Origin of the sequence: Amycolatopsis sp. NBC_01480, assembly GCF_036227205.1 — a bacterium.
GTDB lineage: Bacteria > Actinomycetota > Actinomycetes > Mycobacteriales > Pseudonocardiaceae > Amycolatopsis.
Map to the genome: position 1 here is coordinate 9037692 of NZ_CP109442.1, position 225001 is coordinate 9262692.

Genomic DNA, 225001 nt, shown 5'->3' on the forward strand with positions numbered 1-225001 from the left:
CCAGCCGTAGGTATTCAGGAACCCCTTGCGCTGAACGGGTTTTCGCTGCTCGAGTGGCTTGCGCGCCGCGCGCAGCGGTTCGCCGGCGTCGATCGATGGCACGTACTTCCCCAGTTTCTCCGGTGACGGATGTCCCCCATCATGGACGGTCCGGGCCCCCGGAAGGTTGAGACCACGGGACTTCCCCGCTCGCCGGACCACCGCGCGCGCCGCGGAGCAGGACTTTCGTCGGTTCCCCAGCCCCCGCGCGAGTGATCATGATGGGCCGGTGCCCCCGTCCCACCCCGCATCGTTCGCGGTCACGCTGGACGCCGCGATCGAGGAGTCCGGGCTCTCGCTCGACCGGCTCCGGCACCACCTCGCCACGCGCGGGGTGACGCTGTCGCGCTCGGCCCTGTCCTACTGGCGCCGCGGGCGCTCGCAGCCGGAACGGTCCACTTCGCTGGAAGCCGTGACGCACCTGGAAGCCGTGCTCAGCCTGTCCCCCGGCACGCTGACCTCGCAGCTCGGCCCGCGGGCGCCGCGCGGGCGGTGGCTCGGCCGGCCCGCGGACCGCGTCGAGCGCCGCCGGCTCTGGCCCGAGCTGCGCCCGTTCTCGGCCGAGCTGAAGCCGCCGCCGGACGGCCAGCTCGCGTTCTGGTCGATCCACGACCGCGTGCTCGTCGACGAGGAAGGCAGCGAGCGCGCGCTGCAGGTGCACCTGGTCGCCGAGGCCACGATGGACGGCGTCGACCGGCTGATGACCTACCACCAGTCCGATCACCCGCTGCCCGGCGAGCCGCGGTACCAGGGCGTGCGGTTCGCGCGGACCGGCCGGGTGCGCGTCGACCGCGCCACCGGCATGACCGTCGGCGAGCTGCACCTCGACCGCGTGCTCGCGGCGGGTGAGGTGACGGCCGTGGAGTACGAGATCGTGTTCCCGCCCGGAGAGCGGATCGACCACTACCACCGGCGGTTCACCCGGCCGGTGCCCGAGTACGTGTGCCAGGTCCAGTTCGGGCTGAACGTGCCGCGGCGCGTGCGCGCCTACGAGCAGCGCGGGCTGTCCGGCCCCCGGCACCCCGGCGCGCCGCTGCGGATCGGCAGCACGCACGCGGTCACGTTCGCCGCCCGCGACGTGCGCCCCGGCCTCTGCGGGCCCCGGTGGGAGTGGTGACGCAATTCTGTGGACAGCGCGCGCCGACCTGCGGATTCGGCCTGCGTCAGTGCTTCTGTCCACTTCCTCCTGGTACGCGGCGTGCGCCCGCGGTTACGTTCCGCGGCACTTCGCCAGTCCCCGTCGCAGAAAGGCACCCGCCATGCGCCGTCTCACCCGGGCCCTGACCACCGTCGCCGCCGCTGCCGTGCTCGTCGCCACCGGCACCGCGACCGCCACCGCCGCGCCGGCCAGACCACTGTCGATGGCGGCCCAGTTCGGCACCCTCGCGCCGTCGGCCTCGCAGGACACCATCGGCGACACCTACCCGTCGAAGTGCGCGACATCCCGCAGGACTCGGTCGTCGACGACTGGAACATGTACAACCGCGAGTGCGTCTCGTGGGCGGCGTTCAACATCGCCGAGCACGGCCAGAGCGCCTCGAACTACGGCGACGCCAAGTACTGGGACGACAACGCGAGCCAGAACGGCTACCGCGTCGACAACTCGCCCACCCCCGGCTCGATCGCGCAGACCGACAACGGCACCTACGGCCACGTGGCCATTGTGGACAGTGTGCACGGCGGCACCGCGACCGTCGAGGACTACAACTGGGCCGGCGACGGGCACTACCTCCGCCACGACGTGAACGTCGGCGACTTCCGCTATATCCACTTCTACAACTGACGCCGGCCACCGACCGGGGCCCGGCGCGGGGTCCCGGTCGGCCCAGCCGGGGTGGTCAGCACAGCCGGGGTGGTACGTTCCGCATTCGCCGTGCCGGTCCACTCCGGACCGGCGCCCTGGCTGACGGTGAGGAGCGAAGCCCGTGTCCAGCTGCTGCCCGCCCAGCCGCTCCGGCACTCCCCCGGCCCGCGCCGTACCGGCCGCACCCGCCGCCTGCTCCTCCGCCCCGGACGGCATGATCCTGTTGCCCGGCACCACCTTCCGCATGGGCACCGACGACCCGGACGGTTTCCCCGAAGACCACGAAGGCCCCGTCCGCGAGGTCACCGTCGCCCCGTTCGCGATCGACCCCTTCGCCGTGACGAACGAGCGGTTCGCCGCGTTCGCCGACGCCACCGGCTACCGCACGGAGGCCGAGGAGTTCGGCTGGACGTACGTGTTCGCGAAGTTCCTGCCCGGCCCGTTGCGCAAGAATTCGCCACGCCCGTCGGCGGCGCCGTGGTGGTGCGGGGTGTCCGGCGCGAGCTGGCGCTTCCCCGAAGGCCCCGGCAGCTCCGTGGCGGACCGCGCCGATCACCCCGTGGTCCACGTGTCCTGGAACGACGCGACCGCCTACTGCGCCTGGGCCGGCCTCCGCCTGCCGACCGAGGCCGAATGGGAGTACGCGGCCCGCGGCGGCCTGGACCAGGCGCGCTACCCGTGGGGCGACGAGCTGACCCCGGACGGGCAGCACCGGTGCAACATCTGGCAGGGCCGCTTCCCCTCGCACGACACCGCCGAGGACGGCTACTCCGGCACCGCGCCCGCCAATGCCTTCCAGCCCAACGGTTTCGGCCTGTACAACGTCTCCGGCAACGTCTGGGAATGGTGCGCCGACTGGTTCGACGGGGCGAAGGCGAACCGATCGATGCGCGGCGGCTCGTACCTGTGCCACGCGTCGTACTGCAACCGCTACCGGGTCGCCGCCCGCACCTCCAACAGCCCGGACAGTTCCAGCGGGAACACGGGATTCCGGTGCGTCGCGGACATCACCGACGCGGACCGCTGAGGGCCGCGACGACGCCGCCAAATCCGCGGTTCGGCCCCACTGCCGTGAGAATCCTGTCGCGAACTGAGCCTGCGCGACTACCGTCGAGCCCATGATCGAACCCTTCACCGCGCGGGCCGATCCCGCCGTGCTCGACGACCTCCGCACCCGGCTGCGCCTGACCCGCTGGCCGGACGCCCCGGCGGACGCCGGCTGGTCGCTCGGCGCCGACGTCGGCTACCTCCGCGAACTCGTGGCCTACTGGGCCGACGGCTTCGACTGGCCCGCGCAGGAGGCCGCGCTCGCACGGCTGCCGCGGTTCCGCACCACGCTCGGCGGCCTCGGGATCCACTTCGTCCACGCCCGCGCGGCCGTCCCGGGCGCGCTGCCGCTGGTGCTCAGCCACGGCTGGCCCGACTCGTTCTGGCGCTACAGCAAGGTGATCCCGCTGCTGACCGACCCCGAGGACCCCGCCGACGCGTTCGACGTGATCGTCCCCGACATGCCCGGTTACGGCTTCTCCGAGCCGCCCGCGGGCGCGCCGCTGGACTCGATCGCGGTCGCCGGGCTCTGGGCGCAGCTGATGACCGAGCTGGGTTACCCGCGGTTCGCCGCGGCGGGCGGTGACATCGGCAGCAGCGTCAGCCGGTTCCTCGCCCTCGACCATCCCGACCGGGTCGTGGCGGTGCACCGGATGGACGCCGGACTGCCCGTCTTCACCGGAGATCCGGCCGACCTCACGCCAGAGGAACGCGACTGGCTCGCCGGCACCGCCGCCTGGGGCCGGGACGAAGGCGCGTACGCCGCCATGCACCGCACCAAACCCCAGACTGCCGCGACCGGCCTGAACGACTCCCCCGCCGGGCTCGCCGCGTGGATCGTGGAGAAGCTCCGGGCGTGGAGCGACTGCGACGGTGACGTCGAGCGCAGCTTCACCCGGGACGAGATCCTCACGAACGTCACGCTCTACTGGCTGACCGGCACCATCGGCTCGTCCATGCGCATGTACCACGCGAACGGCGCGATCCCGCCCGAGCAGCACGCCCGCCGCGTCGAGGTCCCGTCCGGCTTTTCGCGGTTCCCCGGCGACATCGCCTTCCCGCCGCGCACCTGGCTGGACCGCATCGCGAACGTCCAGCGGGTCACCGACCACCCCCGCGGCGGGCACTTCGCGCCGTTCGAGGAGCCCGAGGCCTACGCCGCGGAGCTGCGTGAATTCTTCCGGCCGTATCGGAAGTTCTAGACGTCGGCGAGGTGGCGGCCGGGCTGGTCTTCGAGCGCCGCCTCGCGGCCGCGCGGCCGGAAGTGCTGGGTGGCCACCACGATCCAGCCGATCAGCACGACGCTGCCGGTGGAGAGCACGCGGTACAGCAGGACGCTCGCCAGCGCCGAACCCGCTCCGCCCGAGACCGTCAGCGAAAGGGCCATCGCGGCCTCGACCGCGCCGAGCCCGGACGGCACCGGGAGCAGGCTGCCCGCGGCCATGCCGGCGGTGTAGGTGAGCAGGAGCACCGGCAGCCCGACGTGCATGCCGACGGCCGCGCAGCACGCCGCGAGGCAGGCCAGGTCGAGCACCCAGTTGACGATCGCCAGCAGCAGAGCGCCGATCCAGTGGTAACCCGCGGGCCGGATGATGTAGAGGTCCTCGACGATCGCGTCGAGCCGGGCGTGCGCGGCCCCGGCCGGACGGCGCCGGATCCGGTAGTACCAGGCCAGCACCCGGTGTCCCAGCCACACCAGCGGCTGCGGCTTCCGGACCAGCCGCACCACCAGCGCGAACACCGCGACGGACGCCAGCACCTTCACCGCGAGGCCGGGCGCCGAGCCCAGTGCCCCGCCGCTCAACACGACGCCGACCAGCCCGACCGCGCCCAGGGTGAGCGCCGAAAGCAGCCCCGTGATGGTCAGCGACCAGGTGATCGCCGAGGACGAGGCGCCCTGTTTGCGCAGGGACCGGAAGGCGTAGGTGGTGGAGAAGACCGCGCCGGCCGGGAGCGTCGCGTGGACCGCGCCGGCGCCGTAACTGATGGCGACGTTGCGCAGCACGGACACCCGCGAGCCCGCCGCGGCCAGCGTCAGCGCGCGCATCACCGCGAACGCGACCATCGAGCCCACCGTGGCGGCCAGCCCGATCAGCAGCCACTGCGGCGAGGCCTCGGCCACTCCCCGCAACGCCTCGGTGAACGTCTGCCCCTCGACGACCGCATACGTCACCACCGCGCCGACGAAGATCGCCGCGATCACGCTCCGTCGGGTGACCGCCACGCGGTTCAGCGGCTTCTTCCCCGCTCCGGCAGGCAGCTCGGTCATGGCGGTCCTCCTCTCGGACGTCCGGGTCGTCGCCTCATTGGCCTCTCCCACCTCAACGCTAGCGCGTCCCCCTGACCCACCGCCGGAGGTCCGGCATCAACGAGGTCACGACGCGCGGCCGGGTGCCCGAACTTCCCCCGATCGTGGCTCTCCGTCATCGGCCGGAGGCGCTCTGCCAGGCCATTTCCGACGGTTCGGGCTGTCGTTGCTGGCCGTTGGCGGGCCGGGCTTGCGACGGTGATCGGCCGCGCGGCTAGGTCATCTGGCGGTGGGCTGGGCTCGCGGGCATGCCTGGCCACCAGGCAAGATCGCTCGGCGCCGGGCTCGACCCACGAGCATCACGGGCCACCTGGCAGGACCGCCCGGCGCCGGGCTGGACCCACGACCGCCCCGGTCACCCGCGCAAGGGTCGCCCGGTGGCGGACCGGACTCACGACCCGTACCCGCCAAGGTCACCAAGCGCGTTCGCCCGGCAAGGTCACCTGGCGGCCCGCAACACGGCCGCCGCCGCAGCGAAGCCGCCAGGAAGGTCGTCGGCGAGCGTGGCCAAAGCGTCGTCCAGTGAGCGCAAACCGGCGCGCTCCAACAGCGTCTTCTCGTTCGTCACCCATTCCCCGCGAGCGGCGAGCACAGCGTGCGCCGTCTGCAGCGCGGCGACCCCGAGTGAAGCGGCCGCCTCCGTCAGCCGGCCACGCGCGGCATAGCCGGTTTCCGCATAGTCCAGCGTCCGGTCAGCCGCGGCGCGCCAGAATTCCGGCGCCGTCCGGCGCAGCGCCGCCGGGTAGTCCGGGCGGGGCAGGCGGCCGCGCAGTACTCGGTTGATCGCCAGCTCTCCGACCACCAGGTAGCTCGGGATCCCGGCCAGGTGGAAGGCGAGCGGCTCCCAGTGGAACCGGCCCGCGCGGGCGTCGGCCAGCTCGTGCTCCACCGACGCCAGTTCGCGGTAGTGGACGTCGACTGCGCGGCCGTCGATCGTCAGCCACGCGCCGCCGTTGAAGACGCCGCCGCCCCAGGCGCCGATTTCCGAGACCTCGCCCGGGAAATCGAGGGCGCGCAGGTCGGCCGGGTCGAACCCGCCCCGGTAGTAGACCGACACGTCCCAGTCGCTGTCCGGGCGGTGCGTGCCCTGGGCCCGCGAGCCGCCCAGGGCCACCGCCTCGACGCCCGGCAGCGCGCCCAGCAGGCCCCCGAGGTGGTCGGCAAAGTTTTCCACGGTGTTGTCCGGCATCGCCCGAAGATGCCACGGGCCCGCGCGAAGATCGCTACGATTTTCCCGCCTTCCCACCACCCGATCCGGGGGTCCCCATGCTCCGCTCTCCTGCGCTGACTGCGCTGGCCATGCTGACCGGCACAGTCCTGCTCACCACCGGCGCGGCACCCGCGTCGGCCGCCCAGCCGTTCACCTCGACCGTGTTCAAGGCGACCCACAACAGCTACTCGGGCAACGTCGACGGGGCCAAGGGCGCCATCTCCTACCAGCTCGACCACGGCGTCCGCTTCATCGAGTTCGACGTGCACGACAACGGCTACGCCACCAGCCACGACTACGGCATCGGCCACGGCAGCCCCGGCGACCTGGTGGACCACGCGGGCAACCCGGCGTCGAACAACCTGCGCGACTGGCTGGCCGTGGTGAACACCTGGTCCGCCGCGCACCCGGCGGCCGCGCCGATCGTCGTGATGCTGGACCTCAAGGACGACCTCACGGACAACCCGTCGTACGCCGCCGGGAACCTGACCGCGGTGAACCAGGAAATCCAGTCCGCGTTCGGCAGCCGGCTGCTGGCGGCAAAGGACTATCCGGCCGGCGCGAGCACGGATTCGTTGCGCGGCAAGGTACTCACGCTGCTCTCGGGCGACAGCGGCACGCGCGCGGAGTACCGCCGCGACGTCGGCTACCACCCCGCGATCGCGCTGAACGGGCACGGCCAGGTCGTCGAGCTGCACGACAACGGCGCGGGCGCGCTCTGGTACTGGACCGGGACCTACGAGGCCGACGGCCGGGTCACCTGGAACCGTCACGGCCGTTACGACAGCGGCCAGACCCCGGCCGTCGCGCTGGACGACGCCGGCCGGATCGTCGAGGTGCACCAGTCGCAGACCGCCGCCACGCTCTGGTACCACACCGGGCAGCTCGGCGCGGACGGCGAGATCACCTGGTCGCCGAGCCACCAGTACGACAACGGCGTGCTCCCGTCGGTCGCCTTCACCGGCACCGGCGTCCGCGAGATCCACCGCAGCCAGTCCGGCTCGCAGAACTGGCAGTGGACCGGCGCGCTGTCCGGCGGCACCGTGGCCTGGACCGGAAACGCCAAGACCTCCGACGCCCGCTACGACACCACCACCGCCGTCTCCGGCGCCGCCCGCGTCTCCGTGACCACCGGCGCCGACGGCCCCACGCCCGCGCAGACCCTGCGCTACTCCACCGACCGCGTCACCGGCGGCCGCGTCCAGTACCCGCAGATCGCCTTCGACGAGTACCAGAAGGGCGACCCGGCCGAACTCCAGCCGGACGCGCTGTTCTACGGAGCCCCCGCGACGGAGTCGGCGTTCATCACCGCGGCCCGCCAGTCCGGCCACCTGGTCCGCGGCTGGGACTTCGACTCGGCGGACCTCGCCACCACCCCGCCCGCCAACTACGCGGCGACCAACCACCCGTGGGACGCCTGGTACCAGACGCTGACCAGCGGCGCCGCCGAATAACCGGACCGACCACAAAGGACAGACGAGGGCCGTCCTCGCGCACCACCGGGGACGGCCCTCGTTCTGTTCGCCCACCGCCACCCGGCCGAGGCCCCGCAGTCCCGGCCGGTCCCGGCGCCGGGCACCACGACCACGAATGCACCGCCGGGACCCGCGAGCCCCCGTGCCGTCATCCCGGCGCGCACCTTGGTGAAACACAGCTCGCCGGCGCCCTGGACCTATCAGCCCGCACCCACCGGCACCCCGGCCACCAGTCCCCCGGCCACCAGCGCCCCGGCCAGCACCCCGCCGGCGATCCCGAGCACCGTGGTGATCATCTGGAGCGACCCCGGCGACCCGGACGACGGATCCCACGACGACGGTAGCGGCAGTCATCACCACGGCCGGTGACCCAGGGCACGCGTAGCGAGGCACTCACGAGTCAGCGAGGCGTCCGCAATCCGGCGATGAGCACGCCGACGAGACGGCGCGCGTCGTAGCGGGAGTCGGACTCGGCGCCGATGCAGAGGTTGCCGACGCCGCGCATGACTTCCAGCGCGTGCAGGTCCGAGCGGATCTCACCGGCCGCGGCCGCGGCGTCGAGCAACTCGCCGCACACCGGCACCAGGCGGTCGAGGAAGTACGCGTGCAGCGTCTCGAAGCCGGCGTTGTCGGAGCGCAGCACGGCGGCCAGACCGTGTTTGGTGACCAGGAAGTCGACGAACTGGTCGATCCACCGGGCCAGCGCGGCGTGCGCGGTTTCGCTGCTCGCGAGCAAAGCCGGGCCGGCCTCGGCGAGCGCTTCGACCTGGTGCCGGTAGACCGCGATGATCAGGTCCGCCCGGGTCGGGAAGTGGCGGTAGATCGTACCCATTCCGACGCCCGCCTTGGCCGCGATGTCCCGGACCGGCGCCTCCACGCCCGACGCCACGAACACCGCGGCGGCCGCGTCGAGCAGGGTCTCCTCGTTGCGCCGCGCGTCCGACCGCTTGGACCGGGCCGCCGGCTCCCCGCCTGCACTCACCACGTGACTCCTTCCCCACCGGTTTCGCACGACCGGGAGTTGCGAAACGGAACAACGCTCCGTATGGTTAGCGGAGCAAGGTTCCGCTTGCTCATCATGCCAGAGCCGCGGACCGCCTGCCAAACCCGTCACGGAGGACCACGCTCATGCAGTACCGCACTTTGGGCCGCACCGGTGTGCAGGTCAGCACCCTCGCGCTCGGCGCGATGAACTTCGGCGCCATCGGCCGCACCACCCAGCAGGAGGCCACCGCCCTCGTCGACGGCGCCCTCGAAGCCGGGATCAACCTGATCGACACCGCCGACTGGTACAGCCAGGGCGAGTCGGAGGAGATGGTCGGCCGGGCCATCGCCGGGCGCCGCGACGACCTCGTGCTGGCCACGAAGGCGAACAACCCGATGGGCGACGACCGGAACCGGCAGGGCAGCTCGCGCCGCTGGCTGGTCGCCGAGCTGGAGCACAGCCTGCGCCGGCTCGGGGTCGACCACGTCGACCTGTACCAGATCCACCGGTGGGACCCCAGGACCAGCGACGAGGAGACGCTCTCCGCCCTGACCGACCTGCAGCGCGCCGGGAAGATCCGCTACTTCGGCTCGTCGACCTTCCCCGCGTACCGCCTCGTGCAGGCGCAGTGGGCCGCCCGCGAGCACCACCTGAGCCGGTACGTCACCGAGCAGCCCGGTTACTCCATCCTGCAGCGCGGGATCGAGACGCACGTGCTGCCGGTGACCGAGGAGTACGGGCTCGGCGTGCTGGTGTGGAGCCCGCTGGCCTCGGGCTGGCTGTCCGGCGCCGTCCGCGCGGGACGGGAGGTCACCACCCACCGCTCGGCGATCCTGCCGGACCGCTTCGACCCCGCCGTCCCGTCGAACCGGGCCAAGCTGGACGCGGTCGAGCTGCTGGCCAAGATCGCCGAGGACGCCGGCCTGACCCTGATCCAGCTCGCGCTCGGGTTCGTCACCGCGCATCCCGGTGTGACCAGCGCGATCATCGGCCCGCGCACCCTGGGCCACCTGGACTCCCAGCTCGCCGCCGCCGACACCGTGCTGCCGGCCGACGTGCTCGACGCGATCGACTCCGTGGTCGCCCCGGGCGTCGACCTGGCCGCGCACGAGAAGTTCGACACCCCGCCCGCGCTGCTCGACCCGGCCTTGCGCCGCCGCTGAGCCGTGCCGGGAAGAAAGGACCGCAAACCCATGTCCCACCCCAGTTTCGGCTTCATGACCGCCCCTCAGCAGGTCGAGTACGCCGACGTGCTGCGCGTCTGGCGCGAAGCGGACGGAATCCCCGAAATCGAGCACGCCTGGCTGTTCGACCACCTCATGCCGATCGGCGGCGACCCGGACGGGCCGATCTTCGAAGGCTGGACGCTGCTCTCGGCGCTGGCCGCTTCGACCGAACGGCTGCGCCTGGGCCTGATGGTCACCAGCAACCGGTTCCGCCCGCCCGCGATGCTGGCCAAGATCGCCACGACCGTCGACATCGTCTCCGGCGGGCGGCTCGAGTTCGGCATCGGCGCCGGCTCTCGGCCCAGCCTGGCCGTGGCCCGGCGCGAGTACGACGCGCACGGCCTCCCGTACCACGACGCCACCGACGCCGTGGAAAGCCTCGCCGAGGCCTGCACCGTGATCCGCCGGCTGTGGACCGAGGACAAGCCGTTCGACTTCGACGGCACCCACCACCGGCTCACCGGGGCGTTCGCCAACCCGAAGCCGGTCCAGCGGCCCGGCCCGCCGATCGTCATCGGCGGACGCGCGCTCGCGACGTTGCGCGTGGTCGCCGAGCACGCCGACCGCTGGAACATCCCGGGCGGCGACATCCAGGACGCGATCAGCCGCAGCGCCCGGCTGGACCGTTACTGCGAGGACATCGGCCGCGACCCGGCGGAGATCACCCGCTCGATCTTCCTGCCGGTCTCCTACGACCAGCCCGAAACCACCCGCGCGGCGATCCGCGAGGCGACCGGCGCCGGCTTCTCGCACGTCGTGCTCGGCCTGTCCTCGCCCTACCCGGACGGCGTCGCCCGGTGGCTCGCCGACGAGGTGATCAGCAAGTCCCGGTAAGGTCTTCGCCCAGCGTGCCATTGTGGACAATGCGGACACCGGACGACCCGAGCGCCCCGGAACGCGGACGGGCCGGGCTCCCTCACCCCGACGGAGGAAACCCGGCCCTGTCCCCGCAGGCACAGCACCGGCCATCGTCCCTGGCCGTCACCGGCCATGGCCGATGCTGCACCGGCGTTCCCGCCGCCCGTGCGGCGTTCCCAAGCGCAGCACGAAAAACAGGAAGTCCGTTGTGGTCCGCGGATCAGCTCCACACCGCGGCGCCGCCGACGACCGCCAAGGGCCGCCGGGGTTCCCGCTCCTGAGCGGGTTCCGCCACGCGGGCCCAGGATCTGGCCGGTGCGGCGGCGCGCTGTTCACCGGCACCGTGCTGGTCAACGGCACAGCGCTGTTCGAACCGCTCCATCAGAACGGCGCCGACCATCAGGAACACCGGGGTGCCCAACGCTAACCACATGGCTTCGGGGTACCCAGTGATCCCGGGAATGAATCACCCCGATCCCGAAGTCACGTGATTTCCTTGACCCGCACGGAAAACCGCACCTCATCCGGCGAATGTCCCGTTACCGGGCCATGATCACCAGGTGAACGGGAACCGGAAATCGAACTTCGGCATCTGGTTCTTCGGCGCGCTCGGCGGGATCCTCTGGGGTTACGACACCGGCGTGATCTCCGGCGCGCTGCTCTACATCGGCCGCGACATCCCGCTCAGCCCGATCGCGCAAGGCCTGGTCGTGTCCGGGCTGCTCGCCGGGTCGATGGCGGGCGCGGGACTGGCCGGGCGGCTGGCCGACTCGCTGGGCCGGCGCCGGATGATCCTCGCCTCCGGCGCGGTGTTCACCGTCGGCACGCTGGGCGCCGCGCTGGCCGGCGGAGCGCCGCTGCTGGTGGCGTTCCGGTTCGTGATGGGCATCGGCGTCGGCATCGCGTCGGTGGTGGTGCCGATGTACCTGTCCGAGCTGGCGCCGAAGGAGGTCCGCGGCAAGCTCACCTCGCTGATGCAGCTGCTGGTCACGATCGGCATCCTGGTCGCCTACCTCGCCGATTACGCGCTGTCCGGCGCGGGCGCGTGGCGGTGGATGATCGGGCTGGGCGTGGTGCCGGCCGTGCTGCTGATGGCCGGGATCTACACCCAGCCGGAGAGCCCGCGCTGGCTGGCCGTCGCCCAGCACGACGAGGCCGGGGCCAAGCAGGTGCTCACCGGGCTGCGCGGCAGCGAGGCCGCCGCCGAGGCGGAGCTGGCCGACATCCGCGAGGGCGCCCGCGCCGCGGCCGAGAACGAGGAGCCGTTACGGCTGCGCATGCTCACCAGCGGCCGGCTGCGGAAGGTGTTCACCGTCGGCCTGCTGCTGGTGTTCTTCCAGAACTTCGTCGGGATCAACACGATCATCTACTACGCCCCGACGCTGCTGACCAACGTCGGCTTCGGCTCCTCCGGCGCGATCCTGGCGAACGTCGGCATCGGCGCGGTCAACATGCTGATGACGCTGCCCGCGATGCGCCTGATCGACCGCGCCGGGCGGCGGCCGCTGCTGCTGGTCGGTGCGCTGGGCATGTGCGGCGCGATGATCCTGCTGGCCGCGGCCAACCTCTCCGGGATGGCCAAGGGCCCGTTGCTGCTCGGCCTGACGCTGGCGGGCATCGTGGTCTACGTCGCGTCGTTCTCCGTGTCCTGGGGCCCGGTCCAGTGGGTCGCGCTGCCGGAGCTGTTCCCGCTGCGGGTCCGCGCGGCGGCGGTGGGCCTGTGCGTGGTGCTCAACTGGCTGTTCAACCTGGCCGTCGCGCTGGTCTTCCCGCCGCTGCTGGCGCGGTTCGGCGCGGGGCTGAACTTCCTGTTCTTCGCCGTGATGACCGGGCTGGCGTTCGTGTTCGTGAAGAAGCTGATGCCGGAGACCAAGGGCCGCAGCCTGGAGGACCTCGAGCGCGAGCTGGCCGAGCCGGGCCGGACGTAAGCTGGCCGGGTGCGCACACGACCGACGTTGACCTGGGCCGGGACCGGGGAGCCGCTCCCGCGCACCGGCACCCTCGACGAGGTGGCCGCGGTGCTGGGCGGCGGCCGGGTCGTGGCGCTCACCGGCGCCGGGATCTCCACCGAGTCAGGCATCCCGGACTACCGCGGCGAATCCGGCAGCCTGCGCCGGCACACCCCGATGACCTACGGCGAGTTCGTCGCCGGCGAGGACGGCCGCCGCCGCTACTGGGCGCGCAGCCACCTGGGCTGGCGGACCATCGCGCGGGCGGCGCCGAACGCCGGCCACCACGCGGTCGCCGCCCTGCGCGCGGCCGGGCACTTGTCCGGAGTGATCACGCAGAACGTCGACGGGCTGCACCGCGCGGCCGGCACCCCGGGCGTGGTCGAGCTGCACGGCAACCTCGACCGCGTGATCTGCCTGGGCTGCCGCCGCTCCAGCGCCCGCGAGGAGCTGGACGACCGGCTGCGCGAGGCCAACCCCGGCTTCGGCGCCACCGTCACCCGGATCAACCCGGACGGCGACGCCGAACTCGCCGAGGACGCCGTCCGCTCGTTCCGCCTGGTCCCGTGCACGGCCTGCGCGGGCGTGCTGAAACCGGACGTGGTCTTCTTCGGCGAGAACGTGCCGCGCGCCCGCGTCGAGCGCTGCTACCGGCTGGTCGACGAGGCCGCCGCGCTGCTGGTCCTCGGCTCTTCCCTGACCGTGATGTCCGGCCTGCGCTTCGTCCGCCACGCCGCGAAAACCGGCAAGCCCGTCCTGATCGTCAACCGCGGCGAAACCCGCGGTGACAGCTACGCGGACGTGCTCGTGGACCAGCCGCTGGGGCTTGCGTTGACCGGGCTGCTCACCCGGCTTGCGGTGCCTGCGGCCGAGTCACACTAGGAGCGCAGCCCATGGGCATCGGCCCAGGCCGTGAGTGAAGCGGCAAGTGCGGCGGGTTGATCCTCCGGAGTGTGGTGCCCGGCGAGAACCGGATGGTGCGCCACCTCCAGCGCCGCGTAAGTCTCCGCGCACCACGCGTGCAGGCGCGGCCCCAGCATCGTGCCCGGGCCCGGCTCGAAGGTGACCAGGAGTTTCGGCACCTCCGGGCTGGCCGCCAGCCAGGCGACGTAGCGGTCCACCCGGGCGACGACGTCCGCGGGCTCGCCGCCCAGGGGCATCGAACGGGCCCAGTTCAGCAGGGGCCGGCGGGTTTCGGGCGTCGGGTACGGGCGGAGGTAGGTCTCGAAATCGGCGGCGGACAAGGTGGTCATCGTCGAGGCCGGCAGGCCGTCCCGGAGGAAGCTGTTGTCGTCCAGCACCATTTGCTCACCGACGCCCGGGGTCTTGAGCGCACGGAACAGCTCCTGGCCGCCGGCCGGGAACTCCTGCCACGCCATGGTTTTCACGATGGTCTCGGTGAACGCGAGCCCGCGGACGCGGCCGGGGTGGCGGGCGGCGAAGTCGAACGCGAGCGCGCCGCCCCAGTCGTGGCCGACGAGCACGACCTGGTCGAGGCCGAGTGCGTCGAACCAGGCGTCGAGGTAGCGGGCGTGGTCGTCGAAGGTGTAGGCGAGCGGCGGTTTTCCCGACTCGCCCATCCCGATCAGGTCCGGCGCGAGCAGCCGGCCGGGCTCGCCGACCTCGGGCAGCACGTGCCGCCAGAGGTACGACGAGGTCGGGTTCCCGTGCAGGAACACCATCGGCGCGCCGGCGCCGGTCTCATGGTGGAACATCGTCGAATCGAGTACGCGGGTCGTCGGCATGGCGCGCCCCCTACGCGAAGGCCGCGGCGGAACGCGCGGCCCACTCGGCGAATGGCCGAGCCGGGCGGCCCAGGATCCGCTCGACGTCCGGGCTGACCCGTTGCTCCGCGGGCAGCGGATCACCGAGCAACGCGAGCGTCGCGTCGGCGATCGGGGCGGGGACCTGCGCCAGCATCTCGGCACGCGCGTCGGCCGGGCTCTGCTCGACGAAGCGCACGGCCGCGCCCAGCGCGTCGCCGATCGCGTGCGCGCGCTCCCGCGGCGTGAGCGGCGCCGGGCCGGTCAGCTCGTAGACGCGGCCCGTGTGCCCGTCGCCGAGCAGCACCTTCGCCGCCACTTCGGCCACGTCCGCCGGGTCGACGAACGGGAGGGCGACGTCCCCGAAGGGCGCGGCGGCCGTCCCATTCGAGCGGATACTTCCCTGCCACGCCAAGGAGTTCGTCGCGAATCCGCCCGGGCGCAGCACGGTCCAGGCCAGACCGGAGCCCCGCACGGCGCGCTCGAACCCGCCGAAGTAGGCGTACGCGTCGGGTCTGGTGCCGGCGCCCTGCGAAGACAGCAGCACGATCCTTCGCACTCCCCCGGCCTTCGCGACGTCGACCAGCGCGTCGGCTGGGCCCTGCGGGAAGAGGAACAGCGCGTCCGCGCCGTCCAGGACCGGCCGGAGGCTCTCCGGCTCGGCCAGGTCCGCGCTCCGATGTGCGACGCCCGACGGCCACTCGGCCGGCTTGCTCCGCGACACCGCCGTCACCTGTGCGCCCGCCGCCGCCAGCGCCGCCACGAGCGGACGGCCGACGTTGCCGGTCGCCCCTGTCACCACGATCATCTTGTCACTCTCTTCCGTCGGTTCCCCAGTGGCCACGACGTTAGGAACCGCGCGCCCGGACGGTAAGGACGCACTTCGAAGTAAGCTCACGACATGGAGGAATGGACGCAGTTCAAGGGGCGCTCCGAAGCCGGCGGTTATGAGGTGTTTCACACCGACTGCCCGGCGCGCACGGTGCTCGACCACGTCACCAGCCGCTGGGGCGTGTGGGTGCTGATCGCCCTGCGGGACAAGGAACTGCGGTTCTTCGAGCTGCGCCGCGCGATCGACGGGGTCAGCGAGAAGATGCTGTCGCAGACGCTGCGCACCCTGGTCCGCGACGGGCTGGTGTGGCGCGAGGTCGAGGCCACCACCCCGCCGCAGGTGAGCTACGGGCTGACCCCGCTCGGACAGGGCACCGGCGAGTCGTTGTCGACGCTCTTCTACTGGCTCCGCGACAACGCCACCGACATCCTCGCCACCCAGGCCAAGTTCGACGACGGCGGCCGCAAGCAGAGCGTGTGAGACTGCTCAGCGCAGGGACGGGTGCAGCTCCGGCGGGCCGCCCAGTTCGTAACGCAGGGAGAGCGGGGCGCCACCGTCCACATCGGTCACACCGAGGCGCGCGCCCAGTTCCGCGCCGATGAGCGCGCGGCCGGAATAGTGCATGAAGTCGTCCGCGTACAGGGCCGCGATGACCCGACCGGTGAACTGCGGCGACTCGCGGCGGGCGGTGGGGCGCTGTTCGGGCGGCAGGGACGCGATGTACTCGCGCGCGCGTTCGGTGTCGAGACCGCCCATCCAGATGGAGACGGCGGCGACGTTGTGCGGCCGCAGCTCCTTCGCCATGTCCGCGGCCATCTTGTCGGCGCCCGCTTTCTGCGCGCCGTACGCGGGATTCTGGTAGTAAGCGACCGCGCCGTAGTGGCCGGTGTTGACGATCAGCCCGCGGCCGTTGGCGATCAGCAGCGGCGCGGCGTGGTAGCTCGCGACGTAGTGCGAACGCAGGCCGACGGTGATCAGGCCCGCCGTCGACAGCGGCTTCTCCCAGAACCCGCCCGGCCGCGGCGCGCCGGCGAAGTTCGCGGCGTTGTTGACCAGGATGTCCAGCCGGCCCTGCTCTTCGGCGACGCGCGCGAACAGCGCGGCCACCGCGTTGTCGTCCCCGTGGTCCACCGCGACCGGGACGCCCTTCCCGCCGGCCTCGGTGACGAGCGCCGCAGTCTCGGCGATCGTCCCGACGTGCGGCGAGTCGCCGGCCGACTGGCTGCGTCCGGTGACATACACGGTCGCGCCCGTCTCCCCCAGCACGATCGCGATCCCTTTGCCCGCTCCACGGCTGGCCCCGGTGACAACGGCGATGTCCGGCATGGTCCCTCCACTGTTAGACGATCCTCGAACACTGCCCAGTGTACGATGATTGTCGAACACCGTGCAGGGAGGGAGCCGCCCATGGCCCGGACGCTGGTCCACACGGATCCGGCCGACGTCACGCTGCAGCAGGCGCTCGAGGCCCTTTCGGATCCGGTGCGGCGCTCGATCCTGCGCGAGGTGTCGGGCGAGCCGGACTTCACGCGCGCCTGCGGCACGTTCGACCTGCCGGTGTCCAAAGCCACGGCCAGCCACCACTTCACCGTGCTGCGCGCGGCCGGCCTGCTCGAACAGCTCGACCGCGGCCCCCGCCGTTACAACCGCCTCCGCCGCGCCGAGTTCGACGCGCGTTTCCCCGGCCTGCTCGACCTGGTGCTGGCCGAGGACTGAGCCGATCAGTTTCGGAGAAGCGCCCGGACCCGCTTGCGGCTAGCGTCGGTGCCCATGACGGTTTCCATCAGCCACGTGCACGTCCTGGTCGACGACCCGGACGCCGCGCTCGCCTTCTACCGCGACACCCTCGGGCTCACCGTGCGCAACGAGGTGTCCCAGGGCGGGTTCCGCTGGATCACGCTCGCGACGGCCGGCCAGCCCGAGATCCAGATCGTGCTGTCCCAGCCGCACGCCGGCCGCTCCAAGGAGGACGGCGACGCGCTCGCCGCTCTGCTCGCGAAGGGCGAGCTGCGGCCACTCCAGTTCAGCAGCGACAACCTCGACGAGACCTTCGAAAAGGTCGCGGGCATGCCCGGCGCCGACGTGGTGCAGGAGCCCGTCAGCCAGCCGTGGGGCGCTCGCGACGCCGCCGTGCGCGACCCTGCGGGCAACATGGTCCGCATCGAGCAGAGTTAGCCCGGTCCGCGGGTGCCGGTCCGCTCCGTGCGGGGGATCCGGTAGCGGATCAGCCGGGAGCTGTTGCCCACCACCGCGACCGACGACGCGTTGTGCAGGATGGCCGCGACCACCGGGGACAGCGCGCCGGCGGCCGAGACCAGCAGGCCGGCGGTGTTGACCGCGATGGACAACCCGTAGTTCTGCCGGATCAGGGTGATGCCGCGGCGGCCGAGGTCGCGCAGGTCGAGGAGTGCGCGCAGGTCGTCGGCGGCGAGGGCGACGTCCGCGGTCTCGACGGCGACGTCGGTGCCGCCGACGCCCATCGCGATGCCGATGTCGGCCAGCGCGAGCGCGGGCGCGTCGTTGGTGCCGTCGCCGACCACCGCGACCACGTGCCCCTCGGCCTGCAGCTGCCGCACGACGTCCTGCTTGTCCTCCGGCATCACCTGCGCCCGGAACTCGCTGATGCCCAGCTCCGCGGCGACCGCGGCCGCCGTCTCCGGGTGGTCGCCGGTGAGCAGGACGACCCGCCGGACGCCGTCGGCCCGCAGCGCGGCCAGCACCTCCCGCGCCTCGGGCCGGACGGTGTCCCGCAAGGAAACCAGCCCGGTCAGCCGACCGTCGACCGCGAGCAGCAGGGGTGTCTCGGCGGCCTGGCGGAGCCGGCCGACCCAGCGGATCGCCGCCTCGGGCAGCTCGACGCCCTCGCCGCGCAGCAGGCCCGCGCTCCCGATCAGCAGCACCCGGCCGTCACTCGCGACGCGCATTCCCTGCCCCAGCAGGACTTCGCACTGCTCGTGCGGCGGGATCCGGATCCGGCGCTCCTCGGTCGAGCGGATCACGGCCTGCGCCAGCGGGTGCCGGGAGTGGATCTCGGAGCTGGCCGCGTGGGCGAGCACGTCCTCGGGCGTCCAGGCCTCGTCGAAGGAGATCACGTTGGTGACGACCGGGCGGCCGAGGGTCAGCGTGCCGGTTTTGTCGAACACGACCGCGTCGACGCGCCCGGCGGCCTCGAGGTGCGCGCCGCCCTTGACCAGGATGCCGCGGCGGGCGCCGTTGCCGATCGCGGCGCTGATCGCGGTCGGCGTGGCCAGCCCGACCGCGCACGGGCAGGCGACCAGCAGCATCGTCATGGCGCGCCGGACGTCGCGGGTCACCAGCAAAGTCAGTGCGGACAAGGCGAACGACGCCGGGACGAAGCGGCGGGAGAAGGTGTCGGCGACTGTCTGGATCGGCGCCCGGTCCTCCTGCGCCTGCTCGACCCGGCGGATGATCCGGCCGATCGCGGTGTCGGCGCCGACTGCCGTCGCGCGCACCACGAGGCCGCCGCGCAGCAGCACCGACCCGGCGTGCAGCGCGGCGCCCGCGGTGACCGTGACCGGCAGCTGCTCGCCGGTGACCGCGGCCTGGTCCACGATCCCGTCCCCGTCGACCACCACCCCGTCGACGGGCAGCACGACGTGCTCGTGCAGGACGACCTCGTCGCCCAGCACCAGGTCCGCGATGTCCACTTGGGACTCGACGGAATCGGCGTGACGCACCCAGATCCGCGTGCGCGTGCCGGTCAGCAGCTCGGACACCGCGCGGCGGCTGCGGCGGAGGGTGAGGTCCTGCAGGTACTCGCCGATGTTCAGCAGCCACAAGACGGTCAGCGCGACGACGTTCTCGCGCAGCACCAGGCTGGCCACGGTCGCGGCGGACACCAGCGCGTCGGTGCCCGCGCCGCGGCCGCCCGCGAGGGAGCGCAAAGCGCCGCGCAGGAAGGGATACCCGGTGAAGACCGTGACGCCGGTGGCTGCCGCGCGCCCCGCCGCGCCGAGCATCGGCGGCCGGCGCAACCCGTAGCGCCGCAGGCCCAGCAGAGTGAGCGCGACGCCGCCGGCAACCAAACGCACCAGGTCGGCGTTACGCACGTCCGCCGACCGCGGCGTGCGCGCCGGCGTGGATGACGGATCCACCGCCAGCCCGCACCGCACCGCCGCGACGAGCAGGGCCCGGTCACACCGCTCGCCGTCGTACCAGACGACCACACTGCCGGTCCGCGGATAGGCATGCACCTGCCGCACCCCGCCGACGTGGTCGACGGCATCCTCGACCGCGACCGCCCTGGCCACCGAACCCTGCAATGCCGGCGCGCGGAAGCGGACCCGGCCGGCAGCGTCGGAAAGGACGCGCAGGTCGTGGTCGGGTGGCTCGCCTGCTGCGGCGGAGTCCACTTGCGACAGTGCTGGGTCGGCCGCTGATCGGACTGCTACGCCGGTCATTGGCCCGGCCGCGCTTGGCGACTCCCCAGTCTCCGCCCCAGCAGTTGCCGGGGCTGCCGCTCCGGCCGCTTCCTCAGCCACCGCCCCGGCCACCGGTCGCACTGCCACTCGGGCCGCATCCCCGCCCGTGCTCCCCGCCGTTGCTGTCGTCACCGCGGTGTCCCCGGCGAAGGTCCCGGCAACTCCCCCGGCCCCAACCCCAGCGCCCGTCACGACTGCCCCACTGCGCCGGTTCCGGCAGTACAGCCAACGGCGGGCATCACGGCGGGCATCTCAGTGCTCGTGCTCGTGGCCGGTCGAGGCACCAGGGACCGGGGCCCGTTCGCCGGCGCGGCCGCGGGCCTCGCTGACGATGTCGGCCGTGGCGAGGCGGACTTTTTCCGCTCCGGTTTCCGCGGCGCGGGCGCCCTTGAGGCCCCACGCGGTGACCGAGACGGTGGCCGACCGGAAAGCACCCGACCGGGCGATCCGCTTGACGCCGTCGTACGCGGCGGCACCGGCGAGGCCGGTCACCACCAGCCCGGCTGCCCTGCCCGCGATGCCACGCTTCATGACCAGACCTCCACAGCTCAGTGCCCACACCTCGGTCCGCGCCGGCCCGGGGCCGGGCGGCGCCACGCGGCGTTTCCGTCGAGCCGCGCAGCGTAGCCGCCGGGGCGGCGGCTGTCCGTGCGTGACACGACCACTTTCGTGGAGCTTACCTGATAACGATTGTCACTTGCCGGAAGGTGCGGCCAGACCGTCGAGCCACTTCAGCAACAGCTGGGTTTCCTGCTCCCCCAACGAAGTCGGCTCGGTGCGCAGCACCGCGGCCAGTTGCAACGCGGCACCGGGCAGCGGCGCATCGGCCCGCTTCGCCGCGTTCTTGCCAACCGGGACCAGCAGGCTGTCGTGGATCGCGTCGCGCACGCGGGTCGAAAGATCGGGGTCGGTGTATGTGCCCGGCTGGCTGACCAGACTGAGCGCGACGCCGATGTTCGCCGACATGATCCGCTGGGCCGCGATGTCCGGGTCGAGCCGCAGGCGCCCCGCCGCGGCGCAGCGCACCAGGACCTCGCGCAACAGCCGCAGCGCCTCCTGCGCCGCGCTCGGCACGTCGACGAAACTCGGCGAATACATCAGCCGGTAGACCGCGGGGTGCGCCTTCGCGAAGGCGACGTGCGTGTCCCAGCCCGCCTTCAGGTCGGCCACCGGATCCGCCGACGGCGCGGCCGCCCGCTTGGTGGCCAGGTACCGGTCGAAACCATGGTCGACGACCGCGCTGAGCAGGCCGTTCTTGTCCCCGAACAGCCGGTAGAGCATCGGCGCGCCGACCCCGACCACCTCGCAGACCGCGCGCGTGGAGATGTCACGGTCCGGCGAGGCGTCGAGCAGCTTCTCCGCCGCCTCGAGCATCTGCAATCGCACGTCCATGGCCGCCACCCTAGCGCAGATACCGGCAACTCGTAGCAATGTTACGCAGGTCATAGCGTTGCTACGGGAACCCACTAGCGTGGCTACGTCCGAGCGCGTAACTTCGCTATCAGCAGAGCGAAACACCGATACGGATGGAGACAGGCCATGAGCAGCACCGAGAACGCCCGCGTCGCGATCGTCACCGGGGGGTCCGGCGGGATCGGCCGCGCGGTCGCGCAGCGGCTGGCCGCCGACGGGATGAGCGTGGTTGTCCACTACGCCGGCAACCCGGCCCGCGCCGCGGAGGTCGTCGAGGCCATCACCGCCGCGGGCGGCACGGCGAGCGCCGCGCAGGCGGACGTCGCCGACGAGACGCAGGTCGCGGCCCTGTTCGACACGGCGGAGCAGCGTTACGGCGGCGTCGACGTGGTCGTGCACACGGCCGGGGTCATGCTGCTGGCGCCGCTGGCCGAGCTGGACCTGGACGACTTCGACCGCATGCACCGCACCAACGTGCGCGGCACGTTCGTGGTCGACCAGCAGGCCGCGCGCCGCCTGCGCAGTGGCGGCGCGCTGATCAACTTCTCGTCCTCGGTGGTGAAGATCGGCCTGGTCGGCTACACCGGCTACGCCGCCACCAAGGGCGCGGTCGACGCGCTCACCCTGATCCTGGCCCGCGAGCTGCGCGGCCGCGACATCACCGTGAACGCCGTGGCGCCCGGCCCGACCGCCACCCCGCTGTTCCTCGACGGCAAGGACGAGGCGACCGTCGACCAACTGGCGAAAATGGCGCCGCTGGAGCGCCTCGGCGTGCCCGAGGACGTCGCGGAGACCGTCGCGTTCCTCGCCGGCCCGGCGCGCTGGGTCAACGGCCAGGTGCTCTACACCAACGGCGGCGTCATCTGATTTCCCGGTAGAACCCTTTCAGGCAAGGAGAAAAGTCATGTCGAAGACCATTGTGATCACCGGGGCGTCGAGCGGGTTCGGCGCCATGACCGCCCGCGCGCTGGCCGACGCCGGCCACACCGTCTACGCCGGGATGCGGGCCACCACCGGCCGGAACGCGCCGGCCGTCACCGAGCTGGCGGACTACGCCCGCGAGCACTCGGTTTCCCTGCACGCCTTGGAGATGGACGTCTCCGATCAGTCCTCTGTGGACGCGGCGATCGGACAGGTGCTGACCGAGGCGGGCCGGCTGGACGTGGTCGTGCACAACGCCGGGCACATGGTGCTCGGCCCCGCCGAGGCGTTCACCGTCGAGCAGTTCGCGCAGGTATACGACACCAACGTGCTGTCCACCCAGCGGGTCAACCGCGCCGCGCTCCCCCACCTGCGGGGCCAGCGGGACGGACTCGTGGTGTGGGTCGGCTCGAGCAGCAGCCGCGGCGGCGTGCCGCCGTACCTCGCGCCGTACTTCGCCGCGAAGGCCGCCGAAGACGCGCTCGCCGTGAGCTACGCGGCCGAGCTGGCGCGGTTCGGCGTGGACACCAGCATCATCGTCCCGGGCGCGTTCACCACCGGCACCAACCACTACGCGCACGCCGGCCACGCCGCCGACACCGAGGTGGAGCAAGCCTACGAGGAGCTGTACGCCGGCATCATGGAGGAGATCCCCGCGCGTCAGGCCGAGCTCTCGCCGCCCGACGCGGACCCGGCCGAGGTGGCCCGCGAGATCGTGCGCGTGGTCGGCCTGCCCAAGGGCCGCCGCCCGTTCCGCGTGCACGTCGACCCGATGCACGACGGCGCGGAGCCGGTGTTCGACCTCGGCGACCGGATCCGCGCGGACTTCTTCCGCCGGCTCGGCTTCGAGGACCTGCTGGCCCCGGCCGGAGCCGAATGACCGCAGACCACAGTGGACGCCCGCTGCGTCCACTGTGGTCTGGTGCTCACCAGATGACGGGCACGCTCGCCACCCCGCCGGTCAGCCGGTTCGACCGGACGTCCAGCTCCTCGGCGGGCACGGCCAGGCGCAGGCCGGGGAACCGGCGGAACAGGGTGCCGAACACGACCCGCAACTCGGTGCGGGCCAGGCTGGCGCCGATGCAGAAGTGCCCGCCGTAGCCGAACGCCACGTGGGAGTTGGGCTTGCGCTCCGCGTCGAACTCATCCGGGTGGTCGAACACCGAGTCGTCCCGGTTCGCCGACGCGGTGGAGATCATCACCGCGTCGCCGGTCCGGATGGTGACGCCACCGATCTCGACGTCGTCGTGGGCGTAGCGGAGCAGGCCGAGCCCGCCCGGCGCGGACATCCGCAGGATCTCCTCGACGGTGCTGTGCACGCGGCCTTCGGGGTCGGCGATCAGCGCCTCGCGCCGGCTCAGGTCCGTGAGCAGGAACAGCACGCCGAGGTCGATGCGGTTCGACGTCGTCTCGTGCCCGGCGAAGAGCAGGCCCGCGGCGAGGCGCGCGAGGTCGTCGTCGGTGAACGACGGGTCGTCGGCCTGCGCGGCGACCAGGTCGGAGACGACGTCCTCGCCCGGCTCGGCCCGCTTCACGTCGGCCAATTCGCCCATGTACGCGGCGAACTCGTCCATCGCCAGCTGCGCGTCGCCGCCGCTGTCGAGCACGCCGACGCGGTCGGACAGGTCGCGGAACTTGTCCCGGTCCTCGTACGGCACGCCCAGCAGCTCGCAGATCACCAGCACCGGCAACGGGAACGACAGGAACTCGTGCAGGTTCACCGGCTCACCCGGCGCCGCGTCGTGCGCCGCCGACAGCTCGTCGAGACAGCGGTCGGCCAGCTCCTGGATGTGGTCGCCGAGGCGGCGCATCCGGTTCGCGGAGAAGGCCGGCACGAGCAGCTTGCGCAGCCGCGAATGGGACGCCTGCTCGGTTTCGTAGTCGCCCTGGGGACCGGCCAGCACCGCGGCGTCCGAGATCATCGAGGCCTGCGCCGGCGCCGGGTGCGAGCGGCCGAAACGTGGGTCGGCGAAGATCAGGCGGGCCTGTTCGAAGGCGGTCACCAGCCAGGCCGGGTCGCCGGCCGGCGTGGTCACCCGCACCAGCGGGCCCTCGCGGCGCAGCACCCGGTACAGCGGCGCGATCTCCAGCACGTTCGGCCGCTCGAACGGCAGCTGTGGCGCGCGCTCCGTGGTCGTCATCGAAGTTCCTCCTCGGATAAGGGTTTCCGGGCCCGCGCACGCAGCGTCGCGAGCCAGTCCTGTTCGTCGGCCAGGCGGCGGCCGACCTCGTCGAGCACCAGCCGGCTCCACGGGTCCGGCTGCGCCGCGGCCAGCTTGGCCATCCGGTCCGCCTGCGCGGTCACCGCGCTCACCCGCGCGTCGAGCACCGCGACCCGCTCGTCCGGCGCCAGCCAGCGGAAGCTGGCCACCCGCGCCAGGAACTCGGCGGCATCGCCGGCCAGCTCGGGGGGCAGGTCCGCGAGCATGTCGTGCAGCAGCTCCCGCCCGACGTCGGTGATCGTGTAGATGTGCCGGGGCGGCTTGCCCTCCTGCGGCTCGGCGGCCCGGGTGACCGCGCCGGCCTCGGCGAACCGGCGCAACGCCGGGTAGAGCGAGTTGTTGGACAGCGCCCGCCCGCTCGACTCCTCGACCTGCTTGCGCAGCTCGTAGCCGTGCATGGGCTGCCTGGCCAGCTTGGCGAGCAGCAAGACCTCGATCCACACGTAGGTCACCGTAACCTAGGTTTTGGTGACTGGGCAACGCGCTGCGGGTGGACCCCGGGTGGAGATTTCCCCTCGGCACACGAACGGGCGGGACGGCGAACCGTCCCGCCCGCTGGTGCGCACCGGTCAGCGGCCGCTCCAGTGGAAGGTCACGGTCGCGCCCGCGGGCACGGTCGCGTCGAACGACCGGTCGCCCGAGACCACGGTGAACGTCTGCGCCGTCTTCGCCGTGTTCAGCGCGACCAGCGCGGTGGAACGGTCGGGGTTCGTGAACGCGACGGCCTGGATCGGCGTGCTGGTCCCGCTCGTGTAGACGACCGAGGCGGCGATGTGCACCGCGCCCGGCGGCACGAACTTGGAGAAGTGCTCGATGTCCCGGTACTGGTCGTTGTAGGTGACCGCCCGGGTCTGCGAGTTCACCGTGACGGTGCCGTTGCAGGTGCCGCAGCCGCCCAGGTGCGGGCCGTGGTTCTCGTCCAGCGCGATGTTCCAGTCGATCGAGCTGCGGCCCCAGTTCTGCATCACGCCGATGATGGTGGACGAGTCGCCGCCCTCGCACTCGGTCATGAAGACGTCTTTGCCCGGGTACGAGGCCTTCAGCGGTGTCTGGGCGTCCGGCGAGCCGTAGTAACAGTGGTACGCCGTGCCCGCCATCCACTTCGCGGCGTTCGTGGCCAGCAGGTCGTACGGGTATTCCGGCTGCGGGTCCTCCCCCGCGCGCTGGTGCGAGGCGATGTCACCGGGGTGCTCGGTCCAGTTGTGGTCGAAGCCGAGGATCTTCGTGTCGAGGCCGGCCGCGCGGATGGCCGGGCCGAGCGCCTCGATCACCTTCGCCTCCTGCTGCCACGGCAGGTCGGTGCCCGGGTAGTTCTTGCGCTCCAGCGCCTGCGGCTCGTTCTGCACGGTCAGGTAGTCCACGTGCACGCCGGCTTTTTGGTACGCCTGAAGGAACTTCACCAGGTACGCGGCGTAGGCGCGGTAGATCTGCGGCGAGTCGATCAGCTTGCCGTCGATCATCGAACCGCCGGTCTTCATCCAGCCCGGCATGCTCCACGGGCTCGCGACGATCTGCAGCTTGGGGTTCAGCTTCTCCGCCTGGCGCACCAGCGGCAGGATCTGGGCCTCGTCGTGGGCGATGGAGAAGTGCCGCAGCGAGTAGTCGGTCTGGCCCGCGGGCACGTCGTCGAAGCTGTAGTCCTGGCCCACGGCGAAGTCCGACGCGCCGATCGGCTGGCGCAGGAAGCTGATGCCGGCCCCGGCCCGGGGGTCGAACAGGTTCTTCATCACCTCGTCGCGGGCCGCCGGCGCGAGGCCGTACAGCACGTGGGCGGCGGAATCGGTGATGGCCGCGCCGAAGCCGGACACGGACTGGAACTTGACGCCCGGGTCCAGCCGGACCGTCGTCGCCCCCGACGCCGCCGGGCTCTGCCAGCTCAGCTGGGCGTCGGTAGGCGTGGTGACGCCGGGCTGGGTGAGCCACTCGTGCACGGTCTGCGGACCGGCCGTCGCCGGACCGGTCGCCATCGTGACGGCGGCCGCCGCGGCCGTCACGGTATACAGCACTCTTCTCAAGCGCGGCATGGTCTTCCTTCGCTGCTGTCGGGAATGGGGAAACTCCTCCCGGGGTCACGCTGGCGGCCGCGACCGGGGCTGATCCCGACACAAACAGACGGCCTCGGCGGTGACAAGGTCTTTTTGTTGCGCGCCAAGCGGTTCGTGGCGTTCGGGGGCTTTGTCCGCGAATCCGGTCCCCGCTCACCGGGATTCGGCTCCACGGGCTGTTGTCCCTTTAGGACATTCCGGCAGCGGGGGCCAATTCAGCGTCCCCACGCGGCTGCGGTTACCTTCGCTCGCACCCACCACGAGGAGGAAACCGATGAGCGTTGTGCGCCACGGCGTGTACCTGCCGCCGTTCGGGCCGTTCGGGGAGCCGTCGGTGCTCGTCGACCTGGCGGTGCGGGCGGAGGCGGCCGGGTGGGACGGGGTGTTCCTGTGGGACCACGTCGTCACGGACGCGATGCCGATCGCCGATACCTGGACCACGCTCGCCGCGATCGCGCAGGCGACCACAGCCCTGCGGCTCGGCCCGATGGTCACGCCGCTGGCCCGGCGACGGCCGTGGACGGTCGCGCGGCAGGCGGCCACCGTCGACCGCCTCTCGGGCGGGCGGCTGATCCTCGGCACCGGCCTCGGGTCCGACGAGTCCGGCGACTTCAGCCGGTTCGGCGAACCCGGCGGACTCGCCGAACGCTCGTCACGATTCGACGAAGGCCTCGAAGTCGTGCGCGCCATGCTGTCCGGCGACGCGGTGCGCCATCAGGGCGAGCACTACCAGGTGACGCTGGAACCTGCTGCGCCACAACCGATCCCGCTCTGGACGGCCGCCTCCACCAGCCACCCGCACGTGCTCGACCGCGCCGCCGCGAGCGACGGCTTCTTCCCCAACCCCGGCCCGCACCCGCCCTCGCCGGAGGATCTGGCCCGCCTCGTCACCCGGGTCCGTCCGGCCGGGCGCCCGTTCGACGTCGCCGTGGCCGGCAACGCGAGCCCGGCCTGGGACGAGCCCACCGGACTCGATCTGGGCGCGCTGGCCGAGGCGGGCATGACCTGGTGGATGGAGTCCCTCATCCACTTCGACCCGCTGGAACTGTCCCTGCAAGTCGTCGACGCCGGACCGCCGCGCGCCTGAGGAACACTCGCCTGCGACCCGGGCGGAACCGCGTCCGTCAGCAGGGATGTCCGTTCCGCCCCAGGGTTTCCTCGGCGGTCACCCCCGGCCGGGTCCACTGCGGCACCGGACGCCCGGTCTCACCCCAGGTCGCATTGCCATCCGCATCCGAACGCCAATACCAGCACGCGTGCTGGCCTTCAGGCCAGCCCTCGGGGTTGTCCTCCCAAGCCTCACCGCGGCCGTGCGGCGTCATGTCGAGCAGGCCGAAGGAGCCGTTGAAACGCTCGGTGCCCCGGCCCGTCGTGGAGTAGGTCAGGAACACGCGGTCGCCGTCGCGCAGGAAGCAGCTGAGGTGACCCATGCGTTCGCCGATCGGGGCCGGCACGCCGCGCACCGAGTACCAGGGCTGGGTGTAGCCCATGAACTCGACGAAGTCGGCGACCTCGTCCCACCGGCCCTCGGTCACGATCGCGAGCGAGACGCCGCGGGCGTTGAGGTACACGGCGTCCTTCAGGTGCCAGGCCGCGTTCGTGCAGCCTTCGCACTGACCCTGGTGCGGCGCGCCGTCGTACCACATGTGCTGGTACGTAACGAGTTCCTCGCGGCCCTGGAACAAGCTCACGAACGGGACCGGGCCGTGGGGTCCGACGACCTCGGCCGTCGCGTCGACCTCCACCATCGGCAGCCGGCGGCGGGCCGCGGCGAGTGCGTCGCCCTCGCGGGTGTGGGCCTTTTCGCGGACCAGCAGCTCGTCGCGGGCGGCCTGCCAGGTGGCCAGGTCGGCCAGGGGCGGGCGGCCGGGCAGGGTGGTGGTCGGGTCCTCCGGCATGGTGTCCTCCAGTGGTCTCCGCCGGGCCGCGCCCGGCGCCGTCCTGCGACCCTAGAACAGCCGCGCGCCGCCGCCGGGAAACTCGGCGAGCCGGTGCCCCGCCCGGCCCAACCAGCGCGCCTTCGGCGGGCGACGGGCCTAGTGTCCTTCCATGAGTGATTCGACGGATCTGCCCCGGTTCCCCCAGGAATCCTCCCCCGGACCGACCGGACCGACCGGACCGACCGGGCCCGCCGGACCCGCCGGCGCGGCACCGACCCGGCCCGGCACCGTGAACGGCGCCTTCTGGGCCTTCCTCGCCGCGACGGTGATCAGCATCGTCAGCGGCCTGCTGGTGCTCGGCCAGCGTGACGCCCTGGCCGACGCCGTGCGCCGGTCCAACACGAAGCTCACCGCCCAGCAGATCGACCAGGCCGCCACCGTGGCGCTGGTGGCGGCGGTCGTGATCGCGGTGCTGATCGCCTTGCTGTACCTGTTTTTCGCGGTCAAGCTGCGGGCCGGGCGCAACTGGGCGCGGATCGTGCTCACCGTGCTGACCGCGCTCCAGGTGATCTCGCTGCTGGCCGGCAGCGGCGGCAGCTGGATCGGCTACCTCAGCTGCCTGGCCGCCGTGATCGGCGTGGTGCTGTCGTTCCTGCCCGAGTCGAGCGCCTACTTCGCGGCGGCGAAACCGGTGCGGCGATAACCTGGCTGGCTGGCCGGACCACCGCGCATGCACTAACCTGAATCCTGGTTGAGCCACCAGCCGCCGTTGTTTTCTTCCGCATGCCTGCAGTACCGGCGCCGTTCGCCCGGGCCTTCGAGTCCCGGCCGGTGACCGCCCGGCGTGTGGCCGACGAGAGGCAGGCCGCCATGAGCGACGTACGCCATACCGACAGCAGGAGCAGACCGATTCCCGACGCCGTCGGGGAACTCCGGCTGCACGTCCGCCGCCCCGCCCCGGGCACCGCCGTGATCGAGGTGGCCGGCGAGCTGGACCTCAACACGGCCCCGCGCCTGGCCGAGGTCGTGGAGCCACGGATCCGCAGCATGGTCGGGGTAGTGATCATCGACCTCGGCCGGACCACGTTCCTGGCGGTCAGCGGCCTGCGGACGCTGCACCGCCTGCACACGCTGGCCCGCGAGCACGATGTCGACTTCTACCTCGACCCCGCCGAATCGCGCCTGGTGCGCCGGGTGCTGGAGCTGCTGCCGCTGGGCTGCGAACGCCCCGGCATCACCGAAAGCCTCGACGGGACGCGCCTTCCGGCGCCCCGGGGCATCCCGACCTGACCGGCAGTCGCCGTCTGTCCACTTCGGACGGACGGCGGCGCGGGGCGCACGGGTCCGGGTATGAGGATGGCCCTCGGCCGGAGCCAGGTCGAGGGCCATCGTTTCTGGACCGGTGCGTGACGGCCGCCTCATCAGAGACCGCCGTTACGCCCAGCCACCTTGGTCAACACGCCGGGTGGTGAGCGGTATTCCCGGCTCAGCCCGTGCCGGGGTCGCGGAAGTCGTCGGGGCTGACCTCGTCGAGCAGGTCGCGGAACTGGCGGATCTGGTCCTCGCTGGTCTCCGGGGGGCCGTCGAGGGGATCGCCCGGCAAGCCGCCGAGCACGTCCGCCGCCTCGTCCGCGTTGGCCACGGTGACGTCGACCGCGGCCTCCTCCAGCACCGCCTCGGCCACCTCGATCGGGGCGTTCGCGCGCAGGCCGACGGCGATCGCGTCGCTCGGGCGCGCCGAGACCCGCACGCCGTCGTCCAGCACCAGGTCGGCGTGGAAGATGCTGTCGCGCAGCTCGGTCACCTCGATCTGCACGACGCGCTGTCCCAGCGCCGCGATCACCTCGAGGATCAGCTCGACCGTGCCCGGCCGGGGCGAAGCGGTCCGTTCCTGCGCCGCGGCCAGCTCCTGGGCCTCGGGCGCGCCGATCGTGATGGCCAGCCAGCGGCGCAGGCCGGCCTCCTCCCGCAGCAGCACGACCGGCGCCACCTCCTGCGCGACGACGGCCAAGCCCTGCACCCGCACCTGCACCATGTGGTTCACCCGCTTCCGATGAGGTCTCCCGGGGTGGACTACCCAGTGGCCACCGCTCGTATCCCCCAGCTTATTCACTCACCGGGACGCCCCGCCCGGCTCGGCCGCTCGGTGCCGCCCGAAGGAAAGCGCGGGCCGAAGTGTCAGGCCCCCGGCGAGTGGGTAAACGGGTCGCATGGACAACGAGGGAGCAGGCAGTGCCCGAGGCGGGCTGCCCGCGGTGGATCGGCTGCTCGACGAGCTGATCGAGCTGCGGGTGCCCGCCGACGCCGCCCAGATACCCCTGGTGCGAATGCTCGTCCAGGCGGTGGTCGTGCGCGCGGACTACGGCCTGGACGCGATCGCGGACGCGAAGATGGCGGTCGACGAGGCCTGCGCGCAGCTGGTGGAGCTGGCCGACCTCGGCGCGACGATGACCTGCCGGTTCCGCGTGGCGCCCGAGGGCATCCACCTCACCGTGGAGACGCAGTCGCGGCACAGCCGGCCGCCGAGCGACCGCTCCTTCGGCTGGCACGTGCTGACCACCCTGGCGCACTCGGTGCGGGCGCGCAGCGTCCCGGTCCCCGGCGAGGACCTGAACACCCTTTCCATCGACCTCGACCTGGGCGCGGGGACGGCGAACGGGTGACCGGGAACCAGCCGGCCACCCGGCGCCGGGACGAGTACGCCCACACCGCGCCGCTGTTCGAGCAGCTGGCGGAGCTGGCCGGGGACGACCCCCGCAGGACCGCGCTGCGGGAGCGGCTCGTGACCGAGTTCCTGCCCGTGGCCGAGCACATCGCCACCCGGTTCACCGGGCGCGGCGAGCCGCGCGAGGACCTGGTGCAGGTCGGCCGGATCGGGCTGATCCACGCGATCGACCGGTTCACGCCCGACCGCGGCCCGGACTTCCTGTCCTTCGCCGTGCCGACGATCATGGGCGAGATCCGCCGGCACTTCCGCGACACCGGCTGGTCGGTGCGCGTGCCGCGCCGGCTCAAGGAGCTGCACCTGGCGCTCAGCCACGGCTCCGGCGAGCTCTCGCAGACCCTCGGCCGCGCGCCGACGCCGACCGAGCTGGCCCAGCACCTGAACCTCGACCTCGCGGAAGTCCACGAAGGACTGATCGCGGGCAACGCGTACCAGACCCTCTCGGTCGACAAGCCGGTGCACGACGACGCCGAGCCCCTGTCGCTGGCCGACACTCTCGGCGAGGTGGACCCGGAGCTGGCGCAGATCGAGAATCACGAGGCGCTGCAACCACTTCTGCGCGAGCTGCCGAAGCGCGAGCGCGCCATCCTGGTGATGCGGTTCTTCGGCGGGCTGACCCAGACGCAGATCGCCGACCGCGTCGGCATCTCGCAGATGCACGTGTCCCGGCTGCTGTCGCAGACCCTCGAGCAGCTGCGCGGCAAGCTGACCGGAGAGCCGTGAGCCGCCGCACCAGCGAAGTGAACGACAACCCCAGTGGCACGGACGCGGTCCGCGCCACCCCGGTCCCGGTCTTCGCGGGGCTGCTCGCGCTGCTGGTCGCGGTCCGGCTGGTGACGCGGTGGAGGCGTTCGCACGCCCACCGGCAGCGACCCTCCGGCGGGTGAAAAGCCCGTTCCCCCGGTGGGGGCGAGATCGTTGTCGGCAGCCGCGCTGATCTGCGAGGATGCGATTCCGTCCACGACTTCAGGAGCGACCGGTGGCCACTAGACTGAACCCGTACATCAGCTTCCGCGACCAAGCCCGCCCCGCCCTCGAGTTCTACCGCGACGCGCTCGGCGGCGAACTCACGCTGACCACGTTCGGCGAGTCCGGGATGCCCGACTCCCCTGATGCCAAACTGATCATGCACGGCCAGCTCGAGACCCCCGCCGGCTTCACGCTGATGGTGGCCGACACGCCGGCGGGCATGGATTACAACCCCGGCATGAACATCTCGGTCAGCCTCAGCGGCGACAGCGGTGACGAGCTGCGCGGCTACTGGGACAAGATCTCCGAGGGCGGCACGGTGACCGTGGCGCTGGAGAAGCAGATGTGGGGCGACGAGTTCGGCATGTGCGTCGACCGGTTCGGCATCTCCTGGATGGTCAACATCGGGCAGCCGCAGGCCTGAGCGCCGCCCCGGGGACGGTTTTCCGGCCGCGGTCCCCGGGTATCCGTGCGGGGAAAGCAGGCCGAACCGTCAGGAGGAACGATGCGGGTCGTGATCGTCGGCGGCGGATTCGCCGGCTACCACGCGGCGAAGGCGCTGCTGAAGACCGCCGGCGGCCAGGGCGTCGAGGTCGTGGTCGTGAACCCGACCGACTACTTCCTCTACCTGCCGCTGCTGCCGGAGGTCTCGTCCGGGATCCTCGACCCGCGGGCGATCACCGTGTCGATCCCGGACACCCTGCCCGGGGTGCGGCTCGCGCTCGGCAAGGCGACCGCGGTCGACCTCGACGGGCACACCGTCAGCTACACCGATCCCGAGGACCGCGAGCACCGGCTGTCCTACGATCGGCTGATCCTCGCCGCCGGCAGCGTGAACAAGCTGCTGCCGATCCCCGGGGTCGCCGAGTACGCGCACGGGTTCCGAGGGGTACCCGAGGCGCTGTACTTGCGCGACCACGTCACGCGCCAGATCGAGCTGGCGGCGGCCGCCGAGGACCCGGCGGAGCGGGACGCGCGGTGCACGTTCGTGGTCGTCGGCGCGGGGTACACCGGCACGGAGGTCGCCGCGCAGGGCCCGGACTTCACCGCCGCGCTCGCCGCCCGGCGCCCCGGGCTGGAGGGACAGCGCATCCGCTGGCTGCTGCTGGACATCGCGGACAAGGTGCTGCCCGAGCTGAACCCGAAGCTCGGCCGGACCGCCGACCAGGTGCTGCGGGCCCGCGGTGTCGAAGTCCTCATGGGCACCTCCGTCGGCCACGCCGGGCCGGACGGCGTCCAGCTCACGAACGGCGAAACGGTGGCCACGCGCACGCTGGTGTGGTGCGTCGGGGTGCGGCCGGATCCGTTCGTCTCCCAGCTCGGCCTGGACACGGCGAAGGGCCGGATCGTCGTCACCGCTCAGCTGAACGTGCCGGGCCGCGAGGACGTGTTCGCCTGCGGCGACGCCGCCGCGGTGCCGGACCTGACGCAGCCCGGCACGTACACGGCGATGACCGCCCAGCACGCCGAACGGCAGGGCCGGCTGGCCGGGCGCAACGTCGCCGCTTCGCTCGGGCACGGCCGCGCGCGCACGTACCGCCACCACGACCTCGGCTTCGTCGTCGACCTCGGCGCGGGCCGGGCCGCGGCGAACCCGCTGCACATCCCGCTTTCCGGCCGGGTCGCGAAGATCGTCACCCGCGGGTACCACCTGTTCGCCATGCCGGGCAACCGGCTGCGCACCGCCACCGGCTGGGCACTGGCCACGGTGAGCCGCCGCCCGACCGTCCAATTGGGACTCGTGCGCGGAGCGGCCGTACCGCTGGACACGGACTCCCCGGAGCTGCCTAGCCTCGGTCGCTGATCACCTGGGCCGCACCGAAACCGTTGCCGGGCAAGGAAACCCGACTCAGTGTGTTACTTCGATCTCGGCGCCGACCGGCAAGCCGTCGAAGAACACCGCCGAATCGGTGTCGGTCAGGTGGATGCAGCCGTGTGAGGGCCGGTCCAGCGGGCCGGCGTGGAAGGCGATGCCGCCGGCGGCGAAGAACACCGAGTTGGGCATCGGGTCGCCGTACTCGCTGCTGGTGTGGACCTTGTCCTTCCACGCGACGCGGAAGGTGCCGGCCGGCGTCGGCTGGGTGGCGTCGCCCGGCTCCATCGGCACCGGGCCGTACACGACCGCGCCGTCCTTCAGCAGCCACGCCAGCCGCAGCGACAGGCTCGCGCAAGCCCCCGTTTTCACCGAACACGGCGGCGACGGCGGTGGCGGCAGGGTGGTCGAACTGGGAGTCACGCTCGGCGCCGCGGGCCGGCTCGACGCCTGGACCGGTGGCGGCTCGGTCGCCGCCTGGGCCGAGCAACCCGTCACGGCCACGGCCGTCAGCAGCCCCGCCGCGTAGCTCCTCACCCGCATCGAAACCCGCCTCCTCGTCCTGTCCCACGGTGATCGACGAGCCAGGACTCCGGAAGGTTGAGTCCGTGACCACGAACACTCCCGCGGAAGATGTTGACACATCAGCAACCGTGCTATTTTCGGTGTCAGGACCTGGGAGGCAGACATGGAACTCGGCATCTACAGCTTCGGCGACCGCCCGCCGGACCCGCTGACCGGCGAGCAGGTGCCGGTCGCGCAGCGGCTGGCGGAGACCGTCGAGCGGATCAAGCTCGCGGACGAGCTCGGCCTCGGCTTCTACGGCCTCGGCGAGCACCACCTGGAGAATTACGCCATCTCGAACCCGGCCACGGTGCTGGCCGCGGCGGCGAGCGTCACCGAGCACATCACGCTGTCGAGCGCCGTCACGGTGCTCTCGACCGAGGACCCGGTGCGCGTCTACCAGCAGTTCACCACGCTCGACCAGCTGAGCAAGGGCCGCGCCGAGCTGCTGGCCGGCCGCGGCTCGTTCACCGAGTCGTTCCCCCTGTTCGGCGCCGACCTCGGCGATTACGACGCGCTGTACGAGGAGAAGCTGGCGCTGCTCCTGCGCATCGACCGCGAGGACCCGATCACCTGGTCCGGCCGGTTCCGGCCGCCGCTGGAGAACGCGCACGTCTACCCCCGGCCGTACGGCCGCCGCCTGCGCATCTCAGTCGGCACCGGCGGCAACCCGGAGTCCTCGATCCGCGCCGGCCTGCTGGGCCTGCCGGTGGTGTACGCGATCATCGGCGGCCAGCCCGAGCGCTTCGCCCCGCTCGTGGACCTCTACCGCCGCGCGGGCGAGGCCGGCGAGCACGCCCCCGAAGACCTCAACGTGACCATGAGCGCCATCGGCCTGATCGCCGAGAACTCCCAGGACGCCAAGGAAAGCTTCTACCCGTACTGGCTGGAAACGATGAAGTACGGCGCCCAGGCCCGAGGCTGGGCGATCCCGTCGAGGGCCGAGTACGACTCGTACACCCACAACGCGCAATCGCTGTTCACCGGCAGCCCCGCGGAAATCGCGGAACGGCTCATCACCGTCGGCAAACTGACCGGCGCCGACCGGTACGCCATGCAGATGGACTGGTCCGGCGTCCCGCACGCGAAGATCATGAAGGCCATCGAGCTGCTGGGCACCGAGGTGCTTCCGGCGGTGCGCAAGGAGTTTCCGGCACAGCCCTGAAAGACTCGTGAGTGTTCATGCCGGTTCTAACCGTCGTGAACGCTCACGAGCTTTTCACCGGCAGACCCGGCCAGCAGCGCCGCCCGTTCCACGGCCACCCGCACCACCTCACCCGGCGCGCAGCAGACGTTCACCAGTCCCGCAGCCCGTGCCGAATCCGCCCCGAAGATCCGCTCCCCCACCGAAACCGCCCGCCAAGCCGCGCCCGCGTGCCGACGCAGGACTGCTTCGACGTCCGGAGTCAGCGCCGCCGCTCCGGCCAGGCCGAGCTGTCCTTCCGACGACATCACCCGGGCATCGGCGGCCGCGGCCAGCGCGTAGCCCGCACCCAGCGCGTCCCCGCCGATGGCTGCCACCACCGGCATCGGATGGCGGGACACCGCGAGCACGGCGCGCTCCAGCAGCTCCGGGTCGCCGCCGGCCCAGCCGCGGGAGAACACGTCCTCCCAGCCGGTCAGCACCACCGCGTACGCGTCACCCACATACCGCAGCGCGGCGGCCACCCGGTCCAAAGTGGACGGATCGAGCGCGCCGCACCGGTTCTCGTGCATCCGGATCACGGCCACCCCGTGAGCGTGCTCCAGGTCGATCATGCCCCGCCCCTCCGGACACCCGTCACGGGATTCACGACGGGATGTCGATGCCGTAATCGCGGATCTTGCGGTAGATCGTCGCCCGGGACATGCCGAGCGCGTGCGCGGCGCGGGACTTGTTGCCGTCGGTGTCGAGCAGCGCGCGCACGATCGCGTCCCGTTCCAGCGACTCCAGCGGGTTCAGCACGCGCTTGACCACGGTCCGGCACTCCGGCGGCAGGTCCTCCGGCTCGACCACGCCGGCGCGGCGCGTGTGCACCACGGTCCGCAGCACCCGGCGCAGCTGGGCGACGTTGCCCGGCCATTCGTTGCGCAGCAGCAGTTGCAGCGCGCCCGGCGAGCAGTGCAGCAGCGGGCCCTTGCCCAGCTGCGCCAGCAGGAACGGCACCAGCGCGCGCACGTCCTCGATGTGGTGCCGCAGCGGCGGCACCAAAACCGACGTCGGGAAGTGACGCATCAGGTCGGCGTCCAAGCCGTCCTGGCGGCCCTCCGAAACCGTGGCGACACCCCACACCCGCGCGTCGAGCCGGGCCTCGTCGAGCACCTCGGCCAGCGCCCGCTGTTGCTTGGCGGGCAACGCGTCCAGGTGCCGGAAGACGACCGAGCCGAGCCCCTTCCCGAGCGCCTCGCGCACCCGCGTCTCCCACTCGCCGCCGCCGGCCAGCTCGACGACCTCGCACGGCGCGCCGGCCGTCGCGGCCGAGTGCGCGGCCCGGGACAGCGCGAGCTTGCCGCTGCCGGCCTCGCCTTCGACGACGGTCCACTTCCGGTCCCGCGCGAAGCGGCCGATCGAGTGACAAGCACGCGCCCACAACGCACCGGTCCCGACGATCCCGGGCAGCACCGGCAGCCGGGCGTCGGCGCGCGCGGCGACCACCTCCGGCTCCTGCAGCAGCCGGGCCCGCACCACGCCGCCGGCCGGGCCGACGTCGCTGGAGACCGGGGTGTACGAGAGCCGCGCGCGGGCGCCGCTGGGCAGGTCCATCGACAGCGACCGGTCGGACTGCGTGTCGAGCGCTTCCACCGCCCGCGCGAGCAGCGCGGCCTGGTCCTCGGGCACGAGCAGCTGGCGCGCGTGGTCGTTCAGCATCACCAGGTCGTTGTTGACCGCGAGCACGATGCCCTGCCCGCGCCGGCAGGCCCGCAGGTACGCCGAGAACAGGCTCAGCTCGCGGAGGCCGACCTGGTTCGTCATCTCCGTCTCGATGTCGTGCGCGGTCGCCTTCGCCAGCGCCAGCAGCAACGGCCCGGCGTCCTTGCGCCAGCAGGTCAGGTCGAGCAGGCCCAGCACCTGCCCGGAGATCGGGTGCCGGATCGGCACGCCGGCGCAGGCGAGCGTGTCCAGGTTCTCCGCGTAGTGCTCGTGGCCGAACACCGCGGTCGCCTGCCGCCCTTCGAGTGCCGTGCCGATCCCGTTCGTACCAACGAACTCCTCGGCGTAGCTGAAACCGCGGGCCAGCTGCACCCCATCGAGGTACCGCTCGAGCGCCCGGTCCTCGGTCCGGCGGTCGAGCACCAGCGCCTGGTCGTCGGTCAGCACGACGCTGACCGCGAGGTCGCTGAGCTTGTCCTGCAGCCCGTCCAGCACCGCGCCCGCGCTCTGCAGCAGCGGCGTCTCCAGATCAGGGTCCTCGACGAAGGGCGTGACCACGTGGTCCGCGGCCACCTGGTGGGTCCGCGAACGCGACCACGAAGCCAGGATCGTCTTGCGGACCGATCCGGAATCGAATTCCTCGGTGCACAGGAACTGTTCCCTGGCCGTCGCCAGCCGGTCCGGCGACGCGAGGGAGCCGGTGGACTCGGTCAATGCCTCACCTCCCGGCGCTGGGGCGTCGCGGCGCCCCGGCCGGCGCACGACGTCGTGTCCTGGCCACCATAACCGCGGTGCCGGAAGCCGCCTGTCTCAAATTGAGACCGCCATCACATGCTACTCGCGATGTAGTCCTCTCATCCGGACGGCGACGTGCGAGCTGCATCCGGTGCCCGGCGGCGCACACCGCTGTCACGGGGACCGGATCACCACCGCGAGCGGCGCGAACCAAGCCGAGCCAGGAACTGCCGACGACCGATCCCAACGGAGGTACGGCGTGAGTCGACAAAGTCTGAGCAAGGCCCACAAGAAGATCACGGAACTGTCGTGGGAACCGACCTTCGCGACCCCCGCGAAGCGCTTCGGCACCGACTACAAGTTCGACAAGGCACCCAAGAAGGACCCGCTGAAGCAGATCCTCCGCTCGTACTTCCCGATGGAGGAGGAAAAGGACAACCGCGTGTTCGGCGCCATGGACGGCGCCATCCGCGGCAACATGTTCCGCCAGGTCCAGGAGCGGTGGATGGAATGGCAGAAGCTGTTCCTGTCGATCATCCCGTTCCCGGAGATCTCCGCGGCCCGCGCGATGCCGATGGCCATCGACGCGGTGCCCAACCCCGAGGTGCACAACGGCCTCGCGGTGCAGATGATCGACGAGGTCCGGCACTCGACGATCCAGATGAACCTCAAGCGCCTCTACATGAACCACTACATCGACCCGGCCGGGTTCGACATCACGGAGAAGGCGTTCTCCAACAACTACGCGGGCACGATCGGGCGGCAATTCGGCGAGGGGTTCATCACCGGTGACGCGATCACCGCGGCCAACATCTACCTGACGGTGGTCGCCGAAACCGCGTTCACCAACACGCTGTTCGTCGCGATGCCCTCGGAGGCGGCCGCCAACGGCGACTACCTGCTGCCGACGGTGTTCCACTCGGTGCAGTCCGACGAGTCGCGCCACATCAGCAACGGCTACTCCATCCTGCTGATGGCGCTGGCCGACGAGGACAACCGGCAGCTGCTGGAGCGGGACCTGCGCTACGCCTGGTGGAACAACCACTGCGTGGTGGACGCCGCGATCGGCACCTTCATCGAGTACGGCACGAAGGACCGCCGCAAGGACCGCGACAGCTACGCGGAGATGTGGCGCCGGTGGATCTACGACGACTACTACCGCAGCTACCTGATCCCGCTGGAGAAGTACGGCCTGAAGATCCCGCACGACCTGGTCGAGCAGGCCTGGGACCGGATCATCAACGGGTTCTACGTGCACCGCGTGGCCCAGTTCTTCGCCACCGGCTGGCCGGTGAACTACTGGCGCATCGACCCGATGACCGACACCGACTTCGAGTGGTTCGAGTCGAAGTACCCGGGCTGGTACAACCAGTTCGGCAAGTGGTGGGAGGCCTACAGCCGGCTGCGCTACCCGGGCAAGAACAAGCCGATCGCCTTCGAGGACGTCGGCTACGAGTACCCGCACCGCTGCTGGACCTGCATGGTGCCCGCGCTGATCCGCGAGGACATGGTGGTGGAGAAGGTCGACGGCCAGTGGCGCACCTACTGCTCGGAGACCTGTGCCTGGACCGACACCACCGCGTTCCGCGGCGAGTACGAGGGCCGCGAGACGCCGAACATGGGCCGGCTCACGGGCAAGCGCGAGTGGGAGACGCTGTACGACGGGATGGACCTCGCCGACATCATCTCCGACCTGGGCTACGTCCGCGACGACGGGAAGACCCTGATCCCGCAGCCGCACCTGAACCTCGACGACGCGAAGAAGCTCTGGACGCTCGACGACGTCCGCGGCATTCCCTTCGGCAGCCCCAACATCGCGCTGAACAAGATGTCGGACGCCGAGCGCGAGGCGCATGTCGCCGCCTACCGGGCGAACCCGAACGTCACGGTGGCCTGAGAAAGAAGACCGCTCCCCCGACCGGTTCCCGCCGGGGTGCCCGGGTTCGAATCCCGGGCGCCCCGGTGGTTGCCCCCATCCCAGGAAGGCCGTCCATGGGCGAGAAGCACAAGATCCGGTTCGAACCCGTCGGCATCGACATCGAGGCCGACGAGGACGAGACGATCCTCAACGCGGCCTTCCGGCAGGGCGTCATGCTCATGCACGGCTGCAAGGAGGGGCAGTGCTCGGCGTGCAAGTCCTTCCTGCTCGAAGGCGACCTGCAGATGGACCGGTACTCCACGTTCGCGCTGGCCGACTACGAGAGCGAGGAAGGCTACGTGCTGCTCTGCCGCGGGCACGCGTACTCCGACCTCGAAATCGAGCTGGTCAACTACGACGAGGACATGATCCGGTCCGGCCTGCCGGTCGTCACGGCGGGGACCACGGTGGAGTCGATCACCGGCCTCACGCACGACATCTCGCTCGTGCGGCTGAAGCTCGACCCCGAAGCCGGCCTGCGCTTCCACCCGGGGCAGTACGTCGACATCTCCATCCCCGGCACCGAGGAGCACCGGTCGTTCTCGATGGCCAACACCTCGGTCGTGGACGGGGTGCTCGAGTTCATCATCAAGCGCTACCCCGGCGGGAAGTTCTCCGGGCTGCTCGAGGGAACACTGTCCGCGGGCGACCCGCTTTCGGTGACCGGGCCGTACGGCACGTTCACCCTGCGGGTCAGCTCGGACCGGCGGCTGGTGTTCGTCGGCGGCGGGGCGGGCATGTCGCCCATCCTTTCGCTGCTGCAGCAGATGGCGGACAGCGGTAACGAGCGGGAGGCCGTGTACTACTACGGCGCCCGCACCGAGCGGGACCTGTTCCACCTCGAGCAGATGGCGGAACTCGCGCGGCAGCTGCCCAGCTTCACCTTCGTGCCCTGCCTTTCCGAGAGCGCGCCCGAGGGCTGGCCGGGCGAGGGCGAGGGCGAAACCGGGCTCGTCACCGAAGTGCTGGAACGCCGGGAGGCGAACCTCGCGGACTGCGACGTCTACCTGTGCGGCCCGCCGCCCATGGTCGACGCGGCGCTGCCCCTGCTGGAAAGCATGGGCGTGCCGGGCGAGCAGGTCTTCTACGACAAGTTCACGATCACCGCCGCCGCGGACGACTGACAGCAGGCGACGGCACCACCCGAAAGCAGGCCGACACACACAGAGAGGTGTGCTCATGGTCAGTACGGAAAAGGCCCCGCAGAGCTTCCCGAAGCCGGAATTCACCGGCGCCGAAGCCGGGCTGCTGGACTTCCCGAGCTCGACGAGCCGCAGCTACAACTACTTCAAGCCGCGCAAGCTCCGCGCGACGATGTACGAGGACGTCACGATGGACGTCCAGCCCGACCCGGAACGCCACCTCTCGCAGGGCTGGATCTACGGCTTCGCGGACGGCCCCGGCGGCTACCCCAAGGAGTGGACGGCGCTCAAGTCGTCCGACTGGCACCAGTTCCTCGACCCCAACGAGGAGTGGGAGCAGACGATCTACCGGAACAACTCGAACGTGGTCCGGCAGATCCAGCTCAACCTCGAGAACGCCAAGAACGCCGGCGCTTACCACAACTGGACGCCGACCTGGGCGCGCTTCATCGAGCGGCACCTCGGCGCGTGGATGCACGCCGAGCACGGCCTCGGCATGCACGTGTTCTGCTCGGAGCAGCGGTCCGCGCCGACGAACATGATCAACAACGCCATCGCCGTGAACACCGCGCACAAGCTGCGCTTCGCCCAGGACCTGGCGCTCTACAACCTGGACCTGAGCGAGTCCGACATCCCGTTCGACGGCGCGGTGCACCGGGCGGTCTGGCAGGAGGACCCGGCGTGGCAGGGCGTGCGCGAGACCGTCGAGCGGCTCACCGCGATCGGTGACTGGGCCGAATCGCTGTTCGCCGCCAACGTGGTGTTCGAGCAGCTGGTGGGCGTGCTGTTCCGCAGCCACCTGGTGATGCAGGTGGCCGCGCGCAACGGCGACTACGTGACCCCGACGCTGGTCGGCGCGGGCGAGCACGACTACGAGCGGGACCGCAGCTACACCCGCGTCCTGTTCGCCATGCTCACCAACGACGCGGCCCACTCCGCGCACAACAAGGAGGTGCTCACCTCCTGGCTGGAGAAGTGGGTGCCGGTGGCCACCGCCGCGGCCAAGACGCTGCAGCCGATCTGGTCGCAGCCGCACGAGAAGGTCGTCACCTTCGCCGACTCCTGGGACGCGTCGGTGACCGGCCTGCGCACGCTGCTGGACGAGCTGGCCCTCGACGAGCCGAAAGGACTGCTTTCATGACCGCGAGCAGGCAGTACACCGTTGACCGCACGGCTTCGAACATGTGTGGCGTGACGCTGATGAACAACCAGAATGGCTACGTGGTGGCCGATGTGATGCGCCACAAGGAAGGCGTCACGGTCGCGGAGTACCCGTCGATGATCCGCGTCGACGGGAAGAACAAGGTCGTCTTCAACTGGGACGAGATCTCCGACGCGATCGGCTTCGACTTCGGCCAGCCCGACTTCGAGGAGATCATGTCGACCCACTACGGGCGCATGGTCCACCTCGACGACGAGACGGTCCTGTTCGCCAATCCGGAGGACGCCGCCGAGTACATCGATTTCGATCTCGAACCGGTCGAGTAGCCCGCGCCCGACACCGGTTCCTTCGAGGGGGCCGGGGCGACGCGACTCGCCCCGGCCCCCCGCATCACCCCGAGAAAGGGATCCCCATGTATCGCAAGGACGGCGAAAGCTACTTCATCGTCGACAGCCACGTGCACTTCTGGGACGGCAGCCCGGCCAACCAGGCCAACCGGTACGGCAAGGGCTTCATCGAGTGCTTCTACGACTACCACCGCAACCTCAGCCCGTCGGAGTGGGTGTGGACGCTGGAGAAGTTCGGCAAGTACTCCGAGGAGACGCTGCTGAACGACCTGTTCACCGAGGGCTACGTGGACAAGGCCATCTTCCAGCCGACCTACCTGAGCGACTTCTACGTCAACGGCTTCAACACCACCGAGCAGGACGGCGCGGTCTCGGAGAACAACCCCGGCAAGTTCATCGTCAACGGTGCCTTCGACCCGCGTGACGGCGAGGCCGGCCTGGACAAGCTCGAGGCGCTCTCGGAGCGCTGGAACCTCAAGGGCGTCAAGCTCTACACGGCCGAGTGGAAGGGCGACTCCAAGGGCTGGAAGCTGTCCGACCCGTGGGCCTACCGCTACCTGGAGAAGTGCGAGCAGCTGGGGATCCGCAACGTCCACGTCCACAAGGGACCGACGATCTACCCGCTCAACCGCGACGCCTTCGACGTGGCCGACGTGGACGACGCGGCCAGCGCGTTCCCGGAGCTGAACTTCATCATCGAGCACGTCGGCCTGCCGCGGCTGGAGGACTTCTGCTGGATCGCCACGCAGGAGCCGAACGTCTACGGCGGCCTGGCCGTCGCGATGCCGTTCATCCACACCCGCCCGCGCTACTTCGCCCAGATCATCGGCGAGCTGCTGTACTGGCTGGACGAGAACCGGATCACCTTCGCCAGCGACTACGCGATCTGGCAGCCGAAGTGGCTGGTAGAGTCCTTTGTGGACTTCCAGATCCCGGAGGACATGCAGAGCGAGTACGGCACGCTCACCCCGGAGATCAAGAAGAAGATCCTCGGCCTGAACGCCGCCAAGCTGTACGACATCGAGGTGCCCGCGGAAGTCACCGCCGGGCTGGCGGGCGCCCCCGCGGACTCCGGTGAGGCGGTCGGCTCGGCTCCCAAGGTGCCGGCATGACCGCAGCGACGAGCGAGACACTGACCGCGCGGGTCTGGCGGGCGCTGGCCACCGTGGTGGACCCGGAGCTCGACGAGCCCATCACCGGCCTCGGCTTCGTCTCGGACGTCCAGGTGCGGCTGCACGACGACGGTGGCCACGCCGTCGCCGTGCGGCTGCGGCTGCCGACCTACTTACCGAAAAGGCCGGAAGCAAGCCGATCGGGAGCAGCGACCAGCCCGGAGAACTGCTTTCTTCCGGCCGGTTCGGTATCTACCAGCACAGTGTGCGCGCCCAACTTCGCCTACCTGATGGTGGCGGACGCGCACGACGCGGTGCTGGCGCTGCCCAGCGTCGGCACGGTGGAAGTCGTGCTGGAGGACCATTTCGCGGCCGAGTCCGGTTTCGGCGGCGCGTTCCCCGGGCAGGGCGGCGGCGAGCCGGCCGAGCTGCGCCTGACCTTCCGCCGCAAGGCGCACCTGGCCTGCCTGGAGCGCGCGGTGCGCCGGCTGGTCGGCGAGGGCTGGCAGATCGACGCGCTGTCCGCGGGCCGGCTGGGCGACGTCCCGGAGTCCCCGGAGCGCGAGAGCCTGCTGCGGCGCCGGGCCGAGCTGGGCCTGTCCACCGACCCCGGCTCGCCGCTGCTGGTTGAGGACGATGGCGAGGCGGTCGCGCCCGAGCGGGTGGCCGGCCGGCTGCGGTTCGCCAAGGCGGTGCGGGTCAGCATCGAGGGGAATTCGGGGCTGTGCCGCGGTTTGCTGCACACGCGTTACCCGGAGACCCGCACCGCGCGTGAGGAGGTGTCTTCGTGAAGGCGGTCCAGCTGCGCGGTTACGACCGCACGCCGGAGCTCACCGAGGTCCCGGACCCGCACGCGACCGGGCCGCTCGACGTCGTGGTGAAGATCGGCGGCGCCGGGGTGTGCCGTACCGACCTGCACATCATCGAGGGCCAGTGGGCGGAGAAGTCCGGCGTCACGCTGCCGTACACGCTCGGCCACGAGAACGCGGGCTGGGTGGCGGAGGTCGGCGAGGCGGTGACCTCGGTGGCCGTCGGCGACCCGGTGATCCTGCACCCGCTCGCCACCTGCGGGCTGTGCAAGGCCTGCCGGGCGGGCGACGACGTCCACTGTGTCCAGTCGCTGTTCCCCGGCATCGACAGTGACGGCGGGTACGCGGAATACTTGCGCACCAACGCGCGTGCCGTGGTCAAGCTGGATTCCTCGCTGGCTCCGGCGGACGTGGCGGCGCTCGCCGACGCGGGCCTCACGGCGTACCACGCGGCGCGCAAGGCGGCCGCGCAGCTGCGGCCCGGCGAGCGCGTGGTGTCGATCGGCGCGGGCGGGCTCGGGCACATCGGCATCCAGGTGCTCAAGGCGATCTCGCCGGCCGAGCTGATCGTGGTCGACCGGTCACCGGAGGCCCTGAAGCTCGCGGGAGAGCTGGGCGCGGACCACCTGGTGGTGGCCGACGGCTCGGAAGCCCAGGCGGTGCTGGAGCTCACCGGCGGCGAGGGCGCGGAGGCCGTCGTCGACTTCGTGGGCGAGGGCGGCGCGATCGAAGCCGGCGTGGCGATGCTGCGGCGCGCCGGGAGTTATTACGTGGTCGGCTACGGCGGGACGCTGGCGGTGCCGACGATCGACATCATCTCCACCGAAATCAACTTCGTGGGCAACCTCGTCGGTTCCTACAACGACCTCGCCGAGCTGATGGTGCTGGCCGCACGCGGGAAAGTCTCGCTGCACACCAGCACCTACGCCCTCACCGACTTCGGCCGGGCGCTCGACGATCTGGACAACGGGCTAGTGCGCGGCCGGGCCATTCTCGTGCCCTGACCGCGGAAGGTTCAACCGCGACCACAACCTCTCCACGGAAGGGACAGCCATGGCCAAGGACCTGCGGTTCAACGTCGAAGCGCGGCAGCTGCTCGAATCGGGCGTGAACGCGCTCGCCGACGCGGTGAAGGTCACGCTCGGCCCCAAGGGCCGCAACGCCGTGATCGAAAAGCTCACCGGGGCGCCGACCATCACCAACGACGGCGTCACCATCGCCAAGGAGATCCAGCTGCGCAACCCGTTCGCCAACATGGGCGCGCAGCTGGTGAAGGAGGTGGCGATGAAGACCAACGGGGTCGCGGGCGACGGCACCACCACCGCCACCGTGCTGGCGCAGGCGATCGTGCGGGAGGGCCTGCTCGCCGTCGACGACGGCGCGAACCCGCAGCTGCTCAAGGCGGGCATCCAGAAGGCCGTCGGCCGGGTGGTCGAGGTGCTGCAGGAGCGCGCCCGCGCGGTGACCGAAAGCGCCGACCTGGCGCACGTCGCCACCCTCTCGGCCAACAACGACCCGGAGATCGGCGACATCATCGCCGAGGCGATGGGGCGGGTCGGGCTCGGCGGCGTGGTGACGGTCGAGGAGTCGCACGCGTTCGGGCTGGAGGTCAACTTCGCGGACGGCGTGGAGTTCGACAACGGCTACATCTCGCCCTACATGGCCACCGACAAGGACCGGATGGAAACGGTCTTCGAGAACCCGTACATCCTGTTCACCAACGAGAAGATCTCGAAGGTGCAGACGTTGATGCCGGTGCTCGAGCAGGTGACCAGGACGCAGCAGCCGCTGGTGATCATCGCCGAGACGGTGGACGGGCCGGCGCTGGGCATGCTGGTGGCGAACAACGTGCACAACACCTTCCGCTCGGTCGTGGTGCGGGCGCCCGGCTTCGGCCACCGGCGCCTGGCGGAGCTGGCCGACCTGGCCGTGTACACCGGCGGCGAGGTGATCACCGGGGACGCCGGGCAGAGCGTCGACGCGGTGCGGCTGGACCAGCTGGGCCGCTGCCGCCGGATCACCATCACCGAGGGCTCGACCACGATGGTCGGCGGCGCGGGTGCCGACGCGGTGGTGTCGGGGCGGATCGAGCAGATCAAGCGGGAGCTGGAGCGCGCCGAGAACGAGCACGACCAGGACAACCTCCAGGCGCGGATCGCGCGTCTTTCCGGCAGCGTCGCGGTGATCCACGTCGGCGCAGCCACCGAGGTCGAGCTGCGCGAGAAGCAGCACCGCGTGGAGGACTCCCTGTCCGCCACCGGCGCGGCGATCGAAGAGGGCATCGTCGCCGGCGGCGGCACGGCGCTGGTCCAGGCCCGGTCCGAATTGGACAGTCTGGACCTCGGTGGGGACGCGGCAATCGGCCGCGACATCGTCCGCCGCGCCCTGGTCGAGCCCCTCCGCTGGATCGCCATCAACGCCGGCTACGACGGCGACGAGGTGCTGGAACAGGTCGGCAAGTCCGAACTCGGCCACGGCTTCAACGCCCTGACCGGCGAGTACTGCGACATGTTCGAGGCCGGCGTGATCGACCCCCTGAAGGTGACCCGCTCGGCGCTGCAGAGCGCGGCGTCCATCGCGGCCCTGCTGCTGACCACCGAGACCCTCGTGGTCGAGGAAATCCTGCAGAACCCGGGCGCCATCATGGCCCCCGGCTTCGGCGACCTGGCCGAAGGCATGGTGCGGCCGTCGAACATCTACTGAGCGGTCGTGGGACTGCTTGGTGGGGTTCGGGTTCGGCTGGTTCGGGTTCGGCCCGACGGGCGCCCGCCGGTTCCGGGCCCACCTGGTGCGGTCCGGCCGGTTCGAGTCCCGCCTCGTGCGGGCCAGCCGGTTTCGGGCCTCGCCGGGCGGTTCGGCCGGTTCGAGTCTCACCCGACGGGCGCCAACCGGTTCCGGTCCCGCGCCTTGCGGCCCACTGGATTGGGTCTCGCCCGGCGCGGCCCGGCCGGCTCGGATCCCGCCCGGCGAGGGCCAACCGTTCGGGTCCCGCATGACGCGGCCGACCAGTTCCGGTCCCGCCTCGTGCGGCCCGGTCGGTCCGGGCCTCGCCGGGCGCAGGCCAGCCGGTTCCGGCCCGTCTCGTGCGGCCCGGCCGGTTCGGGTCCTGCCTAGGGCGGGGCCGCCGAGCGTAGGCCTGCCCTAGAGGCGGGCCCACGCTCGGACATCGGACTCGGTACCCGACGCGGGACGCCCGCCGGGTGCCGGCCGGTCGTGGGCACGGGTGGTCGCGGCGCCCGGCCCACGCCCGGAATTCGTTTCGCCGGCTATCCACTGGGTTTCTTCGGAGGGCACCCATGATCTTCATCGTCGTCAAGTTCACGATCCGCCCCGAGCGGGGTGAAGACTGGCTCGGCCTGGTCGAGGACTTCACCCTCGCCACCCGCCGCGAGCCGGGCAACCTGTTCTTCGAGTGGTCCCGCAGTGTCGATGTGCCGAACCAGTTCGTCCTGGTCGAAGCCTTCGCCTCCCCCGAGGCCGGCTCCGCGCACGTCGGCTCGGCCCATTTCAAGACCGCGATGGGCTGGATGCCGGGCGTCATCGCCCGCACCCCGGAGATCGTCAGCGTCGACACCCCCGGCACCGGCTGGGGCCCGATGGGCGAACTGCGCATCGACTGAGCCCGCGCCCGTCCGGGCCGGACTCCGTTGTTCCGCCCCAATGTGGCGTTGGTTGCGTTGAGCCTGGATCCACCGATGATCTTGGTGGTGGGTCGTGTCGTGGATGCGCAGATGCCCTCTGACTTGGGATGATTGTTCTTGCGACGGAACAAGAGTCCACGAGTGGGAGGGCATCTGCTGATGCGATCGTCTCATATGGCTGGCGCGTTGTCGGTGCGCTGTGATGATCCGGATCTCGTGTCGCAGGCTGGTGTGGTTCCGGTGATGCGGCTGGCCGAGCACGCCGGGCTGGCGGATGTGGCCGACGAGCTGCTGACCCTGGGTGGCACGAAAGGGTCGAACGCGGGGGCGAAGATCGCCTCGATCGTGGCGGGCATGGTCGCCGGCGCGGACTCGATCGACGATCTGGATGTGCTGCGCCACGGCGGGTTACCGGCCCTGTTCGGCGGGATCCGGGCGCCGTCGACGCTGGGCACGTTCCTGCGGCATTTCACGATCGGGCACGTGGCGCAGCTGGAGAGAACGGCCGGGCAGGTCCTGGCCCGTCTCGGTGAGCTGGCCCCGGGTGTGCTGCCGGTGCCGGAGGCGGCCGGGCGGCCGGTGTTCCTCGATCTGGACTCCAAGATCAGCCAGGTGTTCGGGCGGAGCAAAGAAGGCGCGGCGTTCGGCTATACCAAGGTCCGCGGGCTGAACTTCCTCGCCGCCACCCTCTCCGGCGGCCGGGACCGGAGCGCGCCGGTGATCACCGGCACCCGGTTGCGCGGCGGCAACGCCGACACCCGCCGCGGCGCGGCGTCGTTCCTGCGGCAGAACCTGACCACCGCGGCCCACGCCCTGGGGACAGGACAGAAACTGTGGGTGCGCATGGATTCCGGGTTCTACGTCGGGAAAGTCATCAAGACCGTCACCGACGCCGGGCACTGGTTCAGCGTCACCGCGCCGCAACGCCAACCGATCCGCGCCGCGATCGCCGCGATCCCCGAGACCGCCTGGACAACCATCACCTACGACCAACCGGTCCACGACGGCGAGACCGGGACACGGATCCACACCGCCGAGATCGCCCTCACCCGCTACACCGCGTTCACGAATCCCACCACCCAGCGCGGACAACGGATCACCGCCGACCTGGTCGTGCGCCGCACCCCCGCCCACACCCCAGAAGAGGCGCCGGGACTGTTCACCGCCTGGCGCTACCAGGCCATCTTCACCAACTATCCCGCCGGCCCGGCGGCCATCGAGGCCCACCACCGCGCCCGCGCCGGGGCCATCGAGCAGGTCTTCGCCGACCTGTCCGACGCCGCCCTCGCCCACTTCCCCTCCGGCCGCTTCGCTGCCAACGCCGCCTGGCTCACCCTCTCCGCCCTCACCCACAACCTCCTGCGCGCCGCAGGCCACCTCGCCTCCACCTTCCACGCCAAAGCCAGAACCGGCACCATCCGCCGCCACCTCATCCACCTCGCCTCCCACATCACCCGCACCCCCTCCGGCCAGATCGTGCTGCACCTGCCCCGCAACTGGCCCTGGGCAGCCCCCTTCACCACCCTGTTCACCAGCACCCACCCACCACCACACCCAGCCTGAACCCCACCCGCCCCACCCCGAAAACAGGGCCTGACCGGAAACCACACGTGGACGCGCTGGACCAGCCAGCACGACCCAGCACGCCCACACCCCAACCCAAGATCACCAACCCACACCAAGATCACCAACAAACTCATCGGTGGATCCAGGTTGAGCGCACCCAATGTGGCGTTGGTTGCGTGGAATCAGGGCTGGGCGCGGAGCGCCTCCGTTGAGGGTGGTGGTGGGGCAGGGCTGGAGCACCGAACGCCACGTTGGGGCGCATTACGCGCTGCCACCCCGCGGTGGTGGTGGCGGTGGGAGCAGGCCGGGTGATCAGTGACTTTGCCCGAGCCCGTCCCGGCGCACCCCATCCCGGCACGGGATGACAACGATGCCATTTTTTTCACCCGGTTCCCTGGAATCCGACCGGCCGGGTCACCTCCGGCGCCGACGTGGCCGGATCGTTCAGTCCTAAGTGGTCACTGCGTCTCCCTGTCGTTGCAACGTCCGAGTGAAGGGCCTGGCGGGATTCGCGGACGTTGCTAGCGTTGAGGCCGTCGTGCCGCGGCGAAGATGCCGCAGCAGGACCGGATCTCCGCAGGACGGCCAGCAGGGCGACACGACGGACGGTGATCCATGACCGCATCAGTGAAGGACATCCCGGTAGTTTCCGGACCGGTGGTTTCCAGACCAAGAACCAGTGAAGGAGCACAACCGTTGTCCCGCAAGGAAGAACCGGGCCTGGTCCTGAGCGTCGCCCTGACGACGGCCCTCGGGGTCGCCTGGGCGGCCGAGGTGGGCGTCGGCGTCGGGGTGAGCCTCGGGAACATGGTGACCGGCAACACGCGCAAACCGGTGCCCCGGTAGGCAATTCACCCCTCCGGCCCCTCCGGCTCAGCCGCACAGCCGAGCCCCTCGTGAGTGTTCATGCCGGTTCTAACCGTCATGAGCACTCACGAGCCCTTCAGCTCCAGATCGTCACATAAACCGGCGGCCGGAACCGCGAAGGCGGCACCCCGCTCCCAGGAGCCCGCATCACATGCATCGCCGCCGGGGTGCTCAGGAAGTGCCGCAACGAGTTGGCCGCGCCGGTGCGGCGGTCGGTGGGCAAGGTGGTTACGAACCAGCACACCGACATCGGCGTGTGGCGGGTCGGGACGACGGTCAGTTCGTGGCGGCGCAGTTGGGGGGCGACCAGGTGTTCCAGCGCCACCGAAACGCCGCCGCCGCTTGCCGCTGCGGACCAGGCGGCGGTCTGGTTCGGGAAGACCTGGATGGCGTCGTCGGGGACGCCCAGTCGGCGCAGCAGGCGGCCGGTGTCGCTGCCCGCGTCGGCGCCCGCCGGGTCCAGCAGCCAGGGCCAGTGCGCCGGGCTGCCCTGGTGGCGGCAGTGCGGCGAGCCGACCACGACCAGCGACGCGCGGAAGATCGGCATGCTGTCGAGGTCCTGCCCCGAGTCGCCGGTAAGACTGGGTCCGAGCGCGACGTCCGCCAGGCGGTTCGCGACCAGCACCGGCAGCTCCGACGTGCGGGCCAGGCCGGCCGACGCGTCGATCGAGTTCCCCGATCTCCGGGTGAACGCCTCCAGCAGCGGATTGGCGACGAACTCGGCGATCTCGCTGGTCACCGCCAGTTGCAGGCGCGCGGCGACGCCGTTGGCCTGCCGGACGGCGGCGTCGGCCTCCGCGCCCAGCGCCACCATCTGCGACGCGATCGGGAGCAGCCGGCTGCCGCCCGCGGTGAGCGTCATCCCGCCGGAGCGCTTGATCAGCAGCTTGTCGCCGTGGTGCTGGCGCAGCGCGGCCAGCGCCTGGGACACCGCGGGCTCGCTCACGCCCAGCGCCTTGGCCGCGTCGGTGACCGAGCCGAGCCTGGCGACCAGGACGAACGCGTTGAGCTGGCCCAGTGTCATCCGTAGATACTTTCTGCTCCCACCGGAGACTGGACATTACTCCTTAAGCAAACGGTTAATCCAGCGATGACCGGGCCCCGCGGCGGGCCTACCGTCGCGCCATGGACGACGACGCACGGCAGGTCCTGCGCGAGCTCTGGAGCGCCCGGGGCCGGCGCAGCGAAGACCTCGAAGCGGCTTGCGGCCCCCAGCGGACCTGCAAGAACATGTCCGCGGTCGGCTTCGACGGGCTGGCCGAGGGCGGCGACCTGCGGGACGCCTGGAAGACGCAGCTCGCCAAGGAGGGCAAGCTCAAGCCCGGCACCGGCACCGTCCGCGACCTGGTGCTCGGCGCGGACGAGAAGGCGTAGCGCGCGGGGATGGACTACCCGGACACCGTCGCCGGCCTCACCGGCTCGCTGCGCGACGGCGGCTACCTCGCCGACCGCGGCCTCGCCACCGCGCTGCTCGTCGCGCTCTCGCTGCACCGCCCGATCCTGCTGGAGGGCGAGGTCGGCGTCGGCAAGACCGAGGTGGCGAAAACGATCGCGGCGGTGTTCGAACGACGGCTGATCCGGCTCCAGTGCTACGAGGGCATCGACACCGCGCAGGCGCTCTACGAATGGGATTACGCCCGTCAGCTGCTGCAGATCCGCGCGCTGCAGGACCGCGAGGCCGCCGCGGACGAGGTGGTGGAGCAGCTGTTCGGGCCCAAGTTCCTGCTCGAACGGCCGCTGCTGGCCGCCGTCCGCGCCGGCGACCGCGCGGTGCTGCTGGTCGACGAGATCGACCGCGCCGACGACGAGTTCGAGGCCTTCCTGCTGGAGCTGCTGTCGGACTTCCAGGTGACCGTGCCCGAGGTCGGCACCATCGTCGCGCCGAGCCCGCCGCTGGTGGTGCTCACCTCGAACCGCACGCGGGAGCTGCACGACGCGCTCAAGCGCCGCTGCCTCTACCACTGGCTCGGCTACCCGCCCGCCGAGCGCGAGGTGGAGATCGTGCTGGTGCGCGAGCCCGGGGTGTCCGCGGCGCTGGCGCGCAAGGTGGTCGCCGCCGTGCAGCGGCTGCGCGAGCTGGACCTGGCCAAGCCGCCCGGGGTGGCCGAGACCATCGACTGGGCCCGCATGCTCCGGTTCCTCGGCGAGGACGAGCTGGACGAGCGCTCCGCCGCCGACACCCTCGGCGCCGTGGTGAAGGACCGCGACGACCTCGACGTGGTGCGCGAGCACCTCGCGGAAGTCACCTCCGGTGCCTGAGCGGGCCGCGCTGGTGCGGGTGCTCGTCGGCTTCGCCCGCGAGCTGCGGGAAGCCGGGCTGCCCGTCGGCTCCGGTGACGCGCTCACGTACTGCCGCGCGATGACCGCACTCGACCCGGCCGACCTGCTCGACCTCTACTGGGCCGGGCACAGCGCGCTGCTCAAACGGCACGAAGACGGGCCGCGGTACGACGAGGTGTTCCGCCGCTACTTCCTGGACGCCGAAGGCCCCGTGGCCGAGTTGCTGCAGCTCACCGCCGAGGCAGCGGACGACGCGACCCTCGCGTTGCCGGAGCCCGAGCGCACCGGCGATGAGCGGGAGACCGACACGCTGCTCGGGCTGGCCGCGTCCGATGTGGACACGTTGAAGCACAAGGCTTTCGGCGCCTGCACCGACGAAGAGCTGGCGGCGATCCGACGGATGATGGCGCGGATCCGGCTGACCCCACCGCGCCGTCGCACCCGACGCACGCGCCCCGCCCGCTCCGGCCGGGCACCGGATCTCCGACGGACCGTCCGCGATTCCCTGCGCAGCTTCGGCGAGCCCGGCGAGCTGCGCTGGCGGCAGCGCCGGACGCGGCTGCGCCCGTTGATCCTCATCCTCGACATCTCCGGTTCGATGGCCGACTATTCGCGCAATCTGCTGCAGTTCGCCTACTCCGCGCGTCACGCCGCGGCGAAGGTCGAGGTGTTCTGCTTCGGCACGCGACTGAGCCGGATCACCGACCGGCTGCGGACGCGTGACGTCGACGAGGCGCTGGCGCGCGCGGCCGAGGCGGTCGTCGATTGGGAGGGCGGGACGCGGATCGGGGCGTCGCTGGACGAGTTCGTCCGCACCTGGGGACGGCGCGGGCTGTGCCGCGGCGGCGTGGTGGTGATCTGCTCCGACGGGCTGGACCGCGGTGACCCGGACGTGCTGGCGAACGCGATGGCCCGGCTCTCCCGGCTGAGCCACCGTCTCGTGTGGACGAACCCGCACCGCGGCGCCGGCACGCTCGGCCTGATGATCGCCGCGCCGCACGTGGACCTACTGGTGTCGGGGCACGACCTGCACAGTCTGGAAGAGCTGGCGGCACTGCTGCCGGGGCTCGGTCAGGAGCAGCGGTGACACGGTGGAGTGTGGGCCTCGAGGCGGACGGCGACCGCGTGTTCACCCGCGAGGAGATCGTGGAGCTGGCCGACGCGGTCGCGCCCGCGGGCGGCATCGCGAGCGGGATCGGCACCAGCCGTTACGGCGCGCGGCTGCTGGTCGAGGCGCCGGACCGGGAGCGGGCCGTCGCGCTGGCGACCGCGGAGTTCCGCCGCGCCGCCGCGGCCGCCGGGCTGCCGCCAGGCCCGGTCGGCCGGGTGGAGGCCGTCGGCGAGGACGAGTGATCCGCCTCGGCCCGGCCGCCGGCTACCCGTTCGACGGCCCCCGCCTCCTCGGCGGCTGGACCCCGCCGCCGGTCGCCGCGGTGTATGCCGTGCTGTACAAACCGGACCCCGAGACCCGGCCCGAGCGGTACGCCGTGATCTACGTCGATCAGGCCGAAGACCTTACGCGCGAGCACTTCCCGTTCCGCCACCCACGCGCCGCCTGCTGGATCGCCCGCGCCGGCTCGCGCTGGAAGGTGCACATCTGCACCTACCAGGTCCCGGGCGGCCTGCCCGCGCACCGCGAGCAGATCGTCCGCGAGCTGACGGCGGTCTACCGTCCGCGCTGCAATGCCGAGCAGTTCGAGCCCAGCTGGCACGAGAACTGGATCGGGCACAGCCGTTGATCCTCCTGGCCCAAGGACTCGTGAGTGTTGAAGACGGTTAGAACCGGCGCAAACACTCACGAGTCCTTCCACCCGGGCCCTCAGCGGGGCGCGAACCCCACCGCGTCGTGAAGCCGGGACCGCCGCGTCCCCGAGGCAGGCCGGGCCGGTGGACGCGCCTCCGTCGGCGGAGCGTAGGTCGCGCCGACCACGATCTCTTCCGCCATCCCGTAAAGCAGCGGCAGCGCTCCCGCGACCACCCCGCCAGTGCGGTTGATGTGCGAGACACCCGGCACGATCGCCGCAGCGTGGACATTGATGCGGCGGACCGTTTCCGCGCAGTCCTCCAGATTCGCCGCAACCCGGGCGAGCAGCGTGCCCACCCAGAACAGGTACACCGCCAGCCCGGCGATCAGCAGCACGATGTCGGCCACGGTCAGGACGACCAGCGTGGTGGTCATGACTTCACCTTTCCGAGCACCCGGCCGAGGAACAGGTGGTGCTGCAGGCCTTCGGCGAGGACGGCGTCGACGCGGGCGGCCGTCTCCGGGATCAGCGTGGTGTGCTGGGTGTTCTCCGCGGCGCCGTGCAGGGTGTCGCGAATGCCCGCCACGCGGCGGTCGATGATCTTCACAAAATAGATCAGCAGGCTCAGCAGCGCGGCGACCGCCAGCACCACCACGAAACCGGCGATGATCGCGACCCACCACAGGGTCTGGTCCGTCGAGGACATGGCTAGCCTCCCAACCGCACGCGGCCGCGCCGCAGCCCGGCCACGATCACCTCGGCGTGGTCGATGGTGGTGCGCAGCCCGGTCAGCGCGGCGGTGTTCGCCTCGGCCGCCTTGAGCTGCTCGTCGATCAGCGGGGCCGCGCGGCCGATCGAGCGGACCAGCGCCAGGATCGGCACCACCAGCGCGACGACGGCCAGCACGACCACGACCCCGATCGCGAACCCGACGATCCAGCCCGCCGTCATGGCGCGCTCCTCTCCCGAAAACTGTCCATTGTGGTCACACCGTCTCGCAGAAGTCGCGCACCGGCTTGAGGCTCGCGTTCACCGAGGCGAGGGCGGCGGGCACCGGCGCGGTGCGCTCCGCGACCAGCGTGACCCCGCCCAGCACCGAGCCGAGCGTCCGCCGGACGTGGCGCAGGTGCAGGATGACGCGCAGCAGCCCGACGGCGGCGAACAGGATGATCAGCGCGGCCACGGCGAGCGTGGCCCAGGCGGCAGCAGGCATAGCGGGATTCCTTTCAGCCCAGGAGTTTCGCGACGCTGCCGGCGTACCGGGTCGCGCCGGCGGCCACTTCGTCGATGGTGCGGCCGGTGCGGGCGAGCGCCGCGGGCACCGGTTCCAGCCGCCCGGCGAGCTCACCACCGCCCGCGAGGATGTCGTCGGCCGCGGCGCGGATCCGCTCCACCGCGGCCAGGACCCGGTTGAGCAGGGCGATCACGACGGGCAGCACGACGAGCAGCAGCACGGCGTTGCCGATCCACCACAGGACCATGGTCGCCTCCTCAGGCCGGGGTACTCGGGTAGGGCAGGAAGAACCGGCGGAACACGCGTCTGAGCGCCATCAGCGCCGCCTGCAGCCCGATCCGGAACCCGCGGGCCGGGGCCGCGTGCCGGGCCGCCGGGTCCTCGCCGCGCTCGGCGCGCGCGATGCCGTCCTGCAGGTTCACCGCGAAGTCACGCATCAGCACCGAGGTGACGTCGGCGATCATGCCGCGGCCGTACTGCGCCGCGGCGCCGGAGATCTGCAGGTCCTGGTCGACGTCCACGCGTGTGCCGCTGCCGGAGCGGACCAGGGTCGCGGTGATGGTCATGCTCGCCTCGCCGCGGCCCTTCTCCTCCGAGCCGGCGGCGTCGACGACGATCCGCTGGGCCGCGTCGTCGCGCTCGGTGATCGTGGCCGTGCCGCCGAACCGCAGCGACACCGGCCCCATCCGCACGCTGACGCGGCCCTTGTACCGCTCGTCACCGAGGTCTTCGGTCAGCTCCGCGCCGGGCAGGCAGGCCGCGACCCGCGGCACGTCGTCGAAGAACCGCCACACCTTGTCCACCGGCTGCGCGACCTCGAACTGGTTCCGGATCAGCATCGGGTCTCCTTCTTCGCGTAAACGGCCGGGTCGCGCTGGAACTCGGCGCGGCAGCCGGAGCAGCAGAAGCTGTACTCGGCGCCCTCGTACTCGACCGGGTCCGCCGCGGGCACGGTCATGCCGCACACCGGGTCCACGGCCTCGGGCAACTCGGTGACAACGGCCACCGGCGCCGAACGAGCGGCCCGGGCCCGCACCAGCTCGGCCAGGATCGCGACGGCGATCTCCCGGTGCGACACGCGGCCCAGGTCCAGCCCGGCCGGCACCTGCACGCGGGCCAGGTCCTCGGCGGGCACACCGCGGTCGGCCAGGTAGCCGAGCACCGCCTGGCCACGGCGGAGCGAGGCGACCAGGCCGAGGTACGCGGGCCGGGCGGCCAACGCGCGCTCCATCGACTCTTCGTCGTTGTGCCCCTGCGTCGCGATGACCACAAAGGACTGTGCGGTCACGCCCGTGAACTCGGGATTCTCCAGCCGCTCGGCGCGCCAGCCCAGCGTCGCCGCCAGCTCGACGAGCGTGGTGGCCATCGGCGAACGCCCGACCACCACCAGGTGCGGCGCGGGCTCCACTGGCTCGATGTACACCTCCAGCGCCCCTTCGCTCTGGCACGAGATCGGCACCACGGTCATGCCGTCCGGCACCGCGGCGCCGAACTGGTCCGGGGTGCCGAGCAGCAGCAGCCGCGGCGTGCCCTCGGCGAGCGCCTGGCGGGCCTCGCGGACCACCGTCGGCTCGGCGCAGGCCCCGCCGATCCAGCCGCGCAGCTCGCCGGAGGCGGTGATGATCGCGCGGCAGCCTTCCTTGCCCGACGACGGTCCCTGCCGCCACACCACCGTGGCCAGCGCGAACGCCTCACCGCGGCGGGCCAGCTCCCCCGCCTGCTCCAGCACGCCCCAGCCGTCCGGCTCCGCCATGCCGCTCACCTCAGTCCGTCCGCACCGGCGGCGCGCCGGAGACGTCGCGCCGGTAGCGCAGCGCCTCCCACACCCGGTCGGGCAGCAGCGGCATGTCGATGTTGCGCACGCCGGCGTCGCCGATCGCGTCCATCACCGCGTTCACGAACGCCGCCGGCCCGCCGACCGCCGCGCACTCCCCCACACCCTTGGCACCGATCGGATGATGCGGCGACGGCGTGACGACCTCGCTGTGCAGCTCGAAACCGGGCGTCTCCCACGCGGTGGGCAGCAGGTAGTCCATGTAGTTCGAGCCGACGCAGTTGCCCTCGGCGTCGAAGGTGATGGACTGCATGTTGGACATCGCGTACGCCTCGGTCAGCCCGCCCATGATCTGGCCCTCGACGATCATCGGGTTGATCCGCACGCCGCAGTCGTCGACCGCGACCAGGTTCAGCACGTCCCACACCCCGGTCTCCGGGTCCACCTCCACGGTGGCGATGTAGACGGCGAACGGCCAGGTCAGGTTCGGCGGGTCGTAGTAGGCGTTGTTCTCCAGGCCCGGCTCCATGCCGTCGGGCATGTTGCCGTACGCGGCCATCGCGCACTCCTGGATCGTCACGCCGCGGTCCGGCGCGCTGCGCACGAAGAACCGGCCCAGCTCCCATTCGACGTCCTCTTCGGACACTTCCAGCAGGTGCGCGGCGAGCTTGCGCGCCTTGGCCCGGATCTTGCGCGACACCATGGAGATCGCCGCGCCCGCGACCGGCGTGCTACGGGAGGCGTAGGTGCCCATGCCGAACGGCGCGGTGTCGGTGTCGCCCTCCTCCACCGTGACGTCGTCGGCCGGGATGCCCAGCTCGTGGCTGACGATCTGGGCCCAGGTGGTCTCGTGGCCCTGGCCCTGGCTCTTCGCGCCGACCCGCAGCAGCGCCTTGCCGGTCATGTGCACCCGCAGCTCGGCGGAGTCGAACATCTTGATGCCGAGGATGTCGTACTCGCGGCTGTTGCCGGCGCCGAGCGGCTCGGTCATGGTGGAGATGCCGATGCCGAGCAGGCGCCCGCGCGAGCGCGCTTCTTCCTTCTGCCGCAGGAAGTCCTCGTAGCCGACCGCCTTGAGGCCGACGTCGAGGCAGGCCTCGGGCTGGCCGGAGTCGACCAGGAAGCCGAACGGCGTGCGGTGCGGGAAGGCGTCCGCCTTGACGAAGTTGAGCCGGCGGAACGCGGCCTGGTCCATCCCGAGGTCGGCGGCGGCCTGGTGGACCATGCGCTCCTGGAAGAACATCGCCTCGGTGACGCGGAACGAGCACCGGTACGCGACGCCGCCGGGCGCCTTGTTGCTGTACGTGCCGCGCGCGGTCAGGTGCGCGGCCGGGATGTCGTAACAGGCGAACGCCGAGTGCAGCAGCCCGATCTTGAACTTGCTCGGCTGGGCGTCGGCGAAAAACGCGCCGTGGTCGGCGTCGGCGTGGATGCGGACGCCGAGGATCTTGCCGTCCTCGCGCAGCGCCATCTCGCTGTCGAGGTACATGTCGCGGGCGAAGCCGGTGGAGATCAGGTTGCCGGTCTTGTCCTCGATCCACTTCACCGGCCGCTCCAGCAGGATGGAGCACAGGATCGCGCACACGTAACCCGGGTACACCGGCACCTTGTTGCCGAAGCCGCCGCCGATGTCCGGCGAGATGATCCGGATCAGGTGCTCGGGCAGCTCGGCCACCATCGACACCGCGGCGCGGATGATGTGCGGCGCCTGCGTGGTCATGTAGACGGTGAGCTTGCTGGTCGCGCGGTCGAAGTCCGCGACGGCGCCGCAGCACTCGATTGGCGAGGGGTGCGAGCGCGGATAATGCAGGCGCAGCTTCGAAATCCGGTCCGCCTGCTCGAACGCGCGGTCGGTGCCGGCCTTGTCCCCGACCTCCCAGTCGTAGATCACGTTGCCGGTCTGGCCGGCCTTGTCGTCGCGGATCACCGGCGCGCCCTCGGCCACGGCCTGGAGCGGGTTCACGATCACGGGCAGCGGCTCGTACTCGACGTCGATCGCCTCGCAGGCGTCCTTAGCGATGTACGGGTCGTCGGCGACCACGCAGGCGACCTCCTGGCCCTGGAAGCGCACCTTGTCGGTGGCGAGCACGGCCTGGGTGTCGTAGGAGAGCGTGGGCATCCACGCCAGGTTGCGCGTCGCGGCCATCTCGCCGGTCAGCACCAGCCGCACGCCCGGGATCGCCCAGGCCCGGCTGGTGTCGATCGACTTGATCCGCGCGTGCGCCAGCGGGCTGCGCAGGATCTCCAGGTGCAGCATGCCCGGCAGCACGATGTCGTCGGTGTAGTTGCCACGGCCGCGGATGAACCGGCTGTCCTCGACCCGCTTGCGGCTCGCGCCGAGCCCGCCGATCTTGTTCTCGTCCAGTGCCTGGGACACGTCGATCCTCCTATTCGGACCGCAGCGCGGCGGCGGCCCACAGCACCGACTTCACGATGTTCTGGTAACCCGTGCAGCGGCACAGGTTCCCCGACAGCGCCCAGCGGACGTCCTCTTCGGACGGTTCCTGGTTCTCGTCCAGCAGCGCCTTGGCCGAGAGCATCATCCCCGGCGTGCAGAAGCCGCACTGCAGGCCGTGCTCCTCGCGGAAGCCCTCCTGCAGCGGGTGCAGGCCGCTCTCGGTGGCCAGCCCCTCGACCGTGGTGACCTCGTGCCCGTCGGCCTGCACGCCGAGCATGGTGCACGACTTCACCGCGCGGCCGTCGACGAGCACGGTGCAGGCGCCGCAGTTCGTGGTGTCGCAGCCCATGTGCGTGCCGGTGAGCCGAAGTCCCTGGCGCAGCAGGTGGACCAGCAGCAGCCGCGGCTCGCACTCGACCACGCGCCGCTCGCCGTTCACGGTCACCGTCACGCGTCGTACTGGCACGTCGCCGGCGGCCTCTTCGCGGATTTCGTGGACACTGGTCATCTCACGCCGCCCTCTCCTTGGTGCGGCCCAGCGCGCGCACCACGAAGGTGCGCACCATGTGCCGTTTGAATTCGGCCGTGCCGCGGTGATCGGACTTCGGGCGCGCGGCTTGGGCAGCCAGCTCCGCCGCGTGCTCCACGGACTCCTCCGTGAGCGGCCCGCCGACCAGTGCGTGCCCGGCTTCGACGGCCTCGATGGTCGCGCCGCCCACTCCGGTGAGCGCGATGCCGGCCCGGGTCACCGTCTCCCCGGTGGTCTCGATCGCGACCGCGACGCCAACCGTGGCGAAGTCCCCGACCCGGCGTTCCAGCTTCAGGTAACCGCCGCCGGGAATGCCGCGGGGCGCGGGAATCACGGCCTCCACGGCGATCTCGTCCGGCGCCAGCGCGTTCTGGAACGGCCCGGTCACGAACTCGCGGGCCGGGATCGTCCGCCGTCCGCCCGGGCCGGCCGCGACGACCGAGCCGCCGAGCGCCAGCACCACCGCGGCCCAGTCGCCCTGCGGGTCGGCGTGGCACAGCGAGCCGACCAGGGTGCCGCGGTTGCGCACGATCGGGTCGGCGATCAGCGGCGCGGCCGCGGCCATCGTCGGCTGGGTGCTCTTGAGCAGCGCCGAGCGCTCGAGGTCGGCGTGCCGGCACAGCGCGCCGACGTGCAGCGCACCCGAGGCGTCCAGCTCGTGGTGTGCCAGGCCCGGCAGGTTGTTGATGTCCACCAGCAATGCGGGCGCGGCGAAGCGGAGTTTCATCAACGGCACCAGGCTCTGCCCGCCGGCCAGTACCTTGGCCTCGTCGCCGTGCTGGTGCAGCAGGTCGAGCGCCTCCGCCAGCGAGCGGGGCGCTTCGTAACGGAACCGGGACGGGTACACGCGGGCCCCTCAGTCTCGATCGGGCGGTTCGGGCACGGCGGTGGGGAGGGTGTCCTCCTCCGGCTCCGGGCGCGGGCGCTGGTGCGGGGGCCACGGCCCGGCGACCGGGCGGCCCGCCACCTTCAGGAAGTCGACCAGCTCGGGCCAGGCCCACACGGTCGGGCTCTTGCCCTCTTTCGGGGCGTCCTCGACGAGCTCGTACAGCCGCGGGTTGCCCCGGCTGTGCCCGTCGGACTCGATCCGCATGACGCGCACCCGCTTCCGCCGTTGGTCAGGTGCGGTGATGCTCCACCCGGGCGAACGCCGGGACAACGCGCGATTAACCCTTTGCTTAACCCCGCTATTGCGGGTGGCCGCGGCGGCGGGGACGATCGCTTTCATGCAGGTGCCGGCGCAGTTCGAGTACGAGCGGGCCTCGAGTGTCGAGCACGCGCTCGCGCTGCTGGCCAAGTACGGCCCGGAAAGCCGCGTGATCGCGGGCGGGCACAGCCTGATCCCGATGATGAAGCTGCGGCTCGCCCGGCCCGAGGCGCTGATCGACGTCAACGAGCTGGCCGAGCTGGCCACGATCGAAGCGGCCGGGGGCGAGCTGCGGATCGGCGCGCTGGTGCGGCACGCCGAGCTGCTCGCGTCCGAAGTCGCGGGAGAGCTGTTCCCGATCCTGCATGACGCGGAGCGGGTGATCGCCGACCCGATCGTGCGCAACCGCGGGACGATCGGCGGCTCGCTGTGCCAGGCCGATCCTTCGGAAGACCTCTCGGCCGCCTTCACCGCGGTCCGCGCGATCGCCGTGATCCGCGGTGAAGACGGCGAGCGGACGGTGCCGGTGCGCGATTTCTTCGCCGGCCCGTACGACACGGTGGTCGGCCCGGCCGAGCTGCTCGTGGAGCTGCGGCTGCCGATCCGGCCCGGGCTCGGCAGCGCGTACACGAAGGTCGGCCGGCGCGCGGGTGACTGGGCGGTGGCCGCGGCCGGCGCCGCGCTCACCCTCGACGGCCCGGACGTCGCCGAGGCCGGGATCGGGCTCACCGCCGTCGGCGCGCCCCGGTTCGTCGCGGCCGAGGCGGAGGACTTCTTACGCGGCGGCGCCGCGACGCCGGACCGGTTCGAGCAGGCCGGGGTGATCGCCGCCGAGCACTGCTCCCCCGCCGCCGACCAGCGCGGCCCGGTCGACTACAAACGCCACCTCGTCGCCACGCTGACCGCGCGCGCGCTGCACCTGGCCCAGGCCCGGGCGGAGGGCTGAAGGCGTGGAGATCACCGTGACGGTGAACGACGAGCAGTACCGCCGCTCGGTCGAGCCCCGCCTGCTGCTGGTGCATTTCCTGCGCGACGACCTCGGCCTCACCGGCACCCACTGGGGCTGCGACACGTCCAACTGCGGCGCTTGCGTGGTGTGGCTCGACGAGGTGCCGGTGAAGTCGTGCACGGTGCTCGCCGCGATGGCGGACGGCAAGCGCGTCCGCACCGTCGAAGACCTCGCGTTCGGCACGGCGCTCGACCCGGTGCAGCAGGGTTTCGTGCAGTGCCACGGGATCCAGTGCGGGTTCTGCACACCGGGCCTGCTGATGACCGCGCGCTGGCTGCTCGACCACGACCCCGATCCGGCCGAGGGCACCATCCGCGAGGCCATCTCCGGGCAGCTGTGCCGCTGCACCGGGTACGAGAACATCGTGCGCTCGATCCGCTGGGCCGCCGAGCACCCGGACGGGGTCACGCCATGACCAGCGCGCTCGGCTACGGTTCGTTGCCCCGTAAGGAAGACGCGCGATTCGTACGCGGGCGCGGCACGTTCGTCGACGACGTCGTGCTGCCCGGGATGCTGCACGGCGCGGTGCTGCGCAGCCCGCACGCCCACGCACGGCTGATCTCGGTCGACACCAGCGCCGCCGAGGCGCACCCGAAGGTGCGGGCGGTGCTCACCGGCGCGATGCTCGCCGAGCGCGGGATGGCGTGGATGCCGACGCTCTCACACGACGTCCAGGCTGTGCTCGCCACCGACAAAGTCCGGTTCCAGGGCCAGGAAGTCGCGTTTGTCGTCGCGGAGGACCGGTACGCCGCCCGTGACGCGCTGGAGCTGATCGACGTCGAGTACGAGCCGCTGCCGGCCGTGATCGACGGGCTCGCCGCGCTCGAGCCCGGCGCCGAGGTGATCCGCGACGACCTCGGCCGCACCGACAACCACGTGTTCGACTGGTCCTCCGGCGACGCGGACGCGACCGAGGCGGCCATCGCCGGCGCGGAAGTCGTTGTCCGCCAAGACATGCTCTACCCGCGGGTGCACCCGGCGCCGCTGGAGACCTGCGGCGCGGTGGCCGACATCGACGCCGTCACCGGCAAGCTCACGGTCTGGGTCACCGCGCAGGCCCCGCACGCGCACCGGCTGCTGTACTCGCGCATCACCGGCCTGCCCGAGCACCGGATCCGGATCATCGCGCCGGACATCGGCGGCGGCTTCGGCAACAAAGTCGGGCTGTACCCCGGTTATCTGTGCGCGGTGGTCGGCTCGATGCTCACCGGGCGGCCGGTGAAGTGGACCGAGGACCGGTCCGAGAACCTGATGAGCACCTCGTTCGCCCGCGACTACCATATGAGCGGCGAAATCGCGGCCACGCGCGAGGGAAAACTGCTCGGCCTGCGCGTGCACGTGGTCGCCGACCACGGCGCGTTCAACGGCACCGCACAGCCGTCGAAGTTCCCGGCCGGGTTCTTCCACGTGTTCACCGGCTCGTACGACCTGCCGGTGGCGCACTGCGCGGTCACCGGCGTGTACACGAACAAGGCGCCCGGCGGGGTGGCGTACGCGTGCTCGTTCCGGATCACCGAAGCGGTGTACGTCGTCGAGCGGATGATGGACCTGCTCGCGCGCGAGCTGGGGCTGGACCCGGCCGAGCTGCGGATGCGGAACCTGTTGCGCCCCGAGCAGTTCCCGTACACCTGCGCGACCGGCTGGGAGTACGACTCGGGCGACTACCCGCGCGCGCTGGAGCTCGCCAAGCAGATCGCCGGTTACGACGGGCTTCGCCGTGAGCAGGCGGAAAAACGCACGCGGGGCGAGCTGATGGGCGTCGGGCTGAGCTTCTTTACCGAGGCCGTCGGCGCCGGCCCGCGCGAGCACATGGACATCCTCGGCTTCGGCATGGCCGACGGCGCCGAGCTGCGCGTGCACCCGACCGGCTCGGCCGTGCTCCGGCTGTCCTGCATGTCCCAGGGACAGGGCCACGAAACGACGTTCGCGCAGCTGGTGTCCGAGGAGCTGGGCATCGCGCCGGACGAGGTCGAGGTGGTGCAGGGCGACACCGACCACACCCCGTTCGGGCTGGGCACCTACGGCTCACGCTCGACGCCGGTCTCCGGTGCGGCCGCGGTTACGGTGGCGCGCAAGGTGCGCGAGCGGGCGCGGCAAGTGGCGTCGGCGATGCTGGAGGTGAGCCCGGACGACTTGGAGTGGGAGCGCGGGCGCTGGTTCGTGCGCGGAGTTCCCGGCCGCGGGGCCACGATCCGCGAGATCGCGCTGGCGGCGCACTCGGACCTCGCGCTGCCCGAGGGCGTCGAGGGGCATCTGGACGCGAGCACGGTGTACAGCCCGCCGAACCTGACCTACCCGTTCGGCGCGTACATCTGCGTGGTGGACGTGGATCCCGGGACCGGGCAGGTGACCGTGCGCCGGTTCGTCGCGGTGGACGACTGCGGGGTGCGGATCAACCCGATGATCGTGGCCGGCCAGGTGCACCGCGGCCTCGCCGACGGCATCGGGATGGCGCTGATGGAGCTGATGGCGTTCGACTCCGACGGCAATCACTTGGGCGGCTCGTTCATGGACTACCTGCTGCCGACGGCGCTGGAGTGCCCTTCGTGGGAGCTGGGCGAGACCGTCACCCCGTCGCCGCACCACCCGATCGGCGCGAAGGGCGTCGGCGAATCGGCGACCGTCGGCTCCCCCGCCGCGGTGGTGAACGCGGTGCTCGACGCGCTCGCCCCGTTCGGCGTCCGGCACGCCGACATGCCGCTCACCCCGGCGGCGGTCTGGCGCGCGATGCAGGGAAGTCCACTTCGGACAGACCTGGCGATCACCTGAGCCCGCCGGGTGTTCCGCCCCAATGTGGCATTGGGTGCGTTGAGCGCAACCAATGTGGCATTGGGGCGCATTCCCCGCCGCCCGGCGGCGGGCGGCGGGCGGCGGCGGTGCGGGCCCGCTGCGCGCAGCGGGCCCGGCAGATTGGTCTGCACCTTTACGCCGAGCGGCAGCCGACGCGCCGTGAGCGGTCGGCGGGGTGCCGTTCGGCGCAGGTCGCGCGGCGATGGGCGCTGCCGGTGAACCGTTCCCGCACGGGGTCCGTTTTCCCTGGTAGAAACGCAGAAAGCAGCCCCAGGAGGAACCCGTCATGCCCGCGATCCTGCTCACGAACCGCTCGCTCGCCATGCTCCGCGCGGTCGCCGCCGGCCGGGCCGACCTGGGCGCGGGCAGCGAGCCCGACCTCCGCGTCGACGGGCTGCCCTGCTGCGACCAGCCGGCCGCGCACCGGCTGTTCCACGACGGCCTGGTCCGCCCCGCCGGCCCGGCCCGCCCGGGCCAGTGGACCCCGGCCGAGCTGACCGCGGCGGGCGAGCTGGCCCTCGGCCTGCCCGCCGCCGCCTGACCTGCGCTGAGCCGCCGGCGTTATCCGGCGACGCCGGCCGGAGTCCGGTCCGCGAGGTCGTAGGCCTCCTGCGACGCCGAGACGTCGACGAGGTGCTCGACCGCCCATTCCTGGAGCGCGCGCAGCGGCTCACGCAGGGTGCGGCCCGCGTCGGTGAGCGCGTACTCGACGCGGACCGGGACCTGGGGGTACACGGTGCGGCGCACGAGCCCGTCCCGTTCGAGCCCGCGCAGGGTCTGGGTGAGCATCTTCTGCGAGATGCCCTCGATGCGCCGGCGCAGCTCCGAGAACCGGGCGTCGCCCTCCCAGAGCACGCCCACGATGAGCACCGTCCACCGGTCGCCGACGCGGTCCAGGATGCGGCGGGTCGGGCAGTCGGCGCGGTAGGGGCTGCCGAGCAGCGTCGACTCGGCTGGTGTGGTTACCACAAAGTGCCTTCTTCCCATCGGAGAGCTGCGCTCATACGGTAACCACAGGGCGTCGTCCGACGCCACCTCTGCTCGCAGAAAGGCACCCCGTGTCTCGTATCACCGTCATCGGCGGCACCGGTTACGCCGGCTCGGCCCTCGTCGCGGAGGCCGCCTCGCGCGGTCACCAGGTCACCGCGCTGAGCCGCTCGCAGCCCGCCGAGCCGATCCCGAATGTCACCTACACCGCCGGAGACGCCACCGACGAGGCCACGCTGTCCTCGGTCATCGCCGGCGCCGAGATCGTGGTGGACGCGATCGCCCCGCGCGGCCCGGCCGGCCACGCCCGCAACGTCCACCGCATCATCGCGCGCCTGGCCGATGCGGCGGGCGTGCGCCTGTTCATCGTCGGCGGCGCCTCGTCGCTGCGCCCGGCTCCCGGCGCGGGCCGCTTCGTCACCGACCCCGCCCACCTCGGCGCCATTCCCGAGGAGCTGCACGCCGAGATCCGTGACGGCGCGGCGTTCATCGTCGAGGACCTCCCGGCCACGCCCGCGACCCTCGACTGGGTCTACGTGAGCCCGGCGCTCAAGTTCGGCGCCCACGCGCCCGGCGAGCGGCTCGGCCACTACCGGCTCGGCGACGACGTCACCGTCGCGCCCGAGGACGGCGGCGCGATCTCCGCCGCGGACTACGCCCTCGGATTCCTCGACCTGGTCGAGAAGGGCGAGCACCACCGCACCCAGGCCAACCTCGCCCACTGAGCCGGGGCCGGGCTGCCGCCGGGGCGATGCCGGTTGTCCGGCGTTCTGTCCGTTAGCTCACCTGATCAGCGGTCACCGGGCCACCCGGCCCGCCTCCAGGGTGATCTCCATGAGACGGCTACTGGCGGTGGGTACGGCGGTCCTGGTCACCTTCGGCGCGCTTACGGCGTCGAGTACCGCGCAGGTCGAGCAGACGCCCGGCGGCTGGGTCGGCAGCTGGGCGGCCGCCCCCGCCGCCGGCGTGCCGAACACCCCGGGCGGCTATCCGAACTACTCGATCCGCAACGTGGTGCACACCAGCATCGGCGGCAGCAAGGCCCGCGTGCGGCTGTCCAACACCTTCGGCACCGGGCCGCTGGTGTTCGGGCACGTGACCGTCGCCGTCGCGGCGGCGCCCGGCAGCCCGCGCGCGGTGCCCGGCTCCCTGCGGACCCTGACGTTCGGCGGAATGTCCACTGTGGTCGTTCCGGCCGGCGCCGAGGTGCTGAGCGACCCGGCGCCGGTGCGGGTGCCCGCGGACGCCGACCTGCTGGTCACCACGTTCGTGCCCACGCCGTCCGGCCCGGTCACCTATCACCCGGCCGCCCAGCAGACCTCGTTCTTCACCCGCAACGGCGACTTCACCGCGGAAGAGTCGGGCGCGTCCTTCACCGAGCAGACCACCGTTTGGCACTACGTCAGCGAAGTCGACGTGCAGGGTGTCGCGCCCGGCGCCGTCGTCACGCTCGGCGATTCCATCACCGACGGCGTCGGCTCGACGCCCGGCGCCAACCACCGCTGGCCCGACTACCTCAGCGACCGCCTGCACGGCCGCCTCGGCGTGCTCAACGCCGGCATCAGCGCCAACCGGCTGCTGCTCGACGTGCCCGGCAGCGGCGCCGGCCGCAACGCGCTCGCCCGGTTCGCCGACGACGTGCTCAGCGTCGGCGGCGTGCGCACGCTGATCGTGCTCGAAGGCATCAACGACATCCAGCAGGACCCGCACCAGACCGACCCGCAGATGATCATCTCGGCGCTGCGGCAGCTGGTCGCGCAGGCGAAGGCGCGCGGCATCCGCGTGATCGGCGCGACGCTGACGCCGTTCAAGGGCTGGCAGGTCTACGACGAGACGCTGGAGCGCACCCGCGAGGCCGTGAACACGTTCATCCGCACCAGCGGCGTGTACGACGGCGTGGCCGATTTCGACGCCGCCATCCGCAATCCGGCCGACCCGCTGGCGATGCAGGCCGCCTACGACTCCGGCGACCACCTGCACCCCAACGACGCCGGCTACGCGCGGATGGCCGCCGCGGTCGACCTCAACCGGCTGTGACCGGCGTCCGGCGGAACGCCAGCACGGCCACGAGGCTGACCAGCCCGACGCCCACCATGTACAGCGAGACCGAAAGCGAGGTACCGGTGGAGGTCTGCAGCGCCGTCGCGATCAACGGCGCGAAGCTGCCGCCCGGCACCGCGCCGACGGCATAGGAGAAAGACGCGCCGCTGTACCGGAACCGCGGCTCGAACAGCTCCGAGAACAGCGCCGACTGCGGCCCGTACGTGGCGCCGAGGCCGAGGTTCAGCACGACCACCGCGAGGATCAGCAGCCACACCTGGCGCGTGTCGACGAGCAGGAAAAACGGCACCGCCCACACCACCAGCAGCACCGAGCCCAGGAGGTACACGGGTTTGCGGCCGACGTGGTCGGACCAGATAGCGGACGCGATGATGCTGACCAGCCACGTGACGCTGCCGGCGATCACCACCACGAGCATGGTGTCGCTGCTCAGCTTCAGCACCGAAGTGCCGTACGACAGCAGGTACGCGAAGAAGACGTAGCCGATCGCGGTGTTCGCGATGAAGCTCGCGGACGCCACCAGCACCTCGCGCGGCCGCTGCCGCAGCACGTCCACGATCGGCACCCGGCTGCGCTCGCCCGATTCCCGCAGCCGCGCGAACACCGGGCTCTCCTCGACCCGCAGCCGGATCACCAGTCCCACGGCCACCAGCACCAGGCTGGCCAGGAACGGCACCCGCCAGCCCCACGCGCGGAACTCCTCGGCCGAAAGCGAGTTGCTGACCAGGAAGAACACCAGCTGCGCCAGGATCAGCCCGGCCGGCACCCCGATCTGCGAGAACGACCCGTACCGCCCGCGGCGCCCCGGCGGCGCGTGCTCGACGGCCATCAGCGCGGCCCCGCCCCACTCGCCGCCGGCGGAGATGCCCTGCAGCAGCCGCAACACCACCAGCAGCACCGGCGCCAGGACCCCGGCCTGCGCGAACGTCGGCAGCGCGCCGACCCCGGCCGTCGCGAGTCCCATCAGGACCAGCGAGAGCACCAGCATCGTCTTGCGCCCGACGCGGTCCCCGAAGTGCCCCCAGACGATCCCGCCGATCGGCCGCGCGACGAAGCCCACCCCCAGCGTCGCGAACGAGGCGAGCGTGCCCGCCGAGGGCGACAGCGAAGGGAAAAACGCCTTGTTGAACACCAGCGCGGTCGCGGTGCTGTAGATGAAGTAGTCGTACCACTCGATGGTCGTGCCGATCGCGCTCGCCACCGCGACCCGCCGCACGGCCCCCGCCCGCACCTGGTGCTGCTCCGCCATTCCCGCTCTCCCCCACTTCGTCCGGCCGGCGGATCATGATGCCAGAGGAGGGCCCGGCGGGTCGAGCGCCGGAAGTCGCATGATCTCCGCTCGGGGGCTCCGGTCCGATGTGGACGCTGTCCCCCTGCTGCAGGTGGAGGGGCGCCCGGTACCAGCGAGTCCGATGTGGACACTTTCGCGGCCGCCCTCGCCAAGGGCGCCTGACACCCGGTTCAGAGACAGGTGGCCACGCGGACCAGGTCGGCCAGCGCCCGGGAGCGGCTGTGCGGCGGCCAGGCGATCACGGTGTCCACGGCCGGCGCGTCCGTGACCGGCACGGCGACCATGCCTTCGAGCAGGTTGACGCGGCTGGATTCGGGCAGCACCACGGTGGTGCGGCCGAGCGCGATCAGCTGGAAGAGCTGCGTCTGGTTGCGCACTTCCACGCCGGGGCCCTCGGGATAGTCGCCGCTGGAGCCGCGCCAGCGGGCCAGCGGCAGGTCCGGCAGGGAGCTGACCTCGGCCAGCCGGAGCCGGGAGCGGCGGGCGAGCGGATGCGCCGACGGCAGGATCGCGATCTGGCCCTCGGTCTCCAGGACCTCGGTTTCGAGCCCGGCCGTCGAGTCGAAGGGCTGGTGCAGCAGCGCCGCGTCGGCCTGCCCGTCGGCCAGCGCCTGCTGGGGCTGGGACTCGAACAGCAGCAGGTCGACGGGGACGGAATCCGGCTCGGCGGCGTACGCGTCGAGCAACTTCGCCAGCAATTCACCGGAAGAACCGGCCTTGGCGGACAGCACGAGTGACGGTGCGCTCGTCGCGGCGCTCCGGGTGCGCCGCTCGGCCGCGGCCACCGCGCCGAGGATCGCCCGGCCTTCGACCAGCAGCACCGCGCCGGCTTCGGTGAGCGTGACCTTGCGGCTGGTGCGTTCCAGCAACGCGACGCCGAGCCGTCGTTCGAGCTGGGCGATGGTCCGCGACAGCGGCGGCTGGGCGATGCCGAGGCGCTCGGCCGCCCGGCCGAAGTGCAGTTCCTCGGCGACCGTCACGAAATACCGCAGCTCCCGCGTCTCCACGCGTTCAGGTTACCGCCGATCAATACCGGCGGGGTATCGCCGCGTGACCCAGACGGTGTTGGTCCCCCGCCGCCGCGCGGCCACGATCGAAGCATGAGCGAACAGACGATCGCGCTGGTCACCGGCGCGAACAAGGGAATCGGCTACGAGATCGCGGCCGGGCTCGGCGCGCTGGGCTGGAGCGTCGGGGTCGGGGCCCGGGACGAGCGGCGCCGGGACGACGCCGTGGCCAAGCTGCGCGCGGCCGGCGTGGACGCCTTCGGGGTGCCGCTCGACGTCACCGACGACGCGAGCGTGACGGCCGCCGCCGCCCTGATCGAGGAGCGCGCCGGGCGGCTCGACGTGCTGGTCAACAACGCCGGCATCGCCGGGGCGTGGCCGGACCCGCCCACGTCCCTTACGCCGGAGGGAATGCGGGCAGTGGTGGAGACCAATGTGATCGGCGTGGTCCGGGTCGTCAACACGATGCTGCCGCTGCTGCGGCGTTCCACGCACCCGCGGATCGTCAACCAGTCCAGCCACGTCGCCTCGCTGACGTTGCAGACCGCGCCGGGCGCCGGCTTCGGCGAGGCCAGCGGCGCGTACTCACCGTCGAAGACGTTCCTCAACGCCGTCACCATCCAGTACGCCAAGGAGCTGGGCGACACCATCAAGATCAACAACGCCTGCCCCGGCTACATCGCGACCGACTTGAACGGCTTCCAGGGAACCGACACCCCGGGGGACGGCGCCCGGATCGCCGTCCGGCTCGCGACGCTGCCGGACGACGGCCCGACCGGCGGCCTGTTCGACGAAGCCGGCCCCATCCCCTGGTGACCCGGCAGCCCACGGAGCTACGCGAAAACGGTGTCAGGCAAGGGTTTCCGGCCTTGCCCCCGCTGAACGCCGAAGGCCCGCACCAAACCGGTGCGGGCCTTCGGCGTCGGTGAGGCGGGGCGGCTCACCAGGGGTTGTTGTCCTGCTCGTCCGGGTCGATGCCACCGGGACGGCGGGCCGGCGGGGACGTCGGGGCGGCCGGCGGGACCGGCGCGCCACCCGCGCTCGGGGACGGCGGCACGGGCTCCGGGTCCGGGCCGTTGTCCGGCTCGGGCGGGCCGTCCTCGGGCTCGTCCGGGTCCGGGAACCGGCCGCGCAGCGAGTCGAGCAGCACGCCGCGGGTCTCCTGGTCCTCCTCACCGAGGTTCTCGGTCATCACCTCGGCGACACGCTCGGTGATGCCGGCCTGCGCCCGGCGCATGGTCTCCAGCACCATCCGCGAAAGCTCCTCCGGCGGCATCGTCCGCGTCTTCGAGCTGAAGACCAGGTCCGACACCACGCCGTCGGCGCCGACGGTCACCCGGACGGTGCCGTCCGGGCTCGACGCCGTCAGCCGCAGCCGCTCGGTCTCCTCCTGAGCGGCCGCGTACCGCTCCGCCTTGCGCGCGAAGCCCGCGGCCCACTCGTCCATCCGCCGGATCGCCTCGTCGGGGTCCCTCATCAGGTCGCCCAGGCCGCCGCCAGCACTAGTCATGCTCGTCGTTCCCCTCGAATCCTCGTCACTGCAACGCGCCGCTCACGAACCCGCGACCGCTCAGGCGCCGTTCCGCTGGACGGTGCCGACCCGCAGCTGCTTCGCGTCGACCTCCGAACCCGCCTGCTTCTTGAACGGCTCCGCCTCCGCCTCGTCACCCTCACGGTAAGTCTTGGCAGCAGTACGGACATTGTCCGCCGTCGTCTTCACACCATCACCCGCCGAACTCACCGCCTCTTTCGCCTTCTCACCGGTCGGGTTCACGATCAACGGCAGGAACGCACACAGCAACCCGTACGCATCCGTCGACAAAGCCGTATCCGCCGCCTGCACCGCGGTGTGCAGACGATCCACCAACCCGTCCAAGTGACTCGCGTGCGCGACCAGATCGTCCGGCTCTACCTGAAAAGCGCTCGTCATCAACCGCTCACTTCCAGTCCGTGTTCTTCCAGTCACCGATCACCGGCGGCGCCACCACCTCGTCCGGGGAGAAGAACGACGGATCGTCCGACTCCACGAAGTCAGCGATCTTATGCTCCTTGTCCTCCGGGCCTTTACCGCCCTTGTTGCCGGCGCCCATGCCGCCCATCCCGGGCGAACCGGGCGCGCCCTTGCCGCCCGCGCCCGCACCGCCGGCGCCGCGCCCAGCCACGCCCTCCTCGGCCGCCGCGCCACTGCCGCTGCCCGGGCCGCCGACGCCGGAGCCCTTGCCGCCGGAACCGCCCAGACCACCCGAACTGCCCGAGGCGCCGGACCCACCCGAACCGCCGCCGAGGCGGCTGCCGATGCTCTCGCCGTTGACACCGCCGCCCCGGCCGATGGTCGGGATCCTGCCGCCGGTCGCGCCCGGGCCGGAACCGCCGCCCGGCCCTAGGCTCGAGCCGGGGTTGATGCCGGGCGGGGTGAACGACGGCGGGGTGTAACCGGGCCCGGAACCGCCGGGACCGGAGCCGCCGCCACCGGGGATGTTGATGTTGGGCACACCACCGGGACCGCTGCCCGGGCCACCGCCCGGGGGCAGGTTGACCGGCGGAGGGGTGAAGCCCTGGACGTGCGTGCCGTCGCCGGAATCGCCGCCGGGGCCACCGCCGGGCGGCAGGCTGAACGACGGGTTGCCGCCGCCACCGCCCGGATTCGAGCCGCCCGGGCCGGAGCCGCCGGGGCCCGAGCCGCCGGGGCCGCCGTTCGGGCCGCCGCCCGGGTCACCGCCGGGAGGCAGGTTCAGCGACGGGTTCCCGCCCGGGTTCGAACCGCCCTGGCCCGAGCCGCCGCCGGGCGATCCGGGCTGACCGCTCTGGGTGCTGAACCCGGGCTGGTTGGCGCCGGGCCCAGTGCCGCCGGGGCCGCCGTTCGGCGAGCCGGGCTGCCCCGCGGGCGAACCCGACTGGCCCGAGGCCGAGCCACCGCCGCTCGAGCCCGCCAGCTTGGGCGGGGGCGGGAACTGCGGCGTCACCACGGCCGAGCCGATCGTCTCGTCGAACCGGGTCATGGTCTGCGCGGCCTGCCCGCGCGCGGCCTGCTGCTCGCGGTAGGTCGTCTGCGCCTGCTGGGCCTGCTGCGCGTAGGCCACCGGGTCCGTGATCTGCTGCAGCTTCGCGTTCGAGTCCTGCACCGAGAACTGGACCGGCGGGTTGGCCGCCATCGCCTTCTGCGTCTCGTTCAGCGTCTGCGAGTGGATCTCCTGCTGCCGCCCGGACAGGGTCGCGCCCTGCGCGGTGGTGCCGAGCCATTTGCCGACGTTCGCGAGGTGCTCGCGCGCGGCGTCACCGCCGCCGCCGGACCAGTTCGCCGTGCTGGCGTTGATCGCCTGCGCCAGGTTCTGCTGGTGCCCGGCCAGCTCGTTGCCGACGCTGACCCACTCCTCCGAGGAGGCCGCGACCGTGGCGGAGTCGGCGTTCTGCGAGATCGCCTGCTGCATCTGCTCGTGCGAGGCGTTGGCCCAGACGGTGTGCGGGGCGCCGCCGGTCTGGCGGATCTGCAGGCCCTCGTCGAGGCGCTGCTTGGCCTCGTCCAGGTGCTGCTGGTACAGCTCCTGGATCTTCTGGTCCCGGACCTTCGGGTCCACGACCGGGCCGAGCCAGCCGTCCTTGATCTCCTGGTCGACCTGCTCGGTGGCCTCCGCCCGGATCTGGTCGCCCGAGAGCACGTCGTCGGGCTTGATCGGGCCCACGTAGTACTTGGACGAGGGATCGGCGGTCGCGTCGTACAGCGGGCTGCGCGGGTTGTAGTCCGGGGACGACGGGTCGGAGACCGATGAGGCAGGCAACGTCGGGTCGGTGAGAGACACGGGGTTCCCTTCAGCTCTGATCGCCGGCGGCGGGCCGCCGCGCGAGAAACTCGCGCGAGCCCTCCCCCCGGTTCCGGTGGTTCTGCGCGGTCGCCTCGGGCTTCGCGCCCGGCTGCGGACCGGCCGGTGACCGGGTCCTCGCAGCCGGCAGTGCCTCGCTCATGCGGGCACCTCCCTCCTCGGTCGCCGGCCGCGGCGTCAGTAGACGGCGGCGATGGCGTTGCGGACGGCCCGGGCCACCTCGGCCCGGCCGGCGGGTACGTATTTCGCGCTCAGGTCACCGGAATCGCCGGTGCTGGTGTGCACGAGGTACCGGCCGTCCTCGGTGTCCAGCCAGCTGATCGGGTCGCCGGCCAGGCGCTCGCCGTGCCGGCTCCAGGCCGTCACCGCCAGGTGGCCGCCGCCGAGCCGCGGCGCGGCCAGCACGCGCTCCAGCACCTCGACGCCGCCGCTGGCCGACGGCGCCGGGCGCCGCTCGCCGCGCTGCGGCCGGACCACGCCGCTGACCTCGATCATCCCGAAGGCGTCGGTCTCTTCCTCGTCCTCCGCGGCCTCGGCCCGGCGCCGCGCGGTCATCTTGGACACCGCCTCGGCAGCCTTGCGGTGCACGGTGTGCGCGCCGGTGGTCGCCGCCCGCGCGGGCGGCAGCACCCCGGTGACGACCTCCACCAGGTCCTCGTCGTCGAACAGGGAGAACAGCAGGTCGTCCGAGCGCGGGTCCTGGGTGATGCCGAGCGCCTGGCGGCCGTCGGTGAGGGCGAGCACGGCGATGTCGGCGCCGAGGCCGTCCACTCCGGTCACCGCGACCGAGACCCGGTGCTTCGCGACCAGCGCGAACGCGGCGCGCGCCTGGGGGCGCAGCTCGCCCTGGATCGAGAGTCTGCGGTCTTCCAGTGCCCGGTAGACCTCGGTGGCCACGCGGATGAAGCGCACCGGGTCGGCCGGCACCGTGCCGATCCGCAACGGGTACTGCCGGATGTCACCGCCCGTCGCCTGGCCCACCACAAGAGCTTCGACGACGTCGAGCACGAACTCGAACCTGTCCGCCATACCCGAAAGCATCCTTCCCCACGGCGGTTCACACCCGGCCTGAACCGGGCCTGACACCCGCGCGCACAGCACGTCGACTGGCACCACTACAGAGCGTATCAGTCCTGGTGTGGCAGAAAATCACCACTCGAACCGGTGCGCCCGGAAAGACCATCCGACTGTGTCCCGGTGGGCACTCCCGCGGTGCCCTCATCCCTGTCACGGCGCCCGGCCCGTTCCGGTTCACCCGGATTCGCGGCCCGGCTCAGCCCCGGCGCGCCCGGTAGACCCGCAGGTTCAGCCGGACCAGCTCCAGCAGCGGCACCGCGACGCCGAGCTTGTGCGCGCGGTCCACGAGATCGCCGAAGATCTGCTCGCCCTCGACGTCGAGCCCGGAGCTCAGATCGCGGTACAACGACGGCGCCCGCGGCGATCCCGGCTCGGTGACGGCGGCGCGGGTGTTCGCCAGCGACGCCGCGGGCACCGGGTAACCGGCCGCTTCCGCGACGGCCGCGCACTCGGCGACCACGGCTTCCGCGAACTCGATCCCGCCGGGCTGGTCCGCGACCTCGCCGACATTGCCGCGCATCAGCGAAGTGACCGCGCCGAGCGAGGCGATGAAGACCCATTTGCCCCACATGTCCGCCAGAATGGCGTCCGACAGCGTGGTGTCGAAGCCGGCGCCCGAGAGCTCGGCGTGCACCTGCGCCAGCGCGGCGGGCGCGGGCTCGGCCCGGGCGCCGTAGGTCAGCGACTGGAGGTCGAACAGCCGGCGGATGTCGCCGTCACCGTCCACTGTGGTCATCACGATCGCGACGCCGCCGAGCACGCGCTCCTCGCCGAAGCGGGCCACCAGCTCGTCGATGTGGCGCAGGCCGTTCAGCACCGGCAGGATCAGCGTCCCCGGGCCCACCGCGGGCGCCACGTCCTCGATCGCCGCCGCCAGCCCGGCCGCCTTGACCGTGAACAGCACCAGGTCGTACGGCCCGGTCACCTCGCCCGTGCGGACCAGTTTCGGGCTGAGCACGGTGTTCTCGCCCAGGCCGGTGATCCGCAGCCCGCGCTCCTCGATCAGCCGCGCCCGCCCGGGGCGCACCAGGAAGGTCACGTCCCGGCCGGCCTGGGCCAGCCGGCCGCCGAAGAACCCGCCGGTCGCGCCGGCGCCGACCACCAGTATCCGCATTCTGCTCGTCACCCCGCCGACGGTAGGCCTCTGGCTTTCGACTGGCAAGGCAGACACGGGAGTCCCATCGCACAGTGCCACGGGCGGCGGGAAGGGTGTACGGCGTCAGGCGCCGACGACGCCGTCGATGCCCTCGCGGAGGAAGTCGGCGTGGCCGTTGTGGCGGGCGTACTCGTGGATGAGGTGCAGCATCACCAGGCGCAGCGAGACGTCCTCGCCGCCGCGGTGGTTGCGGGCCACGACGTCGAGCGACTCCGCCCGCTCCTCGATCTCGCGTGCCCGCGCGACCTCGGCCTCCCAGGCGGCGAACGCCTCGGACCGCGTCGAGTCCGCCGCGTCGTAGGCGACCTGGAAGTCGCCCTCGGCGGACCAGACCAGGCCGACGTCCTCCTGGTCGATCACGCGGCGGAACCAGGCGCGCTCGACCTCGGCCAGGTGCCGCACCAGGCCCAGCAGCGACAGCGTCGACGGCGGCATCGACTGCCGCCGCAGGTCCTCATCGGACAGCCCGTCGCATTTCATCGCCAGCGTGGCGCGGTGGTAGTCGAGGAACGCGCGCAGCATCTCGCGCTCGCCCGCAGTCGTCGGCGGGCCGATCCGTTCCGTGCTCATCCGCGGTCCTTCCCCCAGGTGGTACCCGAGGTCAGGCTACCGGCGCGCCGAGGTGCGCCAGCAGGGCGGCGACCTTGTCGTCCAGCTCGCGCCCGACCGCGGTGACCGCGGGCCGGGCGAAGCTGCCGAAACGGCTGCTGGGCAGGTCGACGGTGAACCAGGCCGCCCCGTCGCCGTCCTCGTGGATGGTGGTGCGCAGCGGCGCGTACAGCATCACGCCGGGGTCGTGGGCGAACATCCGCTGGGCGATGGTGTGGTTGCCCATCAGGTAGGTCACGCACGGCCGGACCGGGCCGGCCAGGGCCATCAGCGCCGCGGCGTCGGTCTCCCAATACCGCGTGAAACCGTGCGGCGCACCGGCTTGCGCGGCCGCCTCGACCTCCGGCCAGCCCGCGCCGTCGGCGATCAGGCGGCCCAGGCCCTCGAGGTCCACCCTCGGCACGGCCTCCTCGTACCGGGCCCGGAAATCGGCGAACGACGCCCGGGCGGACACCTCCAGCCGTACTGCTTCGTGGGCGATTCGGCGTGTGGCCATGCGCTCCTCCAGTTCACTGTGGATGTTCACTGTGGACGGTCTCGGCGGCGGATCTCCAGGAACACCAGCGGGGCCAGCGCCAGGCAGCAGGCGCCGATCACGGCGGCGACCAGCACCGTGGCCGAGGGCAGCCCGTGCGCGATCGCGAGCAGGCCGACGCCGATCACCGGGCCGCCGAGCCCGATGTAGCTCACCACGTAGTAGGTGCCGATCACCGAGCCGCGCTCCTCGGGCGGTGTGACGACGCCCAGCTCCGCCAGCGCGCCGGTGAACACCAGCCCGTGGCCGGCGCCGGTGCCGAGCATCGCGGGGATCACCAGCCACGGCAGGTGCGCGCCGTTCGCGAGGACCAGCACGGCCAGCCCGGCGGCGAGCACCAGCAGGCCGCTCGCCTGCGCCGCGGTGGGCGGCAGCCGGCGCGCGCCGAACTGGACGAACCCGGAGGTGGCGATCATCAGCGCGAGCGCCGCCGCGGCGACGGCGAGGTTGGCCGAGCCCAGCAGGGTGCCGACCAGCGACGGCACCACCGCGGAGAACATCCCGAGCACCGCCCAGGCCAGGAATGAGGACGCGGCCACGATCACGAACGTCCGACGGATCGCGGCCGGGACACCCAGCCGCGGCGGGCGCCAGCCGCGCACCTTCGCCGGCGCCGGCCGCGGCGTGCGGAACACCACCACCGCGACGGCCAGCACCACGACCGCGTGCACGGCAAAGGAAAGGTGCCGCGGCGCCGGGCCGTACTGGGCGAGCAGCCCGCCGGCCAACGGGCCGAGCGCGAGGCCGAAGGTGACGCACGCGGTGGCCGTCATCGCGGCCCGGCGCTGGCCCCGCGGCCCCTCCCCCGCACTGTCACCGAGCATCGCCTGCGCCGCCGCCGCGCCCGCGCCCATGCCGAGCCCCTGCGCGACCCGCGCCACGAACAGCCAGCCGGTGCCCGGCGCCAGCGCGAACACCACGTCACCGATCAGGAACGCACCCAGCGCGAAGAGCATCGGGGCCCGCCGCCCGACCAGGTCCGACAACGGGCCGGAGACCAGCAGCGCGGGCACGATCACCGCCACCGCGGTCGCGTACAGCAGCGTCTGCACGAGCGCGGAGAAGCCGAAAGTGCCGCGCATCAACCCATACAGCGCACTCGGCAGGTTGTTGCCGGAGTAGAGCGCCGCCAGCGTCGCCGCCGCGGCCGCGAACGACCGGCGTCCGACGGCGGCGGGCACGAGCACTGATTCCGGCATGACCGAACCGTAGGCGAGTGGCTTTTTTAACGCAAGTCAGGGTGGGCAGTTCAGGGCTCGTGAGTGCCTATGCCGGTTCTAACCGTCATGAGCACTCACGAGCTTTTGATCAGGCCACTGGATCGACCAGCGGGACCGGCTCGCGCGACCGCCACGGCCGGTACCAGAGCTGTTCCTCGCGCGGCATCGGCTCACCGCAGTGCGCGCAGTGCTCGCCGGGGCGGGTCTTCGCGCCGCAGGCCCGGTGGACGATGCGCATGCGGCCGGCCGGCGGGTCGGCGCGGGTGTGCTCGTCGCCCCAGGCGGCCAGGGCCAGCAGGACCGGCAAGGCGTCCGCGCCGGCCTGGGTGAGCCGGTACTCGTGGCGGGTGCGGCCGCCGTCGCGGTAGGGCAAGCGGGTGAGCAGGCCCGCGTCGGTCAGCTTGCCGAGACGGGTGGAGAGCACGTTGTCGGCGATGCCGAGCTCGCCGCGGAACTCGTCGAAGCGGGTGGTGCCGGTGTTGGCGTTGCGCAGAATCAGCAGCGTCCAGGGCTCGCCGAGGACGTCCACCGCGCGGGCGATGGGGCAGGGCTGGCCGGCCCATTCGATCCGTGGTGCCATGCCAACACTCCCTCTGCCTTGCGCCGTGCAAGCCATTGCCGACGTTAGCACGCAGCCCCGGCCACAGCGTCCGCACAGCAAGACACAGCAAACGGACAGGCGGAATCCGGTGCCGAGCGGAACTTCCGCCGCGTTGTCGAAGCATGGCCGTACGACTGAGATGGACCCTCGCGGGCGCCGGGCTCACCGCGGCGGCGCTGACGGTCGTCGTCGCGCTCACCGCCGGCGGCCGCACCGTGACCACGGCCGCCGTCACCGAACCGCCCGCCCCGGCCCCGTCTTCGAGCAGTCCCCCACCGTCCACAAGTGAATCCCCTGCCACCGCGCCGGAAGTCCCGTTGCCGGATCCCGCCGAGGTGGCCGAAGAGGTCACCGACGCGGTGAGCGCGGCGTCGAAGGGCACGGACGTGGGCCTCGTGGTGCTCGACCGCAAGACCGGCGCCACTCTTGCCTCCACCGACGCGGATACGCCGTACTACACCGCTTCCGTGGTCAAGCTCCTGATCGCGTTGGACTCGCTGTACGACAACGGCGTCTGGCAAGTGCCCGCCGACAACGACGAGGACGACCTCACCGACATGATCTCCGGGAGCAACGACGCCATCGCGTCACAGCTGTGGGAGGAGGACGGCGGGACCACGATCGTCGGGCGGATGGCCGACCTGATGGGCCTGGACCACACCGTCGCGCCGACCGACCCCGGGCAGTGGGGCATGACGAAGATGAGCCCGGACGACGTCGTCACCACCTACCAGTACCTGGAAGACACCGTGCCCGACGACACGGCGCAGCCGCTGCTCACCGCGATGGCCGAGGCCCGCCAGCCCGCCGACGACGGCTACCCGCAGTACTTCGGCATCCCCGACGGGCTGCCCGGCTCGAGCTGGCAGATCAAGCAGGGCTGGATGATCCTGCGCTCGGCGCTGGTGCTGAACACCACGGGTGTCGTCGACTCGCGCTACGTCGTGGTGCTGCTCACGCAACAGCCCGCCGCCACGTCCTCGGCGAAGGGGCGCGCCGCCGTCACCGCCGGTGTCAAGGCACTGGCCCCGACGCTCGCGGCAGCGACTGCGGACTGATAAATCGCTGGCGCCCCAGGGGATACTGGTGATCATGAGTGGGGAGATGAAGCTCGCGGAGGCGCTCGCGCTGCGCTCCGACGCCACGAAGCGGGTCGAGCAGCTGCGCACGCGCATCGTCGCGAACGCGCGTTACCAGGAAGGCGAGACACCGGCCGAGGACGCCGGTGAGCTGCTGGCCGAGGCCGGCTCCACATTGGACGAGCTGGAGTCCTTGATCCGCCGGATCAACCGCACCAACTCGGCCACCCCGCTGGGCCCCGGCACGATGACCGACGCCCTCGCCCGCCGCGACGTGCTCCGCCTGCGTCACAGCGTCCTCACCGCGGCCGCCGACGCCGCCGCCGGGCGCGCCCAGGGCATGGGCCGTCAGCTGCGTTCGGAGCTGCGGTACCTGGCCGCGCTGCCGGTCGCCGAACTGCGTGCGCGGGCCGACCGCGTGGCGGTGGAGCTGCGTGGGGTGGACGTCGACATTCAGCGCACCAACTGGGAGGCCGACCTCCTGGACTGAACTTCGGCACGGAAAGCAGGCTGTGCCAGTAGATACCAAACCGACCGGAAGCAAACAGTTGGCACATCCGGTACCTGTCCTGGTCGGCTTGCTTCCGGTCTTTTTGGTATGCCGCCCCGGGAAAGCGAGCACAAGCCGAGAGCCGGCGGTCTTTCCGGCTCCCTCCTGGTACGCGGTGGGCAGCGCAGGGGTTCGATTCCCCGCCGACAATGCAGCCCAGCACCGGGTACAGGTGACCGCGCACGCGGCACACCTCACCACCACGTGCTGGTTCCCGGAGCGGGTGAGGGCGGGTCAGGGGATTTTCCGTGCCGTGGCGCGGCGTCTCCCGGTGTGACAACCGGGAGACGCCGCGTTTTCCTCAGGTGGCGGACATCGACCGGGCCCGGTCGATGTCCGGGCCGCGGTAGAGGCGTTCCGGGATACTGGCCAAAGTGGACTCCCGCACCCGCGGGCCGAGGCCGTACAGCTGCTGGAAGCTCATGATCAGCGGCCGCCAGCGGTCCGGGTCGATGCGGTCGGACGTGCCGGGCAGGCGGATGTCCTCGTGCACGAACACCCGCTGGATGCGGACTTCCAGGCCGACCACACCCCCGCGCTGGGCCTCGTCGTCGTCGGCGAACGGGTGCACCGCTTCCAGCACGGCCTCCATCGCCACCGGGCATTCGGCGACGCGCGGCGGCGCCACCGTCTCGGACGGGACCGGGGTGAGGCCCGCGCGGCCGAACTTGTCCGCGACGTGGAAGTAGCCGCGCTGCACCTTGCCGGGCGGCACCGGGTCCGAACCGGTGGTCAGCGCGAGCCGGTCCACCGCGGCGGCCAGCGCGTCGGACGGCAGGTTCAGCACGCACTCGCGGGTGCGCCGGAGGTTCACGGTCGTCTTCGAGCGCGCGCCGAGCCCCAGCATGCCGCGCCAGCCGAGCCAGAACGCGGACGACATCGGCGCCAGGTTCGGCGAACCGTCCTCATTGGACGTGGAGATCAGCACCACCGGCGTGCCGAAGTACAGGATGCCCGGCTCGATCGCCGTATGGGCGGGAAAAGTCGTGTTCACGGCTCCCATTCTGCGAAGCCGGCCGCCGGAGGGCTGGCGGGAAACGGACGTGGCGATCACCGCCTCAGCCCGCGAACGCCGCCCGCCCGAGCACCACCGCGAGCACCAGCCCGCCGATCCCGATGGCGATCCGCAACGGCGTCGCGGGCAGGTACCGCACGATCACCGAGCCCAGCCACGAACCGGCCACCGAGCCGACACACAGCGCGAGCGCGGCCGGCCAGACCACGTCGCCGGTGAAGCAGAAGACGGCCGCGGCGATCAGGTTCGCGGTGCCGGTGGCGATGTTCTTGGCGGCGTTCGTGCGGGCCAGCGGCTGGCTCCAGACCGTGGTCAGCAGCGCGAGCATCAGCACCCCCGCCGCCGCGCCGAAGTACCCGCCGTACACGCCGACCAGGAACGCGGCGACCCCCGTCACCGGGCCGATCCCGTGGTGCTCCGCGCGTTCGGCCAGCCGGCGCAGCCGCGGCCCGGCCATCAGCACCAGCGACGCGCCCCCGATCAGCCAGGGCACCACCTTGGTGAACGCGCCGGGCGGGGTCAGCAGCAGCACCAGGCTCCCGCAGCCGCCGCCGGCCGTGGTGATCAGGCACAACGGCAGCAGCCGCCGGCCCTGCCCCTTCAGCTCCGGCCGCGCGCCCGCCGCCGCCCCGGCCGTGGTGCCGAGCATCGCGACGGTGTTGGTCATGTTCGCGGCCAGCGGCGGCAGCCCGGCCGCCAGCAGCGCCGGGTACGACACGAGCGAGGCCAGCCCCGCGGTGGCGCCGGTGAGCCCCGCGCCCACCCCGGCCAGCAGCAACAGGGCGAGCTCGCCCGCGGTCAAGATCACCCGGACATCAGACCATGCCGGGCCCGCGCGGCCGACGGCGTCCCGCTGTCCGAAATCGGACGGGATCCGCCCCGGCCCTTGCCCGGGGCCGGACGGCGTGACCACAATCGCGCCGACACGGTGACAAGGTTGTCAGCGAGGTGGCGGTTGTGCACGGACCGGATGGGCTGAACCGGCGACAGGCCCTGCGGGTGCTGGGCGCGGGCGGGGTGGCGGTGCTCGCCGCGGGCCTGGTGACACCGATGGCAGCGGCGGCTGATTCCGCGGCCACCGGGGTTGCTCAGGGCGGCCCGCCCGACGACGTCGCCGCGACGTATCTCCGGGTGCTGCTGCGGCACACCCGCTGGGCCGAGTCGCAGTTCGACGCCGTGAAGGGGATCTACCCGGCCACGGACTTCACCTTCGCCGTGGTGCTGGGCAACGCGGTGCTGCTGACCCGCGACGGCTACGACGCGTCGGTGACCGGCGTGACGCACGAGGTGCTGCACCAGCACACCGTCGACACGATCCGGCACTTCGCGGCGTCCAACCTGCTCACCGGCGGCACCGAATGGGGCCGGCGGCTGTTCTTCGACACCACGTTCCAGTCCTACTTCCAGCTCGCCGCGCGTCTACTGTGGACGGACCTGGACGAGACGACCCGCGCGAACGTCACGAAAATCGCCACCGAGCAGGCCGCGTACACCACCGCTCTCGGCACCGGGAACGACCCGATGTCCGGCGACTGGACCCCGCACGGCCTGACCGGCGGTTACGTCGGCGACACGAAACTCGAGGAGATGGGCGTCTACGCGCAGTCGCTGGCGCCCGGGCTGGCCTGGGCGCCCGACGACCCGCGCGCGGCCGCGTGGCGCTCCTCTTTCGGCGCGTGGAGCCGCAACGAGGGCGGCCTGCCCGCCGCGGACCTGGCCAATCCCCGGCTCGTCGACGGGATCGCCGTCTCCGCGAACACCGCGACCAACCTGTACGACACGTTCCTGGTGGAGAACCACGGCTCGTTCGGGCCGCATTACCAGGAAGAATTGTGGCGGACCTCGGGCCGCAACTCGATGCACTTCCTGTTGTCGGGCCGGCCGCTGCCGGAAGTGCTTACCGCGCAACCGAACGGCGAGCTGCTGTGGCGCACCATGCTGCTGATGACCAGCGACGCGGGCGAGCCGCTGATGCCGATGGTGAACGACCGCGAGCACCTCTACGGCCGGGACGTCATCCCGCTCGCCTTCCGCGCGCAGGTGCTCGGCGACCGTTACGCGGCGCGGGCCGAGGCGGACCTCGCCGCGCGGCTGGAGCCGTACCAGGCGTATCCGCCGGTCGATCGCGTCACGAAGTTCTCCGGTGAGCCGAAGTACGAGCCCGAAGCCCGCGCGGAGATCGCGATCAGCTACCTGCTGCACGAGTGGCGCGCGCGTCACGGCGGGACGGTGCGGCCGGCGAGCACGGCGGAGTTCGACGCGCATGCTGTGGGTGTCGCCGATTTCGGGACCGGCCCCGGCCTGCTCGCGCACCGCTCCCCTGCGGCGTGGGCGGCGACGGTCACCAAGCCCGGGTTCGTCAAGTTCGCCTGGCAGCCGCACCACGACGACTGGCTCTTCGCCCTGAGCGGCGCGACGCCGATGTTCCTGCCTTCGACCGCGCTGTCCGTAGGCGAGCGCCACACCGCGACGTGGACGAAGGTCCGTGATGGCTTCGACGGCACTGTCGGCGTGCTGAAGTTCGACACCAGCTACGCGGGCTTCGCGACGCTGCCAACCGGCGCTGCCGTGTACGCGAGCACCGGCGTGGCGGACGGCGAAGGCGTTGTGTCCGTGTACAACCTCGACATGCCCGGCATGCCGGGTCTCGACGGCGGCCGCACTTATCGCGCCGCCGAGGGCAGCGTGACCGTCCCGGTCGCGACGGCGCCTCCCTCGGGCGGGCGCGTCGACGACCTGGTGTTCCCGGCCGTGACCGCGCGGTACGTCCGGATGCTCGGCGAGCAGCCCGATCCGACGTACGGCTATTCGCTGTGGGCTTTTGAGGTCCGCGACGGCGCGTCCGGTGCCGACCTCGCCCGGGCCGGGACCGCGACGGCTTCGTCCGCCGCGCCGGGCAAGGAGGCGAAGTTCACCACCGACGGCGACCCGGCGACGCGCTGGGCGGTGTCGACGGCCGACCGGCCGCGCGCGGACAGCTGGCTCGCGGTGGACCTGGGCGCGCCGCAGGCGTTCGACCGCGTCCGGCTGAGCTGGGAAGCGGCGGCCGGGCGGAAGTACCGCGTGGAGACCTCGGCCGACGGCGTCACCTGGACCCCGGCGGCGACGTACCCGAAGCCCGCGCTCAGCACCACGGGCGGCTGGCTGGACGTCGACGGCCGGGCGGGTTTCGTCGTCGCCGGCTCGTCGCGGCCGATCACGGTCTCCGGCGACCGGATCGCGCTCGCGGACGGCCCGGTCGCGCCGCTGCTGGTGGAGTGCTACCCGGACCCGCGAGGCCTGGCCGACACCGCCCGCCGCGCCCGCCCGGCGAGCAGCGCACCGTCTTTGATCACGTCCGTTGTGGACGGTCATCTGGTCCTGCTCAACCTCGCCGGCACTGCGGCGGCGGCAATGGTCTCGCTACCTCAGACCGGCGGGTCGGTCGCGCTGTACCGGGGCGAGCAGGTGGTGACGCCTCGCGGGTCCGACCTGACCGCGGCGCTGGCCCCCGCGGAGGGACGGATCGAGCCCGCGTGGTTCACCCTGCGTGGCGCTTTCGGCCGCGCCGTACCGTCCGGCCTGCGAGCGACGGTGTCCCACGCGGCGGAGTTGAAGCTCACCGCTCCGTCCGGCGGGCCGGTTTCGCTGACCGTCGAGCTTTTGGGAGAAGCCGCGCGCCAGGTGACGATCCCCGGCGGCCGCACGGTGACCGTCACTGCCCGGGAAACCCGCCCGTACCCCTTGGACGACCTGGCTGTCGGCGCTGTCACCTTCCCGGCGGAGCCACTGCCGCAAGGGATGTCGTCACCTGGCGCCGCCGTCGACGACAACCCGGCAACGGCCTGGCACCCCGGTCTTAACGGCCGGATGGTGGTCGACCTGGGCGCCCTCGTGCCGGTCTCGGCCGCCGAACTGTCCTGGGCGCCGGGCCGGATCCCCACCGCGGTGGTCGAGTACAGCACCGACGGGCGGACTTACACCGCGGCGCGGTCGCCCGGCCGCGGTCGCACGGTTTCGGTTCCGCTGAAGGCATCCGCCCGTTACGTCGCGGTCCGCGTGACCGGCTCCCGCCCCGGCGACGCTGGGCTGGCCCGGCTGAGCGTCCACGCCTGAACCAGCTCGTGAGTGTTTAGGACGGTTAGAACCGTCCTAAACACTCACGAGTCCTTCAGCTGGCGATATGCCCCAACCCAGCAGGCAGCGTCAAACTGTGCCCCGTGTGTTCCACCTTCGCCCGCAAATACCGCACATTCGTCTCCGTCGCGAACACCCCAGTACGCACACGCTCGCGCACATCAACCCCACCAGCAGTCAGCTGCGCCGCCTTGTCCGGGTTGTTCGACAGCAGGTCCACTCGCGCGACGCCCAGCGCCTGCAGCATCTGTGCGGCAGCGGTGTAGTCGCGGGCGTCCTCGGGGAGGCCGAGTGCCGCGTTGGCCGCGTAGGTGTCGAGGCCGTCGTCCTGGAGGGCGTACGCGTCGAGCTTGTTGTACAGGCCGATGCCGCGGCCCTCTTGGCGCAGGTACAGCAGATAACCACCCGCCTCGGCGATCCGGGCGACCGACTCGCCCAGTTGCGGGCCGCAGTCGCAGCGGGCGGAGCCGAAGACGTCGCCGGTCAGGCACTCGGAGTGCATCCGGACCAGGGGCACCGGGCCGGGTTCGCCGAGCACGAACGCGAGGTGCTCGAGCCCGTCGGAGAGGCCGCGGAACGTGACCGCCTCCGCCTCGACGGCCAGGCCGCCATCGAACCGCAGCGGGATCCGCACCCGCGTACGCACCTCCGCCGCCGCCACCGTGGTCATCGACCAGCTCCGTTCACCCCTGGTGGTTCAAATTCGAACCAAGCCCCGATCGACCCTACAACATGGTTCAAATTGGAACAACCTGCGTTACCCTTGGTGCCATGGCCGAACCACGATGGCTCACCGAGCGCCAGCTGCAGACCTGGCAGGCCTTCCTGGCGGTGAGCTCGCAGCTCAACCGGCGCGTCGAACAGCAGCTGCGGGACGACGCGGGTCTTTCGCACCCACAGTACGAAGTTCTGGCCCGCCTCGCCGCTGCCGGCGGCGCGCTGCGGATGACCGACCTCGCGGGCGCGGCGCTGACCTCGAAGAGCGGCCTGAGCTATCAGGTCGGCCAGCTCGAAAAGGCGGGGCTGGTCGGCCGCCGCTCGTGCGAGTCCGACGACCGGGGCGTGATCGCCTTCCTCACCGAACACGGCTGGTCCGAGCTGCGGGCCGCCGCCGCGGGCCACGCCGGGCTGGTCGGCGAACTGCTCGTCGACGCGCTGAGCCCGGACCAGTTCGCCGCCTTCAGCACGGCGCTCGAAACCCTCGCGACGCACCTGAACCAGGGATCGCGGAAAACGCCGGTGTGACGCTCCCCTCACGACGCCGCGGGAGGTCAGTGCCCCGTCGTCGCCTGGGTCCAATCGACACCGCCGTCACCCGAAGACCCGCTCAGCAACGCCAGATCCGGCGGCACCAGCACCGCCGCGTCGAGCAGGGCTTCGAGCAGCGGCCCGTCCCCCGCGCCCGGGTGGAAGCGGGCGCGCACCTGCTCCACAACCACCCCCACCGCCGCCGCACTCCACGCGCCCGCCGGGTCCAGGCGCAGCAGCTGGTCGGCCGCGCGCAGCAGCGGCAACGGTCGCGGCCGAGCCTCCCAGCGCAGGAAACTCTGCCCCAGCACGGCGAAAGCGAGCCGTTCGCGCGCCCGCAGCACCCCTCCGGCTGCGGGCGGCGCGACCGGGTTCCCGTCGGCGACGCGGACCTCCAGCACGTGCTCGCGCCCCCGAGAGCCATGCACGTACAGCGGCAGGTAACCCGGCGGCAACGGCACGGGGTCGGCGCCGGTGAACAACAACCGCGACTCCGGCAGCCGCAGCGGGACCTTGCCCGTGGCCCGCACCCACCAGCGGTCGCGGTCGTGCTCGAGCACCCCGTGGCGACGGCTCACGCGCCGGTCGTCCTCCCCCACCGGCACTGAAACCTCGGCCGTGTTGCGCCCGAACGTCACCGGCCCCGCCCCCGGCGGCACCAGCACTCCCCCGGCCGGCCCGAGCACCACCAGCGTCCCGGCCGGCGACGGGAACCCGCGCACCAGACTCGGGTGCCCGGCGGGCAGCGTGCGCACGACCTCACTTGCGGCCACGCCCTACCCCCAACCCGATCCCCGCGCGCCGGACAGCCCCACCGCACGCCGCGAGGCTAACCGGCACCCCCGGGACCCCTCCCGGACCGGCGAACGCCGCTCAGTTACCGGGCGGCTACGGGGAAAGCGCCCCAATGTGGCGTTCGGTGCGCCCAACGCACCCAATGTGGCGGTCGGTGCGTGGAATCAGGACTGGGCGCCGAGCGCCTCCGTTGAGGGTGGTGGTGGGGCAGGGCTGGAGCAACCAACGCCACATTGGGGCGGAACCACCGGAGGCCGGTCGAGCAGCAGAAGCGGAGCGAGCGAGCGCGGCTCAGGCGTCCCCGGCCACGTCGAGCAACGCCAAGTCCGGCGGCACCAACGAAGTAGACAGCAGCAGCTCTTTCACCAGGTTGTCGTTGAGCGAGTTTCCCACTGGCTCCCCGACTTCCTCCCGCGTCAGGCCCGCAACCCCAGCCCGCGCCAGCCTCGCGCGCACAGCCACCACCAGGTGCTCCACCCGCTTCGAAGTCCAGCCGGCCGACGGGTCGAGTTCGGCGAGTTGCTCGGCGACCTGGCGCCACGCCATCGGCTGCGGATACGGCTGCTGCAGCAGGTACCGCTGCGCCAGCGACACCAGCGCCAGCCGCTCTTCCGGGCTCAGCCGCCACATCCGCGGGGGCTCGGTGACGTCCTGGGGCCGCGACTCCGGCCGTCGCCCGTCGGCGCCCGCGACGTACAGCTCCAGCAGGTGCTCGCGGTCGGACGAGCCGCGGACGAACACCGCGGTGTAGCCCTCGGGCAGCGGCACCGGCTCCTCCTCGGGGAAGAGCAGGCGCGAGCCGGGCAGCCGGATCGGCAGGCGGCCGGTGTTGTGCATCCACCACGCGTCGCCGCGGCAGAGCAGGAAACCCTGGTGGCGGCTGACTTTCCGGTCGTCCTCGCCGACGCACACGTGCACGTCCTCGCGGTTGCGTCCGAAAAGGACCTTCCGGCCGTCACGCGGCGGCATCCGGACGCCGCCGGTCACGGCGAGCGCGAAAACCGTGCCGGGGGCCGCTGCCGGGACCCCGTAGGCGAGGCTGCCGTGGTCGGCGCCCAGCGGCTCGGCGCCCTTGGCGCGCATGGCGGTCACGGCTTCGGCAGCTTCGCGACGACGTCGCCGGCCAGCGCGGTGGCGGGCGTGCAGAGCCGGTCCGACGGCGGGTCCCCGTGCACCACGACCTTGATCTGCTCGACGGCCGCCTCCCCCGTGGCGTCGGTGTACTGCCGGTACACCAGCAGCGCCTGGCAGGTCTTCGGGGCGAAGTCGTCGGTCTTGGTGTAGACGTCCCGCCCGGCCACGCGCACCAGCTGCCCGGTGTCCGGCCCCGGCGGCTGGTCCCGGTCGAAGATCACGGTGACCGCGCGGGTGGTCGCGTCGCTGTCCCAGTCGCAGCCCCAATTGCCGAACCCGGGCTGCACCCGCACCGGCGCGGTGACCTCCGCGGTGCCCGAAAGCGCGGTCTGGTCCAGCAGCGTGCACGCGTTGAGCTGGGCCAGCGAACCCGACGGGTACGGCGTCGTGCGCGCCGGCACGCCCCCGGCGGCGAGCACCTTCGTGGCCGAGGCGACGGCGATGTCGGCCGCCTTGCAGACGTCGAGGTTGTCGCCCTGGTCGTCGCTGACGTCGATGCGCACCAGGTACTGGTCCTGCAGCTGCACCAGCCGGGTGCAGTCGCCGTCCTGCGCCGGGTCGCCGAACACCGCGAACGGGCCCGAGCGGGTGCGCTGCCCGGCGGGCGCGCCGCCGTCGCCGGGCGGGTCCAGCAGCTCGAGCTTGACGTCGGCCTGCCGGTCCTGCCCGTCGCTGCTCTGGCCGCGCTGGATGATGACGTCGCAGCGGTCGAAGTTGCCGTAGTCCGGGTCGGCCGCGGCGTCGCCGAACGGCTTCAGCGGAGCCGCGTCGACAAGGCGGCACGGGTCGGCTTCCTCCGGGTTCGCGCCGATGCCCAGCACCGCCGGCTTCACCGGGACCGCGGACGGGCCCTGCGCGGCCGGCTGGTCCGGGGTGCGCACGAACACCAGGAACGCGGCGACCACCACCACGACGGCGGCCAGCACGGCCCCGCTGACCATGAGCCGGCGACGGCGCGCGCTGTGCCGGGGCCGGTGCGGCGGCGCGGGCGGAAGTCCTTCGAGCCCGCCGGCCAGCAGGTCCCGGGCCGCGGCGGCGGTGGGCCGCTCGGCGGGCGCGAACCGCATCAGCTCGGTCAGTGCCGGGGCCAGGCCGCCGGCGTTGCGGGGCTCCGGGATCGGGCCCTCGGCGGCCTGCCGGATGGTCGCGTACTCATTGCCCCCGCCGAACGGGGGCGAGCCCTCGACCGCGGAGAACAGCGTGGCGCCCAAGGAAAAGACGTCGGAGGCGGGGGTCGGCGGGTGCCCCTGCGCGACCTCCGGCGCGAGGTAGCCGGGGGTGCCGCCGATCAGCGGCGAGTCGGTGATCGTCTCGTCGGCGCGGACCGAGCGCGAGATGCCGAAGTCGGTGAGCTTGGCCAGACCCTGCTCGGTGATCAACACGTTGCCGGGCTTGACATCGCGGTGCACGATGCCGCGGTCGTGCACCGCCGCGAGCGCGTCGGCGAGCTGCACGCCGATCTCGGCCACGGTGCGCACCGGCAAGGCGCCTTCGGCCGCGAGGATCTCGGCGAGGCTGCGCGAGGGCACGTACTCCATCACGATCCACAGCTCGTCGCCCTCGGCGACCACGTCGTAGAAGGTGACCACGTTCGGGTGCTGCAGCCCGGCGGCGAGCCGGGCCTCGCGGCGCAGCGTGCGGCCACTCACCGCATCGGACAGGCGTGCCTGCTTCAGCGCCACCACCCGGTCGAGGCGCTCGTCCCGCGCCCGCCAGACCACGCCCATGCCCCCGGTGCCCACCCGGCCCAGCAGCCGATAACGCTCGGCGATCAGCTGGTCACCCTGCACCGACGCTCCCCTCGGCGTGGCCCGACCTTGTGACGTGACTCGCAGTAACGATACTGCATCCCCCTGTGTAACGACACCCGCCCGGACCGGTCGTCACTGCCGGGTCGCCCGACCGGCCGATCAAGTGTCCACAGTGCACGGCCACCGGGCCCGGACGGCCACCGGGCCGCAGTATAGGCCGTTATACGCCTTGCGGCGGCCGGGTGAATCGCCCGTGGGGCGGTTGGCGGAGCGCGGCGCGGGGTACCTGGCCGACGTGCCGGCAGGCCGGGCGAAGGAGACTTCCATGCTCAGTCACCATGATCGCAGCGAGCTGGAGAAGATCGAGCGCTGGTTCGAAGCCAGCGACCCGGAGCTGGTCGCCGCGCTGCGGGAGGGACGGCCCGCCCGGGGCCGCGGGCTGGTCACCGTGCTGCTGGTCTCGCTCGACGTGGCCGCGATCGCCCTGCTCGTCGCCGGCCTCGCGACCACCAGCCCCGCGCTCACCCTCTGTGCCCTGCTCGCCGCGGCGGGCGGGGTGACCGGGCACCTCGTCCGGCGGCACCACCGGCTCTGACGCCGCCGCTCCGGCAGGCGCGAACGAGCCCGCGGCGCGCACACTGGGGGCGTGTCCGCCACGGCCTGGGTCCTGCACGTCGATCTCGACCAGTTCATCGCCGCGGTCGAGGTCGCCCGGCACCCGGAGCTGTGCGGCCGTCCCGTCGTGGTGGGCGGCAACGGCGATCCGGCCGAGCGCGCGGTGGTGGCCACCGCGTCGTACGAGGCCCGCGAGTTCGGGGTGCGGTCCGGCCTGCCGCTGCGGCTGGCCGCGAAACGCTGTCCCGAAGCGGTTTTCCTGCCCAGCGACCCGCCCGCGTACCAGGAGGTCTCGGACCGGGTGATGGCGCGGCTGCGCGAGTTCCCGGTGGTGGTCGAGGTGCTCGGCTGGGACGAGGCGTTCCTCGGCGTGACCACGGACGACCCGGAGGGACTCGCGGCCGAGGTCCGCCACGGCGTCGCCGAGGCGACCGGGCTGTCCTGCTCGGTCGGCATCGGCGACAACAAGCTTCGCGCCAAGCTCGCCACCGGGTTCGCCAAGCCGGCCGGGATCTTCCGCCTGACGCAGGAGAACTGGTGGGACGTGATGGCCGCGCGGCCGCCCGACGCGCTGTGGGGCATCGGCCGCAAGACGGCGAAGAAACTCGAAGAGGCGGGCTGGACGACGGTGCTGGAGCTGGCCGGGGCCGCCCCGGCCGACCTCGCCGCGCGGTTCGGCCCCCGGCTCGGCCCGTGGTACCGGCTGCTCGCGGGCGGGATCGGCGACGCCGAGGTCACCGCCACGCCGTACGTCGCCCGCTCGCGCGGCCGCGAGACGACCTTCCAGCAGGACCTGACCGACGCGGGCGCGATCGCCGAGCAGGTCGGCGTGCTGGCCGGCCGCGTCGCCGAGGACGTCGCGGCCGAGGGGCGCCCGGCGGCGCGCGTCGAGGTGAAGGTGCGCTTCGCCCCGTTCCTCACGCACACCCACAGCGTCACGCTGCCCGAGCCAACGTCGGACGCCGGCGCGATCGGGCGGGCCGCGAACGAGGTGCTCGGCCGGTTCGAGCTGACCCGGCCGGTGCGGCTGCTGGGCGTGCGGGCCGAGTTCCCGCGGTGACGCGCGGTGCGGCTCATCGCCGTTCGCGACGTGAGATCGGCCCGCCCACGCCGTGACCCGGCTGCCCGCTTGACAGCGCCGCGGGGCCCTTGCCAGAGTGGGATTCGGGAACCATTGCGCCGTCCCGCGGCGCGTTCCGGGCCGAGAGGCGCTGCGACGGGGTCGAGGACTCCGCCACGCTCGGCCCGCGATCACCGAGAGAAGGGCGCCTCCTGCGAAGGAGGCGCTTTTTTGTCGTCCACCAAGGAAATCCCCGCGCCGGACGCCGTCCGCGCCTCCTGAAACCCGGGCCCGCCCGCGGTGTCACCTCTGGTGCCGCCGCGCTCCGTCGCGCCCGGAAACCCTTGTGCCCCTGTGATTACCGAGGAAGTGAGCAGCAGAGATGAGTCCCACCCTGCGGAACCTCAACGGCGTCGAGTTCGCCGTGGCCGACCTGGCGCTGGCCGAAGCGGGCCGCACCCAGCTGCGGCTGGCCGAGCACGAGATGCCGGGCCTGATGGCGATCCGGCGCGAGTTCGCCGAAGCGCAGCCGCTCAAGGGCGCACGCATCGCCGGCTCGCTGCACATGACCGTGCAGACCGCCGTGCTGATCGAAACCCTGGTCGCGCTCGGCGCCGACGTGCGCTGGGTGTCCTGCAACATCTTCTCCACGCAGGACGAGGCCGCGGCCGCCGTGGTGGTCGGCCCCGGCGGCACGCCCGAGCGGCCCGAGGGCACACCCGTGTTCGCGTGGAAGGGCGAAACCCTCGACGAGTACTGGTGGTGCACCGACCTGCTCTTCCGGTTCGCCGGCGGCCAGTCCCCCAACATGCTCCTGGACGACGGCGGTGACGCCACCCTGCTCGTCCACAAGGGAGCGCAGTTCGAGGCGGCCGGCGTGGTGCCGCAGCCGGCCGCGGACGACCCGGACGAGTACGCGATCGTCCTGCGCACGCTCGCGGAGAGCCTCGCGCAGGACCCCAAGCGGTTCACCCGCATCGCGGCCGAGGTCCGCGGCGTCACCGAGGAGACCACCAACGGCGTCAAGCGGCTCTACAAGCTCGCCACCGACGGCGAGCTGCTGTTCCCGGCGCTGAACGTCAACGACTCGGTGACGAAGTCCAAGTTCGACAACAAGTACGGCATCCGGCACTCCCTCGTGGACGGCCTGAACCGCGCCACGGACGTGATGATCGGCGGCAAGCTCGCCGTGGTCTGCGGCTACGGCGACGTCGGCAAGGGCGCCGTCGAGGCGCTGCGCGGGCAGGGCGCGCGCGTGGTGGTCACGGAGATCGACCCGATCTGCGCACTCCAGGCCGCGATGGAGGGCCTCGACGTGGTCGAGCTGGACGACGTCGTCGAGCGCGGCGACATCTTCCTCACCACCACGGGCAACTTCGGCATCATCTCCGCCGCCCAGATGGCGCGCATGAAGCACAACGCGATCGTCGCGAACGTCGGGCACTTCGACAACGAGATCGACATGGCCGGGCTCGCGAAGACGCCGGGCATCACCAAGATCGAGATCAAGCCGCAGGTGCACGAGTGGCGCTTCGCCGCTGCTGCTTTTCCGGGGGGTCCGGGGGTCGCCCCCCGGCGAATCGAGGAGCACTCGATCATCGTGCTCTCCGAGGGACGGCTGATGAACCTCGGCAACGCGACCGGGCACCCGTCGTTCGTCATGTCGAACTCGTTCGCGAACCAGGCGATCGCGCAGATCGAGCTGTTCACCAAGCCGGACCAGTACCCGGTGGCCGTGCACCGCCTGCCCAAGCACCTCGACGAGAAGGTCGCGCGCCTGCACCTGGACGCCCTCGGCGTGCGGCTGACGAAGCTCACCAAGGCCCAGGCCGAGTACGTCGGCGTGGACGTGGAGGGCCCGTACAAACTCGATCACTACCGGTACTGAACCCGCGCCGGTGCCGGGCCCGCGCGGGCCCGGCACTGCGTGTCGGGTACTGGGCCGAATGCGAGCCAGGCAGGTCCGATCGGCCCGTTTCGGGGCGGTGGGGAACGGCCATCCTCCTGGAGTGCGCACTCAAAGCCCGGCAGCCCGCCGGGACCGCGTGACAACAAAAGGAGAGTGCAAACCGTGATCGTTCTCGGGATCATCCTGCTCGTCATCGGCTTCGTGGCCAGTATCCCGGTCCTGTGGACCGTGGGCATCGTCCTCGCCGTGGCCGGGGCCGTGCTGGCCGTGGTCGGCAGCACCGGCCGGCGCATCGGCGGCCGCGCGCACTGGTACTGAGCCCGCATCGGCCCGGAAACCGGCGGAAAGTAAAGGGTCCTCCGGCTCCGAGGGGGAGGGAGAGCCGAAGGACCCCGTTAGTGTTAGCACATCGCCAAGCCGAATGTACACAGCTGCATACACGATCGGGTAAGGATCACCGGCCGCCCGCGTAACCGGCGCCGGACACCGTGAAGGCCTCCTTCACCGCGCGAGACGCGGGCAAGGAGGCCTTCACGGTCACTGGGCCGCAGGAGGGCTCAGGAAGCCTGCCGGAGCACCGTCTCGCGTTCGGCGGGCAGCGTGCACTGGCAGCCGCCGTCGACGGTGTGGCAATCGATGATCAGGCCGTGCCGGACCCGGTCCATGTCCGTGCAGCCGGGGTCGGCGCACTCGGCGAACCCGCCGTCCGGGTGAACGATCAGGGTGCCGTGACAGTGGTCGATGCCGCTGGTGCAGAACGCGCACTCCATGCTCATGCCGCCTTCCGCGCAAATAATGGGGTTCTCGCCGGACGCTTTTCTTGGTACCACCGGCGAGCGCCGGAGTCTGGCATACCGGCGGCGTGTCGCCGTCACCCGGTCCGGTGCCCTGATAAGAGGTGCTCTGGTAACAGAAGGGCGTGCCTCCGGCAGTCAGGCGCTCTTCGGGCGCCGGGAGCGAGCGGCGGGCTTCTTCGCGGCGGTCTTGCCTTTGCCTTCGTCGGCGTCGGAGTCGTCGTCGGAGTCTTTGACCTTCGAGGGCTTACGCGTCTTCTTGGCGGCCGAGACGCTCGCCTCCAGCGCGGCCATCAGGTCGAGCACGTCGGCCTTGGCGCCGACGGCGCCGGGCTTCGCGGTCTCGTTGCCGGCCACCTTCTCCTCGATCATCGCCTCGAGGGTTTCGCGGTAGTGGTCGGAGTACTTCTCGGATTCGAAGACCGGCTCGGCCAGCGAGTCGATCAGCGAGCCGGCCATGGTCAGCTCCTGCGGGCGCACCTGGGGCGGGTCCTCGCGCAGGAACGGGAAGTCCGGCGTGCGCACCTCGTCCGGCCACAGCATCGTGGTCATCACCAGCACGTCGCCGTGCACGCGCAGCAGCGCGAGGCTCTCCCGCTGCCGCACGGCCACCTTGGCGACCGCCACGTGGCTGGCCTTCTGCAGCGCGTCCCGCAGCACCAGGTACGGCTTCACCGCGTTCTTCTGCGGCTCCAGGTAATAGGTCTTGTCGAACTGGATCGGGTCGATCGACTCCAGCGGCACGAACTCGAGCACGTCGATGGTGCGCTGGGTGGACAGCGGCAGCGCGGCGAGGTCGGCGTCGGTGAGCACCACCATCTCGCCGTCGGGCAGCTCGTAGCCCTTGGCGATCTCGGCGTAGGGCACTTCCTCGCCGTCGACCGTGCAGAACCGCTTGTACTGGATCCGCCCGCCGTCGGCCTCGTGCACCTGGCGCAGCGAGACGTTCTTGTTCTCGGTCGCCGCGTACAGCTGGATCGGGATGCTCACCAAGCCGAACGAGACCGAGCCCTTCCACATCGCCCGCATGCCGCGCACCTCCGCCGTTGGCCGGAACGTACTCACGCTCGGTAACAACCGTAGCCCGGATCTCCCGGTCACGACAGTCGCGCGAGTACCGACCGGACGCAACCCCGCGCCGCGACGACCGGATCCCGGTCCAGTACCGTGTCCGAAAAGTTGCGTGCCGCGCAGATTTTTGCGTGCCACGCAGTATTTTGCTAACCTAGCGCGCATGTCCCCCGAAGCGGCCCCGGTCATGGGCCTGCGCGAGCGCAAGAAGCGCGCCGCGCGCAAAGCGCTCGCGAGCACGGCCCTGCGCCTGGCCATGGAGCATGGCATGGACCAGCTGCGGGTCGAGGACATCGCGAACGAGGTAGGGGTGTCGCCGCGCACCTTCAACAACTACTTCTCGAGCAAGGAGCAGGCGGTCTGCTCGTTCATCGTCGAGCGGCAGGAGCGGGTCCGCGACGCGCTGCTGGCCCGCCCGGCCGGCGAGCCGATCTGGGACGCCATCATCAACTCCGCCGTCGACCAGGCCGCGCGGGAGCCGCAGCCGCACCGCGAGGACGTGCACCGGGTCCGCGACATGATGCACAACCACGGGCTGTTCGGCGAGATGCTGCGCGCGCACGCGGACGCCGAGCGCCTGCTGGCCGACGCTCTGGCCGAGCGCGCGGGCGAGGGCGCAAACCCGTTGCACGCGCGCATGCTGGCGGGGATCGTACAGAGCGCGTCCCGGATCGCCTTCCAGACCTGGCTCCAGAACACCGACGACCGGTCGTTCCTGCCGGTGTTCGCGGAGCTCCTGCGCGAGGCCGCGGCCGGGATGCCCGGACTGACCACGACGGCCGCCGAGGCCACCGCGGCGGCGTCGTAGCGGGGACGCCCGCGCCGGACAGCCGACTCACGCAACACCTTGACCGAAACACCAGAGTCACCGAACTGGACAACCACCACCTGGGGGAGAACACGCCCGTGCTAATCCGTCTGCTGCGCACTCATCTGCGCCCCTACCAAGCCACCCTGTGGCTGATCGTCCTGCTGCAGCTGGTGCAGACCATCGCCGCGCTGTACCTGCCGACGCTGAACGCCGACATCGTCGACAACGGCCTCATCAAGGGCGACACCGGCTACATCATGCGGATCGGCGGCGTGATGCTGCTGATCACGCTGGTGCAGATCGCCGGCTCGGTCGGCGCCGTGTACTTCGGCGCGCGCACCGCGATGGCGCTCGGCCGCGACGTCCGCGCGTCGGTGTTCCACCGGGTGCAGGACTTCTCCGCGCGCGAGGTCGGCCACTTCGGCACGCCGTCGCTGATCACCCGAACCACCAACGACGTCCAGCAGGTCCAGATGCTGGTGCTGATGACGCTGACGCTGATGGTGTCCGCGCCGATCATGTGCGTCGGCGGGATCGTGCTGGCGCTGAACCAGGACGTGCCGCTCTCCAGCCTGCTGCTGGTGGCCGTGCCGGTGCTGGCCATCGCGGTCAGCGTCATCATCGCCCGGATGCGCCCGGCGTTCCGGCTGATGCAGGTGCGCATCGACAAGATCAACCAGGTGATGCGCGAGCAGATCATGGGCATCCGGGTGATCCGCGCGTTCGTCCGCGACCAGCACGAGCGCGAGCGCTTCGGCCGCGCGAACGACGAGCTGCTCACCGTCTCGCTGCGGGTCGGCCGGCTGATGGCGCTGATGTTCCCGACCGTGATGCTGGTGGTGAACGTCTCGAGTGTCGCCGTGCTGTGGTTCGGCGGGCACCGCATCGAGAGCGGCGAGATGCAGATCGGCGCGCTGACCGCGTTCCTGGCCTACCTGCTGCAGATCCTGATGTCGATCATGATGGCCACCTTCATGTTCATGATGGTGCCGCGCGCCGAGGTCAGCGCCGAGCGGATCAGCGAGGTGCTGGACACCGAGTCCAGCGTCGTGCTGCCGCTCAAGCCCGTCTCCCCCGGTGCCGTGCACGGCCACCTGGAGCTCAGCGGCGTGGAGTTCCGCTACCCCGGCGCGGAGAAGCCGGTGCTGCAGGACATCTCGCTGCTGGCCCGGCCCGGCGAGACCACCGCGGTGATCGGCAGCACCGGCAGCGGCAAGACCACGCTGCTCAACCTGATCCCCCGGCTGATGGACGCCACCGAGGGCACCGTGCGCGTGGACGGCGTCGACGTGCGCGAGCTCGACCCGGGGGTGCTCGCGTCGGCGGTCGGCATGGTGCCGCAGAAGCCGTACCTGTTCGCCGGGACGGTGGCGAGCAACCTCCGCTACGGCAAGCCGGACGCCACCGAGGAAGAGCTGTGGCACGCGCTGGAAGTGGCGCAGGGCAAGGACTTCGTCGAGCAGATGCCCGACGGGCTCGACTCGCCGATCGCCCAGGGCGGCACGAACGTCTCCGGTGGCCAGCGCCAGCGCCTGGCCATCGCGCGGATGCTGGTGCACAAGCCGGGCATCTACCTGTTCGACGACTCGTTCAGCGCGCTCGACTACGCCACCGACGCGGCCCTGCGCCGCGCGCTGGCCGACGAAACCCGTGAGGCGACGGTGGTCATCGTCGCGCAGCGGGTCAGCACCATCCGGAACGCCGACCGCATCATCGTGGTCGACGCGGGCCGCGTCGTCGGCACCGGAACCCACCACGAACTGATGGACGGCAACGAAACGTACCGGGAGATCGTGCTTTCGCAGCTGACTGAGGCGGAGGCAGCCTGATGAGTACCGAGAATCAACCTGCTGAGGGTGGCGCGCCCGCCGAGGGCGGCGTCGCCACCGAAGTCGGCGAGCGGCCCACCGCGGCGCGCACCGACCGGCCGGGCCAGCCGACCGCGGGACCGGGGCGGTTCATGGCCGCCGGGGCGCCGGCCGAGAAGGCGCTCGACTTCATGGGCTCCATGCGCCGGCTGCTGCGCCTGCTGCAGCCGCAACGCGCGGCGCTGGTCGGGGTGCTGGTGCTCGGCGCGCTGAGCGTCGCGATGACCGTGGTCGGGCCGAAGGTGCTCGCCCAGGCCACCGACCTGATCTTCGCCGGCGTGATCGGCAAAGGCCTGCCCGCGGGCGCCACCAAGGAGGGGGTGATCGCGGGGCTGCGGGCGCAGGGCAACACCACGCTCGCGGACATGTTCACCCGCGTCGACCTGGTGCCCGGCCGCGGCATCGACTTCGGCGCGGTCGGCCAGGTGCTGATGCTCGTGCTGGCGCTGTACGTGGTCGCGTCGTTCTTCGGGCTGATCCAGGCCCGGCTGACCACCCGGCTGGTGCAGAACGCGGTGTACCAGCTGCGCCGCGACGTCGAGGAGAAGTTCGCCCGGCTGCCGTTGCGCTACTTCGACCGCCAGCCGCGCGGCGAGGTGCTCAGCCGCGTCACGAACGACATCGACAACCTGGCGCAGTCGCTGCAGCAGACGCTCTCGCAGATCGTCACCTCGCTGCTCACGGTGATCGGCGTGCTGGTGATGATGTTCCTGATCTCGCCGCTGCTGGGCGTGATCGCGCTGCTGACCGTGCCCGCGTCGGTGTTCGTCGCGGCCAAGGTCGGCAAGCGCGCGCAGCCGCAGTTCATCAAGCAGTGGTCGACGACCGGGCGGCTGAACGCGCACATCGAGGAGATGTACACCGGCCACTCGCTGGTGAAGGTCTTCGGCCGGCGCGCGGAGGCCGAGCAGGTCTTCAAGGAGCACAACGACACGCTGTACAACGCCAGCTTCAAGGCGCAGTTCATCTCCGGCACGATCCAGCCGGCGATGATGTTCATCGGCAACCTGAACTACGTGCTGGTGGCGGTGATCGGCGCGCTGCGCGTCGCGTCCGGCAGCCTCTCCCTCGGCGACGTGCAGGCGTTCATCCAGTACTCGCGGCAGTTCAGCCAGCCGGTCACGCAGATCGCCAGCATGGCGAACCTGCTGCAGTCCGGGGTGGCCTCGGCCGAGCGGGTGTTCGCCCTGCTGGACGCCGAGGAGCAGGAGCCCGAGCCCGCCGAGCCGGCCCGCCCGGACCCGGTGCGCGGCCGGGTCGAGTTCCACGACGTGTCGTTCCGCTACCTGAAGGACACGCCGCTGATCGACGACCTGTCGCTCACCGTGGAGCCCGGCCAGACCGTGGCGATCGTCGGGCCGACCGGCGCCGGCAAGACCACGCTGGTCAACCTGCTCATGCGGTTCTACGAGATCGACGGCGGCCGGATCACCCTCGACGGCGTCGACATCGCGAAGATGAACCGCGAGGAGCTGCGCGACAAGACCGGCATGGTGCTGCAGGACGCCTGGCTGTTCGGCGGCACGATCGCGGAGAACATCGCCTACGGCGCCGACGACGTCACCCACGAGCAGATCGTCGAGGCGGCCAAGGCCACCCACGTCGACCGGTTCGTGCGGACCCTGCCGGACGGCTACGACACGGTGATCGACGACGAGGGCGGCACGGTCAGCGCGGGTGAGAAGCAGCTGATCACGGTGGCGCGGGCGTTCCTGGCGAAGCCGGTGATCCTCATCCTCGACGAGGCCACCAGCTCCGTCGACACCCGCACCGAGGTGCTGATCCAGCGGGCGATGAACACCCTGCGCGCCGGGCGGACCAGCTTCGTCATCGCGCACCGGCTGTCCACCATCCGCGACGCGGACGTCATCCTGGTGATGGAGGCCGGGCACATCGTGGAGCAGGGCGACCACGAGACGCTGCTGCACTCGGGCGGCGCCTACTCCCGGCTGTACGCGGCGCAGTTCGCCGAGGCGATGGCCGAGACCGACTGACGCCTGCCGTCGGCGCAGGGACTCGTGAGTGTTTATGACGGTTCTAACCGGCATAAACACTCACGAGGGTCAGGGCCGCGGGATGTTGCGCAGGTTGGACTTGGCCAGCTGCAGCATCTTCCCCACCCCGCCGCCGAGCACGGTCCGGCTGGCGGCGAGCGCGAAGCCGCGCACCTGCGAGGCGGTGATGTTCGGCGGGATGGACAGCGCGTTCGGGTCGGTCACCACGTCGAGCACCGCGGGGCCGTCGTGGGCGAGGATCTCGCGGATGCCGTCGCGGACGTCGGCGGGCTTCTCGACCCGGCGCGAGTGCAGCCCGGCGGCCTTGGCCAGCGCGGCGAAGTCCACCTGGTCGTGGTCGGTGCCGAAGTCCGGCAGGCCGTCCACGAGCATCTCCAGCTTCACCATGCCGAGCGAGGAGTTGTTGAACACCACGGCTTTCACCGGCAGCGCGTGGGTCTTGAGCGTGAGCAGCTCCCCCAGCAGCATCGCCAGCCCGCCGTCGCCGCACATCGCGACGACCTGGCGGCCGGGGTCGGCGGTCTGCGCGCCGATCGCGTGCGGCAGCGCGTTCGCCATGCTGCCGTGCACGAACGAGCCGATCAGCCGGCGCCGCCCGTTCGGCGTGACGTAGCGGGCGGCCCAGACGTTGCACATCCCGGTGTCCACAGTGAACACCGCGTCCTCGGCCGCCTCCTCGTCGAGGATGTCGGCGACGTACTCCGGGTGCAGCGGGACCTGCTGCGAGACGTCCTTGGTGTAGGCGTCGACGGTGCGCTGCAGGCCGCGCTCGTGCTTGTGCAGCATGACGTTCAGGAAGGAGCGGTCCGGCTTGCGGGTGAGCCGCGGCAGGGCCGCCCGGATCGTCTCGCCGACGTCGCCGAGCACGCCGAACTCCAGCACCGAGCGGCGGCCGATGCGCGCGGCGTCGATGTCCACCTGCACGGTGTTGCGCTGCGGCAGGAAGGTGTCGTACGGGAAGTCGGTGCCGAGCAGCAGGACGAGGTCGGCCTCGTGCATCGCCTCGTAACAGGCGCCGTAGCCGAGCAGCCCGCTCATGCCGACGTCGAACGGGTTGTCGTACTGCACGAACTCCTTGCCCCGCAAGGAATGCCCGACCGGCGCGCCGACCGCGTCGGCGAGCGCGAGCACGTCGGCGTGCGCGTCGCGGCAGCCCGCGCCGGCCATGATCATCACCTTCTCGGCGCGGTTCACCCGCTCCACCAGCCGGTCGACGTCGGCGGCGGCGGGCAGGATGGCCGGCGGGCTGGGCAGCGACCAGCACTCGCCGGTCGGCTGCGCCGCGGACTCGTGCGAGACGTCGCCGGGCAGCACGAGCACAGCGGCGCCGCGGCGGCCCACCGCGTTCTGCACGGCGATGCGCGCCAGGCGCGGCATCTGCTCGGGTGAGCTGACCATCTCGCAGTAGTGCGAGCAGTCGGCGAACAGCCGCTCCGGGTGCGTCTCCTGGAAGAACCCGGTGCCGATCTGCGCCGACGGGATATGCGAAGCGATGGCGAGCACCGGCGCGCCCGAGCGGTGCGCGTCGTAAACCCCTTGCAGCAAATGCAGATTGCCCGGTCCGCAGCTGCCCGCGCACACGGCGAGCGTGCCGGTCAGCTGCGCCTCGGCGGCCGCGGCGAAGGCGCCCGCCTCCTCGTTGCGCACGTGGATCCAGTCGATGCCGCCGCGCGCCGAGCCGCCGGTGCGGCGGACGGCGTCGACCACGGGGTTGAGGCTGTCGCCCACCACCCCGTAGATCCGGCGCACCCCGGATTGGACGAGGACGTCGATGAGCTGCTCGGCGACAGTCGGCATGGTGCTGATCCCCTTCTGGTCGGTCCGCCGCCAGTCTGGCACCGATCACGGGACGCCGCCTCCTCCCTTGACAGGTATTATTGTCAATGGCACGGTGAGGGCTCCGGCAAACAAGGAGGAAGCGGTCATGGCACGCGAGTTCGAGGTGGCCAAGGAGGTCCGGCTCCCGGCGGGGCCGGAGCGGGTGTGGGACGCGGTGGCCACGGGGCCCGGGATCGACTCGTGGTTCATGGGCAAGCACGAGGTGGACGCCGAGGCGCGGAAGATCCGCTTCGCCATGGGCGATTTCGGGAGCGAGGCCGAGATCACCGCGTGGGAGCCGCCGCGCCGGTTCGCCTACCGCAGCGCCCCGGCCGAGGACGGCGGCTTCGACGCCTTCGAGTACCTCATCGAGGCCGCGGACGGCGGCGCCTCCGTGCTGCGCTTCATCCACCACAGCTTCACCAACGGCGACTGGGGCGACGAGTACCACGAGAGTTTCTCCATCGGCTGGGACATGTACCTGCACACCCTCGCCGAATACCTCGCGCACTTCCCCGGCGGCAGCGCGGAGTACGTGCTCGCGGACGGCCCGGCGGCCTCGGCCGACGCCGCCGCCTGGCCCAAGCTGCTCGACGCGCTGGGCCTGCCCGCGGAGCCGGTCCTGGGCCAGCCGGTGCGGTTCACCGTCGACGGCCTCCCGCCGATCGAGGGCGTCCTGGACTACACGACACCGCAGTACGTCGGCATCCGCACGCCGGACGCGCTGCTGCGCTTCCACGGCCGCTGGCCGATGGGGATGACCATCGCCGCGGGCCACCACCTGTTCTCCGGCAGCGTGGACCCGGCGCAGCAGAGCAAGGCGTGGCAGGCATGGCTGGAGCAGGTGCTCGGCACCGGCTGACCGAACCGCTACGCTGGCCGCTCCCGAACGTGGACGGGGGTGCCTGGTGGTGGCCGACGAGCTGGCCGAGTACCGGCGCAGGCGTGGCCGGGAAACTCCTCCCGAGACGCCACCGGGCAAGCCCGTCGAGCAAGGCGGCCGGTTCGTCGTCCACCAACAGCGAACCCCGCAGCTGCACTGGAATCTCCGGCTGGAGCGCGAAGGCGTGCTCGTCTCCTGGACCGTGCCGCGCGGAGTGCCGCGGGCGCCCGACGAGGTCCGGCTCGCGGTGCGGATCGACGACCAGCCACCGGATTACACCGACGACGCCGAGGTCTGGGACCACGGCGATTACCAGGCGCTGCACTGGAACGACCACCGCGTCGAGCTGGTCCTGCACGGCGAACGGCTGCGTGGCCGCTACGCCCTCGTCCACCGTCACGACCCCACCGCCGAGAACGCCTGGAAGCTCACCCGGCTCGACCCGGCCGAGGACGGACACGAGCCCACGCCCCGTTTCCTCGCGCCGATGCCCGCGAAGCCGGGCCCGCTGCCGGACGCGGACGCGGAATGGGCCTACGAATTCGCCTGGTCCGGTCTCCGCACGATCTTGCGCGTGACCGCCGGCCGGGTCACCGCGTTCGACGAAACGGGCGAAGACGTCACCTCCCGCTACCCCGAACTGCGGGGCCTGGGCACTCAGCTCGGCGCGACGGAAGCGTTGCTGGACGGGGAAATCGTCGTGTTCGCCGACGGGGCGCCGGACCCGGAAGGGCTCCGGCGCCGGGCGGCGGCCGAAGGCGGCGAGGCCCGCGGGCTGCGGCACCGGCACCCGGTCTTCTACCTCGTCAGCGACGTGCTGCACCTGGACTTCCGGTCGCTGCTGGCCGCGCCGCACCACGAGCGGCGGGCGCTGCTCGACGGGCTCGGCCTGGCCGGCCCGCACTGGCAGGTGCCGCCCAGCCACCCCGGTGACGGCGCCGCGGTCGCCCGGGCCAGCCGGGACCACGGGCTGGCGGGCATCATCGCGAAACGCCGGGAAAGCCCGTACCGCCCGGGTTCGGCCAACGACGACTGGATCGACGTCCGCCACGAGACGCGCTGACCGGTGGCCTGGCCGACGTGCCGGATAGACTGGATCCGTTTCGCCCCGTTCCGCGCGATGAGGAAAACCTGTGCCGGCTGACCACGAAAACCGCCCTCCGCTGCGCAAGGACGCCGAGCGCAACCGGCAGCGCATCCTGGCCGCGGCCCGGGAAGTGTTCCGCGACCACGGCGTCGCCGCCACCCTCAACGACGTCGCGCACCACGCCGGCGTCGGCGTCGGCACCGTGTACCGGCGCTTCGCCGACAAGGAAGAACTGATCGACGCGCTGTTCGACGACATGGTCGAAAAAGTCGACCGCGCCCTGACCGACGCGCTGGCCGAACCGGACGCCTGGACCGGGCTGAGCACCGCGCTCGAGAAGGTGTGCGAGGACCAGGCGTTCGACCGGGGGCTGCGCGAGGTCATGCTCGGCACCGGCCGCGGCCCGCAACGGCAGCGGCAGGTGCGCGACCGGGTGGACACGGCGGTCGACGTCCTGATCGCCAGGGCCCAGGAGCAGGGCAGGCTGCGGCCGGACGTCGGACCGGCCGATTTCCCGATCCTGCAGCTGATGGTCGGCGCGGTCACCGACCACACCGGAACGCCCGAGCTGTGGCGGCGGTACCTGCGGATCGTGCTCGACGGCCTGCGCGCCCGGCCCGACACGCCGGAGCTGCCGGGCAGCGGCACGGCCCACGCGACCGTGGAATCCGCGCTCGTCGCCAGCAGCACCCACGCGGCCCAGGACCGGAAACGCCGCCGCTAGCGACCGGCGTCAGTCAGGAAGCCGGCCCCCAGTCGACCGGGCTGGTCCGGAACAGGCCCGGCTCGGCCAGCGGCAGGTTCAGCGCGGACGCGTAGACCGGCCCGTGCGCCACGGTGTAGACCCCGCCGTTCAGGCCCGCCAGCTCCTGCGGCGTCGGCACGACCGGGAGGTGGAAGTTCGCCGGCGCCTGGCTGTTCAGCACCAGCCGGATCCGCTCGCCCGGCTCGATCCGGGCGAAGTTCGCCAGCAGCGACAGGTCGTACCGGGTGACCTGGCCAGGCACCACGGGCTGCTGGGCGGCGCGGGTGAACGGGTGCGCCGGCTGGATCAGCGCGCCGTTTCCGCCGTACCAGCTCAGGGCCGGGTCGAGCCGGCGCCGGCTGCCCAGCAGCACGCCGTCGGCCTGCTTGACCACGCTGCCGTCGGCGGCGATGACGTTCAACGTCGCGGTCAGCTGGACTTCGGGCGCGGCGGACGACGCGTACACGGTCACGCCCGACGGCCCGTCCAGCACCGCCGGGCTGGTCAACGGTGCGCTCGAGTAGGTCAGGGTGTTCGCCGAAGTGGCCGGTGCCCAGCTGAGCCTGTCGGTTCCGGCGGCGGGCTTGGCCGCGCTCAGCGTGCCGTCGCCGAGGTAGTAGGTGGCCGCGCTACGGGCCGGTGGCCAGGCGGCCGTGTCGACCCAGCGGCCGGCGGTGTTCTCGAACAGGTGCAACGGCGTCGCGGTGTCGGCCATGCCGGTGCGCTGCCCCTTGAGCCAGGTGTCGAACCATTCGAGCCGGAGGTTCTGCAGAGTGACCCCGTCGACGTTCTCCCCGTGCGTCCAGGGCCCGACGATCGCCTGGTACCGCCCGGTCGTCGGCTCGCCCGCGGTGACCGGTGCGGTCAACGGCCGGTGGAAGTAGGCGTTCTGCGCGGCGACGTAGGCCCCGAGATTGCCGCCGGGGAACAGGTCCCGCCAGCCTGCTTCGGTCAGCGCGGGCACGCCGTTGGCCACGATCGCCGGCATCATCCGCTGGACGTCGAGGTCCTGCCAGTACTGGTTGTCGTAGGACCGCGGCCCGCCGCCGGCCTGCTGCGCGATGGTGACCGACTGCGGGTCGGTGGCCGGGTCGTCCTGCGGCCCGCGGGGCTCGCCGTGGGCGATGCCGGCGACGAACCCGGTCGGGATGCCGCCGTTGGCGGTCAGGTCGCGGTAGAAGTCCGAATCCGTGCAGAACGGGGTGATCGCCTTGAGCGCGGAGCGCGGCCCGACCGCGGCGGCGGTGAACCACTGGTCGACGCCGAGGTAGGAGCAGCCGTCCAGGCCGACCGTGCCGTCGGAGCCGGCCAGGTGCGCGGCCCAGTCGACCAGCTCCGCGCCGTCCTTCCCCTGGCGCTGCCCGAACCACGACACCTGACCGCCGGACGCCCCGGTGCCGCGGACCGCCGAGGCGAGGTAGATGTAGCCGCGCTGCACGAAGTAGTCACCGGCGCTCGCCGGGTCGGAACGCCCGGCGCCGTAAGGGTTCTGGGTCAGCAGGACCGGGAACCGGCCGGCCGCGCGCGCCCCGGTGGCCGGATCCGCCGGGTAGACGACCTCGGCCGAGATCAGCACCCCGTCGTCCATCCGCACCGACACGGTGAGCGGCGCGCTCACGCCGTACGCGGCCGGGTCCGGCTGCCAGGAGCCCGGCGTTCCTGATGCCGCAGACGCGGCCGGGGTGAGGGTCGCGGCGATCAAGCCCAGCGCGGCGCCCAGTGAAACCAGCGTCCTTCGTCTTGCCATGCTGGGGCTCCTTCGCACCGGCCGGCCGGCGGACGCCGGACCACTAAAGCGGATGCACTGTATCCGATTAGTCCGGCGACTGTCGACACACTCGCCCCGTTGACGGCAAAGGACGGCCCAGCGGAGCTACGACTCCCGGCGACGGCGCAGCAGAGCGGCACCGGCCAGCACTACGACCACGCCCGCGATCACGTTGCCCGCCACCGCGCCCGGGGACGGGACCGTCTCGTCGCCGTAGCGAAGAACCAGTGGCGACACGGCCGCCCACAGACCCAGCACCGGCAGGATCCAGGTGAGCGCCTGCGGTCCGGTGTCACGGGTGCGGACGGCGGCCAGCGCGATGATCGCCAGCCCGGCCACGGTGTTGCTGACCGCGAGTTCGGCCGCGCCGCCGAAGCGCGCGACCCACGGCCCGATGATCAGGTAAAGGCCGGCCAGCACGGCCGATCCGGCCGCTCCCCCGGCCCACAGACCGGCCCGGCCGGTCACGGTGCTGCTCCCGGTGGACATCTCGGATCACCTCGAATCCTCGGCTTCCCCTTACCTGGGGGTACCCAAGATCCCAGCCCGTGCCACGTCCGCCGGTCAGCACCACTCGTCCGGCCGACGGTGACGGAAAGTCACGCCCGGGCGAACGCACACGCCTCGGTGAGCCGCGGGCGGACGTCCACGGCCTCGCCCACGCCGGACACGTCGAACGCGCGCAGCACCAGCCGGCCGGTGGCCACGACGGACAGCGCGGGCCGCTCCCGGCTCGTCTCCTCCAGCGCGCGAAGCCCGGCACAGCTGAGGAATCGGACCCGCGAGAGGTCGACCACGAGCTTGTCCCCCACCCCGCAGGCCTGCGCCAGCACCAGCCGGAAATCACCGACCGACGCCGCGTCGATCTCGCCCGCGGCGGTCACCAGCACGAGCGCGTCGTCACGGACGGTGGTCAGGAGGGTGAGGCCGGCGCCCCCACCGGACTGCAACATCCCCACGACGTTACGCGTTCGCCCGGGCCGGTCAACCCCCTCCGGGCCCCGGCGTGGGCGACCTCACCCCGCACCCGCGGTAGCCAGGCGCATACCGTGAGGTCATCAAGGCTGTGCCGGGCCGGGCGTGTCCCTGCGTGCAGTCGTGGTCGCGGAATCGTTGCACGCACGGTCAAGATCCACCGGTGGGCCATTCGAGTGTGGTGTCCACTATGGACAGAATAGCGGTGAATCAGGCTGTCGATGCCCCGGTTTCCCGGCCCGTCCGGCACGATGACGGCCGGCAGTGCGCTCCGGAGCGGAGGACAGCGTGAACAACACCGGCCGTACAGGTGAACCCGCGGTGGCGGACGGGAAACTCGTGGTGCGCGCGGCCGGGCCCGCCGGGATCCAGTTGCTGCTGCGCTGTCCCGTCCCGCGTTCGGTCGCCGAGCCCGGCGCGCGGCTGGCGTTCACCGGCTGCACGCTCCAGCTGCGGCCCGCCGACCGCGGCCAGGTGCTGCTGACCGTCGCCCCGGCGAAGCTTTCCCTCACCCTCGCCGAACTACGGCCGCTGATGCTCCGCCCGGTGGAGGTCGACGCGCCGGTGCGCGCGCTCGTCGCCGGCGCGGTGGCGCACGTGGTGTCCGCCGGGCCGCGGCTGGACCCGGACGGGCTCGCCTGCCATCTGCTGGGGCTGGCCGAACTGGTGCTGCGCACCGCACTCCGGGTGGAGCAGGACCGGGCCGACGCATTGGCCGTCCGCCGTCGCGAGGCGCTCGACTACATGCGCGCGCATCTGCCCGACCCGTCGCTGAACGCCGACCGGGTGGCCGAAGCGCTGTACATCTCGCGCCGCCGGCTCTATCAGCTCTTCGACGACGGGCTCGGGGTCACCGAGCGGATCAAGCGCCTGCGCGTGGACCGGGCGAAGGCGCTGCTCACCGACCCGGACCGGGCGGCACTGGGCATCGCGGAGGTGGCGCGCGAATGCGGGTTCACCAGCGCGGCCCACTTCTCCCGGGCCTTCCGCTCGGCGACGGGGGCGTCGCCGCGGGAGTTCCGGGACGGCGGGCCGGGCCACTGACCGTCCACTTCGGACATGACCGCCGGCGGTGGTGCGAACCCCCAGGCCGCACCACCGCACCGGCGGGGCTGCCCGCCGCCCTCAAGAGCGGGCAGCCCCGGCCGGCCCTCAGCCGCCGCTGGTGTAATACGTGATGTCCCAGTGGTTTCCCTCGTCGCAGTACAGGTTTCCGGACGCGGCTTTCCACTGTGGATAGCCGTCGCCGCGAAGGCCGATGTAGCTGAAGGCGCTCTTCACGTAGCCGTCGATGCAGCTGTTGTGCGCGATGTCCACTTTGTAGCCGTTGTAATGGCTGTAGGTGCCCGCAGCGTGGCCCACCTCGGTGCCGCCGGTGATGTTGATGGCACAGCCGCTGGCGTGCTTGAGCGTGATCACGCCGCTGACCGTGGTCTGGTTGATCTGCTCGTACGAGGTGCAGGTGGAGTTGGACCTCGTGGTGCACCCGCCGCTGGACGAGTGGGTGACCCCGGCCGCCGACAGCTGCGAAGCCGCCTGCGCCTGGGTCAGCTTGGTGACCGCGGGCGCGGCGGACGCGGTGCCGGCGGTGCCCAGCAGCGCGGTCGCCGTGGCGGCGGCCAGTCCGAGAGCCGCGCGGGACCACAGCGGCATCGGGGGAACACGCATGAATAGCCTCCTCGTGGGGAGTTCTGACGAGCGGCAGCCAAGACTCGGGCGCCATAACTTCGCCAAACGCGGGCCACCGCGGTGGGCAAGCAGGCGGGTCAGGTCCTGATCTTCGTCAAGACTTCACGGGCCCGGTCCCGCGCCGGGGAATCACTGGACGCGGCGTTCAGCTCCCGCAGGGCGCGCAGCTCCCACAGCGGGAAGCCCAGGCCCTTGAACAGGCCGGCGGCGTCGGTCAGCACCCGCCGGGCGTCGCCGTCCGCGCCCGCTCCGGCGTGCAATCGGCCCAGACTGAGCAGCGCGTACCCGGTGCCGCGGCGGTCCCGCAGCTCGCGGAAAACGCCCATCGCGGCGCGCAGGTGCCGCTCGGCGCCGTCATGGTCGGCGGCGCGCAGCCGGGCTTCGGCCAGGCTCCGGTGGGTGTACGCGGCGGCGTGCCGGTGCCCGATCTGCTCGAACAGCGCGAGCGAGCGCGAAAGGCAGCGCTCCCCTTCGCCGACTTCGCCCGCTTCGGCGTGCAGGTCGCCGAGGCTGCGCAGGACGTGCGCTTCCCAGTGCCGCTCGCGGCTCCGGACCGCGCCGCCGAGCGCGTCCGTCAGCAGGTCGGCGGCGCGGTCGGCGTGGCCGTGGCGGCGCAGTACATCGGCGTAGCGCTTGGCCACCTGGTCGTGCCCGCGCCCGTCGGCGAGCAGCAGGCTGGCCTCGAAGCTCTCCAGCGCGCGCCGGACGTCGCCGAGGTCCTCCGACAGGCCGCCGAACTGGGCCGCCGCGGTGGCCTGGCCCCGGCTGTCCCCGCACTCGCGCAACAGCTCCAGCGCCTCGCGCAGCTCCTCCACGGCGAACGCGGCCTGCCCGGCGTCGGCGTCGATGTCGGCGAGCACGACCAGCGCCGCGCCCGTGCCGCGCGGGTCGCCGAGCGCGCGGAACCGCCCGCCGGCCATGGCGAAGTACGTCCGGGCCTGGCGCCAGCGGCCCTGCTGCCACTGCACCGAGCCGAGGGTGAACAGCTTGTGCGCCTCGCCCGGGCGGTCGCCCAGCCGGCGGGCCGCGGCCAGCCCGGCCACCGAAACCGCCCGCGCGGCCCCGCTCACCCACGGCGAACCGGCCAGGGCGAGGCAGGCGTCGGAAAGCCGCGCCGCGAGGTCGGGCCAGCCGTGCGCGCCGGCCAGCCGGACCGCGGCGGCGACCAGGTCGATCTCGGCATTGCGCCAGGCCCTCGGGTCAGCGGTCGCGGCCCGCGCCGCGCTCACGTCCGGCCGCGCGAACGGCGGCCCGGCCGGGGTGAAACCCTGGTCCAGCACGGAAAGCACGCGTTCGGCCAGCGCCAGCACGGCCTCCAGCGCCCGGCGCAGCGCGGCGCGGTCCGGCTCCCGGCCGGGCAGCCGGGCCAGCCCGAGCCGGACGAACCTCGGCACGGAATGGCGGCCACGTTCGTCGACGGTGAGCAGGTGCGCGTCCAGCAGGGACTCCAGCCGTTCCCCGGTCTCGGCGACGCGTCGGCCCAGCAGCGCCGCGGCGCACCAGGACGGGACCGGGCGGCCGAAAACCCCCAGCAGCCGCAACAGTTCCCGGTCCGCGGGCGGGCACCCGTGCAGGGCCGGCAGCACCGCGCCGCGCACGCTCAGGTCGCCGGCGACCAGCTCGTCCAGCGCCCGGCGCTCGTCGGTGAGCCGCGCCGCCAGCTCGGCGACGCGCTGGTGCGGCCGCGCGGCCAGCCGCAACCCGGCGATCCGCACCGCGAGCGGGAGGCCGGCGCAGCGGCTGACGACCACGTCGGCGGCGGCGGGCTCGGCCGCCAGCCGCTCCGGGCCCGCCACCGCGGCGAGCAGCGCGCGTGCGTCCACTGTGGACATCTCACCCACCCGGACCGGACGGGCGGCGGCCAGCCCCGGCAACGGGTTCCGCGCCGTCACCAGCACCGCGCAGCCGGCGCCGCTCGGCAGCAGCGGCCGGACCTGCGCCTCGGCGCGCGCGTCCTCCAGCACCACCAGCAGGCGCCGGTCCACGGTGTGGCTGCGCCACAATCCGACCAGCCCGGGCAAGTCGGCCGTCAGCTCGGCCGCCGACGCGCCGAGTGCCCGCAGGAACCCGGCGAGCACGTCACGAGGATCGGCCGTGCTGAGGTCCGCGACGAGCTGGCCGTCGGGGAATCGCCGGCGGGCCCGCCACGCGGCCTGCACGGCGAGCACGCTCTTGCCGGACCCCGGCGCGCCGTGCACCACCACGGGCGCGGGCGAACGCAGGCCGCGCGCGATCTCCGCCAGCTCGGCGGCCCGTCCGGTGAAGTCCGGGGCCGGCGCGGGCAGCTGGGCGGGCGGCCCCGCCGACGTCCAGTCGGTGCCGGCGACGCGGCGGTAAACGGCGTCCAGCTCCGGGCCCGGCGTCACGCCCGCCTCGTCCCACAGCGCGCGGCGGGTCCGGCGGAGCAGGTCGAGTGCCGAATCGCGGCGGCCGAGGCCGGCCAGCGCGGCGGCGAGGCGGGCGGCGAGCCGCTCGTCCGCGGGCCGGTCCGCGACCACCGGGGCGAGCCGGTGGACCACGGCGTGGCGGTCCCCGCCGGCCAGCTGCAACTCCACCAGCTGCACCAGCACCGTGCGGCGCCGGTCCTCCAGCCACAGCTCGTGCGCCTCCACCAGCGGGCCGGTCTCGACGTCGCAGAACGCCCCGCCGCGCCAGCAGGCGAGCGCCCGCTCGAGCAGCCCGCGCTTGGCGACGGGATCCTCGGCGGCCAGCCCGGCCGAGGCGAGGGCGACGAACTCGGTGGCGTCCAGCTCGTCCTCGCCGACGGTCAGGGCGTAACCACGCGGGCCCGAACGCAGCCGCTGGGCCGGGGCGTCCGAAGCCAGCCCCGGCGACAGCGTCTTGCGCAGCTTGGACACGGTGACCTGGACGATCGCGGCCGCGCTCGGCGGCGCGCCGTCCGGCCACAGCTCGTCGACGATCGTGGCCCGGCCGACGAACTCGTTCGGGCGGGCCAGCAGGAGCGCGAGCAGGCGCCGGGGCTGGGCCGCCGAGGGCAGCGTCACCGCGGTGTTCCCCACCGTGTTCCGTGCTGTGGCCGCCAACGGGCCGAGGACCTGGAACCGCACCGCGGAGCTCCCTGTTTTGACCCGCCTCGAGTGGCCCGAATGTAACCGCGGGGCCCGGGCCGCCGGGCGCTTCCGCCGCTGGTCACCCGGATGGCCCACCCCGTTGGTGGGTCCGCCGCCCCGGCCGCCGGGCCCGGGTCAGGCGTGGGCCAGCAGTTTCGCCATCAGCTCCGGGTGGTCGGCGAGGCCTTCGCGCAGGGCGTGCTCGCGCAACGGGGTCAGGTTGCCGTGCGGCGCGTTCGCCCAGTCGAGCGGGCCGAGCGGCGGCTGCGGGTCGTACTCGATGCCGAACTGGACGATCCGCGCCATTTCCGTCCCGGCCAGCCGTTCGACCAGGTGCAGGGCCAGGTCGATGCCCGCCGAGACGCCGGCCGCGGTGATCACCGGGCCGTCCTCCACCCACCGCTCGGCCACCGGCGTCGCCCCGGACGCGCGCAGCAGATCGCGGAACATCCAGTGTGTGGTGGCCTTCCGGCCCTTCAGCAGCCCGGCCTCGCCGAGCAGCAGGGAGCCGGTGCAGACGGACGTGACGAGCTCGGCCGTCTCCGCCGCCTGGGCCAGGTAGCCGATCAGGGTCCGGTTCGCCAGCGCCCGCAGGGTCGGCGCGGCACCGCCGGGCACGAGGATCGCGTACGGGTCCGGAATCGCGTCGAACGTGTGGCTCGGCGCGATCCGCAACGGCGAGTCGGTGTCGATCGGGTCCAGCGTCTTCCCGACGACCACCACCCGCATCCCCGGATCGGCCGCGGCCAGCCCGGCCAGCACCTGCAGCGGGCCGACCAGGTCGAGCGCGGTCAGGCCGGGGTAGACGACGAAGGCGAACGTCTTCTGCTTCTCGGTCTCGCGGTTCTCGGCCGCCTGGTTCTCGGGCGCGTCATTCTCGGGCTTGTCCGTACTGGGCTTGTCGGTCATGGCCCCACCGTGGCCCGCGCCGCCCGCGCGCACGTCGGCCGTGTCCCGATTCCTGCGAACCATGTCCGTCGGCCGGTCGAGCTGGTAGCTTCCCGATCATGCCCGGTCCCCCGCGGCAGGTCGTGATCGTCGGCTTCCCCGACGCCGAGCTGCTGGACGTCGCCTGCGTGTCCGACGCGCTCGACGCCGCGAACCGGATCGGCGCGCGCCCGCCGTACACCATCCGTCTGGCCACTGTGGACGGTCATCCGTTCCGCTGCCAGTCCGGCCTCACGCTGACCCCGCACGTCCGGCTCGACCAGGTGCCGGGCGATCTGGACACGGTGATCGTCGCGGGCGGGGTCGGCCACACCGCGGCCGCGCGCGACGAGCGCCTGCTGGAACACCTGCGGCGGCTTTCGCGGACCAGCCGGCGCACTGCGTCGGTCTGCACCGGCTCGACCGTGCTCGCCGCGGCCGGGCTGCTGAGCGGCCGGCGCGCGACCACGCACTGGGCGTACGCGTCCCGGTTCGCCGAGAAGTACCCGGCGGTGACGGTGGACCCGGTGCCGCTGTTCATCCGGCACGGCGACGTGTACACCTCGGCCGGCGTCACCAGCGGGCTCGACCTGACGCTGGCGTTCGTCGAGGAGGACCACGGCCCGGCGGTCGCGCGCGAGGTGGCCCGCGCGCTCGTCACGTATCTGCAGCGGCCGGGGAACCAGGCGCAGGTGAGCATGTTCCTGTCCGGGCCGCCGCCGGAGCACGGGCAGGTCCGCGACCTCGCCGCGTACGTGAGTGAGCACCTGGCGGACGACCTCGGCACCCCGGTGCTGGCGCGCCACGCCGGGATCAGCACCCGCCAGCTCACCCGGCTGTTCGACGCGCACCTGGGCACCACGCCGGGCAAGTACGTGCGGACCGTCCGCGCCGAACACGCCGCGCGCCTGCTGTCCGGCACCGACCTGCCGCTCACCGCCATCGCCCGGCACTGCGGCTTCGGCTCCACCGAGACGCTGCGCCAGGCGTTCCTGGACCACTTCGACACGCCGCCGTCCGCCTACCGCCGCGTGCACCTGCGCCAGGCCTACGGCTGAGGCCGAAACGCCGGATACGACCGGCTCCTCCCCCACCCGATACGGGTGCGGCCGGACCCGGGAGTGCAGGATGTGCGCCGTGGCACCGCGCGACTACCCCGACTACGACGCCGACGACGCCGACGGCCCCGACGGCGCCGGCGACACCGGCCCGATCCGCCGCGTCCCCGGCGAGCCCCCACCCGCGATGCCCGGCTCGTCCCGCCCCCGACGGCCTCGCGCGACGTCTTCGCCTGCCTCCGCCACCCCGCCCCCTTCCGACGCTGGGTGGCCCGCCGCCGACCCTCCGGCTGATGCCTGGCCGAGCGCCGACGCTCCGGGCGTGGACGCCTCGTGGCCGGATCCCGCCGCCGCGTGGCCCGCCGCGGAAGACGATCGCCCCCGCCGCGACCGCCGCCGCACCGGGGAAACTCCTTTGCCGCAGGGCACCCGCCGCCCCCGTACCCCGGACAACGGCGCCCCGCGCACCTCCGACGGCCCACCGGCCGGCGGCGACCCCCGCCCTCGCCGCCCACGCGCCGAAGGTGATCCCGCCCGCCCGCGACGAGGCGAACTTCCCAGCGGCACAACAGGTTCCCGTCGAATCCCCCGCCCGGACACCGACGCCGAAACACCAGCCGAAACCACCGGCGGCCGCCGCACCCCCCGCGGCGAAACCACCGGTGCTCGCCGTGTGCCCCGCCCCGAGTCGCCCGGCGAGACCATCGACGGCCGCCTCACCGGCCGCGCCGAATCAGCCGCCGAGGCCCCCGGCAGCCGCCGTGCGTCCCGCGCCGAGTCGCGCGGCGAGACCACCGGCGTCCGCCGCGCAGCCGACGTTGGGACAGCCGCCGAGACGACCGGCGGTCGCCGCTCCTCCCGCGGAGAATCAGCCGCCGAAACCACCGGCGCCCGCCGTGCCTCGGCCGAGGCGCCGGCCGGAACCCGTGGCGGCGGGCGGTCGCGAGGGGGACCCCCGGTCGAGCCGCCGGATCCGGTCGCCGCGGTCGGGCATGGGCACGGCCACGGGCATGGCCACGGCCCCGCGGCACCGGCGTCGCGGCGGGTGCGGAATCTGCTGATCTGGCTGCTCACGCCGTTGGCGCTGGCGACGGTCGTCGGGATGATCATGCTGTACCCGTGGGGCAAGCCGGCGCCGAAAAGCGCGGTGCAGCAAGGGACTCCGGTGCAGGCGTCGATCACCGCGACCGCCACCGGGCCGTGCCTCGCCAACGGGCAAGTCCAGGTCGGCGCGCAGGCAGACCCCGACCAGAAGCCGTGCCTGACCGTCGACCTGACCATGACCAGCGGGCCCGGCAACGGCAAGCAGCTCAAGCTGACCGTGCCGATCGAGCCCAGCACCCCGCGCTTCTCCAGCGGCGACGCCGTGGTGCTGGCCTACAACGGCGGCGACGCGTCTGACCCGTCCTCGTTCCAGCTCGTCGACTTCCAGCGCGGCACGCCGCTGGTGCTGCTGGCCGCGCTGTTCGCCGTCGCGGTGCTGGTGCTCGGACGGTGGCAGGGGCTGGCCGCGCTCGTCGCGCTGGTGCTGAGCTTCATGGTGATCGTGCTGTTCGTGCTGCCCGCCATCCTCGCCGGGGAGAACCCGCTGGTGGTGGCGATCGCGGGCGCGGGCGCGATCATGTTCGTCGCGCTGTACATGACCCACGGGCTGTCGGCGAGAACCTCGGTCGCTGTGCTCGGCACGCTGGTCAGCCTCGCGTTGATCGGCGTGCTGTCCGCGATCTTCTCCGCCACCGCGTCACTCACCGGTCTCGACGACGCCACGTCCACCCTCATCGGCTCGCTCGGCCACGGCATCGACGCCCGCGGCCTGTTGCTGGCCGGCGTGGTGATCGGTGCGCTCGGTGTGCTCGACGACGTCACCATCACGCAGACCAGCGCCGTCTGGGAGCTACGGCGGGCCAACCCGTCGCTGGGCTGGCGCGAGCTGTACCGCTCCGGCCTGCGCATCGGCCGCGACCACGTCGGCTCGGCGGTGAACACGCTCGTGATGGCCTACGCCGGCGCCGCCCTGCCGGTGCTGCTGTACTCCTCGATCTCCGGCGTCGGACTCGGCGCGCTGCTCGGCAGCGAGGACATCGCGTCGGAGATCATCCGCACGCTGGCGGGCTCGGTCGGCATCGTCGCGGCCGTCCCGGTCACCACCGTGCTGGCCGCGCTGATCGCCGCCCGCGAGCCGATCGACCACCTCGTGAGCCCCACGAATACCCCTTCGTCACACCAGTAACGCGATCCCGCCCCGGCCGGTCCGGCGGCCCGCGCGTGCGGTACGAAGACCGCACCGAGCGCTGCCGGGGTTCGTCAGGAGGGGCCGTGTTCAACGTCGTACTGGCCGGGCCGCGGCTCGCGCTGCACCTCACCCGCCGGCTCTTCGCCGCGGGCCTGGTCGCCGCCGAGACGGTCCCCCGCATCGCCACCGCCCTCGACGAAATGCGCGCCACCCTCCGGCAGCTCGAACGCCTGCTGGCCTACATCGCCGAGGAACTCCCGGAACTGGCCTACCAGGTGGAGCAGATCCGGGCCCGCCTGGACGCCGAGCCGGAAGCCGACCACCCGGAGCCCGCTGCCCCCGCGCGGGTCCGGCGAGGCTGACCGGGTTTCGCCCGCCCAGCCCCGAAACTCGACGCCTACAGCGCCCGCGAAACCTGGCCTAGCAGCGACAGCGTTCAGTCCAGCGTCGCGACGAACCGGCTGACCGCTTCCATCGGGAAGCGCTGCACGTAACGCCCGGCCGGAGCGGCCGAAGCCAGCCGATAAAGCGGCCGCTCCGCCGCTCCGCCCCCACGGGCCTCCGAGCGGAGTTCCGCCACCAGCAGCTCCGAGAAGACCAGGCCGTTGGCTTCGGTGTTGTTCAGCAGCGCATCGGCCACGCGGCGCAGTTGCAGGGCGCTCAGCTCACGGCCGCCGGCGCCGGAGAACACGGCCAGGTCGACCTTCACCACTTTGCCGCGCCGGCCCGCGTTCACGAGCAGGCTCACCGTGCGCGTGCCCCGCACGTCGCTGATCACGATGTCCAGCCGCTGCGCCTCGACGAGGTCGACGCGCCGCACGCCCCACGTCCGCACGAGCAGCGTGGTGCCCTCGATCCAGATGCGGCGGCGGACGCTGTACAGCACCACGTAGACCAGCGGCAGCGCGATCACCACCGCCACGATCAAGCCCGGCAGCTGCCCGGCGATCAGCCCGGTGATGCCACCGGCGGCCGCGCCGATGATCACCGCGCCGAGCATCCCGGACCAGCCTCGACGCCGGCGCAGCTTCGGGTCGTCGGCGAACAGCGGCAACCGCTCCGGCGTGCTGGCGCCCTTCGCACCACCCTGCTCGGTCATGCCCCCGCCCCGGTGAGAAACGGGTTCCCGGCGCGCTCGCGGCCGATGGTGGTGGCCGGTCCGTGGCCGGGCAGGACCACGGTGTCGCCGGCCAGGGTGAGCAGCTTCGTGCGCAACGATCTCTCCAGTTCGGCGCCGGCGGCCCGGTCGCCGGAGCGGCCGATCGACCCGGCGAACAACGTGTCCCCAGTCAGCACCAGCCTGCCACCTTCGCCCGCGGTCACGGTGAACGCCACCGAACCCGGCGTGTGGCCGGGCAGGCCCAGCACCGTGAGATCAAGACCCGCCACCGTCAGCGGGCCTTCGGTGAGCGCCTCGAACGGCCCGTCGTGCCAGTCCGCGTCGGCGGGATGCAGGTGCAGCGGGACGTCGTGCGCCCGCGCCAGCGCCGCCGCCGAGCCGATGTGGTCCGGGTGCCCGTGGGTGGCCAGCAGCGCGACCGGGACCAGCCCGTGCTCCGCGAGCGCCGCGGTGAGGGGTTCACCCACCTCTTCGCCGGGGTCGACCACCACACACCCGCCGCCCGCGGACGGCGCCAGCAGGTAGCAGTTGGCGCGCAGCGGCCCCGCGGCAAACCCGGCGACAAGCACGAAAACCCTCCCCGGGAAGCGCCGCTGATCACGATCGGGTCGAGACTAGCCGCCCCTGTACAGAGTCCTCACAGGCTGTGCCCATACACTGCCGCTACCTCAGACGTGTGACATCGAGCGGAAACTGGAGGGCGGGTGGCGACCAACCAGCAGCGCCGTGAAGCCGCGAAGCGGAAACTCGAGCGGCAGCTCGTACGCCGGGCGGAGCGGGCGAAGCGACGCAAGATCGTCGGCGCTGGTGTGGTCGGCGGTGTCGTCCTCATCGTGGCCGGTGTCGTGGTGTGGGTCGTGAACAGCGGCGGCAGCAGCAGCGACACGGCGGCCGCCTCGCCGCCGCCTTCGTCCAGCTCGGCCCCGGTGCCGTCGCTCACGAACATCCCGACGCAGCGCACGGCCATGCCGACCCGGCCCAAGGCCCTGCCGAACCCGACCACGTGCACCTACGCGGCCGACGCGCAGAGCCCGACCGGCGCGAAGAAGCCGACCGTGCCGGACGGCAAGAACGTGCCGTCCACCGGGAAGGTGACTCTCACCTTCAAGAGCACCGCGGGCGACATCCCCGTGACGCTCGACCGGGCTCTGGCGCCGTGCACCGTGCAGAGCATGGTGAGCCTGGCCCAGCAGGGCTTCTACACCGACACGATCTGCCACCGCCTCGGCGTCACCGACCTGCAGATGCTGCAGTGCGGCGACCCGAACGCCAAGGGCAACGTGCAGACCGACGGCCAGGGCGGGCCCGGGTTCACCGTGCCGGACGAGTACTTCACCGGTGAGAAGTACGGCCGCGGCATCCTCGCGATGGCCAACACCGGCCAGCCGAACACCGGCGGCAGCCAGTTCTTCATGGTGTACGGCACCGCCGACCTGCCCGCGACCTACACGATCTTCGGCAGCATCTCGGACGAGGGCCTCAAGGTGCTCGACCAGATCGCGAAGACCGGCATCGGGGCGGTGGGCCAGGACGGCGCGACCGGCGAGCCCAAGAACCCGGTGAAGTTCACCGCGGTGACCGTCTCCGCGTGAGGTGGATTTCCCGCTCGAGCTGAACGGCGCCCCGCCCGGCGTGGCGGGCCTCGCGTCCGCGATGGGTGGCTACGGCCACTTCACCGCGATGCAGGTCCGCGACGGGCGGGTGCGCGGTCTCGGCCTCCACCTGAGCCGGCTGGAAGCGAGCACCCGGCTCCTGTTCGGCAGCAAGCTCGACACCGAGCTGGTCCGTTCGCACTTGCGCCACGCGATCGCCGGGCACGCGGCGCTGTCCGCGCGAGTCGTGATCTTCTCCCGGTCCAGCAGCGACGAACCGGTGATGGCGCCGGAGATCCTGGTCCGGACCGGGCCGCCGCACGAGCCGGTGACCGAGCCGATCCGGCTCAAGTCCGTGCGCTACCAACGGGATCTGCCGCAGGTGAAGCACCTCGGCACGTTCGGGCTGATCCACCACTCCCGTCAGGCGCGCCTCGCGGGATACGACGACGCGATCTTCGTCGACGACGCCGGGCGGATCAGCGAGGCGTCGATCTGGAACGTCGGCTTCCTGTCCGGCGGCACGGTGGTGTGGCCCGAGGCGGCGGTGCTGCCCGGTATCACGTACCTGGTGCTGGAGCAGCAGCTGCGCGCGGCGGGCGTCCCGCAGGAGGTCCGCCCGGTGTACCCCGGTGAGCTGCCGGGGTTCGACGCGGTGTTCCTGACCAATTCCGAGACGATCGGCCGCCCCGTGGCCTCAGTGGACGGAGTGCCGCTGCGCTCGGACCCCGCCGCCGGGCGACTGTTGCGCGAGGCCTACGAAAGCGCGGCCTGGGACGAGATCTGAGCCGGGCCGTCAGCGGTAGGTGAACTTCGGCGGCCGCCGGTTGAGGAACGCGTCGACGCCCTCCGCGTAGTCCTCGCCGTGCAACGCGGCGAGCCGGATCTCCTCGACCTCGGCGTCGGTGCTTTCCTGGCCCGCCACGATCTTCTCGATGATCCGGTTCATCCCGCGGACCGAGGCCTGCGAACGCGAGCACAGCGTCGCGACGAACGCGGCCGTCGCGCCGGCCAGCTCCTCGGCCTCGAAGACGTCGTTCACCAAGCCGATCTCCCGCACCCGCACCGCGCCGACCAGCTCGCCCGAGAGCAGGAAGTACTTGGCGTTGGCCGGCCCGACGAGCGAGACCAGCTGCCGCGTCGAGTCGAAGTGGTAGACGATGCCGAGCTTCGCCGGGGTGATGCCGAACCGCGCGCCGGCCGCGGCGAACCGGAAGTCGCACGCCACCGAAACCTGGCAGCCGCCGCCGATGCAGTTGCCCTGGATCATCGCCACCGACGGCTTGCGCATCGCGGTCAGCGCGCTGACGGCGCCGTCCACGGCCTTGTCGTACGTCGCCGCGCCCTCGGCGGTGGAACGAAGCTCGCGGAACTCACTGATGTCCGCGCCGGCCGAGAAGTGCTTGCCCGCGCCTTCGAGCACCAGCACCTTGAGCGCCGGGTCTGCTTCGACCTGCGCCACGACGTCCGGGATCGCCGACCACATGCCGTAGGTGATGGCGTTCATCTTCTCCGGCCGGGCGAACGTCAGCCGGGCGACCTCGCCGTCGCGGGTGAACTCGAATCCGTCGGTCATGCCCAGCACCCTACTGTGCCATTCATTACCAATCCGGCCACAGTCACGGCGGACTCGACTAAGCACCAGCCGTCACCACCCGCTCGGTCCGCCTACTTTTGGCCGGATTGGTAATGGGATCGCCCTGCGCGAAACTCCTGGTTGTGACCGGGCCGTCGCACTAGCGTCGGCCGCATGGGGATGATCGAGGCGAACGGGGCCCGGTTCGGCTACGACGAAGCCGGGGAGGGGCCTGCGGTCGTGCTGCTGCACGCCGGGCTCGCGGACCGGCGGATGTGGGACCACCAGTTCACCGCGCTGGCCGAGCACCACCGCGTGATCCGCTACGACCGGCGCGGCCACGGCGAATCCGACGGCCCCGAAGGAACCGTTTCGCACCACCGTGACCTGCTCGCGGTGATGGACGCCCTCGGCGTGGACGAGGCGGCGCTGGTCGGCTCCTCGATGGGCGGCGCGTACTCACTGGACGCCGCGCTGGCCGCGCCCTCGCGCGTCCGCCGGATCGCCCTCGTCGGCGCCGGTCTGTCCGGGCACGAGTGGCCGGCGGACATGGCGGCCGAGATGTGGGCGACGCTCCGGGCCGCGGTCCCGCCGGAGCGGCTGGAGCAGTACCAGGCGCACACGGCTGAGCGCGTCGACGAGGCCGACGTCTCCGCCGCCGCCGAGGCCAACGCGCGCTACTTCATCGTCGGTCCACATCGGACTCCCGACGTGCTGGATGCGCGGACTTGGTCGATGGCCAAGGAAATGTGCGAGCTGGTCTACCGCCGGGCCTGGAACGGTCCGAAGTGGACCGAGGACGTCCCGGCCACCCGGCCCCGCCTCGCCGAGATCGCGGCGCCCACCCTGGTCCTCATCGGACTGTCCGACGCCTCCGGCCTGCTCGCCCTCGCCGACCTGTTCACCACGGCCATCCCCGGCGCCCGGCGGCTCGACCTGCCGGACACCGGGCACCTGCCGCCGATGGAACGACCGGCCGAGACAACCCGGGCACTGCTGGACTTCCTGGCCTAGGAAGCCGAAGTCACCCGGTACACGTCGTAGACGCCTTCCACGCCCCGGACCACCTTCAGCACGTGGCCGAGGTGCTTGGGGTCGCCCATTTCGAACGAGAAGCGGCTGACCGCGACCCGGTCGCGTGAGGTGGTGACCGACGCGGAGAGGATGTTGACCTTCTCGTCGGCCAGCACCTTCGTCACGTCCGACAGCAGGCGGTGCCGGTCGAGGGCCTCGACCTGGATCGCGACCAGGAAGACCGACGAGGCGGACGGCGCCCACTCGACCTCGACCAGGCGCTCGGGCTGGGCGCGCAGGTCGTCGGCGTTCGTGCAGTCCGTGCGGTGCACGCTGACGCCGCCGCCGCGCGTGACGAAGCCGAGGATCTCGTCGCCCGGCACCGGGGTGCAGCAGCGCGCCAGCTTGGCCCAGATGTCGCCGGCGCCCTTGACCACCACGCCGACGTCGTTGGAGCCGCGGCGCCGGGTGACGGTGGACGGCGTGGCCCGCTCGGCCAGCTCCTCCTCCGCCTCGTCGACGCCGCCGAGCAGTGCCACCAGCCGCTGCACCACGTGCTTCGCGCTGGTGTGGCCCTCCCCCACGGCCGCGTAGAGCGAGGAGATGTCGGCGTGGCGCAGCTCCTTGGCGACCGAGCCCATGGACTCCGCGGAGACGAGCCGCTGGATCGGCAGCCCGACCTTGCGGACCTCCTTGGTGATCGCCTCCTTGCCCGCGTCGATCGCCTCGTCGCGGCGCTCCTTGGCGAACCACTGGCGGATCTTCGCCCGCGCCTTGGGCGAGCCGGCGAACTGCAGCCAGTCGCGGCTCGGCCCGGCGCTTTCCGCCTTGGAGGTGAAGATCTCGACGACCTCGCCGTTCTCCAGCTTCCGCTCGAGCGCGACCAGGCGGCCGTTCACGCGGGCGCCGATGCAGCGGTGGCCCACCTCGGTGTGCACGGCGTAGGCGAAGTCGACCGGCGTGGAGTCGGCGGGCAGCGTGATCACGTCGCCCTTCGGCGTGAACACGAAGATCTCGCGCGCGGCCAGCTCGTAGCGCAGCGACTCGAGGAAGTCGCCCGGGTCGGCCGCCTCCCGCTGCCAGTCGAGCAGCTGGCGCATCCAGGCGATCTCGTCGACGTCGACCGAGTTGGCCCCGTTGCCGCCGTGGGTGCCCTTGGTTTCCTTGTACCGCCAGTGCGCGGCGATGCCGTACTCGGCGGTGCGGTGCATCTCGTAGGTGCGGATCTGGACCTCGAGCGGCTTGCCGTCCGGCCCGATCACGGTGGTGTGCAACGACTGGTAGACGCCGAACCGCGGCTGCGCGATGTAGTCCTTGAACCGGCCGGGCACCGGCTGCCAGAGCGCGTGCACCACCCCCATGGCCGCGTAGCAGTCGCGCACGTCCTCCACCAGGATCCGCACGCCGACCAGGTCGTGGATGTCGTCCAGGTCGCGGCCGCGGACGATCATCTTCTGGTGGATCGAGTAGTAGTGCTTCGGCCGGCCCTCGACCTTCGCGGTGATCCGCGAGGACACCAGGTTGCTGGTCAGGTCCGTGATCACCGAGCGCAGGTAGGTGTCGCGCGAGGGCGCGCGGTCGGCCACCAGCCGCACGATCTCGTCGTACTTCTTCGGCTGCAGGATGGCGAACGCGAGGTCTTCCAGCTCCCATTTCACCGTGGCCATGCCGAGCCGGTGGGCCAGCGGGGCGAGCACCTCGAGCGTCTCGCGCGCCTTGCGGGCCTGCTTCTCCGGCGGCAGGAAGCGCATGGTGCGCATGTTGTGCAGCCGGTCGGCCAGCTTGATGACCAGCACCCGCGGGTCCTTGGCCATCGCGATGACCATCTTGCGGATGGTCTCCGCCTCGGCCGAGGTGCCGAGCTTGACCTTGTCCAGCTTGGTCACGCCGTCGACCAGCTCGCCGACCTTGTCGCCGAAGTCGGCCTTCAGCTCGTCGAGCGAGTAACCGGTGTCCTCGACGGTGTCGTGCAGCAGCGCGGCGACCAGCGTGGTGGTGTCCATGCCCAGCTCGGCCAGGATCGTGGCGACGGCGAGCGGGTGCGTGATGTACGGGTCGCCCGACTTGCGCCGCTGCTCGCGGTGCAGCTCCTCGGCGACGTCGTAGGCGCGTTGCAGCAGCGCCAGGTCCGCGTTCGGGTGCAGCTCGCGGTGGATGACGGCGAGCGGCTCGAGGACCTGCTTGACCGGGGCGGCGCGCTGGGCGGTGATGCGGCGCGCCAGCCGGGCCCGGACGCGGCGTGTCGCGGACGGGGTGGGCGCCGCGCCGTTGGGCTTCGGCGCTGGCACGGCCTGCGCGCCCCGCCCACCGGCGGCGTCCTTGGCGGGCGACGCTGCGTCGAGCTCCTGGCTCACCCGCACCTCCTGCTGCTCGTGCGGCCTTCGAACCCCCAGGGTAACCGCTGGGCCGCCCGGCCTCTCCGCCCACGCCCATTCGGAGGGTGACCCGGCACGCCCCGCAACGCGTTGAAGGCCTCCTTATCTGCGTCTCACGCAGGCAAGAAGGCCTTCAACGACGGCAAGGTCAGCAGATCTGAAGCGAATGCACCGATCGGCCGCCGAGCACCGCGCGCCCGCCGAGGCCGGCGAGTTCGAGCACCACGGAGATGCCCGTGACCGAGGCGCCCGCGTCTTCCAGCAGTTTGCCGGTGGCCGCGACCGTTCCGCCGGTGGCGAGCACGTCGTCGAGCACAGCGATGCGCTGGCCGGGGCGGACGATGCCGGCGGGCAGCTCCACGCTGGCGGTGCCGTATTCGAGCGCGTAGTCGACCCGGCCGGCCACCGACGGCAGCTTGCCGGGCTTGCGCACCAGCACCACGCCGAGGCCCTGGGCGTACCCGACGGCCGCGGCGAGCAGGAAGCCACGGGCCTCGACGCCGGCCAGCAGCTCGACGCCGGGGTCGAGGGTGCCGGCCAGCGCGTCGGTCACCGCGGCGAAACCGGCGGCGTCCGCGAAGAGCGGGCTCAAATCGCGGAACAGCACGCCGGGCTCGGGAAAGTCCGGCACCTCGGCGATCAGGCCGAGGGCCTTGTCCAGATCCATCCGGGTCAGCGCTTCCGCTTCGCCGAGGACACGCCACCACGACGCGGCTTCGACTTCGGCGTGCGCGCCGAAACGCTGGCCGCCGCCGCGTACGCCTTCTCCTTGCGGAGTTCGGCCGCGAGGGCTTCGTCATCGGCGGCGTCGAACTCCTCGTCACCGCCGCGGGCAGCCGCCTTCTTCTCCTGGCTGGCCCGGCGGGCGCGGACGCGCTCGGCCTGCTGCCGGTACTGCGGGTCGCGCATCTTGAAGTCGACCAGCAGCGGCGTCGCCAGCGCGAGCGAGGACAGCACGCCGACCAGGGTGCCGGTGAGCTGCACCAGCGCCAGGTCCTGCAGTGTGCCGGAGCCGAGCAGAATGTAGCCGACGATCAGCAGGCCCAGGATCGGCAGCAGCGCGATGAACGCGGTGTTGAACGACCGCATCAGGGTCTGGTTCAGCGCCAGGTTCGCCGCCTCGGCGTACGTGCGGCGCGTGAGGCCGAGCAGGCCGCGGGTGTTCTCGCGGACCTTGTCGAACACCACCACCGTGTCGTACAGCGAGAACCCGAGGATGGTCAGCAGGCCGATCACCGTCGCCGGGGTCACCTCGAAGCCCGCCAGCGAGTACACGCCCGCGGTGACCACGATGTCGTGCAGCAGCGAGACCAGCGCGGCCATCGCCATCCGGGTGTCGAAGTAGATCGCCAGGAAGATGACCACGGCCACCAGGAACACCAGCAGCGCGATGATCGCCTGGCGGGAGATCTCCCCGCCCCAGGACGCGCTCACCGCGCTGTCGCTGATCGACGCCTCGCTCGCCTGTCCGTTGCTGCCGATCGGCGCGTAGTCGGTGAAGATCTGCTGCTTGACCTTCGCGACCCTCGCCGCGTCGAGCGTCTCCGAGCGGATCTGGATGGTCGAGGCGTTGCCGGTGCCGACCTTCTGCGTCTCCGACGGCTGCTCGCCGAGCGCCTTGGAGAACGAGCCGATCACCTGCTGGGTGCTGATCTCGCCGTGCGCGCCGTGGGCCGGCAGCTGGATCTGCGTGCCGCCCTCGAACTCGATGCCCCAGGTGAACCCGCGGAACACCATCGAGCCGATGCACACCAGCACCAGCGCCGCGAAGAAGATGTACCAGCGCTTGCGCGCGCCGATGATGTCGAACGCGCCCGTGCCGACGTACAGCCGGTGGAACACGCTCTCCTTCTTGGCCTTGCCGCCCTTGGCCGCAGCGGCCCCGTCGGTGGCGGGGGTCCCGGTGGCGTCGGTGGTCTCGGGGCCGGTGCCCTGCTCTTCCTCGCCCACGTCAGGCCTCCTTCACGTTCGAGCGGCCGACCGAAGGACGCGCGGCCTTGCGCTGCGAGCCCAGCTGCTGCACGGCGCCGAGGCCGAGGTGCCGGGGGTTGGACAGGAACGCCGACTTCGACGTGGAGAACAGCGACACCAGCGGGTGCGTGACCAGGTAGACGACCACCAGGTCGAGCACCGTCGACATGCCCAGGGTGAACGCGAAGCCCTGCACGTCGCCGACCGCGATCACGTACAGGATTGCCGCGGCCAGGAAGCTCACCGCGTCGGACGCCAGGATGGTGCGCCGGGCGCGGACCCAGCCGCGGCCCACCGCGGACCGGAACGTCCGGCCCTCCCGGATCTCGTCCTTCAGTCGTTCGAAATAGATGACGAACGAGTCGGCCGTGATGCCGATGGCGATGATCAGGCCGGCGATGCCCGCGAGGTCGAGCGTGTAGCCGATCCACCGCCCGAGCAGCACCAGCACCGCGTACACCAGCAGTCCGGAAAGGACCAGCGAGAAGATGGTCAGGATGCCCAGCAGCCGGTAGTAGAACAAGCAGTAGATGAACACCACGATCAGGCCGATCGCGCCGGCGATCAGGCCGGCCTCCAGCGAGGCCAGGCCGAGCGTGGCCGAAACCGTGGTCGCGTCCGAGGAGCTGAACGACAGCGGCAGCGAGCCGTACTTCAGGATATCGGCCAGGTTCTTCGCGTCGGACTGGGTGAACTGCCCGGTGATCTGCGTGTTGCCGCCGAGGATGGCCGACTGGATGGTCGGCGCCGAGACCACCTGCGTGTCCAGCACGAACGCGGCCTGCGACTGCACGTTCGCCGAGGTGAAGTCACCCCAGATCTTGCTGCCGGCCGAGTTGAACGTCATGTCGACGGTCCACTGGCCGCGCGTCTGGTCGTAGCCCGAGGAGGCGGTGGAGATGTCCGTGCCGGGCAGGAACTCCGGGCCCAGCACGTACTTCGTCGCGTCCTTGTCACCGCAGGCGACCAGCGGCTTGCTCGAGTCGTCGTTGCCCTCCAGCGGGTCCGCGACGTTCGGCGCGCAGACCAGGGAGGCCATCGCGGCCTGCTGCGCGGCCTGCGCCTTGGCCTGGTCGGTCGAGGCCAGGTCGGGGTTCTGCCGGACGGCCTGGGCCTTCTCGATCGGCGTCTGCTGCTTCTGGCCGCCGGACGGCGGCGCGGGCGAGGTGCTCGGCGTCTGCGCGGGCGCGCCGGCGGCACCGCCGCCACCGCTGGCCGGGGGCGACGAGGGGGTGCCCGAAGAGGACGGAGGCGTGGACGGCTTGCCCGAGGGCGGCGTCGAGGGGGTGCCCGAGGCGGGCGGCGGCGTGGCTCCGGCCGGGGTGTTCGGCTGCGAGGTGATCACCTTGCGGAAGCCGAGCTTCGCGGTCTGGCCGAGGTTCTTCGCCTGGTCGCCCTGCTCGCCCGGGACCGTGATGACGACGTTGTTGCCGTCCAGCAGGACCTCGGCGCCGGCCACACCGATCCCGTTGACGCGGGTCTCGATGATCTGGCGCGCCTGGTTCAGCTGATCGCGGTTGGGCTGGCTGCCGTCGGGCGTGCGCGCGGTCAGCGTGACCCGGGTGCCGCCCTGCAGGTCGATGCCGAGCTTCGGGGCCGGCTTGCCGCCGCCGGTGAAGAACACCAGCGCGTACAGCACGATCACGATCAGGGCGAAGAAAGCGAGATAACGTCCCGGGCGCAGGTGCCCGGCCGATGGTGCCACGGTGCTTCGGTCTCCTCGGACTGGGTGTGCCCCACTGGTTACGGTGAGCGAGCCGGGAGGGGTCTCCCGGACGCTGCTGGGCATGACTATGGCGGCGGACACGCACGCAGCACCGAGACAGTACTCGGTGCTGCGTGAGCCCGGCGTTCACCCGTACCGACTTTCGTCGGCCGCGGGCGAGTCACTGCCCGACCAGCGGGAGGTTACTTCTTCCCGTGCTCCAGCGGGGGCGCCACCTGGGCGCCCGACTTCTCGGTCTCCTCCGCGGAGATGGACTCCTGGGCCGGGGCCTCCGAAGAGGTCGACGCGACGCCGCCGACGGTGTCGGTCTCGGTCTCCTCGACGGAGTCCTCTTCGGTCTCGACGGTCGGCTCGACCTTCTCGCGGACGGCCTGACGCAGCCAGGTGGTGATGACGCCCGGCGCGATCTCGATGTCGATCGTGGTGTCGCCCGACGCGTCGGCCACGAAGCCGTAGAGGCCCGACGTGGTCATCACGCGGTCGCCGGGGGCCAGGCCTTCCTGCAGGTCCTTCTGGGCCGCCTGCTGCTTCTTCTGCTTGCGGGTACCCATGATGAGCGGCACGGCCACCACGAGCAGCAGCAGCAACGGCAGCAGTAACTGGTTCATGACTCTCCATTCGACGGACGCCGCTGGGTTGCCGTTACGTCCGGTTTTAGCGGATGTGCTGTCTTCGAGTGTGCCAGGTGCCAGCGGAAACTCCAGCACCCACCGCCTGTTAACCCTCCGGCCGCCGGCCCCGGAGGGCTCCGTCAGCCCTGGTCGAACAGGGTGGGACCGCCCCGGTCGGGCCGTCCGGAATCGGGCGGGGGAACCAGGCCGAGATGCTCCCACGCGCCCGCGGTCGCGACCCGGCCCCGCGGAGTCCGGGCGAGCATACCCGCGCGGACCAGGTAGGGCTCGCACACCTCTTCCACGGTGCCCGGCTCCTCCCCCACGGCCACCGCGAGCGTCGAGACGCCGACCGGGCCGCCGCCGAACGAGCGGACCAGCGCGTTCAGCACGGCCCGGTCCAGCCGGTCCAGGCCCAGCTCGTCGACGTCGTAGACCTCGAGCGCGGCGCGCGCGACCTCGCGGTTCACGTTGCCGTCGGCGCGCACTTCGGCGTAGTCGCGGACCCGCCGGAGCAGGCGGTTCGCGATCCGGGGTGTGCCACGCGAGCGGCGGGCGATCTCGGCGCCGCCGTCACGGTCGATCGGGATGTCGAGGATCGTCGCGGCGCGCCGGACGACCAGCTCCAGCTCGGCGTCGGTGTAGAACTCCATCTGGCCGGTGAAGCCGAACCGGTCGCGCAGCGGGCCGGTCAGCGAGCCGGACCGGGTGGTGGCGCCGACCAGGGTGAACGGCGCGATCTCCAGCGGGATGCTGGTGGCGCCCGGACCCTTGCCGACCACCACGTCGACCCGGAAGTCCTCCATCGCCAGGTACAGCATCTCCTCGGCGGGCCGGGCGATGCGGTGGATCTCGTCGATGAACAGCACGTCGCCGGCGGCGAGGTTGGACAGCATCGCGGCCAGGTCGCCGGCCCGCTCCAGCGCGGGCCCGGAGGTGATCCGGATGGCCGCGCCCAGCTCCGCGGCGACGATCATCGCCATGCTCGTCTTGCCGAGGCCCGGCGGGCCGGACAGCAGTACGTGGTCGGGCGGGACGCCGCGCCGCCGCGCGCTCTCCAGCACCAGTTCCAGCTGCTCGCGCACGCGGGGCTGGCCCACGAACTCGTCGAGCTTGCGGGGCCGCAGCGTCGTCTCGACATCGCCCTCGCCGCTCTGCGGCAGGGCCGAGAGCGTTTCGTCGTCCGCTTCGAACTCGGTCACTTCGTGGTCCATCGGCTACTGCTTGCGGCCGAGGGTGGCGAGCGCCGCGCGCAGGACCGTGGCCGTGGTGTGCCCGTCGCCTTCGGCCAGGACCCGGTCGACGGCCTGTTCGGCTTGTTTCGCCGGGAAACCCAGTCCTGCCAGCGCTTCCACCACTTCGACGCGCAGCGCGCCGGGCGCGGACACCACCGGCGCCTCGCCCGTCCCGCCGAGCGCGGTGACCTTGTCGCGCAGCTCCAGGCTGAGCCGTTCGGCGCCCTTGCGGCCGATGCCGGGCACCTGCGTCAGCACGGTGATGTTGCCTTCGACGAGCGCGGCGCGCAGCTTGTCCGGCTCCAGCACGGCGAGGGTGGCCAGAGCGAGGCGCGGGCCGATCCCGGACACCGTCTGCAGCAGGCCGAACAGCTCGCGCGCGTCCACGTCGGCGAACCCGAACAGCGTCAGCGAGTCCTCGCGGACGATCAGCGCGGTGTGCAGCCGCACCTTCTCCCCGCGCCGCAGCGTCGAGAGCGTCGCGGGGGTGGCCTGCACGGCGAAGCCGACGCCGCCGACCTCGACCACCACGTGGTCCAGGCCGACCGACAGCACTTCGCCGTGTACCGAGGAGATCATCGCGGGGCTCCTGTGTTGTCCTGCTTGGTCTTTTCTTTCCCGGGCACGGGTTTCGGCACGGCTTGTTTGGGCGCCGCTTGTTTGGGCGCCGTCCGGGCGCGCCGGGCGGCCGGGGCGGAGGCGCCGCCGGCCTGTTTCGCCGCGGCGGCGAGCCGCGCCTTGTGCGTGCGGGCCAGCTCGGCCGCGCGGGCCTCGGCCTCGGCGAGGCGGACCCGCATCGGCTCGCGCCAGAGGTGGCAGATGGCCAGTGCCAGCGCGTCGGCGGCGTCGGCCGGGTGCGGTTTCACCTCGAGGTTGAGCAGGCGCATCACCATACCGGTGACCTGCGCCTTGTCCGCGCGGCCGGACCCGGTGACCGCGGCCTTGACCTCGCTGGGCGTGTGGAACACGACCGGCAGACCGCGGCGCGCCGCGGCCAGCGCGACCACCCCGCCCGCCTGCGCCGTGCCCATCGCGGTGCGGACGTTGTGCTGGGCGAACACGCGCTCCACGGCGACGGCCTCGGGCCGGTACCGGTCCAGCCAGGTCTCGACCTCGTCGGCGATGCCGAGCAGCCGGTGCGCGAGGTCGGCGTCCGGCGGCGTGCGCACCACCCCGACGGCGACCGCGCGAACGGTGCGGCCCTGGCCGCCGTCGACCACGCCGAGTCCGCACCTGGTCAGACCGGGGTCGACCCCGAGCACCCGCACACGCTCTCCTTCACCGGACGCGAACATTCGTTCGAGGTGCAGGCTACTGGGCGAGCTTGCGGCACGATGGGAGCCATGCCGGAGCCGGAGGAATTCATCAGCCACCTGGGTCTCGAGCCGCTGCCGGTGGAAGGCGGCCGGTTCGCCGAGAGCTGGCGCTCGGCCGAGGGCTCGGCGATCTACTACCTGCTGGTGGCGCCGGAGCACTCCGCGCCGCACCGGCTGGACCGCGCCGAGGTGTTCGTGCACCACGCGGGGGCGCCGGCGCGGATGCTGCTGCTGCACCCGGACGGCTCGGTGACCCGGCCGGTGCTCGGCACCGACGTCGCTCAAGGCCAGCGGCCGCAGGTGGTGGTGCCCGCGGGCACCTGGCAGGCCACCGTCACGCTCGGTTCCTGGAGCCTGCTCGGCACGGTCGTGGTGCCGCCCTACACCGACGACTGCGTGGAGTTCGCGGACGCGGCCACGCTCGCCGCCCAGTTCCCGGCCGCCGCCGAGGACCTGCGCGCCCTGCCCCGCCCGTAAAAGCTCGTGAGTGTTCATGACGGTTCTGACCCGAAAATGATGGTGACCGGGCGTGCGACAGCGCCCGGCGGAGCCGGGTGGGTTGTGGGGTGTGCTGGCCGGTGTGGTCAGGCGACGGGTTCGAGGGTGACGTGGTAGCCGAGTGCTTGGAGCTGGCGGATGTGGCCGGCTTTCTGGCGTTCGGTGCCGCGTTGCCGCTGGTAGAACTCCGCCCCGAGGTCCCGGTAGCGGGCCTCGGAGTCGGACAGCAGATGCCAGACGATCACCAGGATGGATCGCCCGACCGCGACGATCGCACGGTTGGTACCCCGCCGTCTCGCGATGCGCCGGTAACGTTCTCCGAGGAAGGTGTCCGTTCTGCCGACGACGACAGCGATCTCCCCGAGTACCGAGGCGAGGTAGCGGTTGCCGTGCCCGGTCGCGGAGCGGCCCTTGCGCCGACCCGCGGATTCCGACACTCCCGGCGCGAACTTCGCCCAGGAGCTCAGGTGCGCGGGGGTGGGGAACCGGGACATGTCCACACCGATCTCGGCGATGATCACCGAGGCCGCGGTGACACCCACGCCGATGATCTCATCGAGCCGGGCCACCGCCACCGCGAAAGGGGCCAGCGCCTGCTCGACCTCGGTCTCCACCGCCGTGAGGTCGGCGTCGATGCCGTCGATCCGGCGCAGCATCGTCGCCAGCAGGAACGCGTGGTGATCGGTGAACCGGCCGGTCAGCGCTTCCTCCAGGACCGGGATCTTGCGGCGCATTCCCGCCTTCGCCAGCTGCGCCAACTGCTGCGCGTTGCGTTGCCCGTCAATCAGCTGCGCCATCATCGCCCGCCCGGACACCCCGAAAATATCCGACGCGACCACCGAGAGTTTGATGCAGGCGTCTTCGAGCAGCTTCTCCACCCGGTTCTTCTCACTCGTGCGGGCCCGGACCAGATCACAGCGATAGCGGGTCAGGTCCCGCAACCGCCGAACTTCGGGCGGAGGCACGAAACTCGGGCGCAGCATCTGCCGCTCGGCGACCTTGCACAACCACACCGCGTCCAGCCGGTCGGTCTTGGGCCGCCCCGGCAGATGCTTCACATCACGGGCGTTGACCAGCCACACCTGCCGCCCCGGCCGCTCCAGCAGATAAAACACCGGCTTCCAGTAATCCGAGGTCGCCTCCATCACCACGCGGGTGACACCCAGCTCCGCGAGCCGGTCCGAGAGCAGCAGCAACGACCGCGTCATCGTCGAATACGGCCGCACCTCCTGCAACCGCCGACCCGGATGAACCCGATCAGGCACCCGCACACAACACATCACCTCGGCCTTGCCCACATCAATCGCCGCGACCCGCTCGATGATCTCCTCATGATCCTGCGCCTCGGCCAGCATCACACCCACCTCCCAGCAGCGTCCCCGGGACAACCAACGGCTGCCCGGGGAACCACCAGGGAAACACAGAATCTGATCCGCGTGCTCGAAGCAACAGTCAAAGGCCCACCACGCAGTTCCCAGCGCCCGACTAACCGACGGCCTCCACCACAACCAAAGAACCACGACGTCAACAGGCAGCCAACCACAATTTTCAGCCCACAAAGGCACGCCCGCAAGGGCGACCCCAACTAACCGGCATGAACACTCACGAGGAGTGTCGGGCTCAGGGGCCGTCGACGCCCGGGGTCCAGCTCTCCGGGAGGCCGGACTCGGTCAGCACCGGCTGCCATTCGCCGAAGCCCTCGGGCGCGTCGGCGTGCCACGGGAACTGCCCGTCCGGCGTGGCGACGAGGATCTGCAGCGCCGGGAAGTCGCCGTCCGGGTAGACCAGGAACGCGGAGCCGAAGTACTCGAGGTAGTGCCCCTTGGCCACGCGCTCGAACACGACCTGGCCGCCCTCGAAGAAGTCGTCGTAGCGCTTGCCGACCTCGAAGATCTCGCCGTTGGCCGCGCGGTCGACGTACGCGTCGAGCAGCGTCGGGCCCATGTCGCCGGGCAGGCCGACGACCACGGCCTCGGGCACGCTGTGCAGCGCCCAGGCGCAGGCGGTGAAGCTGTAGCCGGCCCCGTTGTCGTCGTCCGGAACCGCGATGACGGCGTTGCCCCGTTCCTTCGCCTGGGCTTCGATCCATTCGATCAGGCGCTGTTCTTCGGAAACGGGGGCTGGGGAGGCGGGGGCTCGGGGCGTCACGGCGCACATTGTGCCGTACCCGCGCGGCTGAGCCCAGGCCCGACGCGCGCGAATTTTCCCGGGCACACCAAGGGATCCGGCTACTCACGAGTTCGATCGCGGCGGAATCCCTGCCCCGGCGCGAAAAAACCGCACGGCCCGTTTTCCGGCCCGCGCGGTTTTTTCGTTCGGAAAGACTGAAGACTTCAGTCGATCTCGGCCATGACCTCATCGGGCACGTCGAAGTTCGCGTAGACGTTCTGCACGTCGTCGCAATCCTCGAGCGCGTCGATCAGCCGGAAGACCTTCTTCGCGCCCTCGGCGTCCAGCTCCACGGTCATCGACGGGAGGAAGGTCAGCTCCGCGGACTCGTACTCGAACCCGGCCTCCTGCAGCGCCTTGCGCACCGGGACCAGGTCACCGCCCTCGGAGACGATCTCGAAGTTCTCGTCGAGGTCGTTGACCTCCTCGGCGCCGGCGTCGAGGACCGCCATCAGGACGTCGTCCTCGGTGGTGCCGCTCTTGGGCATGATCACCACGCCCTTGCGGTCGAACAGGTACGCCACCGAGCCCGGGTCGGCCAGCGACCCGTTGTTCCGGGTGAGCGCGGTCCGGACCTCCATCGCGGCGCGGTTCTTGTTGTCGGTCAGGCACTCGATCAGCACCGCCACGCCGTTGGGGCCGTAACCCTCGTACGTGATGTTCTGCCAGTCGGCGCCGCCCGCCTCCTCACCGCCGCCGCGCTTGCGCGCGCGCTCGATGTTGTCCTGCGGGACCGAGTTCTTCTTCGCCTTCTGGATGGCGTCGTAGAGCGTGGGGTTGCCCTCGGGATCACCACCGCCGGTGCCGGTCCGCGCGGCCACCTCGATGTTCTTGATCAACCGGGCGAAGAGCTTGCCACGCTTCGCGTCGATGTTGGCCTTCTTGTGCTTCGTCGTCGCCCACTTGGAGTGGCCGCTCATCTCTCCTCCATCTGTTCCGCGTCCGCCCGGTCCTCACGCCCCGGACGCCGCCATTGCGCTCAGGCTTCCCGCACGAGCTCGACGAACAACCGGTGCACGCGCTCGTCCCCGGTGATCTCCGGGTGGAACGCGGTGGCCAGCACCGCCCCCTGCCGGACGGCGACGATCCTAGCCGCCGGCTCGCCGCCCACCGGGTCCTCGGGCACCAGCCCGGCCGGCACGGTGGCCAGCACCTCGACCCCCGCACCCGCCTTCTCGACCCAGGGGGCGCGGATGAACACCGCGTGCACCGGCCCGCCCGGCACGCCGGCGAAGTCCAGGTCCACCTCGAACGAGTCGACCTGCCGGCCGAACGCGTTGCGCCGGACCACCACGTCGAGCCCGCCGAGCTGCTGCTGGTCCGGGCGCCCGTCGAGCGCCTGCCGGGCCAGCAGGATCATCCCGGCGCACGAGCCGAACGCGGGCATCCCGTCCGCGATCCGCGCGCGCAGCGGCTCCAGCAGCTCGAAGCTCTCCAGCAGCCGCGACATCGTGGTGGACTCGCCGCCGGGCAGCACCAGTCCGTCCACTTCGGACAGCTCGGCGGCGCGGCGGACCGGGACGGCCCGCGCGCCGGCGCGCTCCAGCATCGCGACGTGCTCGCGCACGGCACCCTGCAGGGCGAGCACGCCGACCACCGGCCGCGCTCCCGAAGCTGTCGCCACCCGACCTCCCGAAAAACGTTCCGCCCAGCTTAGGGGGACGGCTTGCCGGCCGTCCCGCCAGGTCAGAACGCCGGACGGCGGGGCCGCCGCGCCGTCACCCGCACGAGCGGCGATCAGGACCGCTCGACGGCACCGGACGCGCGCCACCGGCGAAGTGGACTGCCGAAATCGCCGCCGAGTGGCCACCCGCGAGGTGGTCTTCCGGCCGGGCACCATCACCCGGACGGGCCGCCGCAACCGACCTGGCCAGGGCCGTGACTCCAGTTTACGCCGCTGGTGAACCCGCTGTTCAGCGCCGTTTCCGCCGGGAGTGACCCGGGCCACGAGGATGGATCCCCTGGTCGGGACGGCCGCGGAAGTGGACTGCCGAGATACCCGTCCACTGGCCTGCCTCAGCGGTCCACCTCGGACCTACCCTCGAAGGTGTCCAGCGAGTTCCGCGAGAAAGGCCCCCGAGTTGTCCGAGCAGCAGCCCAGCCCCGCACCCCAGTCCGCCACCGGCACCGCCAAGGTGAAGCGCGGCATGGCGGAGATGCTCAAGGGCGGCGTGATCATGGACGTGGTCACCGCCGAGCAGGCCAAGATCGCCGAGGACGCCGGCGCGGTCGCGGTGATGGCGCTCGAGCGCGTGCCCGCCGACATCCGCGCGCAGGGCGGCGTCGCGCGGATGAGCGACCCGGACCTGATCGACGGCATCATCGAGACCGTCTCGATCCCGGTGATGGCGAAGGCCCGCATCGGCCACTTCGTCGAGGCGCAGGTGCTCCAGTCGCTCGGCGTCGACTACATCGACGAGTCCGAGGTGCTCACCCCCGCGGACTACGCGAACCACATCGACAAGTGGGCGTTCACCGTGCCCTTCGTCTGTGGCGCGACCAACCTGGGCGAGGCACTGCGGCGGATCACCGAGGGCGCGGCGATGATCCGCTCCAAGGGCGAGGCCGGCACCGGCGACGTCTCCAACGCCACCACGCACATGCGCAAGATCCGCGGCGAGATCCGCAAGCTGGGCTCGCTGCCCGAGGACGAGCTGTTCGTCGCGGCGAAGGAGCTGCAGGCGCCGTACGAGCTGGTCAAGGAGGTCGCGCAGCAGGGCAAGCTGCCGGTGGTGCTGTTCACCGCCGGCGGCATCGCGACCCCGGCCGACGCGGCCATGATGATGCAGCTCGGCGCCGAGGGCGTGTTCGTCGGCTCCGGCATCTTCAAGTCCGGCAACCCGGCCCAGCGCGCCGAGGCGATCGTCAAGGCCACCACTTTCTACGACGACCCGGACGTGCTGGCGAAGGTCTCGCGCGGGCTGGGCGAGGCGATGGTCGGCATCAACGTCGAAGAGCTGGCGGAGCCGCACCGCCTCGCCGAGCGCGGCTGGTAAAGCCACTTCGATCGAGGGGCCCGGTGGACGTCCGTCCGCCGGGCCCCTCCTGCGCGCGGGGTGGCCCGGACGCGTGGCCGCGGTGACGACCGGCCGGAAAACGGAAAATCGTGCCGGGGACTGTCGATTCCGGCTAGCGTCGATCGACGCGTAGCCGAAGGCGCCCGCCGGGGGCGGGCGCTGGGCACGCTCCCCGACACCGAGGACACTCACGATGACTGAACTGAACGCGGAAACCACCCGGCGCGCGATCGTCGAGCACACCCGGCGGCTGGCGGAGGCGGCCGCCGCGGCCGGGCCCGGCGCCGCGGTGCCCACGGCGCCGAAGTGGACCGTCACCGAACTGGTCGCGCACGTCGGCCAGACCCAGCACTGGGTCGCGGAGATCATCGAACGGCGCATCACCGACCCGACCCAGCTGCCCGCGGAGATGGCCGTGCCACCGGCCGATTCCGGCGAGTGGCCGGAATGGCTGTCGGCGTCCGCGCAGCGGGTCGCGAACGCGTGCTCGGACGACGCGCTCGCCGCGCCGGTGTTCAACGCCGCCGGAGACGAACGGTCCGGCGGCCAATTCTGGATGACCAGCATGCTGAACGAGGCCGTTGTCCACGGCTTCGACGCGGCCCACGCGGCGAACCGGCCGGCCGAAGTCGAAGCCGACATCGCCGCAGCGCTGATCGGCAACCACCTCGCGATGCTCACCTCGCCCACGTGGACGATGCAGCGGCCCGAGTCCGCTCAGGCCATCCGCGGCACCGGGCAGACCCTGTTGTGGCAGGCGACCGACGCCGAGGCGGCCTGGTTCGTCGAGCGGCGGCCGGAAGGGGCGGCGTGGCAGCCCGGCACCCGGGCGGCCGACGTGACGGTGACCGGCCCGGCCCGATCGCTGCTGCAGGTCCTGACCCGCCGGCTCCCGTTGTCCGACGGCGAAACCGCCGGCCTCGGCATCGACGGCGACACCGGCCTCGCCCAGCACTGGGTCGACAACACCGCCCACGCCAGCGACTGACCGAGAGCGCGGCCCCGCCGACGTCCGGCGGGGCCGCTCCGTCAGGAGTATTCGGAGATCTCCACCCCGAACGTGCCCGGCTCCAGCGCCTCGAAGATGTGCCGGACGTCGCCGGGATAGGAGATGTAGTCGCCGGGCAGCAGCTCGACCGGGTCGTCGGTCACGCCGACGCGGGCCCGCCCGGCGCAGATCACGATGTGCTCGACCACGCCGTTCATGTGCGGGTCCGACCGCCGCGGGGTGCCCGGCTCCGCGCGGATCAGGTACACGTCCCGGCGGGCCGACGGCGGGCACGCGGAAAGCAGCGTGCACGCGTAGTCGGCGTGCTCGGCGAACACCGTCGGCCCCTTGCCCGCGCGGATCACGCGGACCTGCGGCCGCTCGGGTTCGACCAGCCGGGAGAACGGCACGTCGAGCGCGACGCCGAGCGCCCACAGCGTCTCGACACTGGGGTTGCCCGAGCCGGATTCCAGCTGCGACAGCGTGGACTTCGCCAGCCCCGCGAGCCGCGCCAGCTCGGTCAGGGAGAGGCCGGCGCGGGTGCGTTCGCGGCGCAGCGACGTCGCGATGATGTCGAGCGGCGCGCTCCCGGTGTCGTGCGACATGTGTGTTCGCTCCATCAGTCTTCTCGTTCGCCTTGACGAACGACCTGGGTCGTGTTCAGTATAGGGCACTATGCGTTCGATATGGCGAACACTCGACCGGGGCCTGGCCCGGGACATCGGCCTGGTCTGCCTGGCCGACGCCCTGGTCGGCGTGTCCTACGGGGCTATCTCGGTGAGCTCCGGCTTCCCGTTCTGGGCCCCGATGTTGTTGTCCCTGCTGGTTTTCGCCGGCGCTTCGCAGTTCATGTTCGTCGGCATCGTGGCGGCGGGCGGCAACCCGCTGGCCGCCGTCGTGGTCGGCCTGCTGGTGAACACGCGGCACGTGCCGTTCGGCTTCGCGATCGGCGACGTGCTCGGCACGCGCTGGGCGAACCGGATCGCGGGCAGCCACCTGATGATCGACGAATCGGTGGCGTTCGCGTTGGCGCAGAAGGATTTCAGCCGCAAACGCGCGGCGTACTGGGCCTGTGGCACCGGCCTGTTCGTGTCCTGGAACGTCGGCGTGCTGCTGGGCGCCTTCGCGGGCACGGCGATCAGCAACACCGGCGCGTTCGGCCTGGACGCCGCGTTCCCCGCCGTGCTGCTGGCCCTGGTCCTGCCGTCCCTGCGCGACCGGGCCACCCGGCTGCCCGTGCTGCTCGGCGTGCTGGCCGCGCTGATCGCGACGCCGTTCCTGCCCGCCGGGCTGCCCGTGCTGTTCGCCTTGGTGGGCGTGGTCGCGGGCGCCGCGGCGAAGGAGCCGAAAGCCCGTGAACCCGAGGAGGTGCAGTGATGGACGGCGTCGAGCTGCTCATCGCGATCGCGGTGCTGGGCGCGGGGACGTTCGCGTTCCGGCTCGCCGGGCCGATGCTGCGGACCCGGGTGAACCTGTCCCCGCGCGCGGAACGGCTGATGGCGCTGTCCGCGATCGTCCTGCTGGCCGCGCTGGTCGCCACCAGCGCGCTGACCGAGGGCCATTCGTTCGCCGGGATCGCCCGCCCGGCCGGGGTGCTGGTCGGCGGGGTGCTGGCCTGGCGCAAGGCCCCGTTCGTCGCGGTGGTGGTCGCCGCCGCGGCCACCGCCGCGCTGCTCCGCCTGGCCGGGGTGCCGTGACTGGGTTCAGGCCCCGGCCGCGACCAGCTCGTCGGCCGCGGCGGTGCGGACGTGCGTGCCGTCCGGTGCGGTCGTGAGCAGGCCGGCGAGGGCCAGCAGCTCCAGGTGTTTGGCGACGACGGCCGGCTTCAGCCCGGTGCGCCGCACCAGCCCGGCCGTGTCGGCGGGCGTCGCGAGTGCGGCGAGCAGGATGCTGCGGCTGCGCCCGAGAACCCCGCGCAACGCGGCGGGCGACTGCGTTCCGCCGGCCTCCCACAGCCCGGCCAGCCCCCGCGCCGGATACCTCAGCACGGGCTGCGAACCCGCGTGCGTCCGGGAAACCACCCGCGGCCAGACGAAAACCGACGGCGCCAGCACCAGTCCCCGCCCGTGTGACGCACCGGGCGCGTGTACCAGGAACTCTTCGCCGACGGTCAGCCCGCCGTCGGCCCACCGGACGGCGGGCGCCAGGTCGGCGAAGAGGTCCTGCACCGCGCCGGCCGCGACCAGCCGGGAACGGTGCAGGACATCGCCTTCCAGCAGCGCACGCATACGCGGCCACGCGGGCGCGAGGGCCACCGCCCAGTAGCGCTCCATCAGGTTCGCCAGCCGCTCCAGCCCGGCTTCCGGATCGCGGTGCAGCCGGGTGAGCGCGGCCGGCCACGGCGGGTCCATCCGCTCCAGCTCGCGCCGGACCGCGCGGGCCGGGACGTCGCGCAGGTCCGCCAGCTCGTCGGCCAGCTCCGGCACCGGCGACGCGGGCGCCGGCGCCAGGAACCGCGGCACGTGCCGGCCGGCCACCAGGTCGGCCAGCGGCGTGACGTCCACCCCGGCCTCGTCCAGCGCCGCGGCTGCCTGCTTCACCCAGGGCAGGTGCAGCGCGTGCTCCCCCGGGTGCCGCAGCACGCCGGCGCTGGCCACGATCTCCCACAACGGCGAGAACGCCAGCCGCGTCCGCGCGAGCTCGTCCACGGACCAGGCCACGTCGAGCACGCGCCACCTCCTCGGCTGCCAGGAATCGGTCGAGTGTAGACGGTCTGTTGTGGACGGTCAGGCACGGGTTACGGCCTGGGGGAAGGAGAATAACCCGTCCGGGTCATAACGGCGGGCGATGGCGCGCAGCCTCGGCAGGTTCGCGCCGTAGTAGGCCCGGCCCCAGTCGGGCATCTCCGGGTCGAGGTAGTTGACGTAGCCGGTGGTGCCGAACTCCGGCCCGAGCCCGTCACGCAGGCGGCCGATCTCCCGCCGCGCCGCCGCCTCCCCGGCCGGCGCGACGTCGTGCAGGAACTGGAAACTCGCGAGCGCCCGCCGGTGCGGGAACGCGGAGTCGCCGCGCGCGATCGCGCCGCCCCCGCCGTCCACGATCGTGTAAGCACCGGGATCCTCGCTCACCATGGCGACCACCGCGGCCGGGTCCGCGGCGGGCCGCATGAGCATCCGCGAGGTCGCCACGTAGCCGGCTGGCTGCACCCGTCCCCCGCCGCCGCCCCAGCCGGGCCCGCACGACGGGCCGGACAGGTCGTCGCAGCCGGCGAAGTACCGCATGGTGCCGAGGAAGTCCGTCTCCGGCTCCTCCCGCGCGACCGGCGCCGTCCCCACCTGCCGGACGAAGTCGTCGAGGATCGGCTTCAGCCGGGTCCGCGGCCCGACGAAACAGCCGCCGAAGTTCGCCGCCGTGGCGCCGAGTCCGAGGTCGGACCACAGCTCGTCGGGCATCCGCGGCTGCCAGTCCTGCCACGCGGCGAACAGCGCCGCGCCCGCCGCGGGCGGGAACTGCAAGCTGAACGACGTCAGATCCGGGGCCGCCACGGTGCGGAAGGTGAACGAGGTGACGATGCCGAAGTTGCCGCCGCCCCCGCCGCGCAGCGCCCACAGCAGGTCCGGTTCGCTGGCCGCCGAAACGGTGCGCAGGCAGCCATCCGCCGTCACCACCCGCGCGGACTCGAGGTGGTCGCAGGTCAGCCCGTACGCGCGGCCCAAAACCCCGACGCCGCCGCCGAGCGTGAGCCCGGCGATGCCGACGGTCGGGCAGGTCCCCGCGGGCAGCGCGCGACCGGCCGCGCCGAGCGCCGCGTAGACCGGGCCCAGCCGGGCGCCGGCCCCGACGACCGCGCGCCCGTCCGGCCGGACCTCGATGCCGGCGAGCCGGCCGAGGTCCACCACCAAGCCACCGTCCACAGTGGAGTAACCGGCGTAGCTGTGGCCGCCGGACCGGGCGGCGAGCGGAATGCCGTGCCGGGCCGCGAAGTCCACACAGGCCTGGACGTCCTCGGCCCGCGCGCAGCCCGCGATCGCGGCCGGGTGGTGGTCGTAGATCGTGAAGTAGCCGTGGCGCGCTTCCTCGTAACCCGTGTCGCCGGGGCGCAGCAGCGACCCGGTCAGCCGCCGCCGGAGCCCGTCCCAGAGATCGGGCCCCGGTCTCGCGCCGAGCCCGGTGGCCGCCGCCCCGGACAGCACCAGGAACGTCCGCCTGCTGATCGTCATCGTGGTCCCCCTCGCGCTCACCTGTGCGCGGGACGGGGGGCAAACGGCTGGTCCCCCCGGCCTCGCCTTGCCCTGCCCAGGGTAGCGGGTGTGTGATCGAGGACACATCGCGTACACCCGCCGTTCGCCGAGGAGCCGTCATGGCCGACAAACAGAGCAGGAGCACCGACACCGGGGCCGCCGTCGCTGTGGCCGACCCCGCCAAGGTCCGCAACGTCGTGCTCGTCGGGCCTTCGGGATCGGGGAAGACCACGCTCACCGAGGCCCTGCTGGCCGCGTCCGGCACCGTGCCGCGGGCCGGCACCGTGATCGACGGGACCACGGTCTGCGACCACGACCCGGCGGCGGTCCGCCAGCAGCGCTCGGTCGGGCTGTCCGTCGCCCCGGTCCTGCACCAGGGTTGCAAGATCAACCTCATCGACACCCCCGGGTACGCCGATTTCGTGGGCGAGCTGCGCGCCGGGCTGCGCGCCGCCGACGCGGCCCTGTTCGTGGTGTGCGCCGCCGAAGGCGTGGACGCCGCCACGGTCGCGGTGTGGGAGGAATGCGCGTCGGTCGGCATGCCGCGCGCCGTGGTCGTCTCGCGCCTCGACCACCACCGCGCGGACGCGCTCGCCGAGATCGCCGCGTGCCAGGCCGCGTTCGGCGCCGGCGTGCTGCCGCTCTACCTGCCGACGCGGGACGGCCTGGCCGGCCTGATCACCCAGCGCTACTTCGACTACTCCGCCGGCCACCCGGCGCGCGTCGGCGAGCTGGACGCCGCCGACCTGGCCGGGCTGGCCGACGCCCGCAACGAGCTGATCGAGGGCATCATCGCCGAGAGCGAGGACGAAACCCTGATGGAGCGGTACCTCGGCGGCGAAGAGATCGCCGAGGAGACGCTGATCGCCGACCTCGAGACGGCCGTCGCGCGCGGCTCGTTCCACCCGGTCATCCCGGTCTGCGCCACCAGCGGGACCGGCCTGGCCGAGGTGCTCGACGGCATCGTCCGCGCCTTCCCCTCGCCGCTGGAGCACCGGCCGCCCGAGGTGACCACGCCCGAAGGCGGCCCGCACGGCGCGCTTTCGGCCGACCCGGAGGGACCGCTCGCCGCGGAGGTCGTGCGCACCGCCGTCGACTCCTACGTCGGGCGCGTTTCGCTGGTCCGCGTCTTTTCCGGGACGCTGCGGCCGGAGAACGCCGTGCACGTCTCCGGCCACGGGCTCGCCGAGCGCGGCCACGAGGACCACGACGCCGACGAGCGCGTCGCGCACCTGTACTCCCCGCTCGGCGCGAACCTGCGCGAGGTGCCGTACTGCGTGGCCGGTGACCTGTGCGCGCTGACGAAGGTCGGCTCCGCCGAAACCGGCGACACGGTGTCGTCCCCGGAGGACCCGCTGGTGATGAAACCCTGGCGGATGCCCGAGCCGCTGCTGCCGGTCGCCGTCGTCGCGAAAACCCGCAGCGACGAAGACACGTTGTCGCGCAACCTTTCCCGGCTCGTCGCGGGCGATCCGACACTGCGGCTGGACCGCAACGCCGAGACCGGCCAGCTCGTGCTGTGGTGCATGGGCGAGGCGCACGCCGACGTGGTGCTGTCCCGGCTGCGGGCGGGCGGCGCGGACGTCGGCACCGAGCCGGTGCGGATCAGCCTGCGCGCCACGTTCGCCAAACCCGCGCGCGGGCACGGGCGGCACGTCAAGCAGTCCGGCGGCCACGGCCAGTTCGCCGTCTGCGACCTCGAGGTGGAGCCGCTGCCGCGCGGCGCCGGCTTCGAGTTCGTCGACAAGGTGGTCGGCGGATCCGTGCCGCACCAGTTCATCCCGAGCGTGGAGAAGGGTGTGCGGGCGCAGCTGCGGCGCGGGCTCGGCGACGGGCACCCGGTGGTGGACGTGCGCGTGACCCTCGTCGACGGCAAGGCCCACAGCGTCGACTCCTCCGACGCCGCCTTCCAGACCGCCGGCGCGCTCGGCCTGCGCGAGGCCGCGGCCGCTGCCGGGGTCACGCTGCTGGAGCCGCTGGACGAAGTGGCCGTCACGCTGCCGGACGAGCACCTCGGCACGGTGCTGGGCGACCTGTCGTCACGCCGTGGCCGGGTGCTCGGCACAGAGGCTGGCGAAGGCGGGTTCACGGTGATCCGCGCGGAAGTCCCGGCTGCTGAACTCCTGCGTTATGCCGTTGATCTGCGCTCGCTGTCGTCGGGAACGGCCGCTTTCACCCGCCGTCCCGCCCGCTTCGAGCCGATGCCCGAAGGAGCCGCCGTCCTGGGCTGAACGGGCTCGTGAGTGTTGATGACGGTTAGAACCGTCATGAACACTCACGAGGGGTCTTCAGAACTCGAAGCCGCCGGGCCGGTCGTTGCGGTCGGCGAGCAGGCCGGCCAGGGTGGCGATGGCGATCTCCGGCGGGGTGCGCGAGCCGATGTTCAGCCCGACCGGCCGGTGCACCCGCGCGATGTCCGGCGCCGGCACGCCGAGCGCGGTCAGCGCCTCGACGTGCGGGCCCGGGTGCCGCGGGTTGCCGAGCACGCCGATCCAGCGCGGGTCGCCGGCCAACGCGGTCTGCAGCACCTCGCCCAGCTCGGGCCGGTGGTGGTCGGTGACCACGACGTCGGTGCCGCGGTCCAGCTCCGGCGCCGTGGTGCGGACGTCGGCATCGCCGGTGGCGCGCGCGGCGTCGGGCTCGAACAGCACGGTGCGGTAGCCCGCGTCGGCGGCGTAAGCCAGCAGGTACCGCGAGACGGGCGAGGCGAACACGGCGACCAGCGTCCGCTCGGCCGGCTCGTCCTCGGCTTCGCCGTGCGCGACCGCGCAGGCATCCGGTTCAGCGGTCATGGCCCCAGTCTGCCACCGCTACACGTCCGGTTCGGCGAACTCGAAGTACTCCGGCAGCGGGGCGGTGCCCGCGAGCTTGAAATACCGCACCTTCCGGCGGCGGCGCAGCGCCAGGGTGTCGCGGACCGCGTCGTTGTGCACGCGCCGCGCGATCACGACGCGGTGCTCGGCGTCGGTCAGCTCCTCGGCCAGCACCGCGGGCAGCCGGGACCGGTCGACGCGGGCGAGCACCAGCGTCAGCTCGTTCTCCTCGGCCTCGCGGTCGGCGCGAGCCGCGCCTTCGGCCCGCTCGGCCGCGGCGTGCAGCCCGGCGCCGTCGCTGTCGAGCAGCACCGCGGCGGCGCGCGCGACCACCGCGCGCCGGGCGAGCGCCGCGTCGAGCGCCGCCCAGCCCGCGTCGGTGCGCACGTGCAGGCGGTCGAGCCGGTTCGCCGTCGCCACCAGGAAAAGCCCGCCCAGCAAGACAATCACGGCGACGACGGGCAGCAGCCAGGCCAGCACGCTCATGCGCCCGCCTCAGCAGCACCCGCAGCCGAAGAACCCGCCGCGCTCACCGGGCCAGCTCCCGGTCCGCGGCGACGACGCGTCGCGGGTCGGCGGCAATCGCCGTCTCGTACACCCGCAGCACCTGCGTGACCACCACCGACCAGTCGTACGCGATCACCCGCTCCCCCGCCGCCGCGGCCAGCGACGCGCGTCGCGCGGGGTCGCCGAGCAGCTCACGCAGACCGTCCGCGAGCGAGGCGGGATCGGCGGTCCCGGCGAGCATGCCGGCCGTGCCGTCGTCGAGCACCCGGCGGAACGAGTCGAGGTCGCTGGCCAGCACCGGGGTGCCCGCCGCCATGGCCTCGGTGAGGATCATGCCGAAGCTCTCGCCGCCGGTGTTCGGCGCGCAGTAGAGGTCGACGCTGCGCAGGGCGCGCGCTTTGGTCGCGTCGTCCACCTGACCCAGCAGCTCGATGTGCGGCCACAGCCGCGGGCCGGCCATCCGGCGCAGCTGGTCCGGCTCGCCGCGGCCGACCACCAGCAGCCGCAGGTCTTCGAAGTCCGGGAGCAGCCGCCGCAACGCCTCCAGCAGCACCTCCATGCCCTTGCGCGGCTCGGTGAACCGGCCGACGAACCCGACCGTGCCGCCCGCGCGCGGGTAGCCCTCCAACGGGACGGCGCGGCTGAAGAACTCGGCGTCGACGCCGTTCGGGATCTCGACCGCGTCGCCGCCCGCGTGCTCCACCTGGACCCGGCGGGCCAGCGCGGACACCGCGATCCGCGCGGTGATCTTCTCCAGCAGCGGCCGCAGCACCGGCTGGAACGCCGAAAGCGTGCGCGAGCGGGTGGTCGCGGTGTGGAAGGTGGCGACGATCGGCCCGTCGGCGATCTTCAGCGCCAGCAGCGAAAGGCTCGGCGCGGCCGGCTCGTGCAGGTGCAGCACGTCGAAGCCGTTGTCCCGGATCCACCGGCGCACCCGGGCGTAGGACACCGGCCCGAACTGCAGCCGCGCCACCGAGCCGTTGTAGCGGACGCCGAGCGCTTTCCCGGCCGGGTGCACGAAATCCGGCAGCACGGCGTCCTCGTCGGCCGGCGCCAGCACCGAAACCTGGTGCCCGCGCTCGATCAGCGCCCGCGCCAGGTCGATCACGTGCCCCTGCACCCCGCCCGGCACGTCGAAGGAGTACGGGCAGACGATCCCGATCTTCAGCCCGCGCCTCTGTTCTCGTCCCTGGCCCCCCGCCACCGGTTCAGCTCGCCGCTTCTTCAAGACCGGCACTGTCGGCGCTTTCGCCCGCCTCGAGGTCGGAAAGCCAGAACTTCTGCAGCATGTGCCAGTCCGCCGGGTGCGCGGCGATGTCGCCGGCGAAGACGTCGGCCAGCGCCTGCGTGGCCGCCGGCACCTCGGCGCGGGCGGTGACCCGGATGCGCGGGTGCACCCGCATCTGCCAGCCGTCCTCGGTGAACCACGAGCCGACCGGCAGGAGCGCCGCGCCGGTGGTGGCCGCGAGCCGCGCCGGGCCGGCCGGCATCCGCGCGCGGTCGCCGAAGAACTTCACCGGCAGGCCGCTCGCGGTCAGGTCCCGGTCGCCGACCAGGCAGACCACCTTGTTCTCCCGCAACCGTTTCAGCAGCACGCGCATCGCGGCGCTGTCGCCGGTCAACGGGACGATCTCGAACCCCAGCGACTCGCGGAAAGCCACGAAACGGCGGTACACCGACTCCGGCTCCAGCCGCTCGACCACCGTGGTGAAGCTGCCCAGGTAGTCCGCCATCCAGACGCCCGCGGCGTCCCAGTTGCCGCTGTGCGGCAGGGCGCACACGGCGCCGTTGCCCTCGGCCAGCGCGGCGTCGATGTTCTCGACGCCGGTGATCTTGGCGCCCACCTTGCCGATCACCGTGTCCCGGTCCATCGCGGGCAGGCGGAAGGTCTCGTACCAGTAGCGCGCGTACGAGCGCATGGCCTGGCGGACCAGCTCGTCCAGCTCCGTCTCGTCGGCCTGCGGCACCACGCGCGCGAGGTTGGCGCGCAGCTGGCGCACCCCGCCGCCGCCCCGGCGCACGGCGACGTCCGCGCCGAGGCCGAACAGCATCGCCCCCAGCGACTCCGGCAGCCGGCGGGTGAGGCTCCAGCCCGCCGCGTAACCGAACTCGCCGAGCCGCCGGGACAGCGCGCTCACGGCTGCGCCCCGCCCGGCTGCACGTCGCCGGCCAGCGGCGCCTGCGGTCCGGCGTCCGGCGACGCGGGTGGTTCCGCGGATTCCGCCGTCTCCGCGGCCTGGCGGGCGGCGACGGCGCGGGCGGCCTTCGCGACCGCGGCGGCCCGCTGGATCAGCGTGACCGCCGAGAGCACCGCGAGCAGCCAGAGGGTGATCTCCACGGTCCACGGCACGCCGAGGCCGTGCAGCCCGGTGCCGACGAGCGCGATGATCAGCCGCTCGGCCCGCTCGATCAGGCCGCCGTCGGCCTCCAGCCCGGACGCCTCGGCGCGCGCCTTGACGTACGAGATCACCTGGGCGAGCACCAGGCAGATCAGCGCGGCGGCCGCGGCCCGGTTGTTGTGGTCCACCACGAAGCACCACCAGGCGATGGCGGCGAACAGCGCGCCGTCCACCAGCCGGTCGCAGGTCGCGTCGAGCACGGCGCCGAACGGGGTGCCGTAGCCGCGGGCCCTGGCCATGGCGCCGTCGAGGAGGTCCAGCATGGCGAACCCCCACACGGTGAAGGTCCCCCACAGCAGCAGCCCCTGCGGGAAGAAGGCGAGCGCGCACGCGACGGCACCCGCGGTGCCGATCACGGTCATCGCGTTGGGGGTCAGTCCGGCCCGGACCAGCGTCCGGCCGATGGGATCGGTGACGCGGGAGACTGAGGCACGGGCGAAAATATTGAGCATCTCGTCGTCTGGTGCACCTGGCTCGGGGGCGGGTGGGCGTCGAAAGCCTATCGACCCGCCCCGCGGACCCCGACGTCCCGCCCCGCGACCCGCCGGGCGATCAGCCGGATTTCGGCAGTTCGACGACCGGCGCGACGAAGCCGGCCGCTGCTTCGGCGGCCTCCGCGGCCGCGCAGCGCGGCCGGAGCCGGTCCAGGATCGCGGCGCTGATCTCGCCCAAAGCGGCCACCTGCGCGGGCGAAAGCGCGTCGAACAGGCTCTCGCGCACGGCCTCGACATGGCCCGGCGCGGCCTCCTCCAGCGCGGCGAACCCGGCGTCCGTGAGCACCGCCCAGGCCCCGCGCTTGTCCGTGGGGCAGGACTCGCGCTGCACCCAGCCCTTGGCCTCCAGCCGGGCGACGGCGTGCGAGAGCCGGCTGCGCGAGGAACGCCGTACCGCGGCCAGCTCGCTCATCCGCAGCCGACGGCCTTCGGCCTCGGACAAGGAGACGAGCACCTCGTAGTAGGTGTGCGGCATGCCCGACTCGTGCTGGAGCTGGCCCTCGAGGTGCGCCTGCAACATGGTGGTGGCCATGGAGAAGTCGCGCCAGACTTGCTGCTCGGCGCCGGAAAGCCATCGAGGTTCGGACATGACCCCATTCTACCCCTGATTGAGGACTCAATTACCTGCTCGCGAGCGGCCGCGCCGGTGAGCACCGTCATCGCCGGTCACGAGGCCGCAGCGGGAGTCACCAGGCGTCGGCGAGCAGTTTCCGGGTCTCGCCCAGCAGCTGCGGCAGCACCTTCGTGTGCCCGATCACCGGCATGAAGTTCGCGTCCCCGCCCCAGCGCGGCACCAGGTGCTGGTGCAGGTGCGCCGCGATGCCCGCGCCGGCGATCACGCCCTGGTTCATGCCGATGTTGAACCCGTGCGCCGCCGAGACCACCCGCACCACCCGCATCGCGTGCCGGGTGAACTCGGCCAGCTCACGGGTCTCCTCGACGGTCAGCTCGGTGTAGTCCGCCACGTGCCGGTACGGCACCACCATCAGGTGACCGGGGTTGTACGGGTACAGGTTCAGCAGCGCGTACACCGTTTCGCCGCGCGCCAGCACCAGCCCGGTCTCGTCGTCGAGGCTGGGGATGCGGCAGAACGGGCAGCCGTCCGCCTCGTCGTCGTCCGGCTTGTCCTGGCCCTTGATGTAGGCCATCCGGTGCGGGGTCCACAGGCGCTGCAACGCGTCCGGGACCCCGGCGCCGTCCTGCTCGACGAGTTCCGGGCCGTCCGGGCCGCTCACCGCAGGATCGCCTCCACGGCGTCGGCGCTCGGCGAGGCGTTCTCGCGGCGGGCCACCCATTCGGCGATCGCCTCGACCGCGGTGTCCACCGCGACCCCGTTGATCTGGCCGCCGTCGCGGAACCGGAACGACACCGCGCCGGCCTCCGCGTCCTTGGCGCCGGCCAGCAGCATGAACGGCACCTTCTGCGTGGTGTGCGTGCGGATCTTCTTCTGCATCCGGTCGTCGCTCGCGTCGGTCTCCACGCGGATTCCCTTGGCGCGCAACGCCTTCTCCACGCCCTGGAGGAACTCGACCTGGTCGGCGGTGATCGGGATGCCGACCACCTGCACCGGCGAGAGCCAGGCCGGGAACGCGCCCGCGTAGTGCTCGGTCAGCACGCCGAAGAACCGCTCGATCGAGCCGAACAGCGCGCGGTGGATCATCACCGGCCGCTGGCGCGAGCCGTCCGGGGCGGTGTACTCCAGCTCGAACCGCTTGTTCTGGTTGAAGTCCAGCTGGATCGTGGACATCTGCCAGGTGCGGCCGATCGCGTCCTTGGCCTGCACGGAGATCTTCGGGCCGTAGAACGCCGCGCCGCCCGGGTCCGGCACCAGCTCGAGGCCGGAGTCGACGGCGGCCTGCCGCAGCGTCTCGGTGGCCTCCTCCCACTCCCAGTCCTCGCCGATGAACTTCTCCGAGTCGCCGCGGGTGGACAGCTCGAGGTAGAAGTCCGAGAGGCCGTAGTCGGCCAGCAGGTCGAGTACGAACTTGAGCAGGGACCGGAGCTCGCCCGGCATCTGCTCCTTGGTGCAGTAGATGTGCGAGTCGTCCATGGTCAGGCCGCGCACCCGGGTGAGGCCGTGCACCACGCCCGACTTCTCGTACCGGTACACGGTGCCGAACTCGAACAGCCGCAGCGGCAGCTCCCGGTACGACCGGCCGCGCGAGCGGTAGATCAGGTTGTGCATCGGGCAGTTCATGGCCTTGAGGTAGTAGTCCTCGTCGTCGAACTTGACCGGCGGGAACATGGTGTCCGCGTAGTACGGCAGGTGGCCCGAGGTGTGGAACAGCTCGCCCTTGCTGATGTGCGGGGTGTTCACGAACTCGTAGCCGGCCTCTTCGTGGCGGCGGCGCGAGTAGGTCTCCAGCTCCCGGCGGATGATGCCGCCCTTGGGGTGGAACACCGGCAGCCCCGAGCCGATCTCCTCGGGGAAGGAGAACAGGTCCAGCTCGGCGCCGAGGCGGCGGTGGTCGCGGCGCTCGGCCTCGGCGATCCGCTCCAGGTAGGCCTCCTGGGCCTCGCCCGACTCCCACGCGGTGCCGTAGATCCGCTGCAGCTGCGGGTTCTTCTCGCTGCCGCGCCAGTACGCGGCGGCCACCCGGGTCAGCTTGAACGCGGGGATGAACTTGGTGGTGGGCACGTGCGGGCCGCGGCAGAGGTCGCTCCACACGCGCTCCTTGGTGCGCGGGTCGAGGTTGTCGTAGCTGGTCAGCTCGCCGCCGCCGACCTCCATCACCTCGCTGGTGTCCACATCGGACTTGAGGTCGACCAGCTCCAGCTTGAACGGCTCGTCGGCCAGTTCCTTCTTCGCCTCGTCGACCGAGCCGAAGACGCGGCGCGAGAACTGCTGGGCGCCCTTGACGATCTGCTTCATCCGCTTCTCGAGCGCCTGCAGGTCTTCGGGCGTGAACGGCTTGTCGACCGCGAAGTCGTAGTAGAAGCCGTCCCGCACCGGCGGCCCGATGCCGAGCTTGGCGTCCGGGAACTCCTGCTGCACGGCCTGGGCGAGCACGTGCGCGGCCGAGTGGCGGATCACGCTGCGGCCGTCTTCGGTGCTGGCGGCGACCGCCTCCACCTGGGCCTCGGCCTCCGGGGTCCAGGCGAGGTCGCGCAGCTTGCCCTCGGCGTCGCGGACCACCACGACGGTGTCCGGGCCCTTGGTCGGCAGGCCCGCTTCGCGGACCGCGGCTCCCGCCGTAGTGCCCGCCGGTACCACCACGCGCGGGGCGGGTGCTGAGGCGGCTGACGGCGGATGCGACACGATCGTGCTCCTTCTGGGGCGGTGGCTTGTGCAGCGTGACGAGGATGACTTTCGTCGATGCTAGCCGTCGGCCTCCGGCGGCCTGACAGGCGTCGGCGCAAAACACGGCGGAGGCCGCCTCGCCGGTGCGAGGCGGCCTCCGCGGGCCGAACGGTGGTTCAGAGGGTCTCGACGACCTGCTCGAACTCGAGCCGCGGCAGGCGGTCGAACCACGGGTTCTCACCGGGCTTGCCGACGTTCACCACGACCAGCGAGCGCCAGTTGTTCTCGCCGAAGAACTCGCGGTCGACACCGGCGGCGTCGAACCCGGTCATCGGGCCGGCGGCCAGGCCGGCGGCGCGGACGCCGATGATGAAGTAGCCGACCTGCAGCAGCGAGTTCAGCTTCGAGAACTCCACGCGGCCGGACTCCTCGGCGAACATGTCCTTCACGCCGGGGTTGTGCGGGAAGACCTGCGGGATGTTCTCGTGGAAGTCGACGTCGGCGGCCAGGATCACGGTCAGCGGGGCGGATTCGGTCTTGGCGCGGTTGCCCTCGGCCAGGTGCGGCACCAGGCGGCGGCGCGCCTCGTCGGTGCGCAGCACGAGCGCGCGCAGCGGCTGGGTGTTCATCGAGGTCGGGGCCCACTTGACGAGGTCGTAGATCGCGCGGACCTGCTCGTCGGTCACCGGCTCATCGCTGAAGCTGTTGGCGGTGCGGGCTTCGCGGAACAGGAGGTCCTGGATCTCGGCGGGCACCTGCAGTTCCTCGGCGGATTCAGCGAATGTGGTCATCGGTATGGGGTTCCTTCCGTGCTGTTCACCTTCTCCCCCTCCAACCTTGTTGAGCGTTTGACTATTTCCGGAGTTGATCGTGTCCTGGGCCACAGTCCCCGCCAGGGCACGAAAAAGCGGCCGCCGGCCCGGAGGTCGGCGGCCGCGCGAAGGCCTCGCGGGACAGCTCAGTAGGCGCCCTGGCCGGCGACGACGGCACGGAAGGTCTTCCAGAGGATCAGCAGGTCGAGCGCCAGCGACCAGTCCTCCACGTAACGCAGGTCGAGCCGAATGCTCTCGGCCCAGGTGAGGTCGCTGCGGCCGGAGACCTGCCACAGCCCGGTCAGCCCCGGCTTCACGAGCAGGCGGCGGCGCGCGTCCGGCGCGTACTTCTTCGTCTCCTCCGGCAGCGGCGGCCGGGGGCCGACGAGCGACATGCGCCCGCCCAGCACGTTGAACAGCTGCGGCAGCTCGTCCAGCGAGTACCGGCGGAGCAGGCCGCCGACCCGCGTGACGCGGGGGTCGCGCTTGAGCTTGAAGAGCGGGCCGGCGCCTTCGTTGTCCCGCTCCAGCCGCTGCCGGATCCGGTCGGCGTCCGGGACCATGGTGCGGAACTTCAGCATGGTGAAGCTCTCGCCGTCCTTGCCGATGCGGCGCTGCTTGTAGACGATCGGCCCGTGGTCGCCCAGCTTCACGGCCAGCGCGATCACCAGCAGCAGCGGCGAGAACAGCGTCAGCAGGAAGGCCGCGCCACAGCGGTCGACGACCTCTTTCACGAAGCGGTGGCCGCCGGTGAACATCGGCGCGGTGACCCGCAGCAGCGGCATGCCGAGCACCCCGGTGACGTTCAGCCGCGGCCCGGCCACCTCCATCAGCACCGGCGCCACGACCATCTCCGCCGACGTGCCCTCCAGGTCCCAGGCCAGGCGCTGCAGCCGCTGCGGTGTCCAGTACTGGTCGCCGGTGATGGCGACGACGCGGTAGCCGCCGCGGCGCACGTGCCGCGACAGCTCCTCGAGCCGCCCGACCACCGGGACGCCGTCGACCTCGCCGCTGTCCCGGTCCTCGCCGGTCCCGCTGAAGGTGCAGACCGCCTCGACCCGCCAGCCGACGTGGGCCTCGGACTTCGTGCGCGCGATCAGGTCGGCCACCGTCGCCGGGCTGCCCGCCGCCATCACCGGCAGCAGGCAGAGCCCGCGCCGGCGCCGGCGGTGCAGCACCTGGCGGAGCAGATACCGTTGGGGGAAGGCGAAAAGCGCGATCACCGGCACCACGATGAACACCCACGGCTGCACGTCCAGCGCCCGGAAGAGCAGCCCGCCGAGCGCCACGAGGACCGCCGCGGTGATGAGGCCCCGCCCGAGCGTCCGGTACTCCTCGGGCCCTTCGCCGAGCACCCGCTGGCTCCAGGCGCGGCTGACCGGCAGCGAGCAGAGCACCGCAAGGGCCGTGCCGAACGCGTGCATGTCCTGGGGCGCCACGCGGCCGATGACAAACGCGCTCACCCCGATCACCACGAACGCGGCGAGCACGTCGCTGGCGATCACCCAGGTCCGGTACCGCTTCTCCCAGGCCGCCGGATGCGTTTTCGAGGTGTCCTGCTCCACGGATTCCGCGGCGGGCGCGGGCGATGGCCCCGGGATCGCCCGGAGGTCGATGTGCGGCGGCGGTTCACTGACCGTGGACGAGGGCCGCACCGACTCTTCCATCAGACCTCCCGGAGCAAGGGTTCGAGGGCTACCGGCGACACGCTGAGTTAAGACGAATGATCACCGAAAGTGATCGTCAGCCCTACCCGATTCAGCTACCGCAGGAGTGATACACGCCAAGGTATCGGCCGCTCTCTGGGCATCGTTACAAGGATTTCCAGCCACAACCTCGGCGTCTTCCCCGCAAATGAATGCCGTGTTGATAACAGGATGATGACGATGCGTAATAAAGCGTATCCCACTAACCGCTACGGAATGTAGCCGAAATTCCACGGCCGTCCCACCTCCGAGCAGCCGCCGCCCGAACGGCCCAACCGGGCCGCGGGCTCCACAGTGGACGCCCGCCGGACTGGCGGTCCATTGTGGACTTGACCCCCGGCCGCGCGGGACCCGGTAAACCGGCTGCCAGCCGGGTGACATTCACCGTGGTCGTGTCACGAGTGCGGGTTTTCGTCAAACCTGGCCATCACCGGCGCTCCCCCGCCCGCCGCCGCCTCCACACCGCCGCCCGGCTCCGGCGACACGGAAAGAAACACTCCAGTTACCACTTCCGCCGCCTCGCGCCCGCGCTCCGTACGGCCGATCGGGTGGCTCGCGCCGCACTATGATCGAAAAAGTGGCCAGGATCACATTCAGTGCGGATTTCGGGCTTGTTAACCACGAAATCGACGCCTATCGCGACGGAAGTGTCGAGCTTTCGCGGGCCTCTCGAGACCCACTCCACAGACCGGCCACGGACTCTTGTTACCGGCCCGTAACCCCGCCCCGGGGAAGCTCGGCGTTCGGCTCTGCGGCCCGACCTGGGGAGATCACCGGATTGGCCCAGCCGGGCCCGGAAAACACGTGAGGCCCCGGACCAGGCGGTCCGGGGCCTCACGTGGCAGTGGGCGATACTGGGATCGAACCAGTGACCTCTTCGGTGTGAACGAAGCGCTCTCCCCCTGAGCTAATCGCCCTTGCGGTGTTGAGGAGAACTCTACAACACGACTTTCGGGGGCCTGCAAACGGGTGGTTCACCGCGACCACACTCCGTCTACCAGCGGATACGGAACGAACAACCCCGAGCTAGCCAGGGTCATGCCACCACGGGGGCGCGCGCGGCCCGGTTCGACATCCGTGCGACGGTGCTATCGCGCGGCGGCTGAACCGCGCAGTATGTACGGGTGGCCGCCCAGTGGGCGCGCGTAGGACTGCGCGGCGCGGGCGACGACGGACCAGCGGGGCGGCCTGCCCCCGGACGGGTGATCTCCGGAGAACCCGCGACCGGATCGGCGGCCTCGTGCGTCTCATCGTCGTCCTCGGTCGTCCGGGCCGGGAAGGGAGACGAAGGGTAGGACGATGCGCAACGATCACGTGACGCTCCGCTCGACGGCGGTCTTCGACCTGCTGGCGCCGCGAACCCCAGCGGTTCCGGTGAAGGTCGAGCTGCGCTACGACACTCGCGACCCGTACGCGGTCGTCGCCGCCTTCCGCACCGGCCGCGCCGGCTGGGTCGAATGGGTCTACGCCCGCGACCTCCTCGCGGACGGCCTCCTGGCCGACGCCGGCGACGGGGACGTGCGCATCCGCCCCTCGGTCGAAGACCCCGAGTCCGTCCTCATCGAACTCAACTCCCCCTCCGGGCACGCCATGTTCGAAGCGTCGGCCCAGGAGCTGGCCGACTTCCTCGACCGCACGTACGACGTCGTCCTCCCGGGCAACGAACACCTGTGGGTCGACGTCGACGACGCCCTAACCCACCTCATCCCGAACGATCTCGCCTGATCACAGCCTTGCGACGGGAAGGTGACCCCCCGGTGACGGGATGGTTTTCGGGGTCCGATATGGTTCTCTCACACCACGGCGACGGGGTATGGGACAGAGCCGAAAGGCCCTGAACCGGACAACCGGGACCATGGAGAGTGCGGACGTAGCGCAGCTGGTAGCGCATCACCTTGCCAAGGTGAGGGTCGCGGGTTCGAATCCCGTCGTCCGCTCGGAGGGCTCTCGAGCCTTACACGGTGGAGTGGCCGAGAGGCGAGGCAACGGCCTGCAAAGCCGTGTACACGGGTTCGAATCCCGTCTCCACCTCGCGCGATTAGCTCAGCGGGAGAGCGCTTCCCTGACACGGAAGAGGTCACTGGTTCAATCCCAGTATCGCGCACCAGCAGTACTTGCAGGTCAGAAGCCCTGCTCCTCTTCGGAGGGGCGGGGCTTTATTCGTCAGATGGCGTGGCGTCGGCACACCGGTCAGCACAGTGGCGAGCTCTCGATGACGTCCACCGCCCGGATCGCCTCCGCCTGGGAGCGCAGGAAGTCAGCCCATCTGACCGTTCTCCGCTGCGGCGCCGATCGGCCGCCAGACGGAGGCTGCACGGATGCATTTCCCGGCACGTACAAGGGACTCTCCCTTCCGCATGCGGGCGGTAACCCTCTGATCATGCGAAGGCACCCCTACCGTCGCCCCCACGGCGGCAACGACCTCAACGCCACCGGCTACGGCGTGTGGCAGCAGGGCGCGTGGGTGTCGGACTTCGGCGACATCACGCTCGACATCCCGTCCCGGATCGGCGACGACGGCACGGTGGCCGGGGCGCGCATGGACGCCGGCCGGATCTTCCACGTACGCCTGGCGCTGTTCCTGACACCAGCCGAGCGTCCTGACCATCTTCGCCGGCAGCGGGACGGACCGGTCGCACTCGTAGGTCTTCGGCACGTGCTTGCTTCGCCGACCGGCCGCTGAACTGGATCCACGCCAGCCGTCCGCCGACGTCGAGCAGGCCGTAGGTCCCGTCGTCCGCCTGGACACAGCCGCGACATCCACCCACCGCTTGGCACCCTGCACATCCCGGTCCGGATCGGCGAGTTGGTTCAGCAGCACACCGACGCTCGCGTCGGACCCGGTCGCCGTCCCCGTGCAGCCGGGGCCGATGCGGGCCAGGTCTTCCGGCCCGCATCGGTGCTCGGCTTGGTGTCGCCGCCGCGCGGATCGTTCGCACCGACACCAGCGCGATCCACTCCGGCAGCAGGCCGCCCGCGACGCTGACGCAGGTCTCACCAGAACACCCCGGTCACGACCCTGTCATCGCGGAACGTCCCGTCCCCAGGCCCACCGCTCCCGCCGCCGGAACGGCACCACCGCGATCAGCCCGCCGAACAACCCCAGCCCCGCCGTGGCCAGCGCGTCCGTGCGATACAGCAGCGCGTCGCCCGCCGGCGGCACCACCGCCACCACGAGCCCGAACCCGAACCCGAGAATCCCGACACTGACCACGGCCAGGCAGGTCCACCCGATCCGCACCACGAGGGGTTCCTTGCGCACCCGGCGAAATCTACCCCCAGCCGGCACCTGCGAAAGCCACGTGAATCGGTGCGCCCGGACGACGTGAGTGCGGTGCGAGCCCGCCGATCGTCAGCCGATACCTCACGGCAATGGGCCGGCCGAGGGCAACGTGAAGCCCGTCAAGTTGATCAACCGTGCTCCAGCGTCGAGTCCTCCGGCCCTTCGCGAACCGGCCGATCTTCGAAAACGCGCCAGGAACCGTCAATCTCACGATCTCCGGCCGGGCAGCGTCTCCATATCGAAGCTCCGGATGACCGAACGGCATCGGAGTACGCCGAGAGGAGCCCCAGGATGAGTGGCAGCAGCGAGACCGAGAACCGTTGTGGCATGGCGCTTGTGACGTGCCCTGAGTGTTCCAATGTCGCTTCGATCGAATGGGAGACCTGGATCGGCGGCGTTCTGCATCTCAAGCTCCGGTGCGTGAATCGGCACTGGTTCTTCATGCCCGCCGAACGCATCACCGGCTACGGCTCAGACGCCCCCTATCTCCCGGCCCAAGCATCCCGAGTCGGCACTCCGTCGTGACAAGGCTCAGACCCTCGATGGCTGACGACCGCCCGCTTGCGCCCGCTCGATCAATCACCACGCGCGGGCCGAACCGGTGCTGCGTCCAAGCGGGCAGGCTGCTCCCGGTGCACGGCGAACCGCGACCAACGCTGCCATCCCGGAGCCATGACCACCCGGATGATCGCCGCCGACCGATGCCGAACGAACTGCTCGGGCACTGCCGCGGCCGGGAAACCCCGGCACGACAAGGTTTCCCGGGCTGCGGTGACCGTGCCGGCCGCGCTCACCGGCCCGGCGTGATCAGCGTCCGAGGTGGTGCTGCGGATGATGCTGGGCAAGGTGCCGGCGCAGCAGGTCGCGGCCGTAGTCGCCGCCGTTGGGGGTGCGGACGATGGTGTGGACGTGAAACGGTTCGGCCTGGTCGTTGTCCAGGAAGACGCCGGGCTGGCAGTCGTATTCGATCAGGACGACGGGGCTGTGGACGCGGTAGTAGAAGGCGTCGTTGTCGCCGGTGCCGCCGATCCAGGCGAGGTGGGTTTCGTCGAGGTGCTGTTCGATGCTTTGCATGAACGCGGCGGCGGGGCCGTCCGGGAGCCGCTGGGCGTAGGTGTTCACCAGGCGCAGCAGGGAGTTTCGTTGCGGGATAGTGAGTCCGCCGGCCGGCAGTCCCGCGTACGGGATGACGCGGTTGTCCTGCGCAGCGCCGCCCCGGTGCCGGCCGTTGAGGGGGTCGGCGAGGTCGGCGGGCAGGTCCTGCACCCGCATCGAAGAGTGGAGAACGGCCTGGCTTGCCTGCGCGGGGCGCAAACTGCGCAGCAGGTCGAGGCCGGCGGTCCGTTGCTCGTCGAACAGGCGCAGTCCCTTGTGGACGCCGCGGTCGGCTTCGGCGGGCTCGGCGCCGATGAAGGTCGGGGTGAGGACCATCTGCCGGCCGAGGATGAAGCAGTGCACGTCGAGGTGGTGGCCCCACAGCTGCCACCCCCACGGCTGGGTGGTCGACGGGGTGCCGAACAGCGCGATGGAATAGGAGTATTCAGTGAGGGTGTCGGGGTATCCGCCGACCAGTTCGCCGAGCGCCGCGTTGAGCTTCATCGCCGTCCGGGCGTCGGAGAAACCGGTGGCGGACAAGGACTCCTGGAGGATCTCGAGGGCACGATCGCGGAGCACGGGCTCGAGATCCTCCAGGCGCAGGCCGTGCGGCTCCCAGCTCGGGAAGGCGTTGATCCACATCCGCCACTCGTCGGCGTCGACGGCGAACTGGACCTTTTCGCGCTGGGCGGGGGTGAGGCAGTCGAGGAAGGCGGTGGCCGCTTTGACTGCGGGGCCGGGATTCCACCCGGTGTCCTGGATGGCGAACAGATCGGGCACGACTTGCCCGTCCGTGGTGATGCCGACCAGCGGCTCCCTGGCCCGCTCGACCACGGGCGGGAACAGCTCCCGGAACTCCGGCGGCAACGCCGAGAGGTCCACCCGCGCGTTCCGGATCGGCAGCCCGAGCACAGGACCGAATCCCCGGTAGCGCGCCTTTTCGTCTTCATCGTCCATAGTGGAGTATGCCTTCCTGGTGCCTGGGCGGTCTCAGTGGCTGAGGTTGACGTGGGCCCGGTGGTGCTCACCCTTTTCGATCAGGTCGACGAGCCCGAGGGCGTAGTCCGCGGCGGAGATCGCGCCGCCGTCCTCGGGGGCGACCGAGACGTCGTCGCCGAGGCGGTAACGGCCGAGCCGTTCGCCGGGCGCGTGCGCGCCGAAACTGCGCGCCGGGCTGACATAGACCCAATCGAGCGTCGCGGGCGTGGCCGGGAGGTCCTCGATGATCACTGCCGCGTCGGTGCGGATCCCGTCGCGGAGCGCTTCGGGGACCTGGCTGAGGTCGGTGACGAAGCGGTCCGCACCGGGTGCGGGGCGCAGCGACGAGGCGCCACCGACGACGAACAGGCGGGCGCCCGCGGTGTCGGCCAGGCGCGCGACGGTGCGGTAGACATCGCGGAACGGGCCGGCCAGCGAGCCGCGCGGGGCGAGTGCGGCCACCACGACGTCCGCGCCCTTGACGGCTGCCGCGAGCGTCGCTTCGTCGGTGGCGTCGCCTTGGAGATAGGTCACGTCCGGGAGCGGCGCGTCGGGCAGCGAGCGGCTCAGCGCGGTGACCTGGTGACCGCGCGAGGCGGCCTCCGCGACGAGGGCCGAGCCTGCATAACCGGTGCCGCCGATGACGGTAATACGAGACACGAGGTGCCTTTCTGCGGGAGCGAGGGCGTCGGGCGACGCGCTGTGCTCACCGTATGAGAGCAACTCTCCAACGGGAAGAAGGCACTTTGCGGTAACCACTCCCCCAGCAGCCGAGCTACTGGTCGCCGCGTTGTTGCTCCAGGGCGCGGCCAAGGCGGATGACGCCGTCGCGGAGCTGGTCGGCGACGTCGGCCGGGGCCGGTCCGGTTCGGTCTTTCAGGTTGCCGTTGAGCCAAAGTGTCGCGAAACCGTGGGCGAGCGACCACCCGGCGAGCACCAGGCCGGTGACGTCGGCGCCTGGCGGCAGCCCGTCGAGGTCCGCCGCGCTGCCGTAGAGGATCTGAAACGCCTCGTCGCGCGCGAGCGACAGTTCGGGGTCGTCGTCGTGGTAGAGGTCCGGCCGCAGCATGACGGCGAAGTGGCCGGGGTGCGCCAGCGCGAAGCCGATGTAGGCGCTGCCGCCGTCGAGGAAGCCGTACGGCCCCTGGGCGACCGGCCCGATGGTCCGGCCGGCCAGCCGGAACGCTTCGGTGGCGATGGCGGTGAAAACCCCCGCTTTGTCACGGAAGTGGTGGGCGGGGGCGCCGTGCGAAACCCCGGCGCGCCGGGCGATCTCGCGCAGGCTCAACGCGGCGGGCCCGACCGCTTCGACCTCGGCGACCGCGGCGTCGATCAGGGCCTGCCGCAGATGCCCGTGGTGGTAGGGCTTGGGTGCGTCGCTCGCCATGGGATAGACGCTACCGGCATCTAGGCGTTGACAAGATGCCACCGCCTCCTAAACTAGTCAATGTCTAGATGGGGGAATCGATGACTGTGGCGAGCCGAACCCGCATCCGGCGGATCGACGTCGGCGTGCTGGCCGGCGTCTTGGGATTCCTCCTCCCGATGGCCAGCAACCTCCTGGTGCCCATCTGGCAGATGCCTTCGACCTCCGCGGCCGGGCCGGAGGTGGCCCGGTTTGCCGTCGACCACCAGGCCGGCCTGCGCGGGACCCTGCTCCTCGACACCGTCGGAGTCACGCTCTGGATGGTCTTCGGCGGCGCGGTATGGCTTCGGCTCCGCCGCGCATCGGCCTCGGACACCCTGGCGACGAGCCTGTTCGGCGTCGCGTTCAGCGGCATGGTCCTGCTGCTGCTGGCCGGATTCACCAGTTTATCGCGCCCCCGATCCGGCCACAGCGCAGCTTTTGTACGACCTCACGTTCGCCCTGCTGGCGATGTCGGGCATGCCTGCCGTTGTCGCGCTCGGCGCGTATGCCACGGTCGGGTACACCACCAAGCGGCTGCCGCGGCCCACTGGCGACTTCGCCATTCTCACGGCTGCGGCCCATGCGCTGCTGCTCGTGTCGCTCGTGACTCCACGGGGCGTTCTTTCTCTTGAAGGGCTCCTGATCACGGTGGCGCCCGCGCTTCTTTTCGTCTGGATCCTCACCACCGCAGTGACGCTGCGACGGCCCGGCCCGGACGGGCTTCCTCGCTGAGCACCCCGGTTTCAGCGCGGCACCAGTGCCCGGAGCCGGGCGACGGCCAGCCGGACGCGGGACTTCACCGTGTTGACCGGGATCCCCATGGCCGTGGCGAGTTCGCGGTACGGGACGCCGCGAATGTACGCCTGCACAAGCAGTTCCCGTTGCCCCGCGGGGAGCGCGGCGAGTGCGGCCTGGATCTGGCGGACCTCGGCGTCGCCGAGCACGTACTCGATCGGGTCCGGCTCGGTCGGAATCGGCGCCTGGTGCGCGATGAGGTTGTCGCGCTCGCGCGCGGCCTGGGCCGCCCGGACCCGGTCGACCGCGCGCCGCCGCGCGATCATGGTGACCCAGCCCGCGCCGTTGCCCTGCGCTCTCCTGAAGCGGGACGCGGTCGACCACAACTCCAGGAACGTCTCCTGGGCGACCTCCTCCGCCTGCGCGTGATCCTGCAGCACGGCGAACACCGTGTGGAACACCAGGCCGGAGAAATCCCGGTACAACCGGTCGAACGCGGCCGCATCCCCCGCGGCCACCCGCGCGATCAAATCCTCCATCGTCGTGTTTCCCAGCGTCCGCAGTGTCAGGGCGTCAAGCCAGTGCACGCAGCAGGATCCGGGCCGCGGGACCCACCAGTGATTCGGTGCCCTCGGACGTGCGGCTTGGTGCGGGTAGCGCCTGGCCGAAGGGCTCGATAGTTGCCCTGTAGGGAGCCCTCGCGGCCGGCGTCATGAAGCTCTGCCGGGCCGGAATGCCGAACTCCCCCAACGCTGTCCTCAATGGATGTTTCCGACACGGCGAAAGGGTGGTGCACCGGGAGTTTCCCGATGCACCAACACTGCGCGACGGTGTTCCAGCCGGTGCCGGCCGGACCGGAGTTGCCGCCGGTGGGACTTCGGGACTGCACGCCTCGGGAGATTGGCGATCAGTGAATCTTTTTTTCCCAGCCACAGCAGAGAATCGCTTCGTTTCGAGCCGGAGCCGAATCGCCCCGGGAAAAAGTGAACCCGGCCGTGCCCGGCTCCGAATATCAGACGATCTGATTTCACAGAGTCGCTCCTGCGCCTGAGCGGTTGACGACATCGCGCATACGCCCGGCACCGGTGCCGGGCCGGAAGGAGATCACCCGTGTTTGGCAAACGTTATGCCGCCTCGATGATCAATCGGAGTGCGGAGAACGATCAGGACCGGCGCAACTTCCTGCGCGCGGCCGGCATGACCGGTCTCGGTGTCGTCGGGGTCGGAGCGCTCGGCGGACTCGGCGGCCTCACCTCGGCCGCGTCGGCCGCGACCCGCACCTCGGCCCCAGTGGCCGAGGCGGCGACACCCCAGGTGAGTGACGGCGCGGTGCTGAACTTCGCGTTGAACCTGGAATACCTCGAGGCCGAGTTCTACCTGCACGCCGTGACAGGACGGGGCCTGGCCGACTCGATGACCACCGGCACCGGCACCCGCGGCGGAGTCACCGGCGGCCGCGCAGTGCGGTTCGAAACGAGGGCCGCGCGGCAGTACGCGCAGGAGATCGCCGGGGACGAGAAGGCGCACGTCGCGTTCCTGCGCTCGGTACTGGGCGCCGCGGCGGTCAGCCGCCCGGCGATCGACCTGCAGTCCAGCTTCACCGCGGCCGCGCAGGCAGCGGGCCTGGTCAAGCCCGGGCACACGTTCGACGCCTTCGCGTGCGAGGAAAACTTCCTGCTCGCCGCGTTCCTGTTCGAGGACGTCGGCGTGACCGCGTACAAGGGCGCGGCGCCGCTGATCAGCAACAAAACCTACCTCGAAGCCGCCGCCGGGATCCTCGCAGTCGAGGCCTACCACGCCGCGAACATCCGGGCCGCCCTCTACCAGCGTGGCGACGGGAAGGCCACCGTGAACCTGTCCGACGCCCGCGACAGCCTCGACGGCCCCACCGACGACGACCAAGGCGTCATCGACAGCCACGGCAACGCCAACATCGTCCCCACCGACGCCAACGGCATCGCCTACAGCCGCAGCCCCGGCCAAGTCCTCAACATCGTCTACCTGACAAACAAAGCCGCGACCTCCGGCGGCTTCTTCCCCAAGGGCGTCAACGGCGAAGTCAACACCAGCGCCGCCCACTGACCCACACCAGGATCACCTCGGGGAGGCCCGCACGACGAGCCTCCCCGAGGCGGGTGCAGCTGCCTGACTGCCTCGGCATTACCGCATAACCCAGTGGCCGAAAGGAGCGCAGCATGTCCACCGACACGACACCCGCGGCACCCCGGCCCGGCCGCGCCACCCTGGCCGACCTGGAAGCCCGCCTCCGCTGCCCCGCCGTGCCCGTCGATCCGGACACCGGCCTGGCCCACGCCCTCGACGACTACCTCGCGGCGGGATTCGACATCGAATGCGCGTCGGACGGCTGGATGGTGCTGCGCAAAGCAGGCTGCCGGTTCGTCCTCGCCCTCACCACGCACGGCGGAGACGCACCTCGGACGGCTGGTCGCTGAGCGCACCGGATCGACCGCGAAGTGCCGCCCGGACGGCAAATCGGCTACATGTTCGCGGCGCCGGTCTGGATCGCCTCCCGGATCCTGGCGTAGGTGCCGCAGCGGCAGATGTTGCGGATCTCGTCGAGGTCGGCGTCGGTGATGGCGTGGCCCGCGGCGGTGGCCTGCTTTACCTTCGCGACCGCGGCCATGATCTGGCCCGGCTGGCAGTAACCGCACTGGGCGACGTCCAGTTGCAGCCACGCTTCCTGCATGGGGTGCAGGTCCTTCCCGACGGTCGCGGGCAGGCCTTCGATCGTGGTGATCTCGTCGGTGTCCTTGATGTCGGCGACGCGCACCGAGCAGGGGTTGAACGCCTTCCCGTTGATGTGGCTGGTGCACGCCTTGCAGACGTCCAGACCGCAGCCGTACTTGGGCCCGGTGATGCCGAGCAGGTCGCGCAGGACCCAGAGGAGCCGGAGGTCGTCGTCGGCGTCGACGGTGACCTGCCGGCCGTTGACCTTGAAGGTGTGTTGCGGCACGGATCGCTCCTCAGAAGGCGTGGTCGAGGCCGTCGGTGGGCGACGGCGGCGTGGACGGCTGCAGCGGCAGCGGATCGAAGCTGAGCGTGCCGTGGTTGATCGGGAACGAGGTCGGCATTTTGCCCATGGCCCGGCCGTAGGCGCAGGCGACCGCGGCGAACGACGGCGCGACCGCCAGCTCGCCGGCGCCGCTCGGGCTGGTCGAGGTGTTCGGCATGACGATGACCTGCGTCTGCGGCGGGGTGTTCCACTCCCGGGTGTAGAAGTACTCGTCCCAGCTGCCTTCCAGCGGGATGCCGTCCTTGATGTGCAGGCTCGAGGTCAGGCACATCGCGATGCCGTCGGTGAGCCCGCCGATCATCTGCGCTTCCAGCCCGCGCGGGTTGATCGCGAAGCCGGGGTCGACTACGACGACTGCCTTCGTCACGCGCGGGCCGGTGACGGCGTCGGGGACCTTGCGGTTCACGGTCTCGGGCCGGCAGTCGATCTCGACCAGCACCGCGATCGCGCCGCGGTACTCGGAGTGCAGCGCGATGCCCTGGGCGGTGCCGGCCGGCATCGCCCGGCCCCAGTTCCCGGCCTGCGCGGCCTTGTCGAGGACCGCGCGCAGCCGGGTGTCCTTGAGGAACTCCCGGCGGAACGCGACCGGGTCCTTGCCGAACTTCTTCGCCAGCTGGTCGACGACGAGCTCCTCGGCGGTCACCACGTTCGGCGAGTAGATGTTGCGCATGCTGCCGGTGTTGAACTTCAGCGGGATCTCGTTGAGCAGCTGGGTGGTCACGCCGAAGTTGTAGGGCGAGGACTGGCTCAGCAGGAAGATCGACTCGGCGAAGCTGAGGTTCCCGGCGATCGGCAACCGCGAGGCGAAGGCCGTGAGCATCTCGCCGAGCCCGTGGCTGAACTCGGTCTCCACGCTGGTGTGCCGCTGCTCGAAGCTGACCACGTTGCCCAGCAGGTAGGTGGCCCGCACCCGCGACACGCACATCGGGTGGATGCGGCCCTGCCGGAAGTCGTCGGTGCGCGACCACATCAGCTTGACCGGCTTGCCCATCTTCTGCGACGCCTCGGCCGCTTCGGCGGCGGCGTCGTGGAACAGGTGCCGGCCGAACGAGCCGCCGCCCTGGGTAACGTGCACCTTCACCGCGTCCTGCGGCAGGCCGAGCTGCTTGGCGATGTCCTCCTGCGCGACGATCGGCACCTTCAGGCACGACCAGATCTCCGCGCGGTCCGACCGGACGTCGGCGATCGCCGAGCCGGTCTCCAGCGGGCTGTTGCTCGCGGCCGCGAAGGTGAATTCCGCGTCGATGTACTGGTCGAGCAGGCCGGGCACAGCCATCGGCAGCTGCGCGGCCTTGAGCTTCTGGAACACCGTCGCGTCGGACTCGCCGTCCACCGTGCCGGCGCCCCAGGTGACCTGCAACGCCCGGATCGCGTCGATGCACTGGCCGAAAGTACGGCCGCGCACCGCGACCCCGTGCGTGATCGCGGCGACGTCGGTGATCCCGGGCATCGCCTTGACCTGGGCCGCGTTGGCGATCGTCTTCGGCGTCCCGTTGATCGTCGGCGGCCGGGCCACCATGGTCGGCAACGCGTTCGGGATGTCGAGGTCGAGGGTGAACTGCTTGCGGCCGGTGACCGAGGCGTGCGCGTCGAGCCGGTTCTGCGGCGTGCCGAGGACTTTGAACTCCGAGCTCGCCTTCAAGGTGGCGACCGCGCTGACCGTCGTGGAGGACGCCGCGGCCTTCGACAGCGAGCCGTACCCCGCCTGCCGGCCGCTGGAGTGCCGGACCGTGCCGGCGGAGGTGGTCAGCTGCGACACCGGGACGCCCCACTGCGCGGCCGCCGCGGCGAGCAGCCGCTGCCGGGCGATCGACGAGGCGGTGCGGACCGGGGTGTAGATGCTGCGCATCGAGTTCGACCCGCCGGTGAGCTGGTTCATCAGCAGCTCGGGCCGCGCGTCGGCGAGGGTGACGTCGATCTGGTCCAGCGGCAGGTCGAGCTCCTCGGCGATCATCATCGCGACCGCGGTGGTCATCCCCTGCCCGACCTCCGCCCGAGGGACGGCGAAGGACGCGCGCCCGTCGGTGCCGACCTGGACGCTGATCAGGCCCGAGGTCGGCAGGGCGGCGAGGTTTTGCAGGTCGCCGAGGTCGAAGATGTCCTCGGGCTGCGGCAGTGAGGGGATCGCCGCTTCGGCCTGGCCGGGGGCGAGTTCGGCGGCGCCCACCTGCGCGGCGACGGCGAGCGTCGGCGCGGCGAGCACGAAGCCGAGGAAACGCCGGCGGCCGAGGGTGCGTGGTTCGGGGTCGTCCGGTGGCTGTGCGGCGGGGACGTGGTGGGCCATGAGCGGCTGGTTCCTCTCGAACGACGGTGTCGGAGAAGTGCGGGGCTGAACGCCGCCGGGCGGAGTGTTACACAGCTCACGCCGCCGAAAGAATGCCCTGGGTGCCTACGTTTGGCCTAGTGCCGTTGTGCACCATGCACAGCCGCGGGCCGCCTCAGGGCACGCGCGGTGGCGGCAGGAACGGCAGCGCCCGCACGATCAGCCCCAGCTCCAGCGGCAGTTCCCCGCCGGTGAGCCGCTGCTCGATCAGTCCTTCGATCCGGTGGATCCGGTTGAGCACGGTATTGCGGTGGCAGTGCAGCACTTGCGCCGAACGGGTCGCCGAACCGCCGGTGCCCACCCAGGTCGCGAGGGTCTCCAACAGGAAATCGCGCTCGTCCCCGCCCAGATCGAGCAAGCCGCGCAAATGGGTCTGCAGCAAGGAATCAGTCAATTCCGGCGAGCTGAGCAACAGGGCCTCGGGCAGGCGTTCGGCCAGGCACACGACCTCGGTCCGGCCCGGCGGCACCGTCCGCATCGCCAGGACCGACTGCCGGTAGGCCGTGTGCACCGCGGCCAGCCCCTCGACGACCAGCGACACCCCCGCCGCCGTGGCCAGCACCGAGCCCACCGCCGCGGTGGCCTTGACGACGTCGCGGCCGGGCAGCGAAACCAGGCCGACCAGCACGTCGGCGCGCAGCTGCCAGGCCGACGCCGAGCCGAGCTTCTCGAGCACAGCACCCAGCGGTTCGACGGAATCGACACCGCCCGGACCCGCGGCCGTCACGACGACGTAGGGCCCGGAGATCGGCAGCCGGAGAGTGCGGCCGGCCTCGTAGGCGAACCCGGCGTCGACGGCCCGGCCTTGCAGCAGCCCTTCCCACAACGACGCGCGCCGCTGCTCGTCCGCACGCACCAGCCCGCGCTCGGCCGTGTGATAAGCCTGGGCGACCTGGGCCGAGATCGCGTCGACGACCTCCCACACCCGGGTGGCGAGGTCGAGCATGGCCTCGTTGTTCACCTCGCCGGCCGCCCGCGCCTGGTCGGTCAGCGCCTGCCAGACCAAACGGCCGCCGAGGCGGAAGGACCGCAGCACGTCGTCGAGCGGCAGCAGCTGCTCCGCCCGGCGTCGCCCGGTCTCCCGGGCCGCGTCGTAGAAGTCCTCAGCATCGTCGACGCGGCCGATGAGCTGGAGCACGCGCCGGAGATTGTCGTGGCACGAATGCCACAAATCGTCCCGCGGCACGACATCGACCAGCCGGTAACCGGGATTCTGCTCGCCGATCACCGAAACCAGGACGTCGGTCAGCTGATCGACCCGCTGCAGCACGCTTTCCGCGAGCGAGCGCGCCGTGTCACCGCCGTCCAGCCGCTCGTCCATCATCCGCACCCACCTCGCTTACGCGGGATTCGGAGCCGACGGCCGTGCGGATCGGCCCGAATCGCAGGAGCCGACGGCCAGCCTACGTCCCGGCGGCGCCCGGCCGGAACCTGCCTCGGCGCCACCATCGTCCGCGACGGGCCGGTCGACGGCGCGATCACGGAGGAAGGCCACGGTGTCCGCTCGGTGCCGGGCTCTGGCTCGGCCATCACCTCGCCCAGGCGGCCGCCTGGCCCAACGCCGGTCAGCGCGAACCGCAGTTAAGCTACGCCACAAAGGACACCGGGACGACGAGCACACTGCCCTGTCGGAGATGTCCAGGCCCGGTCCGGAGATGGGTTCTCCCGCACCAGCCGGCCCCGCGGACCGCGCGGGAGCAATTCGGACATCAGTGCCATTCGGCCCTTGACTTCACCTGCCGCAGGGCGGACGGTTTTCCTGTACAGCGTGCAAATGAGGTACGCGTTCAGGAGCCACCGCGATCGCGGGCGACGGCCTCCGCCGGAAGACCGCGGCTGTTCGTCGGCGGCGCCCTCGTGTTCCCGTCTTCGGACTCGGCGAACAACGAGAGCGGAAGGCCGGCCATGGACAGCACCCAGCTTGACAACCTCAGAAGTCCCCCGGACAAGGCCGGCGGGCCGATGATGACCGCGGTCGTGCAGGACCGTTACAGCCCCGTTCCCGAGGAGCCGTTCCGGGTCGCGCAGATCGCCGCGCCCATCGCCGGGGACGGTGAAGTCCTGGTGCGGGTGCGCGCCGCCGGGGTGGACCGGGGCACCTGGCACATCATGGCCGGCCTGCCCTACCCGATCCGGCTGGCGGGCTTCGGCGCCCGCCGCCCGAAATACGCCAACCCCGGGCGGAACCTGGCCGGCACGGTCGAGGCCGTCGGCCCCGGGGTCACCGGCTTCGCACCGGGTGACGCGGTATTCGGCACGGCCACCAGCACTTTCGCGCAGTACGCGTCCGCCCGGATCGGCAAGCTCGCGCTGAAGCCGTCGCGTCTCTCGTTCGACCAGGCGGCGTCCGTCCCGGTCTCGGGAGTGACTGCCCTGCAAGCGATCCGCGACCACGGACGCGTCCGGCCCGGCGAAAAGGTCCTGATCATCGGCGCTTCCGGCGGTGTCGGCGCATTTGCCGTGCAGATCGCGAAGGCGTCCGGCGCGGAGGTCACCGGCGTTTGCCGCACGGCCAAGGTTGATCAGGTCCGCGCGCTGGGCGCCGACGACGTCATCGACTACAACCGGGCCGACTTCGCTGCCGGCGGGCAGCGTTACGACGTCGTCCTCGACATCGGCGGCAACAGCCGGCTGTCCACCTCCGCCGCGCCCTCGCGCCGCGGGGACGGCTGGTCATCGTCGGGGGCGAGACCGACGGCCGGCTGCTCGGCGGCAGCGACCGTCAGATCCGGGCGAAGCTGCTCTCGCCGTTCATCCGCCAGCAATTGGGCACGTTCGTCGCGAAGGAGAACGCTGCCGACCTGATCAGCCTCGCCGAACTCGTCGAGGCCGGAAAACTGACCGCCGCGATCGACCAGGCGTATCCGCTTGACGAAGCCGGCGCGGCCATCCGCCACCTGCTCGACGGGCACGGCAAAGCCGTCGTCTCCATTCCTGCAACAGGAAGCACATCATGACCGAGCCCCGCACGTCCTATCCGGTCCGCGTCGACGCGGCGCCCGAGCCGTCGGCCTCCCGTGGCCTCTGGCTGGTCAAATGGCTGCTGCTGATCCCGCATGTGGTCGTGCTGTTCTTCCTGTGGGTGGCGTTCTGCGTGGTCAGCGTGATCGCGTTCTTCGCGATCCTGATCACCGCGCGTTATCCGCGGCCGTTGTTCGATTTCAACGTCGGCGTGCTGCGCTGGACTTGGCGGGTGAACTACTACGGTTACGCCGCGCTGGGCACCGACCGCTACCCGCCGTTCACGCTGTCCGAGGTCGCCGGCTATCCGGCGCATCTGGAGGTGGCCTACCCCGAGCGGCTTTCCCGGGGCCTGGTGCTGGTCAAGTGGTGGCTGCTGGCCTTGCCGCACTTCATCGTGCTGTCGATCCTCGCCGGCGGCGGTCTTTGGGCCGGCTCACGCGTCAGCGGTGACGGAGGCTGGAACGCCGGCGCCGGCGCCGGTGGCCTGGTCACGCTGCTCGTGGTGATCGCCGCGATCGTGCTGCTGTTCACCGGCCGGTACCCGCAATCGTTGTACGACTTCGTGCTCGGCATCAACCGCTGGGCGCTGCGCGTGGCCGCGTACACCGGGCTGATGACCGACGAGTACCCGCCGTTCCGGCTCGACCAGGGCGGCACCGACCCCGCCACCACGCCCAACGGCCCGCCGCCGCCGACTCCGGCCACCCCGTCGGCCGGTGGGCACCAGGCCCCGGCTCCCGCAGCCGGCTGAATTCCCTCACTCGTGTGGTCGTGTTCCCTTCTGCCGCAGCAGTTCTAAACTGATGGCCGCGTCCCAGGCCCCGGCGTCTCCAGTGGTTTTCGAGCGGATCGGGGCACCCATTGACTGCAGCGAGCCTGAACGACCCCTACCCCCTCGGCTGGGTCCTCACCTACCGGAACCGCAACGGCGGCCGGCGGCTGATCGGGGTCGTGGCCGGCGAACCGGTCCTCGACCCCGACACCGGCGCCGAACTGATCCCCCTCGCCGAACCCGGCGACGCCAGGTGCAGACCCACCCGATGGATCAGCGACAACGACGTCATCGGCATCGACCCCCGCGGAGCCGGCCTTGACCGATGACGAGCCTTCGCGACTGCACATGGCCTCGGTCCAGCCAGGGCCGCAGCCCCAGACCCAGCCAGGCTTTCGGCCGGGATGGCAGGTGCGCTACCGCCGCCGCACCCACGATTCACTCCAGGACTGGCAGGAATTCACCGGCACCATCGCCGGCCCCAGCCTCCGCGACGTCCACAAGGACACGACGTGGACACCGGTGCTGCCGAGCGACGCGGGTGAGTACACGCCGGTTCAGCTTGTGCGGGAACGGGACATTCTTGAGGTTCGGGAAGGACCGGAGCGCGCCTGAGATCTCACGCTCGATGCCACAGCATGACGGACGGCGATTGACGGTCGCGCAGGGTCGGCCCCATGACGAGGTCGCCTTTCTCGACGAAAAGCTCACGCTCGACCGTCGTTTCCCCAGGAGAACTGCTTGACACAACCGCCGCTGGGACTCTGACGACAAATGTCGACTGCTGTTTGACCCAACGCTGGACCGACGGCTCCTCGCCCAACGGCAGATCGGGGCCCGTCATGGTCATCTTCGGCATGCGCCCGAGGAATCGGGCGCCAAAGGTCAGCGCGAGCCGGTACCGTTCCTTTTCGTCCACTTTGTAGATGTATTCATGCTTCCCGTGGCGAGCATTTTCGTCAGCCTTTCCCGGCATTCTGGGTCGCGACCGCGTGCCGACGTCATAGGTGAGGCCGGTACGGAGCCTGCTGCCGTACATCCGGAGGCTGTCGAGTTGATCACCGCCCGTTTCGGGTGCGGCTTGCATCTGACCAAGCACGTCCTGCAGGCAAAAGAAGGCGTTGCGCGATTCCGTGGACAGATACAATCCACCATCTTGGAAATACCAGTGTTGCAACTTATCCGCCAGGCCGCCCGTTTCTGCGGCGGTGAGCTTGGCCGGAAGCTTCCCGTATCTGGCGAGTACTTCGAGCAGTCGCCACAGTTTTAAGTAGGCGTCGAGGCGCTTCTGGCGGAGGTCGGAGTCGTACTCGGAGCGGAGCTTGGTCCGTAACGTGAAGTATGTGCCGAACCCCGACACCGCCGCGCCGACTATCGCAGTGAGCAACAAAGTGAGCCATGTGTTCACGCCTTCACGCCTCCACGCTTTGCCGCTGGTCCGACGCCAGGGTGGTGCTGTGGAGTCGCCGCCCGAGGGGGTGTCGTTACCGGCGCGCTGCTCAGGTCCGGGCGAAGACAGCAAGCCGGTCGGTGTGGCGCGGTTCCCAGCCCAGTTCACGTTGGGCCTTGGCCGGGGTGAGTTGCTGGTCGAGGGCGAAAGCGTCCGCGATCGGGCCCATTTCGGTGCGGGCCTGGTCCAGGGTAATCGACGTGGTCTTGAGCCCGGCACCGTGGGCCAGGGCTTCGGCGACCTCCTTCGCCGTCGGGTTCACTCCGCCTACGCCCAGGTAGACCGAACCGGCCGCGGCATTCAGCGCGGCGACGTAGAGCGGGGCGAGGTCGTCGATGTGGATCAGCGACCAGTGGGCGCTGCCGTCGCCGAGGTAGGGGATGGCGCCGCGCTGTTTGCCTGGCTGGATGAAGAAAACGTCGATCAAACGGTTGTCGCCGCCGTAGAGCAGGCCTGGCTGCAGGATGACCGGGCGGCCGCCCGCCCCCGCCCGCGCGAGCACCGCGTCTTCCACCGACTTGCGCCACGTCACCAGGCCCGGCGGGTTCCACGGGGCGGTTTCGTCCTGGACGCCGTCGGTGTTGCCGTAGACCCAGCTGCCGCTGGTGTGCACGTAAGTACCAGCGCCGACGCCGTCCTGCATCGCGGTGGACGCGGCCAGGTCCTCCTCCTCCGTGCTTGCCTGCGCGAGGTGGATCACGGCGTCGGCGCGCGCGGCGGCGTGGTTCAGGACATCCAGGTCCCGCAAGTCGCCACGGACCGCGGTGGCGCCGGCCGACGTGACGGCTTCAGCGGACTGCTCGCTACGGGCCAGCGCCTCCACCGCGTGGCCCTGACGGACCAGCTCCGCGATCGTGGCCCGGCCGATGTAGCCGGAGCCGCCGGTGAGGAAGACCTTCATCGCTAGCTCTCCTTCGTTCGTTTACTCCCTCCAGGATGTGGCGACGGCGGCCCGTGGGTCCAAGACCTCTTTCGCGCTCTGTGATACCCCCAGGACATCAGATGTCATGCCTCCTGGACAACTTTTATTGCCTCTCGGTTGACAGCGACGCTCGACCGGCCCCACACTCGGTGGCTATCCACACCAAACAGGCAGGAGCGCCGCATGAGCGTGGAGCGCTTGAATCCCGGGACCCTGGCCGCGCCGGTGATGAACCTCTACTCCCAGGTCGCCGTGGGGTCGCCGGGGGCGCGGCTGGTGGCGATCGCCGGGCAGGTCGCCCTCGATTCCGACGGTGAGCTGGTCGGGGCGGGCGACCACGGGGCGCAGGCCGAGCAGGTCTTCCCCACCTGCTCGGAGTGACCGATCCCGAGGAAATCGCCTGGCTGCAACAGCGATCCACCCCGATGCCGACCGCCACGCACACCCAGCCATTGCCCGAGCCAGCCGACGGCCTGCGCGTGCCCACCACGTACGTCCTCGGCGCCGCCCTGCCGTTTTTCGTGGACACCGCCAACGAGGCAGAGGCGGACGGCGTGCGGGTGGTGCGCTGGGACGACGCCGCTCATTACCTGCCGCTGCAATTCCCGTACCGCACGGCCGAACTGCTGCTCGGCCTCGCCTGACCACCACCGTCCACAGAGGAGCAACGATGACTTCGCCCGGCACGCTCGCCGTTCCGCCCGCGCCGCAGTTCGAGTCCGTCGAGGAGGAACGCCGGCACCGCAAGCAACGGCTGGCCGGCGCGCTGCGGGTGTTCGGCCGCCTCGGTTACGACGAGGGCGTCGCCGGGCACATCACCGTGCGGGACCCGGGTGAGCCGGACACGTTCTGGGTCAACCCGTTCGGCGTTTCCTTCGGCCGGATCAGTGTCCGCGACCTCGTCCGCGTCGACTCGAAGGGCGACGTCGTCGAGGGCACCCGCGCGGTCAACCGGGGCGCTTTCGTGATCCACGGCGCGATCCACGAACGCCGCCCGGACGTCGTCGCGGCCGCGCACGCCCACTCCATCCACGGGCGCGCGCTCGCCGCCCTCGGCACTCCCCTGCGCCCGGTCGTGCAGGAGGCCTGCGCCTTCTACGATGACCAGAGCGTCTACACCGACTACAACGGCCTGGCCCTGGAAGAGGAAGAAGGCCACCGGATGGCCGAAGCCCTGGGCGGCAACCGGGCGGTCGTGCTGCAGAACCACGGCGTGATCACGGTCGGGCAGAGCATCGAAGAAGCGGCCTACTGGTTCGTCAGCTTCGACCGCGCCGCCCAGGTCCAGCTGCTCGCCGAGGCCGCGGGCACCCCCGCCTACCTCGACGACGAGCAGGCCCGGATCGCCCACCGCCAGTTCGGCAGCCCCAGGCTGGCCCGCTTCAGCTTCGAAATCCTATGGGACGACATCGTGCACGCCCAGCCGGACCTGCTCGACGAGTGACCAGTGTGTCCGTTGTGGACACACACCGCTCAGCGGGGCACCGGGTGCCGCATCGGCATGGTGGCCGCGGTGGAGGCGATCAGCACGACCGCCGGCTCGCCCTCTGCGGCGGACAGGCGGTGCGACCGGGCCGAGTCGAAGTGGACGGAATCGCCGGCTGACAGCGTCTCCTTGCGCCCGTCGACGGTCAGCCGCACCGTGCCCGCCTCCACGTGCAGCCATTCCTCGCCGACGTGCTCGGCCACCTTGGTCGGCTTGCCGGGCGTCAGCTCGATCCGGACGACGGAGATCGTCGACCGCGGTCCGCTCAGCACGGTGTAACGGCCGTCCTGGCCGCGGTGCACCGGCGCGTCGCCCGCGCGGACGATCGACAGGTCGTCTTCCTCGTGTTCCTCGACCAGGTGGCTGACCGAAACGCCGTACACCCGCGCCAGCTGCAGCAGCGCACCGATCGACGGCTGCCGCTCGCCCTTTTCCAGCCGGGACAGGTGCGGCGCGGAGATCCCGGTCTGCCCGGCGAGCGCGCTGAGCGTGAGCCCCCGCTGGCCGCGCAGCTCCCGCAGCCGTCCGCTCACCCGCAGGTCGACGTCGTCAACTTGTGCCACCCGGGTAACGGTACACGCCTCACGGGAAACAACTAGGCCATCTGCCGTACCGCGACTACGCCAAGAATCCACGTAACTTTAGTCGTGAATCCAACAAGAATGCCCAACATGGCGCTTGACCGCGCAGCATCCGACACGGATCCTGCACAGTGGATTAGAGCGTGTCTGGCAAAGGTTGCGGGTCGCTGTGCGGCGGGCTGGCTCGGTGTAGCGGCGGCAGCCGCGAGACCGGCTTTCTCAGACACGCGCTAGTCCTCCTGCCTCACACCGACGTCCGGCCGGGAGCCGCCATGCGCAGATTCTTCGCCGTCCTCGCCACCGCCCTCGTCGCGGCCGGGCTGGTCAGCCCGCCCGCCGAGGCCCTCGAGAACGGCCTCGCCCGCACACCCCCGATGGGGTGGAACACCTGGAACACCTTCCAGTGCAACATCAACGAGACCCTGATCAAGCAGACCACCGACCTGATGGTCAGCTCCGGGATGCGCGACCGCGGCTACAACTACGTCAACCTGGACGACTGCTGGATGACGCAGAACCGGGACGGCGCGGGCAACCTGGTCGCCGATCCGGCGAAGTTCCCCAGCGGCCTCAAGGCCCTCGGCGACTACATCCACGCGCGCGGGATGAAGTTCGGGATCTACGAGAGCGCGGGATCCGAGACCTGCCAGCACTTCCCGGGCAGCCTCGGCCACGAGCAGGCCGACGCGAACAGCTTCGCGAGCTGGGGCGTCGACTACCTCAAGTACGACAATTGCGGCAGCCCGTCCGGCGAGACGCAGCAGGACTACGTCAAGCGCTACTCGGCGATGCGCGACGCGCTCAAGGCCACCGGCCGCCCGATCGCCTACAGCATCTGCGAATGGGGCAACTTCAGCCCGTCTTCGTGGGCGCCCGACGTCGGCAACCTGTGGCGCACCACCGGCGACATCAGCAGCAACTGGGGCAGCGTCGACTCGCTCTACCACCAGAACGTCGGCCTGGCTTCGGCCGCGAAACCCGGCGCCTGGAACGACCCCGACATGCTGGAAGTCGGCAACGGCATGGGCTTCCAGGAGGACCGCGCCCACTTCTCGCTCTGGGCCGCGATGGCCGCGCCGCTGATCGCCGGCGCCGACCTCCGTTCCGCCAGCGCCGCCACGTTCTCCACTTACTTGAACAGCGACGTCATCGCGCTCGACCAGGACCCGCTGGGCAAGCAGGCCACCCGGATCTCGTCGTCCGGCGGGCTCGACGTGCTGGCGAAACCGCTCCAGGGCGGTGACGTCGCGGTTGTGCTGTTCAACGAAAACAGCGGCACGCGCACGGTTTCGACGACGGCCGCCGCGGCGGGGCTGCCCGCTGCGGCGAACTACCGGCTGGCCAACCTGTGGTCGAAGGAGCTGACCACGAGCACCGGCACGATCAGCGCGAACGTCGCCTCGCACAGCACGGTGGTCTACCGCGTGACGCCCAACGCGAGCGGCAGCAGCATCGGCACGGCCCACCCGTTGCAGGGCGCGTCTTCGTCGCGCTGCATGGACATCAACGGCAACGTCACCACACCCGGCACCAAGGTCGACATCTGGGACTGCGACGGCGGGCCGAACCAGTCCTGGACGCTCACCAGCGCCGGCGAGCTGAAGGCCAACGGCCTCTGCCTCGACGCCGACGGGGGCGGCACCAGCGCCGGCACCAAGCTCATCGCCTGGACCTGTCACGGCGGCGCGAACCAGCAGTTCAAGCTCAACCCGGACGGCTCGATCACCGGCACGCAGACCGGCTTGTGCGTCGACGTCACCGGCGGCGACCAGTCGTCCGGGAACGTCAACGGCGTCCAGCTCGAACTCTGGGGCTGCAACGACGACGCGAACCAGAACTGGACGCTCAAAACCCCGTAAGGTCCTTCGCCCGCACCGCGTCAGTGGAGGATCTGCATACCGCCGAAGATCACGACCAGCAGGGCGCCCGCGCCGAAGCCCGCCAGGAGCGCGAGGCCGAACCTGGGGCGGAGCCGGACCCCCGCGTACGCCAGGCCCAGCGTGAACATCAGCCAGGCGCCCATGAGCGCGACATTCGTCATCATCGTGCCGCTGAGTTCGAACGCGCCTTTCGCGCCGCCGGCGACGACCAAGGCGAAAACGACCGAGACTCCCATTGTCGCCAGCCGGCTCTTGGCCAGTCCGGCGCTCGGCATCCGGTGCGGGTGATTACGCTCCATGGTGACCTCCTGGTCGGCTGTCACCAGTCTCACACGGTTTCCGCTTGATGTTCCTTACCGCGCGGTTACGGGCATTCGGCCACCACGGAAGCGAAATCAGTAAATGGCGACGCCGTACGCGTTCAGCGCCTCGGTCACCGGCTGGTAGAACGAATTCCCGCCGCTGGTGCAGTTTCCGCTGCCGCCCGAGGTCAGGCCGAGCGCGGTGTTGTTGGCGAACAGCGAGCCGCCGCTGTCGCCGCCTTCGACGCACACGGTGGTCGCGATCATGCCGGTCACCGTGGTGCCGTCGCTGTAGTTCACCGTGGTGTTGAGCCCGGTGACCTTGCCGGTGTGGAAGTGCGAGGTGCTGCCGGTGCGCCCGACGGTCTGCCCGACCACCGGGGTGCCCGCGTTCGCGATGTCGCGCAGCGTGCCGTTGTACAGGTCGACCGAGCCTGGGCGGTCGGTGGTGGCCGTGTACTGGAACAGCGAGTAGTCGTTGCCGGGGAAGCTGGTGCCGACGCGGGAGGCGATCGTCTTGCCGCTCGAATCGGCCCAGGTCGAGGCGACGTTGCCGCAGTGGCCGGCGGTGAGCAGGTACGCCGTGCTGGTGCCGGGCTTCTTCACGTTGAAGCCCAGCGAACACCGGACCCCGCCGCCGATGATGGCGTCGCCGCCGGCGATCGTGGTGCGGTACTCGCCTTTCACCTGCTGCAGCCGCGCGGTGTCACCGAGGGAGGCGACCACGGACTTCAGCCGCTCGAGGTTCGCCGGGCCCACGCTGTCGTCGGCGGACACCACGACCTGGTCGGTCACCGGGTCGATGGCCCAGGCCGTGCCGGGAATCGTCGCGCTCCGGCGCAGCGTGTCGAGGCTGCGGTCCAGTGCCGCCCCGCCGTGCTGGACGAATTTGGGCTCCGCTCCCCCGGCGCGTACGGCCTGTGCGCCGGCCTCGTCGGTCACCGTCACCACGAGCTTGCCCGCGCCGTCCAGGTAGGAGCCGGCGCTGGTGCCGCCCAGTTGCGCCGACAGCTCGGCGGCCGACCGGACGGGATCCGGCGCGGCCTGGCCGGCCGGTGCGAAAAGGGTGCCGCTCGCGACCAGAGCGGCGGTCAGTACCGCGATTTTGGCTGATGAAACGGCCGTACCCATGATGCCTCCTCGACAAGGGACCGGCGCACCGGGAAACACGGTGCGCCGGGCGAGAACTGCTAATTTTTATTAGCCAGCATTGGTTCGAGCCAGTTCACGGTACGGTCGGCGCGGACCCGCGAATACCGACGAAAGGCGGCATTGCGGGAAACGCGTTCTCGGCTCAGGAAGCGATGAAGGTGGTGGAGTGCCAGCCGGTGGCGCCGTTCGGGACGGTGCCCGCGCGCGCGTCGGTCTGGGTGTAGCCGGTCTTGTCGGTCGCGCGCACGAAAACCTGGTGTGTGCCCGGCTTCACGGTGATCTGCGCCCACCACATCCGCCAGGTGTTCACGTTCACCTCGGCCGACAGCATCACCGGCTGCCACTCGCCGTTGTCGACCTTGATCTCGACCCGCTCGATCCCCCGGAACTGCGCCCACGCGATCCCGGACAGCCGCACCGCGCCCGAGGACACCGTGTCGAAGCCCTTGGGCATGTCGATCCGCGACTCGGTTTTGATCGGCGCCTGCTCGCTCCAGCTGCGCTTGAGCCAGTACGCCTGCCGCGCTTTCCACGTGGTCACTTCGATGTCCACGATCCATTTCGTGGCCGACACATACCCATACAGCCCCGGTGTCACCAGCCGTGCCGGGAACCCGTGCTCCAGCGGCAACGGCTCGCGGTTCATCCCGATCGCCAGCATCGCGCCCCGCCCCCGGTCCAGCGCCGCCGCGACCGGGGTACCCGACGTCCAGCCGTCCACACTCGTGCAGAACAGCTGCTCCGCCCCGGGCCGCACCCCGGCTTCCGCCAGCAGGTCCGCCAGGTCCACGCCGATGAAGTTCGACGTCGACACGTAGGTGCCACCGACCTCATTGGACACACACGTCATGGTGATCGTCCGCTCGGTCAGCGGCCGGTTGCGGATGTCGCCGTAGCCGTACCGCATTTCCCGGTCCACCATGCCGTGGATCCGCAGCGCCCAGTCCTCGGTGCGCACCTGCGGCACCGACAGCGCCGTGTCCACCCGGTAGAAGGCCGGATTCGGCGTCAGGAACGACGGCGTGCCCAGCTTCGTGAAGTCCGCGTCCGCCGGAATGGGCGGCGCCGCGACCGCGGGCGTGAGCGTCCCGACCGCCGCGCGGGACGCCGTCGCGTCGCGGGTCCCGCTGATCAGCTGACCCGCCCCGGCGAACACCCCCGCCCCGACGACCACACCGGCCCCGCCCAGCAGGAACGACCGCCGTGACGCGCCCTCCCCCGCGACCACCGCGTGCTTGCGCGGCGCCAGCCGGTGCAGCACCACGAACACCGCCACCCCCACCACCAGGCTCGCCAACGGCGCCAGCAGCGCCACCGCCGTCAGGTCCGGCCGCTCGTACACCGCGAACCCGCCCACCAGCCCGAACAGCCCGACGATCGCCACCCCCGGCCACCGCGAACGCGCCGACACCACCCCGGCCAGCGCCGAGACCACCACCATCACCGCCGCCATGGAGCCGAGCAGCACGACCTTGTCGTAGGTGCCGAACGTCCGCACCGCGAAGTCCTTGAGCTGCACCGGAGTCAGGTCGATCGCCCCGTTGCCCACCGCCAGGTACGGCGAGGCGTTGATGCTGATGAACCCCGCCACCAGATGCCCCGCCGCCAGCGCGGCCAGCAGCGCCAGCACCCCGCACCACCCCGCCGACGGCAGCCGCAACCGCACCCGATCACGCGGCACAGGAGTCTCCGGAGGGCTGATCTCGGTAGCGGTCATGCAGGACATTCGGTTCCGGCGGCCGTTCGGATTGGCCGCCCGGTCGGTCAGCCTGCGGGTTGGATGAGTTCCAGCAGATTGCCTTCCGGGTCTTTGACGTACGCGAAGCTCGCGCCCGCGCGCGCAGCGGGTCCCGGCTCCGACACGGCCGTGGCCCCTGCGGCGAGGATGGCGGCGAACGACTTGGCGAGGTTGTCGACGTAGAGCGCCCAGTGGAAGTAGCCCTGCACTCCGGCGCCGTCGAAGGCGTCGGCGAATTCCTGCGGCTTCGAGCCGCTTCGTTCGATCAGCTCGATCTTCAGGCCGTCGGGAGCGCGCAGGATCACGGTGCGGACGCCCGCGTCGGGCAGTTCGAGGTGCTCTTCGACCTCCGTCAGGCCGAGCGCGTCGCCGTAAAACTTCTTCTGCACGTCGAGGTCCGCGACCGAGAGGCCGACGTGGTCGAAGCGAGCCGCGGTCATCGCGACCGCCCGAGGTAAATGACATTAACCATGGTAAGTGATGTTAACCTCGACCGGTGACCGAACGCAAGCCCCGGCCGACCGGCCGGCACCACGGCGACCTCCGCAACGCGCTGGAGTCCGCGGCCCTGGAACTGATCGCCGAGAACGGCCCGCGCGGGTTCACCCTCGCCGAAGCGTGCCGTCGGGCCGGGGTGAGTGTGGCCGCGCCGTACAAGCACTTCGCGGACCGTGACGCGCTGCTGGCGGCTCTCGCGGAGCGCGGCTACGACGAGCAGCGACGCCGCTTCAGCGCGGCCCTCGCCTCCGCCGGCGATCCCGTCGAACAGATGGCGCGCTTCGCGGCGGCGTACGTGAGGTTCGCCGTCGAGGAGCGCGGCCTGTTCGAGGCGACCTTCAGCGCAGGCCTGGACAAGTCCCGCTACCCGGCCCTCGCCGAGGCCGGCGAACGGCTGCTGCTGGTCCTGCACGACGCGGCGGCACAGCTGCGGCCCGGCGAGAAGCAGGCCCTCGGTCTCGTCCACGCGGTCGCCGCCACTGCGCACGGTTTCGCCGCCTTCGTGCTCGAGGGGATCTATTCCTCGGCTCGGGAAGCGGAGGCCCAAGCCTCGAACGCGGCCCGCCTCATCTCGGCGAGCCAGGACCCAGGGCTCGTGAGTGTTCAGGACGGTTAGAACCGTCCTAGACACTCACGAGAGCTTCACCGGAAGCCGCGCCACCCCATAGATGTTCTGACGAGCCGGACGCAACGGCACCTCCTCCGCCGGGACCGCCAGCCGCAGCGACGGGAAGCGGGTGCACAGGGCCGGGAGGGCGACGCGCAGCTCCACCCGGGCCAGCTGCTGGCCGAGGCACTGGTGGATGCCGTGCCCGAAGGCCAGGTGCCCGGTGGCCTTCCGGTCCAGGGCGAGGGCGTCGGGATCGGGGAACTTCGCCGGGTCGCGGTTGGCCGCTTGAAGCGAGACGGCGACCGATTCCCCGGCCTTGATCAGCTGCCCGTCCAATTCGACGTCCTCCAGCGCCACCCGCACCCCGGTGTGGGCGATGGTCAGGTAGCGCAACAGCTCCTCGACGGCCCGTTCGGCGGTCTCCTCGTCGGCGCCGCGCAGAAGCGCCAGCTGCTCAGGATTCCGCAGCAGCGCGAAGGTGCCGAGCGCGATCATGTTGGCGGTGGTGTCGAGACCGGCGCCCAGCAGGAACGTGCCGACCCCGCCCAGCTCGTCATCGGTCAGGTCGCTGGTCGTCAGGTCGCTGAGCAGATCGTCCGTCGGCGCGGCGCGCTTGGCCAGCACCAGCCCGCCCACGTACTTCTGCAACTCGCCGTACGCGGCGAACTGCTCCTCCGGGGTGGCGTCCGAGCGGGACATCTCCGCGGTGTGGCTTTGGAACTCGGCCCGGTCGGCGTACGGCACACCGAGCAGCTCGCAGATCATCACCGCGGGAACGGGATGCGCGAAGGCCTCGACCAGATCGACGTCCGGGCCGCGGCGCTCCATGGCGTCCAGGTGCTCCGCGGTGACCTGCTCGACGCGCTCGGCGAGCTGCCGCATCCGGCGGACGGTGAACTTGCCGGCCAGCAGACGCCGGTAGCGGGTGTGCTCGGGGGCGTCGATCCCGGTCAGGTCGCCGACCGGAGCGGGCGGCAGCTCACCGAGATCCTCCAAGCCGGGCAAGGGATAGTGCGCCAGCTCGACCCGCGAGCTGAAGCGCGGGTCGGCCAGCACCGCTCGGGTCTGCGCGTAACCGGTGACCAGCCAGCCCTGGTGCCCGTCCGGGTAGGCCAGCCGGGCCAGCGGGCGCTCTTCGCGGATCGCGCCCAGCTCGGCGGGCGGGTCGAAGGGGCAGCCCGCGGGACGCGCCAGGGGCAGCTCGGGAATCGTCATCGTGAACTCCTTGTCTGGCAACGATCAGCGGGCGGATTCGCGGGCGAACAGCTTCTTGGACCAGAAGTAGCCGACCAGTCCGATCAGGAGGCACCAGCCGAGCGCGAACCACGCGTTGTTCCCGATCGGCTTGTCCATCAGCAGCCCGCGCAGGGTTTCGATGATCGGGGTGAACGGCTGGTACTCGGCGAACCAGCGCAGCCCGGCCGGCATCGAGTCGGTGGGCACGAAACCGCTGCCGAGGAACGGCAGGATCACCAGCGGCATCAGCACATTGCTCGCGGTCTCCACGCTCTTGCTCACCTGGCCCAGCGCGACGGCCAGCCAGACGAGCGCGAACGTGACCGCCAGCAGCACCCCGGCCGTGGCCAGCCACGCGCCCGGTCCCGCGGCCGGCCGGAAGCCGACCAGCAGCGCCACCCCGGTCACCACCACCAGGGCGAACACCGCCTGGATCACGCTGCCCAGCACGTGCCCGGCCAGCACCGAGACGCGGGCGATGTGCATCGTCCGGAACCGGGCGATGATGCCCTCGGTCAGGTCCATCGCGATCGAGATCGACGTCCCCTGGACCGTCGCCGTCACGGTCATCAGGATGATCGCCGGCGCGACATAGTTGACGTACTCGGCGCGCCCGCCGGACGCCCCGCCGAGCCCGGCGCCCAGCGTGCCGCCGAACACGTAGACGAACAGCAGCAGGAAGACGATCGGCATCCCGATCAGCGTCAGGGTCATCGACGGGTAGCGCAGCATGTGCTTGAGGTTGCGGCGCAGCATCGTCACCGAATCACGCAGCGGATAAAACCGGACGGGTGCAGGAGCGAGGGTGGTCATCGCGTAGTCACCTTCTCGTAGTCGGGATTGCCGGTGAGAGCCAGGAAAACGTCGTCGAGGTCGGGGGTGTGCACGGACAGCTCGCCGACCTCGATGGACTGCTCGTCGAGCCGGTCGATCAGGGTCTTCAGCGAGCGCAGGCTGCCGTCGCTGGGCACCCGCAGGGCCAGCGCGTCGGTGTCGCGCGAGGCCTGGCCCAGCAGCCGCGTGGCCGCGTCGAGGTCGCTCGGGCCGGCGAACTGGAGGCGGACGTGCCCGCCGGCGACGCGGCGCTTCAGCTCGGCCGCGGTGCCCTCGGCGACCAGCCGGCCGTGGTCCAGGACCGCGATCCGGTCCGCCAGCTCATCGGCCTCCTCCAGGTACTGCGTGGTCAGGAAGATGGTGACGCCGCCGGCCACCAGCTCCCGGACGATCTGCCACATGCCCCGGCGGCTGCGCGGGTCGAGCCCGGTGGTCGGCTCGTCGAGGAAGATCACGCTGGGGCTGCCGACCAGCGTCATCGCCAGGTCGAGCCGGCGCCGCATGCCGCCGGAGTAGGCCGACGCCGGTTTGCCGCCCGCCTCAATCAGATCGAACTGTTCCAGCAGGCTCGCGACGCGGCGCCGGCCGTCACGCCGGCCGAGGTGGTGCAGATCCGCCATCAGGAGCAGGTTCTCCTGGCCGGTGAGCAGGTTGTCCACCGCGGAGAACTGGCCGGTGACGCCGATCGCGGCGCGCACCGCGTCCGGCTCGGCCGCGATGTCGTGCCCGCCGACCTGGGCGCTGCCGCTGTCGGCACTGAGCAGGGTGGACAGGATCTTGACCGTAGTGGTCTTTCCGGCGCCGTTCGCGCCGAGCAGCGAGAAGACGGTGCCCCGCGGCACGCTCAGGTCGACGCCGTCGAGCACCACGTGGTCGCCGAACGACTTGCGCAGCCCGGACGCCGCGATCGCCGCCGGGGATGGCTGGGTAACCATGGGATTCCCTTTCCAGGGTAGGAGAAAGCGGGTCAGGAACGGCGGATGGTCACGTGGCCGTAGGAAGTCTGCGCGCGCACCTCGACGGTCTCGTCGGACTCGCCCGGCCGGGAGGTGCTGTCCAGCTCGTTGCGCACCTGGCCGAAGCCGGTGTGCGCGTCGATCCAGGCCGCGGTGCCCTCGGCGATGCCGACCTCGACGTCGCCCAGCGCGGTTTCGAGCGTGACCGAGCCGCGGACCACCTCGCCGACGCGGACGGTGCCGTTCGCCGTCTTCGCCTCGAGCCCCGTGCCCGCCTGGTCGACGGAGATGTCGCCGTTCGCCGCGCGCAGCCGCGCGTCGCCGGTGACCGCGCCGATTTCGGTGAGACCATTGGAGTTCTTGACGACCACGTTGCCCTCGACCCGGCCGATGCCCACCTTCCCGGACCCGGTGCGGATCTCGGCGTTGCCCGCGACCTGCTCCGCGCTCACGTGGCCGGTCGAGGTGTCCAGGGTCAGCGGGCCGGTGCGCTCGAACCGGAAGTCCCCGACGGAGTTCTTGAGCCGGGTCTCCCCGAGCCGGCCGGTGCCGCGGAAGTTCGCCACCTGCGCGTCGCCGGACACCCGGGAGCCGCTGGGCAGCTCGACGGACACGTCGACCGAGCGGCTCTTGCGGGAGAAGTCGAACGGGCGGGCCTTCGGTCCCTTGACCCGCAGGACGCCGTCCGCGTACTCGACGCGGACCTGCTGCGCGGCCTTCACGTCGGATTCGTCGGACGGGTCGGTCGGGCGGACCTCGACGACCGTGTCGGTGCGGTCGCTCGCGCCGATCCGCACTTCGCCGGCGACGCCGATCTCGAAGGTGGCGGAAATGGCTTCGGGAGTCTCGAATTCAGGCATGGTTGTCCCCTCAGTGTGGGTCGGAAAGGCGTCCCCGCAGGTCGGGGACACGTAGTAAGAAAAGCGCTGTGTAAAAAAGCGCTGTGTGAGAAGCGGTGAAGGGCGGGTCAGTGCACCCAGCCGGTGAAGCTCTGCTTGGCCCGTTTCCCGTTGCCGCGGGCTTCGAGGCGCTGCTCGCGGTCGGACCGCTGCAGTGCGGCGGCGGCCGCCCGCACCAGCCAGGCGTTCACCGAACGCCCCTCCTTGGCCGCGGCCTCCTCGACTGCCGCCTTGAGCTGTTCGGGCAGGCGCACGTTGATCCGCGCGGCGGGGCCGTCCTCGGCGATCACCAGATCACTGTCGGAGGCGCCGTCGGACGCCGTCGCCGGGCCGGCCTCGCGCGCCGGGGCGGGCGGCGAGGTCACGACGAAGTCCGGGTCGCGGCCGCGCAGCCGCAGCTCCACCGAGCCCGGGGCCAGGTCCCGGGTGATCTCGTCGGAGGCCCCCGAGAGCGCGTCCAGCAGCGTCATCCGGATCGCCGATTCGAGCGGCCCGGTCAGGCGCTCGACCAGCGCACGCGCCTCGTCGCCGCCGGCTTCGGCCAGCGAGGCGAATTCACGGCCGAGGTCGTTCACATACGTGGTCAAGTCCATGGCACCACTATGGCACACGCGTGGTGCCATCACAAGCTCCGGTGGCTCAATTAGGTGCCAAACGGCGCGCCAGGCGATTAACTATGCAGTTCAGAGCGTGGTGCCAAAGTGGCTCAGGAGTCGGTCCAGTGGCCCAGCCAGGACTCGCGCCAGGCCACGGTCAGCTCGCTCACCCCGTCCGCGCCGGACTGGTCGACGTGGGCCTTCCACGCCTCCTCCAGCGCCGCGCACAGCTTGGACGCGGGCTGCTCGACCCCGCCCGAGGAGAACTGGCGCAGCACCTGCTTGGGCACGGCCAGCTTCGCCTTGCCGCGGATCACCGACTGCTCGGTGGCCCGGCAGATCAGGTATTCGACGGTGGCCAGGTCCCCCGCCGAAACGCCGGCGCCCGGCGCGTTGCCCGGCATCGGCACCTCCGGCGCGACCTGGGCCAGCGCGCGGTACAGGCACTCCAGCGGAGCGGCCAGGCCCTCCTGCTGGTGCGCGATCTCCCAGGACACCCACACCGCGATGCAGTCGGGCATCTGGAACGGGTGGTAGGCGAACGCAGGCCCGGCGAAGGTCTGGTAGTCGCTGGTCGGATCCACTGTGGACGGTTGCGGGCCGTCCGGGTCGGGCGGCAGGCCGAGCCGTTTGAACAGCTCGCGCAGCAGCTTGCGCGGCCGGGCCGCGGTCGACCCCTCGCCCAGCAGCTTGCCCAGGATGCGGTTCAGCCGGTCGGCGGCCACCCCCTGGATCGACAGCTGCAGGTGGACGAACGCGACGTCCGACAGCGTGGTGCCCGCGCAGCCGACCACCCCCACCTGGGGATACCGCTGCAGGAACGCGATGATCGCGTGGGTGGAGCCGATCCGCGCCGGCCCGGCGAAGGTCACCGGCAGGCAGGTGCCGATGCGCTGGCGGGACCGCAGATCACCGTTGTACAGCGGGGAAAACCCGCCGTCGGCGTGGTACACCTCGAACCAGTTCCCCTGCCGGTGCCCGGGCCGCGTGTCGGCGAGCCACAGGCTGTACCCGTGTTTCTCGCACAGCTCCCGGACGCGGTCGGCCAGCTCGAACCGCGTGTTCACCGACGTGTCCCGCAGCGCGATCGCGAACCGCACGGCCGGCGACGAGCACCGGGACGCGACCTCCTTGCGGGTGCGCAGATCGTGGTTGCGGGTCTTCACGATCGTCGGCAGCTGGGCCGGGCACTGCAACGACAGCAGCGGTGCGTCGATCAGCTTGGCCGCCGCGCCGGCGATCTCCTTCGCCAGGTCGCGGATGGCCAACCCGTGCCATTCGCAGACCTCGCGCGCGGCCGGGTCGATCGAGATCAGGCCCTCGAAGGTCTGCGCGGACTCGTAGATGAACGTCGGGTTGGGCGAGGTCGTCTGGTGGAACACCCAGGCACCGCCGGTCTCTTGTGGACGCTCGGCCGGCTGCTGGCCGTCGAAGCGCTCGATCACCTCGGTGCCGTCCAGCGGCTTGCGGGTGCGGGTGCGGGTGCCGATCACCACGCCCGCCCCGTTCGTCGCCGAGCACAGCGTTTCCAGGAAGACCGCGCGGTCCGGGCCCGGCGCCACCAGCTCGCGCAGGTAGCCGTGCCGGGCCGGCGCGTGGTGCACCTCGAAGTCCACTTTGGTCACCGGCTGGCGCGTTATCTCGAAGCCGGCCCGGGCCAGGTCGGCCACGTTCCGGACGGAGACCCGCTGCGTGCGCATGGCTCACCGGCCCCCGGTCGAATCGAAGCGCACGTTGGCGTCCAACGGTTTCCGGCGGTCCCAGGCCCCGGCGCCGGCCCAGCGCGGGGCGCCGATCCGGGACAGCGGGATGGCCGGCCCGTGCCACAGCGCCTGGCCGAGCAGCACCAGCGCGGCGATCACCGGCAGGCCGACGGCGATCGTGAGCATGACCTGCACGACCTCGCCCCGGGTTTTCGCCGCCACGGCCGCGGCGAACGCGGCGACGGCCGCGATGCTCAGCTGGACCAGCGCCTGCGGCAGTGTGCCGAGGTAACCGAGCACGGTGCGGCGCGGTGGCAGCGACAGGCGGCTGTAGAGGAAACCGGGCAGCAGCAACAACATGGTGATCACGGACTGGCCGTCGCCGATGTGGTCGAGCGCCTCGGTGGCCGCCCGGCCGTACGGCCACGGGCTGCCCACCAGCATCCAGCCGAGCACGAACGAGACCGCCGCGACGGCCAGCGCGTAGAAGGTCACGTTCAGCGGGCCGGACTTCGTGGAGTCCCGGAGCACCAGCGTCGCGCGGACCCGGATGTGGTCGCCGCGTGAGTCGCGCCCGCCGGACCGTCGCCAGTACGCCCGGCCTTCGTTGTCCGTCGTTCCGTTGACCAGGACCAGATCCCGGCCGAGCTCCCGCTCGGTCAGCTCGCGCGCGGCCTCGCGCAGCTGCGCGGCCGAGAACGCCGGGTGCCGCCGCAGCGAGTTGTCCAGCTCGCCCGACTCAGTCCGCACCGCGTCCCCGGTGGTGGCCGCGGCGGCGAGCCGGTGGCACGCGGGCAGGCTGCGCGGGGACAGCTCGACACCGGACTGGCCGGCCTCCCATTTGCGGCGGCGCACCAGGTCCGCGAGCCGGCGCAAGACCGTCTGCGCCTGGAGTTCCAGGATCTTGTGCCGGGCGCCGTCGGCTTCCTGCAGCGCGGCGGAATCCTGCCGTTCGGCCAGCGAGACCAGGTCTTCGGCCAGACCGTCCACCTGGTGCTGATCGGCGTCTGTGGACAGGTACATCCGGGAGATCTCGGCCTCCGGCGCCGTGGCGGCCACCAGGTGGTAGGACTTCAGCGTGGCCGGGATCATCGTCTCGTAGCTGACCACGTAACCGCGGCGGCTGGCCGCCAGCCGCCGCCACTGGTCGATCGCGACCGGCTGGCGCGCGTCGACGTGCAGCGGGGTCTCGTAGCTGAGCCGGTGCTCCTCGACCGAATCGTCCAGCGCCACCACCAGCATGTAGTCGCGGACCGCGACGTTCAGCAGGTACTCGTACTCGATCAGCAGGCCGGCATAACCGTCGAGGATGTCCAGCGCCATCTCCCGGCATTCCCGCCCGTAGCCGCGGACGGTGCCCTCGGCCGGCGCCAGGGTGAACTCCTGCTCCGGGTGGTTCCGCTCGGTCAGCAGCGTGAGCAGCGCCTGCTGGATGAGCCACCGCGGTTCGTGCACCTGGAACAGGAACGTGTTCAGCTCGTGTTTCGCGGTCTGCGCGTTCTCGTCGCCGGCGAGGATCCCGCGCAGCAGCCGGTACAGCCCCGAGGCGACCAGCCGCGACGCCTCGTGCTGGGTGAGCCGCGGCAGTTTCTGGCCCGCGCTGTCGAACACGTCGACCGGGGAGGCGTCGCGGCGGGGCAGCCGGGCCAGCGGCACCCACAACGCGCGCTGCTGCGCCGGCCTCGACGCGGCCCGCTCCCCGTGCTCCCGGCCGATCAGGTCCTGCAGCTGCGCGGTGGCGTGGCGCTGTCCCTCGTCGAGGAGCTTGAGGCTGACGTCGACCTCGGTGCTCCGGCGCGCGGTGCCGTGCTCGACGACGGTCAGCCGCTCGGTCAGCCGGCGCACGTGGTTGAGCCGCAGCGAGGTGTCCAGCAGCGCCAGCCCGACGGCCGCGCCCTGCCGGGAAAGGCGTGGTGGCGCACCGGGAATGGGGATCGTCTCGATCGCGTGCCGGAGGCTCTCGATACCGTCCATGCCGGTGAGACGCGGGGACGTCGCGCTCCGACACGACCTGATGCCGATTCGCGGCGAAATACCGGCGAACGCCCCAGCGGGCTGGTCCGGATGGCGGTCCGTCACCACGCGACGGCGCACCAGCTGTTCGACCCCTGCGCCTTGATCTGCAGCTTGACCACCGGGATCGGCTCCGCGCCGGGGCTCTGGCTGAACCCGACCGTGGCGGCCCCGGTCTGATCGTTCACCAGCTGCACGTCCCGGAGTTCGGCGCGCGGGTGGGTCCGGTCGACCGACATGTTCAGGTACACCCAGCCGACCTGGTCGCTGCCGCAGTGGAAGCTCTTGACCCGGTCGGCCTGGCCGCCCGCGGCGTCCTCGTTGGCGGCCTCGACGTAGTTCTGCGCGAAGGTCCGGAGACTGGTGTAGCGGTCGACACTCGGGGGCGCCTGGCTCGGGGGCGCGGAAGTCCCCGGCGTGGGCGGGGTGGAGGCGGGCGTGCTCGGGCGAGGCCCGGCGACGGCGTCCGAACCGTTCCCCTTGATCGTCACCAGGACCACCACGGCGACCGCCAGCGCCCCGGCCACCGCGAGCGCCGTCAGGACCGGCCAGCGCTTTCTGGTCTGGCTCGCCGGGGCCGTTGTGGTCGGCCAGGAGTCGGGTCCCGGTTGCGGGAAAGTGCCGCCGGGGGCGGGAAAGTCGATCCGCTCCAGCACGTCGGTCTGCTCCGGCGCGTGGTAGAACCGCTCGGCCTCGGCCTGCTGCGCGGCGATCATCCGGTGCACCGCCACCGGCCAGACCCGCGTCGAGGCCGGGAGCTCACCGGCCAGGTCGAGCAGCTGCGCCGGGTTCGGCCGGGCGGCGGGATCCTTGGCCAGGCAGGACCGCACCAGGTACTCCAGCCCCGGCGGCAGACCGGTGAGCGCGGGCTGGCCGTGCGCGACGTTGTACAGCGTCCGCGCGGGCGAACCGCCGCTGAACGGGTTGTGGCCGGTCGCCGCGTAGACCAGCACGCCGCCGAGGCAGAACACGTCGCTGGCCGGGGTCAGCACCTGGCCCCCGACCTGTTCCGGGGACATGTACTCGGGGGTGCCGATGAGGTAGCCGGTCTGCGTCAGGCTGCCCTGGTCCGGCCCGTCGGCCGCCCGTGCGATGCCGAAGTCGATCACCCGGGGACCGTCGGCGGCGAGCAATACGTTGGAGGGCTTGAGATCCCGGTGCACCAGACCGGCGCGGTGGATGTCGAGCAGGGCGGCGGCGAGCCCGGCGGCCAGGCGGCGCACCGGCTCCTCCGGCAGCGGCCCGGTGCCGGTGATCACGTCGTTCAGCGGCGGCCCGGGCACGAAGACCGAGACCAGCCACGGCGCCGGCGCTTCGGGGTCGGCGTCCATCACCGCCGCGGTGTAAGTTCCCGACACCGCACGGGAAGCGTCGATCTCACGACGGAACCGCGCGCGGAAATCGTCCTGCGTGCCGGGTTGCGCGTGCATCAGCTTGATCGCGACCAGCCGGCCGTCGGCGGTGGAGCCGAGCAGCACCCGTCCCATCCCGCCGCGGCCGAGCTCGGCATGCACCCGGTACCGCCCGACCGTGCGCGGGTCGGCCGGTTCCAGCGCCTTCATCGATCTCCTCCGCCGTCAGTGGTGCTCAGGCGGCGTCACTCCGCCGGCAGCTTGGGCTCGATGACCTCGGCGATCCGCCGCGCGTAACCGCAGAGTTCGTCGAGCGACTCGTGCGCCGCTTCCAGCGAAACCTTGACGCTGTCGGCCTCGCCGACGGAGATCGCGACCATGCAGGTGGCGAGCCCGTTGTCGATCTGGAGGCCGCTGTGCTTGCCGACGGTGACCGGGACGACCTTCCCGCGGCTGCCGGCGTGGTCGGTCATCTCCTCGGCCTTGGTGGCGTCGAGGAACTGGATCGACACCGCCGCCCGGTCGCGCGGGGCATACACACACGCCTCGCCGTGGGCGCCCGGGTGCGTCCGCTCGCCGTCGCCGAACGGGTAAGGCTGCTGGTCCGGGCCGATCAGGTCACACGCGTTCATCGAGGCGAACACGTTGACCCCCGAACCACTCCCGGCGCTCGACGTCGGCGCGGTCGTGACCGGCGTCCGCGCCGGGGCCGACGGCAGGGGCGGCATGCTCGGCAGGCTCGACGGGCTCGAGGGGCCGCCCGCGCCGGACAGCACCTGGCCGCCGATCGCACCGCCGCCACAGCCGGCCGTCGCCAGCACGGCCACCAAGCACAGCGAGCGCAGAGCTGTCTTCATGAGTAACGAGGTCTCCTGATCCCTGGGATTTCGATGCTGGGGCACTGCGGCCCGGCACCGGCGAGACGCTAGTGACCGCCGATGAAATCCCGATGAAACGCCCGCCACCCCGCCCGATCCTCGCCCGCCGGCCGATTCCGTCCTTTTCGGACAGCCGGCCCGCGAGTCAGCCGAGCCGCCCCAGCGCCTCCTCCAGCCGTCCGGCCAGGAAGCCGCGCTCCACCTCGTTTCCGCTCAGTGCCAAGGCTTCCTCGTACGAGGTGGCCGCTTCCGCCCAGCGGCCGAGCCGGCGGAGGAAGTCGGCGCGGGCGGCGCTCAAGTAGGCGTACGTGCCCAGCGCCGGCTCGTCCAGCAGGGGCGCGAGTGCGGCGAGGCCGGCTTCCGGGCCGTCGCGGAAGCCGAGCGCGACCGCGCGGTTCAGCTCGACCACGGGCGAGGGCCACAGCCGGCGCAGCACGTCGTACAGCGCGGTCACCTCCGCCCAGTCGGTGTCCGCCCAGGTCGGCGCCTCCGCGTGCACGGCGGCGATCGCGGCCTGGACCGAATACCTGGTCGGGCCCGTGCGCCGGAGTGATTCCGCCAGCAGCGCGGCCGCTTCCTCGATCTGGGCGGCGTCCCACCTGGAGCGGTCCTGCTCGTCGAGCAGGATCAGGTGCCCGTCATCGGAAAGGCGCGTCTCCCGGCGGGCGTCGGTGAACAGCAGCAGCGCCAGCAGTCCGGCGACGTCGCCGTTGCCCGGCAGCAGCTGGTGCAGGGTGCGGGCCAGGTGGACCGCCCCGTCGACCAGGTCCCGCCGCACCAGCTGCGCGCCGACCGGCGCCACGTGGCCGGTGGTGAACACCAGGTGCACCACCTCGAGCACGGCGTCGACCCGCTCCGGCAGGTCCTCGGCCGAGGGCACGCGGTACGGGATCCGGGCCCCGCTGATCTTCTTCTTCGCCCGCGTGATCCGCGCCGCCATCGCCGTCTCCTGGACCAGGAACGCCCGCGCCACTTCCACAGTGGACAGACCGCAGACCAGCCGCGCGGTCAGCGCCACCTGGGCCTCGCGGGACAGCGCGGGGTGGCAGCAGGTGAAAACGAGGCGCAGCCGGTCGTCCTCGAACTCCGAGGGCTCCGGCCCGGGCGCGACCTCGTCGGTGACCAGCAACGGCAGCGCCGAGCGCAGCACCGACTCCCGCCGCAGCAGGTCCTTGCCCCGGTTGCGCGCGACGGTGGTCAGCCAGGCGCCCGGACGCGACGGCACCCCGTTGACGGCCCAGGTCCGCAGCGCCTGGGCGTACGCCTCCTGGGCGCACTCCTCCGCGAGGTCGAGGTCGCGCACCACGCGCACCGTCGCGGCGAGCACCAGGGCCCACTCGCGACGGTGCGCCTGCGCGACCGCCTCGCCGACTTCGGCCTCGGTGGTCATCCCATGCCGCCCCGGTCAGCCCATCGTGCGGATCGGCCGGATCTCGATCCCGCCGTGCGCCGCCTTGAGTTCCGGCAGCTTCCCGGCGAGCGCAGTCGCGGCGTCGAGGTCGGGCACCTCCACCAGGTAGTAACCGCCGAGCACCTCCTTGCTCTCCAGGAACGGCCCGTCGGTCACCGTCGGGCGCCCGCCCCCGGTGCCCCGCAGGCTGGTCGCGGTCGCCGCCGGCAGCAGCTCATGGCCGCCGACGATCGCGTCTCCGGCCGCGGCGGCGAACTCGCCGTGCGCCCCCTCCTTGGCCGCCCGGTCCTGCTCGGTCTCCGCTTCCCAGGCCTGCTCGTCCCCGTAGGTCAGGAACAGGTACTTCGCCATTTCGCTCTCCTTCGCTTTGACCTCTCACCCCTACGACGAGCGAGCCGCCCGCGGATCGACGCGCCCCGGTGGATTTTCCCGGGCGCGGTGATCTTGGCGGCCCCGGACCTTGACGGGCCCTCGTCCCCCGGGCTTCAATCAAGACCTGTCGCGGCAGTGGTTCAGACCTTGGCCGGGCCGCGAGTTGTTTCGCCAGACCTGCGCGCCCGGCCGCCGACGGGCGAGTGCCCCGCCCCGGTCGCCGTCCCCCGCGACCTCCCCCGCTCCGTCCCGGACGGGGTGCGCTGCCACCGTTTGTGGAAGCGCTCCCAGAACGGGCCGGGGCGACCGAGCCGAAGGGATCCGCCCATGACCTCCCGAGTCTTGACCCACCTGCGCGCTGTGCCCGCTGCCGCGGCCGCGTGCCTCGCGCTGGCCGCCGTCGCCGCGCCCGGCGCCACCGCCGCCCCGGCCGAAACCAACTGCCAGCCACAGGGCTCCATCAGTCTGAACGGCGGCGAGTACACCCTGCAGAACAACGAGTGGAACTCCTCCGACCCGCAGTGCGTGACGACCACGTCCGGCACCGGCTGGACGGTGAGCACGGCGAACTTCAACCTCTCCGGCGGCGCGCCGGCCACGTACCCGTCGATCTACAAGGGCTGTCACTGGGGCGCCTGCACCACCAGCAGCGGCCTGCCGATCCAGGTCGGCAACCTCGGCAGCGCGACCTCTTCGTGGTCGACCACCCAGCCCGGCACCGGCGCGTACGACGTGGCCTACGACCTGTGGACCAATTCCGCGCCCACCACCGGCGGGCAGCCGGACGACAGCGAGATCATGATCTGGATCAACTCCCGCGGCGGCGTCGGCCCGTTCGGCGGCAAGGTCGGAACGGTGTCGGTGAGCGGGCTGAACTGGGACGTCTACACCGGCCGCCAGACGTCCTGGAACATCGTTTCCTATGTCCTGCAAGGCGGCAGCACCTCGGTCACCAACCTCGACGTGAAGGGGCTGATCAACGACTCCGTGCAGCGCGGCACCACCGGCGCCGGCAGTTACCTGCTCGACGCGGAGGCCGGGTTCGAGATCTGGCAGGGCGGCCAGGGTCTGGGCACGAACTCGTTTTCCTTCAGCGCGAGCCCGGCCAACGCCGCCGCCCGCCGGTAACCCCTGCTCGCTCCCCCGCCGGTCTCCGGTGCGGACGCCCGCGTTCCGCACCGGGGGCCGCCGGCCCGTTACGTCGGCTGGCCGCTCTGCCGTGGCGGCGGGTAGACCGAGCGCGCGATCGTGGCCGAGAGCCAGCCGATCGCCCAGCCGAAGAAAACGATCAGGAAGATGTGCAGCTTCGCCGGGGAAACCGTCGCGACGACGATCAGGATCACCGCCCACACGATGGCGCAGGCGATGCTGTAAGCCGTATATGTCCGGAACTTCATGCGCGCTCACCTCGTCTCACCTCACATTAGGCCCTCAAGCGGCGCTGGTCAGCGCGACCGGACCGCGGTGAAGAACCCGCGCAGGTCGTGGACCAGCAGGTCCGGCGCGTCCTGGGCGGCGTAGTGCCCGCCGCGGTCGTATTCGTGCCAGGACACGATGGTGTGCTGGTGCTCGGAGAAGACCCGGATCGAGGGCAGGTCGCCCGCGAACTGCGCGACGCCGAGCGGGACGGTGGTGGGGCCGGTGGCGGGCACTTCCCGCGCGTGGTCGGCGTAGATCCGGATGGCCGAGCCGCCGGTGCCGGTCAGCCAGTGGATCGCGACGTGGGTGAGGATGGCGTCGTCGGCCAGGCCGTTGCGGTGCATGGCCTGCGCGTTCCAGCCCAGCAGCCCGACGGGCGAGTCGGCCAGCGCGTGCGCGAGGGTCTGCGGCTGCTGGGACTGCACGGCCCCGTACGCGGCTTCGTTGTTCACGTAGTCCTGGAACGCTTCCCACGCGGCCTTGTCCTTCGGCCCCAGCTCCGCCACCCACTTAGGGTCGTCGTCCGGCGGCGGGTCCCAGGTCTGCGTGACGTGCGCGCCGAGCACCCGGTCCGGGGCCGCCCGGCCGAGTTCGAGGGAGATGCCCGAGCCCCAGTCGTTGCCGGCCGCGCCGTACCGGTCGTAGCCGAGGCGCCGCATCAGGACGGCCCACGCCCGGCCGATCCGCTGCGGCCCCCAGCCGCTGTCGGCCGCCGGACCGGAAAAGCCGAAGCCAGGCAACGAAGGCACCACGACATCGAACGCGATGGACGGGTCGAGCCCGTGCCGCCGCGGGTCGCTGAGCGGGCCGATCACCTCGAGGTACTCCGCGACCGACCCGGGCCAGCCGTGGCTGAGCACCAGCGGCAGCGCGTCCGGCTCAGGTGAGCGCACGTGCAGGAAGTGCACCTTCGTGCCGTCGATGACGGTGGTGTACTGCGGGTGCGCGTTCAACCGGTTTTCCCAGGCACGCCAGTCATAGTGGCGCCGCCACCGCTCGACCAGCCCCCGCACCCGGGCGACCGGGACGCCGTAGCCCTCGCCGCCGCCGGCGGGCTCGGGCGCCCAGCGGACGCGGTCGAGCCGGTCCCGCAGATCGGCCAGGTCCTCGTCGGGAATCGCGATCCGGTATGGGTGGATTTCCTCGTTTGCAGTCATTTCCCCGTCCTCGAAAGTGGTCGGCGCTACGTGAGACGCCGGGCGCAGCCGGTCAGGTAACGCGCGTGATGAAGGTTGGTCGAGAGCCGGGCGGCCCGGGTGTAGGCAGCGCGCGCGGCGTCGTGGTCGCCCGTCAGCTGCAGCAGGTGGGCGCGGGCCGCATGCAGCCGGCGATCCTGGGCCAGCCGGGGGTCGTCCAGTGCGTCCAGCAACTCCAGGCCCGCGCCCGGCCCGTCCGCCATCGCCACGGCGACGGCGTGACCCAGCCGAGCGACGGGGCTGGCCGAAACCTGCATCAGCAGCCGGTAGAGGGCGACGATCTGCGGCCAGTCGGTGGCCTCGTGGCTCGGCGCCTCGTCATGGATCGCGGCGATGGCGGCCTGCAGCTGGTACGGGCCGACCGGGCCGTGTGGCAGGACCCGGGTGATCAGGTCCACGCCGCGCCGGATCGGCCCGGCCTTCCACCGCGTCCGGTCCTGCTCGCGCAGCGGGACCAGTTCGCCGTGCTCGCCCACCCGGGCCGGGGCGCGGGCGTCGGTGAGCAGCATCAACGCCAGCAGCCCAGCCACCTCACCGTCATCCGGCCGGAGCGCGGCGGTGAGTTCGGCCAGCCGGATGGTCTCCGCGGCCAGACCGGGGCGGTGCAGGTCCGGTCCCGACGTCGCGGTGTAGCCCTCGGTGAAGATCAAGTACAGCACGTGCAGGACCGCGCGGAACCGTTGCGGGAGTTCGGTTTCCGGCGGCATCCGGAACGGCACCCCGCTGTCGGTGATGGTCCGCTTGGCGCGGGAGATCCGCCGGGTCATGGTGGCCTCCGAAGTGAGGAAGGCCCGGGCGATCTCGGCGGTGGTCAGCCCGCCGACAGCACGCAGCGTCAACGCGATCTGCGACGACGCCGACAGCGAAGGGTGGCAGCACAGGATGAGCAGGATCAGCGTGTCGTCCGCGTTGTCCCGGTCCTCCCCCGGTCCGCCCCGGTCCACCGGCAGCACCTGGCCGACGGCCGCGGTCTCCCGCCGCCGGCGCGCCTGCTCGGCCCGCAGCAGGTCGATCAGCTTGCGCGAGGCGACCTGGAGCAGCCAGGAGAACGGCTGCCGCGCGGCGATCAGCAGCGCCTCCTGGACGGCGTCCTCGGCGGGATCGAAACGGCCGTAACGCCGCACCAGCGAGCCGAGGACCCGGGGGGTGAGGCGCCGCAGCACGTCTTCGATCGAGTCGCTCATGGTCACGCGATCAGAGGTCGTCGGCGTCGTGCCCGGACTCCAGCAGCGGCCGGATCACCACGCCGGCGTCGGCGGGCCGGCCCGGGGCCCGGTTCAGCCGGGCGGCGATCTCGGTGGCGCGGTCGAACCCGGCACAGTCCACGATCCAGTAGCCGGCGATGACCTCCTCGGTCTCGGCGAACGGGCCGTCGGTGACGACCGGCACGCCGCCGAGCAACCGGACCCGGCGGGCCAGCACCGGCGCGGTCAGTCCCTGGGTGTCGACCAGTTCACCGGACGCGGCCAGCTCGCCGGTGAATTCGGCCAGGAACTCGCCGATCGCCGCCGGGTCCTCGGCGCGTTCAGCGTCTTCGGCGGGCCGGCCGACCGGCTGGTCGTAGTCCTGCTGGGAGCCGTAAACCAGGATCAGGTACTTCATCCGGGGTCCTCCTGTCTCAGCCGGCGCGGGTCGCACCGTTCAGGAAGACGACGAACCCGGAGCCCGGAACCAGACATCCACCCGGGTGAACTGCGCCACCCCGGTAACGTCCGGCGGCCACGAGTGCCGCAAGCTCGTCCTCGCACCTGCTGGACTACGGGCAGCTCAAAGCGCCGGCCACCGAAATCCTGATGACCGCGGCAGAGCAGTGGGCAGCGGTCACTCGCTGGACCGTGCCCACCTGACCGGTGCAGTCTCACCAGGGCAGGAGCTGATTCAGGTAGTCGACGAACTGGATCCCGCTCCCTCCCGCGCGTTTCTCGATGGTGTCGACGATCCCCGGCACGCTCTGATCGACGGTGAGACGCGCGCCCGGGCCGCCCAGCTCGGTGTTCACCCAGCCCGGGCTGATCAGCAGCAGCGTCCGCGGGTCGTCGGCATGGCGCGCCGCGAAGCTGCGCATCAGCTGGTTCAGCGCGGACTTGCTGGCCCGGTACACCTCGTAGCCCGCGGTGGTGTTCATGGTGAGGCTGCCCTGGCGCGAGGACATCACCGCGATGGTGCCCGACGGGGGCACCAGGTCCTGGAAAGTCTCCACGAACCGAACCGGGCTCAACGCGTTGGTCACCATCACGTCGGTGAAGGTCTCGGTCGGCACCTCCATCACGCTGACGTCGCCGTTGGTGATCCCGGCGTTGACGAACAGCAAGTCGACCGAGGTGCCGGCCAGCCTTTCGTGCAGGGCGGCGACCTCTGCGACCGCGTTGATGTCCACCCGTTCGATGGTGAGCCGCTCGCCCGCGGCCTCCCCCAGCCCGTGCAGCTGCGTCCGACCGGCGCCGCGAACCGTGGCGATGACCCGCCATCCGCGGGCCAGGTACTCCTGGGCGGAGAGCGAATCCGAGACCGCGTGAGGCCCCGACGATGAGCACAGTGCCGCTCGGCATGATTCTCCGTCTCCGGGAAAGCGGGACGTCGGCGTGGGTTGCCTGCTCCCCCGAGCCGGATCATAGGCTGCCGACGTGCCGGCCACCTCGGAGTTCGCGGTCCAGCTGCCCTTCCCCCTCGTCGAGCTGCGCGACGAGCGTGTCGCCGGGGCCGGGGTCCGGCTGCTGCTCAAGCGGGACGACCTCCTCCATCCCGACGTGCCCGGCAACAAGTGGCGCAAGCTCAAGAACAACCTGGCCGCCGCTCGTGAACAGGGCCACCGGCGCCTGCTGACGTTCGGCGGCGCCTACTCCAACCACCTGCGCGCGACGGCGGCGGCCGGGAAGCACTTCGGCTTCGGCACCGTCGGCGTGGTCCGGGGCGAGGAACACCGGCCGCTCAACGAATCCCTGGCCTACGCCGAGCGCCAGGGCATGCGGCTCACGTACCTGGACCGCGCGACGTACCGCCGCAAGACCGAGCCGGACGTGCTCGCCGGGCTGGCCGCTCGGTTCGGACCCTGTTACGTGCTACCGGAAGGCGGTAGCAACGGGCTCGCCTCCCGCGGGTGCGCCGAGCTGCCCGCTGAGATCACCGAGGACTTCGACGTGATCTGCTGCGCCTGCGGGACCGGCGCCACCCTGGCCGGTATCGCCGCGAGCCTGCGCCCGGGGCAGCGCGCGCTCGGGTTCGCCGTCCTCAAAGGCGACTTCCTCGACCGCGAAGTGCGCCGTCTGCAGCAAGAAGCATTCGCCACGGAGACCCGAACCTGGTCGCTGGACAGCGATTTCCCCTTCGGCGGCTACGCCAAGCGCACCGCCGAGCTGGACGCCTTCATCGCGGACTTCCAGGCCCGCCACGGCGTCACCCTCGACTGGGTCTACGAGGCCAAGATGATGTACGGCCTGCTCCAGCGGATCACGGCCGGGACCTTCGCACCCGGCAGCACCGTCGTCGCGGTGTTGTGCTGACCCATCAGGATTTCGGTGGCACCGAGCGTGCCTCGAAAACCTGGGACAGGCGATCCTGCAGCCGCGCGTGCCGGAACTGGTAGACCGCGCCGGACTGCCGCAGCACCCCGCGCTGGTAGGCGTCGTCGAGGAAGGCCATCACGGCCCACGGCAGCCGCCCGGTCAGCGGCAGCCACAACCGGGCGAAGACCACCCACTGGCCCCAGGCGGTGAAGCTGAGCGCGTACCCGAGCCCGCCGCCGATCCCGCTGGCCAGCCCGACGATCAGCGCGTTGTCGAGCCCGAACACGAACGGCCCCAAGTACCCCTCCGCGAGCCCGATCACGGAGAACATCCCGAACCCGACCGCGAGGCCGAACACCGGCACCCACAGCAGCAGCTGGAACACGACGGTCGTGCGGTTGGTGTGCAGCAGGCCCGCCGGGCTCGCCGCGGAGCCGATGTCCAGCGGCGACTCGAGCCAGGACACGAACCCGAACACCAGCCCCGCCGCGAGCCCGAACACCGGCCCGGACACCAGGCCGTCGATCAGGCCGCTCACCAGCCCGTCGCCGAAATCGAAGAAGAGCCCGTTCAGCAGCCCGGTGACCAGGCCGTCGCCGAAGCCGAAGAGCAGCCCGCCCAACAGCCCGGCGGTGAACCGGGGCAGGAACCTGGCCCGGACGTCGCCGGTCCCGCGCAGCAGCCGCATGCGCACCCGCGACGGCTCGATGGCCAGCCGGCCGGACACCACCAGGATCCCGTGCACCAGCGCGAAAGCCGGCCCGACGATGAACCCGTTCACCAGGCCGGACAGCAGGCCGCCCGCGACGCCGTCCAGCAGTCCGTCCACAAGGGAGTCCACCAGCCCGATCGCCAGCGCGGCCACGATCCCGACCGCCAGCACCCGCGACGAACGGCGCAGCGTGCTGTTCAGCTGCCACCACGCGAGGTCCCGCGTGCCGAGCCGGTCGAGGTGGGTGGCGAGGTAGCCCAGCCAGTGCTGGACGCGGTCCAGCTCCCACCGCCGGCGCTGCCCGGTCGGCCGGTTGTCGGGCTGGTAGCGGTAAACCGTGGGGATGAAGCTGTCGAGCAGGTGGTCCTCGATCGCCTCCGGGGTGGCGAACCGCGCGGTGTCCAGCAGCTCCGCCGGGTCGCGGCCGGGGGTGTTGCTGTAGCTGGTGCGGGCGAGCATGACCATGAGCGGAGTGGTGAGCACGGCGCCGAGGTTGGCCCCGGCCGGGCTCGGCCGGTCCGCGCGCAGTTCGGCCAGCACGGGGTCCCACACCGTGCCGCCGGCGTCCTTGCGGGCGGTTCGCGGCAGATAGTTGACCACGTCGGTGCGGGTCAGGTCGGTCAGCTCGATCCCCGCCGCGGAGGTCAGCACGTCGGTGCCCGCGACGGCCGCGGCGTACTCGGCCGGGCGGCTGGTCAGCAGCAGCGGCAGGGTGGTGGTGTTGAGCGCCTCCAGCGCGGCGCGGTGCAGGCCGTCGGCGATCTCGTCGAACCCGTCCAGCACCGGCAGGATCCCGTCGGCCTCGACCAGCGCGACGGCCAGGGTCGACCCGCTCGGGCCGGGCGCGGCCAGGCCGGGGAAATCACGCAGCAGCCGTCCGGTCAGCCACTCGCGCAACGGCGTGGTGGCGGGATTCCACGAGCCGAGGCCGAAGATCACCGGCACGGCGGCGTCCCGGGCGCGGCCGGCCAGCAGGCCCAGGACGAACCGCAGGGTCAGCACGGTCTTGCCCGAGCCGGCGCGGCCCAGCACCACCAGCCGTCCCGACGGGATCCGCCGGTAGACGTCCACCACCTGCTCCAGCTCGCCGGTCAGGTCGAGCGGCCCGGGCTCCGCGCCGGCCGGGGCGCGGCGGATGTTGGCCCAGTGGTCGGTCAGGCCGTCGGGCGCCGGGCGCCAGCCGACCGGCAGCGGGAACGGGTCCGCGAGCTGGCGCTGCTCGGCCTCGCGCCGCCAGCGGCTGGTGACCGCCCGGGCGAGCTGATCGGCGGTGTCGGCCAGCGCGTCCGGCACCGGGCCCGGCTGGTTACCGGCTGTCACGGACGGCGCGGTCCCAGGGTCCGCCGGGCCGGGTAACGGGGCCCGGCCGGCCGCCGCGGCCAGCAGCAGATCGTCCCGTTGGGCGGGGGCGAGATCAACGGCGTCGGCCAGCAGCCGCACCGTCGCCACGCGGGGGTCCGCGCGCTCGCCGGTCTCGAACCCGCGGATGGTCCGCACGCCGACGCCGGAGCGTTCCGCCAGCTGCTCCTGCGTCATCCCCGCCTGCCGCCGGAACTGCCGCAGCAACACGCCGAACTGAGTCGTCAACCCGGCGCCTTTCGGTCTGGACAGGGCTTCGCAGGTCACGACTCTATCGCGGCCACCGGCCAGAAACGGCCGGTTCCCTGGCCTGGCCCCCTGAGCAGCCGCGACGCCACCATCGGCGGCTCCATCAGCTGATCGACCACGGGGGGTCCACCATGGTGGCGACCACAATCGACGACCCGGTACGCGCCTGCGCGCCGGTCACCGCCCGGGAGCGCGACGTGCTCAGCGCCCTCGGCCGCGGCCTGACGAACTCCGAGATCGCCGCGGCGCTGGCGACCTCCGAGACGGCCGTGGACGGCGACGTCGGGCAGCTCCTGACCAGGCTCGGGTTACGCGACCGGGCCGCCGCCATCGTCTACGCGTTCGACCACGGCATCGTCACTCCCCGTCAGATTCCGGCGCCCGGCGGGCGGCTGCGGATCTCGGTGCTCGGCCCGGTGCAGGTGCACTCGGGGGCGGAGCCGGTGGCAGTCGGGCCGGTCCGGCAGCAGGCACTGCTGGCGGCGCTGGTGCTGCGCCCGGACATGATCGTCAGCCAGCGGGAGCTGCTCGACCGCGTGTGGGGGCTGGAGCCGCCGGCCGGCAACGTCGTGCCGGTGTACGTCTACCGCCTGCGCAAGTGCCTGCCCCCGGGCGACCTGATCACCCGGGCCGGCGCCGGCTACCGGTTCGCCGCCCGCGGCGTCCGGCTCGACTCGGCGCGGCTGGAGGAACTCGTGGCGGAAGCGAACGAGGCCCGCCACGTCGGCGACCTGTCCGCGGCGGTGGCCGGCTACGGCCGGGCGCTGGAGCTGTTCCGCGGCGAGCCGCTGGCGGGCCTGCCGGGCCCGTTCGCCGAGCTGGAACGGCTGCGGCTGACCGAACGCCGGATCGTCCTGTCCCAGCAGAAGGCGGAGTGGCAGCTGCGCCTGGGCCGCCACACCGACGCCGTCGGCGAGCTGTGGACGCTCGCCCCGGAACACCCGCACAGCGAACCGCTGGCCGCGTTGCTCATGCGGGCCCTGCACCGAGCCGGCCGCCCGGCCGACGCCCTGGCCGTCTTCGCCCGCACCTGCCGCCGCCTGGCCGACGATCTGGGCGTGGCACCGGGCGAAGTGCTGTGTGGGGCTCGGCGGGCTGTGTTGCAAGGGGTTTGAGCGCTACCGCTCGCGATTCCGGCGAGCTGCTGCGCTCCGGCGGGATCGGGCTCGCGAGTCTCGTGGCGTCACCACACCCTGCGGCACCACCGGCCGTTCTCCCGAAAGTCACGGCAATCGTGGGCGCCACGGCCCGCGCAAAGGCGGCACCGTGGCTCCCGCATCGCTGCTCAGCCCTGGTCGCACAGGGCGGTGTTCATCGGGACCCGCTCGCCCATGCCGGGTCCGCCGCTGCCGCTGCCCGCGCTCGAGCCGGCGGTCGGCGTGACGTTGAGGGTGGCGAAGGCGGCGCGGCCGGCGGGGGTGGCGGCGGCGATCGAGGTGTAGCCGGGCCATTCGCCGTAGTGGCCCCAGGCCTGTCCGCCGCAGGGCAGGGTGAACCGGACCAGGCCGAGGCCGAAGTAGTCGCCGGAAAGCTTGTCCGGGATCGGCGCGACCGTGAGCATTTCGGCCAGCTGCGCGGGCGGCACGACCTGGCCGGCCAGCAGCGCCTGCAGGAACCGCGTCTGGTCGGCCCCGCTGGAGACCAGGCCGCCGCCGGACCCGCCGACGCTCGGCTCGGCGACCTCGGTGACGTCGACGAAGAACAGCGACCCGAGCACCTTCTTGGTCAGGTACCCGCGCTCGCTGCCGGCCGGCATGGTCTTGTCGCCGGGGGTGGGCAGGTAGGTGTTGGCCAGGCCGAGCGGGGTGGTGATCCGGGTGGCGAGTTCCTGCGCGTACGAGTGGCCGGTGACCTTCTCGATGATCATGCCGGCGAGGATGGCGTTGGTGTCCGAGTACTGCGTGCTCGTGCCGGGCGCGAACAGCGGCTTTTCGGCCAGCCCCCAGGAAGCCACCTCGGCCAGGGTGTGCGGGTGCAGCTGGTTGACCGGGTTGAACCCGCCGCCGACGGTCATGTAGTCGGCGATCCCGCTGGTGTGGTTCAGCAGCTGGCGGACGGTGATCTTGCTGCCGTCGTAACCGTTTCCGTCCACCACGCCCGGCAGGTAGGTCTCGACCGGCGCGTCCAGCGCGACCCGGCCCTCGGCCACCAGCTGCAGCACCATCGCCGCGGTGTACGTCTTGGTCAGGCTGCCGATGTGCGCGCGGGTGTCCGGCCCGATCGGCTGGGCCCGGCCGATCACCCCGCTGCCGCTGGTCACGCTCCACAGCGCGGCGTTGTCGCGGACGGTGATCCCGGCGCCGGGAGCCTCGTTGGTGATCTGGTACTGAGTCACCGCCTCCTGCGTCGCGCTGTGCGGCGAGGGATCCGCACCCGCCGGGGTCGCCACCGTCGTCAGCACGACCGCGGCTCCCACCGCGGTCAGCGACCATTTGAACGGTCTGGGCAACGTCTGCACTATGTCTCCCCTTTGTTGATCGGCCTGGGCTTCGCGCGAGGTTAACCAGGACCGATGAACTCCGGATGAAACGGACACCGCGCCTTCGCGGCCGCACCGGGCACAAGACGCCTGATCGTCCTCTGTGGACGAACGCGCGGCAGCGAGGACGGCCCGATCGCCGCCGAGGTCAAGCGCGTACGGGCACAGCTGCCGGGCAACGGCCGGATACTGGGCCTGCGCGGGTCACTGCTGACCACAATGGACACTACTGCCGACGAGGTCGTGCTGGCGCCGGAACTCGGGCTGCGGGCGAGCATGCGCCTGCACGGCGCCACCGGCCGGCCCACCGGCGATCGCCTGATCGAGGGCAAACGCGAGCGCGGCTTGCTCGGCGCCGGCTGGGCGACCGGATCGCCGCGGCAGCCGGCATCACGGTCGACGGATCGTGGACGCCGCAGGCCTGATGACTCGTGAGTGTTTAGGACGGTTCTAACCGTCCTAAACACTCACGAGCACCAAGAGATCAAACCTTCGCGACGGCCTTCTTGCGCGGCGCGCGCTTACGGGCCGCGGCGGTCGTCTTCGCGGCGGCCACCGGCTGGCGCTGCGCGTCTTCGTACGCCTTCTCCACGTCCGACGGCAGCCGGCCGCGATCGGCGACGGCGAACCCGTTTTCCTGGGCCCACTGGCGGATCTCGCGGTTGCGCTCGCGCTCCGCGCCGGTCGGGGCCTTGCGCTCGGCCGCCGACTCGCCGACCGCGAACCGCACCCTACGGCCGCCGACCCGGCGGGCGTAGGAGATGAAGCGGGCCAACGCGTCCCGCAGGTCGTCGGCGTTCTCGTCCGACAGGTCGATCTCGTACTGCACGCCGTCCAGACCGAAAGGGACAGTCTGCGTGGCGGTGCCGCCATCGAGATCGTCGACCATCGCCACCAGGATCTTTTGCGCCATCGTTCGGTGCCCTCCAGAAGTCACGGGCCGGACGCCCGGTCCGGCCGGGGACACATTACCGGATCATCATAACTGTCGGCCGGTTGAATGCCCCAGCGCCACACAGTGCACGATCCCGGCCACTGTGGACAGCCGCCGGTTCAGCTCGTTCTCGGCCGCAGGCTTCTGGCCCGGCTCTCCGCGATATTCCGGATCTTCCTGGTACGGCCGGACTCCGCGAGCAGGCCGAGCAGCGGCAGCGAGGACGAGCTCGCGGCGAGCTCCCGCTGCATCCAGTCCGTCACCTCCGCCAGCTCGGCCGGGTCCGGCACCCGACCGTCCTTCACGGACAGCGCGAATTCCCAGTCGCGGATACGCCGGCGGATGAATTCGTGGTCCACTCCCGCCTGGCGCAGCTCCTCCTCCGGCAGGACTTCGTCGGCCCATCGCCGGAAAGCGGCCGGATCAGCCGTTTTCTCGGCGATCTCGTCCACGAGGGCCACCACCGCCGTCTTGGCCGTCAGCGATTCGGGGTCGCGCAGGATCGCGGCCGCCACCTCCCGGTCGTCGCCGCGGCTGACGGAAGCCGCGATCACCGGAATGACGCGCTGGTAGACCGCGGAGCGCACGTGCTCGTCGGCGACGGCGGCGTCGAGGTCCACGTCGATGATGCCGGCTTGCGCGAGCAAGGCGGCCAGATCCGCCCGTAATGTCATACCCTCATCACCCATCGCACGGCGTCCGGGCGGCGGCCTTCTTCGCCTTCTCCGCCTCTTGTTCCGCCAGGTTCCTCCGGCCGAGCTTCTTGACGGCCTTCCTGACCTCCGTTTTGTAGTGTTCCACGACCTGCTTCTGCTGGCTCGAGAGCTCCGGCTGATTCTTCAGCGGGTTCCCGTTCGGCCCGACCCGCACCTCCCGCCCCCGGCCGGTGACGTGGGCGTGCGCCGGCTTGTCGACGTCGTACTCGTGGACCACGATGCGCACGCCGTTCTTGCCCACGTCCAGCAGGGACAGTCCGAGCGGGTCGAGCCAGGTGAACGGGTTAGGCACGTAACTGTGCGGCGCGTAACCGCCGGCGAGGCCGAGCGGGTCGGCGCTGAAGTACCGCGCGGTTTCCGGGTCGTAGTACCGGAAGTAGTTGTAGTTCAGCCCCGATTCCGGATCGGCATACTGGCCGGGGAAGCGCAACGGCGTGAATGCGCTGCCGCCCTGGGCGACCGGCGCGCCCCAGCCGGTGGTCTGCGCGAACCACGCCACGTTCCCGTGCTCGTCCAGCAGCTCCGTCGGCGCGCCGACCAGGTCGGTGACGATCGCGTAGAACTGCTCGTCGGCGCCCAGGCGCTCGGCCTGCACGAGTGGCCGATGGGACAACGGGTCGTAGTCCCAGGCCATCGAGCTGCGGCTGGTGAGCTGCTCGGCGAGGGTCGTGCCGTCCCAGACGAAGTCGACCCGCTCGGCGACCTGGCCGTTCGCGTGGCGTTCCTTCGCGATCCGGCGGCCCAGCGCGTCGTAGGTGTACCGCCACTGCGAGTGGTCCGGTGTGACCAAGCCGGTCAGCTGGTCGTCGGCATTCCAGGCGTACGACCAGACCTCGGCGCCACGCTGCTTGCGCACGACCCGGCCTTGCCGGTCGTACTGGAAGCGCAGCTCCCCCGCCTCGTGCAGCAGGGTTCCCGTGTAACGCCACGGTTCGGACAGCCCGGCGCCGTGGGTGTCCGCACCGGTCAGGTAACCCGCCGCGTCGTAACGGTAGTGCTCGGACCGCTGCCGGCTGTGCACCTGCTCGATCCGGCCGAACGGGTCGAGGTCGAACCGGCGCGGTCCGTTGACCCGGTCGGCGACGGCGGTGAGGCTGCCGTCCGGCCGGTACTGGAAACCCCGCTGCTGCACCGGGTTCCCGGCGCCGGCCAGCACGGTCTGGCCGACCAGCCGGTCGTTCGCGTCCCACGACTGGTTCAGGCGCAGGCCGGCCGCGGTCGTCCGGGCGGTTTCCCGGCCCGCGGCGTCGTAGGCGAACGCCAGCGTCCGGCTTCCGTTGCGGAGCGCGACCGGTGCACCGGCGGCGTCGAACTCCCAGGTGGACACGGTGCCGCCCGGCGTCCGCCGGCGAACGCACCGGCCGAGCGCGTCGTAGTCCGAGGTGACGGTCCGGCCGTTCACCGTCTCGGTCAGCACGCGGCCGAGCGGGTCCCTGGTCAGGCTGACGGACGAGTCGCGGCTCGACGCCGAAACCAGTCGGCCGGCCGCGTCGTAGGCGAAGTCCATCGTGTCCGTCGGGGACACCGTCCGCACGACCTGGCCCCGGAGGTCACGGTGGTAGGTGGTGGTCTGCCCGGCGCCGTTGGTCTTGGCGGTGAGCCGGCCGGCCAGGTCCCGTTCGTAGGTCGTCACGCGGCCGTTGAAATCCGTTTCCCGCGCCAGGAAGCCGGCCGGGTCGTACTCGTACCGCCACACCGAGCCCCGTGCGTCGACGACCGTGGTCAGGTTCAGCTCGGTGTCGTAGCCGAACTCCATCCGGCTGCCGTCCGCGCCGACCTGCGTGACCGGCAGGTCGAAATGGGTCGTGGCGACCGAGATCAGCGGCCCGCCGCCGACGGAGTACCCGGCGAAGCTGCCCTCCGGGTCGTGCCGCCAGCGCTCCACGGTCCCGTCCGGCAGCGTCCGGGTCAGCAGTTTGCCCTCCACCGTCCAGGACGTCCTGGTGGTGTTGCCCAGCGGGTCGACCTCGACGGTCACCCGGCCGAGCTCGTCGCGGCCGATCCGCGTCGTGCGGCCCAGCGGGTCGGTCACCGCGACCGGCAGGCCACGGGCGTCCGTTTCGATCCGGCGCACGTTGCCGAGCGCGTCGGCTTCGGTCCGGCGGTGCCCGAGTTCGTTGTAGCCGTACCGGGTGACCGCGCCGGCCGGATCCGTTTCCTCGACGAGGTTTCCGCGTTCGTCGCGCCGGTACCGCCACACCGCGCCGTCGGCGTCGGTGAGCTCGACGGGCAGGCCGTGCTCGTCCTGGACCGTGGTGGTGCTGCTGCCGTCCGGGTGCACGACCCGGGTGGGCTCCTCGGTCAGGCCGTACTCGTACCGGGTGGTGTGGCCCAACGGGTCTGTCTCGGCGGTGACCCGGCCGTAGTGGTCACGCTCGAACTGCCTCATCGCACCGAGCGGGTCCACCTGGCGCACCAGCTGCCAATTGCCGTCGAAGTGGTAGGTGCTGACCGCGCCGAGCGAGTTGCGGTAGGTGGTCACCCGGTTCCGCCAGTCGTACCGGATCTCGCAGGCGAGCGCACCGCCGCTGCCGTCGGTCCCGACGACCTGGCCCGCCGGGTCGTAGTGGTAGGCGTACCAGTGGCCGTTGCGGTCGGTCCACCGCGTGACGCGGCCGCTGCTGTCGTACTCGAACCGCAGGTCCCGGCCGGACGAGTTGCCGACGGCGGACAGTCGGCCCTCGACGTCGTAGGCGTAGCTCGCCAACGGGATGTCGCGGCCGGGCCCGCGGCTCAGGCGCAGCCCCGTGATCCGGTTGCCCACCGTGTCGACGGCGATGCGGTAACCGCCGGAATGCTCGATCGCCACCGGAGTGCCCGCGTCGTCCCGGACGATGCTGATGCGGTTCCCGTTGCGGTCGGCGATCTCCGACAGCAGCACCCGCGTGGGCGCGCCGGATCCCGCCGGGGCGGCGAACCGGCGGATCTGCCCGTCGGCCGGGCTGGTGACGGTGAACTCGTGGGCGGAGACCGCGCGCAACGGCCAGCGGGCGCCGTGCGACGGGAGCACCGGCGTGCCGTCGGACGCGGGTGCCGGGTAGGTCAGGGTGACCCCGTCCGCGCCCACGTAGCAGACGCCGTCCGCGTCCAGCTCGACCCTTTGGTCCACTGTGGACGCCCACGAGGGGCCGAAGGAGCGCCCGAGCCGGTAACTCGAGATGTGGGTCCGGCGCAGGACCAATTCGAGCACCCCGGGCAGCTCGACATCCGTCTGGGACATCAGCATTTCCCCGGTGGCGAGGTCGACCGGGTCGCCGCCGGTGCACTTCCCGTCGTTCGGGCGGCCGTCCTTCGCCGGGTCGGTGCTGCCGCGGGCGCCGGGGTCGTCCGGGTTCGCCGAGGTGCCGGACGGCTCCGTGCCCGACGGGGCGGTGGCGCCGTCGTCGGGTGCGTGGGTTCCGTCGCCGGGGGTGTGCGGTTCTTCGCCGGGCGGGGTGGAGTGGGGCTCGCCGGGGGCGGAGGACGCGTGGGTGGCGTCGTCACCCGCGTGGCCGTGCAGTTCGGCCATGACCTTCTTGATCGAGGCGAAGATCTCTTCGAGTTTGCTCATCAACGGCCGGAGCTTCTCCACCGAATTGATCAGCTTCTTGATCACCGCGCCGATCTTCTCGGTCCACGCCGCCACCTGTTCGACGACCTGGGCGACCACCACCGGGGTGCCCAGGCCGAGTGAGCAGACCTCTTCCAGCGCGTCCTGGATGAAATCCCCGACCGCCTGGGTGACCATGTCCCGCACCAGCATCCGGACCGCGCCGGTGATCACCCCCACCACCTCGACCACCATGGCGATCGCCGACGCACACGTCGACGCCGCACCGAGGTGGTCGATCTTCTCCTTCATCATCGCCCGATACGCGTCCGCCGCCGGGCCCCGCCAGTTCGCCGTGTCCTGGGTGACCGTCGTGGACAGATCCTTCGACGCCTTGTCCACCGCCGACGCGATGTTCTTCCAGGTCTGCGAGTACGCCGCGATCTGGTCCGCGTCCCCGGCCAGCTGATTCAACGCGTCCTGCAACGGCTTCACGTGCTCGATCAGCCAGTTCAGCCCGTAGGAGATCAACGTCCCCACCGGGTTCATCGCCATCGTCAGCGCATCCAGCCCCGCGCCCAGGACTCCCAGCCCGCCCTCGACCCACGAGCCCGAGGAGATCCCGTCATACGCCGACGCCGCGTCGTCGATGATGTTGATCCCGGAGTGCCACGTCGTCGAATCCTGCTTCGCCGCGACCAGCGGATTGCTCATCCCCCACCGCCCTTCACACCCACCCCGTCGGACGTCACGAGCAAACCACCGGGTTCCCCGCGGTGGGCCGGGATCCGGGCGCATTACCCGGATGGTCCAGACGATTTGTCCGGAATTTACCCGATTTTTGCCGAACAACGGACGGTATCGGCCGAGGCGCCGGCCGATGCCGTCCGCGGGGCTAGGCCGCCGGGGTGATCACGATCGCGTTGATCTGGGCCTGGTCGGCGGAACCGCGGGTGAAGCTGATCGTCGTGGTGCCGTTGGCGGCTACCGTGACTGGGAAGTCGCGTTCGACGCCGAACGCTTCCTGGCCGTCGGCGCCGTGCTCGACGGCGGTGCCGGTGATGTCGAAGTCGGTGAGCACCGGGGTGCCGTCGATGGAGACGTCGAAGGCGCGTTGCCCGGCGTGGGTCCAGTGCCAGTCGAGGAAGTACAGGCGGACCTGGTAGGCCGCGCCGGGGGTGAGGCCGGGCACGGTGTAGGTCGAGTCGGTGAAGCGGGAGGTGTCCCAGATTTCGGCCGGGATGGGGTGGGCGACGGTGTTGCCGAAGTTCGGCAGGCTGGGCTTGCCGACCGGAATCGTGTCGGGAATGCCGCCGGTGCCATAGGAATCGGCGACGAACCCGCTGCCGCCGTTTCCGCCCACGTCGATGGACACCCCGTCGGCGAGCGGCGGCGGGTCGGCGTGGGCGGCGCCGGTGGCGAAGAACAGGGCGGCGGACACCCCGGCCGTCAGGGTGAGCAGTCTTCGACGGCCGACCGCTTTGCTACTCATGAATTTTCTCCTGTCACGCTGAAGAATCACCACTGGGGAGAAGCGAATGCGGGATGACGCTACCGGGGAAACAAAGGGTAAAAGAGGTAGGAATCGTGCCCGGGCGAATGCCGTCGAAAGGGCGGATTCGCCGCAGGGACCCCTCCCGGCGCCGATGTGGGAGGCTGGTCTGGCTTCACTCCGATGCGTCGGCGGCAGGAGGGTCACGGGTGGGCAAGGGCTGGCGGCTCGGCCGTAAGGGCGGCGTCGCGGGGTTGCGGACCGAGGTCCCCGACGGCCCGCGGAAGATCGGCGGCTACCGCGTGCTGCGGCGGCTCGGCGCGGGCGGTATGGGCACGGTCTACCTGGGCGTCGGCAAGGACGGCCGTCCGGTGGCGGTCAAGGTGATCCGCGCCGGGCACGCCGCCGACCCGGCGTTTCGCGCGCGGTTCCACCACGAAGTCGAGGCCGCGCGGCGGGTCCGGCGGTTCTGCACCGCCCCGATCCTCGACGCGGACCCCGGCGCCGACCCGCCGTACCTGGTCACGGAGTTCATCAACGGCCCCGACCTCCACGACTTCGTCACCGGCTCCGGCCCGCTGCGCGGCGCCGACCTGGAGGCGCTGGCGGTCGGCGTGATCGCCGCGCTGACCGCGATCCACGACGCCGGGGTGGTGCACCGCGATCTGAAGCCCGCGAACGTGCTGCTGTCGCCGTTCGGGCCGCGGGTGATCGACTTCGGGATCGCCCGGGTGGCCGACCTGAGCCGGCTCAGCGTGGACGGCGCGATGCTGGGCACGCCCGCGTTCATGGCCCCGGAGCAGCTGCGGGCCGAGCCGGTCACGTCGGCGGCCGACGTGTTCGCCTGGGGCACGGTGGTCGCGTTCGCCGCGCAGGGCGAATCACCGTTCGGCGCGGACTCGGGGGTGATCCACCGGACCCTCACTGAGGAACCCGATCTGGACGGACTGGACGGCGCCCTGCGCGACCAGGTCCAGGCCGCACTGGCGAAATCCCCCGCCGACCGGCCGACGGCGCACGAGATCCTGCAACGCCTGATCTCCGGCGGCGCGCCTGCCGAGGTGCTGGACGCTGCGCCGAAGAGCGCGCCGGCGGATGTTTCGGTGCGTTCGGTCGAACCAAGGGCTGCTGGGGTCAAGCCGATCAGCCCCGACGAAGCCAAGCACCGCATGGCCGCCGAGCGTGGCGACGTCGCGGCCATGGTGGAGCTGGGCAGTGTGCTCAGGCGCCGCAAGGACTACGAGGAAGCCGCGCACTGGTACCGCAAGGCCGCCGACGCGGGCTCGGCCGGCGCCCTGAGCAACCTCGGCCTCCTTTACCACGAACGAGGCGACCGGGACGAAGCGGAACGCTGGTACCGCAAGGCAATCGACGCCGGCGTGCGTCCCGCCCTGGCCAACCTCGGCAGCCTGTACGAAGACCGAAACCAGCCCGCCGAAGCCGAAGCCTGGTACCGGCGAGCCGCCGAGGCCGGGTTCGCCGGCGGCATGGAACGCCTCGGCACCCTACTCAAACGCCGCGGCGACATCGCCGGGGCGGAGCACTGGTACCGCAAGGCCGCCGACGCCGGTGACAAGGTGGCCGCCAAGAAACTCGCCGAGCTGCTCCGAAAACACGGCGAAGACTCACGCTGAACAAGGCAATCCACTCCGGCGGCGAAGACTCCCGCCGCGCAACGCCGCCCGCTACCACCGCGACGACCCGAGCGGTCGTTGCCGTGCCAAGACCTCCGCCGAGCAATGCAGCCCGCTGCCACGGCAAAGACTCGCGCTGACCAGCTCAGCCTGTTGCCACAGCAAAGCCCCTCGCCGACCAACGCAGCTCGCTGTCCCGGCGAAGAGCCGCACACTCCGTTGCCGCGCAGAGACTCCCGCCGACCACCGGCCTGGCGCACCCCAGGCCGGGCTGCTCCGGAAGTGCGGCGAAGATCCGCGCCGAGCACCGCAATCCGCTGCCGCGCCGAAGACCCCGCTGAGCAAGCAGCCCGTCGCCGCCGCGAAGGTCTCCGCTGAAGAACGCGGACCGCTGCCGTCGCAAAAGCCCCGTCGACCAGCGCGTTCCGCTCGCCGCTGCGCCGGGTCCGGCCCTACACCATCCCGGTCTACGACTACGCGCTGATGACCGAGCCGCTCAGCGAGGCGCAGCAGGCGGCGATCGGCTGGCAGGGCCGCCAGGGCCTGGCCGACACCGGGAGCAAGTTCCACTACTACCGGATGACCGCCGACCACCGCATCCTGTGGGGCGGCTACGACGCGGTGTACCACTACCGCGGCCGGGTCCGCGCGGAGCACGACTCCCGGCCGCGGACCTACTATTCGCTGGCCGCCAAGTTCTTCCGCACGTTCCCGCAGCTGGAAGGGCTGCGCTTCACGCACGCCTGGGGCGGCGCGATCGACACCTGCACGCGGTTCAACGCGTTCTACGGCACCGCCGGGCACGGGAAGATCGCCTACTCGGCGGGTCACACCGGGCTCGGCGTCGGCGCCACCCGCTTCGCCGCGGACGTCATGCTCGACCTGCTGTCCGGGGTGCCCACCGAACGGACCCGCACCACCATGGTCAGCACGAAACCGCTGCCGTTCCCGCCCGAGCCGCTGCGCTGGACCGGCGTCCGGCTCACCCAGCTCTCCCTCGTCCGGGCCGACCGCCGGGACGGGCGGCGCAACCTCTGGCCCAAGGCCATGGACCGGGTCTGTTTCGGATTCGACAGCTGAGGCTCGTTATTCGCCGGTGAATGGCCGCCGAATGGCCGAATGGTCATTACTCCGATTCCACCACTCCGTAAGTCGTGTGCACACTTCCGCCGTTGTTCGATCTGGTTTAGTGTTGTTCGTTGTAGGTGGTTCTTGAGGTGGGGAGTTCACGGTGGAACTGAGCCGCAGGACGTTCATGACCAGCACGGGAGCCGCCGCGGTGGGGTCCGCGCTGGCCTGGGGACTGGACCAGCCGAGTGCCTCGGCGGCCGCTCTCGGCGGCGTGCTGAACCAGGGTGAGCGCACCGTGGAGTTCAACCAGGGCTGGAAATTCCAGCTGGTGAACACCGAGGACGTCACCGATCCGTCCGGCCGCTACGGCACCTCCGACGACCCGAAGGCCGCCGCCACCGCGTTCGACGACTCCGCCTGGCGGCAGCTCACCCTGCCGCACGATTGGAGCATCGAGCAGCAGCCAAATCCCGCCGAGCGCGACGGGACCGGCTATTTCCCCGGCGGCCTCGGCTGGTATCGCAAGACGTTCACCCTGCCCTCGTCGATGACCGGAAAGCACCTCACGGTCGATTTCGACGGCGTCTACATGAATTCGTACGTGTACCTCAACGGTGAATTGCTGGGCAATCACCCGTACGGCTATACCGGATTCAGCTTCGACCTCACCGGCAAGGCCCACACCGACGGGCGCACCCCGAACGTGCTGGCCGTAGTGGTGCAGAACAAACAGCCGAGCAGCCGCTGGTACTCCGGCACCGGCATCACCCGCAACGTGCACCTGACCGCGACGCACCCGGTGCGCGTCGGCCGGTGGGGCACCTTCGTCACCACGCCGGATCTGGGCCGCACCATCAAAAACGGCTACGCCACCGTGCGCGTCGAGACCACGCTGGCGGGCGCCGACGGCAAGCCCGCGGAGGTGGTCTCCACGATCCGGGACGCCGCCGGCCATCCCGTCGCCACCGGGCACGGCACCACCGCGGAGATCAAGCTCGCGAACCCGCGCCTGTGGTCGACCACCGACCCGTACCTGTACACGCTGCGCAGCGAAGTGCTGCTGGACAAGAAAGTCGTGGACAGCTACGACACCACGTTCGGCGTGCGCTGGCTGGACTTCGACCCGGACAACGGTGTCTCGCTCAACGGCAAGCACCTCAAGCTGCAGGGCGTCTGCCTGCACAACGACCAGGGCGCGCTCGGCTCGGTGAACAACCACGACGCGCTGTGGCGGCAGATGACCACGCTCCAGCGGGCCGGCGTGAACGCCCTGCGCACCTCGCACAATCCCCCGTCGCCGGAGATGCTCGACGTCTGCCAGCGGCTGGGCATCGTGATGATGGTCGAGGCCTTCGACTGCTGGCACGTCGGCAAGCTCGACTACGACTACCACCTGTACTTCGACAAGTGGTCGGACTCCGACCTCGCGGAAATGGTGCACGCGGCGAAGAACTCCCCCGCGGTGATCATGTGGTCGATCGGCAACGAGATCCCGGACTGGACCGAGGCGGCGAGCCTGCCGATCGAAAAGCGGCTGATCGCCGGGGTCAAGAAGATCGACACCACCCGCCCGGTCACCGCGAACTGCGACCAGTACCGCGACCCGCCCGCGGCCGGTTCGCCGGGCGAGCAGATGCTGCAGAACCTCGACCTGGTCGGCTTCAGCTACGAGCCGGCCCGGGTGATGGACACGATGCACGCGACCTACCCGACGAAGATGTTCTTCGAGTCGGAGTCCTCCTCGTGCACCTCCGCGCGCGGCGTCTACCAGGACCCGTCGTACGTCAACACCGGCCAGAACTACACACCCGGGAAACGGCTCCCCTCGGCCTACGACAACAACATGTCGTCGTGGACGATGAGCCACGAGTACGTGCTGAAGGTCGAGCGCGACCGGCGCTACAGCGGCGGGCAGTTCGTCTGGACCGGCACCGACTACATCGGCGAGCCGACGCCGTACGCGCAGTTCCCGGTGAAGACCTCCGCCTTCGGCCTGGTCGACACGGCCGGTTTCCCCAAGGACGCCTACTTCGCGTTCAAGTCCCAGTGGACGTCGGCGCCGATGGTGCACCTGGTGCCGATGGACTGGACCGGCCACGAGCCCGGCCAGGAGGTCGAGGTCCGGGCCTACTCGAACGTGCGCAGCGTCGAACTGCTGCTCAACGGCCGTTCCCTCGGGACCAGGTCCTACGACGTCAAGACCACTGTGGACGGTGCGCGTTACCTGGAGACGACCGAGCCGACCGGCGACGACAAGAACTTCCCGTCCGGCAGCTACACCAGCCCGAACGGCAGCACCGGCAAGCTGCACCTGACCTGGAGGGTACCGTTCCAGCCGGGGAAACTGTCCTGCGTCGCCCGCGACGACCGCGGCCGCGTGGTGGCGCGCGACGAACTGACCACCGCCGGCCCGCCCCTCGCGCTTCGGCTCACCGCGGACCGTCCGGTGGTTCCAGCCGACGGCAAAGCGCTGGCCTACGTCGCGGTCGACGTCGTCGATCAGGGCGGGATCGTGAACCCGGGGGCCGCCGACGCGATCACCTTCGCCGTGTCCGGCGCCGGCTCGTTCGCCGGTGCCGACAACGGCAAGGAGGACAGCGGCGAGGGCTACACGTCCACCACGCACACCGCGTTCAACGGCAAGGCGCTGGCCATCGTGCGGGCCGGCCCGCGGCCCGGCGCGATCACGGTCACCGCGACCAGCCCCGGTCTCGCCCCGGCGACCACCACAGTGTTCGCCGTCGACGGGTCGGCGAGCGGATTGGTCGCGACGCAGCCGGTGTCCGTGCGCACCGTCGCGGGCACGCAGCCGGCCCTGCCGTCCACGGTCACCGGTGTGTACGCCGACGGGTCCACGGCGCCGCTTGATGTCCGCTGGAGCGGTGTGGGATCTTCCGGCGCGGCAACATATTCGCTCACGGGCAGCGTGGCGCGTTCATCGGTGGCGGCGCACGCCACGGTCGTTGCGTACACGGTCGCGGCGATCGAGCCGTACTCGACGGTGACCCCGGTCGGCGCGCCGCCGTACCTGCCCTCGGTGGTCGTGGCGCGGTACACCGACGGCGTGACCCAGACCGTGCCGGTCAGCTGGGACGGCGTCGGCCAGGCAAAGTACGACCGGCCCGGTTCCTTCACGGTCGGCGGCAGCGCGGCCGGCCGCCGCGCCACCGCGACGGTCCGGGTCACCGATTCCTTTGCCCCTGACCGAAATATCGCACTCGCGACCAGCCCGGCGAAGCCGACCGCCGACGCCGGCTACTCCGGCAGCCCGGACAGCGTGCCCGCCGGCCTGCTCGACGGCGTCACCACGTCCGGCGGCTGGTCGAACGCCTACACCAAGTCGGCCACCTACACGCTGCCCGAGGTGAGCAAGGCGCACGCGGCTGACTGGGTTTCGGTGAGCTGGCCGGAAGGACAGCGGATCAGCACCGTGGTCGCGTACTTCACGCTCAGCGCGTCGCTGGTGCTGCCCCGGTCGATCGTCGTGTCCTATTGGGACGGTGCCCGCTGGCTGAAGGCGCGTGATCAGCAGGTGCAGTTCGCAACGCAGTCCAACGCGCCGACCACCATCACGTTCCAGCCGGTCAGCACCACGTCGATCCGGCTCACCCTGACCAGCCCGGCGCCGGATACCGCGACCGGCTTCTTCCGGATCACGGAGCTGGAGGTGCCGGCGGCCGAGATCACCAGCTGAGGCTTCAGGGAGTCAGCACGACTTTCCCGGCCACCGTCCCGGATTCGGCCAGCCGCATCGCTTCGGTGATGCGCTCGAAGGGCAGCACCGCGGCGGTCTTGGCGGTCAGCTCGCCGGTGCTCATCAGGGCGAAGACCTCGGCCAGGTCCGCACGCAGGCGGCCGTAATAGGCGTCGGTCTTCTTGACCCCGGTCCAGATGTTGTAGAACGACGCGCTGCGGCCGTTCGGCATCGTGTTCCACACCGCCAGGCGGAGGATGACCTTGAGCACCGGCCACTGCTTGGAGCCGCCGTCGTCCTTGGTGGAGGCGCTGCCGTAGGAGACCAGCGTGCCGCCCTTGGCGAGCAGCTTCCACGAGTCGACCACGCTGCGGCCGCCGAGGTGGTCGAACACCGCGTCGACGCCGTCCGGCGCGAGTTCCCGCACGCGGGCGGGCACGTTCTCGGTGCGGTAGTCGATCGGCACCACGCCCTGCTCCATCAGCGCCTCGTGATGGCGCGCCGACGCCGTGCCGATCACCTTGACCCCCGCGACGCGGGCGAGCTGCACGAGCGTCGAGCCGACGCCGCCGTTCGCGCCGTGCACCAGGATCGTCTGGCCGGCCCGCACGCGGGCCTTGCGGTGCAGCAGCTGCCACGCGGTGATGCCGTTGACCACCACGGTCTCGGCGTCGACGGCGCTGATGCCGTCCGGGACCGGGATCAGCTTGTCCGCGTCGAGGACCACGTGGCTGGCCCAGCCGCCGACCTTCACCAGCGCCGCCACCCGCTGCCCGCGCAGCGCCGGGTCGACGCCGTCGCCGACCGCCAGCACGGTGCCGACCAGGTCGTAACCCGGCACGAAGGGGAACGGCGGCTGGTCGTAGTACTTGGCGCGGCGCATCTGCTGCTCCGCGAACGAGATACCGGACGCCTCCATGTCGACGAGCACCTGCCCGGCGCCCGGCGACGGGACCGGCCCGCGCTCGACCCGGAAGCCGTCGACGTCGACCTTGCCGGGCAGGACCACCCGGGTGAGCTGGGCGTTGCTGGTGTGGTTCACGATGACTCCGTTCGTCACTGTTGCGATAGTTATAGCATCTAACTTCAGCAGGACGCAATAGCCGTCGCACGCCTGCCCGGACGTCAAGGCCGCTCCCCACGGCCGCTCCGCTCCGCCGCTCCGCCGGCCGGGCCCGCGCAAAACCGGCTGGGACGGGAGACGCCGGGTTTCGCCAGGGCTGTCCGACGACGCGACACTTCCAGGCGTCACGGGCGTTCCGGCGGCCACCGGCCTTGTACGATCCCCGCGTGACCACGCCGGACGGGATGACCGCCGAACAAGCCATCAACCGCATCGAGGCCGCGGGCCACCCGCGCCCCCACGACCGCCGGCTGCACGCCCGCGGCGCCGTCTACGAGGCCAAGTTCGTCCCGAGTGGACGGATCGCGCACCTCACCGCGGCCGCGCACCTGACCACGGAGACCTCCGCGGTGGTCCGCTTCTCCAACGGCTCGCCGCAGTACGACGCGGACGACCGGACCCGCGGCATCCGCGGGATGGCCGTCAAATTCCTCGACGGCGAGCGCAACGGCGTGCACGACCTGGTCGCCGCGAACTTCCGGGTGTTCCCGAGCAGCACGCCCGAGGGTTTTGTCGAGCTGGTCGAAGCGCTGTCCGCGACCGGTGAGGCCGGGCTGAAGGAGAAGCTCGCCGGCGGCGGCAAGCTGGCCGGATTCCTGTTCCAGCACAAGGAAAGCCACGCCGGGATCAAGGCGTTCGTCTCGCGGCGCGCGCCGGCGAGCTTCGCCACCACCCGCTTCGACGGCCTGCACGCGTTCCACTTCGCCGACGCCGAAGGCAAGCGCACGGCGTTCCGCTACCGGCTCGTCCCCCAGCTCGGCGAAGTCGACCTCGAGGCGGACACCACGAAGCTGAAGCCGGGTTTCCTGCTGCCGGACCTCGACCGGCGGCTGGACGGCGGGCCGGTGTCGTTCACCCTCGTGGTCCAGCTCGGCGAGCCGGGCGACCCCACCCACGACCCGTCGATCGCCTGGCCCGAGCAGCGCCCGTTGCTGCCCGCCGGGGAGATCCGGATCGAGCGGCTCTCACCGGAGTCGGCGGAGTGGGAGCGCCAGGTCTTCGACCCGGCCCGGGTCACGCCCGGCGTCGAGCTGTCCGACGACACCGTGCTGGCCTTCCGCCCGCACGCCTATTCGGTGTCCGCGGAGCGACGGCTGAGCTGAACCCGGTCAGAGCTGCGGGGACAGCTGCCGCGCGAGCTGCTCCAGGTGGCCCCCGGCGGCCGGGCTGCCCCCGGCCGCATGAAACGAAGCCTGGATTTTCCGGGCGGCGGCGCGGTATTCGGGCTCGGTCAGCACCGCGCCGACGGCGGTGGTGATCCGGGGCGCGTCCGCCCGGCCGAAGCGCAGCCGGACGCCGGCACCGGCGTCGACGACCTGCCCGGCGACGATCGGCTGATCGTCGCGGATCGGCGCGACGATCAGCGGGAGCCCGTGCCAGAGCGTCTCGCAGACGGTGTTGTGCCCCGCGTGGCAGAGCACGGCGTCGACCCGCGCCAGCAACGGCAGCTGCGGCACCTCGGGGCAGACCAGGACGTTCGGCGCGACCTCGCCGAGCACCCCGCCCGGGTCGACGATCACCGCGCGCGCCCGCTCGCCCAGCCCGGCGAAGGCGTCGGCCACCGTGGCCAGGAAAGCAGCGCCCGCATCGGTGTTCGCGGTGCCGAGCGACACCAGCACGGTCGGCCGCGGCGCGTCGAGCCACGCCCATGGGAAGTCCGATGTGGACGGACGGGCGGTGATCGAGGGGCCGACCAGCCAGACCGGCTCCGGCAGCGCGGCCGGGCCGAGCAGCTCGCGGGTGGTGAAGGCCAGCACGCCGTGTGGCGAGAACCGGGGGTCCGCTCCGTCGCGGCCGTCGACCAGCCTCGAACGCAACGCCGTCAGCAGTTCCCCGACCCAGGCCTGGACCTTCGGCATGCTCGCGAGCGGGTCGAGCAGCTCGGCCGACGTCGTCGCCGAGGTCACCCACGGCAGTCCGCGGGCTTCGGCGATCAGGCCACCCGCCAGCGCCTGCTGGTCGGCGATCACCACGTCCGGCTCGAACGCGTCGATCGCCGCGCACACCCCGGGGGCCATCGCGTCGGCGAGCGGGATCAGGAAGTCCTGCCAGAGGAACTGCAGTGCCGCCGGCCCCTTGAGCCCGGGCGGGCGGACCGTCTCCGGCGGCACCGCGCACGGATACACCCGCGCGTCCGCGCCCGCCAGCCGTCGCAGCAGCTCGTCGTGGCCGGCCCAGGCGACCTCGTGCCCGCGCGCGGCCAGCTCCCCCGCGACGCCGACCGCCGGGTTGACGTGCCCGACCAGCGGCGGCACCACGAACAGGAACCGGGCCACTAGCGCGCCCGCGCCGGGACCCGCGAGGTCTCGCGGACCCAGTCGAAGATCAGCTCGATCGTTTCGGCCGTCCGCTCGACCAGCACCGAGTGGCCCTGGTCGGGCAGCACCTCGGTCCGGCACTGCGCCAGGCTCTCGTGCAGGTGCGGCACCTGCGCGGAAAGCCCGGAGTCCGCGCCGAAGATCGCCAGCACCGGGCAGCGGACCGCGGACAGGTCGTCCTCGATCGTGGCGCTGCTCGGGATGTCCTCGGCCATCGTCGTGACCTGGAGGATCTTGCCCGCGCCCTTGGACAGCCGGGCGGTGTGCGCGCCGTGGTGCTCCTTGATCCAGCCGATCACCTCGTCGCGCGCCAGCCGTGTTTTCGCGTCCGCGAGACCGTCGGCCATGTGCTGGATCCACTCCCGGGTCGGGGGCTCGGCCTCGATCGCCACGATCCCGGCGACCAGGTCGGGCCGCGCGGCCGCGAGCCCGAACGCCACCGAGCCGCCGAAGGAGTTGCCCACCACGTACACCGGACGCGTGATGCCCTCGGCTTCGAGCAGCGCGACCAGGTCGCCGATGAACTGCTCCAGCCGGTACCCGCTCGCCGGCCGCGTGGTCCGGCCGTGCCCGCGCAGGTCGTACATCAGCACGTCCAGGCCTCGTTCGGCGAAGGCCGGGCCGAGGGTGAAGTAGTAGCTGGCCAGGCTGTCGGTGAGCAGGCCGTGCACGCACACCACGATCGGCGCGTCCCCGTGCAGCGGCGTCTCCGGGGTCAGCCGCTGGACGTGCACATCCAGCTCACCCGCCCGGATCCGGCTCACGGCGTGCCCCGCAGGGACCCGACGATGTAGCGGACCAGCTCGCCGATGGTCAGCGCGATGATCTCGTCGAGGTCGCGTTCGGCGATGAAGGCGGCGAAGTTGACGCGCTCGCCGTAGTGCTCGCGCAGCTGCCCGGACAACGCCACCAGGTCGACGCTCTCCAGCTCGAGATCGTCGTGGAAGGTGGTCTCCATGGTGATCTCGGCGTCGTCGAGGCCGTACTCCTCGAGCAGCACCCGCAGCATCTCACTGAGCCGCGCGAGCACGGTCACCTCGTCCACGGCCGTGGTCTCGATGCTCATTTTCCCGTCTCCTCCTTCTCTTCGGTCCAGGCGACGACGTACTCGCGCTCAGGCCGCCCGGGCAGATTCGTGACGTCGGCGCTGTGCACGTGGTGCTCGCGTCCACCCGCGCGCACGGTCAGCTCGTCCGGCGAGGCCGCCACCACCTCGAAGTCCCGCGGCTCGCCCCGCAACCCGGTGCCCAGCAGCTTCGCCACGGCTTCCTTGGCGGTCCAGAAGCGCGCGAACCAGCGGTCCCGGTCGCCCACCTGAGCCGCCAGCAGCGCCTGCTCGCCGGCGCCCAGCGCCGCGTCCACAGTGGACTCAGGTCGCGGCTTGACCTCTTCGACGTCGATGCCGCACGGCCCGTACCGGGCGATCGCGACCCCGGCTTCGGCGCGGTGGGCCAAGGAAATCGTCAACGGCGGCAGCGTACGCCCGTACGCCCCGGTCGCCAGGGGACGACCGGCCTCATCGTTGCCGATGCGCAGCTCGGCCGGGAACATCTCGCTCTCCCCGTCGGCCCACAGGAACCGGCGCACGGCGTCCTTCGCCGCGATCCGGCCGAGCAGCCACTGGCGGCGGCCACGGGGCGGACGGCTGTCGTACGCCTCGCGTTCGGCGCCCGCGAGGTAGTTGCGCATGATCAGCTCGCGCGTGGCCAGGTCCGGCCACTGCTCGTGCACCAGGACCCAGCCGCCGGGCTGCGGCTTCGACAGCGTCGCGCGCTCCGGGGTCCGGTCGGACTGACGGATGTCGGGGTTGCTGTCGAACCGCCGGTCGCGCCAGCCGGCGAACTCCGCCCAGACCCGTCCCTGGTGGACCAGCTGCATGTCGGCCTCGAGGAACTCCTCGGTGAGCGAGGTGATCCGCACCAGGCATTCGAGCCGCTCCCCCGGCGCCGGATGCGCGCCGTGGAACCGGATCTCGCGCATGGCCACCGGGAAAACGGTGGTGCGCTCGGGCAGCCGGGCCATGATCCAGTAACCCAGCACCTGGCCGACGTTGTCGAGCAGCGCCCCGGGGGCGGGCGGGGTGGTCAGCTCGGCGCGCACGTGGCGTTCGCCGATCGCGGTCAGCTCGGTGACACCCTGGAACCGCGGCCCGTGGAACATCCAGCGGTCCTCGTACAGTTCGGCGGCGGTAGTCGTCGGCGTTTGCTCAGCCGAGGCGGGAAACTGCCAGGGCGCGGGCGGATTCGCCGGGTAGGCCGGGGCCAGCTCGACCACGGCCTGCGAATAGCCGCCCAGCGACGCGAGCACCCGGCCCCGGCCCTGCGGCAGGACCCGCACCGGCACCGAAACCGCGGGCGTCGCGGTGATCCACTGGTTCAGCCGGACGTCGTGCACCGCGACCGCGTGCCGGCCGGGCGCGGTCTGCTCCGCGAAGCCCATCAGATGGTGGATCACCGTGGTGGCCGGCACGATCGGCCAGCGGTCGGCCACCTCCGCCTGCGGCGGCTGCTTAAAGAAGCAGTGGTCGACCAGGTACGGCATCGTTTCGACCGACACCGCCAGCGTGGTCCGCAGCTCCTTCGGCGGCGCGAGACGCCGTGACGGCGCGCCCCGGGTGGTGAGCACTGTGGACGCGAGATCGGCGGTGTCCTTGAGCAGGGCGGCGAATTCGGCGGCCAGCGGTGACCCGTCGGCCAACCCGCTCAGTCCGTCCACTGTGGACGTGTTGAGCCGCGCGCCGACCTCTGCGCGCGTCCTG

General features: G+C 71.6%; 226 protein-coding genes, 4 tRNA genes and 2 pseudogenes (2 of these 232 only partly in view). 101 read left to right on the forward strand and 131 right to left on the reverse strand.

The genetic code is table 11. From position 1 onward, the window contains the following. On the reverse strand, positions 1 to 102 hold the 5' portion of the coding sequence (locus tag OG371_RS42015) for a DUF3152 domain-containing protein (RefSeq protein WP_329062456.1). 852 nt of this gene lie to the left of the window's left edge; the window shows 102 of its 954 coding nt (coding positions 1–102); the start codon lies at positions 100 to 102; the stop codon falls past the left edge of the window. A gap of 166 nt (positions 103 to 268) precedes the next feature. On the opposite strand from OG371_RS42015, the gene OG371_RS42020 reads away from it, so the two are divergent. From OG371_RS42020 to OG371_RS42035, 4 genes are all read left to right on the forward strand, one after another. Then, complete coding sequence (locus tag OG371_RS42020) at positions 269 to 1156, forward strand: XRE family transcriptional regulator (protein ID WP_329062458.1); 888 nt, start codon at positions 269 to 271, stop codon at positions 1154 to 1156. Between the two features lie 315 nt (positions 1157 to 1471). Further along, positions 1472 to 1822 (forward strand): CHAP domain-containing protein, encoded by a 351-nt coding sequence (locus tag OG371_RS42025; protein WP_329062460.1) that lies wholly within the window; start codon positions 1472 to 1474, stop codon positions 1820 to 1822. Positions 1823 to 2057: 235 nt separating this feature from the next. Next, positions 2058 to 2870: a formylglycine-generating enzyme family protein gene (locus tag OG371_RS42030; protein WP_442876209.1), complete on the forward strand. Its 813-nt coding sequence runs from the start codon at positions 2058 to 2060 to the stop codon at positions 2868 to 2870. A gap of 91 nt (positions 2871 to 2961) precedes the next feature. Continuing rightward, on the forward strand, positions 2962 to 4092 hold the full coding sequence (locus OG371_RS42035) for an epoxide hydrolase family protein (protein ID WP_329062464.1): 1131 nt from the start codon (positions 2962 to 2964) through the stop codon (positions 4090 to 4092). On the opposite strand, the gene OG371_RS42040 is transcribed toward OG371_RS42035, so the two are convergent. Together OG371_RS42040 and OG371_RS42045 are read right to left on the reverse strand one after the other, a co-directional pair. Next, positions 4089 to 5159 carry a lysylphosphatidylglycerol synthase transmembrane domain-containing protein gene (locus OG371_RS42040; RefSeq protein ID WP_329062466.1) on the reverse strand — a complete coding sequence of 357 codons (1071 nt, stop codon included), beginning with the start codon at positions 5157 to 5159 and terminating at the stop codon, positions 4089 to 4091. The genes OG371_RS42035 and OG371_RS42040 overlap by 4 nt on opposite strands. Before the next feature lie 478 nt (positions 5160 to 5637). Further along, positions 5638 to 6387, reverse strand: a complete 750-nt coding sequence (locus OG371_RS42045; RefSeq protein WP_329062468.1) for a nucleotidyltransferase domain-containing protein — start codon at positions 6385 to 6387, stop codon at positions 5638 to 5640. Between the two features lie 77 nt (positions 6388 to 6464). On the opposite strand from OG371_RS42045, the gene OG371_RS42050 reads away from it, so the two are divergent. After that, positions 6465 to 7862 (forward strand): hypothetical protein, encoded by a 1398-nt coding sequence (locus tag OG371_RS42050; protein WP_329062470.1) that lies wholly within the window; start codon positions 6465 to 6467, stop codon positions 7860 to 7862. A 421-nt stretch (positions 7863 to 8283) separates the two neighbouring features. On the opposite strand, the gene OG371_RS42055 is transcribed toward OG371_RS42050, so the two are convergent. Further along, positions 8284 to 8865, reverse strand: coding sequence for a TetR/AcrR family transcriptional regulator (locus OG371_RS42055; protein WP_329062472.1), 582 nt, complete (start codon positions 8863 to 8865; stop codon positions 8284 to 8286). Between the two features lie 146 nt (positions 8866 to 9011). Here OG371_RS42055 and OG371_RS42060 point away from each other — a divergent pair, with 146 nt between their 5' ends. Both OG371_RS42060 and OG371_RS42065 read left to right on the forward strand, forming a co-directional pair. After that, positions 9012 to 10031, forward strand: coding sequence for an aldo/keto reductase (locus OG371_RS42060; RefSeq protein ID WP_329062474.1), 1020 nt, complete (start codon positions 9012 to 9014; stop codon positions 10029 to 10031). A gap of 54 nt (positions 10032 to 10085) precedes the next feature. After that, on the forward strand, positions 10086 to 10928 hold the full coding sequence (locus tag OG371_RS42065; RefSeq protein ID WP_329062476.1) for an LLM class flavin-dependent oxidoreductase: 843 nt from the start codon (positions 10086 to 10088) through the stop codon (positions 10926 to 10928). Between the two features lie 244 nt (positions 10929 to 11172). Here the strand turns inward: OG371_RS42065 and OG371_RS42070 are convergent, their stop codons facing one another. Further along, positions 11173 to 11385 (reverse strand): hypothetical protein, encoded by a 213-nt coding sequence (locus tag OG371_RS42070; RefSeq protein WP_329062478.1) that lies wholly within the window; start codon positions 11383 to 11385, stop codon positions 11173 to 11175. Between the two features lie 127 nt (positions 11386 to 11512). Here OG371_RS42070 and OG371_RS42075 point away from each other — a divergent pair, with 127 nt between their 5' ends. Both OG371_RS42075 and OG371_RS42080 read left to right on the forward strand, forming a co-directional pair. Beyond that, complete coding sequence (locus OG371_RS42075) at positions 11513 to 12880, forward strand: sugar porter family MFS transporter (protein WP_329062480.1); 1368 nt, start codon at positions 11513 to 11515, stop codon at positions 12878 to 12880. A gap of 9 nt (positions 12881 to 12889) precedes the next feature. Further along, on the forward strand, positions 12890 to 13783 hold the full coding sequence (locus OG371_RS42080) for an NAD-dependent protein deacetylase (protein ID WP_329062482.1): 894 nt from the start codon (positions 12890 to 12892) through the stop codon (positions 13781 to 13783). On the opposite strand, the gene OG371_RS42085 is transcribed toward OG371_RS42080, so the two are convergent. Together OG371_RS42085 and OG371_RS42090 are read right to left on the reverse strand one after the other, a co-directional pair. Then, positions 13780 to 14646, reverse strand: coding sequence for a haloalkane dehalogenase (locus OG371_RS42085; RefSeq protein WP_329062484.1), 867 nt, complete (start codon positions 14644 to 14646; stop codon positions 13780 to 13782). The genes OG371_RS42080 and OG371_RS42085 overlap by 4 nt on opposite strands. Before the next feature lie 10 nt (positions 14647 to 14656). Then, complete coding sequence (locus OG371_RS42090; RefSeq protein ID WP_329062487.1) at positions 14657 to 15472, reverse strand: NAD(P)H-binding protein; 816 nt, start codon at positions 15470 to 15472, stop codon at positions 14657 to 14659. A 93-nt stretch (positions 15473 to 15565) separates the two neighbouring features. Here OG371_RS42090 and OG371_RS42095 point away from each other — a divergent pair, with 93 nt between their 5' ends. Beyond that, the gene (locus OG371_RS42095; RefSeq protein ID WP_329062489.1) at positions 15566 to 15976 is read left to right on the forward strand and encodes a winged helix-turn-helix transcriptional regulator; all 411 of its coding nucleotides are present in this window, start codon (positions 15566 to 15568) and stop codon (positions 15974 to 15976) included. Positions 15977 to 15982: 6 nt separating this feature from the next. Here the strand turns inward: OG371_RS42095 and OG371_RS42100 are convergent, their stop codons facing one another. Continuing rightward, positions 15983 to 16822 carry an SDR family NAD(P)-dependent oxidoreductase gene (locus OG371_RS42100; RefSeq protein WP_329062490.1) on the reverse strand — a complete coding sequence of 280 codons (840 nt, stop codon included), beginning with the start codon at positions 16820 to 16822 and terminating at the stop codon, positions 15983 to 15985. Positions 16823 to 16903: 81 nt separating this feature from the next. Between OG371_RS42100 and OG371_RS42105 the strand changes: the two genes are divergently transcribed. After that, positions 16904 to 17212 carry an ArsR/SmtB family transcription factor gene (locus OG371_RS42105; protein ID WP_329062492.1) on the forward strand — a complete coding sequence of 103 codons (309 nt, stop codon included), beginning with the start codon at positions 16904 to 16906 and terminating at the stop codon, positions 17210 to 17212. 54 nt (positions 17213 to 17266) lie between these two features. Beyond that, positions 17267 to 17671, forward strand: a complete 405-nt coding sequence (locus OG371_RS42110) for a VOC family protein (protein WP_329062494.1) — start codon at positions 17267 to 17269, stop codon at positions 17669 to 17671. Here OG371_RS42110 and OG371_RS42115 read toward each other — a convergent pair. The 3 genes from OG371_RS42115 to OG371_RS42125 all read right to left on the reverse strand — a co-directional run bounded on the left by OG371_RS42115 (position 17668) and on the right by OG371_RS42125 (position 21330). Next, entirely contained in the window at positions 17668 to 19869 is a 2202-nt protein-coding gene (locus OG371_RS42115; RefSeq protein ID WP_329062496.1) for a heavy metal translocating P-type ATPase, read from the reverse strand. The two genes, OG371_RS42110 and OG371_RS42115, sit on opposite strands and share 4 nt — an antisense overlap. 321 nt (positions 19870 to 20190) lie before the next feature. Beyond that, positions 20191 to 20469: a DUF1490 family protein gene (locus OG371_RS42120; protein ID WP_329062498.1), complete on the reverse strand. Its 279-nt coding sequence runs from the start codon at positions 20467 to 20469 to the stop codon at positions 20191 to 20193. Between the two features lie 162 nt (positions 20470 to 20631). Then, complete coding sequence (locus tag OG371_RS42125; RefSeq protein ID WP_329062500.1) at positions 20632 to 21330, reverse strand: TetR/AcrR family transcriptional regulator; 699 nt, start codon at positions 21328 to 21330, stop codon at positions 20632 to 20634. A gap of 147 nt (positions 21331 to 21477) precedes the next feature. Between OG371_RS42125 and OG371_RS42130 the strand changes: the two genes are divergently transcribed. Next, the gene (locus tag OG371_RS42130; RefSeq protein WP_329062501.1) at positions 21478 to 22218 is read left to right on the forward strand and encodes an SDR family oxidoreductase; all 741 of its coding nucleotides are present in this window, start codon (positions 21478 to 21480) and stop codon (positions 22216 to 22218) included. 37 nt (positions 22219 to 22255) lie between these two features. Further along, entirely contained in the window at positions 22256 to 23152 is an 897-nt protein-coding gene (locus tag OG371_RS42135; protein ID WP_329062504.1) for an SDR family oxidoreductase, read from the forward strand. 46 nt (positions 23153 to 23198) lie between these two features. Here OG371_RS42135 and OG371_RS42140 read toward each other — a convergent pair whose 3' ends face one another. The 3 genes from OG371_RS42140 to OG371_RS42150 all read right to left on the reverse strand — a co-directional run bounded on the left by OG371_RS42140 (position 23199) and on the right by OG371_RS42150 (position 26500). Then, positions 23199 to 24413 carry a cytochrome P450 gene (locus OG371_RS42140; protein ID WP_329062506.1) on the reverse strand — a complete coding sequence of 405 codons (1215 nt, stop codon included), beginning with the start codon at positions 24411 to 24413 and terminating at the stop codon, positions 23199 to 23201. Further along, positions 24410 to 24946 (reverse strand): PadR family transcriptional regulator, encoded by a 537-nt coding sequence (locus OG371_RS42145; protein WP_329062509.1) that lies wholly within the window; start codon positions 24944 to 24946, stop codon positions 24410 to 24412. Before OG371_RS42145 ends, OG371_RS42140 begins: the two co-directional genes overlap by 4 nt. A 117-nt stretch (positions 24947 to 25063) precedes the next feature. Beyond that, entirely contained in the window at positions 25064 to 26500 is a 1437-nt protein-coding gene (locus tag OG371_RS42150; protein ID WP_329073406.1) for a glycoside hydrolase family 30 protein, read from the reverse strand. Positions 26501 to 26813: 313 nt separating this feature from the next. Here OG371_RS42150 and OG371_RS42155 point away from each other — a divergent pair, with 313 nt between their 5' ends. Next, positions 26814 to 27626: an LLM class flavin-dependent oxidoreductase gene (locus OG371_RS42155; protein WP_329062511.1), complete on the forward strand. Its 813-nt coding sequence runs from the start codon at positions 26814 to 26816 to the stop codon at positions 27624 to 27626. A gap of 37 nt (positions 27627 to 27663) precedes the next feature. Here OG371_RS42155 and OG371_RS42160 read toward each other — a convergent pair whose 3' ends face one another. Beyond that, complete coding sequence (locus tag OG371_RS42160; protein WP_329062513.1) at positions 27664 to 28437, reverse strand: DUF899 family protein; 774 nt, start codon at positions 28435 to 28437, stop codon at positions 27664 to 27666. A gap of 151 nt (positions 28438 to 28588) precedes the next feature. On the opposite strand from OG371_RS42160, the gene OG371_RS42165 reads away from it, so the two are divergent. Together OG371_RS42165 and OG371_RS42170 are read left to right on the forward strand one after the other, a co-directional pair. Further along, positions 28589 to 29122, forward strand: coding sequence for a hypothetical protein (locus OG371_RS42165; protein WP_329062515.1), 534 nt, complete (start codon positions 28589 to 28591; stop codon positions 29120 to 29122). A 167-nt stretch (positions 29123 to 29289) separates the two neighbouring features. Further along, complete coding sequence (locus OG371_RS42170; protein WP_329062517.1) at positions 29290 to 29709, forward strand: STAS domain-containing protein; 420 nt, start codon at positions 29290 to 29292, stop codon at positions 29707 to 29709. 196 nt (positions 29710 to 29905) lie between these two features. Here the strand turns inward: OG371_RS42170 and OG371_RS42175 are convergent, their stop codons facing one another. Beyond that, on the reverse strand, positions 29906 to 30454 hold the full coding sequence (locus OG371_RS42175) for a bifunctional nuclease family protein (RefSeq protein WP_329062519.1): 549 nt from the start codon (positions 30452 to 30454) through the stop codon (positions 29906 to 29908). Positions 30455 to 30629: 175 nt separating this feature from the next. Between OG371_RS42175 and OG371_RS42180 the strand changes: the two genes are divergently transcribed. The 5 genes from OG371_RS42180 (at position 30630) to OG371_RS42200 (ending at position 33917) form a co-directional block, all read left to right on the forward strand. Next, entirely contained in the window at positions 30630 to 31082 is a 453-nt protein-coding gene (locus OG371_RS42180) for an ATP-binding protein (RefSeq protein ID WP_329062521.1), read from the forward strand. Beyond that, positions 31079 to 31867 carry a SigB/SigF/SigG family RNA polymerase sigma factor gene (locus OG371_RS42185; RefSeq protein ID WP_329062522.1) on the forward strand — a complete coding sequence of 263 codons (789 nt, stop codon included), beginning with the start codon at positions 31079 to 31081 and terminating at the stop codon, positions 31865 to 31867. Before OG371_RS42180 ends, OG371_RS42185 begins: the two co-directional genes overlap by 4 nt. Further along, positions 31864 to 32031: a hypothetical protein gene (locus OG371_RS42190; RefSeq protein ID WP_329062524.1), complete on the forward strand. Its 168-nt coding sequence runs from the start codon at positions 31864 to 31866 to the stop codon at positions 32029 to 32031. Before OG371_RS42185 ends, OG371_RS42190 begins: the two co-directional genes overlap by 4 nt. Before the next feature lie 92 nt (positions 32032 to 32123). After that, positions 32124 to 32537 (forward strand): VOC family protein, encoded by a 414-nt coding sequence (locus OG371_RS42195; protein ID WP_329062526.1) that lies wholly within the window; start codon positions 32124 to 32126, stop codon positions 32535 to 32537. Between the two features lie 81 nt (positions 32538 to 32618). Next, positions 32619 to 33917, forward strand: coding sequence for an NAD(P)/FAD-dependent oxidoreductase (locus OG371_RS42200; protein ID WP_329062528.1), 1299 nt, complete (start codon positions 32619 to 32621; stop codon positions 33915 to 33917). A gap of 45 nt (positions 33918 to 33962) precedes the next feature. Here the strand turns inward: OG371_RS42200 and OG371_RS42205 are convergent, their stop codons facing one another. Next, positions 33963 to 34469: a L,D-transpeptidase gene (locus OG371_RS42205; protein WP_329062530.1), complete on the reverse strand. Its 507-nt coding sequence runs from the start codon at positions 34467 to 34469 to the stop codon at positions 33963 to 33965. A 145-nt stretch (positions 34470 to 34614) separates the two neighbouring features. On the opposite strand from OG371_RS42205, the gene OG371_RS42210 reads away from it, so the two are divergent. Continuing rightward, the gene (locus tag OG371_RS42210) at positions 34615 to 35655 is read left to right on the forward strand and encodes an LLM class flavin-dependent oxidoreductase (RefSeq protein ID WP_329062532.1); all 1041 of its coding nucleotides are present in this window, start codon (positions 34615 to 34617) and stop codon (positions 35653 to 35655) included. Positions 35656 to 35681: 26 nt separating this feature from the next. On the opposite strand, the gene OG371_RS42215 is transcribed toward OG371_RS42210, so the two are convergent. Next, entirely contained in the window at positions 35682 to 36248 is a 567-nt protein-coding gene (locus OG371_RS42215; protein WP_329062534.1) for an enoyl-CoA hydratase-related protein, read from the reverse strand. Positions 36249 to 36279: 31 nt separating this feature from the next. Continuing rightward, positions 36280 to 38055, reverse strand: coding sequence for a sigma-54-dependent Fis family transcriptional regulator (locus OG371_RS42220; RefSeq protein ID WP_329062536.1), 1776 nt, complete (start codon positions 38053 to 38055; stop codon positions 36280 to 36282). Positions 38056 to 38335: 280 nt separating this feature from the next. Here OG371_RS42220 and OG371_RS42225 point away from each other — a divergent pair, with 280 nt between their 5' ends. From OG371_RS42225 to OG371_RS42275, 11 genes are all read left to right on the forward strand, one after another. Next, positions 38336 to 39973, forward strand: coding sequence for a methane monooxygenase (locus tag OG371_RS42225; protein ID WP_091622665.1), 1638 nt, complete (start codon positions 38336 to 38338; stop codon positions 39971 to 39973). Between the two features lie 95 nt (positions 39974 to 40068). Continuing rightward, positions 40069 to 41118 carry an FAD-binding oxidoreductase gene (locus OG371_RS42230; protein WP_329062539.1) on the forward strand — a complete coding sequence of 350 codons (1050 nt, stop codon included), beginning with the start codon at positions 40069 to 40071 and terminating at the stop codon, positions 41116 to 41118. Between the two features lie 55 nt (positions 41119 to 41173). Continuing rightward, on the forward strand, positions 41174 to 42277 hold the full coding sequence (locus tag OG371_RS42235; protein WP_329062541.1) for an aromatic/alkene monooxygenase hydroxylase subunit beta: 1104 nt from the start codon (positions 41174 to 41176) through the stop codon (positions 42275 to 42277). Beyond that, on the forward strand, positions 42274 to 42624 hold the full coding sequence (gene mimD / locus OG371_RS42240; protein WP_329062543.1) for a propane 2-monooxygenase effector subunit MimD: 351 nt from the start codon (positions 42274 to 42276) through the stop codon (positions 42622 to 42624). Before OG371_RS42235 ends, mimD begins: the two co-directional genes overlap by 4 nt. A gap of 86 nt (positions 42625 to 42710) precedes the next feature. Next, positions 42711 to 43757, forward strand: a complete 1047-nt coding sequence (locus OG371_RS42245) for an amidohydrolase family protein (protein WP_329062545.1) — start codon at positions 42711 to 42713, stop codon at positions 43755 to 43757. Further along, the gene (locus tag OG371_RS42250; RefSeq protein ID WP_329062547.1) at positions 43754 to 44548 is read left to right on the forward strand and encodes an iron-sulfur cluster assembly protein; all 795 of its coding nucleotides are present in this window, start codon (positions 43754 to 43756) and stop codon (positions 44546 to 44548) included. The genes OG371_RS42245 and OG371_RS42250 overlap by 4 nt, the downstream gene beginning before the upstream one ends. Continuing rightward, entirely contained in the window at positions 44545 to 45570 is a 1026-nt protein-coding gene (locus OG371_RS42255) for an NAD(P)-dependent alcohol dehydrogenase (protein ID WP_329062549.1), read from the forward strand. The genes OG371_RS42250 and OG371_RS42255 overlap by 4 nt, the downstream gene beginning before the upstream one ends. Before the next feature lie 49 nt (positions 45571 to 45619). Continuing rightward, on the forward strand, positions 45620 to 47269 hold the full coding sequence (gene groL / locus OG371_RS42260; protein ID WP_329062551.1) for a chaperonin GroEL: 1650 nt from the start codon (positions 45620 to 45622) through the stop codon (positions 47267 to 47269). A 593-nt stretch (positions 47270 to 47862) separates the two neighbouring features. Further along, on the forward strand, positions 47863 to 48186 hold the full coding sequence (locus OG371_RS42265) for a putative quinol monooxygenase (protein WP_329062552.1): 324 nt from the start codon (positions 47863 to 47865) through the stop codon (positions 48184 to 48186). Positions 48187 to 48381: 195 nt separating this feature from the next. Further along, the gene (locus OG371_RS42270; RefSeq protein ID WP_329062161.1) at positions 48382 to 49770 is read left to right on the forward strand and encodes an IS1380 family transposase; all 1389 of its coding nucleotides are present in this window, start codon (positions 48382 to 48384) and stop codon (positions 49768 to 49770) included. Between the two features lie 699 nt (positions 49771 to 50469). After that, positions 50470 to 50619 (forward strand): hypothetical protein, encoded by a 150-nt coding sequence (locus OG371_RS42275; RefSeq protein WP_329062554.1) that lies wholly within the window; start codon positions 50470 to 50472, stop codon positions 50617 to 50619. Between the two features lie 97 nt (positions 50620 to 50716). Here OG371_RS42275 and OG371_RS42280 read toward each other — a convergent pair whose 3' ends face one another. Beyond that, entirely contained in the window at positions 50717 to 51664 is a 948-nt protein-coding gene (locus OG371_RS42280; protein ID WP_329062556.1) for a LysR family transcriptional regulator, read from the reverse strand. Between the two features lie 101 nt (positions 51665 to 51765). On the opposite strand from OG371_RS42280, the gene OG371_RS42285 reads away from it, so the two are divergent. The 5 genes from OG371_RS42285 to OG371_RS42305 are packed head-to-tail and all read left to right on the forward strand — an operon-like array spanning position 51766 to position 54659. Continuing rightward, a complete protein-coding gene (locus tag OG371_RS42285) occupies positions 51766 to 52014 on the forward strand; it encodes a hypothetical protein (protein ID WP_329062558.1) in 249 nt (82 codons plus the stop codon). Positions 52015 to 52023: 9 nt separating this feature from the next. Then, complete coding sequence (locus OG371_RS42290; RefSeq protein WP_329062561.1) at positions 52024 to 52899, forward strand: AAA family ATPase; 876 nt, start codon at positions 52024 to 52026, stop codon at positions 52897 to 52899. Further along, a complete protein-coding gene (locus tag OG371_RS42295) occupies positions 52892 to 54007 on the forward strand; it encodes a vWA domain-containing protein (protein ID WP_329062563.1) in 1116 nt (371 codons plus the stop codon). The genes OG371_RS42290 and OG371_RS42295 overlap by 8 nt, the downstream gene beginning before the upstream one ends. Next, entirely contained in the window at positions 54004 to 54273 is a 270-nt protein-coding gene (locus OG371_RS42300) for a hypothetical protein (RefSeq protein WP_329062565.1), read from the forward strand. Before OG371_RS42295 ends, OG371_RS42300 begins: the two co-directional genes overlap by 4 nt. Continuing rightward, positions 54270 to 54659, forward strand: a complete 390-nt coding sequence (locus OG371_RS42305) for a hypothetical protein (protein WP_329062566.1) — start codon at positions 54270 to 54272, stop codon at positions 54657 to 54659. The genes OG371_RS42300 and OG371_RS42305 overlap by 4 nt, the downstream gene beginning before the upstream one ends. Positions 54660 to 54739: 80 nt before the next feature. On the opposite strand, the gene OG371_RS42310 is transcribed toward OG371_RS42305, so the two are convergent. The 11 genes from OG371_RS42310 to OG371_RS42360 are packed head-to-tail and all read right to left on the reverse strand — an operon-like array spanning position 54740 to position 61693. Then, complete coding sequence (locus tag OG371_RS42310) at positions 54740 to 55099, reverse strand: hypothetical protein (RefSeq protein WP_329062569.1); 360 nt, start codon at positions 55097 to 55099, stop codon at positions 54740 to 54742. Beyond that, positions 55096 to 55371, reverse strand: coding sequence for a hypothetical protein (locus OG371_RS42315; protein ID WP_329062570.1), 276 nt, complete (start codon positions 55369 to 55371; stop codon positions 55096 to 55098). Before OG371_RS42315 ends, OG371_RS42310 begins: the two co-directional genes overlap by 4 nt. A gap of 2 nt (positions 55372 to 55373) precedes the next feature. Then, a complete protein-coding gene (locus OG371_RS42320) occupies positions 55374 to 55616 on the reverse strand; it encodes a hypothetical protein (RefSeq protein ID WP_329062571.1) in 243 nt (80 codons plus the stop codon). Positions 55617 to 55650: 34 nt separating this feature from the next. After that, the gene (locus tag OG371_RS42325) at positions 55651 to 55878 is read right to left on the reverse strand and encodes a hypothetical protein (protein WP_329062572.1); all 228 of its coding nucleotides are present in this window, start codon (positions 55876 to 55878) and stop codon (positions 55651 to 55653) included. Between the two features lie 13 nt (positions 55879 to 55891). Continuing rightward, positions 55892 to 56146: a hypothetical protein gene (locus tag OG371_RS42330; protein WP_091622618.1), complete on the reverse strand. Its 255-nt coding sequence runs from the start codon at positions 56144 to 56146 to the stop codon at positions 55892 to 55894. Between the two features lie 10 nt (positions 56147 to 56156). Further along, positions 56157 to 56738, reverse strand: a complete 582-nt coding sequence (locus OG371_RS42335; protein ID WP_329062573.1) for an SRPBCC family protein — start codon at positions 56736 to 56738, stop codon at positions 56157 to 56159. Further along, positions 56732 to 57652 carry an XdhC family protein gene (locus OG371_RS42340; protein WP_329062574.1) on the reverse strand — a complete coding sequence of 307 codons (921 nt, stop codon included), beginning with the start codon at positions 57650 to 57652 and terminating at the stop codon, positions 56732 to 56734. Before OG371_RS42340 ends, OG371_RS42335 begins: the two co-directional genes overlap by 7 nt. A gap of 10 nt (positions 57653 to 57662) precedes the next feature. Continuing rightward, a complete protein-coding gene (locus tag OG371_RS42345) occupies positions 57663 to 60050 on the reverse strand; it encodes an aerobic carbon-monoxide dehydrogenase large subunit (RefSeq protein WP_329062575.1) in 2388 nt (795 codons plus the stop codon). Between the two features lie 10 nt (positions 60051 to 60060). Next, on the reverse strand, positions 60061 to 60579 hold the full coding sequence (locus OG371_RS42350) for a (2Fe-2S)-binding protein (protein ID WP_329062576.1): 519 nt from the start codon (positions 60577 to 60579) through the stop codon (positions 60061 to 60063). Between the two features lies 1 nt (position 60580). Next, a complete protein-coding gene (locus OG371_RS42355) occupies positions 60581 to 61447 on the reverse strand; it encodes an FAD binding domain-containing protein (protein WP_329062578.1) in 867 nt (288 codons plus the stop codon). A 9-nt stretch (positions 61448 to 61456) separates the two neighbouring features. Beyond that, the gene (locus OG371_RS42360; RefSeq protein WP_329062580.1) at positions 61457 to 61693 is read right to left on the reverse strand and encodes a hypothetical protein; all 237 of its coding nucleotides are present in this window, start codon (positions 61691 to 61693) and stop codon (positions 61457 to 61459) included. Positions 61694 to 61826: 133 nt separating this feature from the next. Here OG371_RS42360 and OG371_RS42365 point away from each other — a divergent pair, with 133 nt between their 5' ends. The 4 genes from OG371_RS42365 to OG371_RS42380 all read left to right on the forward strand — a co-directional run bounded on the left by OG371_RS42365 (position 61827) and on the right by OG371_RS42380 (position 66087). After that, positions 61827 to 62693, forward strand: coding sequence for an FAD binding domain-containing protein (locus tag OG371_RS42365; protein ID WP_329062582.1), 867 nt, complete (start codon positions 61827 to 61829; stop codon positions 62691 to 62693). Positions 62694 to 62697: 4 nt separating this feature from the next. Continuing rightward, the gene (locus OG371_RS42370) at positions 62698 to 63171 is read left to right on the forward strand and encodes a (2Fe-2S)-binding protein (RefSeq protein WP_329062584.1); all 474 of its coding nucleotides are present in this window, start codon (positions 62698 to 62700) and stop codon (positions 63169 to 63171) included. Then, a complete protein-coding gene (locus tag OG371_RS42375) occupies positions 63168 to 65525 on the forward strand; it encodes an aerobic carbon-monoxide dehydrogenase large subunit (protein ID WP_329062585.1) in 2358 nt (785 codons plus the stop codon). Before OG371_RS42370 ends, OG371_RS42375 begins: the two co-directional genes overlap by 4 nt. A 307-nt stretch (positions 65526 to 65832) precedes the next feature. After that, positions 65833 to 66087 carry a hypothetical protein gene (locus OG371_RS42380; RefSeq protein ID WP_329062586.1) on the forward strand — a complete coding sequence of 85 codons (255 nt, stop codon included), beginning with the start codon at positions 65833 to 65835 and terminating at the stop codon, positions 66085 to 66087. 20 nt (positions 66088 to 66107) lie between these two features. Here the strand turns inward: OG371_RS42380 and OG371_RS42385 are convergent, their stop codons facing one another. After that, complete coding sequence (locus OG371_RS42385; protein ID WP_442876043.1) at positions 66108 to 66515, reverse strand: winged helix-turn-helix transcriptional regulator; 408 nt, start codon at positions 66513 to 66515, stop codon at positions 66108 to 66110. 89 nt (positions 66516 to 66604) lie between these two features. On the opposite strand from OG371_RS42385, the gene OG371_RS42390 reads away from it, so the two are divergent. Together OG371_RS42390 and OG371_RS42395 are read left to right on the forward strand one after the other, a co-directional pair. Then, positions 66605 to 67258 carry an NAD(P)-dependent oxidoreductase gene (locus tag OG371_RS42390; RefSeq protein WP_329062587.1) on the forward strand — a complete coding sequence of 218 codons (654 nt, stop codon included), beginning with the start codon at positions 66605 to 66607 and terminating at the stop codon, positions 67256 to 67258. A gap of 109 nt (positions 67259 to 67367) precedes the next feature. Next, positions 67368 to 68570 carry an SGNH/GDSL hydrolase family protein gene (locus tag OG371_RS42395; RefSeq protein WP_329062588.1) on the forward strand — a complete coding sequence of 401 codons (1203 nt, stop codon included), beginning with the start codon at positions 67368 to 67370 and terminating at the stop codon, positions 68568 to 68570. Here the strand turns inward: OG371_RS42395 and OG371_RS42400 are convergent. Together OG371_RS42400 and OG371_RS42405 are read right to left on the reverse strand one after the other, a co-directional pair. Beyond that, positions 68557 to 69843, reverse strand: a complete 1287-nt coding sequence (locus tag OG371_RS42400) for an MFS transporter (RefSeq protein ID WP_329062589.1) — start codon at positions 69841 to 69843, stop codon at positions 68557 to 68559. The two genes, OG371_RS42395 and OG371_RS42400, sit on opposite strands and share 14 nt — an antisense overlap. Before the next feature lie 212 nt (positions 69844 to 70055). After that, positions 70056 to 70892: a LysR family transcriptional regulator gene (locus OG371_RS42405; RefSeq protein ID WP_329062591.1), complete on the reverse strand. Its 837-nt coding sequence runs from the start codon at positions 70890 to 70892 to the stop codon at positions 70056 to 70058. 93 nt (positions 70893 to 70985) lie between these two features. On the opposite strand from OG371_RS42405, the gene OG371_RS42410 reads away from it, so the two are divergent. Continuing rightward, on the forward strand, positions 70986 to 71708 hold the full coding sequence (locus OG371_RS42410) for an SDR family oxidoreductase (RefSeq protein WP_329062592.1): 723 nt from the start codon (positions 70986 to 70988) through the stop codon (positions 71706 to 71708). Positions 71709 to 71832: 124 nt separating this feature from the next. On the opposite strand, the gene OG371_RS42415 is transcribed toward OG371_RS42410, so the two are convergent. The 10 genes from OG371_RS42415 to OG371_RS42460 all read right to left on the reverse strand — a co-directional run bounded on the left by OG371_RS42415 (position 71833) and on the right by OG371_RS42460 (position 79887). Next, a complete protein-coding gene (locus OG371_RS42415; RefSeq protein ID WP_329062593.1) occupies positions 71833 to 72402 on the reverse strand; it encodes a YbaB/EbfC family nucleoid-associated protein in 570 nt (189 codons plus the stop codon). 60 nt (positions 72403 to 72462) lie between these two features. Next, a complete protein-coding gene (locus tag OG371_RS42420; protein WP_329062594.1) occupies positions 72463 to 72822 on the reverse strand; it encodes a type VII secretion target in 360 nt (119 codons plus the stop codon). A gap of 7 nt (positions 72823 to 72829) precedes the next feature. Further along, positions 72830 to 74689: a hypothetical protein gene (locus OG371_RS42425; protein ID WP_329062595.1), complete on the reverse strand. Its 1860-nt coding sequence runs from the start codon at positions 74687 to 74689 to the stop codon at positions 72830 to 72832. Positions 74690 to 74699: 10 nt separating this feature from the next. Further along, positions 74700 to 74852, reverse strand: a complete 153-nt coding sequence (locus OG371_RS42430) for a hypothetical protein (protein WP_329062596.1) — start codon at positions 74850 to 74852, stop codon at positions 74700 to 74702. 35 nt (positions 74853 to 74887) lie between these two features. After that, complete coding sequence (locus OG371_RS42435; RefSeq protein WP_329062598.1) at positions 74888 to 75739, reverse strand: ESX secretion-associated protein EspG; 852 nt, start codon at positions 75737 to 75739, stop codon at positions 74888 to 74890. A 244-nt stretch (positions 75740 to 75983) separates the two neighbouring features. Next, the gene (locus tag OG371_RS42440; RefSeq protein WP_329062601.1) at positions 75984 to 76913 is read right to left on the reverse strand and encodes a ketopantoate reductase family protein; all 930 of its coding nucleotides are present in this window, start codon (positions 76911 to 76913) and stop codon (positions 75984 to 75986) included. 93 nt (positions 76914 to 77006) lie between these two features. Continuing rightward, positions 77007 to 77513, reverse strand: a complete 507-nt coding sequence (locus OG371_RS42445; protein WP_329062603.1) for a DinB family protein — start codon at positions 77511 to 77513, stop codon at positions 77007 to 77009. Positions 77514 to 77544: 31 nt separating this feature from the next. Next, a complete protein-coding gene (locus OG371_RS42450; RefSeq protein WP_329062604.1) occupies positions 77545 to 78048 on the reverse strand; it encodes a DUF302 domain-containing protein in 504 nt (167 codons plus the stop codon). Between the two features lie 26 nt (positions 78049 to 78074). Then, positions 78075 to 79286, reverse strand: a complete 1212-nt coding sequence (locus tag OG371_RS42455) for an MFS transporter (RefSeq protein ID WP_329062606.1) — start codon at positions 79284 to 79286, stop codon at positions 78075 to 78077. A 109-nt stretch (positions 79287 to 79395) separates the two neighbouring features. After that, positions 79396 to 79887, reverse strand: coding sequence for a winged helix-turn-helix transcriptional regulator (locus tag OG371_RS42460; RefSeq protein ID WP_329062608.1), 492 nt, complete (start codon positions 79885 to 79887; stop codon positions 79396 to 79398). Between the two features lie 143 nt (positions 79888 to 80030). On the opposite strand from OG371_RS42460, the gene OG371_RS42465 reads away from it, so the two are divergent. Together OG371_RS42465 and OG371_RS42470 are read left to right on the forward strand one after the other, a co-directional pair. Then, on the forward strand, positions 80031 to 80966 hold the full coding sequence (locus OG371_RS42465) for a hypothetical protein (protein ID WP_329062610.1): 936 nt from the start codon (positions 80031 to 80033) through the stop codon (positions 80964 to 80966). A 34-nt stretch (positions 80967 to 81000) separates the two neighbouring features. Next, complete coding sequence (locus OG371_RS42470) at positions 81001 to 81477, forward strand: DIP1984 family protein (RefSeq protein ID WP_329062612.1); 477 nt, start codon at positions 81001 to 81003, stop codon at positions 81475 to 81477. 361 nt (positions 81478 to 81838) lie between these two features. Here the strand turns inward: OG371_RS42470 and OG371_RS42475 are convergent, their stop codons facing one another. Continuing rightward, a complete protein-coding gene (locus OG371_RS42475; RefSeq protein ID WP_442876044.1) occupies positions 81839 to 82540 on the reverse strand; it encodes a flavin reductase family protein in 702 nt (233 codons plus the stop codon). A gap of 55 nt (positions 82541 to 82595) precedes the next feature. Then, positions 82596 to 83354: a sulfite exporter TauE/SafE family protein gene (locus tag OG371_RS42480; protein ID WP_442876210.1), complete on the reverse strand. Its 759-nt coding sequence runs from the start codon at positions 83352 to 83354 to the stop codon at positions 82596 to 82598. Between the two features lie 155 nt (positions 83355 to 83509). Between OG371_RS42480 and OG371_RS42485 the strand changes: the two genes are divergently transcribed. Beyond that, complete coding sequence (locus tag OG371_RS42485) at positions 83510 to 86647, forward strand: discoidin domain-containing protein (RefSeq protein ID WP_329062618.1); 3138 nt, start codon at positions 83510 to 83512, stop codon at positions 86645 to 86647. Positions 86648 to 86702: 55 nt separating this feature from the next. On the opposite strand, the gene OG371_RS42490 is transcribed toward OG371_RS42485, so the two are convergent. Further along, on the reverse strand, positions 86703 to 87338 hold the full coding sequence (locus tag OG371_RS42490; RefSeq protein ID WP_329062620.1) for a GTP cyclohydrolase II: 636 nt from the start codon (positions 87336 to 87338) through the stop codon (positions 86703 to 86705). 101 nt (positions 87339 to 87439) lie between these two features. Here OG371_RS42490 and OG371_RS42495 point away from each other — a divergent pair, with 101 nt between their 5' ends. After that, positions 87440 to 87913 (forward strand): MarR family winged helix-turn-helix transcriptional regulator, encoded by a 474-nt coding sequence (locus OG371_RS42495; RefSeq protein ID WP_329062622.1) that lies wholly within the window; start codon positions 87440 to 87442, stop codon positions 87911 to 87913. 26 nt (positions 87914 to 87939) lie between these two features. Here the strand turns inward: OG371_RS42495 and OG371_RS42500 are convergent, their stop codons facing one another. The 3 genes from OG371_RS42500 to OG371_RS42510 form a co-directional block, all read right to left on the reverse strand. Further along, the gene (locus OG371_RS42500) at positions 87940 to 88689 is read right to left on the reverse strand and encodes an FHA domain-containing protein (protein ID WP_329062624.1); all 750 of its coding nucleotides are present in this window, start codon (positions 88687 to 88689) and stop codon (positions 87940 to 87942) included. 313 nt (positions 88690 to 89002) lie between these two features. Continuing rightward, a complete protein-coding gene (locus OG371_RS42505) occupies positions 89003 to 89794 on the reverse strand; it encodes an FHA domain-containing protein (protein WP_329073408.1) in 792 nt (263 codons plus the stop codon). A gap of 5 nt (positions 89795 to 89799) precedes the next feature. Further along, a complete protein-coding gene (locus OG371_RS42510; protein ID WP_329062626.1) occupies positions 89800 to 91635 on the reverse strand; it encodes a serine/threonine-protein kinase in 1836 nt (611 codons plus the stop codon). 286 nt (positions 91636 to 91921) lie between these two features. Between OG371_RS42510 and OG371_RS42515 the strand changes: the two genes are divergently transcribed. The 4 genes from OG371_RS42515 (at position 91922) to OG371_RS42530 (ending at position 95498) form a co-directional block, all read left to right on the forward strand. Then, the gene (locus tag OG371_RS42515) at positions 91922 to 92191 is read left to right on the forward strand and encodes a DUF3040 domain-containing protein (RefSeq protein WP_329062628.1); all 270 of its coding nucleotides are present in this window, start codon (positions 91922 to 91924) and stop codon (positions 92189 to 92191) included. A 51-nt stretch (positions 92192 to 92242) separates the two neighbouring features. Continuing rightward, positions 92243 to 93271, forward strand: a complete 1029-nt coding sequence (locus OG371_RS42520; protein ID WP_329062630.1) for a DNA polymerase IV — start codon at positions 92243 to 92245, stop codon at positions 93269 to 93271. Between the two features lie 382 nt (positions 93272 to 93653). Then, complete coding sequence (ahcY, locus tag OG371_RS42525) at positions 93654 to 95159, forward strand: adenosylhomocysteinase (protein ID WP_329062632.1); 1506 nt, start codon at positions 93654 to 93656, stop codon at positions 95157 to 95159. 183 nt (positions 95160 to 95342) lie between these two features. After that, positions 95343 to 95498: a hypothetical protein gene (locus OG371_RS42530; protein WP_329062634.1), complete on the forward strand. Its 156-nt coding sequence runs from the start codon at positions 95343 to 95345 to the stop codon at positions 95496 to 95498. A gap of 239 nt (positions 95499 to 95737) precedes the next feature. Here OG371_RS42530 and OG371_RS42535 read toward each other — a convergent pair whose 3' ends face one another. Further along, positions 95738 to 95950 (reverse strand): hypothetical protein, encoded by a 213-nt coding sequence (locus OG371_RS42535; RefSeq protein ID WP_329073409.1) that lies wholly within the window; start codon positions 95948 to 95950, stop codon positions 95738 to 95740. Positions 95951 to 96112: 162 nt separating this feature from the next. Continuing rightward, positions 96113 to 97003 (reverse strand): non-homologous end joining protein Ku, encoded by an 891-nt coding sequence (gene ku / locus OG371_RS42540; RefSeq protein WP_329062636.1) that lies wholly within the window; start codon positions 97001 to 97003, stop codon positions 96113 to 96115. A gap of 205 nt (positions 97004 to 97208) precedes the next feature. Here ku and OG371_RS42545 point away from each other — a divergent pair, with 205 nt between their 5' ends. From OG371_RS42545 to OG371_RS42555, 3 genes are all read left to right on the forward strand, one after another. Next, complete coding sequence (locus tag OG371_RS42545) at positions 97209 to 97853, forward strand: TetR/AcrR family transcriptional regulator (RefSeq protein WP_329062638.1); 645 nt, start codon at positions 97209 to 97211, stop codon at positions 97851 to 97853. A gap of 98 nt (positions 97854 to 97951) precedes the next feature. Further along, positions 97952 to 99685 carry an ABC transporter ATP-binding protein gene (locus OG371_RS42550; RefSeq protein ID WP_329062640.1) on the forward strand — a complete coding sequence of 578 codons (1734 nt, stop codon included), beginning with the start codon at positions 97952 to 97954 and terminating at the stop codon, positions 99683 to 99685. Beyond that, positions 99685 to 101718: an ABC transporter ATP-binding protein gene (locus tag OG371_RS42555; protein WP_442876045.1), complete on the forward strand. Its 2034-nt coding sequence runs from the start codon at positions 99685 to 99687 to the stop codon at positions 101716 to 101718. Before OG371_RS42550 ends, OG371_RS42555 begins: the two co-directional genes overlap by 1 nt. A gap of 69 nt (positions 101719 to 101787) precedes the next feature. Here OG371_RS42555 and OG371_RS42560 read toward each other — a convergent pair whose 3' ends face one another. Then, entirely contained in the window at positions 101788 to 103536 is a 1749-nt protein-coding gene (locus tag OG371_RS42560) for a pyruvate dehydrogenase (protein WP_329062642.1), read from the reverse strand. Positions 103537 to 103663: 127 nt separating this feature from the next. Between OG371_RS42560 and OG371_RS42565 the strand changes: the two genes are divergently transcribed. From OG371_RS42565 to OG371_RS42575, 3 genes are all read left to right on the forward strand, one after another. After that, the gene (locus OG371_RS42565; RefSeq protein ID WP_329062645.1) at positions 103664 to 104419 is read left to right on the forward strand and encodes an SRPBCC family protein; all 756 of its coding nucleotides are present in this window, start codon (positions 103664 to 103666) and stop codon (positions 104417 to 104419) included. A 49-nt stretch (positions 104420 to 104468) separates the two neighbouring features. After that, the gene (locus OG371_RS42570) at positions 104469 to 105503 is read left to right on the forward strand and encodes a DNA polymerase ligase N-terminal domain-containing protein (RefSeq protein ID WP_329062647.1); all 1035 of its coding nucleotides are present in this window, start codon (positions 104469 to 104471) and stop codon (positions 105501 to 105503) included. Positions 105504 to 105573: 70 nt separating this feature from the next. Then, a complete protein-coding gene (locus OG371_RS42575) occupies positions 105574 to 106251 on the forward strand; it encodes a TetR/AcrR family transcriptional regulator (protein WP_329062649.1) in 678 nt (225 codons plus the stop codon). Between the two features lie 13 nt (positions 106252 to 106264). Here the strand turns inward: OG371_RS42575 and OG371_RS42580 are convergent, their stop codons facing one another. The 3 genes from OG371_RS42580 to OG371_RS42590 form a co-directional block, all read right to left on the reverse strand. Then, positions 106265 to 108019 (reverse strand): CocE/NonD family hydrolase, encoded by a 1755-nt coding sequence (locus OG371_RS42580; protein ID WP_329062651.1) that lies wholly within the window; start codon positions 108017 to 108019, stop codon positions 106265 to 106267. Positions 108020 to 108145: 126 nt separating this feature from the next. Next, positions 108146 to 108529, reverse strand: a complete 384-nt coding sequence (locus OG371_RS42585; protein ID WP_329062654.1) for an SPW repeat domain-containing protein — start codon at positions 108527 to 108529, stop codon at positions 108146 to 108148. Positions 108530 to 108639: 110 nt separating this feature from the next. Next, positions 108640 to 108993 (reverse strand): STAS domain-containing protein, encoded by a 354-nt coding sequence (locus OG371_RS42590; RefSeq protein WP_329062656.1) that lies wholly within the window; start codon positions 108991 to 108993, stop codon positions 108640 to 108642. A gap of 310 nt (positions 108994 to 109303) precedes the next feature. Here OG371_RS42590 and OG371_RS42595 point away from each other — a divergent pair, with 310 nt between their 5' ends. Further along, positions 109304 to 110059: a helix-turn-helix transcriptional regulator gene (locus OG371_RS42595; protein ID WP_329062658.1), complete on the forward strand. Its 756-nt coding sequence runs from the start codon at positions 109304 to 109306 to the stop codon at positions 110057 to 110059. A 108-nt stretch (positions 110060 to 110167) separates the two neighbouring features. Here OG371_RS42595 and OG371_RS42600 read toward each other — a convergent pair whose 3' ends face one another. From OG371_RS42600 to OG371_RS42610, 3 genes are all read right to left on the reverse strand, one after another. Beyond that, the gene (locus OG371_RS42600) at positions 110168 to 110683 is read right to left on the reverse strand and encodes a hypothetical protein (protein ID WP_329062660.1); all 516 of its coding nucleotides are present in this window, start codon (positions 110681 to 110683) and stop codon (positions 110168 to 110170) included. A 98-nt stretch (positions 110684 to 110781) separates the two neighbouring features. Next, a complete protein-coding gene (locus tag OG371_RS42605) occupies positions 110782 to 113772 on the reverse strand; it encodes an ATP-binding protein (RefSeq protein WP_329062662.1) in 2991 nt (996 codons plus the stop codon). Positions 113773 to 113910: 138 nt separating this feature from the next. Further along, the gene (locus tag OG371_RS42610) at positions 113911 to 114684 is read right to left on the reverse strand and encodes a DJ-1/PfpI family protein (protein ID WP_329062664.1); all 774 of its coding nucleotides are present in this window, start codon (positions 114682 to 114684) and stop codon (positions 113911 to 113913) included. Positions 114685 to 114782: 98 nt separating this feature from the next. On the opposite strand from OG371_RS42610, the gene OG371_RS42615 reads away from it, so the two are divergent. From OG371_RS42615 to OG371_RS42625, 3 genes are all read left to right on the forward strand, one after another. Continuing rightward, positions 114783 to 115760: a GlxA family transcriptional regulator gene (locus OG371_RS42615; RefSeq protein ID WP_329062666.1), complete on the forward strand. Its 978-nt coding sequence runs from the start codon at positions 114783 to 114785 to the stop codon at positions 115758 to 115760. Between the two features lie 79 nt (positions 115761 to 115839). Then, positions 115840 to 117990, forward strand: coding sequence for a YibE/F family protein (locus OG371_RS42620; protein WP_329062668.1), 2151 nt, complete (start codon positions 115840 to 115842; stop codon positions 117988 to 117990). An 86-nt stretch (positions 117991 to 118076) separates the two neighbouring features. Further along, the gene (locus tag OG371_RS42625; RefSeq protein WP_329062670.1) at positions 118077 to 118355 is read left to right on the forward strand and encodes a hypothetical protein; all 279 of its coding nucleotides are present in this window, start codon (positions 118077 to 118079) and stop codon (positions 118353 to 118355) included. Between the two features lie 74 nt (positions 118356 to 118429). On the opposite strand, the gene OG371_RS42630 is transcribed toward OG371_RS42625, so the two are convergent. Together OG371_RS42630 and OG371_RS42635 are read right to left on the reverse strand one after the other, a co-directional pair. Beyond that, entirely contained in the window at positions 118430 to 119092 is a 663-nt protein-coding gene (locus OG371_RS42630) for a hypothetical protein (protein ID WP_329062672.1), read from the reverse strand. Continuing rightward, positions 119089 to 119682 (reverse strand): MBL fold metallo-hydrolase, encoded by a 594-nt coding sequence (locus OG371_RS42635; protein ID WP_329062674.1) that lies wholly within the window; start codon positions 119680 to 119682, stop codon positions 119089 to 119091. The genes OG371_RS42630 and OG371_RS42635 overlap by 4 nt, the downstream gene beginning before the upstream one ends. Before the next feature lie 135 nt (positions 119683 to 119817). Between OG371_RS42635 and OG371_RS42640 the strand changes: the two genes are divergently transcribed. Together OG371_RS42640 and OG371_RS42645 are read left to right on the forward strand one after the other, a co-directional pair. Continuing rightward, on the forward strand, positions 119818 to 120705 hold the full coding sequence (locus OG371_RS42640) for a peptidylprolyl isomerase (RefSeq protein ID WP_329062676.1): 888 nt from the start codon (positions 119818 to 119820) through the stop codon (positions 120703 to 120705). Between the two features lies 1 nt (position 120706). Next, on the forward strand, positions 120707 to 121492 hold the full coding sequence (locus OG371_RS42645) for an aminotransferase class IV family protein (RefSeq protein WP_329062679.1): 786 nt from the start codon (positions 120707 to 120709) through the stop codon (positions 121490 to 121492). Positions 121493 to 121501: 9 nt separating this feature from the next. Here OG371_RS42645 and OG371_RS42650 read toward each other — a convergent pair whose 3' ends face one another. After that, positions 121502 to 122281, reverse strand: coding sequence for an enoyl-CoA hydratase/isomerase family protein (locus OG371_RS42650; protein ID WP_329062681.1), 780 nt, complete (start codon positions 122279 to 122281; stop codon positions 121502 to 121504). Positions 122282 to 122455: 174 nt separating this feature from the next. Between OG371_RS42650 and OG371_RS42655 the strand changes: the two genes are divergently transcribed. Then, positions 122456 to 123295, forward strand: a complete 840-nt coding sequence (locus OG371_RS42655) for an alpha/beta fold hydrolase (RefSeq protein ID WP_329062682.1) — start codon at positions 122456 to 122458, stop codon at positions 123293 to 123295. Here OG371_RS42655 and OG371_RS42660 read toward each other — a convergent pair. From OG371_RS42660 to ruvC, 8 genes and pseudogenes are all read right to left on the reverse strand, one after another. Beyond that, positions 123292 to 125649, reverse strand: a complete 2358-nt coding sequence (locus OG371_RS42660) for a RelA/SpoT family protein (RefSeq protein WP_329062683.1) — start codon at positions 125647 to 125649, stop codon at positions 123292 to 123294. The two genes, OG371_RS42655 and OG371_RS42660, sit on opposite strands and share 4 nt — an antisense overlap. A 169-nt stretch (positions 125650 to 125818) precedes the next feature. Further along, positions 125819 to 126337 (reverse strand): adenine phosphoribosyltransferase, encoded by a 519-nt coding sequence (locus OG371_RS42665; protein ID WP_329062685.1) that lies wholly within the window; start codon positions 126335 to 126337, stop codon positions 125819 to 125821. A gap of 5 nt (positions 126338 to 126342) precedes the next feature. After that, the gene (gene secF / locus OG371_RS42670; protein WP_442876046.1) at positions 126343 to 127620 is read right to left on the reverse strand and encodes a protein translocase subunit SecF; all 1278 of its coding nucleotides are present in this window, start codon (positions 127618 to 127620) and stop codon (positions 126343 to 126345) included. Position 127621: 1 nt separating this feature from the next. Beyond that, positions 127622 to 129346, reverse strand: a complete 1725-nt coding sequence (gene secD, locus OG371_RS42675; protein WP_329062687.1) for a protein translocase subunit SecD — start codon at positions 129344 to 129346, stop codon at positions 127622 to 127624. Between the two features lie 203 nt (positions 129347 to 129549). Continuing rightward, entirely contained in the window at positions 129550 to 129975 is a 426-nt protein-coding gene (gene yajC / locus OG371_RS42680; RefSeq protein ID WP_329062690.1) for a preprotein translocase subunit YajC, read from the reverse strand. A gap of 143 nt (positions 129976 to 130118) precedes the next feature. Further along, positions 130119 to 131192, reverse strand: coding sequence for a Holliday junction branch migration DNA helicase RuvB (gene ruvB / locus OG371_RS42685; protein ID WP_329062691.1), 1074 nt, complete (start codon positions 131190 to 131192; stop codon positions 130119 to 130121). 3 nt (positions 131193 to 131195) lie between these two features. After that, a complete protein-coding gene (ruvA, locus tag OG371_RS42690) occupies positions 131196 to 131792 on the reverse strand; it encodes a Holliday junction branch migration protein RuvA (RefSeq protein WP_329062692.1) in 597 nt (198 codons plus the stop codon). 89 nt (positions 131793 to 131881) lie between these two features. Further along, positions 131882 to 132481, reverse strand: a pseudogene (ruvC, locus tag OG371_RS42695) (crossover junction endodeoxyribonuclease RuvC); the annotation flags it as partial. 75 nt (positions 132482 to 132556) lie between these two features. Here ruvC and OG371_RS42700 point away from each other — a divergent pair. Next, complete coding sequence (locus tag OG371_RS42700) at positions 132557 to 133006, forward strand: cupin domain-containing protein (RefSeq protein ID WP_329062693.1); 450 nt, start codon at positions 132557 to 132559, stop codon at positions 133004 to 133006. Positions 133007 to 133113: 107 nt separating this feature from the next. On the opposite strand, the gene OG371_RS42705 is transcribed toward OG371_RS42700, so the two are convergent. The 4 genes from OG371_RS42705 to pdxT form a co-directional block, all read right to left on the reverse strand. Continuing rightward, positions 133114 to 134382 carry an IS110 family transposase gene (locus OG371_RS42705; RefSeq protein WP_329057553.1) on the reverse strand — a complete coding sequence of 423 codons (1269 nt, stop codon included), beginning with the start codon at positions 134380 to 134382 and terminating at the stop codon, positions 133114 to 133116. 265 nt (positions 134383 to 134647) lie between these two features. Further along, on the reverse strand, positions 134648 to 135184 hold the full coding sequence (locus OG371_RS42710) for a DUF4262 domain-containing protein (protein WP_329062694.1): 537 nt from the start codon (positions 135182 to 135184) through the stop codon (positions 134648 to 134650). A 176-nt stretch (positions 135185 to 135360) separates the two neighbouring features. Next, positions 135361 to 136116 carry a YebC/PmpR family DNA-binding transcriptional regulator gene (locus OG371_RS42715; RefSeq protein ID WP_329062696.1) on the reverse strand — a complete coding sequence of 252 codons (756 nt, stop codon included), beginning with the start codon at positions 136114 to 136116 and terminating at the stop codon, positions 135361 to 135363. Positions 136117 to 136175: 59 nt separating this feature from the next. Beyond that, complete coding sequence (pdxT, locus tag OG371_RS42720) at positions 136176 to 136820, reverse strand: pyridoxal 5'-phosphate synthase glutaminase subunit PdxT (RefSeq protein WP_329062698.1); 645 nt, start codon at positions 136818 to 136820, stop codon at positions 136176 to 136178. Between the two features lie 457 nt (positions 136821 to 137277). On the opposite strand from pdxT, the gene pdxS reads away from it, so the two are divergent. Both pdxS and OG371_RS42730 read left to right on the forward strand, forming a co-directional pair. Beyond that, positions 137278 to 138192: a pyridoxal 5'-phosphate synthase lyase subunit PdxS gene (gene pdxS, locus OG371_RS42725; RefSeq protein ID WP_329062700.1), complete on the forward strand. Its 915-nt coding sequence runs from the start codon at positions 137278 to 137280 to the stop codon at positions 138190 to 138192. A 214-nt stretch (positions 138193 to 138406) separates the two neighbouring features. Then, entirely contained in the window at positions 138407 to 139201 is a 795-nt protein-coding gene (locus tag OG371_RS42730; RefSeq protein WP_329062702.1) for a maleylpyruvate isomerase family mycothiol-dependent enzyme, read from the forward strand. 41 nt (positions 139202 to 139242) lie between these two features. Here the strand turns inward: OG371_RS42730 and OG371_RS42735 are convergent, their stop codons facing one another. Then, positions 139243 to 139821: a helix-turn-helix domain-containing protein gene (locus tag OG371_RS42735; RefSeq protein ID WP_442876047.1), complete on the reverse strand. Its 579-nt coding sequence runs from the start codon at positions 139819 to 139821 to the stop codon at positions 139243 to 139245. A gap of 55 nt (positions 139822 to 139876) precedes the next feature. On the opposite strand from OG371_RS42735, the gene OG371_RS42740 reads away from it, so the two are divergent. Further along, positions 139877 to 140578, forward strand: coding sequence for an AzlC family ABC transporter permease (locus OG371_RS42740; protein WP_329062704.1), 702 nt, complete (start codon positions 139877 to 139879; stop codon positions 140576 to 140578). Beyond that, positions 140578 to 140898 carry an AzlD domain-containing protein gene (locus OG371_RS42745; RefSeq protein ID WP_329062706.1) on the forward strand — a complete coding sequence of 107 codons (321 nt, stop codon included), beginning with the start codon at positions 140578 to 140580 and terminating at the stop codon, positions 140896 to 140898. The genes OG371_RS42740 and OG371_RS42745 overlap by 1 nt, the downstream gene beginning before the upstream one ends. A 6-nt stretch (positions 140899 to 140904) precedes the next feature. Here the strand turns inward: OG371_RS42745 and OG371_RS42750 are convergent, their stop codons facing one another. Further along, positions 140905 to 141870 (reverse strand): DUF5937 family protein, encoded by a 966-nt coding sequence (locus tag OG371_RS42750; protein ID WP_329062708.1) that lies wholly within the window; start codon positions 141868 to 141870, stop codon positions 140905 to 140907. Between the two features lie 57 nt (positions 141871 to 141927). Beyond that, on the reverse strand, positions 141928 to 143361 hold the full coding sequence (locus tag OG371_RS42755) for an FAD-binding oxidoreductase (protein ID WP_329062710.1): 1434 nt from the start codon (positions 143359 to 143361) through the stop codon (positions 141928 to 141930). A gap of 140 nt (positions 143362 to 143501) precedes the next feature. Between OG371_RS42755 and OG371_RS42760 the strand changes: the two genes are divergently transcribed. Continuing rightward, positions 143502 to 145613: an elongation factor G-like protein EF-G2 gene (locus OG371_RS42760; RefSeq protein WP_329062712.1), complete on the forward strand. Its 2112-nt coding sequence runs from the start codon at positions 143502 to 143504 to the stop codon at positions 145611 to 145613. Between the two features lie 57 nt (positions 145614 to 145670). Here the strand turns inward: OG371_RS42760 and OG371_RS42765 are convergent, their stop codons facing one another. The 11 genes from OG371_RS42765 to OG371_RS42815 form a co-directional block, all read right to left on the reverse strand. Beyond that, on the reverse strand, positions 145671 to 146174 hold the full coding sequence (locus OG371_RS42765) for an XdhC family protein (protein WP_329062714.1): 504 nt from the start codon (positions 146172 to 146174) through the stop codon (positions 145671 to 145673). An 18-nt stretch (positions 146175 to 146192) separates the two neighbouring features. Beyond that, positions 146193 to 146681, reverse strand: coding sequence for an NUDIX hydrolase (locus OG371_RS42770; RefSeq protein WP_329062716.1), 489 nt, complete (start codon positions 146679 to 146681; stop codon positions 146193 to 146195). Between the two features lie 43 nt (positions 146682 to 146724). Beyond that, positions 146725 to 147870, reverse strand: a complete 1146-nt coding sequence (locus OG371_RS42775; RefSeq protein WP_329073413.1) for a glycosyltransferase family 4 protein — start codon at positions 147868 to 147870, stop codon at positions 146725 to 146727. A 40-nt stretch (positions 147871 to 147910) separates the two neighbouring features. Further along, positions 147911 to 148840 carry a phosphatidylinositol mannoside acyltransferase gene (locus OG371_RS42780; protein WP_329062718.1) on the reverse strand — a complete coding sequence of 310 codons (930 nt, stop codon included), beginning with the start codon at positions 148838 to 148840 and terminating at the stop codon, positions 147911 to 147913. Next, the gene (pgsA, locus tag OG371_RS42785; RefSeq protein ID WP_329062720.1) at positions 148837 to 149553 is read right to left on the reverse strand and encodes a phosphatidylinositol phosphate synthase; all 717 of its coding nucleotides are present in this window, start codon (positions 149551 to 149553) and stop codon (positions 148837 to 148839) included. The genes OG371_RS42780 and pgsA overlap by 4 nt, the downstream gene beginning before the upstream one ends. A gap of 100 nt (positions 149554 to 149653) precedes the next feature. Next, positions 149654 to 150184 (reverse strand): MarR family winged helix-turn-helix transcriptional regulator, encoded by a 531-nt coding sequence (locus OG371_RS42790; protein ID WP_329062722.1) that lies wholly within the window; start codon positions 150182 to 150184, stop codon positions 149654 to 149656. A gap of 97 nt (positions 150185 to 150281) precedes the next feature. Further along, positions 150282 to 150830: an HIT family protein gene (locus OG371_RS42795; protein WP_329062724.1), complete on the reverse strand. Its 549-nt coding sequence runs from the start codon at positions 150828 to 150830 to the stop codon at positions 150282 to 150284. Then, a complete protein-coding gene (gene thrS / locus OG371_RS42800; protein WP_329062726.1) occupies positions 150827 to 152854 on the reverse strand; it encodes a threonine--tRNA ligase in 2028 nt (675 codons plus the stop codon). The genes OG371_RS42795 and thrS overlap by 4 nt, the downstream gene beginning before the upstream one ends. Before the next feature lie 158 nt (positions 152855 to 153012). After that, positions 153013 to 153627, reverse strand: coding sequence for a malonic semialdehyde reductase (locus OG371_RS42805; protein WP_329062727.1), 615 nt, complete (start codon positions 153625 to 153627; stop codon positions 153013 to 153015). Positions 153628 to 153794: 167 nt separating this feature from the next. Then, on the reverse strand, positions 153795 to 155315 hold the full coding sequence (locus OG371_RS42810) for a sugar transferase (RefSeq protein WP_329062728.1): 1521 nt from the start codon (positions 155313 to 155315) through the stop codon (positions 153795 to 153797). A gap of 884 nt (positions 155316 to 156199) precedes the next feature. Then, positions 156200 to 156271: transfer RNA gene (locus tag OG371_RS42815), tRNA-Val, on the reverse strand. Between the two features lie 382 nt (positions 156272 to 156653). On the opposite strand from OG371_RS42815, the gene OG371_RS42820 reads away from it, so the two are divergent. The 5 genes from OG371_RS42820 (at position 156654) to OG371_RS42840 (ending at position 158037) form a co-directional block, all read left to right on the forward strand. Continuing rightward, a complete protein-coding gene (locus tag OG371_RS42820; RefSeq protein ID WP_005159130.1) occupies positions 156654 to 157079 on the forward strand; it encodes an SsgA family sporulation/cell division regulator in 426 nt (141 codons plus the stop codon). A 139-nt stretch (positions 157080 to 157218) separates the two neighbouring features. Then, positions 157219 to 157291 (forward strand) — tRNA-Gly (locus OG371_RS42825). A gap of 23 nt (positions 157292 to 157314) precedes the next feature. Next, a tRNA-Cys gene (locus OG371_RS42830) sits at positions 157315 to 157385 on the forward strand. A gap of 1 nt (position 157386) precedes the next feature. Beyond that, positions 157387 to 157461, forward strand: a tRNA-Val gene (locus OG371_RS42835). Between the two features lie 273 nt (positions 157462 to 157734). Beyond that, a complete protein-coding gene (locus OG371_RS42840) occupies positions 157735 to 158037 on the forward strand; it encodes a hypothetical protein (protein WP_329062751.1) in 303 nt (100 codons plus the stop codon). 339 nt (positions 158038 to 158376) lie between these two features. On the opposite strand, the gene OG371_RS42845 is transcribed toward OG371_RS42840, so the two are convergent. Continuing rightward, positions 158377 to 158616: a hypothetical protein gene (locus tag OG371_RS42845; protein ID WP_329062753.1), complete on the reverse strand. Its 240-nt coding sequence runs from the start codon at positions 158614 to 158616 to the stop codon at positions 158377 to 158379. Positions 158617 to 158928: 312 nt separating this feature from the next. On the opposite strand from OG371_RS42845, the gene OG371_RS42850 reads away from it, so the two are divergent. Together OG371_RS42850 and OG371_RS42855 are read left to right on the forward strand one after the other, a co-directional pair. Next, positions 158929 to 159162 carry a hypothetical protein gene (locus OG371_RS42850; RefSeq protein ID WP_329062755.1) on the forward strand — a complete coding sequence of 78 codons (234 nt, stop codon included), beginning with the start codon at positions 158929 to 158931 and terminating at the stop codon, positions 159160 to 159162. Between the two features lie 147 nt (positions 159163 to 159309). Beyond that, positions 159310 to 159444 carry a hypothetical protein gene (locus OG371_RS42855; RefSeq protein WP_329062756.1) on the forward strand — a complete coding sequence of 45 codons (135 nt, stop codon included), beginning with the start codon at positions 159310 to 159312 and terminating at the stop codon, positions 159442 to 159444. On the opposite strand, the gene OG371_RS42860 is transcribed toward OG371_RS42855, so the two are convergent. The 4 genes from OG371_RS42860 to OG371_RS42875 form a co-directional block, all read right to left on the reverse strand. Then, positions 159445 to 160689, reverse strand: coding sequence for a DUF3500 domain-containing protein (locus tag OG371_RS42860; RefSeq protein WP_329062759.1), 1245 nt, complete (start codon positions 160687 to 160689; stop codon positions 159445 to 159447). It lies immediately after the preceding gene. A 33-nt stretch (positions 160690 to 160722) separates the two neighbouring features. After that, a complete protein-coding gene (locus OG371_RS42865) occupies positions 160723 to 161370 on the reverse strand; it encodes an NAD(P)-dependent oxidoreductase (RefSeq protein WP_329062761.1) in 648 nt (215 codons plus the stop codon). Between the two features lie 115 nt (positions 161371 to 161485). Then, entirely contained in the window at positions 161486 to 162097 is a 612-nt protein-coding gene (locus OG371_RS42870; protein WP_329062763.1) for a TetR/AcrR family transcriptional regulator, read from the reverse strand. Between the two features lie 64 nt (positions 162098 to 162161). Then, positions 162162 to 162491 (reverse strand): hypothetical protein, encoded by a 330-nt coding sequence (locus tag OG371_RS42875; protein WP_329062765.1) that lies wholly within the window; start codon positions 162489 to 162491, stop codon positions 162162 to 162164. Positions 162492 to 162556: 65 nt separating this feature from the next. Between OG371_RS42875 and OG371_RS42880 the strand changes: the two genes are divergently transcribed. Continuing rightward, entirely contained in the window at positions 162557 to 162850 is a 294-nt protein-coding gene (locus tag OG371_RS42880; protein ID WP_329062767.1) for a hypothetical protein, read from the forward strand. Positions 162851 to 162861: 11 nt separating this feature from the next. On the opposite strand, the gene OG371_RS42885 is transcribed toward OG371_RS42880, so the two are convergent. Then, positions 162862 to 163392 carry a sigma-70 family RNA polymerase sigma factor gene (locus OG371_RS42885; protein ID WP_329062769.1) on the reverse strand — a complete coding sequence of 177 codons (531 nt, stop codon included), beginning with the start codon at positions 163390 to 163392 and terminating at the stop codon, positions 162862 to 162864. Between the two features lie 571 nt (positions 163393 to 163963). Between OG371_RS42885 and OG371_RS42890 the strand changes: the two genes are divergently transcribed. Further along, positions 163964 to 164935 carry a ferritin-like domain-containing protein gene (locus OG371_RS42890; protein ID WP_329062770.1) on the forward strand — a complete coding sequence of 324 codons (972 nt, stop codon included), beginning with the start codon at positions 163964 to 163966 and terminating at the stop codon, positions 164933 to 164935. Between the two features lie 113 nt (positions 164936 to 165048). Further along, positions 165049 to 165306 carry a hypothetical protein gene (locus OG371_RS42895; protein WP_329062772.1) on the forward strand — a complete coding sequence of 86 codons (258 nt, stop codon included), beginning with the start codon at positions 165049 to 165051 and terminating at the stop codon, positions 165304 to 165306. A gap of 44 nt (positions 165307 to 165350) precedes the next feature. Here the strand turns inward: OG371_RS42895 and OG371_RS42900 are convergent, their stop codons facing one another. From OG371_RS42900 to OG371_RS42910, 3 genes are all read right to left on the reverse strand, one after another. Continuing rightward, a complete protein-coding gene (locus tag OG371_RS42900) occupies positions 165351 to 165827 on the reverse strand; it encodes a (2Fe-2S)-binding protein (protein WP_329062774.1) in 477 nt (158 codons plus the stop codon). Positions 165828 to 165837: 10 nt separating this feature from the next. Next, positions 165838 to 168171 (reverse strand): molybdopterin cofactor-binding domain-containing protein, encoded by a 2334-nt coding sequence (locus OG371_RS42905; protein WP_329062777.1) that lies wholly within the window; start codon positions 168169 to 168171, stop codon positions 165838 to 165840. Positions 168172 to 168325: 154 nt separating this feature from the next. Beyond that, the gene (locus OG371_RS42910; RefSeq protein ID WP_329062779.1) at positions 168326 to 169534 is read right to left on the reverse strand and encodes a PucR family transcriptional regulator; all 1209 of its coding nucleotides are present in this window, start codon (positions 169532 to 169534) and stop codon (positions 168326 to 168328) included. 641 nt (positions 169535 to 170175) lie between these two features. Between OG371_RS42910 and OG371_RS42915 the strand changes: the two are divergent. The 5 genes and pseudogenes from OG371_RS42915 to OG371_RS42935 form a co-directional block, all read left to right on the forward strand. Continuing rightward, positions 170176 to 170793: pseudogene (locus tag OG371_RS42915) on the forward strand (NAD(P)-dependent alcohol dehydrogenase); the annotation flags it as partial. A 92-nt stretch (positions 170794 to 170885) separates the two neighbouring features. After that, the gene (locus OG371_RS42920; RefSeq protein ID WP_329073414.1) at positions 170886 to 171167 is read left to right on the forward strand and encodes a zinc-binding dehydrogenase; all 282 of its coding nucleotides are present in this window, start codon (positions 170886 to 170888) and stop codon (positions 171165 to 171167) included. Beyond that, positions 171164 to 171925: a DUF4389 domain-containing protein gene (locus tag OG371_RS42925; RefSeq protein WP_442876048.1), complete on the forward strand. Its 762-nt coding sequence runs from the start codon at positions 171164 to 171166 to the stop codon at positions 171923 to 171925. The genes OG371_RS42920 and OG371_RS42925 overlap by 4 nt, the downstream gene beginning before the upstream one ends. A 110-nt stretch (positions 171926 to 172035) precedes the next feature. After that, positions 172036 to 172275, forward strand: coding sequence for a hypothetical protein (locus OG371_RS42930; RefSeq protein WP_329062781.1), 240 nt, complete (start codon positions 172036 to 172038; stop codon positions 172273 to 172275). Continuing rightward, entirely contained in the window at positions 172265 to 172561 is a 297-nt protein-coding gene (locus tag OG371_RS42935; protein WP_329062783.1) for a hypothetical protein, read from the forward strand. The genes OG371_RS42930 and OG371_RS42935 overlap by 11 nt, the downstream gene beginning before the upstream one ends. Before the next feature lie 4 nt (positions 172562 to 172565). Here the strand turns inward: OG371_RS42935 and OG371_RS42940 are convergent, their stop codons facing one another. Together OG371_RS42940 and OG371_RS42945 are read right to left on the reverse strand one after the other, a co-directional pair. Beyond that, entirely contained in the window at positions 172566 to 173354 is a 789-nt protein-coding gene (locus tag OG371_RS42940) for a hypothetical protein (RefSeq protein WP_329062785.1), read from the reverse strand. A 91-nt stretch (positions 173355 to 173445) separates the two neighbouring features. Continuing rightward, complete coding sequence (locus OG371_RS42945) at positions 173446 to 174297, reverse strand: NAD-dependent epimerase/dehydratase family protein (RefSeq protein WP_329062787.1); 852 nt, start codon at positions 174295 to 174297, stop codon at positions 173446 to 173448. Positions 174298 to 174501: 204 nt separating this feature from the next. Between OG371_RS42945 and OG371_RS42950 the strand changes: the two genes are divergently transcribed. The 3 genes from OG371_RS42950 to OG371_RS42960 are packed head-to-tail and all read left to right on the forward strand — an operon-like array spanning position 174502 to position 175762. After that, positions 174502 to 174699, forward strand: a complete 198-nt coding sequence (locus OG371_RS42950) for a hypothetical protein (protein WP_329062789.1) — start codon at positions 174502 to 174504, stop codon at positions 174697 to 174699. Then, positions 174696 to 174962 carry a hypothetical protein gene (locus tag OG371_RS42955; protein WP_329062791.1) on the forward strand — a complete coding sequence of 89 codons (267 nt, stop codon included), beginning with the start codon at positions 174696 to 174698 and terminating at the stop codon, positions 174960 to 174962. Before OG371_RS42950 ends, OG371_RS42955 begins: the two co-directional genes overlap by 4 nt. Before the next feature lie 26 nt (positions 174963 to 174988). Then, complete coding sequence (locus OG371_RS42960; protein WP_329062793.1) at positions 174989 to 175762, forward strand: class II aldolase/adducin family protein; 774 nt, start codon at positions 174989 to 174991, stop codon at positions 175760 to 175762. A 29-nt stretch (positions 175763 to 175791) separates the two neighbouring features. On the opposite strand, the gene OG371_RS42965 is transcribed toward OG371_RS42960, so the two are convergent. Further along, complete coding sequence (locus tag OG371_RS42965; protein ID WP_329062795.1) at positions 175792 to 176367, reverse strand: helix-turn-helix domain-containing protein; 576 nt, start codon at positions 176365 to 176367, stop codon at positions 175792 to 175794. 290 nt (positions 176368 to 176657) lie between these two features. Here OG371_RS42965 and OG371_RS42970 point away from each other — a divergent pair, with 290 nt between their 5' ends. After that, complete coding sequence (locus tag OG371_RS42970; RefSeq protein ID WP_329062797.1) at positions 176658 to 178244, forward strand: glycoside hydrolase family 27 protein; 1587 nt, start codon at positions 176658 to 176660, stop codon at positions 178242 to 178244. A 20-nt stretch (positions 178245 to 178264) separates the two neighbouring features. Here OG371_RS42970 and OG371_RS42975 read toward each other — a convergent pair whose 3' ends face one another. The 4 genes from OG371_RS42975 to OG371_RS42990 all read right to left on the reverse strand — a co-directional run bounded on the left by OG371_RS42975 (position 178265) and on the right by OG371_RS42990 (position 181897). Then, on the reverse strand, positions 178265 to 178597 hold the full coding sequence (locus OG371_RS42975; RefSeq protein WP_329062799.1) for a hypothetical protein: 333 nt from the start codon (positions 178595 to 178597) through the stop codon (positions 178265 to 178267). A 63-nt stretch (positions 178598 to 178660) separates the two neighbouring features. Further along, positions 178661 to 179698, reverse strand: coding sequence for a S1 family peptidase (locus OG371_RS42980; protein ID WP_329062801.1), 1038 nt, complete (start codon positions 179696 to 179698; stop codon positions 178661 to 178663). Positions 179699 to 179861: 163 nt separating this feature from the next. Beyond that, positions 179862 to 181436, reverse strand: coding sequence for a molybdopterin-dependent oxidoreductase (locus OG371_RS42985; protein ID WP_329062803.1), 1575 nt, complete (start codon positions 181434 to 181436; stop codon positions 179862 to 179864). Positions 181437 to 181483: 47 nt separating this feature from the next. Next, a complete protein-coding gene (locus OG371_RS42990; protein WP_329062805.1) occupies positions 181484 to 181897 on the reverse strand; it encodes a VOC family protein in 414 nt (137 codons plus the stop codon). A 56-nt stretch (positions 181898 to 181953) separates the two neighbouring features. On the opposite strand from OG371_RS42990, the gene OG371_RS42995 reads away from it, so the two are divergent. Next, complete coding sequence (locus OG371_RS42995) at positions 181954 to 182571, forward strand: TetR/AcrR family transcriptional regulator (RefSeq protein ID WP_329062806.1); 618 nt, start codon at positions 181954 to 181956, stop codon at positions 182569 to 182571. A 15-nt stretch (positions 182572 to 182586) separates the two neighbouring features. Here OG371_RS42995 and OG371_RS43000 read toward each other — a convergent pair whose 3' ends face one another. The 11 genes from OG371_RS43000 to OG371_RS43050 form a co-directional block, all read right to left on the reverse strand. Beyond that, positions 182587 to 183780, reverse strand: a complete 1194-nt coding sequence (locus OG371_RS43000; RefSeq protein ID WP_329062809.1) for a cytochrome P450 — start codon at positions 183778 to 183780, stop codon at positions 182587 to 182589. Between the two features lie 24 nt (positions 183781 to 183804). Further along, positions 183805 to 184614, reverse strand: a complete 810-nt coding sequence (locus OG371_RS43005; protein ID WP_329062811.1) for an ABC transporter permease — start codon at positions 184612 to 184614, stop codon at positions 183805 to 183807. Then, positions 184611 to 185570, reverse strand: a complete 960-nt coding sequence (locus OG371_RS43010; protein WP_329062813.1) for an ATP-binding cassette domain-containing protein — start codon at positions 185568 to 185570, stop codon at positions 184611 to 184613. Before OG371_RS43010 ends, OG371_RS43005 begins: the two co-directional genes overlap by 4 nt. Positions 185571 to 185602: 32 nt before the next feature. Continuing rightward, positions 185603 to 186451, reverse strand: coding sequence for a DUF4097 family beta strand repeat-containing protein (locus OG371_RS43015; protein ID WP_329062815.1), 849 nt, complete (start codon positions 186449 to 186451; stop codon positions 185603 to 185605). A gap of 107 nt (positions 186452 to 186558) precedes the next feature. Then, positions 186559 to 187083, reverse strand: a complete 525-nt coding sequence (locus tag OG371_RS43020; protein ID WP_329062817.1) for a YlcI/YnfO family protein — start codon at positions 187081 to 187083, stop codon at positions 186559 to 186561. Between the two features lie 113 nt (positions 187084 to 187196). Further along, on the reverse strand, positions 187197 to 188786 hold the full coding sequence (locus OG371_RS43025; RefSeq protein ID WP_329062819.1) for a hypothetical protein: 1590 nt from the start codon (positions 188784 to 188786) through the stop codon (positions 187197 to 187199). 3 nt (positions 188787 to 188789) lie between these two features. Further along, positions 188790 to 190763, reverse strand: a complete 1974-nt coding sequence (locus OG371_RS43030; RefSeq protein WP_329062821.1) for a hypothetical protein — start codon at positions 190761 to 190763, stop codon at positions 188790 to 188792. A 101-nt stretch (positions 190764 to 190864) separates the two neighbouring features. Continuing rightward, on the reverse strand, positions 190865 to 192364 hold the full coding sequence (locus OG371_RS43035) for a serine/threonine-protein kinase (protein WP_329062823.1): 1500 nt from the start codon (positions 192362 to 192364) through the stop codon (positions 190865 to 190867). Positions 192365 to 192399: 35 nt separating this feature from the next. Beyond that, positions 192400 to 193011: a DUF3558 family protein gene (locus OG371_RS43040; RefSeq protein WP_329062825.1), complete on the reverse strand. Its 612-nt coding sequence runs from the start codon at positions 193009 to 193011 to the stop codon at positions 192400 to 192402. A 166-nt stretch (positions 193012 to 193177) separates the two neighbouring features. Further along, positions 193178 to 194422 (reverse strand): RNA polymerase sigma factor, encoded by a 1245-nt coding sequence (locus OG371_RS43045; RefSeq protein WP_329062827.1) that lies wholly within the window; start codon positions 194420 to 194422, stop codon positions 193178 to 193180. A 15-nt stretch (positions 194423 to 194437) separates the two neighbouring features. Beyond that, positions 194438 to 194794 (reverse strand): YciI family protein, encoded by a 357-nt coding sequence (locus OG371_RS43050; RefSeq protein ID WP_329062829.1) that lies wholly within the window; start codon positions 194792 to 194794, stop codon positions 194438 to 194440. 348 nt (positions 194795 to 195142) lie between these two features. Here OG371_RS43050 and OG371_RS43055 point away from each other — a divergent pair, with 348 nt between their 5' ends. Next, positions 195143 to 195943 carry a GH12 family glycosyl hydrolase domain-containing protein gene (locus OG371_RS43055; protein WP_329062831.1) on the forward strand — a complete coding sequence of 267 codons (801 nt, stop codon included), beginning with the start codon at positions 195143 to 195145 and terminating at the stop codon, positions 195941 to 195943. Between the two features lie 68 nt (positions 195944 to 196011). Here OG371_RS43055 and OG371_RS43060 read toward each other — a convergent pair whose 3' ends face one another. From OG371_RS43060 to OG371_RS43080, 5 genes are all read right to left on the reverse strand, one after another. Next, a complete protein-coding gene (locus OG371_RS43060) occupies positions 196012 to 196212 on the reverse strand; it encodes a hypothetical protein (protein ID WP_329062833.1) in 201 nt (66 codons plus the stop codon). A 48-nt stretch (positions 196213 to 196260) separates the two neighbouring features. Next, positions 196261 to 197391 carry an epoxide hydrolase family protein gene (locus tag OG371_RS43065; protein ID WP_329062835.1) on the reverse strand — a complete coding sequence of 377 codons (1131 nt, stop codon included), beginning with the start codon at positions 197389 to 197391 and terminating at the stop codon, positions 196261 to 196263. Positions 197392 to 197417: 26 nt separating this feature from the next. Continuing rightward, the gene (locus OG371_RS43070; protein ID WP_329062837.1) at positions 197418 to 198614 is read right to left on the reverse strand and encodes an RNA polymerase sigma factor; all 1197 of its coding nucleotides are present in this window, start codon (positions 198612 to 198614) and stop codon (positions 197418 to 197420) included. A gap of 10 nt (positions 198615 to 198624) precedes the next feature. After that, positions 198625 to 199032, reverse strand: coding sequence for a YciI family protein (locus tag OG371_RS43075; RefSeq protein ID WP_329062839.1), 408 nt, complete (start codon positions 199030 to 199032; stop codon positions 198625 to 198627). Between the two features lie 256 nt (positions 199033 to 199288). Then, complete coding sequence (locus tag OG371_RS43080; protein WP_329062841.1) at positions 199289 to 200065, reverse strand: SDR family oxidoreductase; 777 nt, start codon at positions 200063 to 200065, stop codon at positions 199289 to 199291. Between OG371_RS43080 and OG371_RS43085 the strand changes: the two genes are divergently transcribed. Next, complete coding sequence (locus OG371_RS43085; RefSeq protein ID WP_329062843.1) at positions 200055 to 200930, forward strand: 1-aminocyclopropane-1-carboxylate deaminase/D-cysteine desulfhydrase; 876 nt, start codon at positions 200055 to 200057, stop codon at positions 200928 to 200930. The genes OG371_RS43080 and OG371_RS43085 overlap by 11 nt on opposite strands. 4 nt (positions 200931 to 200934) lie before the next feature. Here OG371_RS43085 and OG371_RS43090 read toward each other — a convergent pair whose 3' ends face one another. Beyond that, a complete protein-coding gene (locus OG371_RS43090; RefSeq protein WP_329062845.1) occupies positions 200935 to 203232 on the reverse strand; it encodes a helix-turn-helix domain-containing protein in 2298 nt (765 codons plus the stop codon). 152 nt (positions 203233 to 203384) lie between these two features. Here OG371_RS43090 and OG371_RS43095 point away from each other — a divergent pair, with 152 nt between their 5' ends. Continuing rightward, a complete protein-coding gene (locus OG371_RS43095) occupies positions 203385 to 204368 on the forward strand; it encodes a BTAD domain-containing putative transcriptional regulator (protein ID WP_329062847.1) in 984 nt (327 codons plus the stop codon). Positions 204369 to 204538: 170 nt separating this feature from the next. Here OG371_RS43095 and OG371_RS43100 read toward each other — a convergent pair whose 3' ends face one another. Next, entirely contained in the window at positions 204539 to 205702 is a 1164-nt protein-coding gene (locus tag OG371_RS43100; protein WP_329062849.1) for a serine hydrolase domain-containing protein, read from the reverse strand. Positions 205703 to 205951: 249 nt separating this feature from the next. On the opposite strand from OG371_RS43100, the gene OG371_RS43105 reads away from it, so the two are divergent. Then, positions 205952 to 206167, forward strand: coding sequence for a hypothetical protein (locus tag OG371_RS43105; protein ID WP_329062851.1), 216 nt, complete (start codon positions 205952 to 205954; stop codon positions 206165 to 206167). 49 nt (positions 206168 to 206216) lie between these two features. Here the strand turns inward: OG371_RS43105 and OG371_RS43110 are convergent, their stop codons facing one another. From OG371_RS43110 to OG371_RS43125, 4 genes are all read right to left on the reverse strand, one after another. Then, a complete protein-coding gene (locus OG371_RS43110) occupies positions 206217 to 206645 on the reverse strand; it encodes a histone-like nucleoid-structuring protein Lsr2 (RefSeq protein ID WP_329062853.1) in 429 nt (142 codons plus the stop codon). Positions 206646 to 206785: 140 nt separating this feature from the next. After that, positions 206786 to 207340: a hypothetical protein gene (locus OG371_RS43115; protein ID WP_329062855.1), complete on the reverse strand. Its 555-nt coding sequence runs from the start codon at positions 207338 to 207340 to the stop codon at positions 206786 to 206788. Between the two features lie 7 nt (positions 207341 to 207347). Further along, positions 207348 to 211625, reverse strand: coding sequence for a DUF6531 domain-containing protein (locus OG371_RS43120; protein WP_329062856.1), 4278 nt, complete (start codon positions 211623 to 211625; stop codon positions 207348 to 207350). A 181-nt stretch (positions 211626 to 211806) separates the two neighbouring features. Then, complete coding sequence (locus tag OG371_RS43125; protein ID WP_329062858.1) at positions 211807 to 212403, reverse strand: malectin domain-containing carbohydrate-binding protein; 597 nt, start codon at positions 212401 to 212403, stop codon at positions 211807 to 211809. A gap of 209 nt (positions 212404 to 212612) precedes the next feature. Between OG371_RS43125 and OG371_RS43130 the strand changes: the two genes are divergently transcribed. The 3 genes from OG371_RS43130 (at position 212613) to OG371_RS43140 (ending at position 218802) form a co-directional block, all read left to right on the forward strand. Beyond that, positions 212613 to 214037 (forward strand): serine/threonine-protein kinase, encoded by a 1425-nt coding sequence (locus tag OG371_RS43130; RefSeq protein WP_329062860.1) that lies wholly within the window; start codon positions 212613 to 212615, stop codon positions 214035 to 214037. Positions 214038 to 214472: 435 nt separating this feature from the next. Beyond that, positions 214473 to 215117 (forward strand): NAD(P)/FAD-dependent oxidoreductase, encoded by a 645-nt coding sequence (locus OG371_RS43135; RefSeq protein WP_329073415.1) that lies wholly within the window; start codon positions 214473 to 214475, stop codon positions 215115 to 215117. 175 nt (positions 215118 to 215292) lie between these two features. Next, entirely contained in the window at positions 215293 to 218802 is a 3510-nt protein-coding gene (locus OG371_RS43140; protein WP_329062862.1) for a glycoside hydrolase family 2 TIM barrel-domain containing protein, read from the forward strand. 4 nt (positions 218803 to 218806) lie between these two features. Here OG371_RS43140 and OG371_RS43145 read toward each other — a convergent pair whose 3' ends face one another. Beyond that, the gene (locus OG371_RS43145; protein WP_329062864.1) at positions 218807 to 219862 is read right to left on the reverse strand and encodes a medium chain dehydrogenase/reductase family protein; all 1056 of its coding nucleotides are present in this window, start codon (positions 219860 to 219862) and stop codon (positions 218807 to 218809) included. 230 nt (positions 219863 to 220092) lie between these two features. Between OG371_RS43145 and OG371_RS43150 the strand changes: the two genes are divergently transcribed. Continuing rightward, positions 220093 to 221028 carry a catalase gene (locus tag OG371_RS43150; protein WP_329062866.1) on the forward strand — a complete coding sequence of 312 codons (936 nt, stop codon included), beginning with the start codon at positions 220093 to 220095 and terminating at the stop codon, positions 221026 to 221028. A 6-nt stretch (positions 221029 to 221034) separates the two neighbouring features. Here the strand turns inward: OG371_RS43150 and OG371_RS43155 are convergent, their stop codons facing one another. The 4 genes in view from OG371_RS43155 to OG371_RS43170 are tightly spaced (each overlapping or abutting the next) and all read right to left on the reverse strand, a layout consistent with a single transcriptional unit that may run on beyond the window. Further along, positions 221035 to 222201 carry a glycosyltransferase gene (locus tag OG371_RS43155; protein ID WP_329062868.1) on the reverse strand — a complete coding sequence of 389 codons (1167 nt, stop codon included), beginning with the start codon at positions 222199 to 222201 and terminating at the stop codon, positions 221035 to 221037. Further along, positions 222201 to 223007, reverse strand: a complete 807-nt coding sequence (locus OG371_RS43160; protein ID WP_329062870.1) for an alpha/beta fold hydrolase — start codon at positions 223005 to 223007, stop codon at positions 222201 to 222203. Before OG371_RS43160 ends, OG371_RS43155 begins: the two co-directional genes overlap by 1 nt. After that, positions 223004 to 223309 carry an acyl carrier protein gene (locus OG371_RS43165; protein WP_329062872.1) on the reverse strand — a complete coding sequence of 102 codons (306 nt, stop codon included), beginning with the start codon at positions 223307 to 223309 and terminating at the stop codon, positions 223004 to 223006. The genes OG371_RS43160 and OG371_RS43165 overlap by 4 nt, the downstream gene beginning before the upstream one ends. Continuing rightward, positions 223306 to 225001: the final stretch of a beta-ketoacyl synthase N-terminal-like domain-containing protein gene (locus OG371_RS43170; RefSeq protein ID WP_442876211.1), read on the reverse strand. It continues 2618 nt past the right edge of the window; 1696 of the gene's 4314 nt are visible here — the last part of the coding sequence; its start codon lies off the right edge, out of view; it ends in the stop codon at positions 223306 to 223308. Before OG371_RS43170 ends, OG371_RS43165 begins: the two co-directional genes overlap by 4 nt.

Bases quoted from the DNA above. Each gene is read 5' to 3' on its own strand.
- OG371_RS42030 (WP_442876209.1), top strand. From the start codon at position 2,058: ATGATCCTGTTGCCCGGCACCACCTTCCGCATGGGCACCGACGACCCG.
- OG371_RS42035 (WP_329062464.1), top strand. From the start codon at position 2,962: ATGATCGAACCCTTCACCGCGCGGGCCGATCCCGCCGTGCTCGACGAC.
- OG371_RS42040 (WP_329062466.1), bottom strand. From the start codon at position 5,159: ATGACCGAGCTGCCTGCCGGAGCGGGGAAGAAGCCGCTGAACCGCGTG.
- OG371_RS42045 (WP_329062468.1), bottom strand. From the start codon at position 6,387: ATGCCGGACAACACCGTGGAAAACTTTGCCGACCACCTCGGGGGCCTG.
- OG371_RS42050 (WP_329062470.1), top strand. From the start codon at position 6,465: ATGCTCCGCTCTCCTGCGCTGACTGCGCTGGCCATGCTGACCGGCACA.
- OG371_RS42060 (WP_329062474.1), top strand. From the start codon at position 9,012: ATGCAGTACCGCACTTTGGGCCGCACCGGTGTGCAGGTCAGCACCCTC.
- OG371_RS42065 (WP_329062476.1), top strand. From the start codon at position 10,086: ATGACCGCCCCTCAGCAGGTCGAGTACGCCGACGTGCTGCGCGTCTGG.
- OG371_RS42070 (WP_329062478.1), bottom strand. From the start codon at position 11,385: ATGTGGTTAGCGTTGGGCACCCCGGTGTTCCTGATGGTCGGCGCCGTT.
- OG371_RS42085 (WP_329062484.1), bottom strand. From the start codon at position 14,646: ATGCCGACGACCCGCGTACTCGATTCGACGATGTTCCACCATGAGACC.
- OG371_RS42090 (WP_329062487.1), bottom strand. From the start codon at position 15,472: ATGATCGTGGTGACAGGGGCGACCGGCAACGTCGGCCGTCCGCTCGTG.
- OG371_RS42095 (WP_329062489.1), top strand. From the start codon at position 15,566: ATGGAGGAATGGACGCAGTTCAAGGGGCGCTCCGAAGCCGGCGGTTAT.
- OG371_RS42100 (WP_329062490.1), bottom strand. From the start codon at position 16,822: ATGCCGGACATCGCCGTTGTCACCGGGGCCAGCCGTGGAGCGGGCAAA.
- OG371_RS42105 (WP_329062492.1), top strand. From the start codon at position 16,904: ATGGCCCGGACGCTGGTCCACACGGATCCGGCCGACGTCACGCTGCAG.
- OG371_RS42110 (WP_329062494.1), top strand. From the start codon at position 17,267: ATGACGGTTTCCATCAGCCACGTGCACGTCCTGGTCGACGACCCGGAC.
- OG371_RS42120 (WP_329062498.1), bottom strand. From the start codon at position 20,469: ATGAAGCGTGGCATCGCGGGCAGGGCAGCCGGGCTGGTGGTGACCGGC.
- OG371_RS42125 (WP_329062500.1), bottom strand. From the start codon at position 21,330: ATGGACGTGCGATTGCAGATGCTCGAGGCGGCGGAGAAGCTGCTCGAC.
- OG371_RS42130 (WP_329062501.1), top strand. From the start codon at position 21,478: ATGAGCAGCACCGAGAACGCCCGCGTCGCGATCGTCACCGGGGGGTCC.
- OG371_RS42135 (WP_329062504.1), top strand. From the start codon at position 22,256: ATGTCGAAGACCATTGTGATCACCGGGGCGTCGAGCGGGTTCGGCGCC.
- OG371_RS42140 (WP_329062506.1), bottom strand. From the start codon at position 24,413: ATGACGACCACGGAGCGCGCGCCACAGCTGCCGTTCGAGCGGCCGAAC.
- OG371_RS42155 (WP_329062511.1), top strand. From the start codon at position 26,814: ATGAGCGTTGTGCGCCACGGCGTGTACCTGCCGCCGTTCGGGCCGTTC.
- OG371_RS42160 (WP_329062513.1), bottom strand. From the start codon at position 28,437: ATGCCGGAGGACCCGACCACCACCCTGCCCGGCCGCCCGCCCCTGGCC.
- OG371_RS42165 (WP_329062515.1), top strand. From the start codon at position 28,589: ATGAGTGATTCGACGGATCTGCCCCGGTTCCCCCAGGAATCCTCCCCC.
- OG371_RS42170 (WP_329062517.1), top strand. From the start codon at position 29,290: ATGAGCGACGTACGCCATACCGACAGCAGGAGCAGACCGATTCCCGAC.
- OG371_RS42175 (WP_329062519.1), bottom strand. From the start codon at position 30,454: ATGGTGCAGGTGCGGGTGCAGGGCTTGGCCGTCGTCGCGCAGGAGGTG.
- OG371_RS42180 (WP_329062521.1), top strand. From the start codon at position 30,630: ATGGACAACGAGGGAGCAGGCAGTGCCCGAGGCGGGCTGCCCGCGGTG.
- OG371_RS42200 (WP_329062528.1), top strand. From the start codon at position 32,619: ATGCGGGTCGTGATCGTCGGCGGCGGATTCGCCGGCTACCACGCGGCG.
- OG371_RS42205 (WP_329062530.1), bottom strand. From the start codon at position 34,469: ATGCGGGTGAGGAGCTACGCGGCGGGGCTGCTGACGGCCGTGGCCGTG.
- OG371_RS42210 (WP_329062532.1), top strand. From the start codon at position 34,615: ATGGAACTCGGCATCTACAGCTTCGGCGACCGCCCGCCGGACCCGCTG.
- OG371_RS42215 (WP_329062534.1), bottom strand. From the start codon at position 36,248: ATGATCGACCTGGAGCACGCTCACGGGGTGGCCGTGATCCGGATGCAC.
- OG371_RS42230 (WP_329062539.1), top strand. From the start codon at position 40,069: ATGGGCGAGAAGCACAAGATCCGGTTCGAACCCGTCGGCATCGACATC.
- OG371_RS42235 (WP_329062541.1), top strand. From the start codon at position 41,174: ATGGTCAGTACGGAAAAGGCCCCGCAGAGCTTCCCGAAGCCGGAATTC.
- mimD (WP_329062543.1), top strand. From the start codon at position 42,274: ATGACCGCGAGCAGGCAGTACACCGTTGACCGCACGGCTTCGAACATG.
- OG371_RS42245 (WP_329062545.1), top strand. From the start codon at position 42,711: ATGTATCGCAAGGACGGCGAAAGCTACTTCATCGTCGACAGCCACGTG.
- OG371_RS42250 (WP_329062547.1), top strand. From the start codon at position 43,754: ATGACCGCAGCGACGAGCGAGACACTGACCGCGCGGGTCTGGCGGGCG.
- groL (WP_329062551.1), top strand. From the start codon at position 45,620: ATGGCCAAGGACCTGCGGTTCAACGTCGAAGCGCGGCAGCTGCTCGAA.
- OG371_RS42265 (WP_329062552.1), top strand. From the start codon at position 47,863: ATGATCTTCATCGTCGTCAAGTTCACGATCCGCCCCGAGCGGGGTGAA.
- OG371_RS42270 (WP_329062161.1), top strand. From the start codon at position 48,382: ATGGCTGGCGCGTTGTCGGTGCGCTGTGATGATCCGGATCTCGTGTCG.
- OG371_RS42280 (WP_329062556.1), bottom strand. From the start codon at position 51,664: ATGACACTGGGCCAGCTCAACGCGTTCGTCCTGGTCGCCAGGCTCGGC.
- OG371_RS42285 (WP_329062558.1), top strand. From the start codon at position 51,766: ATGGACGACGACGCACGGCAGGTCCTGCGCGAGCTCTGGAGCGCCCGG.
- OG371_RS42290 (WP_329062561.1), top strand. From the start codon at position 52,024: ATGGACTACCCGGACACCGTCGCCGGCCTCACCGGCTCGCTGCGCGAC.
- OG371_RS42310 (WP_329062569.1), bottom strand. From the start codon at position 55,099: ATGACCACCACGCTGGTCGTCCTGACCGTGGCCGACATCGTGCTGCTG.
- OG371_RS42315 (WP_329062570.1), bottom strand. From the start codon at position 55,371: ATGTCCTCGACGGACCAGACCCTGTGGTGGGTCGCGATCATCGCCGGT.
- OG371_RS42320 (WP_329062571.1), bottom strand. From the start codon at position 55,616: ATGACGGCGGGCTGGATCGTCGGGTTCGCGATCGGGGTCGTGGTCGTG.
- OG371_RS42325 (WP_329062572.1), bottom strand. From the start codon at position 55,878: ATGCCTGCTGCCGCCTGGGCCACGCTCGCCGTGGCCGCGCTGATCATC.
- OG371_RS42330 (WP_091622618.1), bottom strand. From the start codon at position 56,146: ATGGTCCTGTGGTGGATCGGCAACGCCGTGCTGCTGCTCGTCGTGCTG.
- OG371_RS42335 (WP_329062573.1), bottom strand. From the start codon at position 56,738: ATGCTGATCCGGAACCAGTTCGAGGTCGCGCAGCCGGTGGACAAGGTG.
- OG371_RS42340 (WP_329062574.1), bottom strand. From the start codon at position 57,652: ATGGCGGAGCCGGACGGCTGGGGCGTGCTGGAGCAGGCGGGGGAGCTG.
- OG371_RS42350 (WP_329062576.1), bottom strand. From the start codon at position 60,579: ATGACCAGTGTCCACGAAATCCGCGAAGAGGCCGCCGGCGACGTGCCA.
- OG371_RS42360 (WP_329062580.1), bottom strand. From the start codon at position 61,693: ATGCGGATCGAGTCCGACGGGCACAGCCGGGGCAACCCGCGGCTGTAC.
- OG371_RS42365 (WP_329062582.1), top strand. From the start codon at position 61,827: ATGCAGGTGCCGGCGCAGTTCGAGTACGAGCGGGCCTCGAGTGTCGAG.
- OG371_RS42375 (WP_329062585.1), top strand. From the start codon at position 63,168: ATGACCAGCGCGCTCGGCTACGGTTCGTTGCCCCGTAAGGAAGACGCG.
- OG371_RS42380 (WP_329062586.1), top strand. From the start codon at position 65,833: ATGCCCGCGATCCTGCTCACGAACCGCTCGCTCGCCATGCTCCGCGCG.
- OG371_RS42395 (WP_329062588.1), top strand. From the start codon at position 67,368: ATGAGACGGCTACTGGCGGTGGGTACGGCGGTCCTGGTCACCTTCGGC.
- OG371_RS42400 (WP_329062589.1), bottom strand. From the start codon at position 69,843: ATGGCGGAGCAGCACCAGGTGCGGGCGGGGGCCGTGCGGCGGGTCGCG.
- OG371_RS42410 (WP_329062592.1), top strand. From the start codon at position 70,986: ATGAGCGAACAGACGATCGCGCTGGTCACCGGCGCGAACAAGGGAATC.
- OG371_RS42415 (WP_329062593.1), bottom strand. From the start codon at position 72,402: ATGACTAGTGCTGGCGGCGGCCTGGGCGACCTGATGAGGGACCCCGAC.
- OG371_RS42420 (WP_329062594.1), bottom strand. From the start codon at position 72,822: ATGACGAGCGCTTTTCAGGTAGAGCCGGACGATCTGGTCGCGCACGCG.
- OG371_RS42430 (WP_329062596.1), bottom strand. From the start codon at position 74,852: ATGAGCGAGGCACTGCCGGCTGCGAGGACCCGGTCACCGGCCGGTCCG.
- OG371_RS42435 (WP_329062598.1), bottom strand. From the start codon at position 75,739: ATGGCGGACAGGTTCGAGTTCGTGCTCGACGTCGTCGAAGCTCTTGTG.
- OG371_RS42445 (WP_329062603.1), bottom strand. From the start codon at position 77,513: ATGAGCACGGAACGGATCGGCCCGCCGACGACTGCGGGCGAGCGCGAG.
- OG371_RS42450 (WP_329062604.1), bottom strand. From the start codon at position 78,048: ATGGCCACACGCCGAATCGCCCACGAAGCAGTACGGCTGGAGGTGTCC.
- OG371_RS42455 (WP_329062606.1), bottom strand. From the start codon at position 79,286: ATGCCGGAATCAGTGCTCGTGCCCGCCGCCGTCGGACGCCGGTCGTTC.
- OG371_RS42460 (WP_329062608.1), bottom strand. From the start codon at position 79,887: ATGGCACCACGGATCGAATGGGCCGGCCAGCCCTGCCCCATCGCCCGC.
- OG371_RS42465 (WP_329062610.1), top strand. From the start codon at position 80,031: ATGGCCGTACGACTGAGATGGACCCTCGCGGGCGCCGGGCTCACCGCG.
- OG371_RS42470 (WP_329062612.1), top strand. From the start codon at position 81,001: ATGAGTGGGGAGATGAAGCTCGCGGAGGCGCTCGCGCTGCGCTCCGAC.
- OG371_RS42475 (WP_442876044.1), bottom strand. From the start codon at position 82,540: ATGGGAGCCGTGAACACGACTTTTCCCGCCCATACGGCGATCGAGCCG.
- OG371_RS42490 (WP_329062620.1), bottom strand. From the start codon at position 87,338: ATGACCACGGTGGCGGCGGCGGAGGTGCGTACGCGGGTGCGGATCCCG.
- OG371_RS42495 (WP_329062622.1), top strand. From the start codon at position 87,440: ATGGCCGAACCACGATGGCTCACCGAGCGCCAGCTGCAGACCTGGCAG.
- OG371_RS42505 (WP_329073408.1), bottom strand. From the start codon at position 89,794: ATGCGCGCCAAGGGCGCCGAGCCGCTGGGCGCCGACCACGGCAGCCTC.
- OG371_RS42515 (WP_329062628.1), top strand. From the start codon at position 91,922: ATGCTCAGTCACCATGATCGCAGCGAGCTGGAGAAGATCGAGCGCTGG.
- ahcY (WP_329062632.1), top strand. From the start codon at position 93,654: ATGAGTCCCACCCTGCGGAACCTCAACGGCGTCGAGTTCGCCGTGGCC.
- OG371_RS42535 (WP_329073409.1), bottom strand. From the start codon at position 95,950: ATGGAGTGCGCGTTCTGCACCAGCGGCATCGACCACTGTCACGGCACC.
- ku (WP_329062636.1), bottom strand. From the start codon at position 97,003: ATGCGGGCGATGTGGAAGGGCTCGGTCTCGTTCGGCTTGGTGAGCATC.
- OG371_RS42545 (WP_329062638.1), top strand. From the start codon at position 97,209: ATGTCCCCCGAAGCGGCCCCGGTCATGGGCCTGCGCGAGCGCAAGAAG.
- OG371_RS42555 (WP_442876045.1), top strand. From the start codon at position 99,685: ATGAGTACCGAGAATCAACCTGCTGAGGGTGGCGCGCCCGCCGAGGGC.
- OG371_RS42560 (WP_329062642.1), bottom strand. From the start codon at position 103,536: ATGCCGACTGTCGCCGAGCAGCTCATCGACGTCCTCGTCCAATCCGGG.
- OG371_RS42565 (WP_329062645.1), top strand. From the start codon at position 103,664: ATGGCACGCGAGTTCGAGGTGGCCAAGGAGGTCCGGCTCCCGGCGGGG.
- OG371_RS42580 (WP_329062651.1), bottom strand. From the start codon at position 108,019: ATGGCAAGACGAAGGACGCTGGTTTCACTGGGCGCCGCGCTGGGCTTG.
- OG371_RS42585 (WP_329062654.1), bottom strand. From the start codon at position 108,529: ATGTCCACCGGGAGCAGCACCGTGACCGGCCGGGCCGGTCTGTGGGCC.
- OG371_RS42590 (WP_329062656.1), bottom strand. From the start codon at position 108,993: ATGTTGCAGTCCGGTGGGGGCGCCGGCCTCACCCTCCTGACCACCGTC.
- OG371_RS42600 (WP_329062660.1), bottom strand. From the start codon at position 110,683: ATGCGTGTTCCCCCGATGCCGCTGTGGTCCCGCGCGGCTCTCGGACTG.
- OG371_RS42610 (WP_329062664.1), bottom strand. From the start codon at position 114,684: ATGACCGACAAGCCCAGTACGGACAAGCCCGAGAATGACGCGCCCGAG.
- OG371_RS42615 (WP_329062666.1), top strand. From the start codon at position 114,783: ATGCCCGGTCCCCCGCGGCAGGTCGTGATCGTCGGCTTCCCCGACGCC.
- OG371_RS42630 (WP_329062672.1), bottom strand. From the start codon at position 119,092: ATGACCGAGCAGGGTGGTGCGAAGGGCGCCAGCACGCCGGAGCGGTTG.
- OG371_RS42650 (WP_329062681.1), bottom strand. From the start codon at position 122,281: ATGACCGACGGATTCGAGTTCACCCGCGACGGCGAGGTCGCCCGGCTG.
- OG371_RS42655 (WP_329062682.1), top strand. From the start codon at position 122,456: ATGGGGATGATCGAGGCGAACGGGGCCCGGTTCGGCTACGACGAAGCC.
- OG371_RS42665 (WP_329062685.1), bottom strand. From the start codon at position 126,337: ATGGATCTGGACAAGGCCCTCGGCCTGATCGCCGAGGTGCCGGACTTT.
- yajC (WP_329062690.1), bottom strand. From the start codon at position 129,975: ATGAACCAGTTACTGCTGCCGTTGCTGCTGCTGCTCGTGGTGGCCGTG.
- ruvB (WP_329062691.1), bottom strand. From the start codon at position 131,192: ATGGACCACGAAGTGACCGAGTTCGAAGCGGACGACGAAACGCTCTCG.
- ruvA (WP_329062692.1), bottom strand. From the start codon at position 131,792: ATGATCTCCTCGGTACACGGCGAAGTGCTGTCGGTCGGCCTGGACCAC.
- OG371_RS42700 (WP_329062693.1), top strand. From the start codon at position 132,557: ATGCCGGAGCCGGAGGAATTCATCAGCCACCTGGGTCTCGAGCCGCTG.
- OG371_RS42705 (WP_329057553.1), bottom strand. From the start codon at position 134,382: ATGCTGGCCGAGGCGCAGGATCATGAGGAGATCATCGAGCGGGTCGCG.
- OG371_RS42710 (WP_329062694.1), bottom strand. From the start codon at position 135,184: ATGTGCGCCGTGACGCCCCGAGCCCCCGCCTCCCCAGCCCCCGTTTCC.
- OG371_RS42715 (WP_329062696.1), bottom strand. From the start codon at position 136,116: ATGAGCGGCCACTCCAAGTGGGCGACGACGAAGCACAAGAAGGCCAAC.
- OG371_RS42730 (WP_329062702.1), top strand. From the start codon at position 138,407: ATGACTGAACTGAACGCGGAAACCACCCGGCGCGCGATCGTCGAGCAC.
- OG371_RS42735 (WP_442876047.1), bottom strand. From the start codon at position 139,821: ATGGAGCGAACACACATGTCGCACGACACCGGGAGCGCGCCGCTCGAC.
- OG371_RS42740 (WP_329062704.1), top strand. From the start codon at position 139,877: ATGCGTTCGATATGGCGAACACTCGACCGGGGCCTGGCCCGGGACATC.
- OG371_RS42745 (WP_329062706.1), top strand. From the start codon at position 140,578: ATGGACGGCGTCGAGCTGCTCATCGCGATCGCGGTGCTGGGCGCGGGG.
- OG371_RS42755 (WP_329062710.1), bottom strand. From the start codon at position 143,361: ATGACGATCAGCAGGCGGACGTTCCTGGTGCTGTCCGGGGCGGCGGCC.
- OG371_RS42760 (WP_329062712.1), top strand. From the start codon at position 143,502: ATGGCCGACAAACAGAGCAGGAGCACCGACACCGGGGCCGCCGTCGCT.
- OG371_RS42765 (WP_329062714.1), bottom strand. From the start codon at position 146,174: ATGACCGCTGAACCGGATGCCTGCGCGGTCGCGCACGGCGAAGCCGAG.
- OG371_RS42770 (WP_329062716.1), bottom strand. From the start codon at position 146,681: ATGAGCGTGCTGGCCTGGCTGCTGCCCGTCGTCGCCGTGATTGTCTTG.
- pgsA (WP_329062720.1), bottom strand. From the start codon at position 149,553: ATGCTCAATATTTTCGCCCGTGCCTCAGTCTCCCGCGTCACCGATCCC.
- OG371_RS42790 (WP_329062722.1), bottom strand. From the start codon at position 150,184: ATGTCCGAACCTCGATGGCTTTCCGGCGCCGAGCAGCAAGTCTGGCGC.
- OG371_RS42805 (WP_329062727.1), bottom strand. From the start codon at position 153,627: ATGACCACATTCGCTGAATCCGCCGAGGAACTGCAGGTGCCCGCCGAG.
- OG371_RS42810 (WP_329062728.1), bottom strand. From the start codon at position 155,315: ATGGAAGAGTCGGTGCGGCCCTCGTCCACGGTCAGTGAACCGCCGCCG.
- OG371_RS42820 (WP_005159130.1), top strand. From the start codon at position 156,654: ATGCGCAACGATCACGTGACGCTCCGCTCGACGGCGGTCTTCGACCTG.
- OG371_RS42840 (WP_329062751.1), top strand. From the start codon at position 157,735: ATGCGAAGGCACCCCTACCGTCGCCCCCACGGCGGCAACGACCTCAAC.
- OG371_RS42850 (WP_329062755.1), top strand. From the start codon at position 158,929: ATGAGTGGCAGCAGCGAGACCGAGAACCGTTGTGGCATGGCGCTTGTG.
- OG371_RS42855 (WP_329062756.1), top strand. From the start codon at position 159,310: ATGACCACCCGGATGATCGCCGCCGACCGATGCCGAACGAACTGCTCG.
- OG371_RS42860 (WP_329062759.1), bottom strand. From the start codon at position 160,689: ATGGACGATGAAGACGAAAAGGCGCGCTACCGGGGATTCGGTCCTGTG.
- OG371_RS42870 (WP_329062763.1), bottom strand. From the start codon at position 162,097: ATGGCGAGCGACGCACCCAAGCCCTACCACCACGGGCATCTGCGGCAG.
- OG371_RS42875 (WP_329062765.1), bottom strand. From the start codon at position 162,491: ATGCCGCTGAACGCGACGCCGAACAGGCTCGTCGCCAGGGTGTCCGAG.
- OG371_RS42885 (WP_329062769.1), bottom strand. From the start codon at position 163,392: ATGGAGGATTTGATCGCGCGGGTGGCCGCGGGGGATGCGGCCGCGTTC.
- OG371_RS42895 (WP_329062772.1), top strand. From the start codon at position 165,049: ATGTCCACCGACACGACACCCGCGGCACCCCGGCCCGGCCGCGCCACC.
- OG371_RS42905 (WP_329062777.1), bottom strand. From the start codon at position 168,171: ATGGCCCACCACGTCCCCGCCGCACAGCCACCGGACGACCCCGAACCA.
- OG371_RS42910 (WP_329062779.1), bottom strand. From the start codon at position 169,534: ATGATGGACGAGCGGCTGGACGGCGGTGACACGGCGCGCTCGCTCGCG.
- OG371_RS42925 (WP_442876048.1), top strand. From the start codon at position 171,164: ATGACCGAGCCCCGCACGTCCTATCCGGTCCGCGTCGACGCGGCGCCC.
- OG371_RS42945 (WP_329062787.1), bottom strand. From the start codon at position 174,297: ATGAAGGTCTTCCTCACCGGCGGCTCCGGCTACATCGGCCGGGCCACG.
- OG371_RS42950 (WP_329062789.1), top strand. From the start codon at position 174,502: ATGAGCGTGGAGCGCTTGAATCCCGGGACCCTGGCCGCGCCGGTGATG.
- OG371_RS42960 (WP_329062793.1), top strand. From the start codon at position 174,989: ATGACTTCGCCCGGCACGCTCGCCGTTCCGCCCGCGCCGCAGTTCGAG.
- OG371_RS42970 (WP_329062797.1), top strand. From the start codon at position 176,658: ATGCGCAGATTCTTCGCCGTCCTCGCCACCGCCCTCGTCGCGGCCGGG.
- OG371_RS42980 (WP_329062801.1), bottom strand. From the start codon at position 179,698: ATGGGTACGGCCGTTTCATCAGCCAAAATCGCGGTACTGACCGCCGCT.
- OG371_RS42985 (WP_329062803.1), bottom strand. From the start codon at position 181,436: ATGACCGCTACCGAGATCAGCCCTCCGGAGACTCCTGTGCCGCGTGAT.
- OG371_RS42990 (WP_329062805.1), bottom strand. From the start codon at position 181,897: ATGACCGCGGCTCGCTTCGACCACGTCGGCCTCTCGGTCGCGGACCTC.
- OG371_RS43000 (WP_329062809.1), bottom strand. From the start codon at position 183,780: ATGACGATTCCCGAGCTGCCCCTGGCGCGTCCCGCGGGCTGCCCCTTC.
- OG371_RS43005 (WP_329062811.1), bottom strand. From the start codon at position 184,614: ATGACCACCCTCGCTCCTGCACCCGTCCGGTTTTATCCGCTGCGTGAT.
- OG371_RS43010 (WP_329062813.1), bottom strand. From the start codon at position 185,570: ATGGTTACCCAGCCATCCCCGGCGGCGATCGCGGCGTCCGGGCTGCGC.
- OG371_RS43015 (WP_329062815.1), bottom strand. From the start codon at position 186,451: ATGCCTGAATTCGAGACTCCCGAAGCCATTTCCGCCACCTTCGAGATC.
- OG371_RS43020 (WP_329062817.1), bottom strand. From the start codon at position 187,083: ATGGACTTGACCACGTATGTGAACGACCTCGGCCGTGAATTCGCCTCG.
- OG371_RS43025 (WP_329062819.1), bottom strand. From the start codon at position 188,786: ATGCGCACGCAGCGGGTCTCCGTCCGGAACGTGGCCGACCTGGCCCGG.
- OG371_RS43030 (WP_329062821.1), bottom strand. From the start codon at position 190,763: ATGGACGGTATCGAGAGCCTCCGGCACGCGATCGAGACGATCCCCATT.
- OG371_RS43035 (WP_329062823.1), bottom strand. From the start codon at position 192,364: ATGAAGGCGCTGGAACCGGCCGACCCGCGCACGGTCGGGCGGTACCGG.
- OG371_RS43040 (WP_329062825.1), bottom strand. From the start codon at position 193,011: ATGAAGACAGCTCTGCGCTCGCTGTGCTTGGTGGCCGTGCTGGCGACG.
- OG371_RS43045 (WP_329062827.1), bottom strand. From the start codon at position 194,422: ATGACCACCGAGGCCGAAGTCGGCGAGGCGGTCGCGCAGGCGCACCGT.
- OG371_RS43050 (WP_329062829.1), bottom strand. From the start codon at position 194,794: ATGGCGAAGTACCTGTTCCTGACCTACGGGGACGAGCAGGCCTGGGAA.
- OG371_RS43055 (WP_329062831.1), top strand. From the start codon at position 195,143: ATGACCTCCCGAGTCTTGACCCACCTGCGCGCTGTGCCCGCTGCCGCG.
- OG371_RS43060 (WP_329062833.1), bottom strand. From the start codon at position 196,212: ATGAAGTTCCGGACATATACGGCTTACAGCATCGCCTGCGCCATCGTG.
- OG371_RS43065 (WP_329062835.1), bottom strand. From the start codon at position 197,391: ATGACTGCAAACGAGGAAATCCACCCATACCGGATCGCGATTCCCGAC.
- OG371_RS43070 (WP_329062837.1), bottom strand. From the start codon at position 198,614: ATGAGCGACTCGATCGAAGACGTGCTGCGGCGCCTCACCCCCCGGGTC.
- OG371_RS43075 (WP_329062839.1), bottom strand. From the start codon at position 199,032: ATGAAGTACCTGATCCTGGTTTACGGCTCCCAGCAGGACTACGACCAG.
- OG371_RS43095 (WP_329062847.1), top strand. From the start codon at position 203,385: ATGGTGGCGACCACAATCGACGACCCGGTACGCGCCTGCGCGCCGGTC.
- OG371_RS43105 (WP_329062851.1), top strand. From the start codon at position 205,952: ATGGACACTACTGCCGACGAGGTCGTGCTGGCGCCGGAACTCGGGCTG.
- OG371_RS43110 (WP_329062853.1), bottom strand. From the start codon at position 206,645: ATGGCGCAAAAGATCCTGGTGGCGATGGTCGACGATCTCGATGGCGGC.
- OG371_RS43115 (WP_329062855.1), bottom strand. From the start codon at position 207,340: ATGACATTACGGGCGGATCTGGCCGCCTTGCTCGCGCAAGCCGGCATC.
- OG371_RS43120 (WP_329062856.1), bottom strand. From the start codon at position 211,625: ATGAGCAATCCGCTGGTCGCGGCGAAGCAGGATTCGACGACGTGGCAC.
- OG371_RS43125 (WP_329062858.1), bottom strand. From the start codon at position 212,403: ATGAGTAGCAAAGCGGTCGGCCGTCGAAGACTGCTCACCCTGACGGCC.
- OG371_RS43140 (WP_329062862.1), top strand. From the start codon at position 215,293: ATGACCAGCACGGGAGCCGCCGCGGTGGGGTCCGCGCTGGCCTGGGGA.
- OG371_RS43165 (WP_329062872.1), bottom strand. From the start codon at position 223,309: ATGAGCATCGAGACCACGGCCGTGGACGAGGTGACCGTGCTCGCGCGG.